We start from the raw sequence: 230,686 nt of genomic DNA, 5'->3' as shown, positions 1-230,686 counted from the left end.
TCATAGTATTACCCATATGGTATTCACCAGTACCAGATTTACATGCCTGCTCGCTAACATCGACGTTCGTACGCTGACCGTTTGCATCGAGTTCATAACAGTTGTAGTCACCCGCTAGCTCCCAGAACATGATACCGCCGATCTCTTTATCAATAACATAATCCGCTTTTACGCTGACAGAGGCTTCATCTTCTGTTGATAAGAATACGCTTTTTTCTGCATTCCATAGCCATGGAGCTACTGCTACACTGTCGAAGTTACGCTGGTACGTGCCGACGAGTCGATCTGCAGGATCATTGACAGGATCAAGGTTATATGCGGCGCTGTAGCTGCCCAAAATACCATTTTCAAGGTTTTTCGCATGCCACATTGGCCCTGAACCCGCACCCATTTCGTTGCCGTCAGGGTCTAGGTCGTGCCACATATTGTCAATACCAAGCGCACCGTTACCACAGTTGTTCTTTTCGCCCTCACCTGTGCCTTCTGCACATTGAGTTTGATCTGGTAGCGCTGCACGTCCCCAAAGGCCATTTGTACCACCAGTGACACCTTGCCAACCGCGGGTATAGTAAGGCACACCAATGTTGATACGACCAGCTGGCATAGAACCACGGAAATAATGGTAAGCCCAGTCAGTGTTAAGGTAACCAATACCACCATAAGCTGCAGTGCCATATACATTCCACTGGACTAGCTCTGAATCTTCACCAGTGTCAAACAGCGCAGCGTTGTGACCAACGTGATCATTCCAAGCGCCGTGTAAGTCGTAAGACATGATGTTTACGTAATCAAGATACTTAGTGACATCAAATGTTTCCATACCTCGTAGTAAGTAACCTGATGAAGGTGCTGCAATGGTTAGCATGTAGTGAACGCCATCTTGAGCTGAAGCTGCATCAAGTTTTTCACGTAGTACTTTCATCAACTCTTGGTACGATGCCCATAGATAAGGGCGGCGTGGTTCCATAAATGCCTTGTCATAAGGATTACCAGCACCAGCCATTGAAGTTGGATATTCGTAGTCAATATCAAGACCATCGAATTTATACGTACGCATCATTTCAACCGCAGATGCCGCAAATTTCTCGATACCGGCGTGATTAATAGAGCCATCGTCATTCGTGGTCATTGTGTAGAAACCACCATCTGCGACTCGGTTTCCATCAGTACCAAAGTGGCCTCCTGTTTCTGCCCAGCCGCCGATAGAGATTAGAGTCTTAACACCGTAGCGTTCTTTATAGGTTGCTAGTGCACCGAAATGCCCTTTAAAGCCTAGGTTAGGATCAATATCTACCCCAGCCCACTCTTTACCTGTAGCTGCGTTGTTAGGGTCGTTAACGTCACCAAAGTTCACCTTACCGTCGGGACCGATACCCACAAACGCATAGTTAATATGAGTCAATTGTTCCCAAGGGATGTCTTTAACTAGGTAAGCAGCTTGAGGATCATCACCTGCACGCCAACTTGTAAAGTAACCAATCACGCGTCGAGGGTGATCCGCTCCCATTAACTCGCGGCCCTCTTCGTCATAGGTTGTACAATAAGGCACATCTACGCCCTGAGTTTGATAGAGACCATCTGGACGACATGTCGCTACTATAGGCGCGCTGTTTACTTGTAGAGAAGAAGATGCAGAGTTGGTTGTCGCGCCTAAGTTATCCGTCGCTTTTGCGTAGACAGCTAAGTTACCTGATTGAGTTGTTGTGTAATCGAGCGTGTAAGGCGCAGTGGCAACCGTGCCAACTAGCGTGCCCGCTACATAGAAGTCCACTTTTTCGACTGTTCCATCGCTATCGTCAGCAATCGCGCTTAGCGTTACTACACTACCTAGATCGACTGTTGATGCAGACAGATTAATATCAACCGTCGGTGCAATGTTGTCTGGATTCGCTGAGCTGACAACAACATGGACGTCACTATTTACACTTTGCCCACCTTTATCATCGTATGCGACGGCCGTAATCTTGTGGTTTCCTGGTGTTGCAGTCCAAATGGCAGAATATGGTGCTGATGCACTCTGAGCTATTACCGCACCATTAAGTAAGAATTCAACTTTGGTGACAGTTCCGTCAGTATCTGCAGCGTCTGCAGAAAGTGTTACTACATCACCTTCTGCAATTGTATCTGTCGCTGCAGGAGAAGTAATCGTCGCGCTAGGAAGCTCATTGCCGCCATTGATATCACAACTGCCAATTTCTTTCCATGGTCCCCATTCACTTGCGGTTTGAGCAGGGTCATTGTCTTGAGTCCAATGGTTAGCTTGGTAAGCCTTATCAAGGTATTGAACTTGATCACCGGAATTGTAAACCGTTGTCGATTCCCAGTTATCTAACGTCGAACAATCAACAGCCGCATAGCTATTGAATGCCATCAAGCACGATGCGCTAAGAGTACTTAGCGTAAAGGCTCTTTTTTTCGCATTCCTTTTTGATAGATGCATATTGCGTTATCCTTAAGTTATTGTTTACAAGTAATAAAAGTGGAATTAAGATCACCACGAACTTAAATTACTCAGTGAAATAACATTAGATAACAGCCGCAAAAAGACACGTTTAAAATCGTTAGAGTTCAAATTCACTCGCAAACCAAAGTGTCACATTTGCAACAATGAGACGCTTATTTTGCATCAATAACTAATAAATGATGTATTTTACTTATAAAAAATAAGCCCCTCCACCGAATCGATGAAGAGGCTTAGCTAGAAGATTGACTAGATCTCCTATAGGGGTATTTTGAGCTTTGCTCTTATTTCCTCTAGTATTACTTAAAGAATTTTCAAAAAAAACTGCAAACTTGTAAAATCCAGTTTCCTCTTTTAACAAGTTTTGTCGTTACCCCTCAGCTGTTGTATTAATTTCAGTCGGCGTTTGATTAAAATGGCGCTTAAATTCGCGAGAAAACTGTGACGTACTATTGTAACCAACACTCCTTGCCGCTACGCCTACCCTGACTCCCTCTAGTTGAATTAGCTCCCGCGCTTTGTTTAATCTCACCTTCTTCATGTACTGGATTGGGGATTCAAGAGTTACATCTCGAAAAGCTTGATGAAATGCAGATACGCTCATGTTCGCTTGTTGAGCTAGGTGCTGAACGGTAACTGTTTCCTGGTAGTTGTTATGTAAAAACTCTAACGCTTTTGCGACACGCGCATAATGACCATCATGTCGCGCGAGATCGAACAATACTTGCCCTTCTGAACTCATCAATGCTCGATAGGCCAACTCTTCCATTAAGCTATCAGCTAAAACTTCCACTTCTATCGGACAACACAATGCTTTCATTATGCGCTTGCAAACATCGAGCATTCCATCATCCATTTTAACGGCGCCTAAGCCTGTTCCTACACAGCGTTCGTCATGTGGTTTATAACAATGCAGTGATTCCAGTTTGTTGACGAGTCGATGAAGAACTTGCGGGTCAATACTGATACTCAAACCAAGCAAAGGCTCTCCATTATCAGGAAAAGACTCACATTCCAGTGGCATTGGCACACCAACAACTAAGTAGTCTTCTGAACCATATTTAACAGGCTTATCCCCTAAGTAGATATTTTTATGCCCTTGTCCCAAAACAATCACACCAGACTGATAAACAAACGGCTGGCGGCTATTTCCCTTACTGCTTCGATAGAAAAAGACGCCTTCAATTTTAGTCTTGGAAATCCCTTCAAGGTTATGGAGTTGGTTTAACTCAACGTATTGCTGCATTAAATGAGCTAACGACATTAGCACTCCTCGAAATGTAGTAATAGGCAATAATATTGGAGAAATTGACCTTTTATGATCATAAAGTCAAGACTAATATGCACAATACGAACTCAGCATGTATAACACAGAACTGAAAGGTACCCTATGAAATTTACCTATGTAAACCCTACCCAAATCCAATTCGGTCAGGGACAGATTCAAAGCATTAATTCGATTATTCCTCAAGGTAGCAAGGTTATCGTGATTTACGGCGGTGGCTCAATCAAACGCAACGGTGTTTACGACCAAGTGAGCGCAGCACTTAAAGGCTACGATTGGGTTGAGTTTTCTGGTGTAGAACCAAACCCTACCAAAGAAACTTTAGATAAAGCAGTTTCAATCGTAAAAGAAAAAGCAATCGACTTCATTTTAGCTGTTGGTGGCGGTTCAGTGATTGACGGTTCTAAGTACGTTGCTGCTGCTTCTCATTACGAAGGCGATGGCTGGGATATTATGATCGGTAAGCACCCTGTTTCATCAGCAGTTCCGTTGGGTGCCATTCTGACCCTACCAGCAACCGGTTCTGAGTCAAATATGGGCGCTGTTATTACTAAGGCAGAAACTCACGACAAACTTCCATTCATGACGCCGCACGTACAACCAAAGTTTGCCGTTATGGATCCTGATGTAATGAAAACGCTACCTGAGCGTCAACTTGTTAATGGTATCGTCGATGCTTGGGTTCACGTATGTGAGCAATATTTGACGAATGTTCACGGCGCAATGGTGCAAGATGGCTACGCTGAAGCATTACTAAAAAATCTTAAGCAACTGGGCGAAGAGTTTGAAAATCGTGACAATGACGCATGGCGCGCAAACCTTATGTGGAATGCCAACCAAGCTCTGAACGGCCTAATTGGCTCTGGGGTTCCTCACGACTGGGCAACGCATATGATTGGTCATGAATTTACTGCCCTTTGGGGTGTTGATCACGCGCGTTCACTTGCTATTGTTCAGCCGTCACTACTTCGTAATCAATTCGCAGTGAAAAGAGCCAAGCTTGAGCAAATGGGTAAAAACGTGTTTGGACTTGCAGATTCAGATACCCTTGCAGAGCAAACAATCGAAGCGATTGAAACATTCTACCAATCACTTGGCGTTACAACTCAGTTCAACGAATACCAAGGCAGTAAAGACGAGGCTGTTGAAGCGGTAGTTACACAATTAGAGCAGCATGGAATGGTAGCATTAGGTGAAAATCAAGCGATTACTCTAGACCAAAGTCGCAATATTCTAGCAAGCGCTATTGCTTAACAGATCGCCAATCATTACTCTAAAAAAGCAGCACTTGCTGCTTTTTTTCAGAGAAGGTTTTATGTGGATTGCGATATGCCTGATATGTTTTGTTCATATCTGTAGTATTGATAGAAAAAATAGAACCATTTTCTATCTTACTAAAGCAACTCCTATCCTTATAATGGCCTATCTCGTTTTCTCTTTCGAAGGTCATTCGAATCAAACTTACGCACTTCTAATCGGATCGGGGTTACTGCTTTCTAGCATTGGTGATCTCTTCTTGATGCACCCTAAAGACAAGTTCATTCAAGGCTTGGGCGCTTTTTTTCTCGCCCATATCGTCTATTCCATGGCATTTTTTAACGAGATAAGTAGCTTTAGCTTTACAACATTGAGCTTGCTACTTGCGATTGGTGTGATTGTCTATTTGTTTCTCTTACCGACTCTCGGAGAGATGAAATACCCCGTTGCCGTTTACTCACTCGCTATTCTATCAATGGCTTGGGGGGCAATCGAGTTGTGGTCTGCCTCTCCTTATATTAGCGCCGCATACGGAGCGCTCGGTGCGATTGTATTTATCGTGTCAGATTTAGTGTTAGCCATCGACAGATTTCGTAGTAGCTCTGCTTTCTCACGACACGTGATTATGGTGACCTACTACACCGCACAAGCGCTTCTTACTCTATCGGTACTGAGTTAGCACTGAGGCTCTTCTACATGGTAGCGATAAATAAGGTCGTCATAATAATGCTCGCCTATCTTGTACGCATCTTTCTCACGTTCCGCTAAAGAAAAGCCTGCTTTTTCAAGCACTTTACATGAGGCTATGTTGCCATCAGTTACGATCGCGTTAACTGTATCAATCGGGAAACTCATGGTCATGTAGTCGATGAGCCCAATCAGTGATTCAGTGCCGTACCCTTTGCCATGAAACTCAGGAAGGAGTAGATACCCCACTTCTATATGGCGGTCATTTTGCTCTGAAATACATAAGCCTGTGACGCCAATAGATTTTCCAGTCGATTTTTCACTAATCACTAAACATAGCCAGTGATTACTTGGCCAAGACCATTTTGGTAAACGTAATTCAAAACGTTCACGAATCACTGCGGCAGACGGTTTATCAAAAGCATATCGAATGACTTCATCATCCTGGTGTAAACGTTCGAATAACGCCCAATCTGATTCGGAGATTTGGCACATATTCAATTGACTAGTTTCAATTACGTACATTAAATCTCTCTAATCTAATAGTTCGTTTAAGGCTTGTTTTGACTGCTGGACCACTTGGGTTAACGCCTGCTTGTTAGCAATATAACACGTTAATGGTGCACTATCTTTTTCAATAAGTAGGCAGACATCGAACAGAGCATTGAGTCCCATACTTCCAGCAGAACCTTTGAGTTTATGTGCAAGCTGCTTCACTCCGTTGTTATCTTGGGTATTTTCCAGCAGCTCAAGAATCTCATCGGCACCTTGATTAAACAAGTGGCCGATGTCTCGCATTTTCTGTTTGCCTAATACTTCCATGTCTGTATTGATGATTTTACTATCGATGATTGCTCTCTGTTCCATCTCACGATCAACTCCACGTTCATAACATTCGGCTTGCTCAAGAATAAGCTCTTGTCCATCTAAGCTATTTTGCACGATGACACGCAATGCATCTTTATCTAGGGGCTTAGGTAAATAGCCATCAAAACCTGCAGCAAGATAGCTTTGTACTTCTTCATTATATACATGAGCAGATACCGCGATCATCGGCGTTGGTGTCATACCTAGCTCAACTTGTTGTTTGAGCTCTGCAAGTAACTCAATGCCATCGCAATCTGGCAAGTTTATATCCATTAAGACAATGTCGAAGCGTTGCTCTTTAAACACCTTCTTCGCTTGCTTGCCATCGATAGCAGTGTGGACTGTATGCCCCATGCTTTCTAAGAACCCTTCTGCAACCATGCAGTTTACCGGATTATCTTCGATCAGCAGAACCTTAGCTTTGAGTTTACATTCCGAGACAGTTTCTGACTCTTCTACGGCTTGACCTGTAGCTAACGGAATCGAGAACCAAAAGCGACTTCCTTCACCCACATGCGATTCTACCGATAGTTTACCGTTCATTGCTTCAACAATGCGTTTACTGATCGCTAAACCGAGTCCAGTTCCTCCTTTAGAACTCACGCCGCCGGAAGCCTGAGTAAAGGCATCAAACAGTGTCACTTGCTCTTGCTCGCTGATCCCCACACCACTGTCTGATACTTCAAATAAAACGTGGCCGTCACAATCTGGGTCGAGCGACACATAGATATCGACATAGCCCTGTTCGGTAAACTTAATCGCATTACCAACCAAATTATTAAGGACTTGGCTGATACGAGTGACATCACCATGCCAAAACTTCTCAACATCACTTTCAATCGTACAAGAGAGTTCTAATGATTTCTCTTTTGCTCGCCCATCGAGCAGATGCTTAGTGTCGTCGACCATAGAATATAGGTTAAAGTCGACAGGTCGTATTTCTAAATGGCCAGCTTCTATTTTGGAGTAATCAAGCACGTCGTTTAGGATTGCCAGTAGTGTCGTGCCACTGCGGTTTATCACATCAACGTAATAACCTTGCTTACTGTCTAAGCCTGCATCTTTAAGTAGTCTTGCCGTTCCGAGCACACCATTCATCGGCGTACGTATTTCATGACTCATTGTGGCTAAGAATGCCGATTTAGCACGGCTTGCTTGTTCTGCGAGAGAACGAGCTCTAGCGTGATTTTCAACTTCTTCATTAAGTCTTACGTTAGCGTCTTGAAGTTGGTGAGTTCGCTCAGCAACCAGCTCTTCTAGGTGCTCCTTATGCTCTTGTAACTCACGTTTTGCCTTGACTTCACTTTCCGCTACGACCTTTAACGCGTGGGCGGTGTTGCGCGCCGTAATAATAGCCTGCCCCATGTGCGCTAACTCGTCGTTACCTTTTACGGTTACGTCGACTTGAAGTTGGCCTTTAGCAATAGACAATAGCGCTGATGAATATTCCGCCAAACGCTTAAGTACTGATACATAAACGACTTTCCAAACGATCAACACAACGATCACCATACCTAGCACGGTAATAATCTTCAGGGTGAGCTGCGCATAGTCTAAGGTGGTTTTTAGCTCTGATACGGCAACGGTTGTGGCGGCATTAGATTCATCAACCAGTTTATTTACTGTGGTATTTAGAGCTGAAAATTGATCTAGGGTGTTTTTCATTAACTGCTGAGCTAACGTTTCATTTTCATAACGCTGCAGTAAAACATCAAACACCACTTCTCTTTGCTCAAGTTGCTTAAGTAGATCGACCATTTGAATCGAACGAGTCGGATCTTCTACAGCTTGTACGCGACGTTTCATAATAGAAAGATTATTCACAAATTCTTGGCGAATCGTTTTGATTCGGTCGATGTCTGAAACGGTGCGCGTTTCTTCAATGTGATTGAGAAGCTTAAACGCCAATAGATGCAGCTCATGGAGACGTTCCGAAAGGTCGAGATCGACTTCTACCAAGGTATCAAGTGCTTTGTACGCCTGCTGAATCTTTTGCTTGGACAATAAGTCGTAGATGTGGGTAACGTTAGCGACAGCAATTGTCGAAGTGTTAGAAACCTGAGTGCGGGTAAGCTGCTCAAGTTCCTGTGCCAACTTACGTAACTCTTCTGTACGAACAATCAATTCTTGATCTAGAAATAGACGCTTTTCGACCGTAATCCCCAACTTGGCAATCGTATCGATAACAACCTGAAGATCAGTTTCTAGCTTTTTTAGTAGAGCGGAGTCAAAAGAGTCAGAACCAAGCTGTTTAATATGCGTCAGTAAAGACTCTAACTGGGCGAATAACTCCTGCCCGGCTTGTTGGCGCTGCTTTTCAGTTTTAGCATTGGAAAGGACCTGCACTGAAGAAATGATCCGAGATGAAAGCGCAGAGACCTGACGAGCCTCAATCATGGAAGGAATCGCTGAATTAACGACGTTGCGCTCTGTTTTAGCCACAAAGCTAAAACCAAACACTCCAATAAGAGCAGAAATCAAAACCAGTAAGGCCATTGCCAAAAATGCAAACAACAACTTACGCCCAATACTAGCTTTAGCAAGTAACACGATGAATCTTCGCTTCTTTAGTCATCTATAATGCGGTATATTTTGCAGTGTTTATAGGGCCTTTACCAACGAAATACTGCATGTCTTTGATCTCCGCTATTAAAAAGCGAGCTACAACCTTAAGTGCTGTGCCACTGATTGCTTTTACAAATCTGGCTCAAGCGCAAGAACCGCTACGAATCTGTGGAATCTACCCTCATCTAAAAGACTCATACTGGTTGTCTGTCAACTACGGCATGGTTGACGAAGCTAAAAAGCAAAACGTCGATTTAAGAGTACTTGAAGCCGGCGGTTACCTTAATCTCGAAAAGCAGAGACAGCATTTGTCTCTATGTGTTCGTTGGAACGCTGATGCGATTATTTTGGGCACGGTTGCTCCCGATCTATTTTATGACTCACTACGCCAGTACGTTGGCAGCACACCAATTTTTGCTACGGTTAACAAACTCTTAGTCGATGATGCGAATAAAGCCAATCTTAAAGGTGAAGTTGGCGTCGATTGGTACTGGATGGGTTACTACACAGGCGAATATTTAAAATCTAAACACCCTAAAGGTTCAGGCATTGCAAACGTATCGCTTTTACCAGGACCAAAATCGAGTGGTGGTACTAAGCCGGTCATTGAAGGTTTTTACGCCGCAATTCAAGACAGTGATATTAATGTCACTGAAACATTGTGGGCAGACAACGACAAGGAGTTACAGCGTAACCTGGTTCAATCCGCTATCGACAACCCTGATATAGATTACATTGTGGGTAGTGCCGTCGCTATTGAAGCGGCGATAAGCGAACTGCGTAGCGCAGGAAAAACTAACGAAATAGGCTTAGTCTCTACCTACTTAAGTCACGGCGTCTATCGTGGTTTGTTACGTGATCGGGTTGAATTCGCTCCTACCGATAAAATGGTTTTACAAGGTCGCTTATCAATTCAACAAGCAGTTAGCTATTTACGCGGTGAGCCGTATGAAAAAATAATGGCTCCAATCATTGAGCCTCTTACACCACACAAATTGAATCCAAAGGTGATTGACCAATCGCTCTCCCCTTCGGAATATCGGCCAACTTTTTACGTCTATAACGAAAACAAATAATTAGGAAGTCTAAATGGAAAAAACGACTCGTACTCTACCGGAAAATAAACACATCGCTTTAGTTGCACACGACAACTGTAAGCCAGAGTTACTTCGCTGGGTTAAAGAGAACAAAGAAAAACTACAGGGGCACTTTCTTTACGCAACAGGCACTACAGGCTCAATGCTGAGTAAAGAAACTGGATTAGCGATTAAAAGTATGATCAGCGGTCCGATGGGAGGCGACCAACAGCTTGGGGCTTTGATTTCTGAAGGTAAAATTGATGTACTTATTTTCTTCTGGGATCCTTTAAACGCGGTACCACACGACCCTGATGTTAAGGCACTGCTGCGTATCGCGAGTGTGTGGAACATTCCAGTGGCCACCAACCGCGCTACGGCTAGGTTCATTATCGAGTCAGATCTGATTGAGCAAAAAGTGGATATTGAAATTCCAGATTACGAAGCTTACTTAGCGAATCGTACTTAAATTATTCAGATATAGAAAAGCCTGCAAATATTCAGGCTTTTTATTACGAGTTGATGGTCTAAAGAACTCTGAATTTTAAAGTTTGAATACTGGTATTATATGAATTGCTTCTCAAAACTTTGCAATTAATCTAGCAGACGGGCTGTCTTATGGGGAATTAGACTAAAATAGAATTGTAACGACAAAGGTATGTAGTTAACCTGTGAAAATAATAAAAAACAACGTTAAAGTCACTTTCGCTGCTCGGAGAACCTTTATGACATCAGAACATACCGACCATGATGTACTTTGTTGCCCACTTTGCGGTAGCGAAGAGTATTTATTATCTAGCAACGACAAAATGTTATGCGCAGAGTGCGGGTCATTCTTTGAAGACATCAAGTCAATCATCATCACCCAACCTGTTATACCGCATATTACAGCCTGTAGAGAAATCTCCCCACTACTATCACTATCGATGCATTAAGCCTCTAAAACTGTCTGTAATTCTCTAAGATTTTGAATTTTAAGTAAGTCCAATTTGTGACTTTTGTTGTTCAAACCGACCAAATGGACAGTTTTCACACCGGCTCGAACACCAGCTTCAAGACCTTTGGGCGTATCATCAATGTAGACGCACTCTTGTAGCTTGAATCCCATATTCATTGCGCTATAAAGAATTAAATCCGGCTCAGGCTTCCAACTGTTGGTATCAAAAGCAGAAAAAATTTTGCCTTTAAAGAACGGTAATAGTCCGGTGAGCTCAAGGCATCTTTCAATTTTATGGCTCGGAGCATTCGACGCAACGCAGTATTCAACCCCAGCTTCTTTAAGGAACTCAAGTATTTCGAATACACCATCCATAGGTTCTAGTTGCTCTTCAAAAAGAGCGTCAAGTATTTCTCGGTAAACGGGTTCAAGTTTATCAATAGAAACGTCGATGCCTAAACGATGTTTGGTGCTAGAAAGGATATCAGCAAGCTTACCACCTTCAAAGTGGCTAACCGCCTCTTCCATTGAAAGTGTGCTTCCAAAACGGTCGAAGGTCTCGCACAATGCTTGGCAGCAAAGTCTCTCACTATCGACAAGCGTGCCATCACAATCAAAGATCACACATTGAGCATTTGTCTTAGTCATTCAAATTACCTTCTTAATTTGCATTAAGAAATAATAAAAAAAAACGCTGCAATTAAAATGATGGAGTTAACAGTTTATTGGTTATTAAAACTCTGATGCTCAGAACTTTAGAGCACATCACCCTTTTACATAAGCTTTACTTTTCGAGAATAAGCTCAATATCAGCGGGAAATTCGTTACTGAGTTTGCCAAGTAACGCTGACACAAAGTGAATATCAGATTTATCAATCTTAACGACAACGTCTGAGATAAGTACGCTTTGCTCAGTCTGAGTAATGATCGCTGCCGCGACCGGCTCACCCGACTGAAAACCTAGATACAATGAACAAGGCTCTGAATAGATGATTTGAGTCAGAAACTCAACGATCATCTCTTGCTCATACTCATTTTGCCATTGGCTAGATTGAATAAGAGCAAACATCACTGTAAGGCGGTGGAAATCGACAAGGAAGATGTCGTCAGAATTGAATGACGTTTCGATGGTTGGTAACTCAGGGAGAACTTCATACTCGCGCGTGGAAACGGCTTGTTTATAAAGCGCTAAGCCTTTAAGGCTTTCTTTGGTAGGAAATTGCACATCGACTTGTTGGTACAGCCATGAATTCTTAACTTGAGCTATTTGGGGAATCAACGTCGTCATGACTAAACCTGTCTTTGTACTATTACTAGCTGAAGCTTACTCGATAACACATTGGGCTCACAAGTCTTTTGCATACATATTGCCCATCTAAACAAAAAAGCTGATATGCTACTTGTGTTTCACCTAAATATACTTAGCAAAGGACTCGTTAATAATGTTCAAAAAAACTGCAGTAGTCGGTTTACTCGCTCTAGGACTAACCGCATGTGACAGCAGCGATGAAGTGGGTGATGTAAGCCTAGGTTTGTTTACGATGAAGGATATCAAACTAAACCATATGCAAGATCCTGTTGTAACAGGCGTAACCTGTCATATCGCTTCGATTGAAGCAGATTTCAGTCTAGCTGACCCAAGCGACAGCTCAATCTCTTGTCGTCAAACGGGTGAAATCACCCCAGAAATGATTGCCAAAATCGACAAATCTAGCAATGGCGAAGTGATATTTAAAAAATCAAAAAGCATCTTTTTTAAGAGCATGAAGGTCCGCCGCATTATCGACGTCGAAAACCAAACGTTGATGTACTTATCCTACTCTACCAAAGAGACATCAGGCAGCTTCAAACATAGCCTATCAACAGTTCCACTTTGGGGAACGAAAGCGTACGGCGCTTATCAAGGCGAAAAATAGGTTACTAAAGAGTCAAACAGTTAAGTTTGACTCTTTTTTATGTAGTAATTATGAAAGCAATCTTTCACCTTTGTGATATTATGCGGGAAAATTTCCAACTCCACTTTAAACATGAAGTTTCCCGGACAGCGCAAATCTAAGCACTACTTTCCAACTCACGCTCGTGATCCACTCGTCAATCAGATGAAGCAAACACCAAAGCTATTTCGCCCGATTGTGGTTGGTGTTGGCCAAACTATCGTTGATATCGAAGCACGTGTAGACGACGAATTCCTCGCAAAATACGAACTGAGTAAGGGACACTCACTAGTTTTAGAAGAAAGCCAAGCGGATGCGCTTTATGCAGAGTTGGTTGAACGTGAGTTGATCACGCACCAATACCCAGGCGATACCATCGGTAATACACTTCACAACTACTCTGTTCTTGCTGACAGCAAATCAGTTTTGCTTGGCGTTATGTCACGCAACATTGAAGTAGGTTCTTTCGCTTATCGTTACTTATGCCGCACGTCTTCGCGCATGAACCTGAACCATTTACAAATGGTCGAAGGCTCTATTGGTCGCTGCTATACATTGATTTCGGAAAATGGTGAACGTACGTTCGCGATTAACGAAGGTCATATGAACAAGCTTCGTCCTGATAGCATTCCTGAAGATGTATTCGATAAAGCGTCAGCGCTTGTTGTCTCTTCATACCTAATGCGCGGTAAGCCTGAAGACCCAATGCCACAAGCCGTTGCTCGCGCGATTGAAATCGCAAAGGCGAAGAATGTTCCTGTTGTACTTACCCTAGGCACGAAATGGGTCATCGAAGGCAACGCGAAGTGGTGGCAAGAGTACATTAAAGAAAACATCTCTATTGTTGCAATGAACGAAGAAGAAGGTGAAGCCTTAACGGGTGAGAAAGACCCTCTTCTAGCGGCGGATAAAGCACTAGAGTGGGTTGATGTTGTTCTTTGTACCGCTGGCCCTGTTGGCTTATATATGGCGGGTTACACGGATGAATCAGCTAAGCGCGAAACAGAACTTCCATTGTTACCGGGCAACATTCCAGAGTTCAACAAATACGAGTTCAGTCGTGCGATGCGTCGTTCTGATTGTGTTAATCCAGTTAAAGCATACTCTCATATTGGCCCATACCTTGGTGGCCCTCTTGAGATTAAGAACACCAATGGTGCGGGTGATGCAGCATTGTCAGCATTACTTCATGATATGGCAGCAAACAGCCATCATCAGATGAACGTTCCAAACTCATCTAAGCATGACCAGCCATATTTGACATACTCGTCATTGTCGCAGATTTGTAAGTACGCGAACCGTGTAAGTTACGAAGTATTGACTCAGCACTCTCCTCGCCTTACTCGCGCACTACCTGAGCGCGAAGATAGCCTAGAAGAAGCATATTGGGATCGATAATAAAAATAGCCGCTAGAGATAGCGGCTTTTTTGTATGATCTTATTCCCTTGGGCAGGGGAATAACTTCAGCTCTCCCTCTTCCACAAGGACACAGTCCATTTCGGCACAATGAGCCGCTTGTAAACCCAACATCGTATCCTCGAACACCACGCAATCTTGTGGCTCAAGTTCGAGTAGTTTTGCTGCTTTGAGGAAAGTATCTGGATTTGGCTTGTGGTGTTCTACATCAGTAGCCGTAACCACAGCATCAAACTGTTGTATTAGGTTTGCCTTTGTAAGTAAGCGAATTGCACTCTCACGCTGACTCCCCGTCCCAACCGCAAGTTTTTTCTGGCCATGAAAGTGGTTTAGGACTTCTATTGTGCAATCAATATTTGAACCGTGATCATCAAGCTCCGCAAACGCTGCCATTTTATAACGTGAGACTTCAATCGGATCGAGCGCCAATCCGTGCTTAGCATTGACTTCAGCCACGATTTTAAAACTTGGCATGCCACCCAAGCTGTGCAACCACTCTTTGGTGAAGGGGAAACCGAAACGCTGCGCAGTCTTGGCCCAAGCAGTTAGATGCGCCGGCATTGTATCAATCAAGGTTCCATCCATATCAAAGATAATTCCTTGATACTTTTCTAAAGTTTTATGCATCTGAAACTCACTTTGGGGTATACAAACATAACTGTCCACGATAATTCTTACGCAACGATTGCATTGATATATTTATTATTAACAACTAACATCACTGTAAATACTTAAAAATCGATAACTTAACGGACTAAGGTAATCTCATGAATATCAAGAATAAACTGTATTCATTAGGTGTTGTAGCCATTTTTGGGGTTGTAACGGTACTTTTTGCAACAACCCACTTTACCCAGACAACTTCTCAATTGAATCAAGCGAGCTTATTGGTCGCCAAACTTGAAATACGTTTACTGAATTTGCGTAGAAACGAGAAAGATTTCTTACTGCGCAAAAGCATGAAGTATCTAGATACGTTCAACAAAAATATGGATACGTTCCTCGACTTAGAAAAACAACTATCCGTAATTTTGTCTGAACACTCTCTTCCATCTAGTGCTCAGCTTAGACAAGACATTCTTTCGTACCAAGACGGTTTTAATAAACTAGTAAGGGCTTACGAACAGCTTGGTCTTGGCCCTGAAGATAAACTCGCAGGCCAATATTTAGCAGATTTAACCGCCATTAGAACGTCTTTATCAAGTGACCAACTGGTCAACCTATTTGAATTCAACAAGCAGGTACTAGAAGGTAAGTTCGCGGCAGAATACCTGCCACCAGGTGCGACTCAACTGACCTCTTCAGCAAATGCCTATATCCAGCAGCGCAAATTGATTGGGCTTAAATACAACGAAGGCCTATTGGGTGACACTCGTAACCTATCGCATACTGTTGAAAAGCAATTCAAAGCATTTGTCCAAGCACTTGATGAGCAATCTCAAGCAACTAAAGATCAGTTAGCGACACTCAAAATGGTCATGACGGCATTAGTCGTCTTGATAATCTTTGGTTTCATATTCCAGATCTCTCGTTCAATCAACCAACAAGTTGCGTCGCTACTTGCTGCTATTCAAGAAATCGCCAACACCAACAATGTCTCGCTACGCGCGAATTTAACTCGCAACGACGAGCTATCTGAAATTGGCAATTACTTTAATATGTTGCTTGATAAGTTTGAGGGACTTATTTCAGGCACCCAAAGTAAATCTGCGGCCCTTTCTGGAAGCACTTCGAACATGCATGGCGAACTGCAAAACGTGATGGAGCAGTTCCACGTCCAAGCTAATCACACCAGCATGATGGCCACATCCGTACAAGAGATGGTCTCTACTATCAACGAAATATCAGAAAGTACTGCAGTCGCGGTAGAAGGTGTGCAGCAAGCGTCTGTTAATGCGCAGAATGGCCGGAAGGTTGTAGAGACGACCGTAAACAACATTGACCAACTATCAAGCATTTTGGGTAATAGCCAAGAGTCTATCAACTCACTAAATAATCACGTCGACAAGATTGGCGATGCGGTCAATATTATTCAAGAAATTGCGGAGCAAACTAACTTACTCGCGCTGAATGCGGCGATAGAAGCCGCACGTGCCGGTGAACAAGGCAGAGGCTTTGCTGTAGTCGCTGATGAAGTTCGTGCATTAGCAAGCCGTACGCATCAATCAACTGAAGAAATTACCAAAGTCGTTACCGCCATCCAGAGTCAGATGTCAGAGGTGGTGACTAATATCGATCAATGTAACGATCAAGGAGCACAAACGCTTGAAGCATCACAAACGCTTGATAGTAGTCTGTCGCAGATTCTTGATGATATGACCAACATTCAGGCTAATTCTGAACGTATTGCCTCTGCAATTGAAGAGCAAGGGATTGTGATGAACCAAGTCAGCGACTCAATCACTGAGTTGAATGCGATTTCTGAAGGTAATATGAGCTCTGCACAACAATGTCTTAATGAGGTTGATGAAATTTCAGTGCAAGCGACGGATATGGACAGTGCTGTCGCCGAGTTCAAAACATCTTAATGGACATTAATATCATGTAGTTCTAACAAAAACCCTAGCAGTTCCGCTAGGGTTTTGTTTATACACTTAATTATTGGACAAAGCTTTACTCGTCATCTAAAGGGATCAACTTAGTATTGCCACCACGTGCTTTTTCGCGTTTACGCTGAACCATGGCATAGAAGCCTGGGATTAAGAACGTACCCGCAAGCAGCACACACAGAAGCCCACCAATTAGAGAGATACCCAATGAGTTCTGGCTTACATGGCCAGCGCCTGACGCGAAGATCAGTGGGAAAATACCCAAGATAAACGACCAAGACGTCATGTTTACCGCTCTAAATCTCAGTTTACCCCCCTCTACCGCCGCCTTATCAATTGGCACATCTTTCTCTTCACGCTCTACTTTGGCGAATTCGACAATCAAGATTGCGTTCTTCGCTGCGAGTGCTATGAGCAGTACTAAACCTATCTGTGCATACAGGTTCAACGGTGTCCCTGTTAAGTTCAGAGCCAAGAAAGAACCTAAGGTCGCGATTGGTACTACCAATATAATCGCGAGCGGAATCGTCCAGCTCTCATACTGTGCGACCATAAACAAGTAGATAAAGATCAACGCGAGTGCAAAAGCGAAGATAGCTTGGTTACCCGCTAATACCTCTTGGTAAGCCATACCAGTCCACTCGTATTGATATCCTTGTGGAAGTATCTCTGCTGCGACGCGTTCCATCGCGGCAATTGCATCACCACTTGAGTAGCCCGGCGCTGGCTGACCTTGGATAATGGCACTGCGGTACATGTTGTATCGCCAAGCAACATCAGGCTCAAAGATTTGATCGTGCCTAACCAATGTGCTGAGAGGAATCATCTCACCGCTTGACGAACGAACGTGGAAACGCTCTAGGTCTTCCATACCTTTACGGTGTTCCCCATCCGCTTGCATAGTTACGCGGAAGTTCTTACCGAACATGGTGAAGTCATTCACGTAGAGGGAACCTAAGTTACCCTGTAGCGTTTGGAAGACACTTGATAGTGGAATACCAAGTTGTTGCGCTTTCTCACGGTCGATATCAACATAGTAGTGAGGCACGTTGGCGCGGAACGTACTGAAGGTGAAGCCGATTTCAGGTTGCTTATTCGCTTCCTCAATCATCTGGCCCATCACCATCGCCAGATCGGTTCTGCTTCGACCTAACGTATCTTCTAATACAAACTCAAAGCCTGACGCAGCGCCCATTCCTGGAACGGCTGGTGGCCCCATGGCAAACACAATTGCTTGTGGCAGTTCCATTGCCGCACGTCCGTTAATGCGCTGTGCAATGGCGTTAGCTGAATGGTCACCATCAAAGCTATTTCTTGTGTCCCAATCATGTAGCTTGATAAATAGTGATGCACCGTTAGATGCCGCAGCACCAGTCATAAATGCATAACCGTTGGCAACAGTAATACCATCGACACCCGGTTCTTGCTCGACTATATCGATAAGCTGTTCGGTTACCTCTTCAGTACGAGATAGCGACGCCGCATCTGGCAACTGAACGTTAACTAATAAGATGCCTTTATCTTCTTGTGGTACAAACGCCGTTGAAGTGGTCTTGGCGAAGTACGTCACAGCACCTACCGCCACTACGAAGAACGTCACTAGAAGCAGTGCCTTCTTAACCAAGAAGCCCGCGATTTGTCCATAACGTACTGTGATGCGCTCTAGGCCTGAGTTAAATGCCGTAAACCAACGAGAAGTATTGCCACCACCCTGCTTCAACACTAATGAACACAGTGCTGGTGACAGCGTCAGTGCATTAATAGAAGAGATAACAACTGAAATACAGATCGTCAGCGCGAACTGACGGTACATGATCCCTGTGATTCCCGGAAGCATCGCTACTGGTAAGAATACCGCCAATAGCACCAAGGTTGAGGTGATGATTGGTCCAGTTACCTCTTTCATCGCGATTAAGGTTGCTTTACGCGGTGACAACGAAGGATCTTTTGCCATTGTCGTATCGACGTTTTCGATAACTAGAATCGCGTCATCAACCACGATACCAATCGCGAGAATCAAACCAAACAAGGTAACCGTATTAATCGTGAAACCTGTCGTCTGCATGATCGCAAACGTACCAATCAAGGAAACCGGAATCGCTACAACAGGAATCAGTGTTGCGCGCGCACTACCTAAGAACAGGTAAGTCACCGCAATAACCAGTAGAATCGCTTCCAGCAGCGTTTTTACTACCCCTTTAATCGATTCAGCGACAAACACTGTCGTATCATAACTGGTCTCATATGCCATCCCCTCTGGGAAATTCACACTCAAGTTATCAAGCAGTTCCATTACCGCTTTACCACTTTCAAGTGCGTTAGCATCAGATTGAAGAGACAAAGCAACGATTGATGCATCTTGGCCACGGAATTTACCGCTACCGTCGTAGAACTTCTTACCTAGCTCAACGCGTGCAACGTCTTTTAGGTAAACGGAAGAACCATCAGGATTAGCGCGTAGTACCACATTCTCGAACTCATCAACACTTTCCAATCGACCTTTAGTCACTAGGTTAAATTGCACTTCTTGAGCTTCGCTGTATGGTGCCGCACCGACACGCCCCGCAGCAACCTGCACGTTTTGCTCCGCTAATGCGCCATATACATCACTCGTGGTTAGCTTTAAGTTGGCCATTTTCTCAGGATCAAGCCAAACACGCATTGCGTATTCACCGCCACCAATAACGCTAACTTCACTAATACCCTTAACACGAGCCAATTGGTCTTTCACGTTGAGGTTGATGTAGTTGATCAAGAATTGATCGTCATACTTACCATCTGGTGAATAGAAGTTAAGTACCATCAACAGGTCAGGTGAACGCTTTTTAACGGTCACACCAACCATGCGCACTTCTTGAGGCAGCTTAGACTCAATTTGAGAGACACGGTTTTGTACGTTGACCTGAGCCATGTCAGGGTCAGTACCAACGTCAAACGTTACGTTGAGGTTATATGAGCCGTCATTAGCACTTTTCGAAGACATATAAATCATGTTTTCGACGCCATTGACCGACGTTTCTATTGGGTCTGCTATCGCCTGCTCGACGACTTCAGCACTTGCGCCAGTATAGTACGCAGTCACGCTCACCGATGGAGGACTGATTTTTGGGTATTCAGCTACAGGCAAGATCGCTAATGAGATCGCCCCCGCCAAAGTCAATATGATCGAGATGACCAGCGCAAACTTAGGACGCTGGATAAAGAAACGACTTAACATTTACACCTCTCTATTCAGCCGATTGTGGCTGTTCAAAACGAACTGGAACACCATTACGGATACGTTGTAATCCTTGAGTAATGACTTGCTCATCCGCATTGATACCACTTCTGACAATGACTCCTTTCTCCAACTGTCTTCCAAGTTCAACGTTTCTTCGTTCTGCAACGTTTCCTTCTGCTACAACCATGACAAAGTTACCTTCCAGGTCGGTTTGTACTGCGCGGCGAGGAATAACAATAACATCCATCGGTTGTTTTTCGCGTAGTTCGATACGAATGTGCTGACCAGGCAGTAAGCGATAGTCAGGGTTATCGACAATCGCACGCATTGCCAATGTACCGGTATTTAGGTCGATTCGATTACCTAAGAAGTCTAACTTGCCTAAATGCTCAAACGGCTGGCCATTTTCCAATACCACTTGCACTTCTACAGCGTCAGCCGATCCTTCCCCCTTTACTTTATCCATACCTAGCTCTAAACGCTCACGTTCACTGATACTAAAGCTTGTGTGGACAGGGTCTAAGCTCACTAACGTGGTGAGAATACCTGATTGAGGAGAAACCAAATCACCGGTACTTACCTTGCTTTGAGCAATGCGACCCGCAAATGGCGCTTTAATTTGGGTATAAGAGAGATTGACCTCTGCGAGGTGAGTCTGAGCCTTTCCATCTTCAACTTGCGCCTGGGCACCTAGTAAGGCTGCGTTGAGGTTATCGAATTCAGATTGAGAAATACTGCCCTTTGGCAACAGGTTTTTGCCACGTTCGAAATCAAGTTCCGCTTTCTTTAGCGTCGCTCTTGCTTGAGCTAACGTCGCTTTCGCACTTGCTAATTGTGCTTCAAATGACGAGGGTTCGATTGAATAGAGTAACTGACCCTTTTCGACCATCTCACCTTCCTCAAAATGTCTCGCTTTTAGATAGCCAGTCACTTGAGCGGTAATATTGGTATCTTCAACAGCTTCTACACGTCCGATGTACGACTTGCTCTGCTGGTGAGGGGTAAATTGAGCTTGCTCAGCTACAACGAGTTGAGCCGGTAATTGTTTCTGTCCTTGGGTATTGTCGCCGCATCCTACGAGAAAAAGAGCACTACTTAGTGCTGTGAAGAGTAACGTTTTTTTCATTGAATAGACCGTTAGATAAATAAAAAAATGGGCTTATCTAAAGCTACCTAACGGTCTAAAAATGAATGTCCGAGAATTATCAGGGGGATTAGTTTAAGTGTATCAAGCTGTTACAGACTCAGACTTTATGTGACCAGCGACACAATCTAGTAGTTCTTGCCCAGAACTCCACGTATAGACAAGCTCTGGTACTTGGTTACCACAAGGTGCGTTCCATAACCTTTCTAGGTCACATTTTCCGCCTAGATGATCATAAAAATCCACCGCTTGTTTATTATCCTTCATCACTTCTAGATAGACGCCGTTATCTGGGAAATACTGAGCGATCCACTTCGACATTTCTGACAACAGTCGCACACCTAAACCACGACCTCGATAAGCAGGGTCGATATGCAAAGCATCAATAATGGTTCCCTTTTCAAAATCATGATTACCAAACGCGCAAATAAAGCCACATAGTAGCCCGCCCTCTTCAAGGATCACGACATGTTGGTTAAATGGTGGGTTAATCAGGCGAGTTTGCCAAATTGCGGATCGTTCGTCTTGAACATCATTTTCGAGGAAGTCTTTACCAAGTATTCCATAGTAAAACTTCTTCCAGCTCTCTGCATGCAATGTAGCAATGCGCTCATAGTCGCTATATTCAGCTACTTTTAATTCCATTTGTAGTACCTTATTACTTCCTGTAAGGATTGTTTGCCCCTTCATACTATAAAACATTTATCTAAAAGCCAAACATTCTGAAACTTTGCCCATTCGTAATGCATAGTCACTCTTATAAAAGCTACAAATCGTTACCAAATATCCTCGTTTATCCCTCATAAATTTGAACTGTGCCGTTTGACTTACACATGTACGCTGATATTCTAGCGTACAACTGTTAGCTCAAAGGAAATTCACCATGTCTGGCTCTAGTAAACCACCGCTGATTTGGTTAAACATCTTTATTTTTTTATCATCATTTATCGGCGCTACTGTCATTGTGCCTTGGTATGGAATCACATTAGGCTATGGCGCTGAACACCTTATCTGGTTTGTCGTTGCGTTTTCATTTTGTAACCTATCGATTACTGCTGGATACCATAGACTGTGGTCACACAAAACATTTGAGGCACATTGGTCATTGCGTTTTCTTTTTGCCATCGGTGGTGCTTTTGCCCTTCAAAATAGTGCACTGCATTGGAGTTCTGATCACCGTATTCACCATAAGCATGTCGACAACAACGACAAAGATCCTTATTCAGCGAAACGCGGTTTTTGGTTCTCTCACATAGGTTGGATGCTGCGTGAGTACAATGCCAATACCTATACTGACTATTCAAATTGCCGTGATTTACAGAAAGATAAGATCGTGATGTGGCAACACAAGTACTATGTACCATTGGCACTTGCGACCAACTTTGGTTTCCCAATCCTGCTGGGCGTGATCTATGGCGATATGATTGGCATGCTACTCGTGGTTGGAGTACTGCGTTTGGTACTGAGTCATCACTCGACATTCTTTATTAACTCGTTAGCGCACATCTGGGGCTCACAGCCTTATACGAAAAAAAATACCGCGCGTGACAATGCTGTATTGGCGGTATTTACCTTTGGTGAGGGTTACCACAATTACCACCACATCTTTGAAAACGATTACCGCAACGGTATTTACTGGTGGCAATATGATCCAACTAAGTGGTTGATCAAGTCGTGCTCTTGGTTCGGTTTAACCAAAAAACTTCGCGTAACACCTAAGCTTAAGATTGAGAAAGCTCGCGCTAAACAATCGCTAACTGAAGCGACTCAGAAAGTAAGCAAGCTGCCCAATGCCCAACAGCTTAATGAAGCGTTAAACAAAGAGTTTGATGCGCTCGTTGCAAAAATGTCCGATTACTACGACATAAGAAAGCAAATTCTTGAGGCTAAAAAGGTTAACTTAGCAGAGAAGTATGAACGCTCGATTCTTAAAGTACGTTACCAGCAGATGAAACAAGATCTTGCTGCTCAACGTAAGAGCTGGAATGCGATGGTTGCACAGTACGCTTAAACCAAACCAAAGAATAACGAAAGGCCCTCATTGCGAGGGCCTTTTCTGTTTAGAATTAGATAAATAGAGGGTTAGCGTTTTTCAACACACAAGTATATTCAATACAATCAATACTCTGTCCATGCAATTTCGCGTAATCTTCTACTACGCGAACCTTAGTGAAGCCGTTAGATGTTAAGACTTTCTGTGACGCCATATTGTTCACTTCGGCATAAGCAAATATTCGTTTAATACCGCGTCCTTTAAGTACGAACATTCCCCTAGCCAGTGCCCTTTTTGCGATCCCTTTACACGTAAATGCTTTACCCACTCGATAACCGACATGTGCAGTGCCTTTTCTAAGATCGACATTAGTGAAGTTAAGCCTACCTGCGATAGTTCCAATCGATGTTTTAATGATGAGTGGTAGCAACTGGTGACATTTGTATTCAAGCAAGAAATGCTCAATATGAGTTTGCACACCTTCGTTAGAATAGAACTCTTGTTCCCTTGGTGGAATAAAGGTATCAAACCAGCCTTTATTCTCTAGCTCAAACGTTAACAACTGCTCGGCGTCATCAAGGCTGAGCAGCTCTAGTTTAATATCAGCAAAATCCTTTTGCTCAGCCATTGTTATTCCTTAACGGTTAGCGCTTTTTACCACGGTTGGCATGAATCTTAAGTTTAGCTTTCATTTTGCGCTTGTCAGAGTTTCGGCCTCTGCGTTTTGGAGAGCGATCCGTTTCAACTTCTTCAATCAAGCTCGGTTCGAACCCTTCAAGCCATTCCTGAGGTAACTTACTGTCTAATAGACGTTCAATCGCCTCTAGTAAATACTCTTCATCACGACTCATTAAAGATACCGCGAAGCCTTCTTTACCCGCTCGGCCAGTACGACCAATGCGGTGGACATAATCTTCAGCCTTGTAAGGCATATCAAAGTTAACAACCTGTTCAAGTTGCTGAATGTCTAGCCCGCGCGCTGCAACATCTGTTGCGATGAGTGCACGCACCTGGCCCGATTTAAAGTCATCTAACGCTTTTTGGCGCGCGCCTTGGCTTTTATCACCATTGATTGATGCCGCTTTAATTCCATCAAGTTTCAGCTCCTTTGCCAGAGCATCACTGCCCTGCTTGGTCTTTGTAAAAACGAGCACTTGTTGCCAGTTGCGTGAACCAATTAGGTACGCTAACAGCTCGGCTTTGCGCTTTTTATCCACCGGGTAGACCATCTGCTTGACGGTTTCAGCGGTACTGTTCGATGGCGTTACTTGAACTTCAACTGGCTCACTAAGCATCTTATAAGCGATGGTCTTGATGCGCTTATCAAACGTAGCTGAGAAGAACATCGTTTGGCGCTCTTCATTACATCGTTTAAGGATGCGTTTGATGTCTGGCATAAAGCCCATATCAAGCATGCGATCAGCTTCGTCTAGGACTAGGTATTGTGTCTTAATCAGGTTGATGTTTTTGCAGAACAGATGATCAAGTAATCGACCGGGCGTCGCAATGAGGATATCGCAGCCCTGATCTAGGTTGCGCGTTTGCACGTTCATGCTTGTGCCACCATAAGCGGTAACGACTTTTATGTCGGTATCCTGAGCATACAACGTAATGTTGTCGAATACTTGTTGTGCAAGCTCTCGAGTCGGTACGAGAACCAGTGCGAGTACATCATTACTTTGAATGTCGCGAGTCTTCTGTGACTCAAGTAAACGTTGAATAATAGGTAATCCAAACGCCGCCGTTTTCCCGGTTCCGGTTTGAGCGCCAGCAAGCACATCTTGGCCTTCTAGCACATGTGGAATGGCGTGCTTTTGAACTTCAGTCGGCTGTTTAAAGTTAAGCTTATCAAGCGTAGTTAAAAGAGTTGAGCACAGCCCAAGAGATTGGAAATCGGTCGACATGTAAATTACCTATAATTGCAAGGTCGACGATTCTATCAGAATCTTTTGCTAGCGGTTAGTATCTCAGGGTAGAAGGCACTAAATACTTCATCAAGTTGGTGATAGTTTGATTCAATGTAAGGGAAACACTCTGCTAGTACTTTCATGGTTGGTCTTCGGCTAGACATGCGGCGCAGTGCAAGCTCGATATTTTCAATATGCTGATAAGACTCTAACCAACGCCCCTCCCACATCGCAGTCGAGGTACGAACAAAGGATTCAGGTAACGTCGTAACCGCATCCGATTCAACATTCTGTTGTGCAAACTGACAAAATCCATCCAACTTCATAGAGTGGAATTCAGACCAACGTTTAGCTAGACAGTGATCCCAGAACATATCCAATGCAATGCCTGAAAAGCGTCTTACTCCTTGAGGAAAGTGTCCCTTAGACTCAATCACCAATGGATGACTATCTGTAAACGAATCGACAAAACGGTGCAGTCGTACCCCCTCAGATATACCTGAAGAGAACTGGTTATCAGGATTACCTCTGACAAAGTCACCTAACAAGTTACCAAGCAAACTAGACTGGCAATGATCGGCAATATGAAGGTGAGCAAGATAATTCAAGGTTATTCCTAGTCGGCAGTTATTGAGAACTACCTAGTAGTATAAAGCACAAAGCCAGCGCATCTGCACTGGCTCTTTCTGTTAACCACCAAAATGGTGGCTTCTATTTCCGAAGAATTTATTTAAAGATCTCTTCTGCGAGTTCTTCAATTGACTGCTCATAGTCTGAGAGCTCAAAGCCAATTTCCATCGCATCAAGTAGCTCAAGACATTCTTCGTTAATTGTTTGGTCACTCATTCTGACCTCCTTTTAAAACATTGTTTCAAGACCGGCAAAGGCCTTAGTACCAATATGCGGTACTTGTGTTCCTTTTTAAACCACTTATATGACAGTTTTTTGAAAGGAGAAAGTAAAAACTGGCTATGGTTTGAATCATATCTCAAGTAAACGTTTACGTGAAAACAGAAGTAGCGAGTGTATAATTAAATTTACAACACTGGTAAATAATCCGTACATTTAGCTTGATATCATCCATTTTATCTTGAATAATGCGCTCAAAAGCAGTTATTTCGTTCGCTCATGCAGCCACACGCGGGCTAAATGACTAAACCTTCGCCATAATAACGTAAAGAAATATATACAATGAATAAATCAAAGGTATTGGGTAGTACTTTGATCATCGCCGGTACTACTATTGGTGCTGGTATGTTGGCACTACCACTCGCTTCAGCCGGAATTGGGTTTACAACATCACTAATCATCATGGTCGCACTCTGGTCGCTAATGGCTTATACCGCACTACTAATGATCGAAATTCACCAACACGCAGAACAAGATGCCACCCTACACACCTTAGCAAACAAATTTTTGGGTAAAAAAGGCAAATGGGTAGCAAGCTTCGCGATGATGTTCTTATTCTACGCATTATGTTCTGCATACATTGCTGGTGGTGGTTCACAGTTCGCTGACCGTATTTCAGGCTTTACTGGAATCGAGGTTTCCAACACCACATCAACCTTACTGTTTACTTTCATCGTTGCAGCTGTGGTAACGATCGGTACATCAACGGTTGATAAAGTAAACCGTGTGCTTTTCTTAGTTAAGATTGTCGCGATGGCGATGGTACTGACCTTTTTAGCCCCAAACGTCACCGAGTCATACTTACTAAGTATGCCTGTTGAGCAAGGCCTGGTGATTGCTGCTATCCCGGTAATTTTCACGTCATTCGGCTTTCACGGCAGTATCCCAGCGATTGTTAACTACTTAGATGGACACACGCCGTCGCTACGTAAAGCTATCCTTATTGGTTCAGCAATCCCGTTAATCGTCTACGTATTTTGGCAGTTGGTGACTTTGGGTGTTGTTAATCAATCTACCCTGCTTTATAACCAAGGTTTAAGTGCGCTTATTTCAACGCTTGCTACAACCGTTCATAAATCGAACCTTGGCCAAACCATCGGTGTATTCGCCGACCTTGCGCTACTTACCTCATTCCTTGGTGTTAGTTTAGGTCTGTTTGAATTCTTAGGTGATAGCCTAAAAAAACAAGGGAAAGGTAACTCACGAGTCGTCATCGGCGCAGTCACTTTCTTACCACCAATGGGGTTTGCTTTATTTTACCCCCAAGGCTTTATCATGGCATTAGGCTACGCGGCAATCGCACTGGTTGTGTTAGCTATCTTCCTACCAATCCTGATGGTGAAGAAAGCGCGCGCTCAATCTGAACAAGACCATTACCAAGTTATTGGCGGCAATCTTGGCCTCGCAGTGACGAGCACTGTTGGCGTGTGTATTGTTGGTGCGCAGCTACTTATCACTATGGGTGTGTTACCTGCTCTAGGCTGATAACTTTCCCCACATAAAATAATCAGTAAAAACGGCGTCTTTAAGACGCCGTTTTTGATCGTTTTGAAAATTAATCGCCTAAAACTTCACATACGCTGCAATTTTTCTTTTTGTGGCCCGTTCTTATTACTCAATACCGATACATAATCGATGAGGTTGATATGAAAACGAAGTTTAAGTTTGCCTTCTCAGCTATTGCTGCTATTGCCGTCCTTGCCTCTTTTGTAGGTAATGCGGACAGTGATATGCCTAAAACAAAAACTTCAAAAGGATATGAAGTTGCAACACTTGCGGGTGGTTGCTTTTGGTGCACGGAATCGGACCTTGAAAAACTGCCTGGCGTCTTGGACGTAGTATCAGGCTACGCTGGCGGAAATGTTGATAACCCAACCTATAAACAGGTGTCATCGGGTAAAACCGGACACATCGAAGTTATTAAAGTAAAGTATGACCCTAAAGCGGTCAACTATGAGCAAGTCCTCGATCAATTTTTCCGTCACATTGACCCGACTGACGATCAGGGTTCATTCGTCGATAGAGGTCGCCACTATCGCCCTGCTATCTTCTACCATACTGATCAACAAAAGCAGATTGCTGAAAGCTTCATGGCTGAAATCGATGCACTCGGTATCTTCAAAAAACCACTCAAAACAGAGTTGATTAAATTCACCAAGTTTTGGCCTGCCGAAGACTACCATCAGGATTACTACAAGCGAAACAAATTTCGCTACAATTACTACCGTTATGCGTCTGGTCGTGACCAATACTTAGATGGCATATTCGGTGATGAGCATGAAGAGAATCCTGTCACTCTGCGCCAATTGATTGATGAAAAAAACGCCGTTGCAAACATTAAGGCTTACAGCAAACCGTCTGACAAAGAGATCAAAGCAAAGCTGACGGACCTTCAATACTACGTGACACAAGAAGAAGGGACTGAACGCGCATTCAATAACGAATATTGGGACAACAAAGAGCAAGGTATTTATGTTGATATCGTGACTGGTGAGCCTCTGTTTTCTTCTACCGACAAATATAAGTCTGGTACAGGATGGCCAAGCTTTACCAAGCCAATTAATGAAGGTTACATTGTCACGAAAACCGATTATCACCTACTTTACCCACGTACCGAAGTAAGAAGTCGATTTGCTGATTCTCACCTCGGGCACGTATTTAAAGATGGTCCTGCACCAACGGGCCTGCGCTACTGTATGAACTCAGCCGCCATGCGATTCATCCCTGTTGATGAGTTAGAAAAGCAAGGCTACGGCGAGTATTTATACCTATTCGACTCAAATAATGATTAGATTAATTGATTTTTCAAATCAAAGCTTCAACGTTTCGGGCTGGCTAAGATTGGTTCACTTTGCCAAACACATAAAAAAACTCCGCGAAAGTAACTTCCGCGGAGCTTTATAAAGATTAGGCAGTAGAAAGCTCAATAGCTTCTAAAATGCTCAGAATTCCTTTTGCTTTCAGCTAGGCTAACACCCTACTCCCAATCAAGGATAACTTTGCCAGAAAGCCCGCTACGCATCGCGTCGAAGCCTGCTTGGAAGTCATCAACCTTGAAGTGGTGAGTGATGATTGGTGTTAGGTCTAGGCCTGATTGAATCAATGAAGCCATCTTATACCAAGTTTCGAACATCTCACGCCCGTAGATACCCTTGATGACAAGTCCTTTGAAGATCACTTGGTTCCAGTCGATACCCATGTCTGATGGTGGAATACCTAGTAGAGAGATCTTACCGCCGTGGTTCATATTGGTTAGCATGCTGTTGAACGCAGATGGTACACCTGACATTTCTAGACCTACATCGAAGCCCTCTGTCATACCTAGCTCAGACATTACGTCTTCAAGCTTCTCTTCCATGACATTTACTGCGCGTGTAACGCCCATGTTCTTAGCAAGTTCTAGACGGTATTCGTTTACGTCTGTAATTACTACGTGGCGTGCGCCAACGTGTTTAGCTACTGCTGCAGCCATAATGCCGATTGGGCCTGCACCAGTGATTAGCACGTCTTCGCCCACTAGGTCGAAAGATAGCGCTGTGTGCACTGCGTTACCAAACGGGTCAAAGATAGACGCTAGATCATCAGAGATCTCAGCAGGGATCTTAAATGCGTTGAACGCAGGGATCACAAGGTATTCAGAGAACGCACCAGTACGGTTTACACCCACACCTGTTGTGTTACGACATAGGTGAGTACGGCCGCCACGACAGTTACGACAGTGACCACAAGTGATGTGACCTTCGCCTGATACGCGATCGCCAATGTTAAAGCCGCGAACTTCTTGGCCCATGCCTACAACTTCACCCACGTACTCATGGCCAACAACCATAGGAACAGGAATCGTTTTTTGTGACCATTCGTCCCAGTTGTAGATGTGCACGTCTGTACCACAGATCGCCGTTTTCTTAATCTTGATTAGAAGGTCGTTGTGGCCAACTTCAGGTTTCTCAACCTCAGTCATCCAGATGCCTTCTTCAGGCTTTAGCTTAGAAAGAGCTTTGATTTTCATATCGTTACCTAATTCATCTCGCCCACCATTCGGGCGAGAATCAATAATTCTTGTTTTCTATTTTCATCTGTGGGGAAAATTAGATAATGCCCATGTCTTTACCAACTGCGATGAACGCGTCGATCGCACGGTCTAGCTGCTCACGCGAGTGCGCTGCAGACATCTGAGTACGGATACGTGCTTGACCTTTTGGTACCACTGGGAATGAGAAGCCCACTACGTAGATGCCCTTCTCAAGTGCACGCTCAGCGAACTCAGCGGCTACTTTTGCATCACCCAGCATGATTGGGATGATTGCGTGGTCTGCGCCACCCATAGTGAAACCAGCGTCTTCCATACGAGCGCGGAAGTGTGCTGCGTTTTCCCATAGACGGTCACGAAGCTCACCACTCTCTTTAAGTAAATCAAGAACGCGGATTGAAGCGTTTACGATCGCAGGCGCAACAGAGTTCGAGAAGAGGTATGGACGAGAACGTTGACGTAGCCAGTCAATCACTTCTGCTTTACCAGACGTGTAACCGCCTGACGCGCCTCCCATTGCTTTACCAAGCGTACCCGTGATGATGTCGATACGGTCTACAACGTTATGGAATTCGTGCGTACCAGCGCCAGTTTTACCCATAAAACCAACAGCGTGCGAGTCATCAACCATTGTCAATGCGCCATACTTATCTGCTAGGTCACAGATAGCTGGAAGGTTCGCAACTACGCCGTCCATTGAGAACACACCATCTGTCACGATAAGAATGTGGCGTGCACCTGCTTCCTTCGCTGCGATAAGTTGCTGCTCTAGCTCTTCCATGTTGTTGTTCGAGTAACGGAAGCGCATTGCTTTACATAGACGTACACCGTCGATGATTGAAGCGTGGTTTAATGCGTCAGAGATGATTGCATCTTCTTTGCCTAAGATTGTTTCAAATAGGCCTGCGTTCGCGTCAAAGCACGATGTATAAAGTATAGTATCTTCTTTACCTAGGAATGTTGATAGCTTGTCTTCTAGCTCTTTGTGGATGTCTTGAGTACCACAGATGAAACGTACAGACGCCATACCAAAGCCGTGCTGTTCCATACCCGCTTTACCTGCTTCGATAAGCTCAGGGTGGTTCGCTAAACCGAGGTAGTTGTTTGCACAGAAGTTCAATACTTCTTCACCTGTTGAAATCTTAACAGCGGCTTGCTGCTGAGAAGTAATTACGCGCTCAGACTTGTAAAGGCCTTCCGCCTTTACTTCTTCGATTTGTTGTTGGATCTGGTTGTAGAATGCAGAAGACATTGCAAATTCCTTCCTAGTTATTGTTAGCAAGTCGTTTCACTTGCTTCCCGTCTTCAGCCTTGCTGTAACAAACAAGTTCTGAAGAGCAAAATCTAATGTCTTAAGTGTAATTCAAGCATGTAGTTTACATTATCCCACCGAGTGGAAAAACATTAGTGAACTGAAGGCACAAATAAGAGCGTTTAATGACAAAAGTCACAGGTTACTGCTTATAAGCTTGTTATTATTGATGTTTGAATGGGGTAAGCTTAGAGGCTGATGCGCGGGAAAAAACCTAAGGGCGACCAAACTTGGTATGGTACGCCCGTCAAAGGCTAGTCATATTGAGGGAACAAGATTTCACTCTCGACTTTCAAGCATTAATGTCATGACAGAAAATGCAAAAACACCCAATGTTGCAAATAAGATGTTTTCAAGCATGGACCATAGATCGAGTAACGTTGTGGCTTGCTGCATAAGTCATCTCCTTTGACTATTACGAGGCTTTCAACATATCGTACAGCGCAGCCATAAACTGCGATCGCAATCTCAAGATAACATTATTCACAAACAATTAACCAAAATGGATTATGAAAAATACCAAACTCATCGCCCTACTTCCTGATCTTGCGAGCTTCATTCTTATTGTCGATGAAGGCAGCTTTACCGCGGCGGCGAAGCAATTGAATGTGACACCTTCTGCGTTGAGTAAACTGGTTACTCGCCTTGAGTCATCACTCTCGGTCAAGCTATTTGAACGTACCACTCGTAAACTGATTATCACTCGCGCAGGCCAACAAGTTTACGATCAAGCAATGGTGATGCTAAACGCGGCCAAACAAGCAGTTGAGCTTTCAACATCAGCCCATGAAGAGATGTCAGGGGCACTAACAATTGCGGCACCTGAAGCATTTCTAAACTCCGTATTGCAGCCACACGTTGTGCCGTTCTTACGACAATACCCTGATATTCAGTTGAAACTGCGTGTTGCGGATGGGGAGATAGATCTTATTCGTGATGGCATTGATGTCGCCTTCAAGCTGACCGATAAACCGGATGAAAACTTGGTTCTTAAGGAAGTCAGTAAAACTAACCTAGTACTCTGCGCGAGTCCGGATTACATCGCTCAAAGAGGCATGCCCGAACATCCAACAGAGTTAGAGCACCACGATTGTTTGTATCTGGCAGAAAACGATCGTGACCATATATGGGACTTCTTCAAGGATGATGAATATCACTCAGTTTCGGTATCTGGTCGCTACGCAGTGAACCATTCTCAGATGCGCTTAACTGGTGTAAAAAATGCGCTAGGAATTGGGATTTTCCATGACTTTGTGATTGCCGATGCCATCGCACAAAAGCAAGTGATACCTGTTTTGTCAGACTGGACAATCAAAAGTAACTATCACGGCGCAATTGCCATGCAATACCCACAGACCAAATACATGCCAGCCAGACTGCGCGGCTTTATTGATTACATCACCGAGCAGCTTCGAAACCAATAGTTCGAAATACCGTAACCTAAAATAAAAAAGCCCAGAGCATTCACTCTGGGCTTTAGATTTAGAAGCTAAGTATCGATTAAAGCAGGATAAAGATACCCGCTAGACACGCACTCATTAAGTTAGCTAATGTGCCCGCTAGGACCGCTTTGATACCTAGGTTTGCAACTTCGGAGCGACGCTCTGGAGCAATCACACCGATAGAACCAAGCTGAATTGCGATAGAACCGATGTTAGCAAAACCACACAGTGCGAAAGTGACGATAACTTGTGTGTGCTCAGATAGCAGCGCTTTATGGTCAACGAAGTCGATAAAGGCAACGAACTCGTTCATTACGATCTTCTGACCAATGTATGAACCAGCCATTAATACTTCATTTGAAGGGACACCAATCAACCACGCTAAAGGCGAGAACAGGTAACCGAATAGTGCTTGCAGAGTAATACCGCTAAAGCCCGCTACTTCACCTAGGCTTTCCAGGCCAGTGTTAACCATTGCGATAACACTCACGAAAGCAATAAGCATAGTACCTACCGCAACCGCGACTTTCATACCGTTCATCGCACCACTTGCCAGTGCATCAATCACATTGCTTTCTTGCGCTTGATCCATCTCGATATCTGATTGATCAACTGGTGTGTCGCGCTCAGGTACGATAATTTTAGCCATCATCAAACTACCTGGTGCTGCCATGAAGCTTGCTGCAATTAGATACTTTAGCTCTACGCCTAAACCCGCATAGCCACCAAGTACGCTACCCGCTACCGATGCCATACCACCAGCCATTACAGCAAACAGTTCAGAACGAGTCATTCGAGAAAGGAAAGGACGAACAAGAAGTGGAGATTCACCTTGTGAAAGGAAGATGTTACCTGTCGCAACTAACGACTCTGCTTTACTAGTGCCTAAGAATTTTTGAATGCCGCCACCGATAAACTCGATAACTTTTTGCATGATGCCGAGGTAGTAAAGAGCAGAAATAAGGGCACTGAAGAAAATGATAATAGGAAGGACGCGAACCGCAAAAATGAAGCCAGTGCTAGCTAAGTCACCAAACAGGAATTTAATCCCTTCATCGGCGAAGCCCAATAGACTAGAAACACCACCACTTAGTGATGTTAAAGCCGCTTGGCCTAAAGGAAAATACAAGACTAACGCGGCAAAGCCTACTTGAAGCATTAAAGCGCGTGATACTGTTTTCCAGTTAATTGATTTTCGACTTTCTGATAGCAACACTGCGCAAAGCAGCAAAGATGCCACACCGATTAAGCCAAATAACAGATTCATTTAAATTTACCTCTACAAGCATTGAATAAATAGCTGGTCCTGTCCGTGGGGTCATTCACCATTCCGTGTGACGGCTTGTATTGGTAGAGCGATTACTCTCAACCGGGCGCAAAGTATAGCGCCGCAAGTGAGATATTCATCACATATTTTCACGCAAACGTTCAAGCGTTCATCTTTCAATCAAAATGACTAAATCTAGTCCTCTGTTTAACGTCATCTTGACAAATTTGTTGGCAAAATTTGATGGGAGCTTTATTGAATCGATATCACATTTTTTAAGTGGAAGTGAATAAATATTTATTATTTAGTGGCTAAGTTATCAATAGCTTCTAATTTTAATGGATGAGATTTACGACAAGAATAAGTTCTCTAACAACGTCATAGGCTAATCTAGCAAGCACAACAATAAAGTTTCCCCGCCGAATTGCGGGGCTTTTTTTGCCTTTTTGACACGCATCTTTACTAGCAATCTGCCTGTGAGCCGTTAGAATACCTGCCCTACTCATCATCACTGAGAAAAACAATGCAACGCGATTACACTTATCAATCTCTCTCGGTAATGCCTCGAGATGAACTCGAAGAGCTTAGCCTTCGTATGGTTCATCGACTTGTTCCTGAAGAGTCTATGGCGGAGCTTTTTACTTTTGAGCAAAGTGAAACTGAAAACGAAGATAAACTGCAAGAAGCGCAGTTTGATGCAATGCTTCGAATGAATGCAATTGCCCTCAGCGAACTTCCGGCCTTGTTCAGTGAATCAGAGAACAAAGAACAAAACATTTTGCGTATGCAGCGTCTATTACTGTGGCACTTTTACACGGTCTCTTTTCACCTAGAACGTGCGATCCCATTAGAAACCCACTGTAACCACGTTGAGGTTATCCTTAAGCAGAGTCCGCAAAATGCGCTTGAATGGGTAACGACACTTACTGATCTTTTACGTCAGTACGCCAAAATTGCTTAGTAGAATGATCGCATTACGATTAAGGCGATCATTCTGCTATAGCAAACGGGTTATTGGTTAATTTTAGGTAGGTTATGCAACCACTCAGCTTTGGTCAGATAGGTACGGCCTCCGCGACGTGCTAAAGGGCTAGACTTGTCGACAATCTTCAACTGATCATCTGCAACATTGGCCATATAAATCCATTTAGGCTCTCGACTAAGATAAACAAAACGGCTACCTCCTGCACCAGGAAGGTAATTTGCGTTTTTAAGATCCCCGCCTTGAACAGAAACAGAACTATTCGGATAGTAATCAACACCCATCGACATTAATAGCTTAGCGTTAGGTGAAGTACTTTCAATCCATGCTTTAGTTCTGACAAAAATGCCAAGAACACTTTGTCCTTCGAAAGCAATGATATCTGTCCCGCCGTGTAAGACTTGGTCTTGCTTAAGTTGAAAATAGTCCCCATTTGGATAGGCATCATCGATCTTAGTAATAATATCTGATTGGTAATGTGAAGCCCATGTAACAGGTGCGACACTGAGCTTTTGCCATGAGGCCGACTCAATGTTGCTACCTTTTAATAACCAAATTTCGAAGTCGCCATAATGTATTTGAGCATTGTCAGCTGTGTTATCCGCTGATTCAAAAACCGTAAACCACCCCGTCAATGCTGACCATGGCGTTGAATCTGTAAGTGTCTTATCAAGGATGTCGTCAGCCCACCACTTTGGCGCGGCATCACCTCGAGGTATGCCTTGATTTATTGCACCATGAAATGCCCAAGCCTTATCTGGTGCATTCTTTAGCAATGCATCATTTGCAAGGGTCATGCTGTTTATCGTATCGTAAGCAAATGCAGGGGCTTGAACTTGTGCATCGTCCTTCCCTTGACAGGCTGTGAGTAACAAAATGAACATAGCAACAAAAAATTGTTTCATAAAATCCTCTAAATAGACACAACGAGAGATGTTGTCAGATTTACTTTCAAAAACACAATCGAGTGGTTATTTCATTATACGGGCTTTAAAGTTACGTCCTTTCATTTTACCCATTTGTAGCTGCTTTAGCGCAGGTTTAACAATGTCGTGCTCAACCGCGACATAAGAAACCATGGCTAGGATAGTAATCTTACCAATTTTCTTACCGTCTAAGCCCGCTTGTTTAGTTAGCGCACCTAAAATATCACCAGCGCGAACCTTTTGCTTTTTTCCGCCAAGGATCTGAATCGTCTGCATCTTTGGATAGAAAGCTCGCTCAACTGGCTTCTCTGGTAACTCTGATGCATTGATTGCAATATCCATGTATTCATCAATACGCGCTACACGGTATTCTTCTTTCTCACTGTAGAAGCTAAATGCTACGCCTTTCGAACCTGCTCGGCCAGTACGGCCAATACGGTGTACGTGCACTTCTGGGTCACGTGACAACTCAAAGTTAAACACAGCATCTAGGTTATCAACGTCAAGACCGCGAGCTGCTACGTCAGTCGCCACAAGAACAGAGATACTCTTATTGGCAAACATTGTCAGCGCTTGTTCACGTTCGCGTTGCTCCATATCACCATGAAGCTCAACCACGCTAAAACCGCGGTGACTTAATTCATCGGTTACGTTTTGTACTTCTTTCTTAGTGTTGCAGAACACAACTGAAGATTCTGGCTTATGGGTAAGTAGCAGAGCTTCTAGTGCATCATCACGCTCTTCTGTGGTATTCAGTTTGAAGAAACGCTGTTCGATTGTGCTTTTTTGGTGCGTTGATTCAACCTTGATCATTTCTGGGTTAACCATCACTTTGGTAGCCAAAGAGTCGATGTTATCGGGGAAAGTTGCACTAAACAGCAGGGTTTGGCGTTTAGCCGGTGCTGCATCAATGATGGTATCAATCGCGTCTTCAAAGCCCATATCCAACATACGGTCCGCTTCGTCCAGCACTAGGGTATTTAACTCATCAAGATTGATACGGCCTTTAGACATGTGATCAAGAATACGACCCGGTGTACCGACTAAAATATGCGCACCGTGCTCAAGTGAACCAATTTGTGGCCCTATTGGCATACCACCACACAGTGTTAGCACTTTAATGTTATGAATACCGCGCGCTAATGTGCGGATCTCTTTCGCTACTTGGTTTGCTAGCTCTCGCGTTGGGCAAAGAACCAAAGTCTGTACACGGAAACGCTTCACGTTAAGGTTGCTTAATAGGCCTAATGTGAACGTTGCTGTTTTACCTGAACCCGTTTTACCTTGGCCGATAACATCTTTGCCAGCTAATACCATCGGCAGTGCTTGCTGCTGAATAGGCGTCATCTCTGTGTAGCCAAGGCTATCAAGGGTTTCAGTCAACTCAGGTCTTAGGTTCAGTGTTTTAAATGAAGTTGTCACTATTTTATCCTTTAAGGATGTGTTAACCAAAGTTCGGCTAACAACAAAAACAAAAACCGCTTCCATAACGAAGCGGTTTGAAAATCGGTTGAATCGTTACTCAGCCCTATCGAATTCCGTGTAGGAACTCGTGTCTTGTAGCTGGGTTCGATTTGAAGATACCACCAAGCGCTGTTGTGGTTGTTTCGCTAGTCGCATCCATGACACCGCGCGATTTCACACAGTAGTGCGTTGCATCAATCGTTACGGCTACGTCGTCTGACTCGAGCAAGGTTTGCAATGCCACAAGGATCTGCTGAGTCATTCGCTCTTGCACTTGTGGGCGCTGAGCAAAGAATCGAACAATACGATTGATCTTTGATAAGCCGATGATTTTACCGCGAGGGATGTAAGCTACTGCTGCGCGGCCATCAATCGTCACCAAATGGTGCTCACAAGTACTGGTCACGGTGATCTCTTTGACGCGTACCATCTCGCTCACGTTCATCTTATTTTCGATAACCGTGATTTTAGGGAAATTTGAATAGTCTAACCCTGAGAATATCTCATCAACGTACATCTTTGCGATACGTTGTGGTGTTTCTTCAAGGCTATCGTCGGTAAGGTCAAGTTCTAACAGAGAAAGAATCTCACGCATATGGTGTTGAATTTTCTCTTTTTTCTCATCTCGACTGAGCTGATTAGGCGCCATTGGCGTTTCCAATCCTCGTTGCTCTAGCGCATCTTTAACTAACTTCGCTGATTCGCTAAGACCTAACATACCACTTCCTCTTACTTTACCCCTTTCGGATGGCAGACAAGGATACTCGGATTTATCAATAATTACACCCATATTTTATCGGATGTCATTATTGCACAAGGCTTTCTGTGGTAAAGTGACCGGATTATCTGACCATAATAAAAGAGTAGGATTTTGATATGGGCTGCTGTGACGCTCCTGGCTTGATGCCGATCGAAGATGCGATGGAAAAAATGCTGTCGCCAATTAAACCTATCCAAGCGACCTTACAACTCCCACTAGCCGAAGCAATTGGCTTTGTATTAGCTGAAGACATTTTATCCCCTATTTTCGTTCCTCCATTCGATAATTCCGCAATGGATGGATACGCTTTGCGTCTCGCGGATTTGGCGCAAAACAATGTTATGCCTTTAGCGGGTAAGTCATTTGCTGGTCAACCATTCCACGGTGAATGGCCGCTCGGAACTTGTATTCGCATTATGACTGGCGCAAAGATCCCTGAAGGCTGTGACGCGGTGATCATGCAAGAGAACACTGAAGTGACCGATGCAGGCATTCAGTTCAACCAAACGGATGTTAAGCCGCAAAATAACATTCGCCCAATGGGCGATGATATTGCTCAAGGTGCGACAGTACTGGCGAAAGGCGCTCGTCTAACATCGCGTGATATTCCGATGATCGCTACCCTTGGTATTAGTCATGTAACCGTAGTCCGTAAGCCACGTGTTGCATTTTTCTCAACTGGTGATGAGCTAAAACCATTAGGCGAAACACTTGCGGAAGGCCAAATCTACGATAGCAACCGTTACGGCATTAAGCCGCTTATCGAAAACTTCGGCTGTGAAGCGATCGACCTAGGCATTATTCCTGATTGCCCAGAAACGCTAAAAGCGACATTCGAACAAGCTCAAACACTGGCTGACGTGGTTGTAACGTCTGGCGGTGTCAGTGTGGGTGAAGCCGACTACACCAAGGACATTCTTGAACAACTTGGTCAAATTGGCTTCTGGAAACTTGCGATTAAACCAGGTAAACCTTTTGCCTTTGGTAAACTTTCTACCGCTTGGTTCTGCGGCCTACCGGGTAACCCTGTTTCAGCAGTTCTCACCATGTATGTGCTTGTTCAACCATTATTGGCGAAGCTAGCCGGCCATACTGAGTGGAAAGCACCTGAATCGATTCCTGCCATTACCAAAAGTGCATTTAAGAAAGTACCTGGTCGTACTGACTATCAACGTGGCATCTACTCAATTGAGAATGGTCAGTTTGTGGTTGAAACGACGGGTAACCAAAGCTCTGGTGCATTCCGTTCAATGAGCTTGGCAAACTGCTTTGTAGTTCTAGAGCGTGAACGTGGCCGTGTTGAGGTCGGTGAAACCGTCAACATTCAGTTGTTTAACTCAACGTTATACTAGGAGCATCCATTGGAGATTCTATCTGACCAAGAGATGCTGCGTTATAACCGCCAGATCATCCTTAAGCAGTTCGACTTTGATGGCCAAGAAGCACTTAAACAAAGTTCGATTTTGATTCTTGGTGCTGGTGGTTTAGGCTGCGCATCCAGTCAGTATCTAGCAACGGCTGGTGTCGGTAAACTTACCTTAATTGATGATGACGTCGTTGAGCTATCAAATTTACAGCGCCAAGTACTCCACCACGACGGCGACATTGGTGTTAAGAAGGTTGATTCTGCAGCTCAATCATTGAAGCAGTTAAACCCACACATCAATATCGAAACTGTCGACAAACGCTTGTCGGACGATCAACTAGCAGAACTCATCAAGCAGCACACATTAGTACTTGATGCGTCAGATAACGTCGAGACGCGTAATCAGCTGAACAAGTTGTGTTTTAAATCGAAGACACCATTGGTTTCCGGTGCTGCGATTCGTATGGAAGGCCAAGTCAGTGTCTTTACCTACCAAAATGAGAGTGAGCCATGCTACCAATGTCTTAGCGCCCTGTTTGGTAACGCGGCCTTAAGCTGCGTTGAAGCGGGAGTTATGGCACCCGTTGTCGGCATCATCGGCGCTGTGCAAGCGATGGAAGCAATCAAAGTCATCGCCAACTACGGTACACCTAAAAAAGGCAAAATCTTAATGCTAGATGCCATGAACATGTCTTGGCGGGAAATGAACTTAATGAAGATGTCAGGTTGCCCTGTTTGTAGCAACAACTAATCTATTGTGCGAGTTAGACGTTTGGCTAACTCGCCCCTGAGACAGCGATAACAGCAAATAGAGGCTAACTTCTTAGAGGCCCGTTTACTCGCCTTGCAAATATCTACACCGAGAAATAATATTTAAGTTAACTTTTCACTGTACAGCAACAAGTTAGTTCGTATTTCTGTGCCAGAACATCGCATAAACAACCAAGGAAACAGTGCTCTGACAATGAATAATCCCAAAGTATTTACTCTTATCCTAATTTTTACTTTTGTATTACTTATTGTTGTATTAAAACTTCGCCCAGAGAAACAATCCGTCACCATTCAAGCAACGGTAATCAGTCAAACTCTGACGCAGTCACTTGATGGGCATCGACGATTTGTCAATGTTGTGACTGACGACCAACAACAATTGTTAGTACCCACAGACCCTAAACTTGACTGTCCGAGAGGTTCTATCGTGTTACTAGAATCAAAGCAAAGTCTGTCATCTAAGCTAACATCGTATCAATTAATTCAGTGTCTCGCGGCGCAACAACAGAATAACCAATGAAAGGACTCAATATGAACCCATTAGTTACTCCTCAATGGCTATCTCAACAGCTAGTATCAAACCCGAATTTGGTTATTTTGGATGCGAGCATAGACTTTCAAATTCCTGGCGAAGTAGAGAAAGATAAAACCAACCTTATCCCCCAAAGCCTAAGGTTTGATTATGACAAAGAGTTCTGTGACCCTGACAGCTCCCTTCCCCATATGATGCCTTCAGAATTGCGATTTAACACACTCGCACAGCAGTTAGGCATTAATGATGAATCGACCGTCGTTGTTTACGATAATAGCGGTACATTTGCGTCCCCGCGCGCATGGTGGATGTTCAAAGCGATGGGTCATAAAGAAGTATTTATACTCGATGGCGGCTTAACCGAATGGAAAGCACAACAACTCGATCTTGTACAGCAATATGCAGATGTGCAATCTCCGGGTAATTTCCAAGGCACCCTAGATGAGCGTTTTTTTGTCTCTGCTTCTTTCGTGGTTGATCAGATTAATAACCCAGACAGCCTTACGGTTGATGCCCGTTCTAGAGCGCGATTTAACAAAGAGGTTCCAGAGCCGAGAGCCGGTTTACGCAGCGGCCACATTCCAAACTCTACCTGCCAGCCTTTCGCTGAGTTGATGAATCAGCATAAACTCAAAACTGCACAAGAATTGACTCCTATTCTATCCAGTTCACTTTCACGTAACGTCGACCACACCATTTTTAGCTGTGGCTCCGGGGTTACCGCCTGTATTGTGCTGCTCGCTGCAGAGGTGTGTGGTTATAGCAACTTTTCGGTTTATGACGGCTCTTGGACCGAATGGGGACAACGCCAAGATTTACCTATCGAATAAATGAAAAGCCTCGGCGAAATGCCGAGGCTTGATTGTGACTTACTGTATTTCTTTGTTCATCACTTCCACGAGGCTGCCTGTAGGATCACCCGATAATTCCCAAGTAAAAATACCACCTAGTTTCGATTTTTTTGCCCACTTTGCTTTCGCTTTGATTGAACGTTGGTCTTCAAATGAAATAAACACTTTCTTCTCTGGATTCCAGAGGTATGGTGCTTGCGCTCGCTCGTCATACTTGTACTCGTAGCCTTGTTTGTCGCCATAGTTGTTTACAAGATCCCAGAACATGAAGTAGCCATTTTCGCCCGTACCAAACTCAGCACCTTTCTCAGATACTAAATCACCTTTCACATTCTCTCCGTCAAAGTCTTTAGTACCCTGCCAGCCCCGACCATAGAAAGCGGCGCCGATCACCAGCTTCTCACTTGGAATGCCCTGCTCTATCATTTGGTTAATGAACACATCGCTTCCCATACCCCACCAGCTATTGTCTGTCGCATGCAAATTAGTCATATGTCCCGTTTGTTGACCCCATCCACCAAGATAGTCGTATGTCATAGCAAACATGTTTGTTAAGTATTGGCTGGCTGCTTTCCAGTCAATTTGCTGTGCTTTAGCACCGACTCCAACAGCGGTTGAAAGCTCGTAATTACGCTTTGTTTTATTTGCAAGCAGATCAAGGTCGGCTCTAAGGGTTTGGACCAAATGAGTAAAGGCTCTTCTTTCAGTGGCTTTCTGTTCATCTGATAATTTGGTCGCAGGATTCCAAGGCGACGTTGTTAAACCACCACCGCCAGGGTACTCCCAATCTAAATCAATGCCGTCGAAGAAGTCATATTTAGCAATAAGCTCAACAGCCGTTTTAGAGAAGTGCTCTATCGCTTTTGGATCCTGCGCCATTGCATGGAATGGCTCAGACATCGTCCACCCCCCAAAAGAAGGTAAAATAACGATTTCAGGGTAGTCTTTTTTAAGCTGTGCAAGTTGAGCAAAGTGGCCTTTATAATCAACCTTGACCGAAACTGGGCCAAAGTCTTCGTTTAGAGCCGCTTGTTGATCGACGACGATGGCAGTAAATGGCTCTTTACCTTCACAGTGCTCTGCCACTTGTTTTTGAATCCCTTCACTAGCACCTTCATGCGGGCCACACATACTTAAAAACGCGTAAATAATATGGGTGAGGTTTTCTGCAGGAATATCTTTAACTTGGTATGGATTATCAGGATTGTTGTATTGCCAATCAGCAAAGTATCCAGCAACTACTTTATCTTGTGCATGAGCAGATACACCCATAATACTAGCCAAAGCGGCAGCAGCGATTGTCTTTTTCATTATATTCTCCTTGTTAACTTGACTACTAATTAATCAAGGGAGAATAATTTTTGCGTCCAAACAAAATAGAGATGCGAGCAACCTAATGCCTTTTTTATTGCTATTGCACAGGTTGCAAAGCAACATATTGAAACGCTAGTTATTTCATTTGTTCGTCTAGGTTCAGCACCGTCAGAGCATTACTTACGCTGGTCGCAATCACATCAATCACGCCAGTTCTTAATGCACCTAGCAAGGCTAAAGGTTTACTGTTCTCCGCTGCGATTGCGATTACCTCTGCAATCGGTCGAAACTCCTCGATGCCTAGACCAATCACTCGGTCACTCATCACCGTTTTTGCCGTACCGCCATGAATATCGAAAAAGTCGTAACCAGCAAAGTCGCCAACTACGCCTTGCAACATTCTAGATTGAACAACTTCACCAGCTGTGAACCAACCTAAATCGACCATATAGCTGTTTTCACTCATATCGCCAATACCGACCAAAGCAACATCCGCTTTACGCGCCAGATCCAATGTCTGCTTAACGGTGGCATTTTGCATGAATGCCATTTTTTGCTCGCGATTTTCAGCGTAAGCCGGTGCATACAGCGTTTCTGATGACCCACCATAGCTTTTGGCAAACTGGCGACAAATGTGGTCTGCGTTGAACATACCGCCTCTTGGGTGAATCCCGCCAATCCCGCAGACAAACTTAACATCGCGCTGAGGAATAACCCCTACGTGATGAGCAACCGCTGATACATTTCGCCCTTGTCCAACGGTCACAACTGAGCCGCTTTGAATCGAGCTCGCCATATATTTAGAAACTAAGCCCGCGACTTGAAGACGTTGCTGCTCTTCACTTGGTTGGTCAAGAGCGACCAATGCACGTTTAACGCCAAAGCGCTCAATCAATCTTTGTTCAATTTTGGCACTAAATACCGGGTGATACTTTACCGTGATCTCAACTATACCTTCATCGCGCGCCTGCTTAAGCATTCGCCCTACTTTGGCACGTGATACTGAAAACTTTTTAGAGATCTCTTCTTGAGTCGCACCGTCTTGGTAATACGCGACTGAAATTTCAGTCAATAGATCGGTGTTATCGTCAGACATCTCATTGTGAATCTTACTCATAACTACAGCATTCCTAGCTAAAAACAGCACGTAACATATGTTCAAGGGTGTAGCATATGTCATAGTGATAATTAATACCATCATTTGCTCACAGGCAATACAAATTCTCAGCCGTAAATTTAATCGCTTTAAATCGTCCTCACGCCCTTATACAGCTTGGCAAACGTTTAATTCGTTTAATCACACATCTGACCTTAAAAAATCCTTGATGAATGTCACCATATCCCTGTTTAACCAATTGACATTCTGGGTGGATAATATAATTATGGACCCATCATTTACTCAACATGAGAGCAAATGTTCACAACATCTGCTCTGGTGCTGAAATTTCGGGTTAGTTGATTTCACAAGCATCGTTATTACTTGAAGAGATCGACACCACGCTTGCAATTGCACAAGTCATATCAGCTAAAGTGGTATGACGGCTTATTAAATAGGATGATCGGAATGAGCAACAAATTAGAGCAACTTCGTAAACTAACGACTGTAGTAGCTGACACTGGTGAAATTGATGCAATCAAAAAATACCAACCAGAAGATGCAACAACTAACCCTTCTCTAATACTGAAAGCAGCTCAAATCGAAGAGTATGCACCTCTAATCGATGCTTCAATTGAATACGCTAAAGCGCAAAGTGACGACAAAGCACAACAAGTACAAGACACTTGTGACATGCTTGCGGTAAACATCGGTAAAGAAATCCTAAAAACTATCCCTGGCCGTATCTCTACTGAGGTAGATGCTCGTCTATCTTACGATATGGAAGGCAGCGTAGCGAAAGCACGTCAACTAGTTAAAATGTACAACGATGCGGGTATCACTAACGATCGCATCCTTATCAAACTGGCTTCTACTTGGGAAGGTATTCGAGCAGCTGAAATCCTAGAGAAAGAAGGCATCAACTGTAACCTTACTCTACTATTCTCTTTCGCTCAGGCTCGTGCTTGTGCTGAAGCTGGCGTATTCCTAATCTCTCCATTCGTTGGTCGTATCATGGACTGGTACAAAGCGAAAGAAGGTCGTGACTTCGAAGCATCTGAAGATCCAGGCGTAATCTCAGTAACTGACATCTACAACTACTACAAAGAGCACGGCTACAACACTGTTGTTATGGGCGCAAGCTTCCGTAACATCGGCGAGATCCTAGAACTTGCAGGTTGTGACCGTCTAACTATCGCTCCTGCTCTTCTAGCTGAACTAGAAGCTGCTGAAGGTGAAGTTGTAGAGAAGCTAGTTGACTCTAAAGGCGCTAAAGAACGTCCTGCTCCAATGACTCACGCTGAGTTCCTATGGGAGCACAACCTTGACGCTATGGCAGTTGAGAAAGTTGCAGAAGGTATCCGTAACTTCGCCGTTGACCAAGGCAAACTAGAAGACATGATCGCAGCTAAGCTGTAATCACACAGAATTAAAAAAGGGGAACGTTTGCGTTCCCCTTTCAATTTCCAATCCAATATTTAAACACTGGTAGTTATTATGGACCGTAAATATTTAGCTAATGCTATTCGTGCTCTAAGCATGGACGGCGTACAACAAGCAAACTCTGGCCACCCAGGCGCACCTATGGGTATGGCTGATATCGCTGAAGTTCTTTGGCGTGATCACCTAAACCACAACCCGTCAAACCCAGAGTGGGCTGACCGCGACCGTTTCGTTCTTTCAAACGGCCACGGCTCTATGCTGATTTACTCTCTCCTTCACCTAGCAGGCTACGAGCTATCAATCGAAGATCTGAAAAACTTCCGTCAACTGCACTCTAAGACTCCAGGTCACCCAGAGTACGGTTACGCACCAGGTATCGAAACAACAACTGGTCCACTAGGCCAAGGTATCACTAACGCTGTGGGTATGGCGCTTGCTGAGAAAACTCTAGCAGCACAATTCAACAAAGAAGGCCACGACATCGTTGACCACTTCACTTATGCATTCATGGGTGACGGCTGTCTGATGGAAGGTATCTCTCACGAAGCATGTTCTCTAGCGGGTACGCTAGGCCTTGGTAAGCTTATCGCTTTCTGGGATGACAACGGCATCTCAATCGATGGTCACGTTGAAGGTTGGTTCTCTGACGATACACCTAAGCGTTTTGAAGCGTACGGCTGGCACGTAATCCCAGCAGTAGACGGCCACGACGCAGAAGCAATCAACGCGGCTATCATCGCAGCTAAAGCTGACCCTCGCCCAACTCTAATCTGTACTAAAACTATCATCGGTTTTGGTTCACCTAACAAGTCTGGTTCTCACGACTGTCACGGTGCACCACTAGGCGCTGAAGAAATTGCAGCTACACGTAAAGAACTTGGTTGGGAGCACGGTCCTTTTGAAATTCCGTCGGAAGTCTACGCAGAGTGGGATGCGAAAAAAACAGGCGCAGCTAAGGAAGCAGCGTGGAACGAGAAACTTGCAGCTTATGAAGCAGCATACCCTGAGCTGGCAGCTGAATTCAAACGCCGCGTAAACGGTGAACTTCCTGCACAGTGGGAAGAGAAAGCAAACCAAATCATTGCTGATCTTCAAGCTAACCCAGCAAACATCGCATCACGTAAAGCGTCTCAAAACGCACTAGAAGCGTTCGGTGCTATGCTACCTGAATTCCTAGGCGGCTCTGCTGACCTTGCACCTTCTAACCTAACTATGTGGTCTGGTTCTAAGTCTGTTTCTGCTGAAGATCCAGCAGGTAACTACATCCACTACGGTGTACGTGAATTCGGTATGACAGCGATCATGAACGGTATCGCTCTGCATGGTGGTTTCGTACCATACGGCGCAACGTTCCTAATGTTCATGGAATACGCTCGTAACGCAATGCGTATGGCTGCTCTGATGAAAGTTCAGAACATCCAAGTGTACACGCACGACTCTATCGGTCTTGGCGAAGATGGCCCAACTCACCAACCAGTTGAGCAAATTGCATCGCTACGCCTGACTCCAAACATGAGCACATGGCGTCCATGTGACCAAGTTGAGTCTGCAGTAGCTTGGAAACTGGCTATCGAACGTAAAGACGGCCCAACGTCGCTAATCTTCTCTCGTCAAAACCTTGCACAGCAAGAGCGTAACGAAGAACAAGTCGCTAACATCGCTAAGGGTGGTTACATCCTGAAAGATTGTGAAGGCAAGCCAGAGCTTATCCTTATCGCAACAGGTTCTGAAGTTGAGTTAGCAGTTAACGCTGCGGCTGAACTAACCGCTGAAGGTAAGAAGGTACGCGTAGTATCTATGCCTGCAACTGACGCATTCGACAAGCAAGACGCGCAGTACCGTGAATCTGTACTTCCATCAGACGTAACGGCACGTATCGCTGTTGAAGCTGGCATCGCTGACTTCTGGTACAAGTACGTTGGCTTCGGTGGCAAGATCATCGGTATGACAACGTTCGGTGAATCTGCTCCAGCAGGTGAACTGTTCAAGATGTTCGGTTTCACCACTGAAAACGTAGTGAACACAGCGAAAGAGCTTCTAGCTTAATCGACGTTGTTTCTGACATTAAAAGCCCTGCTGACTAAAGCGGGGCTTTTTTATTGTTAATGAAACAGTTAAATCCAAACATTAAGAAAGTTTAATGTTTCATAAATACTCACTGAAGGGTGCATAGTGAATAATTAAACCTCCTAATATTTAAAGAGTTTTTCGGTTTACCCCCTAAATCGTTATGGCTCGCATTAGTCACGCGAGCCCTCTTTTTCCTCACCATCAAGATGTACAAATCGGATATGATAATCACGAAAAGATAAGGAGCGACTGTGAAACTGCTGATCATTGAAGACGACCAAACCACACGAGAATTTGTTGCTAAAGGGCTACAAGAACATGGCTATATTGTCGACCACGCAACTGATGGCAACGAAGGATTGATGATGGCGCTCAGTGGCGAGTATGACCTAGTGATTCTCGACCGAATGCTTCCTTATCTTGACGGTATGAAAGTACTCTCCGCTATCAAAGCAACCCAAGAGAGTCTGCCGGTACTGATTTTAAGTGCCATGGATAGTGTCGAAGATCGCGTTGATGGCCTTCAAGCAGGCAGTGACGACTACTTAATCAAACCCTTCGCATTGGCAGAGCTGATTGCCCGAGTCGATATCATCATTAATCGATCTCAACGCCAGTCTCGTCCGCAAACCTCACTGAGTTATGACTGTTTAGAAGTATAGGAACAAAGCGTCGACCACCAAAGAAACCAAGCGCCGCAGGGAGTTTAATAGTATGGAAGCGGTTATATAAAGTTGCCGCGACAATACCCATCATAATCCCGGTAAACGCACTCACCGCCGCCTTAGATGCAACGACTTCTGATGAGCTCATCTGCTCTACAGGCACCCCAGTGATTTGGGATATAACGTTCACATTGCCAACGATCATTTCGACGATCAGTAAACCAAGTAAGCCCGAAAGTGCCGCCGCACCGTTGTTGTCTTTAGCTAATCCATAAGCGACACCCACCGCGAACAACCACGCTTGGTTGTCCATGATTCCTTTACCGCCATTCACTAAAATACTGGCAATGGCGTTGTTTGCGCCCCACCCGGCTGGATCAATCGCGTAACCCAAACCAAGCATTAGACCACCCGCAGGTAGTACGGCTATCGGCACCATCAGTGCCTTACCGATTTTTTGTAAGTATCCTAAAATGTTCACCTTTTATCCTCTTAGGTTAATTGTTATGTCCCATGAGTAATGAAAAGTGGATTAAGCCTCGGTTGAGGCAAGATTAAGGTTTGTTAATGTACAAGTGCTAAAGATAATCAAAAAAAGAGCCGCAAAATGCGGCCCTCAATAATTCGTATTTTCCGAATAATCCTGAGATTACTCTTTACCGAATACGTTGTTCTCTTGCTCTTGTACGCGGATGAAAGTCGTACGCTTAGTTAGCTCTTTAAGCTTTGCTGCACCTACGTATGTACACGTTGAACGTACACCACCAAGGATGTCAGAGATAGTGCCGTGAACAGAACCACGGAATGGTAGAAGTACGGTTTTACCTTCAGCTGCGCGGTACTTAGCAACACCACCTGAGTGCTTGTCCATTGCAGACTGAGAAGACATGCCGTAGAACTTCATGAACTGCTTGCCGTCTTTCTCTACGACTTCACCGCCTGACTCTTCGTGACCTGCTAGCATACCGCCTAGCATTACGAAGTCAGCGCCGCCGCCGAATGCTTTAGCAACGTCACCAGCACATGAACAGCCACCGTCACCGATGATCATGCCGCCAAGGCCGTGCGCTGCGTCACCACATTCGATGATTGCAGAAAGTTGTGGGTAACCAACACCAGTTTTAACGCGTGTTGTACATACAGAACCTGGGCCTATACCGACTTTAACGATATCTGCACCCGCTAGGATTAGTTCTTCACACATGTCGCCAGTTACAACGTTACCTGCAGAGATAACTTTGTTCGGGAACTCTGCACGAACTTTCTCTACGTACTCAACTAGGTGCTCTGAATAACCGTTCGCGATGTCGATACAGATGAAGATTAGCTCTTCAGATAGTGCCATGATTTGCTTAGTTTTTTCGAACTCAGCTTCAGACGTACCTGTAGAAACGAATACGTTGTTTAGTGTCTTCTTGTCTGCGTTCTTAACGAAGTCAGCCCATTGCTCTACTGAGTAGTGCTTGTGTACTGCTGTCATAACGCCGTGCTCAGCCAATGCTGCTGCCATTTCAAAGCTTGCTACCGAATCCATGTTCGCAGCGATTACAGGCACACCAGACCATTGACGACCGCTGTGCTTGAATGTAAAATCGCGGGTTAATTCAACTTGAGAACGACTTTTAAGAGTAGAACGCTTCGGGCGGAATAGTACATCTTTAAAGCCTAACTTAAGTTCTTGTTCGATACGCATGATAAATTTTCCTGTAATCAAATTTACGTGTCGTGCGTTTTCGGTAAACGTTGGCAGACGCTTTACTGAGTTTCGGACACAAAAAAACCGGAGCGTTGGCAGACGCTCCGGTTTTCAGCATTATAGGTCGCGATTTAATTCTCGCAAGACTGATATTTTCAATTTTTTTGTGATACAGTTCGGTTAAGTTGCATACCTAGCCCACCGCAACTCGTTCCATTTTCAACACTTTCCCCTTTAAAACAACCACTTAGCTCAATTCATGTAAAACGTTTGCGCAATCCTTTTCGTCTCACTATTGAAAGTATATTGACCAAACAAACCGTTCTTTACCTGAAAACACGAAAATATCACCCAAAACTGCCCCTTTAGACTCATCATTAAATAACAAAAACATGTACTGTTCGGCTAAATTTTAGGCACTCGACACGTTTTTCTTCGCTTTAACCTTCAAGGCACAAAATCGAGATACAAAAAAAGCAGAAGCCGTTTCCGACTTCTGCCCTTTATTTTGCGTAACAGAATTACAGTTTAAAGAACGATAGCTGTGCTTTCTGCTTCTCGGCTAATGCTGATAGCTCGTTACTTGCACTTGCGCTTTGGCAAATACCAGATACGTTTTGGTTCACTAGCTCAGACATGTTGACCACATTGCGGTTAATGTCTTGAGTCACTTGTGATTGCTGCTCTGCGGCTGTCGCTACTTGGGTGTTAGCGTCGTTGATGTTGGTCACCGACTCTGTAATACCTTGTAGTGCGCTGTTGGCTTGCAGTGCTAGCTCGTTGTTCTTCTCTAGCATTTCTAAGCTTAGCTGCATGCTGTCATTAGCTAGGCCAGATTGCTTTTGTAGCTCTTCGATGATCGCTTGGATTTCACCAGTCGACTCTTGAGTACGTGCTGCAAGCATACGAACTTCATCGGCTACTACAGCAAAACCACGACCAGACTCACCGGCACGCGCTGCTTCGATTGCCGCATTCAGTGCTAGTAGGTTAGTTTGCTCAGATACGCCGCGAATTACTTCAATCACGTCGTTGATTTGCTCTGACTGCTCTTTTAGCGTTAGAACCACACTCGCTGCTTCGTTAAGTGCTTGACCCATTTGAGCGCTCGCTTGGTTGCTCTCTTCAAAGATCTCTAGGCCAGATTTTGCTAGTTGGTCTGCTTCACGCGCTGTTGAATCCGCTAGTTGAGCGTTATCGCTCACGTTGTCAGCTGTGCTTGATAACTCATTAACTGCTGAAGCCACTTGTTCGATTTCAGCTAACTCTTGCTGCGCGTTTGCCTGAGCTTGAGTCATTACCGCTGCAAGTTCTGTTGATGCAGAAGCCACCTCTTCACTGATGCGCGCTAGCTCATTCACTGTCGAATGCAGTTTTTCTGCAGTCTGATTAACGTCTTCACTTAGGTGTGCAATTTCATTATCGCCGTCGACATCAGCGCGAACAGATAGATCGCCTTCAGCAATCTTACGCATCACTTCTTGTAGGCGTTGAATTGGCGTCACAATCATGCCAGACAAGATCCAAGCAACCAGTAGCGAAATCGCCAGAACCGATAACACAAGAATCATCGCAAGGTTTTGTACCTTTGCGTTTTGTACTGCACTGTTATCCATTGCAGCTGACGCGAACGTATTTACTTTCGCAGATAGCTTGTTGATGCTTTCAACCATCTGGTTGCCAGAATCACGGTATTGAGCGATAAAGTTTGAGTATTCCTGTTCGCTCACTGAACCCTGATCACGGCGTGAAAATAGCTCAACAGCGCGGTTAGAGAATTGAATGTAGTTTTCAATTGCGCGGCGCACACCATTAACATCGTCACGAAAAGTATCGCGACGCGCCATCATATCTAGGTCTTTCTGAATTTGAGCTAAACCTGTTTTCAGTTCACTCAGAAACACCTCACGGCGTGATGAATCGTAAATCGCATAAACTGCACTGATTCGTAATGGGTATACTTGGTCATCAATCTGAGCAAGTTTGTCTTTATAGAACACCAATGAATCTGTGTTTGAAGAGATAATTTCTTGTTCTGCTTCAAGATTATTCTTAGTAATCCATAGAGCAATGAACAGTGCGAAAGTGGTAAATAGTACAGGTACCAGTACCTGAGTTCGAATAGACAAGTTTTTAAGCGATAATTGCATTATTTTTCTCAATCAAGTTTCTTTTGATTTCATCCTTGATCTGGGAATATTCCCACAACATAAAGGGCGCGGAGTCTAGCACAATTAGCAGCTGAAATGACAAACAACCTTTTAAAAAATCGGGATTTTTTTTATAAACCGTTTGCGTAAGCTCCTATGCCTTAGATTCCATATGCAACCGATTTATAAAGCATCTCCCAACATCCCACTTTGACCCAAAACAAAAAAAGGCCAAGCAATGCTTGGCCAATTAGCTGAACTTCAGGCAGTTCGAGTTAGAAATCGTAACGAATACCCGCTTGTAGCTCGTCTTCTGTATTGTCTAGCTGCTGGAACATGTAGCCTACATACGTGCGCAGGTTACCGTTAAACTTGTGTTCCACTTCTAATGCAATGTGATCCGTTGTATCTGTGTTATCTACTTCTTGATAGTTGTACACAGCAATTAGAGATGTTTTACCTAGCTTGTATTTCGCGCCAAGCTCGAACATGTTCGCATCGAACTCTTGGTTTGCTGTTACTACCGTACCATCACCGTAGATTGCAGCTAGCGTTAATGCATCTAGCTTGAAGCTCACACCAAGGTTGACCTGATCTTCAGACTTATCACCTTGATCCTGAGTTGTATAGCCGAGACCTAGGTCAAGACCAAAGTCAAAACCATAAACCGCTGATAGGCCGAAGCTGTCGTTATCTTTCTGGTCAGACGCGATGTAGTTAGCTTTAACCTTAAGTGCTTCAAAGTTACCTGAGTAAACGAAGTTATTCTCACGCTTATCTTTGTTCGCGCCAATAAGGTCAGCTGCCGCTTCATCAAACGTGTTCATTAGATCGGTGAAATCTGTAACCTGAACCTGTGCAGAGTCTTGCTTACCGTAAGAAAACTCACCAAAGTTAGTACCGAAACCTGCGTATACGTAACGGTTATTGATGCTAGAGCTAGAGTCTGTATCAACTTCCGCTTCATATTTACCAAAGCCATACAAACCGTCAGATAACTCTGTCTTACCTACAAAGTTAAAACGTGCACGAGACTTGTCATCAAATGAGCTGTCTGTTGCTGACTCGTTCTCATCTGAAATATTGAAACGCGCTTCTGCACGACCGCCAACTTTTAACTCTGTGCCATCTGATTTGTAAACTGTCGCTGCTAGTGAAGAACCTGATACTAGGGCTGCAAATACTGCTGACGCTACCGCTGCTTTTTTCATCTTATTTACCTTGCATTTATAATGAGCTTCTATGCTCGAACTGTGTGATGCGAGATAAATTAGAGGGATAGCATTAAGCTTTAATTGCTAACCCATTACGATTAGATGGCGATTAAGTGTATGAATTATTACAGATAGTACTATTTAGCCTGCATATTCACTCACTTGCTATCGTTCGTCTTTTGATGAGTCCATCACTACCATGGTGGTGATCGATTGGACGTGTTCACACTCGCCAAGAACATCAGCGTGAAACTTCTTATAGCTAGGTAAGTCACGGGTCTCTACCCGGAGAAGGTATTCGTTAGCGCCAGTAATGTTATGGCATTCGACCACTTCATCAACGAACTGGACGTGTTGTTCGAACTCTAGTTGTGATTGCTTGCGGTGACTCGATAACCCGATAGAGACGTAGGCAATGAAACCGACACCAAGCTGACTACTATCAATCAGTACACGGTAACCTTTTATCACGCCCTGTCTCTCTAGTTCTTGGACACGCCTTAAGGTGGCAGAGGCAGATAATCCTATCCTTTCTGACAGCTCTACATTGGAGATTCTTCCGTCTACTTTTAGCTCTTGCAATATTCTTTCGTCAAACCTATCCATAAATAGCCTTTATTGCGTAAAGTTCCCTTAGAGTTCGAATAAAAACATAAAACTGTTCAAAAATCCACCTAGTATAAACGTGACCGGTCAGAACACCCTTTTTCACGCAATTATCTTGCGTTTGTTGAACTAGTAAGGAAATCACTATGGAATTCGAACAGCTTAGCGCACTGGTGCTATTTGCTTTTGTCTCTACGTTTACGCCCGGTCCAAACAATTTAATGCTGATGACTTCCGGTGCTAACATCGGTTATATGCGCACCCTGCCCCATATGAGTGGGGTCGCGTTCGGGTTTGCCTTTATGGTTCTTATCGTTGGGCTTGGCTTGTCGTCAGTTTTCACCGCTTATCCGCTTACTCATACCCTTCTTAAATACATTAGCTTGGCGTATTTGGTCTACTTAGCCGCAAAAATCGCGCTCAGTGGCCGCGCCAAAGATGTTGACGATTTTAAACCAATGAGCTTTTTTGGCGCGGCGAGTTTCCAATGGGTCAACCCAAAAGGTTGGTCAATGGCATTGAGCTCAGTCACCCTATACAGCAACGGCGGCGGTTGGTTTGAGCTGGGTATTATTTCGCTGACGTTTCTGCTTGTGAACTACCCATCAGGCACCTTTTGGATTTTGGCTGGGCGCGAGCTACAACGCTGGCTAACCAATTCATTTCGTGTTCGTGCATTCAATATTTCGATGGCGGCGTTGCTAGTGGGATCTACCCTGCCGATGATCTAAACGGTCAATAATGTAAATTTGTTTAAAGATGCTATTCAATTTACGACTCTGTTGTTAAGCTAAATGCAAACAAGAACAATTATCGAGTCGTAATATGAAAAAGCCATCACCTAAACAAGTTGCTGTCGTCGCTACTGAGTCCATCACACCTAATATGCAGAGAATCACATTCCAGTCAGATTGCTTACGTGAGTTCCCTGCCAACTGTGAAGGTAGCTACATCAAGCTGTTGTTTACCCCGTCAGGCTCTACTGACCTATCGGCAATGGGCCCACACGACAGACCGGTTATGCGTACTTACACAATTCGTCAGTTTGATGCCCAAACGAGCACTATCGAAGTCGATTTTGTAAAGCATATTACTGAAGATCTCCAATGTGGCTTCGCTGCTCGTTGGGCGATGGATGCAAGTGTGGGTGACACCATGTCTATTGCTGGTCCTGGTGCGATTCAAGATATGAACACACAAGCCGATTGGTTCTTTATGACGGCAGATATGACCGCATTGCCAGCCCTATCAGCCAAGATCAAACAATTGCCTCGTGATGCTAAAGGCTACGCCGTCGTTAAAGTGATTTCTGAGCAAGACATTCAACCTTTAGACGTACCCGAGCAATTTGCTGTGCATTGGGTATTTGAACAAGACGACCTTGCTGAATCAGCGCGTCAATTAAAGTGGCTTGATGGTAGTGCTTCTGTTTGGTGTGCGTGTGAGTTCGATTCGATGCGTGCACTACGCCAATACTTCCGAAATGAAAAACAGGTAGAACGCGAAAATATCTACATCAGTAGCTATTGGAAACAAGGCGTTGCAGAAGATGGCCACAAGGTGATCAAACGCAAAGATGCTGAAGAACAAGAAGCTTAATGGCAAAACATTTAGGGAGAATACTATTCCCCCTAAATGGTTAACCTAGTTTTTCCGCTAAGAAGTCAATCAGTAAGCGCACTTTGGGCGACAAGTTACGATTTTGCGGATAGAGCGCCCATATCCCTTCTCTCTCATCGCGATATTCAGTCAGAACTTCCACCAGCTCCCCTGAATCTAACGCTTCCTGAACATAGTGATCAGGCAACTGCGCAAGGCCTAAGCCCCGTTTGGCGGCATCCAATAGTGCGTAGCCAGAGTTACAGTGAATACGCCCAGACACTCGCATCGATTTCTCGCCTTTATCATCTCTAAAACGCCAATACTCTACAGAGCCGACTAAGCATTGATGATTGCTCAGCTCTGATAACGTGTGAGGCTCACCAAATCGGTCTAAATAATCCGGGCTAGCACAGACATAAAGCTGTCGGCTCGATAAACGTTTGGCGATAAGGCTTGAGTCTTGCAATCGGCCAAGGCGAATTGCCACATCAACACCAAGCTCAATAAGATCAAGCTTTTGGTTTGTGAGCATCAAGTCGAGATTCACCTGCGGGTAGAGCTCTAAAAACTGATGCAATAGAGGCGCAAGGTGCTGCTCGCCATACGTCACAGGCGCAGTCACTTTAAGCAAACCTTTGGGCGTTGACTGCATTTGGGTCACGGCTAATTCAGCCAATTCAAGACCTTCAACTAGGTGCTTACACTGTTGATAATAAAGCTGCCCCGCTTCTGTGAGCGACACTTTGCGCGTGGTACGGTTGAATAACTTAACAGCTAAACGTTCTTCTAACGCCGACACTCGTCGACTAATCTGAGCAACCGAAGTATCTAGTTTTTTTGCTGCGGCAGTAAATGATTGAGTCTCTGCGACCCCAACAAATTCACTCACCCCTTCCCAATTGGCCATAAGCTGCTCTGCAATATTAGGTGTTATTTTTGCGAGTATTATTACAGCTATGCAATAGAGGCTGCAATCAACTCGCAAATTAATTGAATCATTCTATGATCATTTTTGAGTCTTCTAACGTCTAACTGAGATAATAAAATGAGGAGATATTGGTTAAAACTTCATCCAATAACACAACAATGACCGTTTAACGTCTCGAGATTACATTTATGGTGACACTTTGTGCTAGAGTAGCGCTCTGTTTCGCTTTTCCAATTTCTAGCTATGTCCAAACTTACTCTTTCCATCGGTGCGATTATTTCTGCTATTTCTTTCCTGCTTGCTTGGGTGTTTATTCCCACACATGTCAGACTCAGCAGTGAAATATTGAGTAAGCCGATTGGTAATGGCTTCCAGATTGTTGGCTACAAAGCCATTTCAACCAAGCCACAAGATGGCAAGCTTAATCATTTCTTTTTGATTGATAGCAATGGTGACGTAAAGGACGCCGAACCATTTTTGATCACCTCTGACCCATTCATTCAATTTGAAACCACTGACGAAAACAAACTCTCCTTAACAGTAAAAGGTCGCATCAAGCACTTTGATAATGATCTTTGGGTAGAGCGTGAAGATGGCACCGTGCAACACTGGTTTATCAGCGTGGATGCTGAGTACACTCGTTAGTAATTCTTTGTAGCATTCGCACTTCAAACAGGTAAAATCAGCGCCAATTGAATTTACCTGTAGTGAATAGTTATATGCACCACCCTAACGACCTGTTTACCCGCTTCAACACTGATATTTCCACCTATTCACTACCCGAAAAGTTCACCTTTCCGTTCTACTATCAAGCCCACCCTCTGTGTGTGTTGGCGGCGAATCAACTGCAAGAACACCTAAAGCACCAGCAAGATTGGCAGCACGATTTTGGGCTGGATGATTCAACCCAAGGCACGGGTAAAATGTTTGGCGTGTTGTTGGTTCAATCTGCGCAAGGTGAGATTGGTTACTTGTCGGCCTTCTCAGGAAAAATCGCAGACTCAAACTTGCTACCGGGGTTTGTTCCGCCTGTGTTTGATATGTTGGCTGAGCAAAGCTTTTTCCGTTCAGAAGTCGCAGAGATCACTCAAGTTAGTAATGAGGTAAAGTCGCGCGAAGATGAACCAAAACTACTGCAGCTTAGAGAAGCGTTAAAAACGGCGCAAGACCAATACCAAGCAGAAGAACAAGCGCATCGAGCGCAGATGATTCACAGCCGTGCTGAGCGTAAAGCGCGCCGAAAAACTGCAGAACAAACGCTCGACAAAGCGAGTGTGGATTCACTGCTCGTTGAGCTTGGTAAAGAAAGCGTGGCTGAAAAGAATGTTCTTAAATACCTAAAGCTTGATTGGGACAATAAGATTGGCGAGATCGAATCCAAGCTAGATGTGCTTGAAGACGAACTCGTGAGCCTTAAAGAGCAGCGCAAGCAGATGTCCAATACGCTGCAAAACAAGCTATTCGAACAATATCGATTCTTAAATGCTAACGGCCAGCAAGAATCGTTACGAGCGATTTTCAAACCAACCGCAACACCGACGCCACCAGCTGGTGCGGGTGAGTGCGCTGCGCCTAAGCTGCTACATTACGCCTTTAAACATGGCTTTAAGCCGTTAGCAATGGCTGAGTTTTGGTGGGGTGTATCGCCAAAATCTGAAATCAGGCAGCACGCTAAGTTCTACCCTTCTTGTAACAGTAAATGTCAACCTATTCTGGGCCATATGATGCAAGGTATGCAGGTTGATGATAACCCTCTGGAAGAGAACTGGGCGGAAGACAAAGAGCTTGAAATTCTGTTTGAAGACGAGTCAATGGTGGTCGTTAATAAACCTTCAGGCCTACTGTCTGTTCCCGGAAAAACCATTACTGACTCAGCATATACTCGCCTGCAACAACGTTACCCTGATGTCGAAGGGCCTTTTGTCATTCACCGATTAGATATGGCGACATCTGGTCTGTTGGTTTTTGCACTGACCAAGCGTGCCAATAAAAGCCTTCAAAAACAGTTCATCTCACGCAGTGTTAAAAAGCGTTACGTGGCACTACTTGAAGGAAGCGTAGAAGAGTCACAAGGTGAGATCAGTTTGCCAATGCGCGGCGATCCAGTCGATCGCCCTCGACAGCTAGTCTGTTATGAGCATGGCAAACCTGCCGAAACCTATTGGGAAGCAATTTCTACTATTGATTACCGCACCAAGCTATATCTATACCCTAAGACAGGCAGAACGCATCAATTGCGAGTTCACTGTGCCCACCACCTTGGGCTCAATACCCCTATGGTGGGTGATACCTTGTACGGTGAAAAAGCCGATCGACTTCATTTACATGCTGAGCGCTTAGAGTTTGATCACCCATACAGTGGTGAGCGACTCACCTTTCAAGTTAATTCTGAATTTTAAAGTGAACAACCGAGCTTGATGAGTCTAATTCGTATCACGACAAATATCCTTAATTGAAGCAACCTTACAATTAGGCTATTCATGCTTTTAGCCAAGGACTTATCACTCCTGAGACTTATCTCGCTTTTTACTCCACGATTGCAGGTAATATCTCGTCAACCGCTCTTGAAAGCCCTAGCATAGCCAAACATATTCAAGGAGAGTTTATATGTCGAGCTATTCTGCTTTGGTTAAATGGAAAAAAGGGAGTCATGAACCTTTTAGTGACAGTCAATACAGCCGCGGTCATACGTGGGAGTTTGATGGGGGTGTGATTGTCCCAGCGTCTTCATCTCCCCATGTTGTTCCACTGCCACTCTCCGTTGAAGAAAATGTTGATCCCGAAGAGGCTTTCATTGCTTCTATTTCAAGTTGCCATATGCTGACCTTCCTTGGCATCGCCGCCAAGCAGCGCTACGTCATCGAGAGCTACTTTGATCATGCGGTAGGCGTTATGGAAGAAGATGAACACGGTTATACCTCAGTGACTACGGTAACACTGCGTCCCAAGATTGTTTTCTTAGGAGAAAAACAGCCAAGCCGTCAGCAGTTGGAAAAGCTACACCACCTATCCCATCAACATTGCTTTATCGCCAACTCGGTGAGAACTCAAATTGTTACCGAAATTTTGGACTAGTGAACACTATGAAAAAGAAAGGTCTTTGGCTACTTGGTATAGGTTTCAGCTGCTTTATCATTTATGGTCAGCAAACGGATCTATTTGGTTCAAGTAACCCAGAGTCGTTCCCTAAACTGCCGCAAAAACCCGACTTTACCGTTTCGACGCTTCATGACGGTGAGTGGCTAGGTCGACGAGTTGACGTCACAGGTAATAACCTCTGTGAGAGAACAACCATCACTGGCGTAGTTAAAGATGGCCTTGCCAAATTAACGCTCACCTACAACGGTACTTCATTGAAAGGTTGGATCAACCAAGAGAACGATGAGCTCGTTCTGTATGCCACCAATCGACAATGGGATTATCGCTTCAAAGGTACCGTTGGCAAAAATAGAATTCAAGGGAACTGGTATCTAACAAACGGCCCGTGTAAGGGTAATTGGTATCTAGAAAAACAAAGCTAATCACACTCGCGACTTCATGCTACACTCTGCGTCATCTAAGGGGTGAAACTCCCCTGATTCATCTAGATCCAGAGTGTAAACATGCCATTCTCAAAACTCGGCTTAAGCCAACCTATCACTAACGCTATTTCTGAACTTGGTTACGACAAACCGACCAACATTCAAAACAAAGCTATCCCTGTCATTCTTGATGGCGAAGATTTGATTGCTGCAGCACAAACCGGTACCGGTAAGACTGCAAGTTTTGTCCTGCCAATCTTAGAAAAGCTATCACAAGGTGAAACTCAGCGTAAAAAGCGTATTCGCGCGTTGATCTTAGCTCCAACTCGCGAGCTAGCCGTTCAGGTTGAGCAGAAAGTCCAAGAGTATGGCAAGCACTTAAACCTTACTTCTTTAGCAATGTACGGTGGCGTTGACGAACAACCACAGAAACAAGCGCTGATCGACGGTGTCGATATTCTTGTTGCTACCCCTGGGCGTTTGCTTGATATGTATGGCAAACGTGCCGTTTATTTTGAAGAAGTTGAAATCTTAGTGCTCGATGAAGCAGACCGCATGCTGGACATGGGTTTTATCGAAGACATTAATAAGATCTTAGATCGCTTGCCAACAGATATTCAAAACCTGCTGTTTTCCGCGACGCTTTCAAACAAGGTTCGCGATCTTGCAAAAACCGCGGTTCATGACCCGTACGAGATTTCAATTGCCGCTAATCAAGCGTCAAAGAAAAACATCGAACAATGGCTCATTACCGTTGATAAAGATAAGAAATCTGCCCTTCTAAGCCACTTAATTAAAGAAAATGAGTGGGACCAAGCGCTGATCTTTATCGAAACTAAACACGGTGCCGCTAAATTGGCAAGCCAGCTTGAAAAGCGCGGTATTGAAGCGGAAGCTTTCCACAGTGGTCGCAGCCAAGCGATCCGCTCTAAGCTATTGGAAGACTTCAAGGCAGGTAAAATCAAATACATGATTGCGACTGGCGTCGGTGCTCGTGGTATTGATATTGAAGGGCTAAGCCGCGTTATTAATTACGATCTTCCTTTCCCTGCGGATGAATATGTTCACCGTATTGGCCGTACAGGCCGTGCTAATGCACAAGGCGAAGCAATTTCATTTGTATCGAAAGATAACTTTAAAAATCTATGTATGATTGAGAGCCGCTTGGGTCACTTACTCGAACGCCGCGAAGTTGAAGGGTTTGAACCTCGCAAACCAGTGCCTATCTCTATTTTAAACTACGTACCAAAGCACAAGCGTCAACAAAAGGAACAATAATGAAAGCGCCAACGAAAATTACCTTCTTTGAGTTTTTAACGCCTTTGGTCGCGTCTGGAAAGAAAACCATCACTATTAGAGACGAGTCTGAGTCTCACTATGTGCCAGGAACAACGGTTGAGGTTTACACGCTTGAAACCGATCAAAAGGTGTGTGAAGTAAAGATCCTATCGGTAAAGCCATTGCACTATGACGACATTAATCAGTTCCACGCAGAGCAAGAGTACATTGAACTGCCAAAGCTTAAGAAGCTGATCAGAGACATTTATCCAAACACAGACACGCTATTTGAAATCAGCTACGAGCTGGTCTAGTCATCAGAGCAATACTTATATACAACAGCAGGTAACGCGTGTTACCTGCATCGTTTGAACTTTTACGCTAGTTACAATGGGTTACTTTGCCGCCTTCTCAATCGGTCTTTATATCTAAAACAATTTCTCGCCACAGACACTAGACGACTGGTCTAATGATCGTTATAGTGACTCTCATGAACGCTAACACACAAGATACTAAACAGCATATTCTCATTGTCGGCTACGATTTGATCGTTAGCAAAGGCTTTACAGCTGTTGGTTTATCAGAACTTCTCAAAACAGCAGCAGTCCCTAAAGGCTCGTTTTACCATTACTTCAAGTCGAAAGAGCAATTCGGTGAAGCTTTAATTGAAGAGTATGTTCGCAGCTACATGGCTCGTATCCAATTAGTGCTCGACCAACCAGATACGAATGGTCGTGACTGTTTGCTGGACTACTTTTCACGATGGTTGGCGATAGACAATGGCGTGTGCAACGCTAACAAGTGTCTGATTGTAAAATTAAGTGCAGAAGTTTCTGATCTCTCCGACACCATGCGCGTATCACTTGCCAACGGTGCGGAGCTAATTATTAAAGCGCTCGCACATACACTGCAACGAGGCATTGATGATGGCTCTATTGCCCCACTCCATTGCCACGAGGTTGCGAGACAGCTTTATCAACAATGGCTCGGAGCAAGCCTGCTCAACAAATTAATGCAAGACCAATCTCATCTTGAATTGTGTCTAGCGACGACAAAGCAGCGTTTAGGCACTAATTAGCTAACAAATTGTTCGTGGTGAATAACCATTGAATCGTTAAATCTCCCGTCCATTTTAGGATGGGATTTTTTGAAACCACAACTAGACGACCGGTCTAATAAGGAATAACAACCATGTCTAACCCTACTACTCATCGACAAATTGTACTAGCATCACGTCCTGTTGGTGCACCAACTCCCGAAAACTTCCGCCTTGAACATTCTGAAGTTCCAACACCAGCACAAGGCGAAATTCTGTTACGTAGTGTCTACCTTTCACTAGACCCATACATGCGTGGTCGAATGAGCGATGCAAAATCTTACGCTGATCCTGTAGCCCTTGGCGAAACCATGGTTGGTGGTACCGTTTGTCAGGTTGTGGAGTCGAATCACCCTAACTTTGATAAAGGCGAATGGGTATTAGCGTTCACAGGTTGGCAAGACTACGGTATTTCTGACGGTGAAGGGCTGATTAAAATGGGCATGAACCCAAGCCATCCCTCTTATGCTCTAGGTGTTATGGGTATGCCAGGCTTTACCGCTTATATGGGCCTACTCGACATCGGCCAACCAAAAGAAGGAGACACTTTGGTCGTTGCTGCAGCCACTGGCGCTGTGGGTTCGATGGTCGGCCAAATTGGTAAATTAAAAGGATGCCGAGTCATTGGCGTTGCGGGTGGCGAAGAGAAATGCCGTTACGCAAAAGAGCAGTTAGGCTTCGATGAGTGTATCGACCACAAAGCGGAAGATTTCGCCGAGCAGCTTGCCGTTGCATGTGATAACGGTATTGATGTCTACTTTGAAAACGTTGGTGGTAAAGTTTTTGATGCTGTCATGCCCCTACTCAATACTGGTGCTCGTATCCCACTGTGTGGTTTGATTTCACAATATAACGCAACCTCACTGCCTGAAGGGCCGGACCGCATGTCTATGCTGATGGCGCAACTGTTAATTAAACGTATCAAGATGCAAGGTTTCATCATCTTTGATGACTACGGCCACCGTTACGGTGAGTTTGCGCAACAAATGACACAATGGCTATCAGAAGGGAAAATTCACTACCGAGAGCACTTAGTGGAAGGACTAGAAAACGCACCTGAAGCGTTCATTGGCCTATTGGAGGGCGAGAATTTTGGCAAACTCGTCGTCAAAACTAACGAGCCAGTGTAGGAGCTAACATGATTACTTTACACCACCTAAACCAATCTCGTTCTAAGCGTATTATCTGGCTCCTTGAAGAGCTCGAAGTGGAATACAAAATCGTCCCTTATCAGCGAGATAGTGTGACGTTTCTTGCTCCACCAGAACTCAAGTCAGTTCACCCACTTGGCAAGTCCCCAGTGATCGAAGATCAAGGTCGAGTGATTACTGAATCAGGTGCCATTACAGAGTACTTAATCAGTAGATATGCTGCTGAGCGCCTTGCTCCAAGCCGTGATAGTGAAGAGTACATCGACTATATCCAATGGTTACATTTCGCTGAGAGTTCGGCGGCACTACCACTGCTTCTAAAAATATTCGTCGCTAAAGATGGCGCACCGACCAACTTTCTGTCTGATTACGCAGAACTAGAGCTTGATAAAGTGATGAGCTACATCGACCAATCGCTTGAAGGCAAGCGTTACTTGGTCGCTGATAAGCTGACTGGCGCTGATATTATGATGTCATTCATTGTCGAGGCACTGAACAAATTCGGACTCATGGAACGCTATCCGAACATTACTCAATACGCCAAACAATTAGCGACGCACACAGCTTGGCAAAAAGCACAGCAGTTAGAAGTTCAATACGGCTAAACCTTTAGCGCTGCTGTTTATCGGCAGCGTTATTTTCGCCTCTCGTACGACTCTCTATGTCCGTCTAAGTCTCTGTTTAGATTACGATAGAGAGTACCTATCAAAAGCATAGCTATAACCAGATATATAAAAACGCCACAAGCTCCTATTCTATGTACAACAAAGGTCACGCTCTAAGCGTGGTTCTTTACTCACACTACTTACTTGCTGTGACACTCTAGGAGCAATTCATGGAACATAAAAATAACAACGGCGGTCAATGCCCAGTCATGCACGGCGGAGCAACCTCTGCTAATTCTTCAAATGTCGCTTGGTGGCCAAATGCGCTTAACCTAGACATCCTTCATCAACATGATAAGAAATCGAACCCAATGGGCGAAGATTTTAACTATCGAAATGAATTGAAAAAACTCGATGTTGAAGCCTTAAAACAAGACTTAAAGCATCTAATGACAGACAGCCAAGAGTGGTGGCCAGCTGACTGGGGGCACTACGGCGGCTTAATGATTCGTATGGCTTGGCACTCTGCTGGTACATATCGAATCGGTGATGGCCGTGGTGGCGCTGATACAGGCAATCAACGCTTTGCCCCGCTAAACTCATGGCCAGATAACGGTAACTTAGATAAAGCTCGCCGACTGCTTTGGCCAATCAAGCAAAAATACGGCAACAAAATTAGCTGGGCAGACTTGATGATCTTAGCGGGTAACATGGCTTACGAATCAATGGGATTGAAAACGTTCGGTTTCGCCTTTGGTCGTGAAGATATTTGGCACCCAGAAAAAGATATCTACTGGGGTGCAGAGCAAGAGTGGCTACAAGAAAGTGGCGGAGATAACAGTCGCTACTCAGATGACCGTGACTTAGAAAACCCTCTAGCAGCGGTAATGATGGGCCTAATCTACGTAAACCCTGAAGGTGTTGACGGCGAGCCTGATCCAATCAAAACAGCAAGAGATATGCGTGAAACCTTCGCTCGTATGGGTATGAATGATGAAGAAACCGTGGCACTAACTGCCGGTGGTCACACTGTAGGCAAAGCGCACGGTAACGGTGACGCATCGAAATTAGGCCCAGAACCTGAAAGAGCGGATATCGAAGAACAAGGTCTAGGTTGGCTCAACAATAGCACACGGGGAATTGGTCGAGACACTGTTACTAGCGGTATTGAAGGTGCGTGGACAACTCACCCTACACAATGGGATAACGGCTATTTCCATCTACTTCTAAACTACGATTGGTGGCTACGTAAGAGCCCTGCAGGTGCATGGCAGTGGGAACCAATGGACATCAAAGAAGAAGATAAGCCCGTTGATGTTGAAGACCCAAGCATTCGTCTGAATCCAATCATGACAGATGCAGATATGGCGCTGCGCGTTGACCCTGAATACCGCAAGATCTCTGACCGTTTCTACAATGATCCTGAGTATTTCTCTGAAACGTTCGCTCGCGCTTGGTTTAAATTGACCCACCGCGATATAGGTCCAAAGAGTCGCTACTTCGGTCCAGACATTCCTGCAGAAGAGCTAGTTTGGCAAGATCCCGTACCTGCAGGCAATGCAAGCTACGATGTAGTAGCAGTAAAAGCGAAGATTGCTCAAAGTGGCCTATCGATTAGCGACATGGTGGCAACAGCATGGGATAGCGCCCGTACATTCCGTAACTCAGATAAACGTGGTGGCGCAAACGGTGCACGTATTCGCTTAGCACCACTTAGCCAGTGGGAAGGTAACGAGCCAGAGCGCTTAGCTAAGGTTCTCTCTGTTCTGGAAGCGATCGCCGTTGAATCAGGTGTTAGCGTTGCAGACACTATTGTTCTTGCTGGTAACTTGGGTATTGAGCTAGCAGCGAAAGCAGCAGGTTTCGAGGTTAACGTACCTTTCGCTCCAGGGCGTGGTGATGCATCGCTAGAGCAAACTGATATTGACTCATTTGCAGTGTTAGAGCCAATCGCTGATGGCTTCCGTAACTGGCAAAAACAGCACTACTCTGCGACACCAGAAGAATTGATGCTTAACCATGCACAGTTATTGGGGCTAACAGCACCTGAGATGACAGTTCTTGTTGGTGGCATGCGAGTGCTAGGTACTAACCACGCGAATACTGCGCATGGTGTGTTTACCGACCAAGTAGGCGCATTAACCAATGATTTCTTTATCAACCTGACAGACATGCGTTACTTGTGGAAACCAACCGGCCGTAACTCTTACTCAATAATTGAGCGTCGTTCAGGTGAAGAGAAATGGACAGCGACTCGCGCGGACCTTGTCTTCGGCTCGAATTCGATTCTTCGCGCATACGCTGAGGTTTATGCTCAAGATGACAACAAAGAGAAATTCGTTAAGGACTTTGTGTCAGCATGGACCAAAGTAATGAACGCTGACCGTTTCGATTTGAACTAGTCGCAAGTCAATCTTTAGTTGAAGTTGGTAAAGAGGCCAATCATCAACTAGGGTTAACTATGTAGCACTTAAATGAGAAAAGAGGTGCATATGGGCACCTCTTTATTTAAACCTCAGTTCAAGGAGAGTTAGATATGGATAACTTTAACTTCTTTAAGCTATTTGATACCAAAGAACTGTTTATTTTTTACTAGTTTGCTTACTGCTGATTTTTCGTAACCGCTTTCATGAGTACGGACGTGTCCATGCGGCCAAAGCCATCTTCTTGCAGCTCCGCGTACTGCTCGTCCACTTTTTTTGTTAATGGAAGCTCTAGGCCTACACGCTCGGCTTCTTTTAAACAGAATCCTAAGTCTTTGCGCATCCAATCAATAGCAAAACCAAAGTCGAACTTATCTTGAGACATAGTGACGGCTCGGTTTTCCATCTGCCATGAACCAGCAGCGCCATGCTTTAATGTTTCGACCACCTGTTCAACGTCTAACCCTGACTTTTGCGCCAGTAATAAGGCTTCGCTGAGGCCTTGTAAAATACCGCCAATACAAATTTGGTTAACCATCTTACATCGTTGACCCTGACCATTTTCACCCAGCAGTGTCATTTGCTTCGCGTACACATCCATGATCGGTGAAACCGCATCGAAGATCGCTTGTTCACCACCGCACATAATGGTTAATACACCATTCTCTGCGCCCGCTTGACCACCAGACACCGGTGCGTCAATGAAGGTATTGCCATTCTCTTTTGCAGCTTTCGCTAACTCAACAGCTAACTCGGCTGACGTCGTTGTATGATCAACGAGTACTGCGCCCGGCTTCAAAGTAGCAAGAATGCCCTCTTCTCCGTACACCACGCTACGGACATCGTCATCATTACCAACGCACACGAAAACCACATCCACGTCCAGTGCAGCTTGGCTTGGCGTATCACACGCTTGTCCAGCGTGTTCCGTTGACCACTTGTCTGCCTTCGCCTTGGTACGATTGAACACCTTTGTTTCATACCCGGCTTTGCTTAAAAAGCCCGCCATCGGGTAACCCATAACACCTAAACCAACAAACGCTACCTTTTTATCCTGCACTTTTTTCCCCTTAAAGTTTATTACTTATCGTTTTCACATGAGTGTACTAAACATTGGATGACAAATTAATATCCGCCAAGTGCATTTAACAACAAGGCTCCTTTAAAGGCTTTGTATCACAGTAAGAACATGGGTCTATAATTTATTTTTACCTTTTATTGAGCATGGGCATGAAATAAACACACATACATTCACACTGGCAATTGGTAATGTTTTTAGGTTGTTGATTTGTATAAATTTGTCTCTATTACCTTTAGAAAAAGTATGACAAAATCGATGCACTTTCATTCTATTCAAGTTGTAACTATGAACTATCAAGCCGCGATATTCGATATGGATGGCCTTTTACTCGATACAGAAAGAGTCTGTATGAGAGTATTTAAGCAAGCCTGCCTCACTCAAGAACTACCTTTCTACGAAGACGTTTATCTGTCTATTATTGGTAGAAACTCAGCAGGTATTGAGAAGATTTTCCGCGACGCCTACGGTGACGACCTTGAACGACTGCACAAGGAATGGAAAGAGAACTACCAAGCCATCGTCAAACATCAAGCGATCCCAGTTAAAGATGGGGTTATCGACATGCTCTCTTGGTTCAAAGCGAATAACATTCCTACAGCTGTCGCAACGTCGACACATAAAGACATTGCTGAGACAAAGCTCCAGTTGGCAGGCTTGTCTGGCTATTTCGACTCAGTAACTTGCGGTTGTGAAGTTTCAAACGGAAAACCTGATCCAGAGATTTACCTTTTAGCTGCTAAAAGACTCGAGGTTGACCGAAGTCAATGTCTCGCTTTTGAAGATTCAAACAACGGCGTGATTAGTGCTGTTGGCGCAAATATGATGACCTTCCAAATTCCCGACTTAGTTGAGCCAAGTCCTGAAGTCATCCAACTCGGCCACTCTATTCTTCCTTCTCTTAACGCGGTTTTAGAACACTTAAAACAAATCCGTCGCTAATATATTCAGAAGCTTGGTATCGCCAAGCTTCTTTCCCTTATATTAGAACTTACTTATATCCAATCTCCATTTTCAATAACCAAGCGTTCTATACATAAATTCCTAGCCCCCTTTTAATCGGCGATTTCATCCCAACTGTAATAAGTGTCTGTTGAGCTAAGTTTTACGCTTGCTTGTTAATGCTCAACCTAGCCTGATATCAATCGGAATAAGGAATAACAATGACTAACCAATACGTACCACCTAAAGTATGGAAGATGGAAGACGAAAATGGCGGCCAATGGGCAAGTATTAATCGACCAGATTCTGGTGCTCGTCATGAACAGGCGCTTCCCGTTGGTAAACACCCTATTCAGTTGCACTCTATGGGTACACCAAACGGCCAGAAAGTCACAATTATGCTCGAAGAGCTTCTAGCACTTGGGGTGAAAGAAGCGGAATATGACGCGTACCTTATTCGCATTGGCGAAGGCGAACAGTTTGGGTCAGGTTTTGTAGAAATTAACCCGAACTCTAAGATCCCTGCACTGGTTGACCAATCAGGTGATGAGCCAATCAATGTGTTTGAGTCTGGTAACATCTTACTTTACCTTGCAGAGAAATTTGGTCACTTCTTACCACAAGACCTTAAAGCGAAAACCCAAGTCATGAACTGGTTGTTCTGGCTGCAAGGCTCAGCACCTTACCTTGGTGGTGGTTTCGGCCATTTCTATGCCTACGCACCAGAGAAGTTTGAGTACCCAATTAACCGCTTTGCTATGGAAGCAAAACGCCAGTTAGATGTACTTGATAAGCAACTTGCTAAAACAACGTATCTTGGTGGTGACGAGTACTCTATCGCAGACATCGCGACATGGCCTTGGTATGGCAACTTAGTGCTTGGTAAAGCGTATGACGCGGCTGAGTTCTTGGATACCGATAGCTACAAGAACGTTAAACGTTGGGCGGAGCAAATCGAAGCGCGTGAAGCGGTACAACGCGGCCGTATTGTGAATAAATCGTGGGGAGAAGAGTGGGAACAGGCGCCAGAACGCCATAGCGCGGAAGATATCGACAAGGTGCTAAAGCTCAAGCCTTAGTGTATAAAAGCACACATCCTTGTGCTGTGTGCTCTGGATTAGATCCAAACCAGAGACAATAGCAAAAATGGCAGTGCGATTGCTGAAGCCATTTTTGCTAGCGCCATTGTTTCTCTTAGTAGCACTTCACGTTTCGGTGAAGTTGCTACTGTCGAATACGACGCCGCAACTTGCGCGCTATTCATATGTCCTCACACATTTACAGCAATGAAAGGAGCGGCAATTCTAGCGAGTGGTCAATGTTACTGCAACCTAAAACACGGCAGCACTATCGACTAACCAACGACCGTCAGTTGTCATCATTTGCGCCACTAACTTCCTCTTTTCGACACTCACATCGGTATCAATAGCCAATCTGGGTGATCACCATCTTATGATCAGAGCCGTTCGGACGGGCAACACTACGGCGTTCACATATTCGACGACCACTTGCTGCCGATTTTAACCACAGATGATCAATTGCAATCATTGAAAAGTCAGGCGTCGTAAAGTCACTGGCCCAGTTTGGCCAACTCGCCACAGGAAGGGTCTGATAGCTTGGAAAGAGCGTACCAAACCTTAAGCTAACTGAAGATAGGTTGAAATCCCCGACGACTAGCACCTCTTCAGCAGGGTATATTTCGTTAATCGATTCAATGGTACGTATTAACGCATTACGCCGGTACCATAAGGGTTTCGTCCTTGGTGATGGGGGATGAGCCGCAACCAGCGTTATCGCGATATGCTTATTAGGATGCCAGGTCCCTCGAATGATCGCTTGTTGATCAGGCGTCATATAGACCGACATATTGGTCAGTGGCGAACGGCTTAAGATCATTTGACTGGACGGGTAGCCCACGCCTTCCTGCCCGCCATAATAATAAGGGTATATATCCGTTAAACTTTTCAGTTTCTCCCCTACTTCAGGGGCAACCTCTTGAAGGACAACCAGATCCTTAGGTGTCGACATTAGGTAATTAATAAAGGCATTCACATCATCATTGGCGTAAAAGAGATTGTATTGGGCGATGGTGATCGGATTAACACAATTACTCACTTGTCGTTGGTGGGATTTTGGAGCCAACATGAAAAACACAGAAGACAACAGTAAGCAGGTGACGGCAGCAAACCAGTGGCGAACTAGAAGCAATCCGACACTCAAGAGCCAATATGCGATTAAAAACAGCGCAGGGAACGCAACGATATTTTCTACCCACCACGTCGTCTCATAAAACGACAACGTCACCCAAGCGACTGCTGGAGCAAAGACCACAAGCCATAACAACACTCTTTTCACAACTGCCCACCTTGTAAAAAACGCTGTTAAAAGTATGGTTCAAGTTGTTCAAATATACCGATTAATTATTTCTTGCAACGACCCATTGGCTTTCATTTCCGCTAAGCGTTGATTGATAAACAGCCTAATTTCCGGCTTCATTGCACCAGAAAATGCCAAATGAATCGGGTAATCCTCAATCACATCATTAAACGCCTCAATACGAAAGTTCTGCTCCATTAGACCCAATCGCTTTAAGTGGTATTTTACGCGTGATTCCATTTCAACAAATGCAGTATCACTTGGCAATCTCTCGATAATCCTAAACGCTGCCTGATAGTTTTTGACCCGAATTTCACTCACGTCACCCTGCTCGATATACGGTGTCAGTTCTGCGTAATCGAATCCGAGTAAAAGCACCAAACCTATACCTTTAATTGATCCAAGACTGTCGTAATTAAAAGACGCTTTTGTGCTCGTCACCAAAGCATGCTTTACGTTATAGATAGGTAAGTCCGATAGATGTTCAGATTGCACCCTTCCCCAATTTGGGCTCCCATACGTGATCCAATTTTGTTCACCGCCTGCCTCTAATGTGGAAATCATTCGATTGAATGGATAAGTGTGATAATTGAGCTGATAGCCACTTTCAGCAAATATTTCAGCAATGATGTCAGAGACAATGCCGGAGTGATTCTTCCCCTGCTCCTCAATTTGGAAAGGCTGCGCTTGTCCTGCGATTACATAGTAATTCACAACATCATTGGCCAATGACTGGTACGTGCTAATGCCAAACAGCATTGCAATTGCCACTCTGACTAATCTAACTCGTTCCACTACCTACTCCTTGTAATTTTTCTTACCACTCTATCGATATTAATACTAGGCTATTTATAAGCAACAAGACTCACTTGAAATGGATTGTTAACGCATGAAGCAATTGAACTGGGGTATTGCCAAACAGCTTGTAATCGCCATAGTGACTGTAAGTGTAGTACTGGCATTGATCATTGCCGGAATAAATTTTTATCACGGCTATCGTTCCGAGTTAGCTTCTATTGATCAAAAATTACATCAATTGGAAGGCAGTTATCTTGCCAGCATTAGTGCCAGTCTATGGGTCGTTGACACCGAACAAATTGATACGCAAATCGAAGGAATCTATCAACTCCCCCACATAGACTCAGTAAAGCTCGAAGACGGCACTAAGGTCATCGCCTCCGTAGGGCGTATCGAAAGTGAACATATCATCGTGCATCAATGGCCAATCACCCATTCACTTGGTGAGAAAGAATTTACCATCGGCACACTTACCATAAAGACCGACATGGCTCCTATCCATAGTCAACTATGGGGTGATTTTCTGTGGTTACTATCAGTCACTCTACTCCAGACAAGCATCATAGTTGCGAGTTTGCTTTATATCGTATTAACCATGATTGTGCGGCCCATCCAGAATGTTTCCCGCGCAATGTCAGACTTTGAAGGTAACTTTACTCCTAATAAGATTACTGGCCATCCCCGAAAGTTCAATGATGAAATCGCGCAGCTAATCAAAAAATACAACACCTGTATTACTCAACTAGAGACTAACTATCAACAACTTAAGTCAGCGAAAGAAAGAGCTGAAGTTGCCAATATCAAAAAAAGCGAATTTCTTGCAAATATGAGCCACGAAATTCGTACGCCGATGAATGGCATAGTGGGAATTGCGGTGCTTTTAGAAGAAACGAATCCAACTGAAGTACAAAAAAGCTACCTAGATATCCTTAACAGCTCCTCAAATACCTTGCTCGATATCATTAACGACATTCTTGATTTCTCGAAGATTGAAGCTGGACACTTTTCTCTTAGTAATGAACCATTCGATATTCGCCAATTGCTTCAGCAACAATCCAACGAATACAGTCTTCGAGCTGCACAGAAGCAACTGATGTTCCAATGTAATATTGAACCTAACCTACCTAATGAGATCAAAGGTGACCAAGTGCGCCTTAAACAGGTGTTAAATAACTTAATCGGTAACGCACTCAAGTTTACCCAACAAGGCCATATTGAACTAAAAGTGAATTCTTTACAGATAGAGCAACACCCCCACCTGCACATAGAAGTGAAAGATACTGGCATCGGTATAGACAAAGAAAACCTATCCGCTATCTTCGAGAAGTTCCAGCAAGCGGATGGCAGCACGACCAGAAATTATGGTGGGACAGGCCTTGGGTTAGCGATCAGCAAAAAAATTATCGAGATGATGGGCGGTGAGCTCAAAGTCACGAGTGAAGTCGGTCTTGGCAGTAGTTTTTATTTTACCATTCCTATACATATTACTAATACCGACACCCAAGAAACTCCGCCGATTAAACGCAATTTAGTTAACTTCACTGAGAAATACTCTCAGGATGAGATTAAGTTAATTAATGACCAAGTGGATAGCGACATTACCGTTTTGGTTGTCGAAGACACAAAAGTGAATCAGCAAATCATTAGCGTCATGCTCAACCTATTGAATGTGAATACAACCATCGTCAACAACGGCCAAGAAGCAGTAGACGTCTGCCAAACACGTCAATTCGATGCGATTCTGATGGACTGCCATATGCCCATCATGGATGGTTACGAAGCGACACGAGTGCTGCGCAACTGTGATGATTGGCGTCGTCAGGTGCCCATCATCGCTGTCACAGCCAACGTCATGAAAGAACATAAATCACTGTGCTACAAATCCGGAATGGACGACTTCTTAACCAAGCCAGTTGATCCCAAGAAGATACGTTCCGCATTGATTAAACACATCCCGCGTTTGCAGCAACTGCTGAATGACCTAGACGTAAAAGAAAGGCAATCAACTTAGAATACGCCCAACAAAGCAAACAGTTACACATGTTGAGATCTCATATTTAAAAGGAATGCTATAAAATATTGTTATTAACTAAATGTTCTAACATCATGGCCGCTATAATTATTGTACTTTCTTAAACCCCTCAAGGAGTGGCATGACTAAGCTAACAGACAAGAAACTGCTTAACCTAATCACTTATGCTCCTGCTACCATTGTCGCCGTCTTTACCTTGTTATGGGTTGTCCTGACAGTTAGGGATACCGTTCTTAGCTCGCGTGAAGAACTCAACTACCTAAAACAAGAAGATGAACAACGACGACTCGCCACATTGACTAATCGTGTGGAATACGTTCTAGAACAAATTCAATTTGCTCGCAATCAAGTTGAAGACAAATTGGAAGACACCATTCAAGAACATATTTATGAAGCGCATGCGATTGCAACGCGCCTCTATGAGAGCAATAAACATCTTCCAGAAGAACAAGTAACCAAGTTGATTACGGATGCATTAAGAGATATCCGCTTTAACCAAGGACGCGGCTACTTTTTCATCTACAAAACGGATGGTCTCAATGTCATGCATCCTCTACTTCCACGCGTTGAAGGCACCTCATTGTGGGATTTCAAAGATGTGCGTGGTAGTTATATCGTCCGTGAAATGGGAGAACTCATAAAAAAACAAGATGAAGCTTTCTATCGCTGGTGGTTTGTTAAGCCAGAAAACCGTAATAAGGAATTCGAAAAAGTCGGCTTTGGTAAATACTTCGCTCCATACGATTGGTTCATAGGAACGGGCGATTACGTTGTCGATGTTGAAAATGATATTAAACAGACGTCGTTAAAGTGGATAAGAAACCTTAGATTTGGTGACTATGGTTATATCTTTGTTCTTGCTAGCGACGGCACCATTCTTTCTCATATCGATGAATCGTTAATTGGACAAAATACATTTGCTATTGGTGATGAACAATACCAACAAGCGTCAAAACGGATCATGGAAGCCGATAAACAGTTCGTAAATTATATCGCTACCACAGGCCCTGAAAATATCTCGAGTCTTTCTAAAACAAGTTACGTTGTTAAGGTTCCAAATTGGGACTGGACTATTGGCGCTGGTGTATATGATTCACTTAGTGAGCAGTACTTTAAAGAGCGTGAATCTTCCGCTGAAAAGGAACAACAAAAAACACTACAACAGCTTCTGCTTATTGGCATTGTCACAACCATCATTGTCGCCCTGTTCTCTTACTCCTTAAGCCGTTTAATCGCTAATCGCTTTAGAAAGTTTGAAAAGCGCATCAATTACGATTTTGAAAATCTGCAACACACTAAAGATCAGTTGGAACATATGGCGAGTCACGACGAGCTAACAGGCTTACCGAATCGTTCGTTACTCCATCAGCATATTAAAGAGGGAATCGAGACATCAGCAAAGCAATGTTGTCAGCTAGCAGTTATGTTTGTTGATCTTGATGACTTTAAGAAGGTTAACGACCTGTATGGCCATAGTGCTGGAGACCGTTTACTGAGCGAAATTGGCAAAAAGTTCGACGCCTTTTTAGGGCCAAATGATTACGTTGCCCGTTTTGGTGGAGATGAATTTATCTTTTGCTTCTCTAACCTAAAGAATCTCAGTGAAACCGAATCAAAAGTTGAGCAAATCAAAAATGTGTTCAAGCAGCAGTTTGTTATTGACGGCAAAGTGCTCTTCACCAGCTGTTCTATTGGTGTCTCTATGTATCCGTCCGACGGAGATGACCCTGAAGAGCTGATTTCGAAAGCGGATATAGTGCTGTACAAATCGAAAGCACGACAAAAAGGTGATGTACTCTTTTTCGATAGCTCCATCAATCAACAAGTTCAATATGACTTTCTTCTTGAACGCGAACTCAGAGAAGCCGTTGACCGAGGTGAGTTGACCGTGAACTATCAACCGCAAGTCAACGCTGAAACAGGCGTATTACATGGCGTTGAAAGCTTGTTGCGTTGGTATAACCCTCAACTTGGTCAGGTATCCCCACTAGAATTCATCTCTTTGGCGGAAGAAATTGGTTTGATCAGTGAGATTGGTGAGTTCGTTATCAATAAAGCCTGCGAAGAGTTTGTACAAGCATTCCCATCGCCAGATTCAGACTTGGTTCTCTCTATCAATATTTCACCGATGCAGTTGATGAATACCAATTTTATTCCTCAGCTCAAAAGCATTACTGAAAAGCATGAATTGCCTAGCCATCGCATCACCCTAGAAATCACAGAAAATGTACTGATTAACGATTTACCTAAGGTTGAACCCATCATTAACCAATTGAAACAGCTAGGATTTACTGTCTCTCTGGATGATTTTGGCACTGGATATTCATCACTCAGTTACCTTAGCAATTTGCCATTAGACGAGTTGAAGATTGACCGCGTTTTCATCGACAAAATGCTCAGTTCAGAACAGAGTGATTCTCTGGTAAAAGCGATCCTTGCTATAGCACGGTCAGGAAACATGCGTGTAGTCGCCGAAGGCGTTGAAACGGAAGCGCAAAGAGCAGTGCTAATTAAATATGGCTGTGAGCTGCTTCAAGGATACTTGATAGAGCGCCCACTCCCTATCGATCAATTAGTTTATAAGTATACAAATACCGAAAATGGGCTATATCTCTAGGGAGCTAGGTAAGTTAATTGATCTAGCTCTAATTATATTTAGTTTGCAAGTGAAATTTATCTTTTCACTTTTTGTTATTTTGTAACTATTTGTAAAAGTGCTATCGTATGTTCATTGGTTACATCGTTGGAAAGGGCTACACAGAGAGTCAGATAACGCGTAACAGTCTGGTTAAGCATACTAGACCAACAATCTCCAAATTATGACAATAAGAGTTGTCTTTTGCCCGTGTAATTAGCTACTACGCGGGCTTTTCTTTATCCAGCAAGAAGCAATCCATCGACATTCAGCAGAATCAATCTGTCATAAATCACATTTCTCATTTTTAATCGTCATTAATTAATCAGTTGATTAAATAGTGATTAATAATTGTTATATCGAAGATATTTTCGTCCCCATATAATTAATCATACGTTTAATAAACGAGAGTAACGACAACATGAATATAGCGAGGAAAGCTGGTCGCCCCAGTAATGACATCGATGCGCGACAAGCACTGATCGATGCCTCACGCGATCTATTCACCGCTCTGCCCTACAACAAAGTCTCTACCCGCTTGGTGGCCAGTAACGCAGGTGTCAACGTCGCTATGATTCGTTACTACTTTGGCAATAAAGAAGGCTTATTTGAGACCATGCTGCGTGAAACCATCGAGCCGATGAAGATGCAAATGCAGTGCATGGTTAAAGACAGCTCGCAGAAAAACTTTCTCGACATTATGCGTACCTATTATCGAGAAATGGTCAAAGTGCCACTATTCCCGCGACTGATCGCACAAGTCATGAATATGGACAGCTCAGAAACTCAGCGAAAACTGCTTGAGAAAGTGTTTATGGATGTCAGCCAGCCAATGCAATCCATCATGTTCGACAAGCTGGTTGAGAGTGAGATATTACGCCCTGATGCAGATCCTAGGCTGTGCAAAGTCTCTTACATTAGCCTAATGGTCTTCCCGTTTATCGCCCCACCGGCAATGCTTGCCATCCATGGCATTGAACTTAATGAAGAGTTCCTAAACCAATTGTTCGAGCACAACATTAAACTTATGACCCACGGTTTTTTACAACCAACTGAATCGCAGGATTAACGATAATGAAAATAAATAAGAAGCTACTGTTTTTTCCAGCGCTTGCTGTTGGAGTCATTACGCTGGTTGTCGCCGTGAAACTAAAGCCCGACTTGCCCGTTAAGCCGGCAGGTGATCGCGCTAGGCTGGTCGATACCATACCACTCGAACTTAAGGCCATGGCGCCTCTTGCCATTGGCTTTGGTAAAATTACACCCAAGATCGAATGGAACGCCATTGCAGAAGTCACCGGCAAGGTTGTCTATCGCCATCCTCTGCTTGAAAAAGGTCAAATACTCAAGGCAGGAACCGAGATTTTACGCATTGACCCACTCGATTACGAACTCAAACTGGTACAAGCTCAAGCCGACCTAAAATCTGCGCAAACCTCTTTGGCTAAGCTAAACCAAGAAGAATTTAACCTCAAACAAACGCTAAAAATTGAGAAAAACCGTCTGGTTATCGCCAATAAAGAGCTGGAACGAAAACAGAACCTGCGTAAGAAAGGGTTAACGTCTCAGTCAGATGTCGATCAGCAAACGCAAAGTGCTCTTTCACAACGTAAACTGGTTCTCGATATCGAAAACCAAATTGGACTGATGCCAGATGAGAAACGCGTCGCTGAAGCTCTGGTTAAAGTGAACACCTCAAAAGTAGATGAAGCTCAACGCTCACTGGAAAAAACCATCATTACACTACCGTACGACTTGCGTATCGCCGATGTTGAGATTGAACAAAACCAAGTGGTCAACTTGCAACAAACCATGGTCACCGGCCACGGTATAGACGTAATGGAAGTGGAAGCGCAGCTTTCGATCCATGACATGCAAACGCTCGCATCCAGCTTAGGTGAGTTCGCTCGTGACGAAACCGGAATTCCTCAACCCGATCGATCGTCAATCCAAGCGACTATCGAACTAAGCAGCGGCAATTTAAAAGCCCACTGGCCTGCCAAAGTAAGCCGCATCAGCGAAACGGTCGATCCGAACCAGGCCACTGCGGGGGTGATCTTAGAAATAGAGCAAGATTATCGCAATTTAAATCCAACCTCTGTACCTCCACTGGTCAACGGCATGTTCGTGCGCGCATCGATTGAAGGTCAAGCTAATCCAAGTTGGGTAATTCCAGAACGTGCCCTGCATGGCGACAAAATCTATTTGATGGATGATCAGAGCAAGCTCCAAATCCAATCCGTCAATGTTGAGTATCGCAGAGACAACCAAGTCGTGATTGACGGCGACCTAAACCAGGGCGACAAACTGATCCTAAACGACTTACTGCCAGCGATTAACGGCATGTTACTCAAAGAAGCGAGCTCAGAGGAGTCTGCGCCATGATTCGATTCTTTGCAAAACACCCAACTGCGGCCAACCTTTTGATGCTGAGTTTGCTAGTGTTGGGGTTAACCTCACTGCCAAACATTAAGCGTGAGACATTTCCTGAATTCGATCCCCCCTACATTATGGCAGGGGTCGCCTACCCTGGCGCTTCTCCACAGGAAGTAGAGGAAAGTATCTGTGTTCGCATGGAAGACGCGGTTGATGGACTGGCCAACATTGAAGAAACCCAGTGTGAAGCGATAGAAGGCTCCGCCCGTTTAATCTTAAAGCTAAACGAGCGCGCTGATATCGGGCGCATGTTGGTTGACGTTCAGACTCAGATCAACTCCATCAATGACTTTCCTCAAGAGATTGAATCCCCTGTTGTTCAAGAATTAGATTGGAATGAGCCAGTAGTCGATGTTGCGATCACCGCTGATACCACCTGGCCAGAATTGAAGGCCTATGCAGAGCAGCTTAAGAGAACGTTAAAGCTTGATTACGATGTTTCTCTGGTCGATGTCGCGGGCTTTTCTGACCACCAATTTCGCGTCGAACTTGATTCACAAGCGATGCGCCAATTGGGGTTAAGCGTCGGTGATATTGCCGACCAAATCGGTCGCCAAAACATTAAGCTGCCAAGTGGTAACGTCGAGACGCCTGACAAAAACTTTTTGATCCGTTTTGATGAGCGCCGCACTACGCCGCAAGCGCTCGAAAGTATTGTCGTTGGCTCGGGGCCAAATGGTTCAATTATTCGCCTGCGTGATATCGCCACCATTACCGACCGTTTTGAACTTGACGAACAGAAAGTTCTTTTCGATGGTCACCCATCAGCACTGCTCAAGGTAAGCAAAAATAAAGAAGATGACGCTCTACGGATTAAAGATCGCGTATCTCAGTTTGTCGAAGACCAACAAGCAATCGCACCTACTGGCGTGAAGCTTGAGCTCACCAATGATCTATCGTCAGTATTGTGGGACCGTCTCACCATGATGGTTAGAAATGGCTGGCAAGGTATTGTGTTGGTCTTTGCAACCATGTGGCTGTTCTTTAGCTTACGTTACTCATTCTGGGTTGCCGCAGGTCTACCTGTCGCCTTCCTCGGCGGGCTGTTCTTAATGGCTCAACTCGGGCTTTCCATTAACATTATGTCGCTGGTTGGTCTGCTGATGGCCATCGGTATCATGATGGATGATGCGATAGTGATTGCCGAGTCCATTGCAGCCCACCTTGATCGGGGAGAAGACGTCGATAATGCGGTCATTAAGGGCGTAAAAAAGGTCTTGCCCGGCGTTATTTCCTCTTTCTTAACCACGGTATGTATCTTCGGTAGCTTACTATTTCTTGAAGGTGAAATGGGCGCGGTACTAAAAGCAGTCCCCCAAGTCCTAATCCTTGTATTAACGCTCAGCTTGGTTGAAGCATTTTTGATATTGCCTAATCACCTCTCTCACTCGTTACACAAAGAAAAACGCGAAAAATCTCCCGTTAAATTTAAACAAAAGCTTCTCGATCGGTTTGAACACTTCCGCAATACCACACTGGTTAACGCTGTAGAGAAAGTGGTTGAGTTCCGCTATGCCTTCTTAGGGGGAGTGGTCGCCCTACTGCTCATCTCTGTAGCAACCATCGCGGGTGGGCTACTCAAGTTTCAGCCTTTTCCTGAGCTTGACGGTGATATTGCTGAGGCGCGTATTATCCTTCCGCCCGGTTCTTCTTTAACGCAAACCGAAGCCGTGGTAGACAAGATTGTCACATCAGCCCAAAAACTCAACGCGCAGTGGAGCAAAGAGGTCGAAAATGGCACTCAACTGGTTCAGCACATTACCAGTCAGTTTAATGCCAACGCCGATGCTAATGAATCTGGGCCCCACATTGCTACTGTTCGGCTTGACCTGTTGGGCGCAGAAAGCAGAAACACCGTCATTGATGACTTTATCGCTGCATGGCGCGCGGATATAGGCGAACTGGCTGACCCTATTTCACTAGTGTTTAAGCAGCCAACCATGGGACCGGGAGGACGTGCGATCGAAATTCGCGCCAAACATGATGACTTAAACGCCCTTAAAGCCGCCTCAATCGATATTCAACACTACTTGAACGAATTCGATGGTATCCACGGCGTGTTGGATGACATGCGTATGGGTAAAGAAGAAGTACTGGTTAAACTGCGTCCAGGAGCAGAAACCTACGGTATTAATGGACAGCTAATTGCTAACCAGCTTCGCGCCGCGTTCTTTGGTCAAACCGCCGACGAAATTCAGGTTGGGGTCGAGAATATCTCAATTGAGGTGCGATTAAATAAAGTTGAAGCAGGAGACCTTCAGCAACTGGCAAACTTCCCAATTATCATGCCTGACGGTAGCCAGATACCTTTAGCTACCATTGCCACGCTCGATTTCCAGCGTAACTACGTCCGAATCCAGCGTATCGACGGCCTGAGAACCATCAGCGTATTTGGTGATACCGACAATACCAAGGTCAATTCAACGGCGGTAATCACTCAATTCCAAAAAGAAGAAGCGCCTAAGCTAATGGCTAGGTATCCGGGGCTAAGATTCGACTTCGAAGGCGAAGCGAAAGACGCAGCGGAAACGGGGGCGTCAATGGGCAAAGGCTTCTTGCTCGGACTGTTTGGCGTATTTGCCATACTCAGTTACCAGTTCCGCAGCTACTTGGAACCTTTTGTTGTCATGCTGGCCATTCCCCTAGCCTTTATTGGTGTTGTTTGGGGCCATATCTTACTTGGTCACTCATTAAGTATGCCGAGTATGATGGGCTTTGTGTCGCTCGCAGGTATCGTGGTCAACGATTCGATCTTATTGGTGCAATATATTCGCCACCATGTCGATGATGGCGATAGCGTGCATGACTCAGTGGTCAAAGCGAGCCGAGAGCGTTTTAGAGCGGTTTTTCTAACCTCGATGACCACAGCGGCAGGCCTGTTACCGCTACTCACTGAAACCAGCTTGCAGGCGCAAGTGATTCAGCCATTGGTTATCTCAATTGTATTTGGTATTTTCGCCTCAACACTGCTGGTGCTGTTTATGATCCCTGCCGCCTACGCGGTACTGGCTGATTTTGGATTGGTACATAAGCACGAAGAAATCTAGTCCGTTAATGATCGATGAGACCTAAAAAAGCCAGACACAATGTCTGGCTTCTTTATATTGAATGTTTGACAGCTTTCTATGCTTTAGCACTTAAAGCTTCACCTTCAAACTTAATGCCCTGCCAACCGTATTTGATGAAATTACGAATGTTAGCGTGGTCATCACCCTCAGGATTGCCCAGTACATCTTCACGATAGAAACGGCCAAAACAAGCAAGAGTCGACGTTTGATCAAGCTCTTTCAGCTGAGCGAAGGCAAAGATTTTGCACGACCCATTATTCTGATTCGCTTCGTTGCTGGTATCACCATTAACAAAGGCAGTCGGTACAAACTCGTAGTTTGCTTCAATCACAGCCATCGTATCTTCAAACTGAATCTCAGTCGGTGTTTCTGACAAGGTTGCTAAGAAATTGTTTAATTCCATTTTTCATATACTCCGATAAATCTTTGTCGAGTCTATGATACTGGCCAACAGAAAAAAAGTGGCTTGTCAGATTTTCTGCCTGTTACCCCATTTCTTAGCTAACCCCCACTCAATCAATACTTAAACTGTGACACTTCACCATTAAGGTTTTCAGCCTCATTTGAAAGCCCTTGCAAGACATCATCGACATCTTGCACTTGCACCGATACTGCAGCGGAAGCATCCGCAATAGAGGTAATACTGCCACTAATATCGTCTGTTACTGCTTTCTGCTCTTCTGTCGCCGCAGCGATTTGCACATTCATCTCATTTAGCTGATCGAGCATCGAAACGATTTGCTCTAGCATTTGGGTGTTTTCATCACAAGTCACTACCCCTTGAGAAACCGTGGTATTGGCACTTTGAATACTGCTGGACACACTCTGCGTCTCACGTTGAAGAGATTCAATTTTGCCACGAATTTCTTCCGTCGAGGCTTGTGTACGACCAGCGAGTGAGCGAACTTCATCAGCGACCACCGCGAAGCCGCGGCCCTGCTCTCCAGCCCTTGCCGCCTCAATGGCTGCATTCAGTGCTAGTAGATTGGTCTGCTCAGCAATACCCTGAATCACATCAAGCACTTCAGCAATTGAATTTGTTTCAGTGTTCAAACGTTCTATCGCCGACACGGCCGTTTGCATTTCATTGTCTAAACGGGAGATTTCATTCCCTAAGTTTTGACCGACTTTAACCCCTGCGCTACCGGTATCATTGGCATTTTTCACAAACTCGGCGGCGCGAACAGCAAACTGCGCAACTTCTGAAATCGATGCACTCATTTGGTTAACGGCGGTCGCGACCGATTCAGTTCGATTATTTTGATCCGTCACTGCATCTCGGGTACTGTTCATGTTGCCCGCCATGCTTTGTGTATTGGCGTTTAGATTATTCGTCGCTTGAGCAAACTTACCGATAATGTCTTGTAAGTGAGTAAACAAACCATTGAGCGAGATGGCTAGATCTGTCATCTCGTCTTTGCCTGCCACTTCAAGGCGCTGAGTAAGATCGTTGTTTTTGCTGATCATTTGGACTTTGTCGCTCGCCACTTTGATAGGTCGCGCAATGCTATTACCTAAGAAGTAAGAGAGAAGAACCGCAGCGACAACCACAACTGCAATGCTGGTAACTACCGTTATCGCCAGTGAGCTGATTAATGAACTTAAGTCGGCCAGCGCTTCACTCTTATCAATCTCAACGATAATCCCCCAAGAAAGCCCAGCGGCGTTAACTGGAGAATAGGCAGACAACACATCTATACCGCGATAATCACTGATCACATCGGAACCTCGTTGGCCTTTTAGCGCCGCTTTGGAGGTTGGCGTGTTAACTGGTTGTCGACCAATAGCCGAAGATTTGTCTCTAATTTGATTGACGATGTTTGAGCTCACGCCCCCAGACTGCAAGGCTGAGAAATAGGTATCAGGATCCTCAATCAAAAAACGCGATTCACTACGTAATAGTCCGTCCTGCCCGATTAGATAAGCTTCACCACTTAGGCCCAACCCTTCATTTTTCCAGTTTTCATGGAAGGTCATGATTTTATTGATTTCATCAACTGGCATTTGGAAGATCAACGCCCCCAATGTTTTCCCATTTTGTACTATTGGCGTGGAAATGAACGAAGCTGCGGCTTCATAGGACGGAAAATATGGAGCAAAATCTTCTAAGTGATATTGATTATGCGATAGCGCTAAAGCACTTTTATACGCTTTAGCAATACCACTATTAGCATAGGGGCCTGTGTTCAGGTTGGTCGCGTAATCGAGCTCTTTGAATACCGAATAAACCACATTGCCTTGCATATCGACCAAGAAGATATCGTAGTAGCCAAACTCTTCCAAAAAGCCCTTCACACTAGGGTGATACATCGCATGCGCTTTATCGTACTCGGTATTTAGCGAGTCACTCATCAGCTCGTGTTTTTCACCCAATGGATTAGGGTTAGTACCGATATATCTAGCCTGCAGCGCAACGGCTCTTTCAGATAAGCTGTCGAGTTTCTGCATCTCGCCAGCAGATATGCCACCATTAGAGTCCCGATACGTTGCACCGAAGGCTGACTGATAGTAGCTACGCAATTGAGCAACATCACTATCCGACACTTTTTCTACTGGATAGTTATTGAACGCATCACTAAAGGCGGTGATTGCTCCTTGGACGCCAACTGAGTTCGCAGTCGTCACAACTTGACCGCTAATCTGTTCGAAGTAGCTTTCAATCTCACTTCTTTTGATCTCTCGAATCGAGATGAGTTGACTATTTGCGCGTTGGTATAGTGCCTGCTCTGACAAATCCGAAGAACGCCAGCCGACAATTGTTCCGGTTACTATGACCGCTAACGTGCACAAAAGCGTCGAAGCAAGAACAATCTTTGTTGCAATTTTCATAACGACAACCTCATACGGAAATCCCTTCCGTCATAATTAATTGAGGAAAATCACCAACCAACGCGACAAATATTTATTTTATACGTCTATAAGTAGGTTCTTGGCTTTAAACCTACGAATATGCACTCAGTGACATAAGTGTAAGCACAAAACTTAAACTTTTCGACGAGAATCGAATTTTTTCATTCTAAGAATCCTGACTAAGTAGATTCGCCACCTTAGCTACATTCTTATTCCGCCATCCACTTCAATCACGCGCCCGTTTACGTAATCATTTTCAAACAAGAACTTCACTGTACTCGCTATTTCATTGGTGTGACCCATTCGGCCAACAGGGATCATACTTTCTAATCGTTCTATGGCCTCGGGTTTCATTTGCGCGGCCATTGGTGTTTCGATTACCCCAGGTGCAATTGCTGCAGCCCTAATTCCATACCGAGCAAGCTCTCTTGCCCAAGTGGTCGCCAATGTTGCCACGGCTGCTTTCGATGCCGCATAGTTGGTTTGTCCTATGTTCCCCGCGCGCGCAACGCTAGAAATATTGATGATCATGCCTTGTCGCTTGGTTTCAATCATTTGCACAGCCGCCTCTCGGCCACACAGAAAAGTTCCGGTTAAGTTAACGTCAATTACTGAAGTAAATTGCTCCAAAGACATCTTAGAAACGTGCCCTTCTTTCACTTTAACCAGTAATCCATCACGTAGAATTCCGGCATTATTAACCAAACCGTCCAACTGACCAAAATCAGTGACAATGTCACGAAAGATCTGCTCCACCTCTGTTTCATTGGTGACGTCCGCTTTATAGGTCAACGCCTTTACCCCGAGCATGTGGCACTGATCTTGAGTCACTTTCAGCGCGTCTTCATTTACGTCAATCAATGCGAGCTCTGTACCTGCATGAGCAAGAGTTACAGCCATCATCTGCCCTAGTCCTTGCCCAGCCCCTGTGATCGCGACAACGCTTTCTTTGAGGTTCATAGCATGCCTCCTATGACTTTGATTGCGATTGATAGAACTCGAACAGACTTGAGAAATCGAGCTCTTCATTACCGTTCATGTTGTGGAATGAGTACAGGTTTCTGGCCAATGAACCCATTGGTACTGACGACTGGCTTTTCGTTGCCGCTTCAAGCCCGAGGCCTAAGTCTTTGAGCATAAGTTTACTCATAAAACCTGGTTGGTATTGATTAGAGGCAGGCGCGTTTTCCATCACGCCTGGGCAAGGGTTATAGAGTTCAAGTGCCCAGTTTCTTCCAGAACTCTGAAGCATGATGTTAGACAATACTTTAGGATCTAAGCCGTTATCGATACCTAAATTCAACGCCTCACAGGTTCCCGACATTAAAATGCCCAGCATTAAGTTATTGCAGATTTTCCCCATTTGCCCGGACCCTACTTCTCCCGCATGGAAGATGTTTTTGCCCATATGACTCAGCACTTGCTTTGCCTTAGAGAAATCTTGCTCACTACCACCAACAATAAAGGTAAGAGTCGCCGCTTTCGCGCCAGACACACCACCAGATACCGGAGCGTCCGTAAAACTGATCCCTTTATCTCTGGCTTGTTGGCCTACCAATCTTGCCGTTTCAGGATCAATGGTCGAAGAATCAATGAGTATGGTGTCACCGCTCACATGGTTTAAAATACCGTCGTCGGAGAGGTAAACCGCTCTAACATGTTCGCCTGCAGGCAGCATAGTGATCACGCTATCTGCGCCGCGCGTCACCTCTTCGATTGAAGCACAAGGAATCGCGCCAAACGCCCCGAGCTCTTGGGCCATTTCAGTGACAACATCATAAACTTGTACTTCAAACCCAGCAGAAAGCAGGTTTCGCGCCATCGGCGCGCCCATATTTCCTAATCCGACGAATGCTACCGTCCCCATAACGTTATCCTCTCACTGATTTGTGCTCTGTTCGACCTCTACGACTTGGCCGCTAGTACTGACCTAATTTGGCCAATGGATGAGACCCTTGATCCCATATCGATACGAACAGCTTATCGATGGCGTGTGAATCTACTTTGGAGATATTGCCAAACAACCAATTAGGCTGACCATCTTTATCGATTAGACGCGCACGCACCCCTTCTTGAAACTCTCCTAACAGAGCGCAATTAACCGCCAAAATCAGCTCTAACCTAAAACACTCTGCCAAAGATAAGTCGCTGTAATCTTTCATCTGCCTAAAGCAGATATGCGCGGTAATTGGACTCCCGGAAACGAGATTGGCTTTTGCATTGCTAAGCCATTTGGCATCCCCTGCTAAAGCAAGAATATTGTCTGTTACATGCAATACATCATCGGCAGCACAGGCTTTTTGGATATGATTGAAGTACGGCATGATTTGAAGTTCCGGCTTTTGGTCGCTTATCTGAGCTTCAAATCCTTCTAGCAACTCCGTTACAACCTCATAAGTATCATCAACACAGTCCCAATCAGCAACTTGCAACTGATCAACAAAACTCTCTTTATGACTTTCTAGTACCAAATGATCAGCCAGATGGAGCTCAACCGCATCTGCCGCATTGACCATCATCCCTGTTAAGCCCAAAAACAACCCAATTCCGCTATCTAAACGGTTTAAAAACCACGTTGCGCCCACATCAGGAAAAAGTCCAATCGACACTTCTGGCATGGCCAACCTAGAGTCTGGTGCGACAACCTTGTGGCTAGACGCCATATAAAGCCCCATTCCACCGCCCATCACAATGCCATGGCCCCATGCAATAACAGGCTTACAATAGGTATGAATCAGATAGTCACATTGATACTCAACACTGAAATACATCGTGCAGAAGTTTTCGATTTCATCTGGGTTAGAGCCTTGCATTACGTTAAACATGGTGCGCACATCACCACCGGCACAAAACGCCTTGTCTCCCGCACCTTCAAGCACAACGCACACAATGTCGTCATCTTCATGCCAGATTTCTAGTTGAGCTTTTAAGCAGACGAGCATGTCGAGTGTTAAGGCATTTAACGACGCTTCATTATGTAAAGTTACGACGCCAATTTTATATGGGCTACCGCTACAAGGCAGTTCAACAAAATGAACGCTATCACTCATATCGTTACTCCTTAGAGCTAGCTATTGCTCCAATTTGGCTGACGCTTTTCGAGAAAGGCATTCACGCCCTCTTTTTGGTCTCGGGTATCAAATAGCTGCATAAACAACTCGCGCTCTTTAACTAGGCCATGAGCTATTGGGTCGGTGCGGCTATTTTGGATCAAAGATTTACACGCTGCGACAGAGGATGGAGATTGATTAGCAACGCTATTGGCTAAGGCGATAGCGGTGTCGAGCGCCTTACCTTGCTCGACCACCTCTTCAACTAAGCAAATCGAGTGCGCTTTTGTCGCATCAACCTGTTCTCCGCACAAAATGATTCGTTTCGCCCAACCCTCCCCAACGAGTGCAGTGAGGTTTTGCGTCCCACCCGCGCAGGGTAATAGCCCTACTTTGGCCTCAGGCAATGCCATGACAGCTTGAGTTTCAGCGATTCGAATATCACACGCTAATGCGACTTCCAAACCACCGCCCATTGCATAGCCATTAATCGCCGCAATGGAGACCCCACGAAAGGCAGACAAGGCTTCGAACGCTTCCCCAAACGCTTGAGCCATCTCCCAAGCAATGTCCTTCTCACCCGTGGCAAATAACTTAAGATCGGCTCCAGCTGAGAAGAACTTTTCCCCATTTCCTGTTATCACTAGCGCATATACGTCAGCATTATTATTAAGTGCGTGAACCAGATGCTTAAGCTCATGTAGACTTTGTTTGGTCCATGTGTTGGCTGGTGGATTATTCATCGTTACCAGTGCTACATGACTATTGATCTCATGTGGCAATGCCAAACTGTTCTGCTGTGTCATCGCTCTTTCCCCTAAAGAATTTGTACACCTTCAGCAAGTAATCGTCTAGCAATGATGACTCGCATGATCTCGTTGGTGCCTTCCAAAATTTGGTGAACACGCACATCTCGGAAATACCTTTCCATTGGATATTCCTTGATATAACCATAGCCGCCATAGAGCTGTAATGCCTGATCGCACACTGTAAAACCGACGTCAGTGGCAAATCGCTTAGCCATGGCACAATACGCCGTCGCCTCTGGATCACCGTTATCTAATTTACTTGCCGCAAGACGTATCATCTGCCGAGCTGCAACGAGATCGGTCGCCATATCTGCTAACTTAAATTGCAGCGCTTGAAACTGAGCAATGGGCTTACCGAACTGTTTGCGCTCCTTCAGGTATTGTGTGGCTTGATTCAACGCTTGCTGGGCAGTCCCAATCGAACAAGTGGCGATATTGATTCGTCCACCATCTAACCCTTTCATCGCAAACACAAAGCCTTGCCCTTCTTGCCCCAACAAATGATCTTTCGGAATCTTCACATTGTCGAAGTTAATGCTTCGCGTCGGTTGAGAGTTCCAACCCATCTTCGGCTCTTTTCGTCCATAACTAATGCCTTGTGCATCAGCTCGTACGACAAACGCTGAGATACCTTTTGCGCCGTCATCACTGGTTCTGGCCATTACGACTAATACGTCAGTGTCACCCGCTCCAGATATAAACACCTTAGAGCCATTAATAAGATATCCATCATCGACTTGCTGGGCACTGGTCACTAACGCTGCTGCGTCAGAACCGGCATTGGGTTCAGTTAAACAATAAGATCCTAACCATTCACCTGTGATCAGCTTTTCGCAATAGGTTTGTTGCGCGCTTTCAGTGGCAAAAGTCGCAACCATCCAAGAGACCATATTGTGAATGGTCATAAATGCGGTGGTGGAAGTGCAGCCCATCGCCAATTGCTCAAAGATGATCGATGCATCCAGTCGTGACAGGCCTAAACCACCTTGTTCTTCTGGGGTATAAAGGCTTAGAAAGCCTAGATCACCCGCGTCACGAATCACCTCTTTAGGAAAGAGTTGCTTTTGGTCCCACTCTTCGGCCATCGGTGCGAGTTTATCTCTCGCAAACTGAGCCGCGGTATCTGCAAAAGCCCGTTGGTCTTCATTGAGTTCGAAATCCATATCCGCTCCTTATCGCAGCTGAATGGTCATATTAGGCCCACTAGGAATGTCATCATCAAACCAACGCACCGTCACGGTTTTCGTTTCGGTATAGAACCTAACCGCCTGTTTGCCATAAGCATGTAAGTCTCCATAGAAACTGCCTCGCCAGCCGGTAAAAGAGAAAAATGGTAAAGGCACAGGGATCGGCACATTGATCCCAACTTGTCCAACCTGAATTTCATGCTGATATTTTCGCGCAGCCGCGCCATTGGCGGTAAAAATCGACGTGCCGTTGCCATAAGGGTTTTTATTGATAAGGGCGATGGCTTCCTCTAACGTTTCGACCTCAAGACAAACCAGTACCGGGCCAAATATCTCCTGCTGGTAAATCGACATATCGGTCGTCACGCCACTAAACAGAGTTGGACCAAGCCAGTTGCCATCGGGCATGCCCTCAACGGCGCATTGACTACCGTCTAACTCACATTTCGCGCCTTGCGCTTTACCTTCATCAATTAAGGCAACCACTCTTGCTTTCGCTTGCTTACTGATCAATGGTCCGTAGCCTGCGTTATCATCGTTCCAAGCACCTGGCGTCACTTTGGCCATTTCCCCAGCGAGTTCACCAATCCACTCTTTCGAACTGCCAACAAAAACAGCAACGGAAATCGCCATACAGCGCTGACCTGCAGCGCCGACAGAAGCGCCCACCAAGTTACTCAACACTTGAGCTTTATTGGCGTCGGGCATCACCACCATATGGTTCTTCGCGCCAGCAAAGGCTTGCACACGTTTATTATGAGAAGTCCCGGTTTGGTAAATGTATTGGGCAACGGGGACGGAGCCAACAAACGATACCGCCTTAATGACTGGGTGAGCCAACAAGTAATCAACCTGTTCTTTGCCACCATGAACAACCTGTAACACCCCTTTTGGCGCTCCCGCTTGCTCAAATAACTCGGCCAAACGCATCGCGGTTAAAGGCACTTGCTCAGATGGTTTCAAGACAAAGGTGTTGCCAGCTGCTAATGCGAGCGGAAACATCCACAATGGGATCATCGCAGGAAAGTTGAAAGGCGTAATGCCGCAGCACACACCAAGCGGCTGAATGAGCGAATAGCTGTCAATGTCCGTGGCAACGTTCTCGACGGTTTCTCCCATCATATTGCTGGCGATGTTTGCTGCCTGCTCGACCACCTCAATCCCGCGCCACACATCCCCTTTCGCATCAACGGTGGTTTTGCCCGTTTCTTTGGAAAGCAGCTCTGCTAGCTCATCGTGATGTTCTTTGAGTAAATGTTGATACCTAAGCATCACACGAGCGCGTTCTGAAACCGCAACTTCTTTCCAAGAGAAAAAGGTCTCGTGCGCATTTTGGATCGCACGCTCCATTTCATCTTTCGTCGCGCATGGAAGCTCCGCGATGACAGCATTGTTAGCAGGGTTGGTCACTTCTAGCCATTCATCACTGTTTGATTGGCAGAACTCTCCACCAATAAATAAAGGGACAAGTTGTGTCATTGCGATTTCCTTACCGTTGTCCAGTTACCTTATAAGGGGATTTCAATGCCAATAGCCGTGGCTTCTCCGCCACCAATACAAATAGCTGCTATCCCTTTCATTGTTTTCCTATTTGCTGCGTCGCCGTTTACACCGATTGCTTGCAGTTGGCGCAAAGCATAAATAAGCGTAGTCAAGATCCGAGCTCCACTGGCACCAATCGGGTGGCCTAATGCGCAGGCGCCACCTTTGATATTGACTTTTTCTGAGTCGATACGCAGTTCTTGTATAGCAATTTGCGTCACCACCGCGAATGCTTCATTGATCTCCCAAAGATCGACATCTTCGATTTCCCAATCAAGCTTAGCCAGCAGGTTCTGTATCGCGTAAACCGGGGCAACAGTAAACTCACTCGGTTTTCTTGCATGGCTGGCATGAGCTTTTATCACCCCTAATGGCTTTAGCCCTTGTTTCTTCGCCGCAGTGGAATCAATGACCATCAAAGCTGCTGCGCCATCTGAGATTGCACTTGAATTCGCTGCTGTGATCGTTCCATCAGCAGCAAACGCGGCTTTGAGTTTGGGGATTTTGTCTTTATCAATTGAAGGAGGCAGCTCGTCATAATCAAAGCTGAAATCGTCGCCGACATCCACCGCAGCAATTTCTGATTGAAACAACTGTTGTCGATGGGCTGCGAGTGCTCTCTCTACGGATAGAGTGGCCCATTCATCCATTTGCTCACGTGTAAATCCGAGTTGGTCCGCTACCTTTTGCCCATAAACGCCCATTAGATCACCTTCATAAGCATCTTGTAATCCGTCTAAGAACATATGGTCGAATGTGGTCTTGTGGCCCATTCGCATGCCTTTACGCGATTCTTTCATCAGATAAGGGGCATTAGTCATACTCTCCATGCCACCAGCGAGCGCACATTGAATCGACCCTGACTGAATCAAATCATAGGCGAGCATGACGGTTTTCATACCTGAACCACACACTTTGTTGACTGTCGTACATGGAATATTGTCAGCGAGACCAGCACCGATTGCCGCTTGACGTGCGGGCGCTTGACCACAACCAGCCGGTAGTACGCAACCCATCAATACTTCATCAATAATGTCAGCTGTCATACCCGATTGTTCGACAGCTGAACCGATAGCAATAGCACCTAACTTAGGGGCGCTCAGTTTAGAAAGAGCACCTTGAAACTTGCCCATTGGGGTGCGCTTTGCTGCCACTATCCATATTTCTTGCTGTTCCATGCTCCGCCCTCTTTGACGTTGCGTACAGCTTGGCTAAGTACTGTTACTGCCTTGATGGTCCTTACCAAGCGCCGTTTGTGGTCAGATTTAATTTCTTGACGTTTACGTAAGCATAGCACTAACATTTACGTAAACGTCAACTTTGAAGCAAAAGATAAATTCATCGTGACATTCGACCTTATTGCCCAAGAGAAAGGAACGGTAGTTCAGTGGAAAAATACAAGATTAGTAACCTCGCCAAGGAATTTGATATCACGACTCGAAGCATCCGATTTTACGAGGATGAGGGACTGATCCATCCTGAACGCAAAGGCAGTATGCGCATCTATAACCGCCGCGATAGAACTCGCCTTAAGCTTATCCTTAGAGGCAAGCGATTAGGTTTTTCACTGGCAGAAATCCGTGAGTTGTTTGAACTGTACGACACCCATCAAGGCGAAACTCAGCTAACTGAAATGCTGAAGATCATTGATGAAAAGGAAGCGCTACTGAAGCGCCAAATGGAAGACATTGAAAGTATGCTAGACGACTTAAAGGTCGCAAGAGAGCGCTGCGAACAGGCTCTAGATTCTCGTAAAGCGAGCTAATCTAACACTACCTAATGTCTTCGATTATGTTGTCACGGCCGATATATCGGAGGCATTATGTTATCGCAAACTACCTCGCTCAATTTTGGGCTAGATGAAGAGCTCAACCTATTACGCGAACACGTTCAAGGCTTTGCTCAACAACACATCGCCCCACTCGCTAGTCAAATTGATCAAGATAATGCCTTTCCCAATCAACTCTGGCCACGGCTCGGTGAAATGGGTCTACTTGGCGTTACGGTTGATGAACAATATGGTGGCGCTAGCATGGGTTATCTTGCCCATGTGATTGCCATGGAAGAGATAAGCCGCGCGTCCGCGTCCGTCGCCTTAAGCTACGGCGCGCATTCTAACTTGTGTGTAAATCAAATATTCCGTAACGGTAACGAGTCACAAAGAGCAAAGTACCTACCTAAACTGATCGATGGCAGCCATATTGGCGCGCTGGCGATGAGTGAACCTAACGCGGGTTCTGACGTGGTCAGCATGCAGCTTAGAGCAACGTTAAACGGTGACCATTACCTGCTAAGTGGCTCTAAGATGTGGATCACTAATGGGCCTGATGCGGATATCACCGTTGTCTACGCTAAGACAGAGCCTGAAAAAGGGGCACACGGGATCACCGCTTTCATCGTCGAAAAGAGTTTCGCTGGCTTTTCCCACGCACAAAAGCTCGATAAGCTAGGCATGCGAGGGTCAAATACCTGTGAGCTTGTGTTTGACAACTGCCCGGTACCAAAAGAAAACATCCTAGGCGAACTCAATCACGGCGTGAAAGTGCTGATGAGCGGTTTAGATTATGAGCGCGTGGTTCTCGCCGCTGGCCCTCTTGGTATCATGCAAGCCTGTCTCGATTTGGTCATCCCCTATATTCATGATCGCAAACAGTTTGGCCGCTCAATTGGTGAATTTCAATTAGTTCAAGCCAAAGTCGCCGATATGTATACCCAAACTAACGCCGCGCGCGCTTATTTATATGCCGTAGCTAAAGCTTGCGACAACCAACAAACTACCCGTAAAGATGCCGCTGGTGTCATTCTTTATTGCGCCGAACTTGCAACCCAACTGGCACTGGATGCGATTCAATTGCTTGGCGGCAATGGTTATATCAATGAATTCCCAGCCGGAAGGTTACTCAGAGATGCAAAACTGTATGAGATTGGTGCTGGCACATCAGAAATTCGCCGCATGCTGATTGGCCGAGAACTGTTTGAAGAGTCGCGATAAGGATAAGTCGATGCCGATAATAAAAACCAAAATCAAACCTGACTCTGAACTCTATCAAAAGAACGTTGAAGCCATGTCTGAACTGGTTGCAGCGCTTGAGTCCGATATCGAAAAGATTAAGCTTGGCGGCGGAAAAAAAGCCATCGAGCGCCAGCGTGCAAAAGGCAAGCTACCAGTACGTGAAAGGATCACCGAGTTACTGGATGAAAACAGTCCATTTTTGGAAATCGGCCAATTTGCGGCGTGGCGTGTCTATGACGATGAGATCCCCTGCGCGGGCGTGGTCGCTGGCATTGGTAAGATTCAAAATGTCGACTGTATGGTTATCGCCAACGATCCTTCAGTCAAGGGGGGGACCTACTACCCTCTAACTGTTAAAAAACATTTAAGAGCTCAAGAGATCGCACAACAATGCCATTTACCTTGTGTCTATTTGGTCGACTCTGGCGGCGCAAACCTACCCCATCAAGCGGACGTTTTTCCCGATAAAGAGCACTTCGGCCGCATATTTTACAACCAAGCCCGAATGTCCGCTCAGGGTATCCCCCAAATTGCGGTGGTACTTGGTCTATGTACCGCAGGCGGCGCATATATTCCTGCTATGGCCGATGTTTCCATTATCGTCAAGCAGCAAGGCACCATTTTCCTGGCAGGCCCTCCTCTGGTTAAGGCGGCAACCGGTGAAGTGGTGACAGATGAAGAGCTTGGCGGCGCTGATGTTCACTGCCGAAAGTCCGGGGTTGCTGACTACTACGCAGAAAATGAGCGCCATGCTTTGGAACTCGCTAGACAGGCGATATCCAACACTAACGCCTCAATTGAACAAGCAGAAAACAGCGGCTTAATTCCACGTTATGATCCTTCTGATCTGTACGGCATCGTCAATTCAGACTTACGCTTATCGTTCGATGTAAGAGAGGTGATCGCCCGCATCGTCGATGGATCTGAGTTTGATGAATTTAAAGCGCTGTTTGGCACAACCTTAGTCTGCGGCTTCTCCCGTATAGATGGGGACCTGATTGGTATTGTCGCCAACAATGGCATTTTGTTTTCGGAGTCGGCTCAAAAAGGCGCACATTTTATAGAGCTATGCGCCAAGCGCAAAATTCCTCTGCTATTTTTACAAAACATCACCGGCTTTATGGTGGGCAAAAAATATGAAGAAGGTGGCATCGCCAAAAACGGCGCAAAACTTGTCATGGCCGTCGCCTGTGCGGATGTGCCTAAATTTACCATCATCATCGGTGGGTCATATGGCGCAGGTAACTATGGTATGTGTGGCCGAGCTTACAACCCAACCATGATGTGGATGTGGCCCAATGCGCGTATTTCTGTCATGGGTGGCGAGCAAGCCGCGGGGGTTTTGACCCAAGTGAAAAACCAAGTGATGCAAACAGAAGGAAGCGAGTGGCAGGCAGAACAGCAACAGGCGTTCAGACAAGAAATTCTAGATTTGTATAACACTCAAAGCCACCCTTACTACGCCAGCGCTCGATTATGGGACGATGGCATTATCGACCCAAAACAAACGCGGAACGTGCTATCCCATGCGTTAAAAATCTCGCTTAATGCCCCCATTGCTGACAGCAAATTTGGCATCTTTAGAATGTAGGTGAATACAATGTCTTGCTCTCCAAACACTAAAACCATTACCTGCCGTGTCGACGGAAGCGGCATAGCGCACATCAGTCTGCATCGCCCTGATGTCGCTAATGCGTTTGACGACAAAATGATCTCTGAGTTGATTGTCACTTTGGATACGCTTGCCTCCTACGCCAACGTTCGCGGTTTGGTTCTCACAGGCGAAGGTAGGCACTTTTCAGCGGGTGCTGATATTCATTGGATGCGTTCTATGATCACCAAAAGCAAAGAAGACAATCAACACGACGCCTATCAACTGGCAACGCTGCTGGAAAAGCTCGATACCTTCCCTCACCCTACACTCGCTATCGTTAATGGCTGCGCTTTTGGCGGAGCGCTTGGCCTTATTTGTTGCTGCGATATGGTTATCGCTCAGCAAAATGCCAAGTTTCGCCTCAGTGAAGTTAAGCTTGGGCTTGTTCCTGCCACTATCGCGCCGTATGTGATTAGAGCAATTGGGATTCGGCAAACAAGACGTTATATGCTGAGCGCGGAACTTATCGATTCTCAGCGTGCGCTAGAGTTAGAGCTCATTCATCAAGTGATCAATCTAGCTCAAACAGAGCAAGTCGTTGAAAAATGGGTATCTAATATCCTCACGCTTGCACCCCATGCCTTAGCTCTTAGTAAAAGGCTCTGCGCAAGGTGCGAACAAGCCGTGGTTGATGGCCCATTAAAACGCTACACCAGTGAGTTAATTGCTGAGGTAAGAGTGTCTGACGAAGGCCAAGAAGGATTGAATGCCTTTCTCGATAAACGTTTGCCAAACTGGGCTAAGTAGATGTGACATGACACGCAGCTATACTCAGTCCTTGTCATCAACTCTCCCTAAATCGGTCAAAATCGTCGAGGTTGGACCCCGTGATGGTCTACAAAATGAAAAAGCGGTCCCTCTTGAAGTCAAAGTCGAACTGATCAATCTACTTTCTAAAGCGGGCCTCACTCATATCGAGTCTGGCGCGTTTGTCTCTGCCAAGAAAATCCCGCAAATGGCCAACTCTGTTGAGGTGTTCAAACAAATTCAACGCGCAGCGAACGTTAGTTACTCAGCACTAACCCCAAATATCAAAGGACTCGAGCAGGCAATCGCAAGTAATGTTGATGAAGTAGCCGTATTCACCTCTGCTTCTGAAAGCTTCTGCCAACGCAATATCAACTGCTCCATTGCCGAAAGCCTAGCACGCTTTAAACCGGTAATAGCGTTAGCAAAGGAGCACAGTATTCCGGTAAGAGGCTATCTTTCTTGCGTAATAGATTGCCCCTATGATGGCGCGACAGATCCTAATACCGTTGCCAACCTAGCGAAACAAATGCACGATATCGGCTGCTATGAAATATCTCTCGGCGACACCATTGGTACGGGCACACCATTACGAGTCGCTGCTATGCTTGAAGCCGTTTTAGCCCAATGTCCAAAACATCAGATCGCTGCTCACTTTCACGATACCTACGGACAAGCGATCGCCAATATCTATCAAGCCTTGTTGATGGGCGTTACGACCATAGATTCGAGCGTTGCTGGGCTTGGCGGCTGCCCGTATGCCAAAGGTGCATCAGGAAATGTAGCGACTGAGAACGTAGTTTATTTGTGTCAAGGGCTTGGAGTTGAGTCAGGGGTTGATATGTCGATGCTAAACAGTGTTAGAAGCTATGTTCTGAGTACGATTAAACAAGAAAACAATGTGAACTATAGGACATCGTGTCACTAAGTCGTGCTGCCTACATTATAGGGATGAATTGTATATTGGAATCAAGAGAAGTTTTGAAATTAACCTCTACATCCTTAGCTCGGCGGCTTATACAAATATTGTGAGGGCAAACTAATGAGACGCTCGCCAATCTAAAAACAGAGTCGATAAAGCCTTGCAGCGCCCTAAAGGTAAAGAAAAGATGCGCTTTACCATTAGAGCCGTCGTGATAGCGAAATAACTAAACAGGCTTGGTCTGCCACACCTTTCCAATTTTGGTTGCTTCCACTCAGTTATGGCCTCCTCGTCAATCCAGAACGTCAGTGAACCTCTGTTGTTTAAGGTGTTATGTACTGCTTCCAGTTAGTTGTATTGTAACGAGGTTTAGGCATGAGGCTACGATGATTGATGGGTGTCGCCGATCAGATCGTCGCTTCTTAATTTAGTTCCATCGATTTAAGCTACAAAGCCATATCTAATATCAAGTGCATAAAAACTGTAAAAAACCGAAACTTGCTAGTTTCTTTCTATAGCCATATACCCGACATTTCTAATAGTAATTATACTATAGTTGCTATCAACAAGTATTTTTCTAGCCTCATGTAATAAAACAGGGAGACTGTTTACTCCGACATTCGTATTTTGCCATACAAATTCTTCAATATCTTTCCTATCTTTTATCTCTCCTTCAGATGCAAGCAAATGACAAAGCAACTTTATCGCATTTAAACTAACGGGATAACCTGTACTGGCAGTACTGTCTAAATTTCGATTTTGTACTCTTACTTTACCAAAAGTATCTATAAAGACATCGATGTTCAATTTTTCTTGCAAATATTTAAACTTTATACAAGATAGACAATGAAAACTAAAATCGCACATTTATCCTTTCCTAAAAATTATGAAGGTCAAACTTAAATATTAATTGAATAATGACTTCTATGTTATATTGCATGACAGTATGCAAACAACTAGAGGCTATAAATTAGATCCAAAACGCCTTCACAACATTTCCGATCTTATGAAATAAAAACTAAACATTCAAATTAATAGATATTATTAATGCTTAATAAGTATTAATAATATCTAACAATTATTAACACTTATTAATATAATAACATCACAATCACCGATTCACCTGTAGGAAAAATATGAAATTACATCAACTTTTTGCAACTTCGATGTACTAATAATAATTAATAACATTTAATTAACAATGTTTCTTGAACAATGATAGTATATTAAATGAACAAAGCGGGAGTAGATTATAATTCATGAATAATAAAAAAATAATAACAAAGGTAACACTTTTAAAAGCAATACGTGATAACTTCGAATATTTAGACTCAATGGGAATTTTTAGTTCATATCACCAAATTAAAAAAAATAAAAAAAGAGACTTATTTGAATTACATTGCCAAAAAATTGTACATAAGAATGTTACGTACAAAAGAAATGAACTTCCAAATCTTTCAATTGAAATATTTTTCAAGCCAAAAAAAATTGAAAACGTGGAAATATATTACGAAAGATTAACAGATATAGATTGTTACAAACTTTCAATATCTCAGATAAAATACATAAAAGGAAATATCAATAGATTTAAAAACTGGGCTATTAAACGTGGATTCAATATCAAGAATATATTTTTAAATGTTGAGTGCATATGCTTATCTCATATTACAGAAGACATAATTGAACTATCAAAATCATTAAACAATCATGGTATAAGTTTGGTTATTGAGCTGACAGAAAGAGAATGTAATTATGATGAGCATACAATAAAATCATGTATATATCTACTGAAAGATAATAATGTATATATTGCAATTGACGATTTCATAAACGTGTTAGATCATAGGTATGGGATAGTTCCTCTAGTTGATTACATTAAACTTACATGCCCAATAGATAATCAAGACAATAGTTGGAATGAATTTAGAGACCTCGCATTTTATTTAAAAGAAAGATATGAAAAAAAATTGATTATAGAAAAAGTAGAGAGTTATGAGCATACAGAACTTTTGTCTACAATACCGTTCGATTTGGTGCAAGGATATCATTTTGACAAGCCATCCTGTATAGATGACAATGTATTTTTGTAAGCATAAGCCTTTCTACGTGTCCAAAGATATTCTCAACGCTTTATACAAAGTACTAATACTCTTAAATATTGAGCAATAATTCACTACGTCTCACTCACTCGAAACTCTTGGTATCTTTGTATAGCGTTCATCTCCTGTGCCAAATCGAGTAAATTTTTAAGCGTGAAATGATACGAATATTTTTCCTATACTTGGCATCAATCACAAAAACACTACCACTTCCATACGAACTACTAGAAAATTTTAGATATGACGAAATGGAATTTGGAATTTGGAATTTGGAATTTTATAAAATCTAATAAGCTTAAAATTTTTTGAAAGAGTTAAAAATCTACCATGAGTCATTCGCAAGACTTGATATAACGACAATAAGTAGATGAGAACGCGAGCTATCTAAACCTAACAACATACGTCAAATAAAATACATCAGGATTTGCTAATCTGTATCATTCTTGATGCTAAAAAATAAAAGTGATTGACTAAAAAAGTCTCGTATTCACCACGTATAAATTCAATGAAATTTAGTCAACACATTTAACAAAAATATATATCAAGAAACAAATGTAAAATAACTTCATATTCCACTTATATCGTAGCATGTTCACAAATATCAATATAAAACGATCATATTGGCATATCCATAGTAAACATCCATCGGAACTTTTCATCAACCAGATCGACGCAATAGTTAATACTGTGCACTTTTAAAAAACTATCCATATAACTGTATTTAAGTTTAGAGGAACGCTTGTAAATCATGTGAAAGTAAAAATAGACGCATTCTAGGTGTATTATATAGAACCAAAAAATTCTCTACTGAAAGCACTAACATAGATAGCTTTTAAAATTTACCAGCTAAGCATAATAAGTCATTACGGAGTTACAAAAAGAACTAATCCAGGATAGATCAAATCTAAATTAGTTACTTTCAAAAGGTGAGTGTTTACATCTAACAACTTTTCAAAAGTCATACTATGCTCTCGAGCAATCTTATATAGGTAATCACCTTCTTTAACTGTATAAGTAACAAAATCTTCCTTAAAATACATGGTAGTGTTAGTTTCAGGATCGCTAATATTATCAATTGACAGACTTTCATCTTCATAATGAGGGGGGACATTAAAGCTATCTATATCATTATTTGTTGATACAATTTTTCCTTCGCTTCGCCAACGGTAAGACAAACCTATATTAAAGGTATAATATTCTTCGTGTTTTCCTTCGAAGACACGATTGTACCATCTAGAAGAAAGGTTCAAAGAAAAAGGCGAATTAGTTCCAATATGACTTCCTAAACCAATAAAAAATGAATCAAAATTGTTTCTAAAACCAAATTCAGAGTAAACTTTGTTATTATTTTTAGTTTCTATATAAGGTATAAAAGATGGCTCAACACCAAAATTTTTATTATTTGAATTTCCTTTAGCATCAAAGTAAGTAAAAGATGTTCCAAAAGCAAGATGCACATCAGAGTAATACGTAAAGCCAGTTCTTACGTTGGCCATCTGTTCTTGCTGGCTACTACTAAAAGATGTACCGAATGACATATCAGTAGATATATATCCAAAGCAATTTGGCGATAGAAGAGAAAAAAATATTGCAATTCTTTTATTCATAAATCAACCTCTACAAATAAATAAAAGTTATCAGAATAATCACCCGAAGTGATACTCGACGCCAAAATACCTACATAGCTAAAGTCCAAATTAAAATCAATATTACGATTAAAATCGGTTGAGATTGATGTCGAGTTATTTTTGACTTGTCCATTTTCAACCAGTATTCTATCATCGCACTTATTACATGTAACAGTATATGGAATGCTACTTTCACCTCCTATTTTCTGCATTTCATATCTGTTTCGCGCAGATGCCAGAGAAATTTTAATTCCAGTTGAAAACTTCCCCTTTACATTTATATTGTAAATTGTATTTCCATTAATCGTAGTTGAGTCTGATGAAAAACGATTAAAAAATCTTCCGTCTCCTGATTTTATATTCACAGAAGTAACCTTATCGCTTCGATTAACCACAACGAACTCGAGATTAATAGGCAGAATCCTCCTCGATTTTACGTCACCCCAATAAAAGTCAAATACGGATTCAACAGTAGTACTTCCAGAATAAATCCCATCTGGCTTTCCGTTCATACTCTGAATAATAGCTTCGTTATTAAAACGAATAACCGGTCTGATCAACACAAAAGGAGCTTGTTCAGATTGTAATAAATAAAAAACTGATTGCTCCTCACACTCTCCCCTTACCAGTGATAGTATAGGACCGTTCAAGCAGGATGTAACAACATTTTCTGGCACGGTTTGCTGTGAACTACCTATGTGATATTCAAAGCCAATAATCTCAATATCAATATCTACTTGATCAGATCCAGATAGCAATCTAACTTTAGACGTTCTGACTGCTGGAAGTTTAGGGGACCAACGGTAGGTAGTCGGAATAGAAAAAGGCGTATCCCATATCGACGGAATAGCAACATCCCCGGTAGAAGTAAAACTATCTTGCTCCAAACGCCCATCGTTTATGAGCATATTGAACTGTGAAGCTTCTAGAGCAAACGAAGTTAAGAAACACATCAACAACATAAATTGTAAAAACATAGATTCTTTCATAATCTACCCTTTGCGCCAGGTGACAGACGAGTCTCATTTTTGTAAACACCTCTATAAGTTCTTGTTTTAATCAAAACCTCTTTTCCAGCAAACTCCTCAAACGTCGAGTCATACTTACGTCCCGCCAAGATCTTGAAGTGTCTTACACAGTCCTTTCTGTCTTCTTCACAGCCTTCAGGATATACGTCAACATAAAGAAATGTCTTGCCTTTATTAATCAACGTTATTTTTCCTTGTTCAGAATATATATATTGAAGCTCAATTTCAGACGGATTGGCTGGTACGACAACAACGGGTGCAAATCCGATAGAGAACTGAACCAAACTTTCATCAAGCTCGCCGTCATGATATGGGACAGGGACAAGAGCGACTTTGAATATATGATCTTTATTTCTATCACAATTTATTCCTCCGCAAGAGAATTTCATAATCACGTCTTTTTTAAATCCTGGTTCTAAAATTGACCGAGCGGGAAATACATTAAGTTTCCAATCTTCAATGTTGTTTTTCGTGTATCTTTTCTCCTTAATCGACCCACTTTCAGAGACAATTATTTCACTTACAGACGAATTAAGGAAAACCCGATCTTTTTCTGTATTTGTAACAGTCACAACTGCTTGATCTTTACTATTAGTAACAACGAACAAGTCACTAACTTGGATAGCAAAAATCTTTGTCGGGAAAAATAACAACCATAATAATGAAAAATATTTAAACATCATTGACACCTTGTACATAAGATTGGATTGAGTATAACGAGTCTTGTCCTTTCATATTCAAAACAAAAGATTGAATATTTTTTATCATTTCCCTTTGAGAATAAGATAGTTCAATATTATTTCTAAGAAATAAAAATAGGCTACTACCGATATTTTTAACCTCATAATTAATACCAACTTTGGAGAGGTTATCTATAACATGTTTATACTGCTTATCTTCTTCAAATATCCCAACAAAGAAAATATCATCTTTATCTAGTCGCTCTTCTTTGAAGTCATGCTCAATTAATGTAGCTAACATCGATTTTTTATCAGGCAAACAAAGTCCTCGTGAGTATTTCTCATCATCACTTATATCGAGTAAGCAAAGGCGTTTTTTCGAAACAACCCTGTAGTTACTTTTTTCAAGTCTATTCAAACGGAATACGCCATCGGACGTGACAGGTTCAATCGAAATACAAGCTTCTCCCAAACATTTCGCACTTTGGACAGGGTTTCCATAAAAATCTTCTAGTATCAACACTGTACTCTTAACCTGAGAGTAAACCGGCTTTACACTTAGTATGCTACCTGGGTACATAAACTTGCTATAGCGTTTAACTGAACGTTGGTAATTGACACCTTCATCAACGTATACATCTAAATCAGAATACCTTTTGATTGGTAGTACCTTCGTCTCATCTGATACAATTTCACGCCCAGCGTATCGCTCGTCATTCTTCAATGAAAATACAACTTCATCTTTATTATCTGCACCTTCAACACCTAGTCTTACAAACGCATCACCTCTCTTAGAAGTAAAAGAAATTCCATCCTTATCTAATAATTGTGTATTAAACACTGACATTGATAGGCTATGTCGTCCTTCACTATCATAAGAAGTGTAAACGTCTGATCTTACATATTCATTTTCTCCTGAAGCAAACGCTGTCGCTGTATTTTGAACGTAATAGTTATCATCGACTCCGCTAGCCAAACGTAAGTTAACATTCCAATCGTCAGCACCATGACTATAATTTAAAGCAGATTCACTTAGAGATTGAGCTTTGCTATCATATCTATGCGAAAAAGAACTAGAAAAACCCGCTCCTAACTCATAAGTCCATGTCAATGAAACTCTCCAATCATTAATACGCTCATCCTTTTGGTATTGGCCGTATAGGTCAAACGTACCAAAAGGCGTTGATTTACTCACTCCACTTGAAACAATCCCTGTTCTTCCAAAATTATTGAGATTTGACTCATTTAGATCGTACTGAATATAGTAGCGAGACTTAAACAACTCGCCACTAAGCCCTAGAGTAGCGTTGGCATAGGACTCATCTCCATATAGATAAGAACTCAAGTCTAATTTGTCTCCAATATCTTTATATTTCTCTGCTTGGGCATAAAAATTGTGAAAATTAAAGGAAACTCGATTGTAGGTTGCACCAGAATCGAACACCCCAAGCAAAAAATCGACAGAAGAGTTGTCTGTGAGAGCGAGTTTTAGTCCAGGCTGAAAGTAGAAATTTGTGTCGTTAACACTTAGCGATGACCCGATAATCGACTTTTCACTGATTCGGTATGTAAGCTTCCCGTAACCATATAAAGTATACAGGTCTACGTATCTTTTGCTCTTGAATGCCTGAGCTATCCCAACAGTATAATCGTAATGTCCTTTAGCCAGTGCGAATTTAGCAGTATTAGTAATCAGTTTTCGCTCTAATAAAAGCTCTTTCTCATTATTTTTTTCAACAATTTCTACAGTGTAAATCCCTCGGGGAAGTTCATCATACGATATGTAATTTGCACCTTTCTTAACAACTTTTGTCAAGATAATAGTTTGATCTTTATAAACTTCTATCCGTGAATCATTTTCTGAATAAAAGTAAACACGCTTACTTTTTTCTTTTCCGCCTCGAGCTAAGTCAGCGCTGTTACCAATCGCAACAAATCGAACACTTGAGTTAATGCCATAATTAAAAAAATCAGTTTCATTAAAAGAAACATTGTTAACAGTTTGACCAAACATTAGTTTTGTATTTTCAATATCTAATGTGTATAAAGCACTATCTAGGTCGAATGTGCTCGTAGTTTCTCCGTTCAATTTTTTCTTTACATTAGTATCAAAATAAAAGTATCCGTAAGGCAAGCCAAAGGTTAGTTCGTCTCGAAGAAAAAGAGATGATTCATTATTCGTATTATCTATATAAAGGTTTGTTGCATTAATTAATGCATAACTTTCCGAGTTACCTCCATGATAAGCGCGAATAAACTTTTCATTAAACTTTTCAGCATCAATGTAAATAACAAGGCTTTGCTTGTCAAAATCGTAATCATAATAATTCTCGAAATTTTTTTTTGCAACTTCTATACAAGAAAATATATTACTTTCATCTGTGCATAACTTTTTTGAAACCCCGGAAATTAGGTCATTCAAGATAATGTTCACATCCTTAAGCCTTACATTATTTTCTAAAAGATATCCGCGCAATTGTTCAACACCATCACCTATATCATTTAGTTTTATATAGTCAAAATTAACAGTAGCAATTAAGAATATTGATCTTTCGGAGCCAGCAATTTTCACTTCAATGTTTTTTTCTACATTTTCAAAAAAGTCAGAAAATTCCGCAGGATAACTGTTAGCAACCACCTGGCAGGATGTAATGAGTGATAGATATATAATTAAATTATTTAAATAGCTCATAAAATAGTCACCATTAACGTTACATATCCTTCACAAGAATAATCCTCGTTACCTCTATCCAATTCAGAAAATTGTAATGTTAGCAAATGAGAGGAATCCATTTTATCTGTTTGAAATTGAGATTCGATTTTACTTTTCTCAACTAAAGCAGTGTCATCAATTATTGTAGTAACCGAAATTTTTTCATTGGTTTCACAATTTGCTAAACTTTGAGCAATTTCAATCGAATAGTTTTGATAAGAAGTGGTAGACCTAGATACTAGAATACCAACGGTTTCATTAGTAAATTTTCCTAGATTTCTATCATACCGAAGGACTAGGTTTTTTTTTGACAACTCTATTCCGATTTGGTTACTAGTGGTCGGCAGTGTAATGCTAGAAGACAAAGGTAGCGTAATTCCCTGACTACTTAAGCCCTGGATAGAAAAAAAAGAACCAAATACAAACAAAAAAATCCTTGTTGCTTTCATTATTACACCATTGCAAAGGCTGCCTAATTTTAATTAGGCAGCTTGATACGATTAGGATGAATTCGATTTATTACTGAATTGTCACATCACCATCAACAACCAAAATGGTTGCTTGAAGAATAACGTCATCACCTTCTTGAAGACCCAAAGAGGAAATATCTTGTCCTGGCTTCACTGTGATACTTACACCACTAGCAACGCCATCAACTTTACTACCGACTGAGAGGTCAGCGCCGTTTCCTGTTAACACGATACTGTCCACGTCTTCCATGAATCCCCCTGTCCTTTGTAATTGAACTTTGTCTATAGAGTACTTATATGTAGTTACTGGAACATCCTCATTAGCAGAAGTAACCACGTTAAACTGCATGCGTGATGCATTTGAGATCGTGATAGCAATACCATCATTTTGAAGACCTAACATACCAGCGTCAAAAGCAGTAGAGCCAATATTTTTAATTAGAAAGTTACTTGCTGTTTGTTCAACACTTGGAACTGTACCAGACCATGTCATGTTGCTTGTTGCATCTGCCAATGCTACTGATGGAGCTGCCGCCATTACCATTAATAAAAGTGATTTTTTCATAATATACCCTTGAGGTTAACTGAATTTAAATATCAACTACGTTTACTATTTGTATTTGATTATTGGTACTAATTATTTGAAGTTTATTCTTCCTACTGTAGTTCCTGTTTCTCCTATCTCATTAACTATGACAACGATAAAGTAATATATTCCTCTGTCATCTGCTGTTACTGTAAACTTTTTATTCCTTACATTTTCTTTATCTACATTTTTTATATATACATTTGAATTTAATGAATGTACTTCAACGACCTGATAATCGCCAATACTTTCAATTGGATTATCTTCTGACAAATCGATTTCAATACCAATATTTTCTTGAAAAGTGGTTTCCATATCAATTACGTCAAGTTGAAGTTCCACTACTTTATTCTTAATATGGAAATCTATTACACCAACAACGTTCTCATTTCCTTCTCCCTGCAATGTATAAATAATTCTTTTATAACCAGTTGTTCTTGCCGTAATGGATATTTCATTTGAGTTTTCATAATGCTCAACCAAACTATCATTCAAACTTTTAACACTTATTATCTTATAACCTTCAGGGAATTTTTCATTTAATTCGTGTTCTATATTAATAGTAAAAATTTCATTAACGCTTGCTAATTTTGATATAGGGGGGATCGAGAAATTATTATCTCTAAGAGAAATGACAGAGATTTTATTTCTAAAGATGTGATCATTCTTATCACTTCTATACTTAACAATGTAGTTACAGTTAGACTCTTGCTCAAAGTGAGCTACAATTTCATTATTATTGATAACAGCGTTGATACAATCCTCGCTTTCTTCTTTAATAAGCTCCGTTATACTATATTCTTTTGGTAAATCTAGAATGGTAGATGTAACACCACGAGGAACAGTTATCAATTTAAAATGGTCATTAAAATATTGAAGTTCATCACCTTCGGCTACCTCTTCAATTTCACAACCAGATAAAAGCAATAAAATAAAATAAAATACATTTTTCATAATCAATCAACAACACCTATCAAGCTAAATATTTAAAAATTATATAAGGGTATATTTATCTTATTAAAAACCACAAGCGGACAGCCAGTCGTTGACTATGCCTAATTACAGAAATTTAGTAGGCAGAAAATAACTCTAATGCAAAAAATCGAAAAACATTTCTATAACTATCACTAGGGTTTTGATGGTATACATTAAAAAATTGTTCTTCATCTTCAAAGTAAATATAAAATTGCCCTGTCATTGATGGACAGCCTAAGGTTTGATTTACGTATATTGCTGTGTATGTATTCCCATTTACCGGGTGTACCCAGTCTTTTATAACCTGACTGTGATCATCGGATAGCGATGAAGAAATTTTCGTCATTTCATCTAACCGTACATCATCGTCGCCAGAATTCCATACCTGCCTTACAATAGCCCCTTCATAAACAGACATGTTTTTTGTATAGCTATGGTGGTTAGCGCATCCACTTCCATTCATATCAAAACTAATACGGAATGGCGTAGGGTAATCAACACTAAAGGTCTCATCATTTGTGGTAAAAGTCCAGCCGCCAACAGGGACCCCATCGACTCCTCTCTGCTTTTTAATAATCTCCCGAGTAGCAGCACTTTGCGTAACTGAATTCGTACCCGTGTTCTCAACTAACCTACCAATTGAGTCAAATTTCAATGCGGAGAGATTCACATTACTAAAACGAGTAGCGCGTAATGAACCATCGATTACCAGATTACCTTCAAGAACAATATCATTACTACCAAGCGTAATTGCTCCGTTGCTACTAGCGTTTCTAGTAATTCTATTATCGCCAAGATATATATCCATCTCGGCAATGTGATTCCCAAGATTGTCCACAGGTCCTGAAGGTCCCGTCGCGCCCGCTGGCCCTTGGGCTCCTGTGTCACCTTTCGGCCCCGCTGGCCCTTGAGCACCCGTGTCACCTTTCGCGCCCGTTGGCCCTTGAGCACCCGTGTCACCTTTTGGCCCCGCTGGCCCTTGAGCACCCGTGTCACCTTTCGGACCCGCTGGCCCTTGAGCACCCGTGTCACCTTTCGGCCCCGCTGGCCCTTGAGCACCCGTGTCACCTTTCGGACCCGCTGGCCCTTGAGCACCCGTGTCACCTTTCGGCCCCGCTGGCCCTTGAGCCCCCGTGTCACCTTTCGCGCCCGTTGGCCCTTGAGCACCCGTGTCACCTTTCGGCCCCGCTGGCCCTTGAGCACCCGTGTCACCTTTCGGCCCCGCTGGCCCTTGAGCACCCGTGTCACCTTTCGCGCCCGCTGGCCCTTGAGCACCCGTGTCACCTTTAGCGCCCGCTAGCCCTTGAGCACCCGTGTCACCTTTCGGTCCCACTGGCCCTTGGGCACCCGTGTCACCTTTCGCGCCCGCTGGCCCTTGAGCACCCGTGTCACCTTTCAACCCCACTTGTACAGGCCCAACATAATTGCCTTGACTGTCAAACAACCGAATACTGTTAACAGAAATTGAATTAGGTGTTATGTCACCTATAACATTATTTGCTATATCTGAATAATACGATGCAACATTTATGTTATTTCGTTTCGTTATCACACCTAAGTCTTGCCTTGTCGGAAATGTAATCTCATACAGAACATTCTCATTTTCACTCAAGCTAATTTCACCATTACGAATTAGTTCTAATAAAGATGTCGGTATAGAACAACTACCTGCTTGAAAGTTACATGTGTGATTATCAATAGTTGAAACTACTATGCCGTTAGGATTTAGAGTGCTAATTTTCTTGATTGCGACATTCACCCCTAAATCACCTTCAAACGGGGTGTTATTTGTTGAATTATATATATTCAAGTTAATCACATCAGAATCCAAAAGTTCTGTAGCATTAGGTAACGTTGAGAATAATAATCCGAGTGTAAATACATTTAATTTAAACATTCATACCACCAATCTAAAAGAAAGTTATTAAACTATCCGAAACTCTAACAGTTTGATTAAAGCTACTCATTACTCCAAGATTATTAACGTCAACTACATGTAATTTATCTATAACTTCAATCGTTATAATATTAGAGGACAATACTCCATCTTCGTCTTTCACAAACACCCCTAAATAGTATGTTCCATAATCAGCGTACATTAGTGAAACATCCTTATTTCGAAACTCAATCTGAGATAAATCAAAACCTTTAACGTCATATATTTCCACAGTCTCTGGTTTATCATCAGTGATAAATTGTTCAAGGTTTAAGACTGTTAACTCGTCTTTGTAAACTACTTGGTAAGAAGAGCGTAAGATCGGTGGCACGTTATTGTTCTTATACCTAATCGAAATATCTATAGCCCCCTTAATTAATACCCCAGCCTCGTTGCTATATTCATAAACTATCCTATTAGCTCCAATGTAATCGGTAGAAAAAACAATCGTTTCAGATTCATGATCAGTATTCACTTCACCAATACCAAATAGCGTAGTACTGGATAAATTGTAATCTAATGGCAACAAAGAAGTAGAGACTAAATCACGTATATTTACTATAACGTCTTGTCCAACTAGACCTACTATCGAAATAGGCGGAACACTCAAACCATCGACAGCATTCTCATATGCGTTATGTGTAGTTATTCTTGTATTAATCTTCCTACTTAACGTTGCGTCTGATTTAGCCCTAAAACTCTCGACTTCGTATTGACAAGTTGAGTATCTACTTAGGTTAGAATCTTGTTCATTTAATTCAATTATTGCCCCTCTTGATACAAGATGAGGACAATTTTCTCCACTAACATTATATATAGATTGGATGTCCAATTCTTCGTTAACATTTATTTCTTTGTTTAACCGAACACCTTGAATTAAACGATGATAGCTTAAAACCAAGCTAGACATAGCATTATCACCTTTAGATTCATCATCCTTCAATTCAACGGTCTCGTCATCTGAATCGTTTCCACATCCCGCAAGAAAAATCATAAGAATTATTGTAATAAAAGGAGATTTAAATAATTTCATATCCACTATATCTCACTCAAAAAATATGCAATCTTGAGTACTAATGCTTTAGTTTAAAAGCTTCAACATAAGACCCATGTAAACAATTATCTTCAAGCAGATAACGAATATCAATTTATATAAAATTATATAGGATTAACAAAAATTAATTGGTTGTCATTTTTAAAAATAACCAAGAGAGGTAGGTCAAGGAAAAATAGAGCAAATAGTCAATAAATTCAAAAATTAATCAAAATGAATCGTTACACTTCACATTAATTATAGAGCAAATACTAAAAATTAGAATTTTATCTTAGTTAGGGCTTTTCCCAATTCGTATCATCTCCTCTTTCCCAAAGAAATTTTTTGTTGTATCGTCATTGAATCTGAACAGGTGATAGTCTTTAGATTGATTTGGCATTGACTGCTTTGTCTGCACGTTACAACACCGATAGCAGTATTACGTAATCTCTTTCCTTCTTTATGTATGGCTGTAACAGTAGAGGGAATTAGAATTTTTAACGAACTATAAGAACAACCAAAAACTTAGTTAAAGTTAACAATCAAAAGCTTTTCTATTATTAATCAAAATTAAATGTTGTTAAATTTATTCCAACATGTTTAACAATAAAGTAGAATCAATGCGTAGTTATTATCACCTAACTACTTATCGACTTTGATCCTTTGGAGGCTGGTAATTGTGTTTATTATTCAAACGACATACCTGTTCCCCCAGTCAGATTTATATCTGTACTAGCAGGCCGGCCATTTTTTTAATATAGCATTACAGTATTAGTTGTAAGATTGAAACATGCTTTGACTTTTCCTCTTTCCACTTAGTAATAATATTGACTTGAGGATGAGCAATAAACTGTAAAGGCGTATGTGGTAACTCGTTTGTCTTATTCATATTCGTTGGAGAGTTGAGAGAAGAAGGCACAGGTGGTACTGTACCTTTCCACTTCAGTTTGAAGTTAAGTTCTTCAGCTTGCGGTCCCTGTATAAAGCTAAAAGAAATTGCAAGTAGGATAAATCTTTTCCTCATGATAACGGTCCTTTTATTTGTGAGTAACACACAAAATATCGACCATAAATTCACCAACTTTAGGAAAAAACGAGTTTAATTTTCAAAGTTGAAATTAATTGGATTAACCTCACTGTTTAACAATATAGATGTTCGTGAACACTTTCTCACATATCAAGGCTTTGATGCTTAATTCGATTAGAAAACCAAACCGCTTGAACTGTAATGGCATCGTAACAATCCCTTGTGTCATAAACGCCATTATCAGATATCTCGATAATTTTTCGGCGTGTTTACGTGAGCAAGTTAGGAAGGACTTCTGCATCGGTAACATCAGACAAACTCAGTTCTGACGCGATGATTTCGTGAGTGCTAGTGTCTACTGCTAAATACAATTTTCTCCAGACCCTACGCTTCCCGACAGTGCCCTGCTTCTTGACCTTCCATTTACATTTACCATAATCGCATTAATGACTAGATGCTGTGTTACACCTCTAATCTTTGATTTAAATGAAACCTGGACTTGCTTAGCTCTTCGACTGATACAGCTGTAATGTAGACAGACTAGAGGGACGTTGACCAATGAAAAAACAGAATCGATAACCCCTTGCAATGCTCTCAATCGCATTGATAAAACTGACTTCCCCATAAGAGCAGTAGATACTTATCGGAAAAACAGAAATTTAGGTTATATTTGAGACAGAAAGTAAAAACGCGAATGGTAGGTAGAATTACGATTTCGAAAAATGTACATCGTGACACCTTGTCGTATCAGTGCCTATTAGTATTTTCTAATGTTGGATGTAAATAATTGAATTTATTGGAGAATATCGAATGAGATTGGAGCGTACTGCGGGAATCGAACCCGCATCATCAGCTTGGAAGGCTGAGGTAATAGCCATTATACGAAGTACGCTTAATGTCGAAGACGTAGTTAATATGCCACATCTGACTGAAAAGAAAAGCCTTTTCTTCGGCATTTGAACTAAGTGGCGAACTAAGCATCAATTTACCTATAGTATGCTGTTCTTATCATCGATTTCACCCTAAATAGGTTAGGAATAGCATTGAGCGGTAACTTGATCCTTACCAGCTTGTTTGGATTGATACATTAAATGATCAGCGGTCGACAGGTTTATATCGTATTCATTGGTACTATAAAATGCGCAGCCTAAACTGACTGTCACTTTTTCTACATTGTCTTCGAGCAATTTAACGCTACGTATCGATGCACATATATTCTCGGCAAGAGCGACTGCCCCTTCATAGCTCAGGTTATTTGCGACAACAACAAACTCCTCTCCGCCAATTCGCGCAAACAGATGTCGGTGTGACACAACATCCGAGGTCGCACAAACCACACTGCGTATGACTCGATCGCCTGTTCTGTGGCCATGGCTATCATTAATGTTCTTAAAATCATCGATATCAAAAATCATCACCACAATTGAGCCTGGTTGTTTCAAGCGCTCTTTCAGTTCAATGAAAAAATGTCGCCTGTTACTGATACCTGTCATCTGATCGGTTTCAGACAGCTTCTTAAGTTTTTTATTTGCTTGCTCTAAGGCTTGAGTTTTGCGCTTAACAGAGATACGTAATACAAAGATATAGGTCCCACACACAAGCAGAATTCCCCCAACAATAAGGTGAGTGAGATATTCGGGGTAAACAGTATTTACATACATCCAACGGTTAAAGATCTGTTCAGTGCCTTTAGAATCTAATTGACTCATTGCCTGTGTGATTTGTTTTTGTAGGTCACTGTTGCCCTCTTTGACTGCCGCCATGAGATCACCCGAATACAAATGACGGACGCCGACAAAGCGTTTTGGTTCTTTACGGCTATATAAATAGAAGTTAGCCACTTGCAAATCAGCGACGAAACCATCAATTCCACCAGAAAAAGCAGCATCAATCATTTGCTGGTTATTAGCAAAGTTCTTTAGTTTGAGTTGGGGAAAATGCAGGCGGGTAAACTCTTCTTCATAACCTCCGCTCACCACTCCCACGACATAATCAAGCTTACCAAAAGTTAATTCATCGATGTCGATACCGATTAAATCTTGGCTAATATAAAGTTGGGTGTCGATCGACATAATAATCGGAGCATAGTCGAGAAAACTCTCACGGTTTTCAGACCAAAGCAGGCCTGCATGAACATCTGCCCTACCGTTTGCAACAGCATCTAGCGAAGACTGCCAATCTAACAACAAGAACTCGATTTCAACCCCGTTTTTTTCGCCATAAAAGTTCCAATAATCAATTAAGATGCCGTCGGGCTCTCCATCACTATTGATAAAAGAAAAGGGTTTCCACGCCTTAGAATTGGCAACAATGAGTTGCTTCACTTCTGGCGGCTGCGCGTAAACCGTCGCGCACATAAAAATGAAAAAGCTGACAAGAATTCGTTTCACTACGGACCTTCAAAAATAACCAAGCTCAAGGTATAAATCCTTGAGCTTCTATAGTGTTATCTAATACGTATAGTATAAATATCAATAGTTAAGCTTTCTTGAATTTTGATATGAGATCCTTATCAACAATTACTTAACCAGCCATGTTTAATTGGTTTTAAATTGAGCCATTTCGCCATTCAATTCTTCAACTTGCCCACGAACCTGGCTTGAGATCTGTGCTGATGAGTTAGAGATTTCTGCCACTCCTTCGACGGATGCTATCACCTGCCCCATAAGGGATTGAATCTCTGCTGTCGCATGTGATTGCTGCTGTGCAGAGCTGAGCAGATCTTGCATCTGCTGGTTAAGCTCTTCAATTTGGTGAGTCGTTGAGCTCAGTGTTCCATATGCCTCTTCAGTATGGTTAGCCCCTTCCTCTGCCAGAGTTTTGCTCTTCTCAATTTCGCTCACAACTGCTCTAGTCGAGGTTTGAATTGCATTCACAATGTTGTTTATTTCTGTCGTTGATTCAGTGGTTCTGGTTGCGAGCATACGCACTTCATCCGCAACCACGGCGAAGCCACGACCATATTCACCGGCACGCGCCGCTTCAATCGCCGCATTTAATGCCAGAAGGTTGGTTTGCTCCGCTAGCCCTTCAATCACTTCGGTTACTCGGCCGATTGCTTCACTTTCTTTACTTAATGCATCAACTTGAATGCTCGCTTTACCAATAGTGTCATGCAATGTACCAATCGTGGTTTTGTTTAAATCTAATGCCTTTGAACCTGCTTCAATTTGCACTTTTGATTCGGCCAGCGTACTTGCCGATTGCTCTGCCTGATGCGCTGTATCCGTCGCTGACCGGCTCACTTCACCCACTTGTTGGCCAACGAGATCCATGGTCGCTTTTTGGCTATCAACTTGAGTCACAGTCTGAGCATTTGCATTCAATAGTTCACTCATACTGCCGCTGACGGTATTCGCTTTGCTCGTTACACCTTTAACGATGTTAGCGAGTTCGTCGTTCATCTTATTAATCGATTGAGTCAGGCTTGCCAGTTCATCACTGCCTTCTACGCTCAGTGGCGATAGGGATACATCACCATCTGCGATAGATTCTGCTCTTTTTGAAATGGTAGAAACTCTACGGCCAATACTCTTGCCCATAAAGTGCGCTGTAGTGAAAGACACAACAACCACAACAGCAATGGAAGCGATAAGCAGTTGCAGTACCGTGCTCACTGACTTGAAGATACCTTCCCCTGAACGATCTGCTAATGCTTGCTGTTTATTGATCACCATTTCTAAGCTTGAATCCAACGATTCAACGGCCGGCACGAGTTCATTCGCCATCTTTTGATTCGCTAGATTCCAGTCTGGCGCTTTTCTTAGGGCAACAACTTGGTCTGCTAATGGAAAATAAAGCTGCTGCATGTCTTTAAATAATGACCACAACCCCTGCTCACTACTCGATAGAAGATCAACCTTTGAATCAATTTCAGCCACTGATTTGGCATGAAATTTCAAGAAATCTTGGTATTTATCAAGATGCTCTTGTTTGCCGTAAAGTAAGAAGTCGCGCATAGAGGAAAGTGCGTTAGCAAGTGACGTATAGCTGTCTGCATACAGTCTGAATAAGCGTTTACGCTCGCCACCTTCAGTATTGCCCGCTTCGTCATTGATCAAACCTTGAAGTTGGTCCAGTGCAACTTCAACGATAGGTGCCGCTTCATTTATAAACAGAGCATGCGCTGGAAGGTTCTCTTCACTGTGGCTCATCTCAAATATTTCACTGAGTGATTGAGACACTGCGCGCCATTTGGCCACAATCTCTTGGTAGCTCTGCTCATCAACTAACTCTTCAAGAGAAATCAATAGTATCTCTACTCGGTCAATCGCCTGAGTGAGGTTATCTTGCTGAGTTTGTTGCAGGGACTCTTCACCACCCAAAAGCATATACGCTCTTAATGAGGATACCGTTGCATGAACAGATTGCTGAAGAGTCCGGCCCGCGTCGACGGTCGGCAGATCACGATCAAGCAATGATGCCGTTTGTGTTTCAACCGTACTTACGCTGCGAAAAGTAAAAAAAGCGGAAACGATAAAAAGTACTGCAAGTGACAGAAAGCTTAGCTGTAACTTCCCTGATATCGTGAGTTTCATCCATCTAACTCCTAATATTTGGCTCGGCACCAATATAACGGCTATTACAATTATGTAAAATAGTTGTTATTCACGTTTTCTAAACTTTAGTTATAAGTGTAGTTCTAAGTGCAGCAAAGCTAGATGTGAGAGAGAAAGTAAAAAGACGACGAAAGAGAGAGAAGATTGGAGAAATAAATAAAAGGCCCTTATACATTACGTATAAAGGCCTACAGCAATTAGATGTTGGTTGTTGCTACGTAGTTAGTCAGTTCGTCATTTGACACTGTTGTTACGTATTCATCATTTAGGTAAAACGCAACGCTATCTTCCGCTTTCTCACCACGCAGTACTTTCTGTGTACCGTCGATGTAAGTGATGTCCATCTGCATTGTATTCTCGTCAATCTGCTGCATAGTAGCGTGATCAACATTTGAGTTTTTTGACAGTGGAACGTCTGTTAGTGAGCTGTCCAAGCTGCCATTAACTTTGATGTAGTTTTTAGTTGGAGTATCAACTACTGCTGGAGACTTGCCTGAAAGTGGGTTAGTACCTGTCCAGAATTCAATTGCGTTGATCACGAATAGATCGACTGTACCTGCAATACCGTATGCAGGAGATAGAAGTAGGAACATACCTTCACGAGCGTAACGGTTATCAACGACTTCTAGGTTGAACTTAGATACTAGGCCAGTTGTCGCCATTTGGCCCATACAACCGGTTAACGAAGTTAGACCTAAGCCAGCAACAATTGCCACTTTCAAAACGTTAGATTTCATAATTTAACACCATCATTATTTGGGGTGGCTGATAATACTCCTGAATGTTTCAAATTCCATACTCTTACTAAACAATTTACACAACGTTTACTGTGTTAAGCTTCTGTTTTTTCGTAGGTTTATTCCTACAGACAAAGAAAACATCGCTTGTAAACTCATTGGTTGAAATACAATCCATTGAGTAGGGCAAGATGCTTGATTTATACGCAACCAGAGTACTATCTCTCTCCTAAGTAATTGCTTTCCTTCATCATGTTTATCTGGTTAAGTAGTAATCAATTAGTGTTATCTTTCACGGCAAAATTCGACACATAAAACCAACATTTAAAACCATAAATAGATAGATGCACTGCCATATAAGCAAATTGCTAGTAATTAACTTCAATAAATCACATATCAATTAGCGAAATTTAGAATTGCTTGCTTGATCATATTTTCCATCAATGATGTTGCTTTGATATTTATAAAATGAATAATAAGCAAGGTTACATAAATGTAACAAAACACAACTTCATATAAATATTAATAATATAAATCTCTATTCACAGGCAGGAAAAGCATGACAAAGCGTATATCGCTGGCCGTATTGGCGAGTCTTTTTGCAGGTAGCGCTGCGGCATCCAGTTTGGATGACAAAATCAACGAAGTCGTTGCACCTATCGTTAACCCTTTTGTAGGAATGATCTTTTCGACTATTCCTTTCCCTTTTACAGACGTACAGGTGCCGTGGATTGTTCTTTGGTTAGTTGTTGCAGCAACTTTCTTTACTTTCTACTTAGGCTTCATTAACGTTCGCGGTTTCAAACACGCGGTTCAATTAGTCTCTGGTAAGTTCTCTAATCCTAAAGCTAAAGCTGACGGTGAGGTTTCACACTTCCAGGCCCTAACAACGGCACTATCCGGTACGGTTGGTCTTGGTAACATCGCAGGTGTTGCTGTCGCCGTTTCAATTGGTGGTGCGGGTGCGACGTTCTGGATGATCCTTGCAGGTCTACTCGGTATGTCGAGCAAATTTGTAGAATGTGCTCTGGGTGTAAAATACCGTAATACCAACCCTGACGGTTCGGTATCTGGCGGTCCAATGTACTACCTAAGCAAAGGTCTGGCGAAGCGCGGTAATGCTGCTCTTGGTCGTACTCTTGCGGTTCTATTCTCTGTATTCGCCATTGGTGGTGCACTTGGTGGCGGTAACATGTTCCAAGCAAACCAAGCGTTCAAACAGGTTGTAGGCGTAACAGGTGGTGATGCATCATTCTTCGCAGACAAAGGTTGGTTGTTTGGTCTGATCCTTGCGGTTATCGTAGGTATCGTGATCATCGGTGGTATCAAGTCAATCGCGAAAGTAACAGAGAAAGTTGTTCCTTTCATGGCAACTATCTATGTTGGCGCTGCTCTTATTATCATTGCAATGAATTACGATCGAATCGATGACGCATTTGCGGCAATCTTTAACGGTGCATTCACCGGTGAAGGCATTGCAGGTGGTGTAATCGGCGTTCTTATCCAAGGCTTCAAACGTGCAGCCTTCTCGAACGAAGCGGGTGTGGGTTCAGCGGCAATAGCTCACGCAGCCGTTAAAACCAAAGAGCCAATGTCAGAAGGTTTCGTATCACTACTAGAACCATTCATCGATACTGTTGTTATCTGTACGATGACGGCATTAGTTATCATCATCACTGGTTACCTAGACACTGACACAGGTCTTGCAGGTGTAGAACTGACTTCAGCAGCATTCGGTAGTGCAATTAGCTGGTTCCCGTACGTACTTGCAATCGCCGTTGTCCTGTTCGCATTCTCCACTATGATTTCTTGGTCTTACTACGGCCTGAAAGCTTGGACTTACCTGTTTGGTGAAAGCAAAACAGCAGAGCTTATCTTCAAAGTTAAATTCTGTGTGTTTGTTGTAATTGGTGCTGCAATGAACCTAGGTCCAGTAATCGACTTCTCTGATGCGATGATCTTTGCAATGGCATTGGTGAACATTGTTGGTCTTTACATCCTAGTACCAGAAGTTAAGCGCGACCTAGCTGACTACCTAGAGCGTTTCAACGCAGGTAAAGTGTACAAAGTTCAGCAAGAAGGCAAGCTAACGGAGCAGCCAGAATAGTCCTAAGCACTAAGCTTAATCATTACTGAAAACAAGCAGCAGGCCACGGTCTGCTGCTTTTTTATTGTCATTTTTTCACCAACAACAAACAAACCTTTGTTTCGCTGATTTATCACTCATAAGTATAAAGCTCTAGCTTTTGTCAAAGCCGAATTCGAAAACTAGAATGATCCTCCAGTTGTTTTCTACCACGCTCCAACCCCTCCCCTCTATTTCATTCTGCTGATTAGCGATTCTTAACATTTTGGTTACACTTATAAATAACCAGCGCATTTGAAATTGTTCGCTACTTTATCGGAAGTTTTTAGACAAAAACTTTCGTTACTATTAAGCAGTCAGTAGGTTATTTCAAATCGAATGAAGAGATGTATGAAGTTTAGGTATCTATCTTGGCCCGATATCGAAACATGATTTGTGTGCCAAAGTACATTGCAATCAGTGCGATCCACCGTTCGCAATATCAAGGAGATAGGAATGAATGTTCAGACACTTCCGATGCTAAGGTTTATTGATTTTCAAGGAGAGTCCGTCAACCAGTTACCGGCATGGGCAGACTTATCAACGTTAGTACGATTCTATAAAGATATGGTACTAACCCGAATCTATGACAATAAGGCAGTCGCCTTACAACGAACTGGTAAGCTTGGCACCTACCCTTCTCATTTAGGGTCAGAAGCCTATGGTGTGGCGATCGGCCATGCCATGCACCCTAGAGATGTATTCATCCCCTACTATCGGGACATGCCCGCAATGTGGGTCAGAGGCATTCCGATGGAAAAAAATCTTCAATACTGGGGCGGCGATGAACGCGGTAGTGATTTTCACGTCACACCGAACAAAGGGGAATCGCCAGAGCATTGTCGTGACTTACCATTTTGTGTCCCTATTGCTACTCAATGCACTCATGCCGTCGGTGTCGCAGCGGCGCTCAAAATCGAGCACCAACATCACGCTGCTCTTGTCACCTGTGGTGATGGCGCAACGTCAAAAGGGGATTTTCTCGAAAGCATCAACTGTGCGGGGGCGTGGAATCTACCACTCGTCTTTGTTGTAAATAACAATCAATGGGCGATTTCTGTCCCGCGGGCACTTCAATCCGCCGCGGAATTCTTATCAGACAAAGCTAAAGGCGCAGGGGTTCATGGCGTTACTGTCGATGGCAATGATGTCGTGGCCATGCATGACTGCATACTCGCTGCGCTTGATAGTGCACGCAAAGGTAAAGGCCCAACACTGATCGAAGCAATCAGCTACCGACTCAGCGACCATACCACTGCCGATGACGCAAGCCGCTATCGTAGTAACGTCGAACTTTCCGAGGCTTGGAGATTCGAACCTATCGTTCGACTTAAAGCCTACCTTATCGCAAAAAACGCTTGGAGTGATGAGCAAGAACAAGCGTGGCTGACAGCATGTAAAGAACAAGTAGAAACCGCTGTCGACCATTACATGAAACTGCCCCCACAAGCACCAGAAACTGCCTTTGATTATCTCTATGAACAAGCGCCACTTGAGCTCAATCAACAGCGCGACCAATTGATCAACAAAGCAATGCGAATGCAAGGAGGCAAACATGGCTGAATTGACATTAGTAGAAGCGGTCAACCTTGCACTTCACCATGAAATGGAGAAAGATTCGAATGTGGTGCTTCTTGGTGAAGATGTTGGCGATAACGGCGGAGTCTTTAGAGCTACGGTAGGTCTTAAGGAACGATTTGGTCTTAAACGAGTGATTGATTCACCACTAGCCGAAGCCTTGATTGGTGGTGTCACCGTCGGCATGGCTTCACAAGGTTTACGTCCGATCGCTGAGTTCCAATTCCAAGGGTTTGTCTTCCCCGCAATGGAGCACTTAATGTGTCATGCAGCGCGAATGCGAAATCGAACTCGTGGACGATTAACCTGCCCTGCCGTTTTTCGCGCTCCGTTTGGTGGCGGCATACACGCACCAGAGCACCACTCTGAAAGTATTGAAGCGTTATTTGCCCATATTCCTGGCTTCAAAGTCGTGATTCCTTCCTCACCTCAACGCGCCTACGGTTTGTTACTTGCCTCAATCCGAAGCAACGACCCCGTTATGTTCTTTGAGCCAAAGCGCATCTATCGCACCGTCAAATCTGACGTTATCGACAGTGGCGAAGCCCTGCCACTCGATACCTGCTTTACCCTGCGTAAGGGCCGTGACATTACCTTAGTCACTTGGGGAGCTTGCGTGGTGGAATCCCTTCAAGCAGCACAAACGCTTTCGTCACAAGGCATAGAAGTTGAAGTGATTGACCTCGCCAGTATCAAACCTATTGATATGGATACCATTCTTCGTTCACTAGAGAAAACCGGACGTCTTCTTGTTGTCCATGAAGCGAGTCGAACTTGTGGCGTAGGAGCTGAGATTCTGGCCCGCACCGCCGAACATGCGATGTGTTTGCTCAAAGCACCACCGAAGCGTGTAACAGGTATGGATACCATCATGCCTTATTACAGAAACGAAGATTATTTCATGATTCATGAACAAGACATTGTGCTCGCTGCTAGAGAGCTCGTGGAGGGTTGGAAATGAAAACGTTCTTATTACCCGATCTTGGCGAAGGACTCGCCGAGTCTGAGATTGTCGAATGGCATATCAATGTTGGTGACAGCGTCGAGTTAGACCAAGTGGTATTAACCGTTGAAACAGCTAAAGCGGTTGTCGAGGTGCCTGCGCCCTACTCTGGTGTCGTGGTTAGCCGCCATGGTGAGGCGGGTGATGTCATCAATATTGGTTCACTACTGCTTGAAATAGAAGAGCAACCTGAATTAGTCGGCTCAACAGCATCAGCAAAAAATCAGAAGAGTGATGCTGCTACTGTAGTGGGTAACGTCTCGCACACGACACATCAAATCGATGTCGATGACTTTTGGATTGGCAGCACTCATAACCCCACCAATGAAGAGCTCGTGACCGCCCTACCTTCTGCAAGGCTTTTAGCGAAAAAGCTTGGCGTTGACTTAAATACCGTTGATGGTAGCGGCGCTAATGGGATGATAACCGACGCTGATATCTACACTGAAGCGCGTAAGCAAACCCCAGGGACTGAAGTCTTAAAAGGAGCGAGACGTACCATGGTCTCAACCATGTCAGAGTCTCACCATAACGTTGCTGCGGTGACTATTACAGAAGAGGCAAGCCTCGCTAACTGGTCAAGTTCTGAAGACATTTCTGGAAGGCTAATAAAAGCAGTGGTTTATGCCTGTCAGCAAGAACCAGCGATGAACGCATGGTTTGACGCAGAAACCATGACACGGTGTGTGCATAGCAGAGTCAACATCGGTATCGCGGTCGACAGTAGCCACGGCTTGTATGTCCCGGTACTTAAACATGCCGAGACCTTTAACAATGACGATATACGAAACTGGCTAAATGAAACTGTCAAAGGGATCCGAGAGCGTAAGATTGGTCGAGAAAGCCTACAAAACGCAACCATTACTCTGTCTAACTTTGGCGCGATTGCTGGAATATTTGCCACGCCCGTCGTCTCTCCTCCTCAAGTAGCAATCGTCGGCGCGGGACGCATCATTGAACGGGTCGTCATGGACAATGAGAAAACAATAGCGATTAAAGTAATGCCGCTATCGATTACCTTTGACCACCGCGCTTGTACCGGCGGTGAAGCCGCAAGGTTCACCAAAAAACTGGTCGAGCATTTACAGCGATAAACAGAGAAACGCCGGATCTTTTGATTCGGCGTTTACTCATTGAAAGAGTTCCCTTCCAAATAAAGTGGCTCGCTAGCCATCCAACTTATCAATCAGTTCAGGCAACAAGACAAATAGATCCCCGACTAAGCCATAATCGGCAATTTCAAAAATCGGCGCATCTGGGTCACTGTTGATGGCAACGATCACTTTTGAGTCTTTCATGCCTGCCAAATGCTGAATTGCACCAGAAATACCAATCGCAATATAGAGCTTAGGCGCGACAATCTTACCAGTCTGGCCAACTTGCAGATCATTGGTAACAAATCCAGCATCAACGGCTGCTCTAGAAGCGCCAATCGCGCCGCCTAACTTATCCGCTAATGCTTCCACCATCGCGAAGTTTTCTTTGCTGCCCACACCACGACCTCCGGAAATAACGACATCAGCGGAGGAAAGTTCAGGGCGAGCGCTTTCAGTCACCACTTGACCTAACATCTCGGTGTTAATCGATGGCACATCAACATCGATCGCTTCAACAGGCACACTCGTTTCTACAAAAGCACTGACTTTCTCAAACGCCGATTCACGAATCGTCATAACGATTACGGTATCTTTAGATACGACCCGTGCTAGAGCATTACCGGCGTAAATAGGTCGAATCACGGTGTCAGCGGCTTCTATCGCGATCACATCAGAGAGCAGTCCGACATCGAGCAGCGCAGCAATTCTTGGTGAAAGATCTTTACCAAAGGAGCTCGCGGATGTGAGGATATGAGAATAGGCTCCAGCCATGGCAGCAATCATAGGCGCAAGACGTTCACTCAACGGTATATCTAAGCGTGGGTCTGAAACCACCACGACTTTTGTTAGTAACGGTAAGTTGATACACGCCTGTACTAGGTCGTCACAAATCTCACCAATCAAAAGCAAGTCTAACGGTGCATCGTTAGCATGCTTTGACACTTGGTTCGCTGCATCTATGGTTGCCAATGTGCCTGAAGATAATGTTTTACCGTCATGCTCGGCAATAATAAGGATTCGATCACTCATAGAACCTCCCTACGCTATCACTTTAGCTTCGTTACGTAGTTTATCGATTAACTCATCGACATTTGCCACCTTAACGCCAGCAATTCTCACCGGAGGAGCCATCACTTCGATAATGGTTTGAGAGTTTTTAATCACAACGCCTAGCTCATCAGGCGCTACAAGTTCCATTGGCTTACGCTTGGCTTTCATGATGTTGGGTAATGAGGCATAACGCGGTTCATTCAAACGAAGATCGGTGCTGACAATCGCCGGTAGCGCCAACCTAAGCCGCTCAAGACCGCCATCTACCTCTCTTTCTACTTCAACATAATCGCCATCAACGGTTAACTTAGAGGCGAAGGTCGCTTGAGGTCGGCTGCTTAACGCCGCTAGCATCTGCGCCACTTGATTGTTATCGGTATCAATGGATTGCTTACCCAGTAGCACGATGTCTGCTTGCTCTTTTTCCAATAAAGCGTTCAGCACTTTTGCTACGCTGAGTGGCTGGCAGGTTTGATCAACATTAACGTGAATCGCTCTGTCTGCGCCCAAAGCTAACGCTGAGCGCAACTGCTCCTGACACTCATCGCCACCTAATGAAGCCACAATCACTTCATCAGCCACACCTGATTCTTTTAGGCGTATCGCTTCTTCGACCGCGATTTCACAAAAAGGGTTAATCGCCATTTTGACATTGTCGGTCTCGACACCAGAGCCATCTGACTTGATGCGGACTTTGACATAGGGGTCAACGACACGCTTAATCGCTACTAGAACTTTCATTGTACTCTCCGAAATACAATCCAATAAATTGAGCTTAGTAAAGTTTACGTTTACGTCAACTGTAACTATATTTAGTGATACTGATCACTTGTATTTGGTATAGAGCGATGGAACGAGAAAGTATGGACTTTGATGTGGTGATTGTTGGCGCTGGCCCGGCAGGGTTATCTGCAGCTTGTAAACTTGCTCAACTTTCTAAGCAACGTGATCAGCCTGTCTCTATTTGTGTGGTTGAAAAAGGGCCTGAAGTTGGTGCTCATATATTGTCTGGTGCAGTCTTCGAAACCCGTGCACTTGATGAGCTATTCCCTGACTGGTTGGAACAAGGCGCTCCGGTTCAAACCCAAGTATCAAGTGACCAATTACTCTACCTAACCAGTAAACACAATCATGTCGGCGTGCCTAAATTTCTTAGCCCTAGCTCTTTACACAATGACTCAAGTAACTACGTTATTAGTCTCGGAAAACTATGCCAATGGCTTGGCGACAAAGCCGAGAAAATGGGCGTAGAGATCTTTCCTGGCTTTCCAGCGAGTGATGTTTGCTATGACGAGTCTGGCCAAGTTTGTGGTGTAATCACTGCAGATATGGGATTAGACAAAGACAGGCAGCGTAAAAGTGGCTTTCAAGCAGGAGTTCAGCTGAATGCCAAGTTCACTGTATTTGCCGAAGGCGCTCGGGGCCATCTTGGTAAAATCTTGATTTCACAGTTTAATTTGGCGGCGGATTCACAGCCGCAGCATTACGCGCTAGGTATTAAAGAGGTTTGGAAGGTCAGTGATGATCACCCTCTCTACGCTCAAGGTAAAGTGGTGCATACAACAGGCTGGCCGCTAACCGAATCACAAGCCAATGGTGGAGGTTTTCTTTATCACTTAGAAGGTAACCTGATTGCCGTCGGCTTGATTACCGACCTTAACTACCACAACCCCTATCTAAGCCCTTTTGAAGAATTTCAACGCTTCAAGCACCATCCATCGATTGCTCCCTATTTAAAGGGGGCTGAACGCATCGCTTATGGTGCACGCGCACTGGCAAAAGGTGGCTTGCTTTCACTGCCTAAACAACAATTTCCTGGGGGGGTACTTATCGGCTGTGACGCAGGCACACTGAACTCAGCCAAGGTCAAAGGCTGCCATACCGCGATGAAATCAGGGCTGCTGGCTGGCGAAGCAATATTTATCGCGCTTTACCAAGAAGAGTCTGAGCCTGATTACCAATCTCTGTTTGCCGATTCTTGGCTTTATCAAGAGCTCAATCAACATCGAAACTTTCCCGGTGCTATTCATCAATTCGGGCCAATTTGGGGCGGTGCTTTCGCAACATTTGAGCAAAACCTGTGGCAACGTTTAAGTGGTGGCTCTAGCCCTTGGAACTTATCAGATCTTCAAGCTGATTACGTGAACCTTCATGAACGTTCACGCTGCCAACCGATTCACTATGATAAGCCCGATGGTGTACTCAGCTTTGATAAAACTTCGTCGGTCTATTTGTCTTCGACACATCATGAGGAAAATCAGCCCTGTCATCTAATTTTGACGGACTCGGCTTTACCGCTGTCCAGCCATATGACACTGTTTAATGAACCGAGTCAGCGATACTGTCCGGCAGGTGTTTATGAAGTGATCGAGGTTGACGGCAAACCTAAGTTTCAGATCAATGCCGCCAACTGTTTACACTGTAAAACCTGCGACATAAAGGACCCATCGCAAAACATCACATGGCGTCCACCAGAAGGTGGTGGGCCTAATTACAACGCCATGTAATCTAGGTTTTGAGCTCTAACTCGCGGCCTATTGCGCCTCTTCAATCTCAAAATCAGCACGGATTTTGTCTCGAAACAGTGACAACCGGATCAGCACATTCTTAAAGTGCTTCTGCTCAATAATCGTTAAGTCATTGAGTGACAATAGATCATTCACTTGGCGTAAGTCACCGTATTCAATGATTTGATTCATAAAACGTAGCTGCCAAATATGATCAAAAAGGTAGACCATTTCTCTATGCACTTTAGGATCCGTTTCTCCTGCAGCAAGTACACCTTTTAAGCGTGATAGCGAATTGCTCTCTCTAATGTTGAGCTTTAACGCATATAAGCGAGCAAACAGTTCAATTGGCCTTAAGCACTCTTTTAGGTTAATCGTCTCTGACTGTGCGCCATCGAAAGAATGCACTTGATGTGCTAAACAGTGCTGCGCATAGGTCGGTAAAAAACTCGGCGTGTCTTTAAGTGTCTGTTGTATATGAGTTTGAATGTTATCGGCCAACCTGCTCTCACCATAGGTCGAACGAATATCAAAGAACACATTGAGCTCTAAGATCGAGTCGGGTGTCGCTTGCTTAATCCATTGGGTGAAGTTGTGTTTCCATTCCTTTTCACTTAAGCACCATTGATGGTTAGACGCCATGATCAAACCATCACAATAGCTGTAACCTGCTTGGTTAAGCATGGCACACACTCGTTCGGCCAAGTGTAAAAAGTATCGACGTATCGCTTTCAGATCTTGATCATCAGGCGTTTCAAACACAATCGCATTGTCCTGATCTGAGAACAGCGTCATATCGTGGCGTGCATTGCTACCAAAGGATAAGAAAGAGAACGGTACAGGAGGCTCGCCAATCTGTTCAATGGTTAAATCGATAAATCGACAAATAGCGGCATCATAGGTGCTGCCGATCAAACGACGTAGATAATCTGGGCGAGTTCCCGCAGAGATCATCTCACGGATTAAATCCGTCAATCGATTCAAAGACTCAATGACGTGGCTATGGCTCTCTCCTTGTTCAATATCAACGACGATACTCGCACTGGTCTTTTGATAATCTGATGTAGGGTTTACTGAGCCAAAACTGCCACCGTAAATCTTACGCACAATTGGGCGAAATGAAATGACATGACCAAGCTTTTCCGACAAAAAAATACGTGACGTACTCAAAATAATGTCGATAGTACGGCCACTTTTGGTCACGATCTGAGCCTCAAATTCAGCAGGCTCAGTTTCATGATTAAATAACTTCATTAAATGACGCAGTACGCGATTATTTTGCGGGAGATCGGAAAACAGGTCTTGCCAAATGGACCCCGATTTCAGTTCAGTATCAGTATAGCCAAGCAGTTGGTGTAAACGACTGTTCGAAAAGATAATTTTTCCATCGGCCTCTAGGATATAGCCTTCATTTGACGACTCAACCAAAGCTTTATAGCGGTTTTTCGCTTCATGTAACGCCAGTTCTGCCCGTTTTTTACGACGTTCAATCACCTTTGACTGGCCGATCACATAGAACATGATCGCTACCAGCCCGAGCGTAATGGCGACAAAAATGCGAAATAATGTCCCTTCAAGCTTATCTATTTCATGCTGAACATCGTCAAAATAGACACCCGTTCCGACGATCCATTGCCACTCTTCTACCCCTTCAACATAAGTCATCTTTGGTGCGGTGATGGTTGGGTCATCTTTCCATTGCCATTGATATTCTAAAAACCCGTGTTGCGACGCTCTGACGAGTTTGGTGATTTCGACAAAGACAGGAATTGAACGACCGCTGTCATTGCCGACATAATGAGTTAAATCTTGATTAGTGAGATCACTACGATAAGGATGCATAACCATTTTCGGCTGCATGTCGGTGATAAAGAAGTAGTCCTTATTTTCAGGACCATAGCGCATCGATTTGATTTCCATGGCCGCTTTTTGCTGTGCTTCTGGCAAGGTTAAGATGCCGCGCTGCTCCAGAGCGACATAGCTATCAATCACACTTACCGCTGTTGACGTCAGCTCTTGCAGCATCTGACGCTTTTGACTCATCATCGAGTTTTCAACCAAAGGCAAAATCACGTAAACAATCGCGGTAATGAATAGTACGATTGCCGTAATGGTCGGCAAGATAATGCGCAAGTTGAAATGACTCAGAGGAGTGTTTCGTTCGTCATCCTCTCGACTTAGTCCTCTGAAGTAATCAGCCAATTCACTCTCATCAAGCACATCACCTAAGGTTTCGTCTTGGTCTGCATCGTGATATTTCGCCGCAAACGAGCCATTCTCAAAGTCGGCTCGGTTAGGTAAATACCCATGGTAATCATCACGTATATGAGCTTCAAAGACATCGCGGATTTGTTGATTGGTGTATTTTCCACCAAACTCCTTAATAGCTTCAGCAAGTGCCTCTTTACAGTGACGGAAACGGCGGTGGGAGTACGGATCAAATTCAAGCTCCTTTGCCATGGTTTCACCATGCTCTTGGCCATTCTGGTCAAAAAAGCCATCGATCCAGCGATGGATATCTTCACCACGTACGCCAAATTGCTTTTCAGTACGATCTGCATGTTGAGAAATTTTCATTCAGTTTCACTTAACCTAGCATCATATTGATAAAACACTCACAACGTGATGTGCGTTGCATTTTTATTAACAACCAATCACAACACCTATAGCGCCAACTCGTTAGTTAATTCAAATCAATATTTATAAACTGCCACTTTCCTAGTATGTGTCCATTGTTTTGATTCGAATTTTGACAAGGTGACGAGTCGTTCATCTTGTTTTCATCACCGAAGAAAAAACCATGTTTTCCCTCTTTATCAATAAGATAGAGATACTTGGTAGCGTCTGGGATGTCGTCTCGTACTGGTCGAAGGCTAGTATACCAAGCGAAAGCGGAACCCTAATTGACATGGTTCAACTTCGGCACATTACATAGGAAGACACGATGTCTAACAAAAGTAAGACCTTCTATAGAGATATGCGCCGTAAAGCGCAGGAATTTGATAGCCGAGAGGAATTTCTAAACCATGATCTTAAGATCATGAGCTTTCGTCGTTGGGGGATCCACTTACCTTCACGGGATTACAGTGTTGAACTAGAAGACTTAGTACCCGCTCTTGCTGCAACGATCGGTAAAGTCGTTATGGTGACCGCAATGGTTGCCGTATTTGCCGCACAGTTCGGGCTATCTCCAGAATTTGTTGCAGAAAACGTCCGTTACGAACTCCTGATCGCTGGCGCTCTGTTTGTTATCCTTTTCTCTGCCATTTTGAACCCAAATTCTAACTTAGCCGGTACTCACGGCCCAATGATTCCGTTAATACCCTTGATTGCCGCTGCGGGAGGACACCCGCTGGCTCTGGGTATTATGGTATGTATGTTCGGCTTTATCTTAGCGTATACCAAAGGTGGATCGAAACTAATGACGCTGACTGGGGTTGGCGTTCGGGGCGGCCTACTTATTTATTTAGGAGCAGTAGGTCTGATTGGTCAGATTAATAAAACCGAAGCTTGGGCATCAAGTACCGATCAAGGCTATATTTCGTTTGCGGTCATTGGTGTGACCCTAGCCGTCTATGCCTACCTGGCTAAAATCAATAAACGCTGGTTAGCAATCCCGCTATGTTCTCTTATCGCAGGTATTGTTGCTTATGTATTAGGGGCCGAGTTCGCCTTTACTACTGAACCCGGCCTTCCACACTTTAGCCCGTTCTACTGGTGGGGTGAAGATACAGGCTGGCAATTAGGTTGGCCGAATCTGGAGCACTTCATCGCCGTAACGCCATTTGCTTTGCTGGCAGTTGCGATGTGGTCACCGGACTACCTTGGTCACCGTGTATTCCAAGAGCTCAACTACCCTAAAGAGGCAAAAGGCGTACTTATGGACGTCGATGACACCATGATGGTCGCATCAATTCGTCAAGGTATTGGTTCTTTCCTTGGTGGTGGTAACCTCGCGTCTTCATGGGGCACTTACATGATCCCTGCGGCTATCGCTAAGCGTCCTATCCCAGGTGGTGCGCTACTAACAGGTATTATGTGTATCGCTGCCGCAGTGATTGGCTACCCAATGGATCTTGCCATGTGGGAACCTGTTCTGCGCGTCGCGCTTATCGTCGGTGTATTCTTGCCACTGCTTGAAGCGGGTATGCAGATGATCCACAAACACAAAGATTCTCTAAGCGCCGGTATCTGTATCTTCGCTTGTGCGTTCGTTAACCCGGTATTTGGTTGGGCAACGACAATGCTACTCGATAACATGGGTCTAATTGGCGATCATGAACGTGCTAAAGAGCTATCTGCCAAAGATAAATACCTGATCCCTGGTCTCGCATTCGTTATCTGTGTGGGTTCGCTAGCACTCGTGGGTCAATTACCGGGTATCCCTGCGCTGATCGGCAACTAACCTCACCTCTTTTTCTACTCAAAAGGGCGCATTTCGATGCGTCCTTTCATATCTATAAACCCACTCTTCATCTCAACTTTAGACTCGCTTCCCTGCGTAAAAAAGCCATAGTAACCATTCAGTCATTTGTTAATAAATGGTTTATTTTTCTTAAACGGGAAACACAAAAACAACAAATCAAAAAAATGTCAGAATTCGTTTAAAAAGAGATTCCAATCACATTTTAATTGGTTATAATTCGCGCCCATTGCGCTTTATGCTGATAAACGCAAACTTAATTTGAGAAAATAACCAGTTAACCCATCCTCTTTTTGAGGAAAAACGAGAAGAAAAATGAGCAAGATTGATAAAGCAATGCGCATTCTGCTAGCAGGTTTCTGTATCAACCTGTGTCTTGGCATCCTGTATGCTTGGAGTGTATTTAACAAAGCGCTAGTCACTGAGTCTGGCTGGAGTGCTGCGGAAGCTTCTGCTCCTTACGCGACTGCTACTATCACATTCTCTATCTGTCTTCTTGTAGCAGGTATCCTTCAAGACCGTATGGGTCCACGTCTGATCCTAATCCTAGGCACTGTTCTTACAGGTCTAGGCATGATCGCTTCTGGCTTTGTTAACACTCCGATGATGCTAAACATCACTTTCGGTGTTATCACAGGTGCTGGTATCGGTTTTGGTTACGCGTGTCTATCTCCTTCAGCAATGAAGTGGTTCCACTCGTCTAAGAAAGGTATGGTTAACGGCATTATCGCCGCAGGTTTTGGTCTTGCAGCTATTTACCTAGCGCCAGTAACGTCTTCACTAATCAACAGTATGGGCATTCAAACAAGCTTCATGGTTCTTGGTGTTGGTATCCTTGCAATCGCAGTTCCATTAGCGGCGACGATCAATAACCCACCAGCAGACTACACACCTGCCGAACCTAGAGTAAAAGAAGGTCAAGCACCTAAAGCGGTTAAAAAGTCTGATGACCTAACTTGGAAAGCAATGCTTAAAACTCCACAGTTCTACTCACTATGGATCATGTACGCATTCGCAGCTTCTGTTGGTCTTATGATCATCGGTAACATCACGACTATCGCAAGTGTTCAGGCAAACCTACCAAACGCGGTTTACCTAGCGTCTATCCTAGCGGTATTTAACTCAGGCGGTCGTGTTGCTGCAGGTATGCTGGCTGACAAGATTGGTGGCGTACGTACTCTACTTCTAGCGTTCGTTCTTCAGGGCATTAACATGGTTCTGTTTGCAACATTCAAAACTGAATTCACGCTAATCATCGGTACAGCAATTGCTGCGATTGGTTACGGTACGCTTCTAGCAGTATTCCCTACTCTAACCGCTGAGTTCTATGGCCTTAAGAACTACGGTACTAACTATGGTGTACTTTACACTGCATGGGGTATCGGTGGTGCCATCGGCGCAGCAGTGGTTGGTTTATCTATGACTGCGGGCGAAGGTTACAGCCTAGCGTACACAGTATCGGCAGTAATGATGGCAGTATGTATCGTACTTGCATTCATCACTAAGCCGCTATCTGAAGCGAAAATTGCGGAGTTAAAGCACGTAAAGCACGCTTAATTGATTGAATTACGATGAGAAAGGCTTAACCTTAGGGTTAGGCCTTTTTTGTATCTGAAACCCTATGTCTGACCCTATCGACCTTGCCGCAGATTACTATCTCAATAACTTCAAAAAGCTCACCGAACACGCACTCAATTGGTACGCAGATTTTCTCTCGCCAACAGAGTCAAAGTGGTTAACTCAATTTGACCAACTCGAACACTGCGCGCAATGTTTGCTGGTTAGGCTGCTTTCTCGCCGAGGGCATTGGTTTCGCTCAGACAAACTGCAATACGATGAAATCCCCAACCTAACTGACGCACTTAAACAGCTAGAATTGAATAGCTTTATCGCGATTAACTCGACAATATTTGAGCAAGACCTTGGGCGGGTATTGTTAACCAAAACTGAGCTAGTCAGTCTGTTCGCCCCTCTCAATAAATCATTACGTAAGGAACAGCTGGTCGCTGAGTTGTCAGCGCAGCCCTACTCGGATTTCGACTCACTAGGGTTTGACATCATCGAGCTACTCAGCCCAAACATCATCTCGCTGTTACTGACGCTGTTTTTTGCTAATACCCATCAAGACTTGAGCCAGTTCGTCTTGGATGATTTAGGGCTGCATCAATTTGAAAACTACCCGTTAAGTAAGACAAGGCGCTTCTTTACCTCTCGCAGCGATGTAGACCAACTGTTGCTGCTTGCGGAGATACAAAGTCAATACGTCGAAGGAAACCGTAAAGATGCTCACTGCTTGCTGGCGCTGCTTGAATCACTTCCCCATGAGATAGAGCATCATTACATTGAGCGCAAAAGGCAGCATCTTATTAACGACATTGCTCGTGACCTGGAGCGTTTAGAAGAGTACGAGCACTCTATCTACTGGTTTAATCAAACCACGCTTCCCCCGGCGAAAGAGCGACTGGCTCGCATCTACGATAAACGCAACGATATTGCTAGCATGGGTGACATTGTCACTCAAATGCTTACCCACCCGTACGACCTTGCTGAACTCGAAGTAGCACACAAGCTGGAGCAGCGCCTGAAACGCAAGCAAGGTGAAAAAATACCAAGAGAGAAGAAACCAGTATTGTCGGAATACCATTTAGAGTTAGATCTTTCTTCCCAGCGAGTTGAACTCGCAGTAAAAGCGTATTTTGAGCAGCAAGGCTACCAAGTTTTCTACGCCGAAAACATGCTACTCAATGGCCTATTTGGACTCGCCTTTTGGGATGCGATCTTTGCTCCAGTTGAAGGCGCATTCATCAACCAATATCAACATCGCCCTTTGGATCTCTACCATTCGGACTTCATTGCTAAACGAAAAGAGAAGATCGAAGAAGTTTTACACACCATTGAGCATGATGGCTTTGATCATCTCTGCTCGGTGTATGAGCAAAAATATGGTTTGAGTAATCCTTTTGTCCATTGGTCTTTGTTTAGCCAAACGCTGCTCGATGCTTGTATCGAATCGATGCCAAAACAATTAATCGCCGAGCTTTTCAAAGTAATGCTGCAAGATCTTAAGCTATTTAGAAACGGCCAGCCTGATCTGATGCTGTTTAAAGATGGGAATTATCAATGGGTCGAAGTAAAAGGCCCTGGCGATAAACTACAAGATAATCAATGGCGTTGGATAGCGCAATTTAACCGTCTAGGCATCAATTTCAGTCTTTGTTATGTCAAACACCGTGAAGCATAGCCTAAGCCAAGCCACTTTGCTCAACGAACTAAGCTAACGAAACTTCTCTCTAAATAGATCAATCAACACTCTTACCTTATTGGGCAAAAAAGCCGCTGAAGGATAGATAAGTGTGAGATGTTGAAGTGGATGTGCTAGCTCTGGCAGTACCTCAACAAGTTCACCTGATTCCAAAGCAGGTTTAGAGTGTACTTGTGGAAGTAGCGCAACCCCTGCTCCCGATATGGCCATTGAACGCAGCAGATTAAGATCATCAGACTTTAATGATATTTGAATCTCGTCTGGGATAAGCTCTGAGTTGTAGCGATTGGTCATCACTCTATGGCCAGCTAAGTCAGCAAGCTGAGTTATTGTCGGGTTAGATTCTAAATAGCTTCTCGATGCTACCAAATGACTACGATAATGCAGCAAGCTAAATTGAACATAGCTGTCGTCTGCCACTTTGACCACACTTGGCAATAGCTGCAAATCAAATGCTTGACGCTTTAGGTCAACACTTTCTTGGTGGTTCTCTATCTCCACGCAGATGTCCGGAAAACGCTCCGCATAATCAGAAATGATGCTATTAAACGCAATGGATGTCATTAGCGCAGATGGAATCGCAAGCCGCACCGTACCAGCCAACTCTTTCTGATACTCTTCCACAATGGTAAGCCCCTGTTGAATGTGCTCCAGCGGTTGATTCACTAGTTCAAACAGACGTTTGCCATTCTCAGTCAGCTCTATGGTTCTGGTGGTTCGAATCAATAACTGACAACCAATGGCTTGCTCTAATTCCTGTAGTCGTCGGCTCACTTTAGAGCGCTGGAGCTTGTTGGCATTCGCCGCAGCGCTAATCCCGCCATGCAGAACCGTTTGAGTAAACAGATAAAGATCATCGTAGCTTGCTTTCATTGTCCTACTTTTAGCGCACAAGTGTTCATTCTTGCATTCTACTCGAAGCACAGCACTTTCTCTATAATCTCAAGCTTGTTTACCTATAAGTACCTTATCATGACTACAGCCGATCAAAAGTTCCGTTTATGGATGCGTACACTAATTGTCCTATTCGTAGTTCTATTTGCCTACATTATTGTCGCCGACCGACAAGTTCCCCTAACAACTGAAAGCCGCGTGCAAGGCTATGTGGTTCAAATAGCGCCAGAAGTATCAGGCAAAGTGACCCATGTGGAGGTACAAAACAATCAACACGTAAACGCAGGTGATGTGCTATTTAAAATTGATGATCGTAAATATCGTCTGGCGCTTAAGCAGGCTGAACTCTCTCTCGACTCTGCATACGAGAAGGAGCAAACTCTTTACGCTCAACGCGAAGCAGCGCTGGCTAATATTGCTCGCGCTTCGGCTACATACAATAATGCACACCGCGAGTACCAACGCCTACAAAAGTTATCTAAGCAGAATCTTGCCTCTAAATCGGCACTCGATAATGCCTTAGCGCAATACCAAGTGACAGGCTCCGTACTTAAAGCTGAGCAACAAAACCTGGTGGTGATTGAAGCGCAGCTTGGTAACGGTAAAGGCCAAAGTACACCAGTACAAGTGGCGAAAAATTCACTTGAAAAGGCCGAACTTGATTTAAGTAACACGCAGGTTTTGGCACCTAAAGATGGCGTGGTAACTAACTTACAGGTCGATGTCGGTACGATGGCCAACAGTAATATGCCCCTAGTGACCTTTGTTCCTACTGGTTCTTTATGGGTCGCGGCTGATTTTCGTGAGAAATCGGTCGCTAACATTGATCAAGACTATCACGCCTTAGTCGCTTTTGATGCCATGCCTGGCGATGTCTACCCTTTCACCCTGGCAAGTCGCGATTACGGCGTCGCGGCGGCTCAGCAAACGCCTAACGGTGCGTTGACCAAAGTTGAGGTCAATAATCGCTGGGTCCGTGACGCGCAACGTACACGAGTCAACTTAGCGACAGAGCAAACCTTACCTTCAGCCCTATTCGTTGGGTCACGTGCCACTGTGGTTCTCTATCCGCAAAAAGGCTTACTGTGGCAATGGTTGGCGAAAGTACAAATCCGTGTTGCAAGCTGGTTCCACTACCTTTACTAACGGGTGTTAGCATGAAAACAATGCGAATCTGGTTCGGATGCTCATTAGGGTTAGCACTGAGCATGATCTTCGGTTGGTCTTACGGTTTTTTCGCAGTGATGATGCCGCTGTTTGTATTAAGTCGCGCCGATCACTTCCACGTCCCGACTTTATTGATGGTGGTGATATCTGCCATCTGGACCACCTTACAAGCGACGTTTATCGTTGAGTACTTGCAGTTTCACCCAACGCTGATGTTCATCGCGGTCGGCATTATGATGCTGATGAAATGTATCGCAATGATGCGTCCGCAAAGCTACTTATTTGGTTATATGGGCCTGTTAGTAGGCTCGATTGTTCTCAACTTTGCCAGCTATGACTTTATCGATATTGAAGAATTCAACATCAACCTGTGGGTGATTGTCATCGCCAATATTGCGGTATGTGCGCTCGCCTATTGGCTGTTCCCTGAACCTGAGACAAAGTCAGACATAAGCGCACTGCCTACCACTCCGGTCAAAAGCGACATTGATTACATCAGCCAAGTCGCAATGGGCTGGGTCGTCGCGATGGCGGCTTTTGTCTTGTTTCAAGTCGCCGACTTATACGATTCGCTGTCAGCACAAGCGTCGATTCTTATCGTACTGACACCTATGACCCTAGCAGGCTCAATGGCGATTGCCAAAATCCGCGTGCTGGGCACATTCCTTGGCTGCGTGGCGGGTATGGCCATTCAGCTCGTCCTCGGTCGCTGGTTCAGTGAAGGGCTACTATTTTGGCTGGCTTTCACCATCGCCGCCGGCCCGTTTTGCCTATGGATGACCAAGGGGCAAGCCAAAGCCGCGATCGCTTTCTCCGCAATGTCAGCCCTTTCGGTTCCGCTAACGACTTCTCTTGTTCCTGAGCAAAAGGATGCGTTTTTCTCTATTTTGTACCGATTTAGCTCAATTTTTGTCGCTGTTACCTTAACGGCAATGGTGATGTGGGTCGTTCATCACAGCATACGTGTGAGCTTACTAAAACACGCCTATCATCAATAGGCCCCTTTACATGTAACGCCTCCAACACACTAAGGCATGGTGTTTTATTTGCGAAACGTCTATCATTTTGGTGCATGATAAAATCAATAAATGAGCCATTATAGTTATGAATTTACGCACCTTTTTGATGCTAGCAGTGGTCACCCTATTTGCAGGGTGTGCAACCTACGCAGGCTTAAATTACGACCAACTCTTCGGCCAAGAGCAAGTCCGTGAGCGCAGAGTGGATATATTAAGCCCTGAAAGTGAGTTTTTCTTAACTGATGTAAAACCAATTATTGATAATCGCTGCGTGGTTTGCCATGCCTGTTATGACGCACCTTGTCAGCTTAAGATGTCTTCTGTTGAGGGCATCGATCGCGGAGCAAGTAAAGAGTTGGTGTATCAAGGAACTCGTCTAACCGCTGCGACACCAAGTCGTCTATTTGAAGACGCAGAAACAACAGAACAATGGCGAGAGATGGACTTTCACCCAATTCTGAACGAGCGCACTCAGAACCCAACCGCCAATATGCAGGCTGGCTTAATCGCTCGTATGCTTGAGCAAAAAGAAGCGCACCCGTTACCAGACCAGGCACAGTTAGAAGGTTTTGATTTCGCCGTTGACCGCAATCAGGTCTGCCCAACCATCGAAGAATACGATCAGTATGCGCAAGACTACCCGACTTGGGGAATGCCTTATGGTATGCCTAACCTATCAAGTAATGAGTACGCAACGCTGATGGATTGGGTGCAAAAAGGCGCTATCATGAACAAGCAAATCCCACTGACGCTTGAGCAACAGGCATTGGTCAATGAGTACGAAACCGTCCTCAATAAAGGCTCGCGCAAGGTTCAGTTAACCGCTCGCTACATCTACGAACACCTGTTCTTATCGCATCTCTATTTCTCAGATTTAAACGAAGCGACCCCTAGATTCTTTACATTGGTGCGTTCAAGCACGCCACCGGGCGAGCCAGTAAAACGCATCACAACAAGACGTCCTTACGACGACCCTGGAGTTAACCGCGTTTACTATCGACTGATCCCGGAGCAAGGCACGATCGTTGATAAAACGCATATGCCTTTCGCATTGAATGAACAACGAATGAGAAACTGGAAAGAGTGGTTTATTGATGCAGACTACCATGTCGCTCAGCTACCGGGATATGAACCACAGATAGCAGCCAACCCAATGACAGCCTTTATTGAGCTGCCTGTAAACGCACGCTTCAAGTTCATGCTTGATAATGCACAAAACACCATCAATGCCTTTATTAAAGGTCCCGTGTGCCGTGGTCAACTTGCGCTTAATGTAATCAACGATCGTTTCTGGGTATTCTTTATTGACCCAGAAATGGCTGATCTTCCGGAAATCAACGAGTTCTATCATTCACAAGCAGATAACTTGAAACTGCCTGGCGAGCTTGAAAGCAACACGTTACCTATTTCAAACTGGGTTTCGTACTCCCGTCAGCAAGCACGTTACTTAGAGGCTAAATCTGAGTTTATCAACAAATGGTTTGAAGGTGGTCAATACCTAACCACAGATGTACTTTGGACGGGCAACGGGACTAATCAAAATGCTGCACTCACCGTGTTTAGACACTTCGATAGTGCTTCTGTCGTTCAAGGGATGGTCGGTAAGCCACCTAAGACTGCATGGATTCTCGATTATGCTTTGATTGAGCGTATTCACTACCTACTGGTGGCAGGCTTTGACGTTTATGGCAACTTTGGTCATCAGTTGATTACTCGTATGTTTATGGACCTCTTGCGCTTAGAAGGTGAGAGTAATTTTGTTGCCCTACTCCCACGCGATGTTCGTCACGTAGAACAGTCTAGTTGGTATCAAAACCAAAGCTCACAAATGAGTGACTTTTTACAACGCAATGTTAAGCCGTTCGATCAGCCAACTCAGGTTCCTTATCAGACTGATGATCCTAAGGCAGAACTTTATGGCATCATCAAAACGCAAATGAGCCCAATACTGACTAACCGTTACCAAATCGAACAAACCGGTTTTAGTCACAGCAACGAAGCATTGTTGCGCTCTGTCGACTCAATTAAAGGCGAGGGGCTACTTTATGTCCCTCAGATTGTGATGATGATGATTAGATCAGAGCAAGGTGAAGACCAGTTGTTCACCCTTCTGCACAACAATGCGCATACCAATATCTCCAGCTTGTTTGATGAGGAGAGCAATCGCGATCCTAAAAATGACGATTTAACCTTGGTTCGAGGAGTGATCGGAAGTTATCCAGCAGCGTATTTATCTCTTAATGAGAAAGAGATTCCAAAACTAGTCACGATGCTGAAAAATCTTAAAACAGAACAAGATTACATTAAGTTGTTGGATACCTTTGCAATTAGACGCAGCTCTGAAGAATTCTGGCCATTCAGCGACAGGGTTCATGCATGGTATAAGGAAAATCAACCTATCGAATTCGGCTTGCTTGACTACAATAGATTTGAGAACAGGTAGAACCGCTTAAGGCACCGGTAACGCATAGGAGGACACTATGGGTATAGACGATAGCATCAGAGCATTGGAACAGCAGATATATGTCGCTTGCTCTGAAGGTGATTATGACACCGTACAAATGCTAGAACATCAGCTAGATAGCTTACGAAGTAAAGCATCCCATCCTTTTGATGATGATCCATACGCTCCAGAAGGGAAGCTCTTCCCTGATGACGATTGGTTTTAACACCACAAATTAGCCAAGAAAGTGTCCGTTCAAGGGCACTTTTTCTATCAATACACCGCGCGTTTTATTAGAGATGCGCACGATTGTTTTGATTTAGATCAGATGTACAACGTATAATCCCCCTAAAGAGACAACCAACTACTTCACCCCACTTTACAAAGATAAATTTGTCGATATTATCTTTGCGCAAACGTTTGCTTAACTTTATTCCGTGTCCACTTCGAGGGTTTTATGCTGTCTGATATTGATATCTGTCGAAACACACCACTGTCACCAATCACTGATATTGCTCACCATGTGGGATTACTCGAAGGAGAATTCGCAAGCCAAGGTGCGCATAAAGCAAAAGTATCGCTAAAAAGCCTAGAACGTTTGCAGCAATGTGATACAGGTAAGTTAATACTTATCACGGCCATAACCCCTACGCCGCTCGGGGAAGGAAAAACAGTCACCACCATCGGTCTGGCTCAGGGCATTGCCAAACTAAATCGAACCGTCACCGCATGTATTCGTCAGCCGTCAATGGGTCCTGTCTTTGGGGTAAAAGGTGGTGCAGCAGGTGGTGGCTATTCACAAGTGGCACCAATGGAAGAGTTAAATTTACACCTTACCGGCGACATTCACGCAGTAACAGCGGCGCATAACCTCGCAGCGGCGGCAATTGACGCGCGTATCTACCATGAGCAGCGCAACGGCTACGACGATTTTGAAGCACGCAGTGGATTAACCGCGCTACGTATCGATGCAAAACGCGTCGTATGGAAACGCGTCATGGACCATAATGACCGTGCTCTACGTATGGTAACCGTCGGCCACAATGAACAGGGCAAACATATTAACGGCTATGAGCGTGAAGATGGCTTTGATATCTCAGCGGCATCTGAACTAATGGCAATTCTTGCACTGGCTAGCGACTTAAAAGATCTACGAGCGCGTATCGGTAGAATTGTGGTTGCCTACAATCTTGATGGTAAACCTGTCACAACCGAAGACCTCCAAGTTGCTGGTGCTATGGCCGTTAGCATGAAAGAAGCCATTGAACCAACATTGATGCAAACCCTTGAAGGTGTCCCTACCCTTATTCACGCAGGTCCATTCGCTAATATTGCCCATGGCAACTCCTCAATCATTGCCGATAATATCGCGACTAAGTTAAGTGAGTTTACTGTTACTGAAGGTGGCTTTGGTTCAGACATGGGCTTTGAAAAAGCATGCAACATCAAGGCGCAAGTCTCAGGAAAAGCTCCAGACTGCGCGGTGATTGTCGCGACATTGCGCGGACTGAAAGCAAACTCTGGCCTTTACGATCTTAAACCGGGACAAGCAATACCTGATTCATTGTTCGAAGACGATTCAGACGCGCTTTTAGCTGGTTTTGAAAACCTGAAATGGCATATCAACAACGTCAACAAATACGGAGTGCCTGCCGTTGTTGCGATTAACCGCTTCCCACAAGATAGCGACGCGGAACTGCAAGAGCTAAAAGCACTGGTGGAATCTCTGCCGAATAACGTTGAGGTCGCCATCAGCGAGGGCTTTGCCAAAGGTGGTGAAGGAACAATAAAGCTCGCTGAAAAAGTGATCGCTCAATGCGCGACAAATGCAAGCTTTACTCCTCTGTATCAGTTTGAACAAGCAACCGAAGAGAAATTGATGGCGGTTGCAGAAGCTGGCTATGGCGCAGCCAGCATCACCCTCAGCGACACTGCCAAGCAGCAACTTCACAGTCTAAAAGATCATGGCTATGACCAACTTGCGGTTTGCTTGGCGAAGACACCGCTCTCTATCTCAACCGATGGCAGTATTAAAGGAGCACCGAGCGGCTTTGACGTCTCAATTCGTGAGCTAAAGCTCTGTGCGGGCGCGGGCTTTATTTACGCTCTTTGTGGCAACGTGATGACCATGCCAGGTTTACCGGAAAAACCGGCATTTATGAATTTAGATCTCGATGATAACGGAAATATTATCGGACTAAGCTAATCACTCATCCGTACACAACATTTGAGGCTTAACTTGTCAGGTTAAGCCTCTTTTATTTTAACCCAACGGACAAGTCATGAACTTAGCCCTAAGATCATGTACCATTGAGGTAACACCCTCGAAGAATTGGATTTTTCATGGAAGCAGAGCTACTGGAAATTAAAAACTTCCTTTCCCAACACCCTCCATTTGACGAACTCGAAGATGACGTGCTCAATTACGTAACTAAGCACGTAGAAATCTCCTACTATCGCGAAGATACCCCGGTGATTCACTTTGGCGATGAGATTCGTGATCTTTACATGGTGAGAAGCGGTGTTATTGAAGTCTATCGCCGTAAAGGCGAACTCTATAATCGCATAGATGAAGGAGCCCTATTTGGCCAAATGGGTCTATTGACCAACAATAAGGTGCGCTTTCCTGCTAAGGCAACTAAAGATAGCCTGCTCTATTGCATTCCTGCAGACGTCTTCCAAGAACTGTATGACAACCACGAATCATTCGCCGATTTTGTTGAGGTAGAAGACAACGCTCGTCTGCGCCAAACGGTGTCAAACAGCAATGAACAAAACGACTTAACCACGTCGAAAGTTCGCACTCTGCTGACAACCGAAGCTCCATCGATTCCCAAAACCGAATCGATTCAAAACGCCGCAATCAAGATGGCCGAAGAGAACGTTTCATCACTGCTCATCATTGATCCAGAAGTGGCCGACGATGATGAAGATGATAACAATCCTCTCGTAGGTATCATCACCGATCGAGATTTATGTACTCGCGTACTCGCTCAGGGACTGAACCCAAATGATGAGCTCTCAAGCGTCATGACGACTGAAGTCATTTCACTTGACCATAACGCATACGTGTACGAAGCCATGCTGACTATGCTGCGCTACAACGTTCATCACCTGCCAGTACTCAAAGACAAGCAACCTATTGGTATTATTGAAGCGACCGATATTGTTCGCTATGAATCGCAGAACTCGCTCCTACTGGTGAGCAGTATCTTCCAGCAGCAGTCCATTGAAGAGCTTTCCGCACTCTCTATGCAGGTGAAAGACAGTTTTGTTCGCTTGGTTAACGAAGATGCCAACTCGCACATGGTTGGCAGTGCGATGTCGGTTATCGGCCGTAGTTTCAAACAGCGCATTATCGAGTTGGCGGAAGAAGAGCTGGGTGAGCCACCCGTACCGTATTGCTTTGTGGCATTAGGTTCCATGGGCCGAGACGAACAACTATTGGTCACCGATCAAGATAACGCCATTATCTTAGACAATACCTTCGTCAAAGCAGAGCATGACGACTACTTTGTTAAGCTGTCGGCGCTGGTTTGCGATGGACTTGATAAGTGTGGTTACACCTACTGCACTGGCGATATTATGGCGACAAACCCAGAGTGGCGTATGACGCGCTCTGAGTGGGAGGAGTGTTTCGCCGATTGGATCGATGACCCGAACCCTAAAGCTCTGCTGAATGCATCGATATTTTTCGACCTCGACGGCGTCTATGGCCGTCTAAAATGGGCCGAGCAACTCAATGGTTTCATTGTCCGGCGCGCGCGTAAGAACAACCGTTTCTTGGCTTGTTTGGCTCGAAACGCTATGAATCGCACACCGCCACTTGGTTTCTTTAAAGACTTCGTTATGGAGAAAGATGGTCAACATAAAAACTCCATCAACCTTAAGCGACGTGGCACCGCGCCACTAGCCGATTTGATTCGTGTTCACGCCCTTGCTGTCGGCTCCCGTTCAAAGAACTCATTTGAACGTTTAGATGATATTCACGAAGCCGGTATTTTACCAAAAGGCAAAGCACGTGATCTCAGCGATGCACTAGAGTTTATATCTATGGTACGCATTCGCCATCAAGCATTCGATGTTGAAAATCAAATTGACCCCGATAACAATATCGAGCCTGAAAACTTGTCTGATTTTGAGCGTCGTAACCTTAAGGATGCATTCCAAATCTTAAGCAATGCGCAAAACTTCCTAAAGTTCCGCTACCAAGCGAGCAATAACTTTAAGTGAGGCGTCAATGATCAATAAACTTATGTCGGTGCCTTCAATCGATTGGACTGCTAAGTTCAGTCGTAAGATCGAAGTCGTGCAAGATAGCAGCTTAAGAAACTATTATGAGGCGGGGTTACCCGATCCAAACACGCCACTAGAAGACGTTATGTTTCTTGCGATGGACTTTGAAACAACAGGGCTAGATTCCGATAACGACGATATCATTACCATAGGTACAGTACCTTTCAATTTGAATCGTATCTTTATCAATCAAGCGCAACACTGGACGGTAAGACCACGTAAACAACTGGCTGAAGAGTCAGTCGTGATTCATGGGATTACTCACTCAGACGTATTGGATGCGCCTGATCTATCCGGCATCTATGAGCAAGTGCTCGAGCAAATGGTGGCTAAGATTATGGTGGTTCATTATCAGCGTATTGAGCGGGAGTTTTTCGATAAAGCACTTATCGCACGGATTAAGGAAGGCATTGAATTTCCAGTTGTCGATACCATGCATATTGAAACTCAGCTCCAACAGAAACAATACGGAGGACTTTTTAATAAGATCCTTGGTAAAAAACCCGAGTCTGTTCGCTTAGGCGCGAGCAGAACTCGTTATGGACTTCCTCAGTATACGCCTCACCACGCCTTAACTGACGCTGTTGCAACCGCTGAGTTACTGCAAGCGCAAATCGCTCATCACTACGATCGAAAGATGCCAATTAAACAACTGTGGCTGTAATCATTAGGCGACTCTAGTCAGAATATGGCTCTAGTCTTTGAAAACAAGCCAATAAAAAAGGGACGATTAACGTCCCTTTTTTCATTTGTCTGATAGCTAATATCAGCGACGCTCAGTACGCATACCAAGAATCAAGCTAACACACATCAGCAGTAGAACAATGGTAAATGGTAATGCGGTAGAAATTGCACCCGCTTGAAGCGCCTGTACCGCTTCAGAGCCACCAATCCAAAGTAATGCGACGGCAATTGCACCTTCCATGAAGGCCCAGAACACACGCTGGATCACTGGCGCATCGACTTTACCACCAGCAGTAATACTATCGATAACCAATGAACCTGAGTCCGATGAAGTAATAAAGAATACCAGAACTAGAACTATCGCGATGATTGATAGAATTGAGCCAAATGGCAGTACGTCAAACATCTGGAACATCGCCAGTGATACATCCGTTAAACCCTCAGAGCCCAATTGACCAACACCGTTAGTCACCTGTTCAATAGCCATACCACCAAATGTAGACATCCAAAGTAGCGTTACAGCTGTCGGGACAAGTAGAACCGCTGTAATGAACTCACGTACTGTACGACCTTTAGAAACGCGCGCAATAAACATACCTACGAATGGTGACCAAGAGATCCACCAAGCCCAATAGAATACTGTCCAACCCTGGAACCACGCTTCATCTTCACGACCATGCGGATTACTCAATGGGATTAGGTTTTCAACGTACGACATCAATGTCGTACCAATGTTACCTAACACAATAGCGTAACCAATTAACGCAACTAATATCAGTAGCAAGAACGCCACGAGCATGTTGATGTTACTAATGACCTTAACACCGCCATCAATACCACGTAGTACTGAGACAACCGCCAGTAGTGTCACAACTGTGATAACAATAACTTGCAAGCCAAGACCAGATTCAACACCAAAGACATGGTGAATACCACTTGCTGCCTGCTGAGCACCTAGACCTAATGAGGTCGCAAGACCAAACAATGTCGCAAGTACCGCTAAGATATCAACGATATGACCGGCCCAGCCCCAAGCGCGATCACCGAGTATTGGATAGAAAATAGAGCGAATTGAAAGAGGTAAGCCTTTGTTATAAGCAAAAAATGCCAATGACAGCGCCACTACACCATAGATTGCCCAAGGGTGAAGACCCCAGTGGTACATAGTCGCACCCAGAGCCAATTTAGCCGCTTCAGGAGTATTCGCTTCAACACCCAAAGGCGTTTCGTACCAACCAGTGAAGTAAGCGACAGGCTCTGCAACACTCCAGAACATCAGACCGATACCCATACCCGCTGCAAACAACATCGATAGCCATGATACGTATGAGTAATCTGCTGTCGCGTCAGTACCACCAAGGCGAATTTTACCTAATGGGGATACGATCAAGCCTAAACAGAAAATCACAAAGATGTTGCCAGACCAAATGAACAACCAGTCAAAGCTGCCTATAATTTGCCATTTGATGCCATCTAACGTCGCTTTGGCTGACTCGGCATCCATAACCAAAACAGCGATTAAGAAAACTGCTATAAGACCTGCACTCCACCCGAACACAGGGTTATGCACGTCAAATCCCCACTTCTGTACGTTATCTTGACCGATTGTATAATCGGTACTATCAATACTGTACTTGTCTATGCCTTTAGTCATCGTTCCTCTCTAGCATTTTTCCTATTTGGTATCAGCCCGCGACAAATAAATCATTAGAGCTAAAAATGATTACCTAAACACTATAATCTGATACACCTCTCATTATTGTACGCACATTGTCGTATTGTTCCAGCAATAAGCTGTTTTTTAGCCATATTTTCATAAAACCGCCACACAGGTGATGAAATAATCAACAATGCATTCTACACTGCCTCGATAATACCATTCGTACTCTAAGTAAGTTACTGGGACTTTCCATCGTAATAGAATAACCACTATCAAATTTTGTTAGGTATGAGGCTTTTTTTCATCACTCATTTGATGTATTTTCGCCTACTTCTCATCACTAGTTCATAAAGGCAGCGCATTGGAAAAGCACGAAGAAGTCCTTATATCGATTCGCCAAATCATCCGAGCAATCGACCTACACTCTAAAAAGCTAAGTAAAGAGTCAGGATTGACAGGGCCGCAGCTTATATTAATGCGCTCTATCCGTGAGTTAGGGGAAGTGACAATTCGACAATTGTCCGACCATACCAATATGAGTCAAGCGACCGCTACAACCATACTAGATCGCCTAGAGCGTAACGGGTTAGTTCAGCGCGTTCGCAGCAGTAAAGATAAGCGAAAAGTACACGCCTACCTTACCGAGCAAGGCCAAGAGTTGCTAAACAGTGCTCCGACACCGTTGCAGCAAAGCTTTATTACGAAGTTTCAGCACTTAGAAGAATGGGAGCAGTCTCTATTGCTTTCGTCAGTACAGCGCATCTCCTCAATGATGAACGCAGAAGACATCGATGTGGCTCCGGTGTTGGAATTAGGCAGTATTACTAAGCCAGAGTAGTCCTATAGTTTATTTGCCTAACTGTGTTTTTACGCTTACGTTTATTTAGGTAACAACCCTATTTATTCCACGCGCTAAAAAAGGCGTCATGAATGACAAAAAGCAGATTAGAAAGCCTAAATGATGAAGCGATTCTCGATGTACAGCAGCAAAAGCAAGTACTTAAGATTATCGCTTCAATAACCCTTGTTGTCTTTATCCCCCTTGGAATTAAAAACATTCTGATGGGGGAGCTCATGCTTGGCTTGGTTCTGCTTATTTTTGAGGTTTCATTGCTGCTAGAAATTACAGCACTCATCTACAACAAGAAATTCTTGTTTGGACATTACATACCACTTGCCCTTCTGGTCTTCTCTGCAGTTTTATCAGTGAAAGTGTTCGGCACACTGGCAACCTATTGGCTCTACCCCATCATAATCAGCATTATCTTTCTGTTGCCCAGAAGTGAAGCTATTACCGCTAACTTTATTATGATTTCCGCGTCAGGTTTTGCCGCGCTGACGCACCAAGACGTCTCAATTACAATCCGCTACGTGCTTTCTCTGATTGTGACCGCTATTATCGTTCATGTGGTTGTGAGTGCAATTCGTAATCTTCAGCAAGAGCTACGAAGTCTGCTCGTGACCGATGCAATGACAGGCGCTTACAATCGCCATGAACTACCAACAATCCTCACTCGCACTCTCAAGAAGCACCCTTGTTCGTGTATTGTCATCATCGATATTGATAACTTTAAGTCCGTCAATGATCACTACGGCCACGATGTCGGTGACAAAGTGATTATCCGTATCGTAGACATTATCAGAGAGCATACGAGTGACGAAGAGTTACTATTCAGGCTCGGTGGGGATGAGTTTTTGCTGGTTGTACAAGGGCAAGAGCAAGATTCGGTGCTGACCTTGATGAATCGACTGAATAAAAAGATTCGCCAAGCAGAATACCCACAAAATCTATCCATGACCATTAGCTCCGGCATTGCTCAATCACAACCATTCGAAGAGATAAAAGAGTGGATGAAACGTGCCGATCTCGCGCTGTATCAATCAAAGCATCAAGGTAGAGATCGCACTTGTGTCAACGTGAATCCAATTGAGCCACCGTTCGAGCTTTGCGACCCAAATACCATTAGTCACGCAAGCTCGACTTAAATATTGGCAGTTCACTTTCCCCTTTTACTTGGCGAATCGCCAAATGGGTATGAATGTCCTTAACGTTCTCAAGCCGTTGCAGTTTGCGAGTAAAAGACTCATAACCAGTAAGATCGTGACTTACCACCTCCAACAAATAGTCATACGCGCCCGATACAACGTGGCAGCTGATCACTTCATCCATTTCTCTCACAGCAAATTCAAACTCATCGATACTGCGGGCTTGGTGATTGTTGAGACTGACTTCAACGAAAACCGTCATTCCAACGCCGATCAGCTCTTTATTTAAACTGGCGCGATAATGGGCGATGATCCCTGACTCTTCCAAACGCTTTATTCTTCGTGCGCATGGTGACGCTGATAGACCCACTTTATCAGCAATGTCTGCTGTTGATTGTCGAGCATCTTGCTGGAGCAGGCTCAAAATGTGTTTATCTATATTATCCATATCCCACCCCGCACGTTTCTAGCTTATTTTATGTTCACATTGGTGATTACGACTAATATTATTCTATTTCATGCTCAATATTGCCAGATTAAACCCAAGCTTACGCATCATAATAGTAAGAACTAAAACCTAGCTCACGGATGAACATGATTTCTGGATATTTGGCGATGGCGGCCACGCTATTATTATGGTCTGGCTTTTTTCTCTCTTTACGTAGCGGCGCTCATTCAGAGTTGCTGACATCGGATATTGCCTTTACACGCTTTGCCATTCCGTGCCTTATCCTGCTACCGATTGTGATTAAGTCACGCAAAGCCATCGCTGCAGTGCCTAAGCGTTATCTCTTAGGCATGTTCATTGGTAGCGGGTTGCCCTATCTTCTCGTTGCTGGGACGGGCATGAGCGTTGCCCCAGTCGCTGATGGCAGCGCACTCATCCCAGGTACCCTACCCCTATTTGTTTCTGGCATTGCCTTTCTATTATTCAAGCAGCCGCTTAGCTCCCATCGCATCGTTGGCCTAGGTTTAGTCATTGTAGGTATCGGTACGTTTATCTCTCATAGCATTACCAATCCATCCCCTCAACTGTTACAGGGACACCTTCTCTTTCTAACAGGAAGCGCTATGTGGGCCGTGTTTACCATTTGCGCGCGCGTCTCCGATTTAAGCCCACTTGTCGCGTCTGGTTTGATATCTCTGATGTCACTGTGCAGTTTACTTGTCCTAACACTCACAGGCGTATTAGACAGCCACCTCTTAACCACTGAACTCTCTTCTTGGCCTGTACAAGAATTACTAGGCCATACCCTCCTTCAAGGTGTGGGAGCAGGCTTAATTGCAGCCTTCACTTATCTGCATGCAATATCCGTCCTAGGCGCTGAGCGAACCGCCGCTTTTGGCGCAGCCACACCAGCGATAGCGACATTGCTCGCGATGCCAATTTTCGCAGAGCAACCAAGTAATACTGTCTGGGTAGCATTAGCACTCATCAGCTTTGGGAGCGTTATTGCAAGTAACATATTTATGAAACAAGATCGCTCGCTGCAATACCAACCGCCGAGCTTTGAGAAATAGCCACTCAACGGCCCTTTGCCGTGAATGGGTAATAGAGGTATAGTCCCACCCATCCAAATCAAGATGGACGATGTAACGTGAAAACACCATGCATTGCGGCATGCAAAAATAACGATGGAATCTGTAGTGGTTGCCACAGAACGATGGATGAAATTGTTAACTGGCACCACATCTCTGATAATGAACGAGAAGAGGCAATCAATAAGCTAAATGGCACAATCTCAAGTCATACCTGCCCTTCTTGCCAAGAGCCAGCTCAATGCGATATTAGCCAAGGCAAAGAGACTTGCTGGTGCTTCTCGATTGAAAAAAGGGATACTTCATCTTTGCCAAGTGACAGCACTTGCCTATGTCGAAAGTGCTTATCAAAGCTTCCAACCGCATAATTATTGCCGTTTTCAGTGATTAAATTTTGGATTAGTTTTTCTAATCCAGAATGAAAATATTTATCCTGCTTCAGATCACACTTTTTCGTTGCAAGCAGCTCCAGCTCCCTCTAATATCTCGCGCCTGAAAGTTCCCTTTTATATTTTATTTATTAGCTTTGTTACCGCAAAGCTGGTCGTTTTTGCGCTTTAAATTTAGGTGTAGTTGGAAATGTCCGCTTCTTCCCAAGTCATTAAATTAACATTCTTGATCGCTATTTTGACTGCCGTTGGTCAAATGACTCAGACCATGTATGTTCCTTCTATTGGTTACATGGCAACTGAGTTTTTGGAATCACCTGCCGCTTTGCAAGCAGTAATGGCGTGCTACCTGATCCCTTACGGCTTATCTCAGTTTGTTTATGGACCGCTGTCAGATCGCTTGGGCCGTAAACCTATTATCATCGTAGGTCTGCTTATCTATATCATTGGTACACTCATTGCCCTATTCGCGCACCAGTACGAATGGTTCCTTGCAGGCAGCTTTATTCAAGGTCTTGGTATCGGCTGTGGCGGTGCAATGTCACGCACGTTAACACGTGATGTTTTCTCTGGTGTGGAACTGCATAAGGTCAATAGCTTGATCAGCATGTGTGTGATTTTCTCACCATTGATTGCACCTGTATTGGGTGGCTACTTATCTGAAGCATTTGGTTGGCGTTCTAGCTACATGTTTTTAGCCTTGTTTGGTATTGCTGTTGTGATCACCATGATAACTAGCTTTAAAGAAACATTGCCAAAAGAAAACCGCCGCTACGAGCGCGTTACTGACAGCTACCGTTACGTATTATCTGATCGTCGCTTTCAAGGTTACTTGATCTGCTTAGTTGCCATCTTCTCAGGCGTGGCAATCTTTGAAGCAGCGGCCGGTGTACTTTTAGGCGGCGTACTGAAGCTACCTGCAACAACAGTCAGTTTATTGTTCGTATTACCGATTCCGGGCTATTTGGTTGGAGCAGCGCTCTCTAGCATCATTGCGGCGAAAAAGAACGAGAAAAGTGCACTCACGTTTGGACTATTTGCCACCATGGCGGGCTCATTGATTGTGCTTATACCTGGTTTAATGGGCCAAACAACCGCATTAACCTTAATTGGCGGTGCAACCATTTACTTTTTGGGCGCTGGTATATTGTTCCCAGCTGCGACAACAGGTGCGCTTTCTCCTTTACCGTATCACGCAGGTACCGGTGGCGCAGTCCTTGGCGGTATACAAAACCTTGGTGCAGGCCTCGCAACACTCGCTGCTTCAGTGATCCCTACTACGGACCAAATGCCACTAGGAGCACTCATGTTACTAATGTCACTATTGGCATTGATCGGGTTGATTCGTGTCTACCGTAAGCAAGATCCCTCGAATGATGAGATGCCTTTGGCTATCTAAAACGAAAAAGCCCCGTTTCTACACGGGGCTTGCTCGTTTTCAATATCTATAGACACAAAAAAACCAGCGCTAGGCTGGTTTAATCGAAATAATGGAGGCGCCTCCCGGAATCGAACCGAGGTCCACGGATTTGCAATCCGCTGCATAGCCACTCTGCCAAGGCGCCATTATTAGCTTGCTCTTAGAGCTAAATTGAGATGGTGCCCCGGGCCGGACTTGAACCGGCACAACGCGAACGTCGAGGGATTTTAAATCCCTTGTGTCTACCAATTCCACCACCAGGGCACACAAATTTCTTTGTGATGCCGTCTAGAACAATAAACACCATCTAAGATTTAATAAAGAATGGAGGCGCCTCCCGGAATCGAACCGAGGTCCACGGATTTGCAATCCGCTGCATAGCCACTCTGCCAAGGCGCCGTTTTCTTTCAACGCATTAGGTTACCCACCGCTGCGTTCGCTGCATACTTTACGGATTGAGCCTTGAGAGTCAAACAAAAAAGCACGTTTTTCTTTTGTTTGATGAGTTTTGAAGCAATATGATGGTTGTTTGATCGCGTTTGTTTGTTTTTACTTCAAGGAAGTCTCTATGAGTAAGGTCTATTTGTTCGATTGGGGAGATACACTAATGATCGATTTCCCCGGACAAAATGGAAAAATGTATTTATGGCCTCATGTCGAAGCTGTCGAAGGAGCAGAAGAAACACTAAAGCACCTTAGCCAGTCTTCGGCTATCTACATCGCTACCAGCGCACAAGATTCGACAGAACTCGAAGTTCAACAAGCTTTTCAGCGTGTAGGACTCGATCCCTATATCAGCGGTTATTTCTGTAAAGCCAATTTAGGCCTAGAGAAACAAGATCCAGCATTCTATCGCGCTATCATCAATTCCATTGGTCAATCAGCAGGTAATGTCACCATGATTGGCGATAGCTTGGAGAAAGATGTCTACCCAGCTAAAGAAGCGGGCTTAAACACAGTATTTTTCCATTCTCAGGCATCAGCGTTACCTCAAGGTACAGTGCATATTGATTGTTTACGTCAACTCATAAAATAACCGTAAATCCTCTCTTTACCTCAACCTAGGTTGAGGTTTTATAGTCCTTTTAACGCTTTACTCTCTTAAAAGGATCATAAATGAAAACCCTAGTCTTATTCTCAAGCGCCAACAAACAGGGCAATACCGCGCAACTGGTCTCTGAGGTGTCTGAACACCACAAAACTGAAGTCATTGATATCGATTTTCTCAATATTACGCCCTACAACTACCACAACGACTACCCTGCTGATGACTTCTATCCACTGGTAGAGAAAATGTTGGCCGCCGAGCACTTAGTGTTTGCCTCTCCCGTTTATTGGCACGCTGTCACCGCGCCAATGAAAGCGTTAATTGACCGTATGACTGAACTTCTCGATGTGGCTGAACTTAAACCCAAAGCGCGTCAACTAGAGGGAAAACGTGGCTTCGTAATGGCAAGTTCGGCAAGCCAAGAAATTTGCCCGATTTACCACGGATTTTTCCAGAATGTGTTTAAGTACTTCAACATGGAATTGGCAGGCACATTACATGCGCCATGTCGTGAAGGTTTTTATGTTGAACCCGATGAGTTGGAAGGGTTCAACCAAGCTCTAGCTCAGTGATAAACACTAGGTGTTGCATAAAACAAAAAGGCTTAGCACCGCGCTAAGCCTTTTTATCTTTAATCACTCTAAGCCGTTGTTGCTTGAGGTTGGTATCGGCCCGGTTTGTGGTTCATGGCCAAAATTAAGTTTGTCGCCACAGCGCCACCAATTGAAAGTAGGATCAGCGTAACATCGACGATAAATAGCGACATCACGACAATCGTACAGTCTAACGCCATCTGTACTTTACCTGCTCTGATCCCGTAGCGCTCCTGCAAGAACAGCGCAAGAATATTGAAACCACCTAGGCTCATCTTATGACGGAAGATAACCAGCATACCAATACCGATCATACCTCCCCCAAGCAAAGCCGCATAAAACGGGTCAATTCGAGCAATCTCAATCACGTGATGTAAATGGTCGACCGCAAACGAAACAATGGACACCGCAATAAAGGTATTGAGCGTGAAGCGCCATCCCATACGAGCTACAGATAAAATGTAGAAAGGTAGATTTAACGCGAAAAAGATCTGGCCAAAACTAAAGCTACTGATTTTAGTTAAGAAGATGGCAAGACCTGCTGTACCACCAGTTAAAAGACCGACTTTATTGAAGAAGATAACGCCGAGTGACACAAGCGCGCTACCTAAGATTAACGCGAGCATGTTCTCGCGTAGACTATGTTCTTTATCCATTTTAGGCTTCCTATCCCTTACAATTCACCAAAAGCTGATGTGAATCAAACACGCATAAGATGCGAATAATTGATAAAAATGTCGAGAAATGAGCCTAAATACCTCAAGTTTGGAGTGTTAAGCGAATTTTACACTTGCTGATTTAATCACCAACACAAGTCATGCGCTGGCGCGCTAACTACTTTTCTTCTTTACCAAATTGATCACGTTCTGATTTTGATCGAAACTTGAACCTGAGCATTCACGTTGTATCTCATCGTTACGCGCATCTTTGACTTTTTTCGCGTTGTACATCGCCTCATCAGCTAGGGAAACAAGCGCGTCCTTGTTCTTGGTGTGATCAGGAAAGTGGCTCACGCCAATACTAACTCCCACTTGCAAGGTACGTTCATGGAAAGTGATCGGTTCACGTATTGCTTGCTCAATTTGAGCCACTTTTGAAGATACAATACTAAAGTCATTGAGTAGATCGAGACAGATGACAAACTCATCCCCACCTAACCTTCCGACAAAGTCTGACTCTCTAATACATTCTGAGAGTCGGTCTGCCACTTGAATAAGGACAAAATCACCAGCATCGTGACCATAGGTGTCGTTAATTCGCTTAAAGTCGTCCAAATCGATAAACAATAATGCCAACTTGCATTCCGTTCGGTTGGCTTTAACAATTGCGTTCTCTAACTGCCTATCGAACGCACGTCGATTGACCAAATTAGTTAATGGATCATGTTCAGACAAAAAGATGAGCTGCTCTTGCTTATGTTTGAGCTGCTGAGTCTGGCGCAGCACCTCTTCTTCCAGCTCTTTCTTTGTCACTGTTGAATGACGTAAGGAAACCGTCATTTGATTGAAGAAGCTAGCAATCACTCTAAACTCACTGTCCATCTTAACCTCTCCCACTTTGGTATCCAATTGGCCCTTTGCCAATCCCAAAATGGCGGTTTTCATTGCTTCCGCACCCGATTTAAACCTAAATAAAATTAACCATGCAGTAACGCTGACTAAAATCGAACAGATGATCAACCAAGCCGCTGCCGTCGACATGACACTTTTGAGATTCTCTGCATTACGGTTGAGCACTGTCTGATGCACATAGGCAAGCTCTTCTGTCATGTTTTGCACGATCATGTTGTAGCGCGAGTGCAGTAGCCCTCTAGCATTGATATTCGATGGTGTCGCAAGCGTTGAATTACTGCCCGTTAATGATTTCAAGCCTTTTTCTTGAATGATCAGGGTATGCAAACTGCTGTTCATACGTTGGATATTATCGAGCTGAATATTACTGTTTTTGTACGCGGTTAATTTGGTATCTAACTCAGCCTGAGCAAGCTCAACTTGATTCAAACTTGGCTCATCGCCAAATTGCTTGAACACCCAAAGCTGGCTTCTTAATAAGTCGACACAAAGTTGTAAATCGATGATTTGGTCCAACTCTAATTTAGTGACGTTTTGTTGGCTGTTGATCTTAGAAAATGAAATCACGATAAATAACGTCAACATCATAGTTGTCGTTGATAAGATAAACATCTTCTTAAACAGTGAATCCAGCATCATCTAATCTCTTTGAGCAATAAGTTGTCGGTACGGGTAACTGTAAAATACTTGTCTAAAATCTGGGGGATCTGCTGAAACCAGTTTGCTTTCAATCGCCCAGCGCGCTTGCAGTTGAAGGTTAGTAAGTAGCGAATTACCTAAAGACAGACGGAACAAGTAGTCCTCCCAAGACCACTCGACTTGATTGTATGGAATGTCCAAACGCGACGCGATCATCTTCAGAGCTTTATCTGGATTGGTGTTAATCCACTCTATGGCTATATCTAGCGCTTGTAATAGCCGCACTGGTTCATCACCCACAAACTCCAAATAGGGTGAACGAGAAATAAGGTTAAAAGAGAGTTGATAGATACCTTTCACGCCGAGGTTAGTCACTTCCGCAACCGAAAGAAGGTCGGCCTGAAAGCCCATCGGTTCCCACGCTGAAATTGCCTCGACACGATAAGAGAGTAACGCAGGTACTAATTCATGGGGCTGCATATAGACTTTGTCGATCAGTTGCTTTTCAACATTGTTGCTAATCAGTACGGAGTCTAGGTAAAACTCGCTGGCGGTACCTTTGACTACCCCAACCTTACGCCCCGCTAAGTCTTTGACACCGGCGATTTTAAAAGGGACAAGCGTTAGCAGTTTCAGATCGTTATCAGATTCAACAAAACTTGCAAGCAAGGAAAGGTCATCCCTTTCATAACTTTGAAACATCACCACGGATTCAGAGGCGGTTGCATAGTCGACATTGCGCTCAATCATCAGCTCGGTGCATGCTGCTCCACTAGAACATGGGTAGAGAGTGACATCAAGATTGAACTCTTTAAATATCCCAAGCTGATCGGCAATTAGAAATGGAGATGACAAAGGCGTAAGCGACACGCCGATTTTGATCTGAGACGATAGCTGATACTGCGTTTTGTTATGATTTGTTAATAAGCTCCAAGCCACCGCACACAACACAATGACAGAGACTAGAAGCACTAATTTTGGTTTTGTCACAACCAGCACGTTCTGCTCACTCCAACAATAAGAAACATGGCACATATAAAGCTAGTCGATATTTCATAAACATGGCACCCAGTCCTCACATTTCGGCGTTATACGTGCATATTCAGTCAATAAGCGTGAACTTTGTCACCTTCTTTCAGCTAATGAATTTAGTTGCTAAGGGCTCATCTTGCGTCTCTTGTTTGGCCGTTATCACCATTTGAAGCGTATAAACCGCAATAACAGTTAAGTGAGGAGAGGGTGACGTGAGAATAGTTATCTTAGGTGCGAGTGGTGGAATAGGCTCAGCAATTGCTCTGGAATGTGCAACACGCTTTCCCCAAGCAGAGGTTATTGGAACGTACTACAGGCATCCACCAGAGTTGTGCCACCCTCAGCTAGAGTGGACTTCATTAGATGCGACAAATAAAAATGACTTCCATAAGCTCTCCGCTAATTTGAACAGCATTGACTGGGTCATTAACTGCGTCGGCTTTTTACACGACGACAAACGAGGCCCTGAAAAATCTATACGCTCGTTTGAGCCTGATTTCTTTAATAAAAACATTTCACTTAATACCCTGCCGACTCTTTTTTCCGCCAAGCAGTTTGGCCCACTTCTAAAAAGCAGTGCTAATGCTAAGTTCGTTACCATTTCAGCGAAAGTTGGCAGTATTGAAGACAATCAGTTAGGGGGGTGGTATAGCTACCGAGCCTCAAAGGCAGCACTTAATATGGTGTTAAAGTGTCTTGCTATTGAATGGAAAAGAACCAATCCGCAAGTTACCGTGCTAGCCCTTCATCCCGGAACAACAGATACAAACTTGTCTAAACCATTTCAAACCAATGTCCCAGCAGGTCGACTGTTTACTCCAAGCGATGTTGCCAATGATCTCGTGAACATCATCGAAAACAGCTCAACCGATCAAAGCGGTGACTTTCTCTCATATTCTGGAGAACGGCTTCCATGGTAACGCTTTGTTCGACAACGCTTTGAGCATTACTTAACATCATCCCAGCATTTAGCTCACTTTTTGCACCATATAAAAGGTAATAAGCAGGGTTGAGAACTCGGCACCAGATTCTATGTTCGCTGGCACAGTGGTGCTGCTCCCCTTAATCATCACCTACAGCGCATAGTCTGGTTGGAGGAGCGTAACGTTTCCTCCGTTGATGCGATCTGTTTTAATATGCCTTGATGCAAACAATCTAAGAGTACAAAAGCGTTGGAAGAAATCTATATTGCAGGCGGGTGTCTGTGGGGAGTGCAAGAGTTCATCAGACATATTCCCGGCGTGATTGAGACCCAGGCGGGTCGAGCGAACGGACAAAGTGATACCACGTCATCGCTTTATGATGGTTATGCCGAATGTGTTCGTACACAGTTTGATCCGAGCAAAGTGTCCGTCAGTCAATTAATGGACTGCCTATTTGAGATCATTGACCCATACAGTGTTAATCAGCAAGGTGAAGATATTGGTGAGAAGTACCGTACAGGTATCTACAGCCGAGTTACAACGCATCTAGTGCAAGCTCAGCACTATATCGATCGCAGACCAGATAGAGACAAGATCGCCGTCGAAGTTAAACCGCTCATTAACTACGTAAAGAGCGATGAAGAACATCAAGATCGACTGACACGCTGCCCTGATGACTACTGTCATATCCCGATCGATTTATTACATAAGTATCGCCAACAAGACGAGCGTTAACGCTTTCCATTCCAAGTCGATAGGAGATTGACCTATCGACTCTTGTCTTAACGTCACTAAATCGCCACAACAGACATGTTTTCGCTGTTTTAATGAGCAAGAATCCGTTAACTTGGAATCACCAATCTCAATAAACGCTTCCTTACGGTCAGCATGTTAGAACAAGTCGTCGGTATCCTCTTCCCTGTCTTTGCCTTAATTGCTGTCGGCTTTTCCGTCGGTCGTTGGTTGAAACCTGACTTTAGGCCGATCAACCGAATCAATATGGATGCATTTACTCCCGCACTTCACCGGAGCGATCGCGTTTAGCGTTATCTATTTCTTTATTCTGCTACCAGCCATGCAAATGATGGTGCTGTTTAGTAACTTCTTTAGCATCATCACTCTACCGTTATTGCTCGGGTTCGCTCTCTCCTTGTGACCACTCTTCGGGGTTGGTGAGCATAGTTTTGCCTTTAAAGGTTTCCGCGCGAATATCTTGCGGATTATAGATTGCGCAGGACTCCATCGATAAGCAACCACAACCAATACAGCCACCAAGATCGTCTTGCAATGCTTTCATCTGTTGGATGCGATGCTCAAGCAATGCCTTCCAGCCTGACGCCATCTGCTCCCACTCTTTTCGGTTCGGTGCATGATGCTTGGGTAGGTACGACAAAGAGTCGACAATTTCTTCAAGAGTCAAGCCAACCTCTTGCGCCGCTTTAATAACCGCAATGCGCCTTAATACACTGCGATCGTAGCGACGTTGATTACCTTGGTTACGCCAGCTATGGATCAATCCTTTTTGCTCATAGAAGTGCAGCGCTGAGACCTTTACTCCCGCGCGCTTTGCAACTTCACCGACGCTCATTTCCATTATTTACTCCAAAAAGTTATAAAAAAACTCTTTACCTAAAGTTAACTTGAGGTTTTAGAGTAACACCAAGTTGGCAGGTTAGATAAGGAATCATCATGATGCGACTCTCAAAACATAGAACTCTTCCATACCTTTCTGGACGTTTTTTCGATGGCATTTCCTCAGGCTTATTCATGATGGCCCTGCCTTGGATCATCTTAGCAGAGCCAAACATGGGCACTTTTGTCGCTATGACTGCGCTCGCCTGTACTGCAACGTCGTTTGTCTTAACCCCTTTTTTCTCAACGTTAATAGACAGACATTCACGTAAAACTTTATTGGTCATCGTGCAAGGCATACAAGCAACCACCGCGGGTGTTGTCTTTATCGTCTATAGCTTTTCAGCAGGTTCAGTGTGGTTACTGGCCGCCGCACAAATGGTCTTTTGGGTCACCAGTAATTTAGCTTGGTCGACCAATAACGCCTTTATGCAAGAGAATTATGATCAACATGAGTATGCCTCCATTTCAGGGAAGCAAGAGATTGTCATGCAAGGTACGACACTTGGGGCTGGTGCTCTGGGAGTGGTACTTCTTCAAACATGGGGAATGTTTGAATTCGCGGCCTTCGCTACAATGGCTTCATTTATCGCCACACTAAGTTACATTGTCACACCATATAGACAACAACTTAGAGACAGTCTCTCCATACCATTTCTTCAGCAGTTGAAAGAGAGTAAAGATATTTTCGCCGAGCAGCCAAGATTCTACTCCTTTCTGATGCTCTCTTGCCTCTCTTACCCCATTCTTACCTTTTTGGGTAAGCTGGTTCCAATCTGGTTCTCAGACAGTGGCGTATCAGGAGATTGGTACGCAGGCTACAACATTACCTTTGGCTTAGGCTCGCTACTTACTGGGGTTTTCTTGGCTAAGTTACTGGTGTTGACCACTCACAAAGTAACGATTCAATATTCTATGGCAGTCGTCGGTTTAACCTTGATAGGCATGAGTCTATCGACACACCCTGGGTACATTCTGTTGTTCACTCTGTTTTTTGGCTTCTTTAATGCCCTTAACCGTATTGCACGCACAAACTGGATGCACCACACCATTGATGTCGGTCAGCGCGGCAGAGTCGAAGGTGGCCTAGCGATGTTTTCAACGTCAGTCCAAAGTCTGAGCTACGTCGTTATCGCGATACTGGCGCACTTTGATGCGACTCAGTATGGCTTTGCCATCGCGGCGCTCATCGTCATGATTGCCGTGGTCATAATGGCGCGACTCGGTCGCACGAGTGGGCAAAAACAGCTGCTTTACACGTAACAACCTTGAGAGAAAGAAGCCTGAACAGACTATGTTCAGGCTTCATGGATATTTCACTGGTTAAGAGAGCTTAAAGCGCCCAACAATCGATGTGAGGGTGTGATTCATATCCGATATGGCTTGAGCCTCTTCTAGCGCTGTTTGACCATTGGCATCAAGCTCGCCAACGATGTCATTAATCGCAGTCATGTTTCTGCTCAGCTCCTGAGTCACACTACTTTGTTCTTCCGCCGCAGTCGCTATCTGTGTGCTCAGATCATTAATGTCGGTAACAAAGGCGGTCATAAAATCAAGACTGCTTGCAACCTCTCCGGCTCCCTCAGCGGTTTGCGCACATTTCTCTTTGGTCGAGTCCATCGAGTCAACAACCGACTGGCTGCCTTTTAATAAACTGGCTAATGCGGCTTCGATTTCTTCGGTACTGGCTTTAGTCCTGCTGGCAAGATTACGAACTTCGTCAGCAACCACCGCGAAACCTCGCCCTTGTTCACCCGCCCTTGCCGCTTCAATCGCCGCGTTCAATGCCAGTAAGTTAGTTTGCTCCGCAATGGCCCCTATCACCCCAAGAATGGTGTTAATACCATCTGTCTCTGAAGCCATGTTATTCACATTCTCACTAGCAATGCTCACATCTTCCACCAGTTCATTGACATTGTTTTGTGCTTGAGTCACGGTCTCTTTTGACGCGTTACCGGCTTCACTTGCTTTGTGGGTCAGTTGAGCGGTATTAGCGGCATCGGTTGCCATCGATTCGGCGGTAGAGTTCATCTCTTCAATCGCAGTCACGACTTGTTCCGTCTCTTGAACGTGGTTTTGAAGGATCACGCTGTTTCTCTGGCTCTGATCTTTCATCCGATCGACATTCTCATTGAGGTGGGTTGTCACCTCCCGAATCTCAAGCATCATGGATTGAAGGTTAGCGATAAACGCATTAACCCCTTCAGAAATCTGGCCAAGGTCATCGTGAGTTTTCACTTCTATACGTTGCGTTAGGTCACCATTACCCTCGCTAAGTCCCATGACTGTCTCTTTCAAAACAAGGATTGGACGGTAAAGTATGTTCATGATGATTAGAGCAAGAATGATACTGATAGCGGTCGCAATGATTGCCGTTGTTATTGCGGCTTGTTTGGCAGAAGCGAGCGCCGACAAGGCGACGTCTTCTTCAATCCCCACAACAAAATACCAATTCTTATCGGCAACTTTGACTTGGTGAGAGAAAAACAGCTCATCTTTGTCACCTATCGAGCCATCAAACACGGTAGCAACATTACCTATTACTTGTTTTGCCGCGTTATTTAACCAATCGACACTGTCGGCTTTGGTACCCGCTTTTACCTCACTACTCGATGAAGCAAGCACGGTTTTATCGTGATTGAGGATTACCGCTACGGCCCCTGGTATTTCATTGGCATTTTTCGCAATGTCATTTAAGAAACCTAACTGCATGTCCGCTGAAATCATGCCACTCATGGTTTTACGCACAATCGACACCCAATATACATCGCCCTCACTGCCAAGGTAAGGCTCAGAAATCGCCGCGGAAGGACTTTGTCGACCGAGTTGATACCAACCTCTGGTGGTAACATCCCCTTCAAATTTGTGGTTAGGCCAAGTTTTCGCCGTCTGATTCCAATAGGCATCACCATTGGTAAACGCAACCACTGAGCTATTTAAGTTCATCGCCTTAGAAAAGAGATGAGTCAGTTCAATGAAGTCTTGTTCAGTCCCGATGATAGGTTTATTGTCAAAATGCTGACCTAACTTATCGAGGCCATGCACTTTTTCGTTAAGTAGCGCTGCAATTTGTTGTGCTTCGCTTTTTACATACTCTTGATTGGTCTGAGTGATCAACTCGACCAGATTTGATTTCTGCTTTACATATGCGATGTAGCTAGATGCCGATACCGAGACGACAACTAACGCGACGATTGAGATCAACAGTAGTTTTCTGAATCCTAGGTTTCGCATGACCCAATTCCTTATGGTGAACCCTATTTTCAGCAATTGTGCTTCGAACGTTTGCTGTTAGCTTTGTATCTGTAAGTGTGGCGTTTATATGGTAAAAATCCAGTCAGGTGGGAAAACATTAGACAAAAAATCGCCCCTTACGTTAAAGGAGCGCTAGGTGTCATTCGCAATAATCGTGGCCGTGGCCATTTAGCTTAAGCGGGTTTCTCGCGTGAGTGGCGAGCCCGTCATCGTCACTATTTGCGGCTTAACTGTAAATTAAGTCTGACCATCTTGCTAAGCCAGCGGTCACAGAGCCAAAGTAGTTACCGCTGACAATCTCAATGTTCGGCAATATGTTTCTCACCGCGCCGGTTAAAATTGGCGAGCGCGCAGAGCCGCCTGTCATATAAACCACATCCGGTTGAATACCACTTTGGGTAATTGCTTCTTCAACTAGGGCTTGAATCTTAGCGGTTGGTATCGCTATCGCTTCTTCCATCTGAGACTTCAGAATCGGGATGGATACCGCTTCACTGAGAAGTTGAATATTGGCTAGATAGCTTTCTTGCTCACCCAAAGCTATCTTGGTTTTCTCTGCTTCACGGATCACCGCATAACCCATGGTCCCTTGATGCAGCTCCATCAAGCGGCGCAACTTCTCTGGCTGTTTGGCCTCATTGAGCATCAATTTAAGCTGTTTCAGGTTGTCATGAGCATAGAACTTACGCTGAGCTTGAACGTCGTTAATCGCAATCGGATTCCAAAACTGTGTAGTTGGGATCTCTAGCCCTGCTAAAGTCTGCGTGCCCATGCCAAACTCCGACATAAAGCGTTTGAATGCCGTAAAGATATCAAGATCGTTACCACCGACCATTTGCCCAGAGTGCGCTAAAAGCGAGTCACGGCGATCTTGTTTTCCCGCCCAGCTTGGCCCCATGCGAAGAAACGAACAGTCAGTCGTACCACCACCAATATCAACTACGAGTACATTTTTATCTTCGGTTAGTGATGCTTCATACTCTAGCCCTGCCGCGACAGGTTCAAACTGAAATTCGACATCTTTAAATCCAGCGCGATTTGCAGCGCGGCGCAAAATGCCTTCCGCTTGGATGTTCGATTCTTCTCCCCCGCGGCCCAAGAAATTAATCGGGCGACCTATCACCGTTTGTGTCACCTCTTGCTCTAAAGCGTCTTCGGTGTTGCGTTTGATGTTTGCCATCATCGCGCAGACCAAATCCTCAAAGAACGAGAGCTGAACATCGCGTAGGCCCATTGCCCCTAAAAAGGACTTAGGCGACTTTACGTAGTAAACATCCTTTGGGTCTTCAAGATAGAGGTTGAGTGCTTCATGGCCGAACCTGACGTCATCACTGCGGATATCGAGTCCTTCCTCGTCATTGACTCGAATCGCACGTCTTAAAACGTTTTCGCCGACTGAATCTAAAGGCTTAATATCTAAAACACGGAATAGATACTCAGAGACCGCTTCTGACGTTGGGGCACAAAGTGTTGAAGGAATGTAATAATCTTCCCCGACCAACGGAATTGGCTTGACTTGCCCATTGACTAATTTAGCTACCGAACAGTTAGCTGTACCATAATCAAAACCGATAGACATGTTTTTGACCTCTCTTTCATCGTTGACCTTATTTTGGGGTCGCATAGTAAAGCCTAGACAGGTAGATCGGTCAACAGCTTGCTCGCATTGTTTTTTAAATCGCTGATTTCCTTTAGAGTAAAGAGATTCAAATGGAACAAAGGCAGCGTCATGCTGCCTTTTTAATTTATTCGTTAAACCTTATCCATCAAAAGACATTCCTATCTGACTGAGCTTGGTTTTAAATTCATCGACGCTAGACGCTTCGTATGTTGGTGAGCCATTAAAGTAGCGTGGTTTCTCAGGCAACATGGCATTTTTTAATGCTTTCTCTTGGTCGATATCATCGTGATAAACAGTGACTCGATTGGGAATATCCTGTTGGAATTTCGCCATTATGTTCTCCTTTTCAGCTGACGTTGTGCCTCTTTAAGCGTAGAAACTGGCCTGCTGCTGTCAAAGTTAACTTTAGTAGCAAAAAAACTCACACCTTCACTAATCTCAAATTAAAATCAGTTAGTTACAAACAAAACCTACAAATAGAAAAGCTCATAGATATTGCAATTCTGTGAGCTTTTCCCCAGTAGGATTGGTAACGTGGCACTAGTTTGCAGACAATCTGCTCGCCATGCCACTGGCCTTTTTGCGCGACTAACTGACCAAGCTTGAGCATATCTCTCGGACGTAAATACGCGCCACCAGCAGCATTACTGACCTCACCGTTTTGCTTCATTAAGTACGCACTTTGTTTGGGTCTTCATAAGGAATGTTCCATTCATCCCAATCAAGACCTGCCGACATAGTTAAGAAATGGTGCATCGATAACTGCGCCTTATCCCCTTTCAGCAGCGCGCTATAGTTTGGCATCAAGGCTGCCATTTTTGCCTCAGAGCCTGAGATCAACTCATCCTGAATGGCGGCGCCCAGTGCCAACGATGTCAGGCTTTTAGTGATTGATTGGATCATGTGTGGGAACTCTGGCTGCCAACCGTTGAAGTACTCTTCAACCACCAACTTGCCATCTTTTGCGATTAACAGGCTGTTTGTGTCCGAATACTTTGAGCCTTGCTGCTGCAAAGCCTCAATAAGGCCTTTGATTAACGAGCGGTCAAAAGCCACTTTGGTTGCCTGCTTCCATTCATTGTGCGGACAGTTTTGCGATGAGCTAATAGAGTCCCCAAAAGCACCATCAAACAGCGTGGCGATGCGCTCTTGATCCGGTAAGCCCTTAATTCGGCCAAAAGTCATGCTAAAGCTGTTGTAGTTGAGCTTACCTGACTGATACTCCCCCGAATCAAGGTGATAGAAATGTCCACTTAAGCCGAGGTCTGGGTTAACTGCCTTAAACTCCGCTTTGTCATTGACGACAATAGGCACCACACCCCACATACTATAGAGATATTGCTGATCACCATGCTCGTAGAAATAGACATTCTGTGCATCTGAGACGCCTGCTTCATAGGTTCCATGATGAGCATCATCAGGCGCAGCGAATAAAGGATGGGCAAACAACACACTAAAACCAGTGACCGTGATGACTTTGATGTGATGAGTAATGCGACATTTAGCTGTAAGCATAAGCCTAACTCCATTTATAAATCACTTTGCCTACACTCTATAAAACCCAATATAAATACAATAGCTTAGAGGTTCCCAATACGACAAAGACCTCACAATGTATGAGGTACAAACCTAGCCTTCTTAAATCTAAAACAGAGTCATCGAACTGGAAAAAAATATGCCATTAAGCTCACACTTTCAAACACTACGCCCCAAATTAAGCAACTAGGGATGAGTTAACCTTGAGGCGATTCAACTAGCCTGAATAAAACAACCTTATTAACGCTAAGTTTGATGAAAAAGCACAATATCTATCAAGTCTTTACCCGACTCTTTGGCAATAAAAAGCAAGTCAATTTACCTTGGGGCAGCCTAGAGGAAAATGGCGTTGGCAAATTCAGTGACTTCACCGACACTGCATTGGATGAAATACGCAAACTCGGTATCACCCACATTTGGTATACCGGTGTTCCTCACCACGCTTTAATTAATGACTATTCAAAGTATGGCATTAGCCAAGATCACCCGAGTATTGTCAAAGGGCGTGCAGGCTCTCCATACGCGGTCAAAGACTATTACTCCGTCAATCCAGACTTAGCCGATGACCCATCGAATAGAAATCAAGAATTTGCTGAACTCATTAAGCGTACTCACAACGCCGGGTTGAAAGTCATCATCGATATTGTGCCCAACCATGTCGCACGCGTTTATCAAGGTTTAAATAATCCAATCGGTGTCGATGATTTTGGCGCTAGTGACAATACCTGTATTGAATATCACCGAGACAATAACTTTTACTACATTCCACAGCAGGCTTTTGAGCTTCCCGATGCTCTAATGGAATGTCCACCACTTGGTGGGGAGCAGCATCCTCTGCTGAAGGAGCCTTACCTTGAGTCTCCAGCGAAGTGGACAGGCAATGGTTCTCGGCTTGCTAAGCCGAATCATGATGATTGGTATGAGACCGTTAAAATCAACTACGGCATTAAGCCAGATGGCACCAAAGACTTTGATACGCTGCCTGATGAGTTTCGATCTTTATCCGCGCAAGAGCATTATCAATTCTGGTTGGATAAATCCGTGCCTGATTCGTGGCAAAAGTTTCGCGATATCGCACTCTACTGGCTAGCACAAGGGGTCGATGGGTTTCGCTACGATATGGCTGAGATGGTGCCCGTTGAGCTCTGGAGTTATCTCAACGCCTCCATCAAGCATCAAAAGCCTGACGCGTTATTGATGGCCGAGGTATATCAACCCGATCTCTATCGTGACTATATCCAGCTTGGCAAAATGGATTACCTCTACGATAAGGTCGACCTATACGACACCTTAAAAGCCATAATTCGCGGCCAAGCGTCGACCGCAGAGATTGGCCGAATTGAATATCAGCTACGCGATATTGAACACCACATGCTGCATTTTTTAGATAATCATGACGAGCAGAGACTCGCTTGCTCTGAGTTTGCAGGCAGCGGCGAAAACGGTAAGCCGGCGATGTTAATTTCAGCATGTTTATCTTCTGCCCCAACGATGATCTACTTCGGTCAAGAAGTTGGAGAGAAGGCGGAAGAAAATGCAGGCTTTGGACTGCCAACCAGAACATCGATTTTCGATTACATTGGCGTACCCGCGCATCAAAGATGGATGAACAATGGGGCGTTCGATGGAGGTCTATTAAGCCAAGGTGAAAAACAGCTAAGAGCGTACTATCAAACACTGCTTAACCTAACGTTAAAGCATTCTGCATTAACTGGGGAATATCATGATTTATATGCGGCTAACTATGACAACTTCGGTCATATGCGAGACAAACTGTACGCATTTGCACGCTCAGATAGCCGGCAAGCAATCGTTATTGCCACCAACTTTAGCGGCAATCAAGCATGCGAAATCGAATTGATTCTACCAAAAGAACTTGTCGCTCATTGGCAGTTGAAAGATGGCGACTACATCTTGCGTGATAAACTCAACGGATGCGATCACCAACTTATCGTTAAAGCGGGACAAGGTCGAGTAGCCTTGCCCTTTACGCCATTAGCCACCCTATTTTTGTGCTTAGCGCTGCCTGCTTAATCGCGGCGGTTAAAGTAACTTTTCAATCTGCTCAATTGTCGTTTGAGCAGATTGATAGTCTATCGGCAGCTCTACGATGCCAGACTCAGTTTGTAGGAACAACGAAGGAAAGCTATTTCCGCCAATACTGCGCGCAAACTGCAGTTCTTGTAGAAATGTTTGATTGAGCTCAGGGGAACGATAGTCTTGTTCAAATTGCTTAACGTCCAAACCAATTTGTTCGGCTACCGAGATAAGTACATCACTATCACTTGGGTTTCGCGCCTCTAGGTAGTAAGCCGATTGAATCGCCTCAACCATTTGTCGCTCTGAGTCTTGCTTACGAGCAGCTAATACCGCACGACAAGAAGGATAAGTGGAGCGTCTAGGTGTGCATTGTGTCCAGAACTCGTAGTTAAATTCTGTACCAAGATAGTTTTCGATCTTTTTCCAATAAGACGCGATCTGCTCTCGCATTGCTTCAGGCATTGGCTCATCTGAATCAGGTGCTAAACCGCCCACCACATATTGCACTGTTAACTTATCTTTTAGCGCGGTCATGATCTGCGTCCAAACAGGTTTATATCCCCAGCACCAAGAGCACATTGGGTCATAGACATAGTAGAGTTTGTTGGCCTGATTCATGAGCGTTTTCCTTTTGGTTAGCCTTTATCGAGCATACTTCGAGTTCCCAATTGAACTCTACTCATCAGCACCAAAAGTGCGCCCTCATCACCATAAATTGGTAAATTGGCTCTGCATTGCCCTGCTGACAGGGAGCTTTTCGTTATCCACCACCACAACCATTTTGCCAGTAATCACTTTCTTGACCTTTTCTATCGCCGAGACATTCACAACCGTTGAGCGATGGATCTGCCAAAACTGATTCGGATCGAGTTGTTGAATGAGTTCCTTGAGAGACGTTCTGAGCAAATATTCTGTTGTTTTGTTGCCACTTTTAGCAAAAACAGAGACGTATTTATCTTCCGCTTTAAAATAGAGTACATCTGAGACGGCAATAAGATGGAGATCATCGCCTTTGCTTGCACGTAACCAACTCAAGTAGCTCGGTGTATTTTGGCTACCAAGCTGCTGTATTTGGTTGATAAGCACTGACACATCAGGTTGGTAAGATGGCACCTGCTGACTATTCAAACGACGTTTAAGCTTATCGACACATTGATCTAGGCGTTGTTCTGACAAGGGTTTAAGCAGGTAATCGGCGGCATTCGCTTCGAACGCTTGTAAAGCAAACTCATCGTAAGCGGTGACAAAAACAACTTGAGCCTCGCTGCTACTCTTTGCAATGGCTTTCGCCGCTGACATACCATCGAGTTGAGGCATTTTGATATCGAGAAATATCACCTCAGGCTGATGTTGTTCAATGAGTTCAAGGGCCTCTTGGCCATTTTTTGCTAAGCCGACAATGTCTAATTCAGGCCACGCATCGGCAAGCAGCTTATTAAGATGATGACGCAACAATGGTTCATCATCTGCGATAACTGCGCGGTACCCTTTATCCACCATAACTCAACTTCCTATACACGTAAGCTTTCAGTCGGAATACAAATCGACGATATCACACCACCAAGATGAGATTGCTTTATCGATAACTCTGCACTCTCTCCATATAGCGCCGCGATCCTTTCTCGGGTGTTTTGCAAACCAATACCATGACCGCTGCTATTTTCGGTTTGAATTAATCCTACACCAGAGTCGTTAACCTCTATGCATACAAGCTGTTCTTTTTCTGAGACTTTTATATCAATTTTGCCGCCATCCACTTTAGGTTCAATCCCATGCTGAATGGCATTTTCAACCAAGGGTTGGATCAGCAACGGCGCTAACATCATGGGTTCAGTAAGCTGATTATCAATTCGGTATTCCAAACGATCACCTAAGCGAATCTTTTGAATCGCCAGATACGCATCAACCAAACTCAACTCAGCGCCAACCGATGAGTTTTGTTGACGGCTATTGATTAACGCTCCTCTAAGCAGCTCAGTGAGTTTGTCGAGCATATGTTGCGCCGCTTTCGGGTCATGGCTAATCAAGGCATTGACATTGGCTAGCGTATTAAACAAAAAGTGAGGCTCAATCTGGCTTTGTAATTGACGTAACTGACTTAGTACCAAGGCTTTTTCTTGCTCGGATTGAAGTCGCTTAGCTTTCTCTAACTCTTGCTGTGCCAGCAGCTTTTGCTCGTAAGTGTAAAAGTATGAAAAGCAGGTGATAGTGAAAATCAGGCCTAAGATTGCAACGGGTTTTAGTTGGCTAAACTCACTAAAATTATCGTAACTGTTGAGCCAAAAATAAGCATTTGATGTCCCTAGCACCATAGCAATTACTAGCGAGAAAAAGTCAGCGAGCCGCGCAGGTAAATGTGGTTTCCATCGATTGAGAGCGATCGAAGCAACGACTGCACTGAAGCCATAACCTAGGCTTATCACGAGATGCTCTATGTAAACACTAGGCCAAATAGTCTGAGTGGCATAGGCAATGACGACACAAAAAGCGGCTGTGTAAACAAAGCTTTTAACTACTTCTGCCTTAGTATTTCTCTGTGTCGCCATTAGAACTTCCCTTTTAGGTTTATAAAAATCATACGCTTATCAGGCAGATTTGCATACAACGAGCCGCTATCCCCTGTCATAAAACGTGCTGCAAACTCAGTAACAAACGATGCTGAACCAGAATCATAAACAGAATACTCAAGCCACTGGGTCACAATGATGCCTTGGTCTTGTGGTGAGTAAAGCACGTCAAACGTTGGAGTCAGATCGCCTAACCATAACCAGTCGCGAGACCAATCCCATTGGCTCCAACTGCTTGAATCAAGCGACCAATGAAACATGATGTTGTGCTCAACTAAATTGGCATTGTTTAGGCCTTGCGCATAAGAGTTAGCAAGTGAAGCCCATGCTGGAGTAGCCGATAACTTCCCTACCCGATCAAACCCGTTCTGCCAGTCACTTTGTCCCCAACTTCTGCTGTCATACCAATACTCTAAAATGACGTTATTTCCGATAGCATTAGCCCAGTTCAAACCAATCAATACTTGATAGCCATTATTCTCTGCCCCTAGAGATACTGGCTGATACAAGGAAGATTGTTGATAGCCTAGATATTTTCTTTGATAAAGGGCTGAGCCATGAACCGACCAAGCTGGATCAAGCACAGTGACTACAGAGCCGCCGACTAAACCTTCACGGACGTCATCATAGTATACCAGTGCCTGCCACTCAGAATCGTCCAATAACGCGTAGCGACGAAGGCCTACCCCTTGTTGCTCCGAAGCTTGTTCTAACTCACTGCCTTTTTGCTGAGTCCAACTTGAGTCGGTGTAGACCACTGACCACTCACCCGCCATATCAAAGTAAGAGGCCATTGCGGTGCCAGTGCCCTCTTCGACTTGAATACCCACAGGGTTACGTCGATACGGTTTAAACACATCGAGCGGCCGATAACCATAACCGACGCCCCAATCAAGTCGAACCTTACCTAAGGTCAAATCAACATTGCTATCAAACACACTACCTTGCCAAAACAGTTCTTGCACAATCAACTCATCATCGTATGAGCGCTGTGAGTCTGAGTGATAAATATCATTGGCTTTCAGTGCCACCAAACCTGTGACTCCGTAACCCTCAAACTGAACATCAAGCAACGCATCCACCGCTTGGCTGTTGGATGCAGGTTCTGCACCCAGTAACTTCGAATCGCGATGGGTTGTCGTGCTGGCACTTAGCATGTAATCCCAATCGAATGTCACTGGTTGCCCATAGCTTGAAGCTGACCAGATGAGCCCAGCAACGCACGCTGCTTTGATTTTCATTTACAGCTCCGATAAGGCGTTACGAGTTAAGTAAGCTGGGTTGTAGTACTTGTCATCTAGCGCCGCCTCGGTCACCTCTTGATACTCAATCACGGTCTTTTTCGCAGGTTGGATCTGATCAAGTAAGGTCATAGCGATGACACGTGTTTGGCCATCGCGCTCCCCTTGCGTAAACCAAGCTTGTTTCGCCAACTTCCCTGAGCGCAGATAAAGATCCGCTTTAACCGGGAAATCGTTGGCTTGATTGAGCCACAAATCGATTCGGTGATAACTCGCCCCTTGAGTGGTTGCCTGCAGTTGCAGATGATTGGTTGCGATTTGTTGCCCTTCAGATTCAACCATCTCAGTTTTGACTAGGCTCGGTTGATAGTCTTCACTCCAAGTTAAGGTTGAGATATCCCCCACCGATGCCTCGCCTAGCAGTTTCTGCATTGGCGTAATGCGAATTGGGCGGCGACTTTTTGGCATCACTAGCCAGTAGTTATCACCAAGCATCAGCATTTTCTGCCCTGCCTCGACTTGCGACTTGAACAAAACTAGAGATTCTCGGTTTGGTCGTGTGTAGACGCTGTATTGACGGGTTTTGTCTAATTGCTCGTTCTCGTACAAACTCACCAATGAAACGACTTTTGCCGACTTAGATTCTAAGCGGTATTTATCAGCATTCTTGACCATCTGCTCAACATCATTGGCATACGTAGTTGAGGTGACTAATGCACTCAACACTAATAGAGATTTAATTCGATTAAACATAGATAAGTGCCTCAGTGATTGGTTTCTTAACCCCTTTTGATGCCGACAACCATGCAGCAGCTACGCAGATCAACAGTACGCCTAGCGCCGTTGCGGCAAATAACTCAGGAGAGAAATAAATGTTCAATGGGTAACCGTCGCTACGCCCTGGTGGTGGTGGCATTTGCACATCAACCACCATCAACAGTCCGCTGGTTAACAGGCTCAAAAGTCCGCCGATGGCTGCTCCAATTAAAGCGAGCAAAGCTGACTCTCTGACAAAACCTAAAACAATCTCTCGCGGGTAGGTTCCAAGCGCTGATAGCGTGCCAATCTCACGAGTGCGTTCTGTCACCGACATGGTCATGGTGTTGAAAAGCGCAACAAAAACCACCATTGCCATCACCGCGCCCATAATGCCAAAGATACGGTCATACAAGTCTTTGACTTTGGTGTAAAAGAAGGCACGCTCTTGCCAAGGCGTCACTTCAACCGCTTGTGGTAAGTCAACTTGAGCCAATACCTGTTCTACCCATGATTGCATTGTGTCAGTTAAAGCCGTGTCGAATAAGAACACCGATAAGGTGCTGACTTTATCGCTAGATAAAAGCTCTTGCGCCGAAGTCACGTGAATATACAGCTGACGCTTATCAAGTTCAGGCACGCCTGTTGAGTAGATGCCGCGCACTTTATAGTCATACGCATTTAACGCGCCATCACTGGTGGTTGCCAATAACGTCACCCAATCACCCGGCTTAACACTTAAGTTTCTGGCTAAATCGACACCTAACATCACTTCTGGCTCACTTGGGTCATAACGTGATGATTGAGGGCTAGATAGCGTTTTGCCATCACGCACATCAAGGAACGGCCCTTTCATATCAAACTCTCGTTCATTCACGCCAATACCGACAAAGATGGTTGATTTACTGCCATTAGACACTAAACCAGTAAAGTCGATTCTCGGCTGCACGCCGCGCACGTTTTGATTGGCGATAAGCTGTTGGATAATAGTTTCTGAGCCTGCTAACCCATTCGCGAGAGGCATCTCTTCATCTTTCTCAAAGTAGTCTGGCTGACTGATAGTTAAATGGCCAGTGTCGCGCGCCGTCGACTCTTTCAGTGAGTCATAGGTATAAAGACCAAAGCCACCCGCTGAAGTAAGAGCAAAAATCGCAATCGCTATGATCAAGATGGATAAGGTACTACGACGTCCGTTTCTCTTAAGGTTGAGAAAAGCAATGCGTAGAGAATCTGGAATTAACTTGCCCATTTGATAGCCTCCCCATTTATGCGGCCATCAACAAGATCTATCGAGCGGTCACAGTGCAAAGCCATACGCGAATCATGAGTTGCAACCACAAAGGTCGTGCCCATTTGGTGTCCCAAGTTTTTCATTAAATCAATGACGATTCCTGCTGTGCGACTGTCGAGGCTAGCAGTGGGTTCATCGGCAATCACAAGTTGCGGTTTATGAACCAAGGCTCTCGCTATCGCTACTCTTTGCTGCTGACCGCCAGAAAGGTTATCTGGCCTATGGTCTTTAAACTCCGCTAATCCCACTTGTTCTAGCAGTTGGCTTGCTATCATTTTTTGCTCTTTGGCTGAGTAGCCATTAAGCATCAATGGATAGGCAACGTTTTCCCAAGCTGTCATAACCGGAACAAGGTTGAACTTTTGAAATACAAAGCCTAACTGAGTTCGACGTAACAATGCCGCTTGCTTAGGATCTTTTGGGTAAGCCTTGCCTGATAGTGAAATTTCTCCCTGATAATCCATATCAAGTAACCCTAAGATATTGAGTAATGTACTTTTACCTGAACCTGATGGACCGCAAAGAGCAATCATCTCACCTTGCTTGATCTCACCGCTGACTTGATTGAGCGCAGCGACTTGCTGCTGGCCCATTTTGTACTGCTTACTAATCTGATTAAATTGAATCATAACGCCCCCCTTAAACAGCTTTATCGACAATCGCTTGGGCTTGAATTGTCATTGGATGATTGGCATTGTGTGCTTGCATTTCAGCGAGCCATTTTTGTGCTTGAGGCTTATCTTCTGCACGTAAGGCAGCCTGAATAGCGTAGATATACACCCAAGCGATGGCATCGTAATGTTGAGCAGAGAAAGACTCATCCGAAAGAAGATCAAGGAAAATGTCATAACCGCGTTCAAAATGGTTAAACATGTCTGGTAAAGACGTAAAAGTTGCCCCTGCGATTGATTTCGCCAGTAACGATTCAGGTAGCCCCTGACGAATCTGCTGGCTTTCAAGTGGCACCGGTTGGCTATTGAGTAAATCGAGACCCTTACTGATTGTTGCAAGGCCCTGCTCGGTATATTTCATCTTATTCCAAGGCATAAACGCATCACGCCCCATCAGCGTTTGAGTACTACCCAAATACACCAAACTAAGCGGGTCTGCACCGTCACTTTTGATTTGCTGCTCCAATTGCTGATAAACAATTTCAACCTTGTCCTCATCGCCTTCTGCAGCCAGATTGTACTGAGCAATAATGGCTTCTGAAGGGGCGGCAATCGCGTGAGTGACTGTCAGTAAGCCGACTGTAAATAGACTAGCTAATGTATTGGTTTTCATCTGAATCTGTCCTTGTCCGTTTTGATGCTTTAACAATACTGCGGACAAAAACAACACGCTGATGATTGCGATAAACGGGCAATTTAGAGCGTGAATGGAAGAAATATGGAGTGAATGGTGTTAATTGTTTAACTCATCGCCGTGCAGATATGGCAATTCGTCACTATGATCGTTAAAGTAGCCGGTAATTTGCGGTGGCTCCTTGCAGATCAGGAGCAGAAACAAGAGAACATCAAGATGATTAATGACGACCGAATTATTTCGGATTTGGCAGAGCTAGAATCGTTTCTAGTGGCTGTTGAAAGTGGCATGCTGGGTCTAAACAATGCGGCAGGTATCGTATTGGCAACAAGTAATGCCGACGGTCGCCGCTTTGTTGCGGTATTAGACGACAACAACCAACTATTATTAGGCCGTTGGGTAACCGAAGAAGTGTTCCAAACGGGCCAAGACTTAGTGAAAAACGGTCCAAAACGACCACACTAAACACATATGCAAAAAGGAGCTCAAGTGGCTCCTTTTTCATTACGGTCTATGTAACTATGCCTTCATAGAGGTGGTTATTTTTGCACAGGCGTACCTTCAGCATTTGAAACAACAGCATCAATTTGAATCAATGCGCCCGACTGAATCTTTTCAACACCAAACACTGTTCTTGCCGGTAGATTGCCGTTAAAGAACGTCGTGTATACCTCATCAACCATATTCAGATCTGCCATGTCCGTTAGCTGAATATTCACCTTCACCAAATCATCCATTTCATGACCAATGCTTTCAACGATGGACTTAATGTGAGTTAGACATTGCTTCGCCTGCTCGCCAGTATTGCCTTCAACAAGTTGCCCTGTTTGTGCATTTACTGGAAGCTGAGCTGAAATATGGTTGTAGTGAGAGAAAGCAACAGTTTGCGTTGAAAGCGTGCTAGTCGGTGCTGAATCTGTATTGCTCGCGCGAATCACAATCCCGTGTCGATCTTCTACTTCTTGTGGTGGTGTACCATCGCCATGAGAGATCACTGCATCAATTTGAACCAAAGCGTTCATTGGCAAGCCCGCCGCTTGGGTAACTGTACGCGCTGGAACATAAGCTACACTGCGAGCGATAGCCGAATCAGGGAAGAAAGTCATGTACACTTCATTCACTAGCTCGATATCAGCGAGATCACGAACCTGAATGCCCACTTTTACAATGTCATCAAACGGCACATCAATACTTTCTAACACTGTCTTTAGGTTACGTAGACATTGAGCGGTTTGAGCTTTAATTCCACCTTCAACTAAAGCACCTGTACTAGGGTCAATTGGCAGCTGCGCAGATAAGTTGTTGTAGTGCGAGAATGCAACCGAGTGAGTCGATGTAGTACTCTTAGTTACGCTATCGCAGTTTCTTGCCTGTTTAAGCAAAGGACATGGTTCTTGAGGTTGAGTACCTTCTCCATTAGAGATTAAAGCGTCAATCTGGATCAGTGCATCACTGTTTGGCAGTTCAGCCACTGCAGACACTGTTTTAGTTGGGAAGTATTCAGTAAAGAACGTCGCCATCACTTCATTTACGGCTTCTGCATCATCAATGTTCTTGAGGAATACATTAACTTTAACTACATCATCCATCACATGCTCAATGCTCTCTACGATAGATTTGATGTTGTCAAAGCATTGCTTAGCTTGTGCCTTAATGTCCCCTATCACCAACTCACCGCTTGTAGGGTCAATCGGCAGCTGTGCCGAAATGTTGTTGTAGTGTGAGAAAGCAACGCTTTGCGTAGAAAGTGCATTGATTGGCGCTTGGTCTGTATTTCGAGATAGCTTAATGATCTTACCGCTCATGATGATAGGTATCCTTATAATAGATTTGTAGGGTATTTTGATAATTATTATTTAGGGCTTATCTTTCTAAGAGAGCTGATGGTAATTCAAGGCTATTTTCATGAGTGTGATGAAATTCAAAATTCAATTTCACTCGCATCCCTGCACTCCTTGGATAATTAGTCATGGCAAGATTAATTATCCAAAGAAGCTAGGCTAAATCTCACTATATTTCTTTAACAAGCGTATTCATTCTCTAAAAATGAATATATAGCATTTAGAAAACAGCGTTTATTTAGGGTGAAATATTCAAATGTGATGGGGGCTTCACAACATACTGAATAAACTGGCTACTACTAGCCTTAACAAGTGCTTTGATACCCGCTTTTAGTGAATAGATTTGTAGATGAAATATTATAGAAACAAAATAGCCGACTTTGGGTCGGCTATTTAAACAATCTATCTACATTCATTTTAAGAATCTAACAAGCAGTTCAGGGATAACCAAAACATCTCGCTTATTTTGAGAAAAAAAAGAGTCAGCCGAACGTTCTAGAGCTAAGTAAAACAATTTTAGATAGTGACGTTTACTCGTCATCCCCAAGCTCACAACACATGAGCTTCACTTCAAATGCCTGCCGCCATCGAGGTGCAAAGTTCTTCCGGTCATGTAGTGGCTGCCCAATAGAAACTTAACGCCATCAATCACTTCTTCAAAACCCGCCTCTGTGGGAATCAGGGCTTTTTTCAGAGCTTTAGTCTTGTATGCCTCGTCATCATGATCATTAAATTTAAGCAATGCTGGAGAGATAGTATTAACCTTCACCTTGGGAGCCAGCATCGCTGAAAACGAAAGCGTCAAGTTGTTGAGTGCCGCTTTACTTGCAGCGTAAGCTATGTGTTTTTTACTGCCCTTTTCGGCAACGTAATCACTGATGTGTATGATGTCCGAGGTTTTATCGTCAGATGTCAGTTGTTCTTTAAGTATTAGATTGAACAGGTAAGGTACAGTTGCGTGAACCGTCATCATCTGATTCATGATTTGTGGTGCGTTTTCACTAGGGTTGTTCTTGTTCTCCGGTTTCCAGTCGGAAGCATTGTGTATAATGGCTCGAAGTGTCTTATATTCTTGGCCAACGTAATCAAGAAAACCCTCTAGACTGCTCTGTTGATAAAAGTCTACCTGTTGCAAGTCTGCCCCCCTCTCACGGAGCTGTTGTAGTTGAGGGTAGTCGCTGCGGTAGGTGCCAACCACTTTGTATCCGTCCGATAAAAGTCGCTGCGCTAGGGCGAAGCCTAATCGCTTTCCCACACCGGTTATTAAAATCGTTTCACTCATCTTAAAAACTCTGCTCTAGTTTGCGGGTTAGTTTTAAAAATACCACCGAGAGCGGTTGTTGAGGTTTCAGAGTTTGCATCCATGACACCTCTGGATTTAACGCAGTAATGAGTTGCTTTAATTGTCACAGCGACATTTTCGGTTTCGACTAGAGTCTGTATCGCAACTAGGATTTGCTGAGTAAGACGTTCTTGGACTTGGGGACGCTGAGCAAAGAATCGAACAATACGATTTATTTTAGATAGCCCGAGAATTTTGGACTCGGGGATATAAGCCACTTGTGCTAAGCCATCAATGGTAATGAAGTGATGTTCACACGTCGATGTTAAGTCGATGTCCGATACTTTAACCATTTCATCAACCGACATTTTATTATCTATAACACTGATTTTTGGGAAGTTGTTGTAATCAAGCCCCGAAAATATCTCATGAACGTACATCTTTGCTATGCGATGAGGTGTTTCAGCGAGACTGTCATCGGTTAAATCCAGTCCAAGCGTACTGACAACTTCTGTTAACAATCCTTTGATGCGATTGTACTTCTGGTCACTATTCATTTCGCTCGATTTCATCGGGGTTTCAAGCCCTCTTGCGAGCAAGGCTTCTCTTACTTTTTCGGCTTCTGTGGTTAGCATTGACTCGCTCCTTGTGAGTTATTGTCCAGGTCTGCTTCATAGCTCAGGGTGAGCGAGACGGAATCGGCAAAACGCAAAGCATGAGGCTTATCAATTCTCACTTGAGCGTATCTTACCCAAGAGTGATCGATACAAATACCGAGTACGTCGCTGGTTAACTTTTCTAAAAGCAGAAATCGTCCAGATTCGACGTGTTGAATAATTTTTTTGCAGATATTTTTGTAGTTAAGTGCGTTATCCACATCATCAGAAAGACAAAGGTTGTTAGCGGGGTAATGAATTTCCGCATTTATTACGATGTCTTGTTGCTTGGTTTTTTCTTCTTCGTTGAAGCCTATGTAGGTTCTTAGTCTGAGATTTGTAATAGTAATAATGGCATTGTGATTCATAACAATTTCCAATCCTTGAAGGTAAGATAAGTTACGTGCCTGTGAGAAGAAAAGATCAATCAAGCTCCGGCGATTGCGAGGTCGGATGTTCTTTTCAAAGCCACTGCTAGTGCTGAACTTAAGACATTAGTTCGGTTTTCTGACTCGTCTTATCGAAGTTATTCCAGATTTGTTGAAACGAGATATTTAGCGTTGGGTGAAGCTCATGCGCGGCGAGATCGACTAATGGTCGAAGCACAAAGGCGTACTCGGTGATTTCCCCCCGGGGCAGTTCTACTCCATCGATAATGCCTACTTGATTACCATAAAGAAGGATATCGATATCCATGGTGCGTGAGGCATATTCTTTAGCCTTACGTTGGCGATCATTCTCCAATTCGATTTGATGTAGAACCTTGGCCAGTTCGGCGACTGGGAGCTCACATTCAAATCCAACGACTAAGTTTAAGAAGTTGTCTCCTTCGAAACCCACAGGCTCGCAATCGTAGATATTAGAAACTTGCAGAGGTGAAAAGCGATTACTCAATGCTTTGAGAGATTCTGAGATATGATGTTCGCGATTGATGTTACTGCCGATGCTTACATAGACTGTGGCCATATTATTTGCTTCCTTTTTTAGTAGCCTATACGTCCAATTCGTCAAGAAGATCAGTTATATATCCTTTTAATGCTAGGAAGATAAATGAGTCAGCCTGACGGTCTGACTCTTTTGAATGAAGGCCAAATAATATTGTGGGAGAGAGCGGCAAACTCTGGCAGATTACTTGGGCTGATGTCCCGTCTTCTTCGCGAGTTCTTGCATCGCCTCGGCGAACGTTGTTGTTCCGCCTTTCGGTTTAACTTGTACTACTTTATAGCCCATTTTTTCTAGCGTTTGGCGCTCTGCCAACACTTCATTGTCGTCGTGCTGGCTCCCCAGAGCAGGTTGATGAATGTAACACCCCTCTAGTTGACCATCTTCGACCAGTTGGTGATGTTTCAGTGCATTGATATCGAAATTCATACTACGTCTTTTATATATGGAGATTTTCTATGGCAAGTTACATACGCTTTAGCGGCTTAACAACCGTGTCTAAACCTTCAATTTTTAGCGCGAGGCAAAGTTTTAGTAAGTCACCTAGTTCCCCTTCCGGGAAGCCTTTTTTATCAAACCACAGTAAATACTCTTCAGGGAGGTCAATGAGTACTCGTCCTGCGTACTTACCAAAAGGCATCTGCATTCTTGCCAGTTTTATTAGGTTCTCTTTTTCTAGCATGGGTTCACTCTACAATCTTTCTGAGCCATTTAGAATAGCAGCTAATCTTTCACGACAATTATAATTTAAGAAGGCTGGACGCAATGAGCGTATTCTACGATCACTTGATTACCTTCTATATAAGCATTTTGGATTTCACCATCAACCGTCATACGGCTTTGTAGGTAGACGACTTTTGGTGCGCCACTGTTATGGCTTTCTTTTAGAGAAGGAACAACATTATGCGGCTCCAACTGAAGTAAACGACAAAAATTGGTCACAAACTGCATTGTTAGTTCAGCCTCGCCTCTCAAAACTTGAGAAAACGCCAACTGATTCATGCCCAACTTTTTGGCGAATTCCATTTGAGTCAGGCGCATTTTCGACTTTTGCGACATCCAAGTTTGATAGAGAGCCTCTCTATCCTTTTCAGTAAATTCCATGATAGATCCTTGTGTAAATCGATGAGCTGAATTGTCGAGCTTTTAAGGCTCGTCGTTGTCAAATCTGAGTCAGCCAAAGTCAGCAAGCTGTAGATAAGCAATGCACTCAGTTGCAAACAAGGCCAGATTAATAAACACACAAAAGCATTCATCAGAAAAATCACCAATGCAATTAAGCATCGATATTCAATACGTTACACAGGTATTCACTTCCATTTTTGCAAGATAATTTTGCAAAAAAATACAATTTCGAGAATGTCATTCCACATTCGAATTATTCACATCGATTTTATGTAAGCCTTTGACTACATTTCGCCAGCCTATACATCTTGGCACTTTGGGCAAACTATTCGAAAGGATAGGACGCAAAGCTTCCGGTCTGTCGGTACATCTCGTACCTATGATAGCGGGGTTGCCACTTAGTCTCAGACTAGGTGTACAGATATGCCTTAGTGTCATCTTTTTTGTCAGATAACCAATAAAGGACAAATGATGAACAAACTTCCAAACAGATCTCTTATCGCTTTAGCACTATTGAGTGTGAGTGGTGCAAGCTTCGGTCACGGCTACGTTTCAGCTTACGAAAACGGCGTAGCAGAAGGTCGTGTCGCTTTATGTAAGTTCCCAGCCAACGATACCAATGAGAAAAACACCAACTGTGGTGCAATTCAATATGAACCACAAAGTGTCGAAGGCCCAGATGGCTTCCCTGCGGCAGGCCCACGCGATGGTAAAATTGCCAGCGCAGAATCAGCTTTAGCTGCGGCTTTAGATGAGCAAACAGCCGATCGCTGGGTTAAACGCCCTATTCAGTCAGGTAGTCAGTACTTTGAATGGACGTTTACTGCTAACCACGTGACTAAAGACTGGAAATACTACATCACTAAAGCTGACTGGAATCCTAACCAACCACTGGCTCGTGACTCGTTTGACCTAAACCCTTTCTGTACAGTTACCGGCGGTATGGTTCAACCACCAAAGCGAGTTAACCACCTATGTAATGTTCCTGAACGCGAGGGTTACCAAGTTATTCTAGCGGTATGGGATGTGGGTGACACTGCAGCTTCTTTCTACAACGTGATTGATGTGAAATTCGACGGTGATGGCCCTGTGCTGCCAGAGTGGAACCAAGGCGGTCAAATCTACCCTAGCCAAAACCTCAATATTGGTGACACGGTATACACACGTGTCTTCGACCACAATGGTGAGAATGTATCGTACAGCACTGAGCTGATCATCGACTCAGCAGATTTAGGAATCGCTAATAACTGGTCACACGCCCTCGCAGCTAAGATCAATCAAGAGCAAACTATGCTGCAAGCTGGTCAGTTAAACGCTGAAGGTTCGTTTACACCAATCTACGGCACAAACCCAATTTACCTAAAGCAAGGTTCTGGCCTGAAGAGCGTTGAGATTGGCTACAAGATCGACTCAACCGCACCAGAATATGACTTAGAGGTTTACGGCTTAGAGTCTGAATACATCATTGGTGATACCGCGACACAGCTTGATTTAACACTTGAAGCGACGGGTGATATTAAAACTGAAATGACGGTCTACAACCACCACCGCGAGCCGCTTTCTTCGCACTCTGCAGAGCTAAGCGATGGTCAAGTAGAAGCGGCAACCATGACGCTATCTAAGTCAGAGCCAGGCCACCATATGTTGGTTGTCGTAGTTAAAGATGGGCAAGGCAATGTAATTGAGCAAAATACACTCGACTTCCACCTTGTTGAAGAACAAACTCCACCACCATCGGGTGAGCATGATTTTGTCTTCCCTGAAGGTCTAGATACGTACACTGCAGGCACTAAAGTGCTTGCATCAGACGGAGCTATCTACCAGTGTAAAGAGTTCCCTTACTCAGGTTACTGTATTCAGTGGTCTCCGAGTACGACTCAATTTGAGCCAGGGGTTGGCTCTCACTGGACCAACGCTTGGAACAAAGTAAAATAATCCTTGTTTATGAAGCGATATCAGCGGATGCCAATGCATCCGCTGTTTTGTTTTCCTGATTAAAACCAACTCGAAACTAAACGCTTCAACCAGTCTATTAGCTTTTTAAAGATGCCGCCTTCTTCGACATCTTGCTGCGCAACTAAGGTAGCAGTTGTTACTTCGTTACCTTCAACGCTGTAAATCACTTTACCGATCGGGTCACCTTTACGAATCGGCGCTGTCAGTTCGCCCGCAAACTCCACTTCTGCAATCAGCTTATTCGCATCACCTTTAGGAAGAGTGATCAGTACTGTTTCATTCACACCTACTGCAACGTTATCTACTTCACCCATCCACACTCTGGCTTCTGTTAGTGTGTCTGTCGGTTTAGTTGGTGCGACAGTATCAAAGAATCGGAAACCATAGCTTAGCAGCTGCTTACTTTCTGATTCACGACTCTTTGCGCTACTTGAGCCCATTACCACCGAAATCAGTCGCATGCCTCCGCTGGTTGCAGAGGTTGCTAAGCTGTAACCTGCGCCACTGGTGTAGCCGGTTTTCATACCATCTACATTTAAGCTGCGGTCACGCAACAATCCATTACGGTTGTACTGAGTAATACCATTGTAGGTATACGCTGTCTCGCTATATAACGGATAAATATCAGGTAAATCTCGAATAATCGCCTGACTTAACAGGGCGATATCATGTGGTGTTGAATACAAGCCATCACTGTCTAAGCCGTGCGGGTTCGTATAAGAGGTGTTCACAAGCCCTAGTTTTTGCGACCAGCTATTCATCAAACTAACGAAAGCATCTTCACTGCCTGCGACATGCTCAGCAATCGCGACACTGGCATCATTACCTGATTGCACAATCAAACCACGATAAAGATCCATCAGTTGAACATCCGTGCCCACTTCAATAAACATTTTTGAAGAGTCAGGGAAGTTTTTCGCCCACGCATTACGGCTAATACGAACTTGATCATCGAGGGCAATGTTGCCTCTGTTTACCTCTTGCCCTGCAACATAAGCGGTCATCAATTTGGTTAAGCTAGCAGGATTAAGCTTTTTATCTGAATTCTTTTGTACCAGTACTTCGCCAGTATGGTAATCCATCAAAATATACCCTTTCGCCCCCAGCGCAGGTGGATCAGGAATAATCGTTGGCGCTGCAATCGCACCAAAAGAGAGAGAAATTGTCGAAAGAAGCGCTGTTGCTGTTAGAAAACGCGTAGTCATGATATGCGACGTCTCACTGTGAGTAGTTATAGTCCACTTCAGTATAAACAAGACGGCGTGAGTTTCAGCGGCTCTGAAACCAATCGTTACCATTCCATAAGAATTATCGACATTCTTATGCTCAGATCCCAAATTCAGGCACAAAAAAACCAGCGAATTAACCGCTGGTTTTCATAAATTTACTATCGTTACGCTGCTTTAAGAAGCGCATCTTTCTTTGCCATCAGTTTTTCTCGGTAAGCAAACCATACGTAAGTTGCCACAATTGAGAAGAACAAGTAAGAGAGTGAAAATATAAATGGAGAGCTGATTAAATCTTGTGACAATCCCCATGTTACACCAGCAACGGTCACCGCGATTTTAGCGAAGAAACCGCACAGCAGTAAAACCAGTGCCAATTGCGGGAAACGAGTGCTTCTGAAAGCTAACCAGTAACAACTACCGACTGCAAGAGTCGAAATATACAGCCCAAGCAAGAATGAATGAAGGTGATCAGCTGATGCAACACCTGCGGAAATCGACACCATAAAAATTAGAAATAGCTTCATACAACGCCTCGTACTTCAAAGTAAGGAAAAGCTTCCTTTCATTTTTGCAAACTCATTTTGCACTTATTTTCTCCTTTTTGGTGCCAATTACAAGTGTTAATTTGGTCTAATTATTAACCAAAATATCCCCGCAACTTAAATGTAAATATATCGTTAAGAACTTAATTTGTTTAACATCTTTCCATCAGGGGTTTACAACAAAAACACCAATATTCACGGCTTCTTCCGTTACAATTAGGTAACAATAGTTACATCTGAAAATAAGTTTAAATTTGTGATAATTGTCGCCTAATGTGTGCAGTTTTATATGTTCTGTCGCCCCGCAAATAGAGTTTCCATAACTGCGATGACAAGTAAAAATTACATCAATCAATTAGTGTGAGCTCTACCACTATTCACCCTATTATTGCTCGAATCACACCCTGCGGTTTGATACCTTTGCGCCACAATTTTTTACGTACTACATACCATGCCTTCAGAGTACCGAATTCGTAAGATCGTTGAGATTGGCGACACCCTACACCGATGTGGCTGTGCACCTTACAAGCTTGAAAAATATACGCAATTTTATGCTCGAAAGCATGGTGTTGATCTGATGATTCAGGCAACACCAACTACCGTCAATTATCAATTTCCTGACGATAACAACGCCGTTGTGATGAAGCGCCATCAGCCAGCGTCGATTAATCTCAGTCTGCTGGCCAATACTATTATTCGCATCAACCAACCCAGCTCTGAGCCAGTGCCTGAGCCAGCTGGTTACCCAAAGTGGGTCATCGCGCTTGCGAACATGGGCATCCCCCCGGCTTATCTCATGCTGGTTGGCTCAACCATGGATGCGATCTTCATATCGATATTCCTTGGCTTTATCGTGTGGTGTACGCAGCAAGTATGCCGCGCTCGTCGCTCTATCGCCGCTGAGTTCATCGCAGCTCTACTCACAGGTATTCTGGTTGCTTTCTTCGCTAGCACCAGCGCCGAGATCCCTGTCTGGGCATTGTGTATTGCCGCCATTGTTTTGTTTGTGCCAGGGCTGTCTATAGCCAACTCATTGGAGTGTTTAGCTTTTAATGATCTGGTTTCAGGTACCAGCTTGCTTGGGCAAAGTGCCTTATCACTGATTAAGCTATTTGTCGGGATCGTGATGGGTTTAAATATCGGTGAGTCGATATGGGGGCAAGCAGAACCGTTCAGTTACACCAACGAAGTACCTATTTGGCTGCATATCTCTGGACTATTTTTGATCTCGATTTCATTGGGGATTATCTTCAATGCTAGACCGAAAGATATACTACTGGGTCTACCCGTTGCGATTCTGGGTATGTGGGGACCTTTCTATTTAGGATTTGAAAGTGGTTGGGTTGTCGGCACTTGGGTAACCACTGTGCTTATCACTCTGTATGGTACGTGGGTCGCGAAGAAGATGGATCTAACCGGTTCTATCTATATTGTTCAGGGAATCATTATTCTGGTACCTGGGAGTCGCGTGCTCGTCAGTGCGAGCCAATCGGTATTCGAGCAATCGATTCTTCCTATCCCGAGTATTGGCCTCTCTGCCCTCTTTATGTTTTCGGCCATCGTTGCAGGACAAATTACCGCGTACTCTATTTATTCGCCGAAGATCGAACGCTAGTTAAGGACCCGATAATGAAAGAGCCCTATTCAAACATCGCTATTTAAGCGGCTTTTGAATAGGGCTCTTTGCCTCTATGTTTTAGGTTGCGTTGATAGCTTCCTTTGCCTTTTTTCGATTTCTCTACTCTTACCTTAAACAGCTTACTTGTTACTACCGCTTTGAGCGCGTTATCGTTTATTTGACCTCGACCAAATTCGGTTTGGGTCACCGGTTTATCGTCACTGAACTCAGCAGGACGTTTCTTCTTTGCCATATGGCCTCCATTGTCTATTTGATGCCAGTTTCATCTTTCATACGCTTTAACGTTTCCCTTAAATCGTCTTATCACAAACCAGCTTGGCAAATGTTACACTACTTATAGATAAATCATCAAAATTTTCGAAACTATACCTAGCGCAAATTTCTAATGAAAACCCATGATTCAAGGGCCAAAAGCCCCCTATTGTTATTGACTTAGTTGCACGTGTCTTTAGACTAATCGTCAGCTTGAAAACGGTACTTGTTTACTTTCGCCGTTCCGTTAGATGTATTGATGTCTGTCGTAACGTCGTGCGCAATAGCAATCTCCTTTTCCACGCTATCGATGCCGTATGGCTTTTACATGATCTATCAAGGATATACACTATGTCTAACACTGTAACTGGTACAGTAAAATGGTTTAACGAAACTAAAGGTTTCGGCTTCATTCAACAAGAAAACGGCCCAGACGTTTTTGCTCACTTCTCTGCTATCACTGGTGACGGTTTCCGTACTCTAGTTGAAGGTCAAAAAGTTGAGTTCGTTGTAACTACTGGCCAAAAAGGCCCTCAAGCTGAGAACATCAAAGTACTTTAATTTTTAAGTACTAAAGTTTTACAATAGCCAGCATTACGCTGGCTATTTTTTTATATATAAGAAGTTTTATGGCTCTCAAACCTACAATTTATAAGTTCCGTATTTCGCTTTCTGATACCAATCGCGACCTGTACGACTCTACCCAACTGACTGTTGCACAACACCCGTCTGAGTCAGTTCCTCGTATGATGGCTCGTGTTTTAGCTTTCTGCGTTAAATGGCAACCAGAGTTGGCGTTGACGAAAGGACTATCCACCACTGAAGAGCCTGATCTATGGGTAAAATCTTTGGATGACCAGATTCAACTTTGGGTTGATATTGGCGAACCGTCACTGGACCGTATTAAGAAAGCGTCTCGCCTCGCTCCAAATGTTGATGTGTTCTCTTTCAACAGCAAATCAGACGTTTGGTGGCAACAGATCAAAAACAAGGTTCACCAATACAAAGCCAATATCTACCGCTTTGATCCAGAAAGCATTGAAGCCTTCTCTGAAACTGTAGAGCGCAGTATGGATCTGTCAGTGATGATTACTGGCGAGAGTCTGTTTGTCGACTCTGATAAAGGTTCATTCGAAATCACCTTAGAGCAGTTACAAGCCAATGACTGAGCTAGAACAGCAACTGAGCGAGATTCAAACTGACGCTATTACAGTTGTAGAATCAGATCGAAAGTCGTTCGAGATGTTTATTGCAAAGCATAACGCTCTCTTTAAGCGCGCTTGTGGCAGAAAACCAGATATCGATCCTATTCAGCATCTTTTAGGTGTTCTTACCAAAGCTCATATTGAAGAAGCAAGTCACATCGAGTCTCAAGCTGAATCAGCAGCAGCGATGCGTAAGGTCTTGGATGAGAACCTTGGTAATGAGCATGCACAAAAGTTTGAAGAACTTGGTAGTCGTCAATTCGCTTTGGTTACCCATTTGTGGCTCTACTGCCAAGGCTATTTAAGAATGGACTTTAGCCTCGCCAATGACCATGCTTTCAATTCTGCCACGCTACTTTCAGCGACGACATTCGCATCAACGCAAGAGCTGCGTACCCAGTTCTTAGAAAGCTTTTATCTGGGCAGCGAACGGTCACCTCTTGCAACTAAAAAGCCGTCTAAGCTTATGCTGTGGCTCAAGTCGTTATTTAGCTAGTTCTATAACAGCGCACTAAAAAGGCCCTTCACAAAGGGCCTTTTTCGGTTAATTACAAGTAAGCATGAGGCCCAAACACCTCATAATGAATACGATCGCGCTCAACACCCACGCTTTCTAACTGCTTCACTGCTGCTTCCATAAAACCAACTGGACCACATAGGTAAAAGTCACCATTAGCAATTGGTAGTTCTTTCGCCACTAAAGTCACATCTAATTGGCCTGAGAAATCTGCCGTGCTTTCCGTTAGGTACCAAGTAAACGTTGGCCAGTTGTGATCTAGGGCAAGGTCAGACACCTCTTGTTTGAAGGTGTGCTGCGCAGCATTGTTACAAGCGTAAAGCACTGTGACGTCTTTTTTGCCTTGAGCTGCAAAGGTCTGCATCATTGATTGCATCGGAGTTGCACCAACACCTGCAGAGATCAATACCACTGGCTGACTTTTTTCTTGATAGAAGAAATCACCTGCAGGTGGATATAGGCTTACCGTGTCACCTTCATGAACGTCATCGTGCAGGTGGTTTGAAACCAACCCTTTATATTCACCAATTTCGCGTTTTACTGAGATTCGGTAATCGACCCCGTTTGATTTTTGCGATAGCGAGTACTGGCGGATCTCGTTGTTCTCACCCGCTGATGGTTTTAACTCAATGCCGATGTATTGACCCGGTTGGTAATCTAATACCGCTTGGCCATCTTCAGGAGTCAATACAAAGCTAGTCACAAATTCAGATTCCGCCTTCTTGCTAGAAACGACAAATGAGCGCGTATTTGCCCAACCACCTACGGCTTGTCTGCGCTGCAGGTAAAGTTCACCTTCACGGTCAATAAAGATCTGCGCCAAGAATAGATACGCCGCGGTCCATGCTTCTTCAACTTCTTGAGTAAATGCGTCGCTTGCGAGTTCACGTAGTGTCTCAATCAAGTGATGTCCGACGATTTGGTAATGCTCCGCTTGAATATTAAAGCTAGTGTGTTTTTGGGCAATTCGCTCTACTGCAGAGGTCAGCGCCGCTAAGTTTTCAATGTTTTTCGCATACGCAGCAATCGCTTCAAACAGCGCAACACCTTGGCGGCCTGTTTTTTGATGCGTCATATTAAAGATGTCTTTAAGCTCAGGGTTATGAGAGAACATTCTTTGGTAGAAATGTTGAGTTAATGCCGGCCCTGCAGATTCTAATAGTGGAATGGTACTTTTAACGACTTCAATATGTTGGTTGTTAAGCATTGAGACTTTCTCCTCATTAATTTTTTATTTGTGCACTTCTACTTTTGCACGAACGATGCCAACTTGAATATCCTTGTAAAACACTGGTTTTTCGTCACGTTCCAGTCAATTAAATGTCATTTCGACACATAAGCACCAAGTCATATTGACCTATAAGGTTTGAAATATCTCTCAAACTGTGTTTAATTCTAAATCAACGTTTAATAGCTCTAGTACACCATCATAAGTCATGCAAGATATCTCTATTTCTACGCTAATCGATATGACCATTGGTCTCGCCCGCGGTGACAACGATCAAGATCGATTCAACAGCTTACTCGACGCGATTCGCAAAGCTATTCAGTGCGACAGCGTGGCATTACTCTCATTGCAAGGTGACACGCTCGTCCCGCTTGCTCTTCAAGGCTTAACTAGAGACACCCTCGGTCGCCGTTTTAAAATCGCAGAGCATCCTCGCTTCGCGAAAATTTGCGAGTCCAAGAGTGCAGTCCGGTTCGATGCTGATTCTGACTTACCCGACCCATTCGACAACCTACTGCTCGATTACGAAGGTGACTTACCGATGCACTCATGCATGGGGCTACCTCTGTTTTACGCTGACAAGCTGCTCGGTGTACTAACTCTCGATAGCTTAACCCCTGGTGTATTTGAGCAAATTCCAACCCGCAGTCTTGAAGCACTTTCTGCAATTGCTGCTTCAACACTGAAAGTCGCTCTTGCGGTAAGCCAACTTGAACAACAAGCTAAGCAAATCCAGCAAAAATTTGAAGAGCTCAACGAAGAAGCGTGGGATAGAGACGGCAGTGAGATCATTGGTGACAGCCACTCAATGCAAGCGCTGAAAGCGGATATCGAAGTGGTTGCCCCTTCTAATTTCAATATCCTTATCCACGGCGAAACAGGTGTGGGTAAAGAGCTGGTTGCGCGCAGTCTGCATCATTTATCTCCACGCAAAAAACAGCCTCTGGTTTACGTTAACTGCGCAGCAATACCTGAAAATCTAGTCGAGAGTGAGTTATTTGGCCATGTGAAAGGGGCCTTTACTGGTGCGGACAAATCTCGCTTAGGTAAATTCGCCCTTGCGGATGGTGGTACCCTGTTCTTAGATGAAATCGGTGAACTTCCACTAACAGCGCAAAGTAAGATTCTCCGCGCGCTTCAAAACAATGAAATCCAGCCTGTGGGTCAAGATAAGGTGCAAACCATTGATGTTCGAGTACTGGCAGCAACCAACCGAGATCTGAAAGAAGAAGTGTCAGAAGGCCGATTTCGTTCAGACTTATATCACCGCTTGAGTGTCTACCCAATCACCGTCCCTGCTCTGCGTGAGCGAAATGGAGACATTGTGCTACTTGCGGGTTACTTCCTAGAACAAGCAAGAAGAAAGCTTGGCATCGTGCAAATCAAGCTGGGCAAGGAAGCGCGTATTGAGTTAGCCCGCTACAACTGGCCGGGCAACGTACGCGAGCTCGAGCACGTCATTAATCGCGCAGCATTAAAAGCCAGAGCGAGAGGACGAGGCGGCAAACTGATCACCATCTCGGTCGAAGATATTGGTGAACTAGACTCGATGCCAGATATGCCCATCCCTAGCGAAGGCTTAGCAACTCATTCTTTAGCAGAAATAAACCCATCGTTAGGCTTAAGAGAGTCAACTGAAGAGTATCAACGCCAAATGATCATCACGGCATTAAACAATGCACAATTTAATTGGGCGCAAGCGGCTCGCCAATTAAAGACTGATCGCGCGAACTTGACTCGACTAGCGAAACGATTAGGTATTGAAGTAAGCAAGAAGCATCAAATAAAGCTTAGCTAAGTTTAAGATTGGTCACATCTCAGTTACAATGCGTAACGTAAATGTCACCTTAAAATATAATAATAGGATTGTTATGAAGTTTATCCGCTGGTTCTTAGGGCGCGTAATTCTACTGCTCAACTTTGTCTTTTCACCAAAAGGCGTAAAACGCTCTGCAGAAGATCAACAAGCTGTTGATTCAAAAGCACAATCTCTGGCGTTATACCAGTTTGAAGCATGCCCTTTCTGCGTTAAGGTTCGTCGTGCGATGAAGCGCCAATCAGTCAAGTTTGACTTACGCGATGCAAAAAATGATCATGCCCACCGCTCAGAACTTGAAGCTGGCGGTGGAAAAGTGAAAGTGCCTTGCTTAAGAATCGAAAAAGACGGCGACGTTCAATGGATGTATGAATCTTCAGATATCGTTGCTTACTTGGAGAAAGAGTTCGCATAATTAAAGGAATGTCTATGTCACATGTGCCACTCAACATCCCTCAAATCAAAGCCATCGTTTTTGATCTTGATAATACCCTAGTGAGCTCAGATATGGACTTTCAATGGTTAAGAGAGCAGCTTGGTTGTCCAAGTAATCAAGATCTGCTCTCTTTTATCGACCAAATTGACTGTCAGAAAACTCAAGCCAATGCGCATTCATTGGTTCTTCAACACGAACTTGAAGATGCCGAGAAATCCAGCCCAATGCCGGGTTGTGAGTCCCTTCTCAACTTCATCAGCAGCAACAATCTTCTGACTGCCGTTATTACCAGAAACTGCTCTGAAGCGGCTAACACTAAGCTCTCTCACAACAAAATAGCCATTCCTAACGTTATTACGCGTGAGCACTTCCCACCTAAGCCAGCTCCCGACTCGTTACTCTTCTTAGCCAATGAATGGCAGCTCGAGTCGAATGAGATCCTTTATGTTGGGGATTACCTATATGATCTGCAAGCGGCGTTCAATGCAGCAATGCCTTCGTGCCTCGTTACGCATGGAAAACACACGCCATTCACCGCTCATGCCTCACTCATCGTTGAACATCTAAATGACTTAGAAGCCACCATTTCCAAGCATTACTGATTCTATGAAATACACTAGTTCTCTTTGATGAATAGCTCGACGTTGTGTAAAAAAAGCTTGATACCGCCAACACTTATCAACCAGCGAGACAAGATATGTCAAACAATAAAGTCCTCGTATTATACGCTCACCCTTCTCCTGGGCGTTCTGAAGTCAATCAGCATCTTTTCAATACGGCCAAAAAGGTTGAAGGCGTTACGGTTGTAGACCTTTATTATGAATACCCAACCTATCAAATTAATATCGACAAAGAACAGCAGCGCTTGTTAGAGCACGATGTGATCATCTTTCAATTTCCACTCTACTGGTATTCAACGCCTGCGATTTTAAAAGAGTGGCAAGATTTAGTACTCGAATACGGATTTGCTTACGGAAATGACGGTACCTCATTGCATGGCAAAAAATTCTTATGCTCGCTGTCAGCCGGTGGCAAAGCTGAGGCTTACCAAACCGATGGCTACAACCACTACACCATTCGCGAATTACTTCACCCGCTTGAGCAGATGGCAAGCCTTACAGGTATGAAGTATCTCGCGCCATTTGCGCTGTTTGGTGCACGCACCGCGCAGGCCGATGGACGTGTCGAAACACATGTCGACAATTGGACACGACTACTAAAAGCACTTGTCAATGACCAAGTCGATTATGAGCAAGCCAATAAGGTAGAGAAACTCAATCACTACGTCGACACATTAGCGAAAAAAGAGGCGCAGCTATGACCGGTTACTTCCTACAAGCATTCATTTACTTAGCGGCGGCAGTCATTGCTGTTCCTATCGCTAAGCGCTTGGGGCTCGGCTCTGTATTAGGCTATCTGATCGCTGGCGTCGTGATCGGCCCTATCATAGGTCTCGTCGGCGAAGAGACCAACACCATCCAACACTTTGCTGAATTTGGTGTGGTTATGATGCTGTTCTTAGTGGGCTTAGAGCTTGAGCCGAAGATGTTATGGTCGATGCGTAATCGCTTAATTGGTTTAGGCGGACTTCAGGTTGGTGGCACTGCCGCCATTGTCATGGCTATCGCCCTCTACTTCCAACAACCTTGGACTATTGCTCTGGCTATAGGTCTGATCTTCGCCCTTTCGTCGACCGCTATCGTACTGCAAACATTCAACGAAAAAGGCCTCAACAAAACCGACGGCGGCCAAAATGCCTTCTCAGTACTGTTGTTCCAAGATATTGCTGTGATCCCAATGTTGGCGTTTATTCCGCTCTTGGCACTTCCAGAGTTGGTAGAGCAAGCGCAATCTGCAGTTACCACCGCGTCCGATCACCACGAAGAGCTTAGCCTTGTGGCAGGCTTACCCGGTTGGGCTTACGGCTTAGTTATCATTGCTTCAATCATCGGCTTAGTCGTCGGTGGTCATTACTTAAGTCGGCCTCTGTTCAGGTTTGTTGCCAGCTCTGGGCTACGTGAGATCTTCACCGCAACGGCGCTAATGTTGGTCGTCGGTATCGCTGCTTTGATGAGCTTAGTTGGCTTATCTCCTGCACTGGGGACCTTTCTTGCGGGCGTTGTACTGGCTAACAGTGAATTCCGACACGAACTCGAATCCAATATTGATCCTTTCAAAGGTCTGCTACTCGGTCTGTTTTTCATCACCGTAGGGGCTGGGATTAACTTTGGCATTCTGTTTGATGACTTTGCATTGATCATCGGTCTCACTCTAGGCGTTATGTTGCTTAAAGCCGTTGTCCTTTACGCCCTTGCGTTTATTTTTCGGATTAAAGGCAGTAACCGTTGGCTATTTACTCTCAGCCTTGCTCAAGCCGGTGAATTTGGTTTCGTTCTACTGAGTTTTACCATGCAAAATCATGTTATTCCTCAAGAGATTGCGCAGACTTTGTCACTGGTGGTTGCATTGTCGATGTTCCTTACTCCAGGGCTATTCATTCTATTTGATAAAGTCATTTTGCCGAGATTTGAGCAGCAATCCAACGAGCGAGAAGCGGATACCATCGAAGAAAAAGGCACCGTTATCATTGCTGGCATTGGTCGATTTGGCCAAATTGTAAACCGCTTACTCGTGTCGAATGGTGTTCATACCGTGGTCCTTGACCAACAAGCCGCGCAGGTGGATGTTGTTCGCCAAATCGATACCAAGGCCTACTTTGGTGATGCAAGTCGTCCAGATTTGTTGCATACCGCAGGGATTGAAGAGGCGTCGATGCTGGTGATTGCCATTGATAACAGAGAGACTTGCGTGGAACTTACTAAGTACGTAAAACACAGTTATCCTCATGTTAAGGTTCTGGCTCGTGCATTCGACCGAGGTCATGGTTATCTACTTCGCCAAGCGGGCGCCGATATTATTGAGCTTGAAACTTACCACTCTGCTCTTGAGCTGGGTGCACACGCAATGCGCGAATTGAACTTCCATCCATTCCACGTCGAACAACAAAAATCCGCCTATAAACGTGTTGAGGACAAAAAGTCCGATATGCTTTATCACGCGTGGGAAGACGATTCGGAAAACGAACGCTTCGACAATAACTACCGAAAACTCTTTATGCATATGGAAGAGCATATCAAGTTAGCGATGCAAACCGATCGTTCAGACCGTCATGAAAGTGGTGAACGAGGATGGACACCGCCTCCAAGAGGCTATGCAGACGACTTTAAGCAAGAGTAGCGCTTGCGCATGATTATTTAGCCCCCCCCCTTGAAATCGGGCGTAATGGCTACGATGTATGTGAAACAATAGTAAACCGAGGCACCATTGCCTCGGTTTAACTTTAAGTTCAGTCGAAAGACCTTAATTCAAAAAGTGGCTATGACTTCAACAACACAAGACCCAACGCATTCTTTAGGGAAGCAACTATTCAAAATGACTTGGCCAATGCTGTTTGGTGTACTCTCATTGATGAGTTTCCAACTGGTAGACAGTGCCTTTATCGGACAACTCGGCGTTTTGCCTCTCGCCGCTCAGGGCTTTACCTTGCCGATTCAAATGATCATTATCGGAATTCAGGTTGGTCTAGGCATCGCGACCACTTCTGTGATTGCTAAAGCGATTGGTGCTAAGCAAGAGCGCTATGCCAAACAGCTTGGTGGCCTTGTCATTACAATGGGTAGCGTCGGGGTCGCGCTGTTTTCGGTGATTATCTATGTGGTCCGAGAACCGATTCTAGGGCTGCTTAGCGCGCCAGAATCCATACTCCCGATCATTGATAGTTACTGGATCTACTGGCTCGCCAGTTCATGGACTGGTGCTGTGCTCTATTTCTTATATAGTGTCTGTCGGGCCAACGGTAATACCATGCTGCCAGGAACCATGATGATGGTGACCAGCGCGCTCAACTTAGTGCTCGACCCTATTTTTATTTTCACTTTAGATATGGGCATCAACGGAGCGGCTATAGCAACCATTATCGCATTCGGCTTGGGTATTCTTTTTGTCGCTCCTAAGGTGACAAGCAAGCATTGGATGAGCTTCGATTGGAGTGATTTAAACGTCGTAAAAAGCCTTCGCTCGATTGGTAACATTATGGGGCCAGCGATGATCAGCCAATTGCTGCCACCGCTTTCATCGATGCTCGCAACAAAACTGCTAGCAAGCTATGGCACGGCGGCGGTTGCTGCGTGGGCTCTGGGTTCAAGGTACGAGTTTTTCGCAATTGTTTCCGTACTCGCACTGACGATGTCAATGCCACCAATGGTCGGAAAGCTGATCGGCGCTAACAACCTTACAGACATCCGTAAACTGGTCAGCATCGCGGTCAAATTTGTACTGGGTTTCCAATTGCTCATCGCCGCCGCCACTTGGCTTGGCTCTCACGGCTTAGCGACTCTCATGACTAGTGAAGGAGGAGTTGAATCGATTCTTAACTATCATCTGATGGTTGTGCCGTTTAGTTTAGGTCCCCTTGGCATCTGTATGTTGATGGTTTCAATCAACAATGCACTTGGAAAATCGTATACCGCACTGACCATTTCAGCGCTACGCCTGTTTGCCTTCTTCTTACCTTGTTTATGGCTAGGCTCACACTTGTATGGCATTCAAGGTCTGTTCTGGGGCGCGTTTATCGGCAATATTTTAGCGGGTGTCTGCGCTTGGTCTATGTACCAAAATGTGCTGAAGCAAGTCGAATTAAAGTTGCAACAAAACTAACAACAGGCGGTTGCATTTTACGTGCGACGAAGATAGTCTAAAAATTCACCATCAGTTGGAATGATTATGACTTTTGTGTTTACCTACCTTTGGCTCCTTCTTCTTAATGCCTGTAGCCGGTAGGTAACACTGCGCCTGGCTACGAGAACGTAGCCAGCCTTCCTTTCTCGTAGCCTCCTCTCTCAAAAAGGATACGAGACGAATGACCGAAAAAACTCACTCCGCCTCTTCAAGCACATCATCTGCCACCCAATTTGGTATTTTGATGGCACTCGCAGGGTGCGTCCTGTTCTCTGTAAAGCCGATATTTATCAAGATTGCTTATCAATATGGTGGCGATGCCACCTCTATCATGACGCTACGAGCCTTCAGCTCACTTCCGGTCTATTTGCTCATATTCCTATTTCTGTGCCGACACAGAGAAAACCGCCTTAACGTTAAGCATTATGGATTAAAAGCTGCGGCGATCGGTGTCATGGGTTACTATCTAGCCAGCTTTTTAGATATCGCATCACTGGCTCATATCTCAGCCCAGCTTGAACGCCTATTGATCTTCCTGTTCCCAACCTTTGTTGTGTTGATCAGTTGGGGGCTGTACGGCAATAAACCCACTCGCACCGTATTATCTTCCGCGCTGATTGGCTATGTCGGGATTGGTTTCATTGTCTTTCATGACTTTAGTGCCTTTGGCTCGTCTGTTGTCTCAGGGAGTTTACTTGCGATCACCTCGGCGTTGGTCTTCGCTTTTTATTTAGTCTGGAGTAAGCCGCTTATTAGCCACTTAGGTAGCTCAATGTTTACCAGTATCGGCATGGGCAGCGCCGGGCTCGCGATTCTTGTTCACCTATCGCTGAGTGATGCCTCTCCGGCTGATTGGAGCACTGAACTGATTACCATCGGTATTTTACTCGGTATTTTTTGTACCGTGCTGCCGTCTTATCTGATGGCTGCAGCAATGGCGCGACTCACCCCAACAACACTTAGCCTAACCAACAATATCGGTCCTGCTATCACCGCCATTTTTGCCGTGATGGTGCTCGATGAGCTGTTTACGATTTGGCATGCTCTTGGTCTTATTCTTGTCGTCGCTTCCGTGTACACACTGAATAAAAAACGCTAAGGCTGATCAATCAATAACGAAATTGCCCTCATTCGGCTTTATTGAAGAACAAGTTCAAATTACTGAGGTGATCTCACTTCAATAAAGTCGTATGATTCGCACTATCAATTTTTCATACACCTACATCATGACCACCAGAAATCATAACCCAATTCAAGGGGCTAGCTGGATGCTTACAGCAGGGCTAGCGTTTGCCATTGTTAATAGTCTTGCCCAAATCGCCAGTATTAATTTTGGCCTATCGTCGACGACTGTCGCCCTTATCCAATATGCCATTGCACTGGTCGTGATCCTTCCTTATTTGAAGACGTTAGGTATTGGAAAATCGCTGCGAACTCAGCACCTTGGTCTGCATGTCTTTCGAGTGTTTCTAGCGGTTATCGGTATCCAACTTTGGCTTTGGGCGCTCGCCTACCCTGTTCCGATCTGGCAAGGTATTGCTTTGCTGATGACATCACCACTGTTTGCAACCGTAGGTTCAGGCTTATTCCTCAAAGAGAAAGTAGGCCCTGCGCGCTGGGCAGCAACGCTAGCGGGCTTTGTTGGCGCAATGATCATTTTAGAGCCATGGTCAGAAGAATTTAACTGGGCGACTTTGCTACCTGTGGGTGCCGCCTTTTTCTGGGCCTGTTACTCGCTGATGGTAAAAAAACTCTCGTCTGACGATTCTCCTTCAACAATGGTGGTCTACCTTCTTATCTTAATCACTCCATTTAATATCTTGCTTGCGCTACCTGACTGGCAGATGCCAAGCGGCGGAGAGATTTGGCTAGTTCTGTTGGCGGCTGGCGTAATGACAGCCTTGGCTCAGTGGGCTATTGTAAAAGCCTACTCAGTCGCAGATGCCTCGTTTGTTCAGCCATTTGATCATGCCAAACTGCCATTGAATGTACTCGCAGGTTGGGCGGTATTTGGCTGGGTTCCACCGGGACGATTGTGGTTAGGCGCAGCGATCATTATTGCTTCAGTCGCGTTCATTACTCGCTGGGAAGCAAAAAAATCACAATAGCTGAAAGATAAGCCATCTGACGCCGTTCTAATTAGTCATAGGCATTTAAGGAGAGCAATCTATGACAAGTCCAATAAAACTAACACTCTATAAATGGGCTGGTAGCTGGGGACCATTTAAAGTAAACATTCCATGTGGAGAATGTACGTTAACCAAAGATATCCTTGCTGATACCTTTGATAATGAATTGGCCGGTATCCCAATCGAATTAGAAGTGAAGGATTGGCTCTCTCATTGGTGGGAGCCACTTAAAGTTGGCGCTTGGCATGCACCGATCCTGATGATCGAAGGTAAAGTTGTTAGCCAAGGCGAAGCACTCAACCGCGGAGTGTTAGTTCAATCGGTAATCCAAGAGTGGACAAAGCGCGACACACTCAAAGGCAATATTGTCTATGGCAAAGCCACCTGCCCTTATTGTGTTAAAGCGAAAAAAATATTGGATGAGGCAGGCATTGACTATCACTACTATGATGTGGTTAAAGATAGCGCTGCACTATACCGAATGATCCCTGAGGTTAAGGCAATCATCGGCGAGAAAACCCCGGTAACCGTGCCGCAAATCTGGTTGAACGGTCATTATATCGGTGGTGCAGATAATCTCAGTGCATGGATTGAAGAAAAGGGGCTGAGCACAGTTCCCGATAACGTCGTGTCACTTTAGTCCATTCAACAAAAATTAACGCACACAACAAAAAGCCCCGCTGAAATCAGCGGGGCTTTTGACTAAGCTCGTTACAAATCGAGATTAGAAAAATCCATTTCACATTACGCTTACTTCGCCAACTTCTTCATCATTCGCTTAATAAAAGAGGCTTTCTTCGCTTTAGGCTTACCATATAGTGCTTCGTGCATAGCTTGCTTAGCGATCATTTGACCAATATAAGCATTGCCTAGTTCGTGATTCATGATTGTCTCCTAAAAATAGGAGTGTGATTTTAATCACAATTACCATAAAAACAAGAACTATATCACATTACTAAGCGCGTTTTGGCTGAGTGTAAGTTTTGCCTGCCGCTAGATAAGTATCTTTACGCTTCACCTCAAACATAACATCAAAGAACCACGCAACGAATCGGATCACATCTTCACCCTCATCCATTACATGCTCAACAAACTCTTGCTCTTCACCTTGCTCGTTTTCTTGCACGGTCACATGGTAAATACGCTTTGCGCCATCAACTTCTGCAAGTGCGAATTGACCAGACAAAGATTGCGCTGCTTCTGAAACCTCACCATCTTCAGATGCTTTTAATAGCTCGAGCGCCTGTGGCAAGTTTTCTTTCTCACATAGTAACTTAACTAAAGTTTCAAACTCTTTATGTTCCATCGTTTTCATCTCGATATCTCAATTTTGCGGGCATTGTACCCTCAACTGTCGATCAAGCAAACTCTTGCTGCGCAGTGGATACCTTCTTAGAAGCAATCAAGACATAAGCCATGGTTAACGCAGCGATCAAATAAAACACCCCCATCGCGAATTGGCTCTGTACCCAGTATTCAACCAAATATCCGCCAAATAAACCCGCTAAGCACATTTGAATTGAGCCTGATAGCGCCGACACTGAGCCCGCCTGTCGTTTGTGCGGCTCAAGCAACATACTGATCGACAAAGGAAAAGAAATACCCTGAGCAACCGTTAGCCAAGTAAATGCCCAAACCAGGTTGAACAGTGAAACTGGCGTTACCACCAACCAAACTCCGGCAAAGGTCATAATTCCAATAGCTAACGTCATCAACTGACGTGTAGACAGGTAGCGATTCAAAACATTTAATGTCAGGCTTCCGGCCATAAGTCCTGCTGAAGGAATGATCATCACCGAGCCATACTCTGCTGCGGTCAGGCCTAAGTTATGTTGCAAGATGAAGGGCATCACTGAGAGAGAAACTAAGCTCGTGAGATAACTAATCCAGTTATAACTTGCGCTCGATATCACCTGTTTGTTGGTAATGAGTCGTCCATAGTTCTTAATCACATTGCCCACATCGAAACGTGATTTTCCGTAACTCATGGTTTCAGGCAATATGAAATAGCCGAGCGTGAAAATAGCCACTAGATACAACAAAACAAAACTGAATACCGCTTCCCAACCTAGGTAGAACGAGATCCACCCGCCTAAAACAGGTGCCACTATGGGCATTATTGAAGCGGTGACCGAGATGTAAGAGAGCGCTTTAGTCAGTTGAGCCCCCTCATAGCTGTCTCGCAGTACACTACGACCGAGGACAGAGGCACTACCCGACCCCATACCTTGCAGCAAGCGTCCTACCGTCAAAATCGACAAGCTATCCGTGTTAGTAATGCACATCACGGTACCAATTAGGTAAATGCCTTGGCCGATAATAAAGACGGGTCTACGCCCTATCGCATCGGAAAGTGGGCCATAGAATAATTGAGAAGCACCGAAGCCAACCAAAAATAGAGTCACTAAAAGTTGAATGTCAGCTTGGTTGGCCTGTAAAGATTCGCTGATCATAGGCAGAGACGGTAGGTAGATACTCACACCAACCTGTCCTGTCGCAATGATCATCATGGCTAATAAAATCGGGGTTTTCTTCATAGCGACTCCTTAATCAATTATCTATGATTTGAGTGTATATGCGTCCCGATTGAATGATAATATGGCAAAATGGAAAGTAATTAATTCCCACAAAGAAACAATAAGGATGAGTGATGGATTGGATTCAAAGCGTTCATAGTTATATTCGTGTAGTAGATGAGGGCAGCTTCAACGGCGCTGCAAGAACATTGAATACCACCAGCTCAGCCATCAGTAAACGCATTCATTGGCTCGAAGAACGTATTGGCGCGCAATTGCTAAAACGTACGACTCGTTCAGTGACCCAAACTGAAGCAGGTGCCCTATTCTACGAACGCGCCAAAGTGCAGTTGGACGGGTGGCAGTCTATCGTTGATGAAACGCGCTCTGTTTCTGAAACTCCGGTAGGGCTACTGAAAATTGGTGCGACGCTAGCAGTTGGGTCAAAGTTTCTGGTGCAGTATCTCAATGATTTCTTGAAGATGTATCCAGATATCCGCATCCAGCTCATAACGACGACTCCGGGTCAACTCCCAACACTCAGTTTAGATCTCTTTATCAGCCGAGAGATAGAACAGCTCAACTCACTAAGCTTTAAAGCCACCCCCCTTTTCGAGCACAAAGCCGGTTTTTACGCATCACCCGCATATATTGAACAGCATGGTGAGCCAGAGGATGCAAAAGCACTTACTCAACACAATATGTTAGTTTGGGGCGAGCGAACTCAACGAGAGATCACTTTAACAAAAGGACAAAAACTCTCTCTTAGTGGCAATTTTGCAACGACAAACCCTGAAGCTCTATTCTATGCCGCCAAAAGTGGCATGGGGATCTTATTGTCAAACGACGTGATGATCAAAGAAGAGCTCAGAATCGGGACACTTAAACGAATTTTACCTAGTATCACTGCTGATGAGGCTTTGGTGTATGCCTATTACCCGAAACTTGATTACCAACACACTAGAACTAAACTGTTTTTAGATTACCTAAAAGCCCGTCTATCTAAGGAACAATCTCAGTAACAGGCCACGCTAAAACCACTCATGTAATTACTTTTCATTTAAGTTTGCAAGTTTATGCATCTGATACCATATTTAAAGAGTAACCCAACCGATAAATAAGCAACATAAGTTGCGATAATAGTGAGTTACTCGTTATGGCTAGGACACCATCAGTACCAGATACACTAAGTGTGGAAACACTTGGCGAGACATTAAGCTTGGACGGCCTTGAGCTGCTCAACAAAGCTACTTATGAGCTGCACCAATATACGGGCTCGCTTTGCACTTGTGTCATCGAGTTCGACCAGTTTACCCCAAAATCCGCCTTGCTCGCGTCATCGAGTGAGTTAAGGCTGCAACGAAACCACTGTACAACGCCTTTAACACGAACCACTTGGGCATTTGTGACTCAATCCAATCAAGAGTACACGCTGTGTCGCAGTCAGGCCTCTTCGCACCACCCGAGTGAACAATTTATCTTTGATAACAACATAGAAGCCTTTATCGCCATTCCCTTAAAAGCGGCGAATAGTGAAACGTTAGGTGTTTTGCTGTCTACATTCAACCACGAGATAATTGCCGAACAAGAAGAGCTTCTGGTTGAGGGGCACAAACTGTTTGCCAATATCGTCACTCACAATTTACGTGCTAAATGGCTATCCGCTCGTTCAGAGACCTTAGTCGACCAGCTCAGCTATGAAGTCTCTCATGACAACCTAACTGGCCTACTTAATCGCAGCTTCCTATCGGATAAGATCGAACGCCTCAATGAAATGAATATTGACTCGTTCACCCTTGCTTATATTGATATAGACAACTTCAAATCAATCAATGACTTATATGGGAACTATATTGGCGACCAGATCATTAAATTTGTCGCTAACACCATTAAGCTAGCGATTAAAGATAAGCATCTTGCCTTTCGTATCGCCGGCGATGAATTCGCGTTTATTACCCTGTCGGGCGATCCATTCGAAATCTGTCATACCATCATTAAAAACCTTGAGAAAGGCTATCAAGACCCAGCGCACAACATTAAATTCAGCATCAGTATTGGTTTAGCGAAAAGTGCAGGGCCACATATCACTCCAGATCAGATCATACTCAACGCCAGTTTGGCGCTTAAAGATTGCAAGCAATCTAGGCACATTAATGTGCAATGCTACGATACCCATTTAAGCGCACAATACTATCGACGCGCGTTGATCATCGATGCTTTGCGAAATGAGCTCTCAAGAGAAACCATCAGTGATGGTGAGATTTACGTTGTGGCTCAGCCGATAGTTGAGCGAAACAACAAACAATGGGATTACTATGAAATCCTAGCGCGTTGGCAAAGTAAGGCATTAGGGGCCATCCCTCCTTTAGAGTTTATTGAAGCTGCGGAGCAATCAGGCCTAATTGTTGATTTTGGTGAACGTATTGTCGAACTGGCGTGTAAGGCAAAAATCGCGTTAGAAAAAGGATTGGGACACAAAGTCAAATTAGGGCTTAACTGTTCAGCTCACGAATTGAATAATTCTGAACGCTACTTACAGCACTTGCTCGACACTATACAGAGTTACAACTTCACCCCTGAAGAATTCACTATCGAGCTTACAGAGACAGTGCTGTTGTCGCAAACCGATGAAGTCAAAAGTATCCTGACTAAGTTACGCTTGCTTGGATTTACTGTCGCTCTTGATGACTTTGGCACTGGTTATTCAAGTCTCAACTATATTCACAGCTACCCAATTGACTGCATTAAGATTGACTCAACGTTTATCAATAACATGTTGAGCAATGAAACAGCCGAGCGCGTAGTTTGGTTGATCGTTCAGTTAGCCAAGCAATTGGAGGTCAAATTGATAGCGGAAGGCGTAGAGAACCAAGAGGCATTAGAAAAGCTCTATGCAATGGGATGCAACTTAATTCAAGGTTACTACTTTTCGAAGCCTGAGACTCCAGAGCAATTAATTAGCCATTGTTATGAGCGATTAGAAGGGCAGCAAGTTTCTAACGGGTAGTGAAGAACGATTAAACTTGCTGCTAAAAATCAACTTTATAGGTTAGAACGGGACTTCGACTTGCATCATCACGTCACCGTGTTTCTCTTCATGCCAACGATAATCGATTCGCATGCGAGGCTCGCCGGTGTTTATGTCACCAAAGCCAAGGCTTAGCTGTAAACCATGGCTTTTAATCCACTCTTCCGTACCCATACTAGAAAGTTGATCTTCAAGCTCGCTCGGTACCCATACACCCAAACCAATATAATTTGAGGATAAACTTTTGGTTAAAATTGGATTACTGTCATTTTGTAACAGCCATTCTGACCAATAGGTTGAGTAATCCGTTGAATCCTCAACCATATAACTGCTCATTGAGTCTATCGACTTAACGGTATAACCAATACCATCAAGTATCGAAAAGCAGACACCTGGCTGCCCTAACATTACTGATTGAGAACTGGAACTGCTGCCATACATCTCACACGCATTTGAAACAGAAGACAAAAATAAAGCCCCCCATATCAATCCGCCCTTTGACATTCATGCCTCTTATATATCGTACACTAGACCATTTAATAATACTCTTTTTCGGCAAGTTTACGACATACTTTAGACGTTGTGAGGTGAGAAATATCCTTTTTATCAATTAGCGCATTTCGAATATCTGTACTTCGAATTTTTACCTGCTCTGGGCAACTCAATACGCGCCATCTCTCTAGAATTTCGTCTGCTTTGTGAAACTTTGAAAAATTGAAGAAATTGTCTGGACCCATGACGAAAGTAAACTCACTCTCAGGATAACGAGCTTGTAATTCTTCTAACACAGCAAACGTTGTTACGCTGCTTCCCGGCTGATGAAGATCTTCTTCAATCGTAGAGCGTTCAACATTTGTCACGGCGAGATCTTCAATGAAAGCATCCACTAACTCACAACGTACAGAGTACTCAAGCATCTGTTTTCCCCATGCATGAGCAACACTCGGTAGCAGCAGAACTCGATCAAAATGACCAAGAGACTCGATAACGCTCTTATGGCCAAGACTAGGTGGATTAAATGCACTACCAAATACGGCAATTTTGCTCATTGTTGTTCTTCACTATCCGGGAAAACCGCGATCACAGTTTTCTAATTTATTGATTGAGGTATGATATAGCGATGTGACTTTAACACGTTCACTTCAAGTTTCAGAGTTTGGCCTGAGGTAGACCTGTTAAAGTCACTCGTTAGACATACAATTTTAAACCATATTGCTTGCAGGAAGGAAACATAATGGAACAGCTGATTCGCGACGAAATGCGCGTTTTGCCATCAATTGACCCTCATTTTGAAATTACTCGTCGCGTCGATTTTATTAAGCGCAAATTACAAGAATCTGGATGTAAGTCTCTTGTACTCGGGATCAGTGGTGGTGTGGATTCAACGACTTGTGGCCGCTTGGCGCAACTTGCTGTAAACCAACTGAATGAAGAAAGCAACGCTGGCTACCAGTTTATTGCCGTTCGTCTACCTTACGGAGAGCAAAAAGATGAAGATGAAGCGCAACTAGCACTGCAATTTATCCAACCTTCTCATTCAGTCTCCGTTAACATCAAAGCAGGTGTCGACGGCTTACACGCTGCTAGCCACATTGCTCTTGAAGGTACGGGCCTACTTCCAGAAGACAAGGCGAAAGTTGACTTCGTCAAAGGCAATGTTAAAGCACGCGCACGTATGGTTGCTCAATACGAAATCGCGGGTTATGTTGGTGGCTTGGTGATTGGTACTGACCACTCTGCAGAAAATATCACCGGTTTCTACACTAAGTTTGGTGACGGCGCATGCGATATGGCACCACTATTTGGTCTAAGTAAGCGTCAGGTACGTGAGCTTGCTGCAACACTTGGAGCACCAGAACAGCTCGTTAAAAAGGTGCCAACAGCAGACCTTGAAGAACTGGACCCACAAAAAGCGGACGAAGACGCGTTGAACCTTAGCTATGAACAAATCGATGATTTCTTAGAAGGAAAACCAGTCTCTCAGGAGGTGGCGGATCGTTTAGTGCACATTTATAAAGTCACTCAACACAAGCGCCAACCTATCCCTACCATCTACGACTAACATGATGCAGGCTCTATCGTTCAGTCGATAGAGCCAACTCTCTACTCTATTCCAATTGATAATACCGCTAAAAATTGTGACCAACGCAAGCCTAAGCCGCCTACTATCTAACCAAATGTTGACCTAACTAACTAGCGAGCCTGACAGTTTTTCACTACACTGTGTCGGAAAGTTCTCTAACCTTTGAAATAGGCACCCATTTTTGAGCCTATTCTTCTTTGCCTTTTATATATCGACGTAAAATTAGTGTATAAAAATATGGAACAAGATAAATTTACGAATATTTATCGATTACCTACTGCTGTGCAGATTCGTATCGGTAAATGGCAACAAACCTTCAACGGTACTTCCGATCTTGTCATGCACCAAGCTATCGATGTTAGAAACAAGCAGTACCGCAAACCGAATTTTTTTCCTAGTGGTTGGAGTGTCCAACTTTTTGATAAAGAAGAGATTTCAATCACCAATCATGGTAAATATATCCAAACAGCCATGAGGACGATGCTTGACCGTAAAGTCTCTTATAAACGCATTTATCTTTCTCGATTGCCATTAGATGTTGCGGAACCTGGATTGATCGCATTTAAACAGGAATGGATTTCAAAGCACAATCGTGTCGCGCGTAAGTACAATCAAATTAAGAAAAAACAATTTGTTCGCTTTGCAATGGAAGAGGTTGAAACCCTTTACCCTTCGATCCCGAAAGGCGAATTTGACGTTCAGCTATGGAACAAACTGGTGGTGTCTGAACTTGGTAGCCCGAAAAAGTTTGATAACCCATACTTTGTTAAGAAAGCAAAAGTTTAGTGGACGCTTAAGCCCACGTTAAAATGACAGCTGCCAACTCAAAGATAACAACTCAGCCCGAACATCGATGTTTGGGCTTGTATCGTCACTCTTCAGTATTTTTCTAAGATCTCGTCATAGCGACTGTTACCAGACTCATCTTTTTTCTTAAGCATATCGAGACCTCGTTGCAATTTTTCAACGACACTTTTGTCTGTTTCTCGATTAAAGGCAAAGTACACCTGCCCCTCTTGGACAACGTAAACAGGCTCAAATAAGCTTGGATCTATTCCTGCTTGCCGTGCCCACCAGTAGGCTGCTCTTTCTGAGTAGACAAAAAGATCAATGCGTTTTTTCATGAGCTGCTCAGCTAGCACCGTAACGTAAGAGGCTTCTTGCATTGAAGCTCTCGGCACCCCCAGAGCAAGAAGGCTCTGCTCTCCAATGTCATCCCTAATAACACCAATCCGATAATTAGCCATATCTATAGGCTCTTTGATGACAATATTGGCGTCTTTTCGAGCGAGAACGACGACTTTGATATCAAGAATTGGCCCTGCCCATTCAAACAGTTCTTCGCGGTGTTTAGAGCGCGTGGTCGAGAATAGAACCGAGTTACTGTGAGTTAATACCGTTCGATATGAGCGAGCCCACGGCTGAAGGGTAAGCTGGGAAGGAGCCACTGGCTCACCAACTAAGGCACTGGCAGCTAATAAAATATCTACAGAGTAGCCCGAAATTTTATTATCAACTAAATAGTTTGCAGGTGGATAACTTTCCGTATAGAAAGACATTTCTCTTAAATCATTGCCCGAACTAAAAGCAGGAGAAACAGCAAAGTAAGTCGCCACCAAAACGACTGCTCTGCGTAAAGAATCATATAGAGCCACAAGCTCCCCCCTCCTTCGCTGTTGTTTAATACTAAAGTTAGTTCACAGCAGTCAAGTTCTAAAGGGATTCGAGAAATTAAATTAGTTCATTACGGCTCAATGCACGTTTAACACTGGTACACATTTTCCCAAAACGACGTATTTCGTCAAATTGAGGCTCTATGCCCCTATCAAGTGCAGACTCCCAATAGCAAAGATCCGAATCAACCATTTCAAGTAATTTCTTCGGGCACCCAATGCAGCTTCCTTTGCTTCCACAGAAAAACGTCTCAGATTCATATAAAGGCAACGTCGCTTTCACTTGCTCAATGATGTCGCGCATCGCTGTCACTCGATCTGGTTTTCTAGCTGTATTCACTGTTTCTACCCAGGAAATTGAGAGAGCGAGATTATAATCCTCGTTCTCCTTTTGCCAATACCCACAAAGAGTGAGCATCTATTTATTGAGCTCTTACCCACTTAGGTCTCGATAGAGACGGCGCTTTGGCAACGAGGTACACCGCGATTGCAGCACATATAAACCCGAGTACCCCATAAAGGTCAAATGATTCGCCAAACATTAACCACGCTTGAATGGCCGTTGTGGGAGGCACTAAATAGAAAACAGACGCGACACTGGACGCAGCACCGTTTTTCACCATATAGAGCAGTAACAGAACCGCAATGCACGACAACACAACAACCAACCAAACTAACGTCAATATGAATGGCATGCTCCAATCAACTTCCATCGTTTCAAAGCTTGCGGCATAAGGGAAAAACAATAAACCCGCAGCAAAATATTGAACCATCGCACTGCCCACCATATCGACATCTTGGCAGTATTTTTTCTGATACAGCGTACCCAGAGTGATACCAAACAAAGCGACCAAACAGATCGCAATAGCGGCCAGTTTATGTTGGTCAGATTGCCACTCTATCTTGCCCATCAATACCAAGCTAATACCGATAAAGCCAAGCACCAAACCCAACCACTGTGACGGCTTAAAGGAGTGCTGAGCGAAGCTAACCAGTAGCAGTGCCGTCAATATAGGCTGCAAACCTACCAACAATGAACTCAACCCTGCTGGCATACCAAGCTCAATGGCAAGATACGTCCCTCCGAGGTAAAAGCCATGAATTAACAATCCAACGACCGCACTATGGAACAAGCTAAACCGGAGGGGATTAGTATTTTGCCGGGAACTATCTTCGGGACGAACGACCAATTTCGACATTGCATACGATTTAGTTGCTCCAACTTATTAACCAATATGGATTGGAAACAAGGGGTTGCCAAACTTGCTAGTTTTATCCATAGTCAACTGACCTCAACCCAAGGATTGGTTCGTGAGCAATGATGAGCTCCCAATATTGAGGATGCGTTTTTGTCTTAATCAAATTCAATAACTACGGCTGACAAACTCTACTTCTTCGACTTGATGAATATTATTGGTGTAAGAGGCAAGCGCATACATGACATTTGCTAACAGGTTTGCGTAGCGAAAGAGAATTGGCGCTGGTGATTTCTTTTCTGAGTGTTCGACAGCGACAAGAGCACGAACAATTTTCTTCGCTTGAGTCCGACATAAATGCAACTCTGCAGAAATAGGGTGACCTCCAGGCAAGACAAAACCTCGGAAGCCGCCATCAAGTTTGTCTCTTAACGCATTGTAATCATCATAGAGTTCCTTCAATTGCACTTCATCAATCGCAAGCTTGCCACGAACAGAGCCATTGAGATGATACACATTAGGCTGCACGCGACCTAAAATATCACGGCTTAATACATCTAACTCCATTGTCAGCACGAGACCAATGCGGCTACACAGCTCATCGGCAGCAATTTCAAAATCGCACACTGGACTATCTTCATAGATAAACGGGTAACAGATTTCTCCGTGATCTTTGCTAACTGGTCGCATTCCAATCCCAACCTTAACGTCATTATTTAAAAGAAAGGAGCCTAGTGGCTCCTTTAGTATGGGTTAGATTACCTAGAAACAGTGATCAACTAAATAAGTTTCTGATTAAGCGTTAGAAACTTTTTTGTGCCCTTCTTCAAGGTGAACAAAATCAACTAGGTCATCACCTGATACTTGGTACGCTTGACCAAAGCCTTTAACGAATAAACCTTGTTCTGGTTTAAGGTTGAACAAAACGAAATCCTGCAGTTGGCTGAGACCATCAATGATTTCACCAAAACGCTCTTTAAGTTGGTCAACAACTTGCTGCCACTGCTCTGACTCACGCTCAACCACACTTGCAACCGCATCAAAGGTTAGACGCTTACGAGCAAACAACTGCTTCGAAGTGTCCTCATCTTCAATCATCATGATAGAAACGTTAGGGTTCGCTTGTAGGTTACGAGCATGGCGCGCAATCTCAGAAATAAGTACAAAATAACCCTCTTGGTTTTGTACATAAGGGGCATAGCTGACATTTGGTCGGCCATTCTCATCGACTGTCGCTAATTGAAGCGTACGACGATCTTGGCGAAACTCTTTGATTTCAGGGCCTAGACGTCCTTGCAGTCGCTCTTGTTTTACTTGTTGATCCATTTGAATACTCCTGACTTCTTTTATAATTCTATATCGATTAGTTGCTAAATTCTTTCTGCCATTGCTTAAAAGTTGTGACTTGCTCTTCGATAAGCTCGCGCTTATCATTTCGGCCTAAATAAACTTTAAACACGTTATTGCCCGCTTCACAAAAAAAGCCAAAGTAATGGCTCTCTCGGCCCATAAATGGCTTACTGACCAGAGCTATATTCTTAATGTTATCCAATTTTAGGTGGCCATGAAGTTCGCCTTCACGTCCCATTAAGTTGTAGTAACCTCGGGCGACTTTACCTTTAGGGAATGGCGCTTTAACTTCAAAGATCGAGCCGAAAGAATGAACAATCGTCGTCACTGGGCCAAACCCAACCAGACTTTCTAATATCGACTGCGCTTGATCTCCCCCAACAAGCGAAACCATCTCTTCTGGTAACGCTGCCACGGCTTCAAACTCTGATATATTCAATTTTTCCGCAATTTCAGCGGGTAATAGTTTTGGCTCTTGCTCAATCAACTGAGCGATTTGTTGTTTTAGTGCTTCCATCGTTCATTCCATTTAAACCGCCACAGACATTGAGGCGTTTTGTTCTTGATGCTTTAACTGTAATACTTGAATGCAGGCTTGCGCTAAACTGACGGCCCAAAAACGGCCAGCCAACGTTAACGATACATAGTTTTGTTCAATCTCTACGAGCCCTTTGCGTTGCCACTCTTTAAATAACGGAGTTAAGAAGTCAAAGGTAGGCACTCCATGAAAGCTTGGTAAGAAATAGCGCGCCAGTACACCGCTATCAAAGCCAGACTTTAATGCCGCAAAGATGGGCTCTAGAACATGTTGTTTTGTCATCATCGCCACAACCGGGTCGCCTGACTTAACCGCACTCATGTAGTTTTCTAAAGTTCGGTGATTCATCATTCCATAGCCGCCAATATTACCGCCCGCGCCGCAGCCGATGGGGAGCACTTCGGCGTATGTCTTCGCCAACGAGTTATATTGACTGCGCTCGCGGTTATCTCTTGCCCAATGATTCACACTCAGTTGCCGCATATGGTGCTGAGCCATAAACTCTGAACCTAGCTCATACATTGACGCTTTTTCTGCAGACGTTGCCGGAGGGGGAATTCTGCCCTTTTCAACGAGATTAAGCATAGGTGCGTTGCCACCGACCACAAGTTGATAAAGGTCGAGACCATGTGCCCCAGTGGCTAAATAATCTTTCAGATCTTGTTCAAACACCTCAAGGCTTTGATACGGCAAGCCATAAAGGAGATCGAGAATAATTGGCACCTGATCAGTTTGGCTTAGGCGACTGACTCGCTCTAATACCACCTCACGATCATCCAAACGCTTAGCGCTACGTCGAACCTGAGTGTTGAAGCTCTGAATCCCGAAAGAGAATCGATTAAAACCACCCGCTAACGCTCGCTCGAACATCTCATCGCTAAATCGGTTAATACGACCCTCTAGGGTGATCTCACAATCTGTCGCAAGTGGGAAATGTTGTCGGATGGCTTTGCCAAGCCGTTCAACTTGAAGAGGAGATAAGTCTGTTGGCGTTCCGCCGCCAATGTATACCGCGTGAAAGGTGCCAGATTGAGTCCATGGCATGGACGCTTTGAGCTTAATCTCTGCCATTAACGCCGCAAAGTAGTCGTCAACCAGCTTTCGGCTTGCCGCATTTTGGAAGAAATTGCAAAAGGTACAACGGACTCGGCAAAAAGGAATATGAATATATAAGCAGCGTTTATTGTTTTTGGACACTTCACTGCCATAAAGATCATCAAGTAAAGAAACCGTCTGCTCAGGATGGATAGGCGTCGCTATTCCCCCAGCATGAGGGGAGGCTTTTTTAACAAAAGCAAATCGCAATGGATCAGGCGTATTGGCCCCCAATATTGATTCATCAAATTTATAAATATCTAGCATTTCATAAACCTTTCAACGCTTATCAGCACTGGCTTCACGCGCCTATCTCAAAAACTGGACTCGATCATAAGGTGACGATAATGATAATGCAATTGATAATTGATCTTATTTGCATTGTGAGTAATAATCTTCCCCCGTTTTGGAGTTGGAAATCGTTGAAAGAGGACAATATGAACATCAAGCGATACACCATAGCAGGTAGCCTGTCACTCGCCGTTCATGCTGCACTTGTTTTTGTCGCGCAAGAGCCTAAAGCCTTTGCAATGCCTGCAGGAGCGCAGTCCACATCGGTTTCCATCAACTTTAAGGCCGTCGCTACGCCGCCTCCACCAACTGCTCCAGTAGAACCGGTAGCGAAAGCAGAGCCTACCCCTCAGGTAACGCCCCCGAAACCTAAGCAGAGCGTGAAAAAGCCCACCCCAACTAAGAAAAAATCGGTGGTAAAGAAAAGAACTGTCGAAGATAAGCCTAAGACGGCTACACCAGCCGTGAAAAAAACGCCGGTTACCAAAGCGGAGCACAAGCCTGGAGAGAAAGTCGTCAAGAAACAACCAACGCCTATCGAGGCTGAGCCGCAGGCTAAACCACAACAAGTAAACCGCGGCGCGAGCGCTCAGCCCGTGATGGTTGAGAGACCTTCCTTTTTGACCCGGCCAAGTGCGCCCAAATACCCTCGCCTTGCAAGAAAGCGTGGCGTTGAAGGGGTCGCGCTTTACGAGGTGTGGTTAGATGAAAACGGCGATCAAGTGAAACAAGTTCTGGTCTCTTCATCGGGGGCAACCATGCTCGATAAGTCCGCGCTAGACGCGATCAAACAATGGAAATTTTCCCCTCATACGGTTGGCGGTCAAAAGATGGCCCACCGTGTGCAAATCCCTGTTCGTTTTAAGTTGGATCGATAATGGAACAATTACAGCAAATACAACAACAGCTTGGTCTAATGGCTTGGCCACTCATCATCTGTTCTGCCCTGACCCTTATGATTATTGCAGAACGCCTGTTCCAAGTTGCCATTAGCCTTGGGGTCGGTAAGCGAGCGATAGGCCAGGAGCTTAACAATATCAGCCCAACCAACAGCAATGATATCGAAGCGTTAGCCGAGCAACTGTCCCCACGTCGACCACTGCTCTACAAGGGCGTCGCTATGGTGCTTGCTCATCACTCTTTTCCGAAAACGCTTAGAGAAGATGCCGCAGGTATGTGGCTACAAGAAAAGCGCCACCAGCTTAACTCTGGGCTACGCCTATTAACTCTGATTGGCGTGATCAGCCCTTTGATTGGACTCCTTGGTACAGTGCTTGGACTTATTGAAATGTTTAAAGGTGTCGCCGCTTCGAGCGGAAACATTACGCCAAATGATCTTGCTGACGGCCTTGGCCTTGCGATGCGAACAACAGCAGCAGGCTTATTAATTGCCCTTCCCGCAATTGCAGGCGCGCAGTTGCTTGGTCTTTGGGCTGACAAGGTGATGGCTAAGCTAGAACACACACTAAACTACGTTAACTTATGGCTTGAAGGCATCAGCCTCCAACACGTATCGCCAGATAATCAAATCAACAAACGTCCACCTGTTGAGGCGACGTCATGATTAAGGTGAAAAGTGAAGAGAACCGTTTTGGCTTAACACCAGATCTCACTCCGCTACTCGACATCATTTTTATTGTGATGGTGTTTTTGATGTTAACCGCTGCTGTGAAGTTAGATTCTCTCGAAGTCGACTTGCCCGCGGCGGATTCAAGTGCCGTTTCGGCCGTCGATACTCAATCTCTAACCATCAATCTTCTCGACTCCGAGCCTTACTGGGCGATTGATGGCAAAGAGTACATCGACTGGGAAAACTTTAAGCTCGCCTTACTAGAAGAGCATCGCTCCAACAAAAGACCCATTGTGATTGGCGCAGATAAAACCGCTGACGTTCAACACCTAGTTAAGATCCTCGCCTTCTTACAAGAAAACGGCATTCAAGCGACACAGCTTCTCACGGAAGAATCAAAATAAAAGAGTTCAACATGATTAAAAAAACATTTCTCACCACATTTACCGCCCTCTCTTTATCACTTCTGGCGACAACATCTTACGCCAACGAGCGCATCATTAGTGCAGGCAGCGCAGTGACAGAGTTGATCTTTGCGCTAGAGCAGCAAGACAAGCTGGTTGCGGTTGACGTAACGAGTGAGCTGCCAGCAGATAAGCCACTGCCTAAAGTGGGCTACCACCGCCGTCTCTCTGCAGAAGGCTTATTGGCATTAGGCGCGAATCGTCTTATCGGCTCTGACGAGATGGGGCCACAAACAACGCTCGACCAACTACGTTCAGCAGGCGTTGAAGTCAATATCGTCAACACCAAGTCTACCCCTCAAGGGCTGCTGCAACGCATTGATGAAATTGCCGAACTGACAGGCTCTCAAGACAAAGCTAATGCGCTAAAAGCACAGGTAACGGACCAAATTGCCAACTTAGAAAATAACAAGGTACAACAGGACTCAGCCAAAAAGGTGCTGTTCTTGCTTATCCATGAAGGACGCCCAGCGAACGTCGCTGGTAGCGATACCACGCCAAACGCAATCATCGAGCTTGCAGGAGGCATCAACCCCGCTGCTGACAAACTGAGCTCTTATAAGCCACTGTCGAATGAAGCGATCATTGAAATGCAGCCTGACGTCATTTTAGTCAGTGGTCGCAGCTACAAGACGCTTGGCGGAGCTGATGAAATCCTTAAAAAGCTGCCGTTACTCGCAGCGACACCTGCTGGCAAGAATAAACAATTTATCCAGATCAACGGTCATGCCTTAGTCGGCGGATTGGGCTTAAAGAGCCTGTCGGAAGCTGAACGTTTAAGCGAACTACTTAAATAACGAGATACATTTATGTTATTACGTCGCCTTACGCTACCACTCATTGTCTCGTTGTTTATCACAGCGTTAGTCATTACCACCATAGGCTCCGTTACTGTTGGACCAATGAACATTGGCTTTTGGGACAGTGTCCAAAGCTTAGTACTGCAATCGGATCAGTTAGCGCCTCACATTAACTTAGTGATTCACGAAATCCGCTTTCCTCGCACTATTCTCTGCATGCTAGTAGGCGCTATTTTGGCAATGTGTGGAACCGTAATGCAGGGGTTGTTTCGCAATCCACTCGCAGAGCCTGGGATCATCGGCGTGTCAGCAGGGGCATCTTTGGGAGCGGCAATCGCTATCGTCTTATTTGTCGATCTTAGCGAGCAGTACCCACTATTTATGAACTTTGCCGCAGTGCCTGTGTTTGCCTTTCTCGGAGGAGCCTTAACAACAGTACTCGTCTACAAGTTAGGTACCAGTAAGATGGGTACATCGGTCACCATCATGTTATTAGCGGGTGTCGCCATCAGCGCTTTATCTGGTGCGGGGATCGGCTTTATGAACTTCATCGCAGATGATCAAATGCTACGCGACTTGTCGCTTTGGTCAATGGGATCATTAGCTGGGGCGAATCGGAGTAGCATTATGCTCTGTGCGGTCACTTTAGTTGGCCTGATGGTTATATTCATCAAGAAATCCACGGCGCTTAATGCCCTACTTCTCGGTGAAGCGGAAGCTAGTCACCTTGGTATTCCTGTTCAGCGATTGAAACGTCAGCTGATTTTATTGACCGCTGTTGGTGTTGGCGTCACAGTCAGCGTTTCAGGGATGATCGGCTTTATTGGTTTAGTCATTCCCCACTTGGGCCGAATGCTATTAGGCCCAGACCATCGCACTCTACTACCAATTTCAGCTCTGATGGGGGCACTGTTGCTCACCTTTGCTGATATGTTTTCACGCATTGCGGTCGCGCCTGCAGAGCTACCAGTAGGCATTGTGACCGCGTTGATTGGCGCACCATTTTTTATCTACTTACTGTTCAAGCAAAAAGGAAAAATCATCTGATGACTAAAGTTCTTCTTTCAGGTAAACATATTTCCATTCAATTTGGACAACATAAGATACTTGATGACATCACTATCGATATTCGTGCAGGTGAAGTTACGACATTGTTGGGCCCAAATGGCGCGGGTAAAAGTACTTTGCTAAAGTTGTTATGCGGCGAAATGCCATCGGATAGCGATATCCGTTACTTTGGCCATAAACGCAAAGATTGGAAGCCTGCCGAGCTCGCCAAGCACTTAGGAATGCTCCCTCAGCATAGCACGCTCAGCTTCCCTTTTTTAGCCCGAGAAGTGGTCGAATTAGGCGCGATTCCTTTAAACGTGCCTAACAAGCAAGCTCAAGCTTTGGCGGAAAAATACATGGCGATGACCGGCGTCACTCACCTAAGCGAACGGCTCTATCCCTCATTGTCCGGCGGAGAAAAACAGCGCCTTCACTTAGCGCGAGTATTGGTCCAGCTCGATCAAGCTGGGGACAAAAAGGTATTGATGCTTGATGAGCCGACGTCAGCGCTTGATCTCGCCCACCAGCACAACACGCTCAAAATCGCCCGCTACTTAGCCGACCAATTTAATACCGCTGTCGTCGTTGTCTTACATGACCTCAACCTAGCCTCCCAATACTCTGACCGATTAGTCATATTACACCAAGGAAAGCTGGTTTGTGATGACACGCCTTGGAATGCACTGACCCCTACAATGATCGAACAAGTTTATGGCTATGACTCACTGATCACCCAGCACCCGACACTCGGTTTCCCGATGGTGTACCCAGCGGCATAAAGCAGTTCGATAGGTTTACAAACCTTATCTATACTAAGGTTATTGCGCTTGAGGAACACTTTCTAATGCTTCGATTTACTGACATCATCGTGGTCTGTGTTATCACACTTACGAGCTTCACAGTCCACGCTAACAACACGAATATCAATCATGTCCGAGTGTGTGGCGATGCCATTGATTGGCCACCTTACACTTATGTTAAAGATGAGGAAGCATACGGGTTTGATATTGATGTCCTCAACGAAGCCTTGATGAAGCAAGGAGTCAGCTATGAAATCACGATGACCTCATGGTCACGCTGTTTGAAAGGAACTAAAAGTGGAGAATTTGATTTAGCAGTCAGCGCCTCATACAACCGTAACAGAGATAAGGACTATATCTATACCGAGTGGTACTACAGCATTACCCCTTATTACATTTATTCAACTCATCACTTTCCACAAGGGCTCAACATTACCAACATAAAGGAACTATCGGACTATAAAGTGTGTGGCATTCATGGCTACAACTACGCCGATTTTGGGCTTGACGAGATTATCCGCGGCGGTAACTCTGTCAAGGATGTGTTGACTAGACTTGAGCAAGGAGAGTGTGAAGTTTACCTTAATTGGATTGAAATCATTAATGGGATTAAAACTATCTGGGGCCTTAACTATATTTCTGATGATCTGGCAGCCAAACCGATCCCTGATATGTCGCCTCACAAATTCTATATGTTGATATCGAGAAAATTCTCCGAACACAACCAGCTAAAATCGATGTTAGATTCATACTTACGTACCGTGCGGAACAATCCTCAATCCGATTAAGTATCAGTCTCTGAGCTCTTTGCTATACAGCGATTCAATAGAGAATAAACCGCTGCTTTTTAGACTGTACTATAAAAGTCAACGACGAAGTCCTGTACGCTCAAGGACGCGTGTTGATATTTCCTCTACCGACAGTGAAGAGGTATTGATGTATGGGATCGCTTCTCGGCGAAACAGCGCTTCAACTGTTTGTAACTCATGCAGACATTGCTCATTACTGGCGTAATCACTTCCCGCCAAACGATTTTCTCGAATTTCGGTCAATCGCTCTGGGTTAATGGTTAAGCCGAACAGTTTATGGCGATGAATCTCAAACTCTGGCAATAGTTTCATGCGCGCAAGATCGTCATCAATGAAAGGATAGTTCACCACACGTAAGCCAAACTGCATCGCCATATACAGGCTGGTTGGCGTTTTTCCACTGCGTGATACGCCGAGCAAAATGATATCGGCCTCTTCCAATCCTTTTAGCGTAATCCCATCATCGTGTGCTAGCGTGTACTCGATGGCAGCAATACGGTCAAAATATTTGTCTGAATCACGGCCGACACTGCGTGAGCGTTGCAGCTTTGGTTTAGGCTGCATCTGAATATCATTTTGGACTTTCTGCACTATGCTCTCTAAGACGTCATAGCCGTACGAATTGGAGTCGAGTAAGCGTTGGCGAAACTCCGGGATCACAATAGAAAAGAAAACCAGTGGTTTAACCCCATTCTTTTGGTATGAAGTTTCAATTTCTTTAAGCAAATCAGTTAATTTGTCCTCACTTTCAACAAACGGAAAGGTTTTTTCATAAGCTTTGAAGGGAAATTGACCCAGAACAACATGCCCTAACGTCTCACATGTTATCGCCGTTCCATCAGAAACATAGAATACATCACGACTTTGAATATCAATTTGCATTTTATTTTAAACTTTAAAATTCTTTTGAGTAGGATAGTAGCCATAATATCGATAATAAAACCCGGCTTGCTGTTACGGCCCCCACAGCTTTAAAAATTCATTGCGAATTTTTTTGAGTTTTTACGTAATCGTTTGCCTTACCCCTACAAAGCTGCAATGTTCTGGAGAAAGACATGCAAAAGAACACCCTCTGGTTCGATGGTTTATCCATGGAAGATGTCGACAAAGTCGGCGGTAAAAACGCTTCTTTGGGCGAAATGGTTTCTAACCTGTCCAATGCTGGCGTATCGGTACCTAATGGTTTCGCGACAACCTCCCATGCGTTCAACCAATTTCTAGATTTTGAAGGCCTTGATGATCGTATTCATCAACTCCTTGATGAACTAGATGTAGACGATGTTGAAGCTCTGCGTAAGACAGGCGCAACAATTCGTCAATGGGTTTTAGAAGCCCCATTCCCTGCTGACCTTGAGCAGGATATTCGTAATAACTACCAAGAATTGATTGGTGGCAATGATGAGCTTTCGGTAGCCGTTCGCTCATCTGCAACAGCGGAAGACCTCCCTGATGCGTCGTTTGCAGGCCAGCAAGAAACCTTCCTTAATGTGAAAGGGATTGACGCGGTCTTAGAAGCAACCAAACACGTTTACGCATCACTATTTAACGATCGCGCTATTTCGTATCGCGTTCACCAAGGTTTCGACCACCGCGGAATTTCTCTATCTGCTGGTATTCAACGCATGGTTCGTTCAGACAAAGCCTCTTCAGGTGTGATGTTCACTCTCGATACAGAGTCTGGCTTTGATCAAGTGGTCTTCATTACCTCATCTTGGGGCTTAGGTGAGATGGTGGTACAAGGCGCTGTTAACCCTGATGAATTCTATGTCCACAAGCCAATGCTTGAAGCGGGTCACTACCCTATCGTAAAGAAAACCTTCGGCTCTAAGCTTATTAAGATGATCTACTCAACCAACCAAGAGATTGGTAAGCAAGTTGATATCGTCGATACATCTTCACAAGAGCAGAACGCATTCTCGCTCCACGATGAAGAAATCAAAGAGCTAGCGAAACAAGCGATGATCATCGAGAAACACTACCAGCGTCCTATGGACATTGAGTGGGCAAAAGATGGTATCGACGGCAAGCTTTACATTGTTCAAGCACGTCCAGAAACGGTTTGCTCTCAAAGCGAGCAAAACGTGATTGAGCGCTATGAGCTCAATAGTAAAGCTGATGTACTTGTCGAAGGTCGAGCGATTGGTCAGCGTATTGGCTCTGGCTCGGTTCGTTTAGTTGACTCTCTTGATCAAATGTCGCTGGTTAAAGAAGGTGACGTTCTAGTGACAGACATGACCGACCCAGATTGGGAACCGGTAATGAAGAAAGCCTCTGCGATTGTCACAAACCGCGGCGGACGTACCTGTCACGCAGCTATCATCGCTCGTGAACTAGGTATTCCTGCGATTGTTGGCTGTGGTAACGCAACAAGTGGGCTCACTGATGGTTCAACCGTTACTGTCTCATGTGCTGAAGGCGAAACGGGTTACGTTTATCAAGGTGAACTGGCATTCGAAATCAAACGTTCAGCAGTTGACGAACTACCAATGCTACCAACGAAAGTGATGATGAACGTAGGCAACCCTGACCGGGCGTTCGATTTTGCTCAAATCCCAAACGAGGGGGTTGGCTTAGCTCGTCTTGAATTCATCATCAATAAGATGATCGGCATTCACCCTAAAGCCTTGCTTAACTTTGACCAGCAAAGCGATGAACTGAAAGCTGAGATCAATCAACGTATCCGTGGCTACAAAGATCCAATTGATTTTTATGTGAGTAAATTGACTGAAGGTATTGCGACTATCGCGTCTGCTTTCTGGCCGAAGCGTGTAATTGTACGTATGTCGGACTTTAAGTCGAACGAATACAGCAACCTTGTCGGTGGTAAAGGGTTTGAACCACACGAAGAGAACCCAATGCTTGGTTTCCGTGGTGCATCTCGTTACATTTCTCCGCTGTTTGAAGACTGTTTCGAGCTAGAAACGCAGGCGATTAAACGTGTTCGTAATGAAATGGGTCTTAAGAACGTTGAGATTATGATTCCGTTTGTTCGTACTCCAAGTGAGGCAGCATCAGTTATCGACTTACTTGCTAAGTTTGACTTACGACGTGGCGATCAAGGCCTGAAAGTCATCATGATGTGCGAACTGCCTTCCAACGCCGTCCTAGCTGAAGAATTCTTGAAGTACTTTGACGGATTCTCTATCGGTTCGAACGATATGACTCAGTTAACGCTTGGTCTCGACCGTGACTCTGGCGACGTGGCTCACTTGTTTGATGAACGTAACCCTGCCGTGAAAGCGATGTTGAAGATGGCGATTGATGCAGCGACAAAGGCGGGTAAATATGTCGGCATTTGTGGCCAAGGCCCATCGGATCATGATGATCTTGCCGAGTGGCTAATGACTCAAGGTATCAGCTCTGTATCACTTAACCCTGATACCGTTATCGACACTTGGCTCAAGCTAGGTAAAGTAAGTCAATAACACGACCTAACCGTTAAAAGTAAAAAGGCTTCCAATTGGAAGCCTTTTTGTTAACTTGCTGTATTGCTATTTGAAGCCTTAGCGAGTTCTAACTCTTTTTGTCTAAGCATAGTATCGAGTTCATTACGACGAGCATCAAATGCAGCCATTTGACTCTTAGGTACTGAATTCGCCATTGGAATATTGGCCTTCAATGCATTCACTGCTCGACCGCGGTCGAGCAATTCATAATGAATATGGGGCCCAGTTACACGCCCTGTCGCACCAGATAAACCAATTCGCTGGCCGCGAGAGACTTTCTGTCCCTTATGCACCAAAATCTTACTTAGGTGTAAGTAACGAGTTTTATAGCGACTACCATGTTGAACAACCACGTAATTACCTGCATATGGATGTTTACGTGTCAGAATGACTACACCATCACCTGTAGAGACAATTGGCGTACCCGTTGGCACTGCCCAATCCGTGCCATTATGCGGAGAAACTCGCCCCGTCACTGGGTGCTTACGATATGGGTTAAAGTTTGAACTTATGCGATACACACCATTAACCGGTTTACGCTGGAAGGCGCGCTGCAAACTGTCACCGTGTTGATCATAGTATTGACCATCCGTATGAAGATAAGCAGCAACCTCACGACCTTGATTGAAAATCTTAACCGCCTGAATTTCACGGTTACCCGTCAATTGTTCACCAACAAACTGACGCGATTGAACGATTTCAAAGCGGTCACCAGCACGAAGATCACGTGCAAAATTCACTTTATCTTTCAACAAAGTGACCACTTGTTCGATCTCACTTTTTCCTAGACCCAATGCATTAACGGACGTAGAGAAACTGCCGTTAATCTCTCCCACGAGCGCGAACGACTTCCACACACCCGGGATTTTTATATCCTTAAACTCATAGCTACCATCGTCTAAACGGCTATATACCGCTCTTTCGACAAGGTTAAACTCAAGCTCCATCTTGTTTAGTGCACCCGTTTCCTCATCGCGCCAAAAACGTAACTTATTGCCGGGCTTAAGAGTATCGAGGGCTAGGAAATTAAGATCCGTTTCCATGATCTTCATTAACTCGCTGTAACCAAAACCAAGCTGCTCAAAAATGCTGCTTAGGTTGTCACCTGCTTGAATGACGTACTCATAATTTGGACGATCTTCTATCAAATCTTGTTCCATCAAGATGTTGTTCACAATCTTCGATTCTGGAAGTGATAACTCGATAGTTCGCTGGTTGCCGCTATAGTCCGAAGTTGTTGAAACTGCAATCGCCGCAATAATAGGAACAGTCAACGCCATCATCCTTTTCGGCATAGATAGCGCTTTAAAGCGGGACTTCAAACTTCTAGATTGCACAGTGTGACCTATAGATAGAATTAAACAGAGGGCTTAAGGGTACAAATTTGTCTATTGATTGTCACCTTTGGATTGTTAATCTTCACAAAAAAAGGGCATGTAAAATGCCCTTTCATTCGTAAAAGTTAACAATTTCATTCGATTATATATCAACTATTGATAAGTAGAGACCAAACCGTTATCTTCACCGAAACCATTAGGTTGGTAGTGATCAGCGTTAACATCGTTAATCCACTTTTTGTTATCAACCAAATAACGGAACTCAAACTGGCTATCTTTTGGTAAACGCACACGAAACTTATAAGACTTTGATTTAGCGATTTTTTTCATCGCTGTCGGCTTCCAGTCCAAAAAGTCCGCGACGATGGCGATCGATTGATCGACTTCGCTTTCCGCCACTTCGAATGTCACTTCGACTTCATCTATTGTTTTAAAAAAACGTTTATTGATCATGTTTATTCCCTTAACGACAAGTGATTCCATCTCATACTTAACAGTACAAATAATAAGCAATGTGTCGCGCATTCTCAATGTCGAATCAAACAACCGTCGTTATTGAATCAGTAACTCACCCTTATCTGACACGGCAAATTCACGCTTCAACTGTTTGGAAGGAGTCTCTGCCATTGATTGGCTGCTCTCATGCTCAAGGAAAGTGACCACAACACTTTGCTTCTCACTCTCAACTAAGCTCAGGACATCAATACGATCACCTAAAAATACCGAATCTTTAGTAATTAAGCGTTGGCGAAATTCGTCATATTGGGAAAGCATTACATAGTAGAACAGACCGCTGCCCTGATTGCTCAACGCTAAGATTGAAACATAGTTGTTTCCATCCAAACTCACGATTTTCTCGCTATCAATCATCACGACGCCACGTACGGCGCCATCTTCGTAACTCCCCTGCAGTTGGCTTCCATTCACCACATCATCAATAAATGTGAACGCACTGGTTTCTGGGATTTTTACTGTCCATGGGTTTGGAGTTCGGATACCAAATACAGACTGCATAATGGCATCTTGACTAGAGACTTGGCTTGGAAACTTGGCCAATATCTCTTCATCAGACAAGCTAAAACGATAAATTCCTGCCACAGCGACTATGATTAGTAATACGATAGGAATCAAAAGAATAAGAGGTATAGGTAAAAGACGTTTCTTCATGAGGCGAGGAATAATTCACTAAGTTTCACGATAATTGAAACGTCATGGTAACAGGCAATTGAAAGGAGATAAAATGGAGCAATCACATAAAGTCAGAATAGCCGATTGTAGCTGTGGTCAAGTGAGCCTCGTTTGTCGAGGAGAACCAACGCGTACTGCAATTTGCCACTGTTTCGAATGTCAAAAACGTACAGGTAGCGTATTCGGTGTTCAGGCTCGCTTTCATAAAGAACAAGTTTCCTTTAGTGGTGACATAGTGGAATACACTCGCATCAGTGACTCAGGAAGTGAAGTGACATACTCCTTCTGTCCGCGGTGCAGTACGACTATGTTGCTTAAACTCCATGCGGCCACTGATTATCTTGTTATCCCTGTCGGTGTATTTAATGAGCAAGACTTACCCACTCCAAGCTTTTCTATCTATGAGGAAAGAAAAACAGGCTGGGTAAAATTTGACTGCCAGATGGAACATTACCTTTAATTGTCAGGGATCAACATTTAACGCAAAGTTTGCCTACCGATCATCAATCAGTAGCACTATAATTTCGCTCTTAAATTAAGGAGCGTATTTTGATTTCCAAACTTCCACGTTGGGTAGAATCAGGAGCTTTTCTACTTGCCTTACTTGCCGGAACGGTCAACGCACTAGGCTTACTCGGATTTTCTCATCAAGCAGTATCGCACATATCAGGAACCGTCACGCTGCTTGGTACATCACTTGAAGCCTTCAATCAGCAAACTGGCCATCTGTTCTTTATTTTGATGAGTTTCCTAATGGGCGCCACATTAAGCGGCGTATTTATTGAAAGCACTGCATTAAAGTTAGGCCGCCGTTATGGGGTCGCGCTTTGCGTTGAAAGCCTGCTGCTACTGCTGGCTTACTGGCTACTGAAAAACGACTTCCAATCTGGCCAATACCTCGCTTCTGCCGCATGTGGCTTACAAAATGCAATGCTGACGACCTTTAGTGGAGCCGTTGTTCGTACCACACACATGACCGGTATCATTACTGATCTTGGGCTGATGATTGGTGCGAAGCTTCGGGGAGAAAAGTTTGACTACCGTAAAGCCAAGTTGTTTCTGTTTATATTCGTTGGTTTTTTATCCGGCGGCGTAATTGGGGCAAAACTATATTCTCACTATCAAATAGGCGCGTTGCTCGGCCCTGTGATGCTATCAGCTCTCCTTGCTATCACCTATTGGGGCTTTATCTCAACACGACAGATTCACAAATAATCCGCATCAACTCTTGATACAAACAAGCAAATAAATTAACACTAGCAAAACATTTATCTAAAAAACTGTTGATGGGCGACGTTTTTTTAATGAATAGTTAGCTCTATTTATTGAATAGTATTGCAAGAACAGTCAAAAGCCATTACTCTTGCCGCCATTCTGATAAATATGGACGTTTGGTGAATATATATGCCATTCGGATTAGCAGTTAATACTTAACTAGTTGTACCTCGAGAAACCTATGCAAAACAACGCTCAAGCACCAGAACAGACGCAAAGTAAAGGTAACTTTTGGATGTTCTTTATTCCTTCATTGATCGGCCTATTCCTATTTATGGCCCCTATCAGCTATGAAGGTGATATTACGATCCCTGTCGCTATCCTAGCGAAATCAATTCAAGCGATTTTTGGTGAAAACCTCGTCACTATTGTGACAACTATCATCGCATTTATGGCTACAGCTTCTGTTCTATGCCGCATTAAAACACCTGCATTTATCGCCAACAGTGAATTCTTAAATGGCTTATTTAATCCAAGTCCTTTGTGGTTACTGGTTCGTGTTATCGGTGGCCTAGCGGTTGTGATGACATTTTTCCAACTCGGCCCTGAAGCCGTGTGGGAAGAAAATACTGGAGGTATGGTATTAGAGGGGCTACTGCCGACTCTATTTTCTGTATTCATTTTTGCTGGCCTACTGCTCCCTCTTTTACTGAACTTTGGTCTACTAGAGCTGTTTGGTACACTTCTTAGTAAGGTTATGCGACCAGTATTTAACCTACCCGGACGCAGCGCTATTGACTGCATGGCTTCTTGGTTAGGTGATGGTTCTGTAGGTATTCTTCTAACGAGCAAGCAGTATGAAAATAAGTTCTACACCCAACGTGAAGCTGCGATAGTTGGTACGACTTTCTCGGCGGTTTCTATTACCTTTAGTCTTGTTGTTATTGCTCAAGTAAAACTAGAACACCTTTTCCTACCTTTTTACGGTGCTATTTGTTTAGCTGGTTTAGTTGCTGCGATTATCATCCCTCGCTTGCCACCTCTAAGTCGTAAGAAAAATGAATTTATCGATGGTAGCAAGCCACATGAAGATGCTGACGCGATTCCACAAGGACATACGACTCTCTCATGGGGCTTAGAACTCGCACTTAAAAAGTCTGCTCAAGTTAAATCTGTAAAGGGTGTATTTGGTGAGGGCGTTCGCAATGCTGTAGACATGGTATTTGGAGTCCTACCAGTCGTAATGGGATTGGGTACGATTGCACTTATCATCGCAGAATACACATCCGTATTTAGTATTCTTGGTCAACCATTTATTCCATTTTTAGAGTTACTAGGCATACCTCAAGCAGCAGCTGCATCGGAAACAATCGTAGTTGGATTTGCAGATATGTTTATACCGGCCATTTTAGCCGCTTCAATCGATAACGAAATGACTCGATTTGTCATCGCGGCAATGTCAGTGACTCAGCTAATTTATATGTCAGAAGTCGGTGCTCTACTGCTAGGTAGCCGCATTCCGGTCAACATCTTTGAGTTATTCGCAATCTTCATCTTGCGAACGCTCATTACACTGCCCGTAATTGCAGGCGTTGCCCATCTAATCTTCTAAGTCGTCATTTGAAAGCCCCTTAACGGGGCTTTTTTGTATCTAAGCCCGACGATATGTGCATACGATAAGCATGATTCGGCGGTAATATTGACAGAAAGAGATTTAAATAGGCGCAATCTAAACATATAATGATGTAATAAATAGATTTATAAATATAAGTTACAAGGATGTGCTTATGAAAATAGTTTGGGCATTATTACCAGTACTTATCAGTTTCCAAGCTTTTAGTGCTCAGTTAGTCATCCGAGTCGGAGAAGCTCCACCAGTTACCATCACTCAAGAAGAGATCATTGCTCAATTAGAGCCAAGTAGCTTTACTACGAGCTTACCTTGGTATTCAGAAAAAAAAGAGTTCACTGGTTTCAAAGTTTCCGATCTACTCAGTCAACTTCAAATTGATGACGCTTTTTCTGTCTCTTTTATCGCATTAAACGACTACGCCGCTAGTTCAACAATTGCCGATATCAATAAATACCAACCTATCATTGCTTACAAAGTCGATGGACAAAAAATGAGAGTGCGTGACAAGGGACCGTATTGGATGTTGTTTAATTTAGACAAGTACCCAGAAACCAATAATGCAGTATTCCATTCGCAGATGGTGTGGCAAATCGATGAGATAATGATACATAGACAACAAGATGTGGACACAAACTAACTATAAAGATCCCTCTTCATTATTAAAAAAAGCGAAGAACTTGCTTCTTTTGCTTAGTGTTATAATGGTGGCTGCTAATCTCTACTTTTTGAATTCTACTCGAATGCATGCAGAGTCATACAGTGAGCAGAAAAATCAGGCAACGTGGTTTCTATTTCAATTGACGAAGGAGTTCGCAGAACTCAATACAATGATATACTTTGCGGTTAGTTCTCCTCAGTACCGTGAACGTATGGAGTTGAAATATGAACTGACTTGGTCGCGCTTCGACCTATTACTAACTAGTAGAGAGGCAGATACATTCATAACCCTACCTGGTGCAAGAATGTACTTTCAAACTTTATTCAATCAGTTTAGGCTACTCGAACCTCAAGTTTTTAGCTTGAAATCTACTGATGACGCAGAAAAACTAGGCCGCGAATTTAACTCTCTTTATATGTCGATGATTCAGTACGTAAATACCAATTTTCGAATCAAGAGCCCTCTGTACGAAAAGCAAATGCAAGACGCTCGACAGCTCCACACAATTCAACTCATCTCCCTAATGTTACTCGTAGTCTGTATTGTTCTTGTGATGTTTATTCTTCAAAAAGAATCCGAATATCATAAAGAGCAATCACTAACAGACTCATTAACAGGAATATCAAATCGGCTTGCGCTCTTTCAAGATCTACGACGAAATACTGAACGCAAACAGCCGTTTAGTATTCTCTTACTCGATCTTAACGGCTTTAAGCAGGTTAATGACAAGTACGGCCATCAAGCCGGAGACAAAGTACTGCAAGCATTTAGCACTCGATTGAAGAAGGCTTCAACTGCTAGTTATCGTATTGGGGGGGATGAGTTCGCATTGATAACCAATACGACGTCAGAAAGTGAGCTAAAACACTTGGCGGCTATCATAGAACAAGAGATGCAACTGCCAATTCAAGTCAGTGGGTATAATGAAGTGACTATTACAACGAGTATTGGGTACGCTTCCTTTCCAAGCGACTCAAGCAAAATCAATGAACTGCTCCTCATTGCAGATAATAATATGTACAGTGAGAAGCAGAACAGTAAACAGGCTATTGGTTAGAGTATTTGATGCGTTTGTTTCGCGTATCTTTGTATCGTTTCATTTTGAAGATCTGCTTCGTTTTCAGGCTTCCAAAGACCTCTACCAATACCTTTGACAATTAAATGGATAACGGCGGCATCAATTGCAGACATAACAGCGACGTTTACAGGCTCGTTATTGGTATAACCCATCTCAACTTCTAGCAAATCTTTATAGTCAATAAATCTAAATGCACCGGCGGTCAACTCATGAGAGAAGATTGTTTTACTGGTCGTGACGCTTAATAATATCTGACCAGTACGGACATTCACAGCACGCAGGTTAACGGTCACTTGATCCGTGCGATATTTACCTGAAGAACCGATGCCTAAATATCTCGCACCTAATCCACCTGTTTTGATGTTGGAGTCATAGGCAACAATACCACCTTCAATAACCACATTGGCTGAACTTAATGCTGATAGATCGTCGCCATGGTTAGACGCTGCTTGGCCTTTTTTCTGCGCTGCACGAATGATCTTACGTTCCGTTAATAGGTTCTGTAGACCTTCCCTTTCTAACGGAATGAACCATCGAGAATCGAGCAAAGATGCAGTAAGCAGCGCTGTACCACCTTGAGGAACGGCGGTCGAGAAGTTACTGTTTGGCTGCGGCTTATATTGGCCTGTTTGATCACGGAAATCATACACAGAAACCAGTATTCGGCCCTTAGGTTCTGGTAGCTTGACCAAATCTTGATACGTAGCGCCACGAGGCATAAGCGTTGGAGCTTGGTCTGCATCGGGAATCGTCATAGAGTTTGAACAACCAGTGACAAGCAGAACAACAAAAAGAGTATATAAAAGTTTCATAATTAACCTGCTCTACTAATCTGGGTTTAGGCCAGCAACTTTAATTTCAGTTGACTCACCTGAGACCTTGTCGACGATTTGCACAATCAAAGAACCGTTGTCATCAACGATATTAAGATAAAAGTCATCCGTTTCTAATTGACCAGTGTTGCCATTACCAACATCCGCAAGCAGTTGGCTGATCAAGCGTGATTCAAGACTGTTAGCCAAACGATCAAGAGAAGACTCTTCGTCAAAGCCAAATTCATCTTTTGGCGCTTGATAATCATTGATAGCGTTAGCAACGCCAAACAAGTGAGAACTGTTTAAAGCGTTTCCGCCGAAACTTGGGTTTACAGGGGTATAAATAAGCTCAGTCGCATAAACGCAGGGAGCCCAGAGGCACATACAAAAAATGCCACGTATCGCATTAGTTGGTTTCATAGTTAGTCCTTTAAAACTCATCCTGAGCTAAATCAAATGTATCTTGATAACTCAGTTGTGTTTTCCATCTTAAAAGGGCTTTGTTGCGTAATTCGATGGAACTAAATCAGGAAGTTACGATCTGATCGGCTACATCAGTTAATCATCGTAGCCTTATGCCGAAACCTCGTTACAAAACAACTAACTGGAAACAGTACAACAAAGCCCTAATCAACCGTGGTTCACTCACTTTCTGGATTGATGAGGAAGCCATACGCGAGTGGAAGCAAAGCAAACAGAGTAAGCGCGGCAGGCCTCGTCGATTCAGCGACCTAGCCATTACTACCGCACTGATGGTAAAACGCGTTTTCTCTATGCCATTGAGAGCGCTGCAAGGTTTTCTAGACTCAGTATTTAAGCTGGCTAACATACCGCTTGTTTGTCCGCATTACACCTGTATAAGCCGTCGAGCCCAGCAGGTTGAGGTTTCATTTAAAACTAAAACCAGAGGTGCGATACAGCATCTGGCCATTGATGCCACTGGTCTCAAGGTTTATGGCGAAGGTGAATGGAAGGTCAAGAAGCACGGTACTGACGGGAAGCGTAGAGTCTGGAGAAAGCTGCATTTAGCAGTCGACACCAGTACTCACGAGATAGTAGCAGCAGAACTGAGTTTATCTAATGTCACTGATTCAGAAGTCCTTCCTAATTTGCTCAAGCAAACACGTCGACAAATCATCGAGATATCTGGAGATGGTGCTTACGACACAAGGAACTGCCATGATGCCATACGGATTAAGCGAGCTATTCCGCTTATCCCACCAAGAGAAGGGGCAGCCTTCTGGGAACAAGGACATCCTCGCAATTTAGCAGTGGGTTGCCAAAAGCTCTACGGCTCCAACAAGAAGTGGAAAAAGCGGTATGGTTATCACAAACGTTCACTATCAGAAACAGCCATGTATCGAGTGAAGCAGTTGCTAGGTGGGAGGTTAAGCCTGCGAAACTACAATGCTCAGGTTGGCGAAACCTACGCCATGATTAAAGCGCTGAACAAGCTTACAGGGCTTGGTATGCCTGAAACTCAGTTTGTTGTTTAAGAATTGCACAATTTCGGGCGGTTTGTTTTTCTGTCCGAATTACGCAACAAAGCC

208 protein-coding genes, 4 tRNA genes, 6 pseudogenes and 1 riboswitch (1 of these 219 cut by a window edge) are annotated in these 230,686 nt (G+C 44.2%); of the genes and pseudogenes, 105 read left to right on the top strand and 113 right to left on the bottom strand.

Annotation, left to right across the window (positions count from 1 at the left end):
- On the bottom strand, positions 1 to 2,440 hold the 5' portion of the coding sequence (locus ACU01J_RS08720; protein ID WP_481085334.1) for a chitinase C-terminal domain-containing protein. The gene continues 713 nt to the left of window position 1, outside the view; 2,440 of the gene's 3,153 nt are visible here — the first part of the coding sequence; the start codon lies at positions 2,438 to 2,440; its stop codon lies off the left edge, out of view.
- 391 nt (positions 2,441 to 2,831) lie between these two features.
- Positions 2,832 to 3,725, bottom strand: a complete 894-nt coding sequence (locus ACU01J_RS08715) for an AraC family transcriptional regulator (protein ID WP_481085333.1) — start codon at positions 3,723 to 3,725, stop codon at positions 2,832 to 2,834.
- A gap of 126 nt (positions 3,726 to 3,851) precedes the next feature.
- Here ACU01J_RS08715 and ACU01J_RS08710 point away from each other — a divergent pair, with 126 nt between their 5' ends.
- Both ACU01J_RS08710 and ACU01J_RS08705 read left to right on the top strand, forming a co-directional pair.
- A complete protein-coding gene (locus tag ACU01J_RS08710) occupies positions 3,852 to 5,000 on the top strand; it encodes an iron-containing alcohol dehydrogenase (protein WP_481085332.1) in 1,149 nt (382 codons plus the stop codon).
- Positions 5,001 to 5,061: 61 nt separating this feature from the next.
- Positions 5,062 to 5,682 (top strand): lysoplasmalogenase, encoded by a 621-nt coding sequence (locus ACU01J_RS08705; RefSeq protein WP_481085331.1) that lies wholly within the window; start codon positions 5,062 to 5,064, stop codon positions 5,680 to 5,682.
- Here the strand turns inward: ACU01J_RS08705 and ACU01J_RS08700 are convergent.
- Positions 5,679 to 6,215, bottom strand: coding sequence for a GNAT family N-acetyltransferase (locus ACU01J_RS08700; protein ID WP_481085330.1), 537 nt, complete (start codon positions 6,213 to 6,215; stop codon positions 5,679 to 5,681). The genes ACU01J_RS08705 and ACU01J_RS08700 overlap by 4 nt on opposite strands.
- A 9-nt stretch (positions 6,216 to 6,224) precedes the next feature.
- Positions 6,225 to 9,107 (bottom strand): TMAO reductase system sensor histidine kinase/response regulator TorS, encoded by a 2,883-nt coding sequence (gene torS / locus ACU01J_RS08695; protein WP_481085329.1) that lies wholly within the window; start codon positions 9,105 to 9,107, stop codon positions 6,225 to 6,227.
- An 80-nt stretch (positions 9,108 to 9,187) separates the two neighbouring features.
- Between torS and torT the strand changes: the two genes are divergently transcribed.
- The 3 genes from torT (at position 9,188) to ACU01J_RS08680 (ending at position 11,133) form a co-directional block, all read left to right on the top strand.
- A complete protein-coding gene (gene torT, locus ACU01J_RS08690; protein ID WP_481085328.1) occupies positions 9,188 to 10,198 on the top strand; it encodes a TMAO reductase system periplasmic protein TorT in 1,011 nt (336 codons plus the stop codon).
- 13 nt (positions 10,199 to 10,211) lie between these two features.
- Entirely contained in the window at positions 10,212 to 10,667 is a 456-nt protein-coding gene (locus tag ACU01J_RS08685; protein ID WP_481085327.1) for a methylglyoxal synthase, read from the top strand.
- Between the two features lie 256 nt (positions 10,668 to 10,923).
- Positions 10,924 to 11,133 (top strand): hypothetical protein, encoded by a 210-nt coding sequence (locus tag ACU01J_RS08680; protein WP_481085326.1) that lies wholly within the window; start codon positions 10,924 to 10,926, stop codon positions 11,131 to 11,133.
- Here ACU01J_RS08680 and ACU01J_RS08675 read toward each other — a convergent pair.
- Positions 11,130 to 11,783 carry an HAD-IA family hydrolase gene (locus ACU01J_RS08675; protein WP_481085325.1) on the bottom strand — a complete coding sequence of 218 codons (654 nt, stop codon included), beginning with the start codon at positions 11,781 to 11,783 and terminating at the stop codon, positions 11,130 to 11,132. The genes ACU01J_RS08680 and ACU01J_RS08675 overlap by 4 nt on opposite strands.
- A 136-nt stretch (positions 11,784 to 11,919) precedes the next feature.
- On the bottom strand, positions 11,920 to 12,423 hold the full coding sequence (locus tag ACU01J_RS08670) for a flavodoxin (protein WP_481085324.1): 504 nt from the start codon (positions 12,421 to 12,423) through the stop codon (positions 11,920 to 11,922).
- A gap of 154 nt (positions 12,424 to 12,577) precedes the next feature.
- On the opposite strand from ACU01J_RS08670, the gene ACU01J_RS08665 reads away from it, so the two are divergent.
- Both ACU01J_RS08665 and ACU01J_RS08660 read left to right on the top strand, forming a co-directional pair.
- Positions 12,578 to 13,051: a CreA family protein gene (locus ACU01J_RS08665; RefSeq protein WP_481085323.1), complete on the top strand. Its 474-nt coding sequence runs from the start codon at positions 12,578 to 12,580 to the stop codon at positions 13,049 to 13,051.
- A gap of 111 nt (positions 13,052 to 13,162) precedes the next feature.
- A complete protein-coding gene (locus ACU01J_RS08660; protein WP_481085322.1) occupies positions 13,163 to 14,467 on the top strand; it encodes an inosine/guanosine kinase in 1,305 nt (434 codons plus the stop codon).
- 40 nt (positions 14,468 to 14,507) lie between these two features.
- Here the strand turns inward: ACU01J_RS08660 and ACU01J_RS08655 are convergent, their stop codons facing one another.
- On the bottom strand, positions 14,508 to 15,113 hold the full coding sequence (locus ACU01J_RS08655) for a beta-phosphoglucomutase family hydrolase (protein WP_481085321.1): 606 nt from the start codon (positions 15,111 to 15,113) through the stop codon (positions 14,508 to 14,510).
- A 140-nt stretch (positions 15,114 to 15,253) separates the two neighbouring features.
- On the opposite strand from ACU01J_RS08655, the gene ACU01J_RS08650 reads away from it, so the two are divergent.
- Positions 15,254 to 17,014 carry a methyl-accepting chemotaxis protein gene (locus tag ACU01J_RS08650; protein ID WP_481085320.1) on the top strand — a complete coding sequence of 587 codons (1,761 nt, stop codon included), beginning with the start codon at positions 15,254 to 15,256 and terminating at the stop codon, positions 17,012 to 17,014.
- An 85-nt stretch (positions 17,015 to 17,099) separates the two neighbouring features.
- On the opposite strand, the gene ACU01J_RS08645 is transcribed toward ACU01J_RS08650, so the two are convergent.
- The 3 genes from ACU01J_RS08645 to ACU01J_RS08635 form a co-directional block, all read right to left on the bottom strand.
- The gene (locus ACU01J_RS08645) at positions 17,100 to 20,252 is read right to left on the bottom strand and encodes an efflux RND transporter permease subunit (protein WP_481085319.1); all 3,153 of its coding nucleotides are present in this window, start codon (positions 20,250 to 20,252) and stop codon (positions 17,100 to 17,102) included.
- A gap of 10 nt (positions 20,253 to 20,262) precedes the next feature.
- A complete protein-coding gene (locus tag ACU01J_RS08640) occupies positions 20,263 to 21,381 on the bottom strand; it encodes an efflux RND transporter periplasmic adaptor subunit (RefSeq protein WP_481085318.1) in 1,119 nt (372 codons plus the stop codon).
- 102 nt (positions 21,382 to 21,483) lie between these two features.
- Positions 21,484 to 22,044 carry a GNAT family N-acetyltransferase gene (locus tag ACU01J_RS08635; protein ID WP_481085317.1) on the bottom strand — a complete coding sequence of 187 codons (561 nt, stop codon included), beginning with the start codon at positions 22,042 to 22,044 and terminating at the stop codon, positions 21,484 to 21,486.
- Positions 22,045 to 22,282: 238 nt separating this feature from the next.
- Here ACU01J_RS08635 and ACU01J_RS08630 point away from each other — a divergent pair, with 238 nt between their 5' ends.
- Positions 22,283 to 23,410 (top strand): fatty acid desaturase, encoded by a 1,128-nt coding sequence (locus ACU01J_RS08630; RefSeq protein WP_481085316.1) that lies wholly within the window; start codon positions 22,283 to 22,285, stop codon positions 23,408 to 23,410.
- A 55-nt stretch (positions 23,411 to 23,465) separates the two neighbouring features.
- Here ACU01J_RS08630 and ACU01J_RS08625 read toward each other — a convergent pair whose 3' ends face one another.
- From ACU01J_RS08625 to ACU01J_RS08615, 3 genes are read right to left on the bottom strand one after another with little or no spacing between them, the layout of a single operon-like run.
- Positions 23,466 to 24,020 (bottom strand): GNAT family N-acetyltransferase, encoded by a 555-nt coding sequence (locus tag ACU01J_RS08625; RefSeq protein ID WP_481085315.1) that lies wholly within the window; start codon positions 24,018 to 24,020, stop codon positions 23,466 to 23,468.
- A gap of 16 nt (positions 24,021 to 24,036) precedes the next feature.
- The gene (locus tag ACU01J_RS08620) at positions 24,037 to 25,296 is read right to left on the bottom strand and encodes a DEAD/DEAH box helicase (RefSeq protein ID WP_481085314.1); all 1,260 of its coding nucleotides are present in this window, start codon (positions 25,294 to 25,296) and stop codon (positions 24,037 to 24,039) included.
- Positions 25,297 to 25,331: 35 nt separating this feature from the next.
- Positions 25,332 to 25,907 (bottom strand): acyl carrier protein phosphodiesterase, encoded by a 576-nt coding sequence (locus ACU01J_RS08615; protein WP_481085313.1) that lies wholly within the window; start codon positions 25,905 to 25,907, stop codon positions 25,332 to 25,334.
- A 583-nt stretch (positions 25,908 to 26,490) separates the two neighbouring features.
- Here ACU01J_RS08615 and ACU01J_RS08610 point away from each other — a divergent pair.
- Both ACU01J_RS08610 and msrB read left to right on the top strand, forming a co-directional pair.
- On the top strand, positions 26,491 to 27,693 hold the full coding sequence (locus ACU01J_RS08610) for an aromatic amino acid transport family protein (RefSeq protein WP_481085312.1): 1,203 nt from the start codon (positions 26,491 to 26,493) through the stop codon (positions 27,691 to 27,693).
- Between the two features lie 161 nt (positions 27,694 to 27,854).
- Complete coding sequence (gene msrB, locus ACU01J_RS08605; RefSeq protein ID WP_481085311.1) at positions 27,855 to 29,000, top strand: peptide-methionine (R)-S-oxide reductase MsrB; 1,146 nt, start codon at positions 27,855 to 27,857, stop codon at positions 28,998 to 29,000.
- Between the two features lie 185 nt (positions 29,001 to 29,185).
- On the opposite strand, the gene tdh is transcribed toward msrB, so the two are convergent.
- Positions 29,186 to 30,217 (bottom strand): L-threonine 3-dehydrogenase, encoded by a 1,032-nt coding sequence (gene tdh / locus ACU01J_RS08600; RefSeq protein WP_481085310.1) that lies wholly within the window; start codon positions 30,215 to 30,217, stop codon positions 29,186 to 29,188.
- Between the two features lie 79 nt (positions 30,218 to 30,296).
- Entirely contained in the window at positions 30,297 to 31,490 is a 1,194-nt protein-coding gene (locus ACU01J_RS08595) for a glycine C-acetyltransferase (RefSeq protein ID WP_481085309.1), read from the bottom strand.
- A 569-nt stretch (positions 31,491 to 32,059) separates the two neighbouring features.
- Here ACU01J_RS08595 and ACU01J_RS08590 point away from each other — a divergent pair.
- The gene (locus tag ACU01J_RS08590) at positions 32,060 to 32,974 is read left to right on the top strand and encodes a LysR family transcriptional regulator (RefSeq protein ID WP_481085308.1); all 915 of its coding nucleotides are present in this window, start codon (positions 32,060 to 32,062) and stop codon (positions 32,972 to 32,974) included.
- Positions 32,975 to 33,050: 76 nt separating this feature from the next.
- Here the strand turns inward: ACU01J_RS08590 and ACU01J_RS08585 are convergent, their stop codons facing one another.
- Entirely contained in the window at positions 33,051 to 34,259 is a 1,209-nt protein-coding gene (locus tag ACU01J_RS08585; RefSeq protein ID WP_481085307.1) for a NupC/NupG family nucleoside CNT transporter, read from the bottom strand.
- A 523-nt stretch (positions 34,260 to 34,782) separates the two neighbouring features.
- Between ACU01J_RS08585 and ACU01J_RS08580 the strand changes: the two genes are divergently transcribed.
- Positions 34,783 to 35,220, top strand: coding sequence for an exoribonuclease R (locus ACU01J_RS08580; RefSeq protein ID WP_481085306.1), 438 nt, complete (start codon positions 34,783 to 34,785; stop codon positions 35,218 to 35,220).
- A gap of 50 nt (positions 35,221 to 35,270) precedes the next feature.
- Here ACU01J_RS08580 and ACU01J_RS08575 read toward each other — a convergent pair whose 3' ends face one another.
- The 3 genes from ACU01J_RS08575 to folE (ACU01J_RS08565) all read right to left on the bottom strand — a co-directional run bounded on the left by ACU01J_RS08575 (position 35,271) and on the right by folE (ACU01J_RS08565) (position 38,349).
- Entirely contained in the window at positions 35,271 to 36,146 is an 876-nt protein-coding gene (locus ACU01J_RS08575) for a hypothetical protein (protein ID WP_481085305.1), read from the bottom strand.
- A 66-nt stretch (positions 36,147 to 36,212) separates the two neighbouring features.
- Positions 36,213 to 37,589, bottom strand: a complete 1,377-nt coding sequence (dbpA, locus tag ACU01J_RS08570; RefSeq protein ID WP_481085304.1) for an ATP-dependent RNA helicase DbpA — start codon at positions 37,587 to 37,589, stop codon at positions 36,213 to 36,215.
- 106 nt (positions 37,590 to 37,695) lie between these two features.
- Positions 37,696 to 38,349 carry a GTP cyclohydrolase I FolE gene (folE, locus tag ACU01J_RS08565; RefSeq protein ID WP_481085303.1) on the bottom strand — a complete coding sequence of 218 codons (654 nt, stop codon included), beginning with the start codon at positions 38,347 to 38,349 and terminating at the stop codon, positions 37,696 to 37,698.
- Between the two features lie 158 nt (positions 38,350 to 38,507).
- On the opposite strand from folE (ACU01J_RS08565), the gene moeA reads away from it, so the two are divergent.
- The 4 genes from moeA to ACU01J_RS08545 all read left to right on the top strand — a co-directional run bounded on the left by moeA (position 38,508) and on the right by ACU01J_RS08545 (position 41,890).
- Positions 38,508 to 39,743, top strand: a complete 1,236-nt coding sequence (gene moeA / locus ACU01J_RS08560; protein ID WP_481085302.1) for a molybdopterin molybdotransferase MoeA — start codon at positions 38,508 to 38,510, stop codon at positions 39,741 to 39,743.
- Positions 39,744 to 39,752: 9 nt separating this feature from the next.
- Positions 39,753 to 40,508 (top strand): molybdopterin-synthase adenylyltransferase MoeB, encoded by a 756-nt coding sequence (gene moeB, locus ACU01J_RS08555; RefSeq protein ID WP_481085301.1) that lies wholly within the window; start codon positions 39,753 to 39,755, stop codon positions 40,506 to 40,508.
- A 213-nt stretch (positions 40,509 to 40,721) separates the two neighbouring features.
- Entirely contained in the window at positions 40,722 to 41,048 is a 327-nt protein-coding gene (locus tag ACU01J_RS08550) for a hypothetical protein (RefSeq protein ID WP_481085300.1), read from the top strand.
- 11 nt (positions 41,049 to 41,059) lie between these two features.
- Positions 41,060 to 41,890: a sulfurtransferase gene (locus ACU01J_RS08545; protein ID WP_481085299.1), complete on the top strand. Its 831-nt coding sequence runs from the start codon at positions 41,060 to 41,062 to the stop codon at positions 41,888 to 41,890.
- A gap of 39 nt (positions 41,891 to 41,929) precedes the next feature.
- Here ACU01J_RS08545 and ACU01J_RS08540 read toward each other — a convergent pair whose 3' ends face one another.
- Complete coding sequence (locus ACU01J_RS08540) at positions 41,930 to 43,222, bottom strand: glycoside hydrolase family 18 protein (protein ID WP_481085298.1); 1,293 nt, start codon at positions 43,220 to 43,222, stop codon at positions 41,930 to 41,932.
- Between the two features lie 139 nt (positions 43,223 to 43,361).
- Positions 43,362 to 44,342 carry a sugar-binding transcriptional regulator gene (locus ACU01J_RS08535; protein WP_481085297.1) on the bottom strand — a complete coding sequence of 327 codons (981 nt, stop codon included), beginning with the start codon at positions 44,340 to 44,342 and terminating at the stop codon, positions 43,362 to 43,364.
- A 447-nt stretch (positions 44,343 to 44,789) separates the two neighbouring features.
- Here ACU01J_RS08535 and tal point away from each other — a divergent pair, with 447 nt between their 5' ends.
- From tal to ACU01J_RS08520, 3 genes and pseudogenes are all read left to right on the top strand, one after another.
- Positions 44,790 to 45,740: a transaldolase gene (tal, locus tag ACU01J_RS08530; protein ID WP_481085296.1), complete on the top strand. Its 951-nt coding sequence runs from the start codon at positions 44,790 to 44,792 to the stop codon at positions 45,738 to 45,740.
- A 78-nt stretch (positions 45,741 to 45,818) separates the two neighbouring features.
- Positions 45,819 to 47,810: a transketolase gene (tkt, locus tag ACU01J_RS08525; protein WP_481085295.1), complete on the top strand. Its 1,992-nt coding sequence runs from the start codon at positions 45,819 to 45,821 to the stop codon at positions 47,808 to 47,810.
- Between the two features lie 275 nt (positions 47,811 to 48,085).
- Positions 48,086 to 48,493: pseudogene (locus ACU01J_RS08520) on the top strand (response regulator); the annotation flags it as partial.
- Here the strand turns inward: ACU01J_RS08520 and ACU01J_RS08515 are convergent.
- From ACU01J_RS08515 to ACU01J_RS08495, 5 genes and pseudogenes are all read right to left on the bottom strand, one after another.
- Positions 48,489 to 48,980: pseudogene (locus ACU01J_RS08515) on the bottom strand (PTS transporter subunit EIIC); the annotation flags it as partial. The pseudogenes ACU01J_RS08520 and ACU01J_RS08515 overlap by 5 nt on opposite strands.
- Positions 48,981 to 49,148: 168 nt before the next feature.
- Positions 49,149 to 50,192 carry a GMP reductase gene (locus ACU01J_RS08510; RefSeq protein WP_481085294.1) on the bottom strand — a complete coding sequence of 348 codons (1,044 nt, stop codon included), beginning with the start codon at positions 50,190 to 50,192 and terminating at the stop codon, positions 49,149 to 49,151.
- 524 nt (positions 50,193 to 50,716) lie between these two features.
- The gene (locus tag ACU01J_RS08505; protein WP_481085293.1) at positions 50,717 to 52,345 is read right to left on the bottom strand and encodes a methyl-accepting chemotaxis protein; all 1,629 of its coding nucleotides are present in this window, start codon (positions 52,343 to 52,345) and stop codon (positions 50,717 to 50,719) included.
- Between the two features lie 275 nt (positions 52,346 to 52,620).
- Positions 52,621 to 53,556: a porin gene (locus ACU01J_RS08500; RefSeq protein WP_481085292.1), complete on the bottom strand. Its 936-nt coding sequence runs from the start codon at positions 53,554 to 53,556 to the stop codon at positions 52,621 to 52,623.
- Positions 53,557 to 53,724: 168 nt separating this feature from the next.
- Complete coding sequence (locus ACU01J_RS08495; protein ID WP_481085291.1) at positions 53,725 to 54,165, bottom strand: Lrp/AsnC family transcriptional regulator; 441 nt, start codon at positions 54,163 to 54,165, stop codon at positions 53,725 to 53,727.
- Between the two features lie 146 nt (positions 54,166 to 54,311).
- On the opposite strand from ACU01J_RS08495, the gene ACU01J_RS08490 reads away from it, so the two are divergent.
- On the top strand, positions 54,312 to 54,896 hold the full coding sequence (locus tag ACU01J_RS08490; RefSeq protein WP_481085290.1) for a LysE family translocator: 585 nt from the start codon (positions 54,312 to 54,314) through the stop codon (positions 54,894 to 54,896).
- 94 nt (positions 54,897 to 54,990) lie between these two features.
- Positions 54,991 to 55,764, top strand: a complete 774-nt coding sequence (locus tag ACU01J_RS08485) for a siderophore-interacting protein (protein WP_481085289.1) — start codon at positions 54,991 to 54,993, stop codon at positions 55,762 to 55,764.
- A 40-nt stretch (positions 55,765 to 55,804) separates the two neighbouring features.
- On the opposite strand, the gene ACU01J_RS08480 is transcribed toward ACU01J_RS08485, so the two are convergent.
- Complete coding sequence (locus tag ACU01J_RS08480) at positions 55,805 to 56,674, bottom strand: LysR family transcriptional regulator (RefSeq protein ID WP_481085288.1); 870 nt, start codon at positions 56,672 to 56,674, stop codon at positions 55,805 to 55,807.
- 264 nt (positions 56,675 to 56,938) lie between these two features.
- Between ACU01J_RS08480 and ACU01J_RS08475 the strand changes: the two genes are divergently transcribed.
- The 10 genes from ACU01J_RS08475 to katG all read left to right on the top strand — a co-directional run bounded on the left by ACU01J_RS08475 (position 56,939) and on the right by katG (position 66,748).
- A complete protein-coding gene (locus ACU01J_RS08475) occupies positions 56,939 to 57,340 on the top strand; it encodes a hypothetical protein (protein WP_481085287.1) in 402 nt (133 codons plus the stop codon).
- A 74-nt stretch (positions 57,341 to 57,414) separates the two neighbouring features.
- Positions 57,415 to 59,094 (top strand): RluA family pseudouridine synthase, encoded by a 1,680-nt coding sequence (locus ACU01J_RS08470; RefSeq protein ID WP_481085286.1) that lies wholly within the window; start codon positions 57,415 to 57,417, stop codon positions 59,092 to 59,094.
- Positions 59,095 to 59,302: 208 nt separating this feature from the next.
- A complete protein-coding gene (locus ACU01J_RS08465) occupies positions 59,303 to 59,770 on the top strand; it encodes an OsmC family protein (protein ID WP_481085285.1) in 468 nt (155 codons plus the stop codon).
- Positions 59,771 to 59,778: 8 nt separating this feature from the next.
- A complete protein-coding gene (locus ACU01J_RS08460) occupies positions 59,779 to 60,216 on the top strand; it encodes a hypothetical protein (protein ID WP_481085284.1) in 438 nt (145 codons plus the stop codon).
- Positions 60,217 to 60,297: 81 nt separating this feature from the next.
- The gene (locus tag ACU01J_RS08455; RefSeq protein ID WP_481085283.1) at positions 60,298 to 61,494 is read left to right on the top strand and encodes a DEAD/DEAH box helicase; all 1,197 of its coding nucleotides are present in this window, start codon (positions 60,298 to 60,300) and stop codon (positions 61,492 to 61,494) included.
- Positions 61,494 to 61,808: a N(4)-acetylcytidine aminohydrolase gene (gene yqfB / locus ACU01J_RS08450; protein WP_481085282.1), complete on the top strand. Its 315-nt coding sequence runs from the start codon at positions 61,494 to 61,496 to the stop codon at positions 61,806 to 61,808. Before ACU01J_RS08455 ends, yqfB begins: the two co-directional genes overlap by 1 nt.
- A 176-nt stretch (positions 61,809 to 61,984) precedes the next feature.
- Positions 61,985 to 62,572 (top strand): TetR/AcrR family transcriptional regulator, encoded by a 588-nt coding sequence (locus ACU01J_RS08445; protein WP_481085281.1) that lies wholly within the window; start codon positions 61,985 to 61,987, stop codon positions 62,570 to 62,572.
- A gap of 113 nt (positions 62,573 to 62,685) precedes the next feature.
- Positions 62,686 to 63,720 (top strand): NADP-dependent oxidoreductase, encoded by a 1,035-nt coding sequence (locus ACU01J_RS08440; protein WP_481085280.1) that lies wholly within the window; start codon positions 62,686 to 62,688, stop codon positions 63,718 to 63,720.
- An 8-nt stretch (positions 63,721 to 63,728) separates the two neighbouring features.
- Positions 63,729 to 64,346, top strand: a complete 618-nt coding sequence (locus tag ACU01J_RS08435) for a glutathione S-transferase family protein (RefSeq protein ID WP_481085279.1) — start codon at positions 63,729 to 63,731, stop codon at positions 64,344 to 64,346.
- A gap of 230 nt (positions 64,347 to 64,576) precedes the next feature.
- Entirely contained in the window at positions 64,577 to 66,748 is a 2,172-nt protein-coding gene (gene katG / locus ACU01J_RS08430; protein ID WP_481085278.1) for a catalase/peroxidase HPI, read from the top strand.
- Between the two features lie 199 nt (positions 66,749 to 66,947).
- Here katG and ACU01J_RS08425 read toward each other — a convergent pair whose 3' ends face one another.
- Positions 66,948 to 67,850, bottom strand: a complete 903-nt coding sequence (locus tag ACU01J_RS08425; protein WP_481085353.1) for an NAD(P)-dependent oxidoreductase — start codon at positions 67,848 to 67,850, stop codon at positions 66,948 to 66,950.
- A 285-nt stretch (positions 67,851 to 68,135) separates the two neighbouring features.
- Between ACU01J_RS08425 and ACU01J_RS08420 the strand changes: the two genes are divergently transcribed.
- Together ACU01J_RS08420 and yghU are read left to right on the top strand one after the other, a co-directional pair.
- A complete protein-coding gene (locus ACU01J_RS08420) occupies positions 68,136 to 68,789 on the top strand; it encodes an HAD family hydrolase (RefSeq protein ID WP_481085277.1) in 654 nt (217 codons plus the stop codon).
- 221 nt (positions 68,790 to 69,010) lie between these two features.
- Positions 69,011 to 69,868 (top strand): glutathione-dependent disulfide-bond oxidoreductase, encoded by an 858-nt coding sequence (gene yghU / locus ACU01J_RS08415; protein ID WP_481085276.1) that lies wholly within the window; start codon positions 69,011 to 69,013, stop codon positions 69,866 to 69,868.
- Positions 69,869 to 69,906: 38 nt separating this feature from the next.
- Here yghU and ACU01J_RS08410 read toward each other — a convergent pair whose 3' ends face one another.
- The 3 genes from ACU01J_RS08410 to ACU01J_RS08400 all read right to left on the bottom strand — a co-directional run bounded on the left by ACU01J_RS08410 (position 69,907) and on the right by ACU01J_RS08400 (position 71,924).
- Entirely contained in the window at positions 69,907 to 70,053 is a 147-nt protein-coding gene (locus ACU01J_RS08410; RefSeq protein WP_053439888.1) for a hypothetical protein, read from the bottom strand.
- A 158-nt stretch (positions 70,054 to 70,211) separates the two neighbouring features.
- Complete coding sequence (locus tag ACU01J_RS08405; protein ID WP_481085275.1) at positions 70,212 to 71,144, bottom strand: endonuclease/exonuclease/phosphatase family protein; 933 nt, start codon at positions 71,142 to 71,144, stop codon at positions 70,212 to 70,214.
- A gap of 48 nt (positions 71,145 to 71,192) precedes the next feature.
- Positions 71,193 to 71,924: a substrate-binding periplasmic protein gene (locus ACU01J_RS08400; protein ID WP_481085352.1), complete on the bottom strand. Its 732-nt coding sequence runs from the start codon at positions 71,922 to 71,924 to the stop codon at positions 71,193 to 71,195.
- Between the two features lie 130 nt (positions 71,925 to 72,054).
- On the opposite strand from ACU01J_RS08400, the gene ACU01J_RS08395 reads away from it, so the two are divergent.
- The 5 genes from ACU01J_RS08395 (at position 72,055) to ACU01J_RS08375 (ending at position 82,113) form a co-directional block, all read left to right on the top strand.
- Positions 72,055 to 73,974 (top strand): ATP-binding protein, encoded by a 1,920-nt coding sequence (locus tag ACU01J_RS08395; RefSeq protein ID WP_481085274.1) that lies wholly within the window; start codon positions 72,055 to 72,057, stop codon positions 73,972 to 73,974.
- A 142-nt stretch (positions 73,975 to 74,116) separates the two neighbouring features.
- A complete protein-coding gene (locus ACU01J_RS08390) occupies positions 74,117 to 76,612 on the top strand; it encodes a bifunctional diguanylate cyclase/phosphodiesterase (protein WP_481085273.1) in 2,496 nt (831 codons plus the stop codon).
- Positions 76,613 to 77,051: 439 nt separating this feature from the next.
- Complete coding sequence (locus ACU01J_RS08385; RefSeq protein WP_481085272.1) at positions 77,052 to 77,699, top strand: TetR/AcrR family transcriptional regulator; 648 nt, start codon at positions 77,052 to 77,054, stop codon at positions 77,697 to 77,699.
- A 5-nt stretch (positions 77,700 to 77,704) separates the two neighbouring features.
- Positions 77,705 to 79,015 (top strand): efflux RND transporter periplasmic adaptor subunit, encoded by a 1,311-nt coding sequence (locus tag ACU01J_RS08380; protein ID WP_481085271.1) that lies wholly within the window; start codon positions 77,705 to 77,707, stop codon positions 79,013 to 79,015.
- Entirely contained in the window at positions 79,012 to 82,113 is a 3,102-nt protein-coding gene (locus ACU01J_RS08375) for an efflux RND transporter permease subunit (protein WP_481085270.1), read from the top strand. Before ACU01J_RS08380 ends, ACU01J_RS08375 begins: the two co-directional genes overlap by 4 nt.
- Positions 82,114 to 82,189: 76 nt before the next feature.
- On the opposite strand, the gene ACU01J_RS08370 is transcribed toward ACU01J_RS08375, so the two are convergent.
- From ACU01J_RS08370 to ACU01J_RS08330, 9 genes are all read right to left on the bottom strand, one after another.
- A complete protein-coding gene (locus ACU01J_RS08370) occupies positions 82,190 to 82,537 on the bottom strand; it encodes a HopJ type III effector protein (RefSeq protein ID WP_481085269.1) in 348 nt (115 codons plus the stop codon).
- 113 nt (positions 82,538 to 82,650) lie between these two features.
- Positions 82,651 to 84,963, bottom strand: a complete 2,313-nt coding sequence (locus ACU01J_RS08365) for a methyl-accepting chemotaxis protein (RefSeq protein WP_481085268.1) — start codon at positions 84,961 to 84,963, stop codon at positions 82,651 to 82,653.
- A 222-nt stretch (positions 84,964 to 85,185) separates the two neighbouring features.
- On the bottom strand, positions 85,186 to 85,944 hold the full coding sequence (locus tag ACU01J_RS08360) for an SDR family oxidoreductase (protein WP_481085267.1): 759 nt from the start codon (positions 85,942 to 85,944) through the stop codon (positions 85,186 to 85,188).
- A 10-nt stretch (positions 85,945 to 85,954) separates the two neighbouring features.
- Positions 85,955 to 86,851 carry a 3-hydroxyisobutyrate dehydrogenase gene (gene mmsB / locus ACU01J_RS08355; RefSeq protein WP_481085266.1) on the bottom strand — a complete coding sequence of 299 codons (897 nt, stop codon included), beginning with the start codon at positions 86,849 to 86,851 and terminating at the stop codon, positions 85,955 to 85,957.
- Positions 86,852 to 86,903: 52 nt separating this feature from the next.
- On the bottom strand, positions 86,904 to 88,034 hold the full coding sequence (locus ACU01J_RS08350; protein WP_481085265.1) for an enoyl-CoA hydratase/isomerase family protein: 1,131 nt from the start codon (positions 88,032 to 88,034) through the stop codon (positions 86,904 to 86,906).
- A gap of 17 nt (positions 88,035 to 88,051) precedes the next feature.
- Positions 88,052 to 88,840, bottom strand: a complete 789-nt coding sequence (locus ACU01J_RS08345) for an enoyl-CoA hydratase (protein ID WP_481085264.1) — start codon at positions 88,838 to 88,840, stop codon at positions 88,052 to 88,054.
- A gap of 11 nt (positions 88,841 to 88,851) precedes the next feature.
- Complete coding sequence (locus ACU01J_RS08340) at positions 88,852 to 90,006, bottom strand: acyl-CoA dehydrogenase family protein (RefSeq protein WP_481085263.1); 1,155 nt, start codon at positions 90,004 to 90,006, stop codon at positions 88,852 to 88,854.
- A 9-nt stretch (positions 90,007 to 90,015) separates the two neighbouring features.
- The gene (locus ACU01J_RS08335) at positions 90,016 to 91,509 is read right to left on the bottom strand and encodes a CoA-acylating methylmalonate-semialdehyde dehydrogenase (protein WP_481085262.1); all 1,494 of its coding nucleotides are present in this window, start codon (positions 91,507 to 91,509) and stop codon (positions 90,016 to 90,018) included.
- Positions 91,510 to 91,538: 29 nt separating this feature from the next.
- Positions 91,539 to 92,750: a thiolase family protein gene (locus ACU01J_RS08330; protein ID WP_481085261.1), complete on the bottom strand. Its 1,212-nt coding sequence runs from the start codon at positions 92,748 to 92,750 to the stop codon at positions 91,539 to 91,541.
- A gap of 209 nt (positions 92,751 to 92,959) precedes the next feature.
- On the opposite strand from ACU01J_RS08330, the gene ACU01J_RS08325 reads away from it, so the two are divergent.
- The 5 genes from ACU01J_RS08325 to ACU01J_RS08305 are packed head-to-tail and all read left to right on the top strand — an operon-like array spanning position 92,960 to position 97,914.
- Complete coding sequence (locus ACU01J_RS08325) at positions 92,960 to 93,337, top strand: MerR family transcriptional regulator (RefSeq protein ID WP_481085260.1); 378 nt, start codon at positions 92,960 to 92,962, stop codon at positions 93,335 to 93,337.
- 57 nt (positions 93,338 to 93,394) lie between these two features.
- Positions 93,395 to 94,564, top strand: coding sequence for an isovaleryl-CoA dehydrogenase (locus ACU01J_RS08320; RefSeq protein WP_481085259.1), 1,170 nt, complete (start codon positions 93,395 to 93,397; stop codon positions 94,562 to 94,564).
- Positions 94,565 to 94,574: 10 nt separating this feature from the next.
- Positions 94,575 to 96,176 carry a carboxyl transferase domain-containing protein gene (locus ACU01J_RS08315; protein ID WP_481085258.1) on the top strand — a complete coding sequence of 534 codons (1,602 nt, stop codon included), beginning with the start codon at positions 94,575 to 94,577 and terminating at the stop codon, positions 96,174 to 96,176.
- 9 nt (positions 96,177 to 96,185) lie between these two features.
- Positions 96,186 to 96,986: an enoyl-CoA hydratase-related protein gene (locus ACU01J_RS08310; RefSeq protein WP_481085257.1), complete on the top strand. Its 801-nt coding sequence runs from the start codon at positions 96,186 to 96,188 to the stop codon at positions 96,984 to 96,986.
- Positions 96,987 to 96,993: 7 nt separating this feature from the next.
- Positions 96,994 to 97,914 (top strand): hydroxymethylglutaryl-CoA lyase, encoded by a 921-nt coding sequence (locus ACU01J_RS08305; RefSeq protein WP_481085256.1) that lies wholly within the window; start codon positions 96,994 to 96,996, stop codon positions 97,912 to 97,914.
- A gap of 16 nt (positions 97,915 to 97,930) precedes the next feature.
- Here the strand turns inward: ACU01J_RS08305 and ACU01J_RS08300 are convergent.
- Both ACU01J_RS08300 and ACU01J_RS08295 read right to left on the bottom strand, forming a co-directional pair.
- Positions 97,931 to 98,285 (bottom strand): annotated as a pseudogene (locus ACU01J_RS08300) (transposase); the annotation flags it as partial.
- A gap of 124 nt (positions 98,286 to 98,409) precedes the next feature.
- A complete protein-coding gene (locus ACU01J_RS08295) occupies positions 98,410 to 98,775 on the bottom strand; it encodes a winged helix-turn-helix domain-containing protein (protein ID WP_481085255.1) in 366 nt (121 codons plus the stop codon).
- 392 nt (positions 98,776 to 99,167) lie between these two features.
- Between ACU01J_RS08295 and ACU01J_RS08290 the strand changes: the two genes are divergently transcribed.
- Positions 99,168 to 99,998 (top strand): EAL domain-containing protein, encoded by an 831-nt coding sequence (locus ACU01J_RS08290; RefSeq protein WP_481085254.1) that lies wholly within the window; start codon positions 99,168 to 99,170, stop codon positions 99,996 to 99,998.
- A gap of 872 nt (positions 99,999 to 100,870) precedes the next feature.
- Here ACU01J_RS08290 and ACU01J_RS08285 read toward each other — a convergent pair.
- The 15 genes and pseudogenes from ACU01J_RS08285 to ACU01J_RS08215 form a co-directional block, all read right to left on the bottom strand.
- Positions 100,871 to 101,614 carry a LysM peptidoglycan-binding domain-containing protein gene (locus ACU01J_RS08285; RefSeq protein WP_481085253.1) on the bottom strand — a complete coding sequence of 248 codons (744 nt, stop codon included), beginning with the start codon at positions 101,612 to 101,614 and terminating at the stop codon, positions 100,871 to 100,873.
- Positions 101,611 to 102,624, bottom strand: a complete 1,014-nt coding sequence (locus ACU01J_RS08280) for a hypothetical protein (protein ID WP_481085252.1) — start codon at positions 102,622 to 102,624, stop codon at positions 101,611 to 101,613. The genes ACU01J_RS08285 and ACU01J_RS08280 overlap by 4 nt, the downstream gene beginning before the upstream one ends.
- Entirely contained in the window at positions 102,621 to 103,343 is a 723-nt protein-coding gene (locus ACU01J_RS08275) for a hypothetical protein (protein ID WP_481085251.1), read from the bottom strand. Before ACU01J_RS08275 ends, ACU01J_RS08280 begins: the two co-directional genes overlap by 4 nt.
- On the bottom strand, positions 103,336 to 106,035 hold the full coding sequence (locus ACU01J_RS08270; RefSeq protein ID WP_481085250.1) for a TcfC E-set like domain-containing protein: 2,700 nt from the start codon (positions 106,033 to 106,035) through the stop codon (positions 103,336 to 103,338). Before ACU01J_RS08270 ends, ACU01J_RS08275 begins: the two co-directional genes overlap by 8 nt.
- Positions 106,032 to 106,505 (bottom strand): hypothetical protein, encoded by a 474-nt coding sequence (locus ACU01J_RS08265; RefSeq protein ID WP_481085249.1) that lies wholly within the window; start codon positions 106,503 to 106,505, stop codon positions 106,032 to 106,034. Before ACU01J_RS08265 ends, ACU01J_RS08270 begins: the two co-directional genes overlap by 4 nt.
- A 70-nt stretch (positions 106,506 to 106,575) precedes the next feature.
- Positions 106,576 to 107,091, bottom strand: coding sequence for a hypothetical protein (locus tag ACU01J_RS08260; RefSeq protein WP_481085248.1), 516 nt, complete (start codon positions 107,089 to 107,091; stop codon positions 106,576 to 106,578).
- Between the two features lie 72 nt (positions 107,092 to 107,163).
- Complete coding sequence (locus tag ACU01J_RS08255; protein ID WP_481085247.1) at positions 107,164 to 108,066, bottom strand: hypothetical protein; 903 nt, start codon at positions 108,064 to 108,066, stop codon at positions 107,164 to 107,166.
- A gap of 115 nt (positions 108,067 to 108,181) precedes the next feature.
- On the bottom strand, positions 108,182 to 109,531 hold the full coding sequence (locus ACU01J_RS08250) for a collagen-like domain-containing protein (RefSeq protein WP_481085246.1): 1,350 nt from the start codon (positions 109,529 to 109,531) through the stop codon (positions 108,182 to 108,184).
- 466 nt (positions 109,532 to 109,997) lie between these two features.
- Positions 109,998 to 111,056: a hypothetical protein gene (locus ACU01J_RS08245; RefSeq protein WP_481085245.1), complete on the bottom strand. Its 1,059-nt coding sequence runs from the start codon at positions 111,054 to 111,056 to the stop codon at positions 109,998 to 110,000.
- A gap of 763 nt (positions 111,057 to 111,819) precedes the next feature.
- Entirely contained in the window at positions 111,820 to 112,080 is a 261-nt protein-coding gene (locus ACU01J_RS08240) for a hypothetical protein (protein ID WP_481085244.1), read from the bottom strand.
- A 203-nt stretch (positions 112,081 to 112,283) separates the two neighbouring features.
- Positions 112,284 to 112,723: pseudogene (locus tag ACU01J_RS08235) on the bottom strand (transposase); the annotation flags it as partial.
- 177 nt (positions 112,724 to 112,900) lie between these two features.
- A tRNA-Gly gene (locus tag ACU01J_RS08230) sits at positions 112,901 to 112,975 on the bottom strand.
- Positions 112,976 to 113,114: 139 nt separating this feature from the next.
- Complete coding sequence (locus ACU01J_RS08225) at positions 113,115 to 114,473, bottom strand: transporter substrate-binding domain-containing diguanylate cyclase (protein ID WP_481085243.1); 1,359 nt, start codon at positions 114,471 to 114,473, stop codon at positions 113,115 to 113,117.
- 147 nt (positions 114,474 to 114,620) lie between these two features.
- Positions 114,621 to 116,621: a HAMP domain-containing methyl-accepting chemotaxis protein gene (locus ACU01J_RS08220; RefSeq protein WP_481085242.1), complete on the bottom strand. Its 2,001-nt coding sequence runs from the start codon at positions 116,619 to 116,621 to the stop codon at positions 114,621 to 114,623.
- A 218-nt stretch (positions 116,622 to 116,839) separates the two neighbouring features.
- Positions 116,840 to 117,379: a DUF3332 domain-containing protein gene (locus ACU01J_RS08215; RefSeq protein ID WP_481085241.1), complete on the bottom strand. Its 540-nt coding sequence runs from the start codon at positions 117,377 to 117,379 to the stop codon at positions 116,840 to 116,842.
- Positions 117,380 to 117,938: 559 nt separating this feature from the next.
- On the opposite strand from ACU01J_RS08215, the gene ACU01J_RS08210 reads away from it, so the two are divergent.
- From ACU01J_RS08210 to ACU01J_RS08195, 4 genes are all read left to right on the top strand, one after another.
- Positions 117,939 to 119,486, top strand: a complete 1,548-nt coding sequence (locus tag ACU01J_RS08210) for an alanine/glycine:cation symporter family protein (RefSeq protein ID WP_481085240.1) — start codon at positions 117,939 to 117,941, stop codon at positions 119,484 to 119,486.
- Between the two features lie 474 nt (positions 119,487 to 119,960).
- Complete coding sequence (pdhA, locus tag ACU01J_RS08205; RefSeq protein WP_481085239.1) at positions 119,961 to 121,067, top strand: pyruvate dehydrogenase (acetyl-transferring) E1 component subunit alpha; 1,107 nt, start codon at positions 119,961 to 119,963, stop codon at positions 121,065 to 121,067.
- Entirely contained in the window at positions 121,060 to 122,043 is a 984-nt protein-coding gene (locus ACU01J_RS08200) for an alpha-ketoacid dehydrogenase subunit beta (protein ID WP_481085238.1), read from the top strand. Before pdhA ends, ACU01J_RS08200 begins: the two co-directional genes overlap by 8 nt.
- Positions 122,040 to 123,179, top strand: a complete 1,140-nt coding sequence (locus tag ACU01J_RS08195) for a dihydrolipoamide acetyltransferase family protein (RefSeq protein WP_481085237.1) — start codon at positions 122,040 to 122,042, stop codon at positions 123,177 to 123,179. The genes ACU01J_RS08200 and ACU01J_RS08195 overlap by 4 nt, the downstream gene beginning before the upstream one ends.
- Positions 123,180 to 123,251: 72 nt before the next feature.
- Here the strand turns inward: ACU01J_RS08195 and ACU01J_RS08190 are convergent, their stop codons facing one another.
- Together ACU01J_RS08190 and ACU01J_RS08185 are read right to left on the bottom strand one after the other, a co-directional pair.
- Positions 123,252 to 124,211 (bottom strand): electron transfer flavoprotein subunit alpha/FixB family protein, encoded by a 960-nt coding sequence (locus ACU01J_RS08190; protein WP_481085236.1) that lies wholly within the window; start codon positions 124,209 to 124,211, stop codon positions 123,252 to 123,254.
- 9 nt (positions 124,212 to 124,220) lie between these two features.
- A complete protein-coding gene (locus ACU01J_RS08185; RefSeq protein WP_481085235.1) occupies positions 124,221 to 124,973 on the bottom strand; it encodes an electron transfer flavoprotein subunit beta/FixA family protein in 753 nt (250 codons plus the stop codon).
- 107 nt (positions 124,974 to 125,080) lie between these two features.
- Between ACU01J_RS08185 and ACU01J_RS08180 the strand changes: the two genes are divergently transcribed.
- A complete protein-coding gene (locus ACU01J_RS08180) occupies positions 125,081 to 126,739 on the top strand; it encodes an electron transfer flavoprotein-ubiquinone oxidoreductase (protein ID WP_481085234.1) in 1,659 nt (552 codons plus the stop codon).
- A 27-nt stretch (positions 126,740 to 126,766) separates the two neighbouring features.
- Here ACU01J_RS08180 and ACU01J_RS08175 read toward each other — a convergent pair whose 3' ends face one another.
- Positions 126,767 to 129,316 (bottom strand): DUF294 nucleotidyltransferase-like domain-containing protein, encoded by a 2,550-nt coding sequence (locus ACU01J_RS08175; protein WP_481085233.1) that lies wholly within the window; start codon positions 129,314 to 129,316, stop codon positions 126,767 to 126,769.
- A 367-nt stretch (positions 129,317 to 129,683) separates the two neighbouring features.
- Here ACU01J_RS08175 and ACU01J_RS08170 point away from each other — a divergent pair, with 367 nt between their 5' ends.
- The 3 genes from ACU01J_RS08170 (at position 129,684) to ACU01J_RS08160 (ending at position 134,403) form a co-directional block, all read left to right on the top strand.
- A complete protein-coding gene (locus ACU01J_RS08170; RefSeq protein WP_481085232.1) occupies positions 129,684 to 131,144 on the top strand; it encodes a DUF3360 family protein in 1,461 nt (486 codons plus the stop codon).
- A 333-nt stretch (positions 131,145 to 131,477) separates the two neighbouring features.
- On the top strand, positions 131,478 to 132,719 hold the full coding sequence (locus ACU01J_RS08165) for an L-lactate MFS transporter (protein ID WP_481085231.1): 1,242 nt from the start codon (positions 131,478 to 131,480) through the stop codon (positions 132,717 to 132,719).
- Positions 132,720 to 132,783: 64 nt separating this feature from the next.
- On the top strand, positions 132,784 to 134,403 hold the full coding sequence (locus ACU01J_RS08160; RefSeq protein ID WP_481085230.1) for a VRR-NUC domain-containing protein: 1,620 nt from the start codon (positions 132,784 to 132,786) through the stop codon (positions 134,401 to 134,403).
- A gap of 33 nt (positions 134,404 to 134,436) precedes the next feature.
- On the opposite strand, the gene ACU01J_RS08155 is transcribed toward ACU01J_RS08160, so the two are convergent.
- Positions 134,437 to 135,297, bottom strand: a complete 861-nt coding sequence (locus tag ACU01J_RS08155; RefSeq protein ID WP_481085229.1) for a LysR family transcriptional regulator — start codon at positions 135,295 to 135,297, stop codon at positions 134,437 to 134,439.
- A 99-nt stretch (positions 135,298 to 135,396) separates the two neighbouring features.
- On the opposite strand from ACU01J_RS08155, the gene ACU01J_RS08150 reads away from it, so the two are divergent.
- The 7 genes from ACU01J_RS08150 (at position 135,397) to ACU01J_RS08120 (ending at position 144,907) form a co-directional block, all read left to right on the top strand.
- Entirely contained in the window at positions 135,397 to 136,464 is a 1,068-nt protein-coding gene (locus ACU01J_RS08150) for an HlyD family secretion protein (protein WP_481085228.1), read from the top strand.
- Positions 136,465 to 136,475: 11 nt separating this feature from the next.
- Complete coding sequence (locus ACU01J_RS08145) at positions 136,476 to 137,483, top strand: DUF2955 domain-containing protein (RefSeq protein WP_481085227.1); 1,008 nt, start codon at positions 136,476 to 136,478, stop codon at positions 137,481 to 137,483.
- A 106-nt stretch (positions 137,484 to 137,589) separates the two neighbouring features.
- The gene (locus ACU01J_RS08140) at positions 137,590 to 139,947 is read left to right on the top strand and encodes a fatty acid cis/trans isomerase (protein WP_481085226.1); all 2,358 of its coding nucleotides are present in this window, start codon (positions 137,590 to 137,592) and stop codon (positions 139,945 to 139,947) included.
- A 37-nt stretch (positions 139,948 to 139,984) separates the two neighbouring features.
- Positions 139,985 to 140,173 carry a hypothetical protein gene (locus ACU01J_RS08135; protein WP_134836413.1) on the top strand — a complete coding sequence of 63 codons (189 nt, stop codon included), beginning with the start codon at positions 139,985 to 139,987 and terminating at the stop codon, positions 140,171 to 140,173.
- 231 nt (positions 140,174 to 140,404) lie between these two features.
- The gene (locus ACU01J_RS08130) at positions 140,405 to 142,153 is read left to right on the top strand and encodes a formate--tetrahydrofolate ligase (protein WP_481085225.1); all 1,749 of its coding nucleotides are present in this window, start codon (positions 140,405 to 140,407) and stop codon (positions 142,151 to 142,153) included.
- A gap of 137 nt (positions 142,154 to 142,290) precedes the next feature.
- Complete coding sequence (locus tag ACU01J_RS08125) at positions 142,291 to 144,180, top strand: DUF294 nucleotidyltransferase-like domain-containing protein (protein ID WP_481085224.1); 1,890 nt, start codon at positions 142,291 to 142,293, stop codon at positions 144,178 to 144,180.
- A gap of 7 nt (positions 144,181 to 144,187) precedes the next feature.
- Complete coding sequence (locus ACU01J_RS08120; RefSeq protein WP_481085223.1) at positions 144,188 to 144,907, top strand: 3'-5' exonuclease; 720 nt, start codon at positions 144,188 to 144,190, stop codon at positions 144,905 to 144,907.
- Positions 144,908 to 145,009: 102 nt separating this feature from the next.
- Here ACU01J_RS08120 and ACU01J_RS08115 read toward each other — a convergent pair whose 3' ends face one another.
- Positions 145,010 to 146,581, bottom strand: a complete 1,572-nt coding sequence (locus ACU01J_RS08115; protein WP_481085222.1) for a BCCT family transporter — start codon at positions 146,579 to 146,581, stop codon at positions 145,010 to 145,012.
- A gap of 367 nt (positions 146,582 to 146,948) precedes the next feature.
- Here ACU01J_RS08115 and ACU01J_RS08110 point away from each other — a divergent pair, with 367 nt between their 5' ends.
- Positions 146,949 to 147,425, top strand: a complete 477-nt coding sequence (locus ACU01J_RS08110; protein ID WP_481085221.1) for a MarR family winged helix-turn-helix transcriptional regulator — start codon at positions 146,949 to 146,951, stop codon at positions 147,423 to 147,425.
- A gap of 92 nt (positions 147,426 to 147,517) precedes the next feature.
- A complete protein-coding gene (locus tag ACU01J_RS08105; protein WP_481085220.1) occupies positions 147,518 to 148,573 on the top strand; it encodes a GGDEF domain-containing protein in 1,056 nt (351 codons plus the stop codon).
- On the opposite strand, the gene ACU01J_RS08100 is transcribed toward ACU01J_RS08105, so the two are convergent.
- Entirely contained in the window at positions 148,551 to 149,021 is a 471-nt protein-coding gene (locus tag ACU01J_RS08100) for an Lrp/AsnC family transcriptional regulator (protein ID WP_481085219.1), read from the bottom strand. The genes ACU01J_RS08105 and ACU01J_RS08100 overlap by 23 nt on opposite strands.
- A 146-nt stretch (positions 149,022 to 149,167) precedes the next feature.
- On the opposite strand from ACU01J_RS08100, the gene ACU01J_RS08095 reads away from it, so the two are divergent.
- From ACU01J_RS08095 to emrD, 3 genes are all read left to right on the top strand, one after another.
- Entirely contained in the window at positions 149,168 to 150,094 is a 927-nt protein-coding gene (locus ACU01J_RS08095) for a DMT family transporter (protein ID WP_481085218.1), read from the top strand.
- A 77-nt stretch (positions 150,095 to 150,171) separates the two neighbouring features.
- Positions 150,172 to 150,480, top strand: a complete 309-nt coding sequence (locus ACU01J_RS08090; protein ID WP_481085217.1) for a cysteine-rich CWC family protein — start codon at positions 150,172 to 150,174, stop codon at positions 150,478 to 150,480.
- 211 nt (positions 150,481 to 150,691) lie between these two features.
- Positions 150,692 to 151,900, top strand: a complete 1,209-nt coding sequence (gene emrD, locus ACU01J_RS08085) for a multidrug efflux MFS transporter EmrD (RefSeq protein ID WP_481085216.1) — start codon at positions 150,692 to 150,694, stop codon at positions 151,898 to 151,900.
- 92 nt (positions 151,901 to 151,992) lie between these two features.
- On the opposite strand, the gene ACU01J_RS08080 is transcribed toward emrD, so the two are convergent.
- From ACU01J_RS08080 to ACU01J_RS08070, 3 genes are all read right to left on the bottom strand, one after another.
- Positions 151,993 to 152,066: transfer RNA gene (locus tag ACU01J_RS08080), tRNA-Cys, on the bottom strand.
- A 32-nt stretch (positions 152,067 to 152,098) separates the two neighbouring features.
- Positions 152,099 to 152,185 (bottom strand) — tRNA-Leu (locus ACU01J_RS08075).
- Between the two features lie 61 nt (positions 152,186 to 152,246).
- Positions 152,247 to 152,320, bottom strand: a tRNA-Cys gene (locus ACU01J_RS08070).
- Between the two features lie 169 nt (positions 152,321 to 152,489).
- Here ACU01J_RS08070 and ACU01J_RS08065 point away from each other — a divergent pair.
- Positions 152,490 to 152,957 carry an HAD family hydrolase gene (locus ACU01J_RS08065; protein ID WP_481085215.1) on the top strand — a complete coding sequence of 156 codons (468 nt, stop codon included), beginning with the start codon at positions 152,490 to 152,492 and terminating at the stop codon, positions 152,955 to 152,957.
- A gap of 80 nt (positions 152,958 to 153,037) precedes the next feature.
- A complete protein-coding gene (locus ACU01J_RS08060; RefSeq protein ID WP_481085214.1) occupies positions 153,038 to 153,541 on the top strand; it encodes a flavodoxin family protein in 504 nt (167 codons plus the stop codon).
- 68 nt (positions 153,542 to 153,609) lie between these two features.
- Here the strand turns inward: ACU01J_RS08060 and ACU01J_RS08055 are convergent, their stop codons facing one another.
- The 3 genes from ACU01J_RS08055 to ACU01J_RS08045 form a co-directional block, all read right to left on the bottom strand.
- On the bottom strand, positions 153,610 to 154,218 hold the full coding sequence (locus ACU01J_RS08055; protein WP_481085213.1) for a DUF6198 family protein: 609 nt from the start codon (positions 154,216 to 154,218) through the stop codon (positions 153,610 to 153,612).
- 174 nt (positions 154,219 to 154,392) lie between these two features.
- The gene (locus ACU01J_RS08050; protein ID WP_481085351.1) at positions 154,393 to 155,769 is read right to left on the bottom strand and encodes a diguanylate cyclase domain-containing protein; all 1,377 of its coding nucleotides are present in this window, start codon (positions 155,767 to 155,769) and stop codon (positions 154,393 to 154,395) included.
- A 3-nt stretch (positions 155,770 to 155,772) separates the two neighbouring features.
- On the bottom strand, positions 155,773 to 156,771 hold the full coding sequence (locus ACU01J_RS08045; RefSeq protein ID WP_481085212.1) for an ABC transporter substrate-binding protein: 999 nt from the start codon (positions 156,769 to 156,771) through the stop codon (positions 155,773 to 155,775).
- A gap of 245 nt (positions 156,772 to 157,016) precedes the next feature.
- Between ACU01J_RS08045 and ACU01J_RS08040 the strand changes: the two genes are divergently transcribed.
- The 3 genes and pseudogenes from ACU01J_RS08040 to ACU01J_RS08030 all read left to right on the top strand — a co-directional run.
- Entirely contained in the window at positions 157,017 to 157,724 is a 708-nt protein-coding gene (locus tag ACU01J_RS08040; RefSeq protein ID WP_481085211.1) for an SDR family oxidoreductase, read from the top strand.
- A gap of 252 nt (positions 157,725 to 157,976) precedes the next feature.
- Complete coding sequence (locus ACU01J_RS08035) at positions 157,977 to 158,462, top strand: peptide-methionine (S)-S-oxide reductase (RefSeq protein WP_481085210.1); 486 nt, start codon at positions 157,977 to 157,979, stop codon at positions 158,460 to 158,462.
- A gap of 153 nt (positions 158,463 to 158,615) precedes the next feature.
- Positions 158,616 to 158,750: pseudogene (locus ACU01J_RS08030) on the top strand (AEC family transporter); the annotation flags it as partial.
- A gap of 103 nt (positions 158,751 to 158,853) precedes the next feature.
- Here the strand turns inward: ACU01J_RS08030 and soxR are convergent.
- Positions 158,854 to 159,321, bottom strand: coding sequence for a redox-sensitive transcriptional activator SoxR (soxR, locus tag ACU01J_RS08025; protein WP_481085209.1), 468 nt, complete (start codon positions 159,319 to 159,321; stop codon positions 158,854 to 158,856).
- Positions 159,322 to 159,416: 95 nt separating this feature from the next.
- Between soxR and ACU01J_RS08020 the strand changes: the two genes are divergently transcribed.
- Positions 159,417 to 160,622, top strand: coding sequence for an MFS transporter (locus ACU01J_RS08020; RefSeq protein WP_481085208.1), 1,206 nt, complete (start codon positions 159,417 to 159,419; stop codon positions 160,620 to 160,622).
- Positions 160,623 to 160,682: 60 nt separating this feature from the next.
- Here ACU01J_RS08020 and ACU01J_RS08015 read toward each other — a convergent pair whose 3' ends face one another.
- The 5 genes from ACU01J_RS08015 to ACU01J_RS07995 form a co-directional block, all read right to left on the bottom strand.
- On the bottom strand, positions 160,683 to 162,593 hold the full coding sequence (locus tag ACU01J_RS08015) for a methyl-accepting chemotaxis protein (protein WP_481085207.1): 1,911 nt from the start codon (positions 162,591 to 162,593) through the stop codon (positions 160,683 to 160,685).
- A gap of 247 nt (positions 162,594 to 162,840) precedes the next feature.
- Positions 162,841 to 164,193 (bottom strand): molecular chaperone, encoded by a 1,353-nt coding sequence (gene yegD / locus ACU01J_RS08010; RefSeq protein ID WP_481085350.1) that lies wholly within the window; start codon positions 164,191 to 164,193, stop codon positions 162,841 to 162,843.
- Positions 164,194 to 164,373: 180 nt separating this feature from the next.
- On the bottom strand, positions 164,374 to 164,568 hold the full coding sequence (locus tag ACU01J_RS08005) for a hypothetical protein (RefSeq protein WP_004412124.1): 195 nt from the start codon (positions 164,566 to 164,568) through the stop codon (positions 164,374 to 164,376).
- A 124-nt stretch (positions 164,569 to 164,692) separates the two neighbouring features.
- Positions 164,693 to 164,905, bottom strand: coding sequence for a hypothetical protein (locus ACU01J_RS08000; RefSeq protein ID WP_481085206.1), 213 nt, complete (start codon positions 164,903 to 164,905; stop codon positions 164,693 to 164,695).
- A complete protein-coding gene (locus ACU01J_RS07995) occupies positions 164,905 to 165,750 on the bottom strand; it encodes a serine hydrolase (protein ID WP_481085205.1) in 846 nt (281 codons plus the stop codon). Before ACU01J_RS07995 ends, ACU01J_RS08000 begins: the two co-directional genes overlap by 1 nt.
- 276 nt (positions 165,751 to 166,026) lie before the next feature.
- On the opposite strand from ACU01J_RS07995, the gene ACU01J_RS07990 reads away from it, so the two are divergent.
- Positions 166,027 to 167,805: an alpha-amylase family glycosyl hydrolase gene (locus ACU01J_RS07990; RefSeq protein WP_481085204.1), complete on the top strand. Its 1,779-nt coding sequence runs from the start codon at positions 166,027 to 166,029 to the stop codon at positions 167,803 to 167,805.
- Between the two features lie 9 nt (positions 167,806 to 167,814).
- Here the strand turns inward: ACU01J_RS07990 and ACU01J_RS07985 are convergent, their stop codons facing one another.
- The 8 genes from ACU01J_RS07985 to ACU01J_RS07950 form a co-directional block, all read right to left on the bottom strand.
- The gene (locus ACU01J_RS07985) at positions 167,815 to 168,429 is read right to left on the bottom strand and encodes a DsbA family protein (RefSeq protein ID WP_481085203.1); all 615 of its coding nucleotides are present in this window, start codon (positions 168,427 to 168,429) and stop codon (positions 167,815 to 167,817) included.
- Between the two features lie 87 nt (positions 168,430 to 168,516).
- On the bottom strand, positions 168,517 to 169,311 hold the full coding sequence (locus ACU01J_RS07980; protein ID WP_481085202.1) for a LytR/AlgR family response regulator transcription factor: 795 nt from the start codon (positions 169,309 to 169,311) through the stop codon (positions 168,517 to 168,519).
- Between the two features lie 11 nt (positions 169,312 to 169,322).
- Entirely contained in the window at positions 169,323 to 170,357 is a 1,035-nt protein-coding gene (locus ACU01J_RS07975) for a sensor histidine kinase (protein ID WP_481085201.1), read from the bottom strand.
- Entirely contained in the window at positions 170,357 to 171,619 is a 1,263-nt protein-coding gene (locus tag ACU01J_RS07970; protein WP_481085200.1) for a hypothetical protein, read from the bottom strand. Before ACU01J_RS07970 ends, ACU01J_RS07975 begins: the two co-directional genes overlap by 1 nt.
- Entirely contained in the window at positions 171,620 to 172,372 is a 753-nt protein-coding gene (locus ACU01J_RS07965; RefSeq protein WP_481085199.1) for an outer membrane lipoprotein-sorting protein, read from the bottom strand.
- Positions 172,365 to 173,624 (bottom strand): ABC transporter permease, encoded by a 1,260-nt coding sequence (locus tag ACU01J_RS07960; RefSeq protein WP_481085198.1) that lies wholly within the window; start codon positions 173,622 to 173,624, stop codon positions 172,365 to 172,367. Before ACU01J_RS07960 ends, ACU01J_RS07965 begins: the two co-directional genes overlap by 8 nt.
- On the bottom strand, positions 173,612 to 174,295 hold the full coding sequence (locus ACU01J_RS07955) for an ABC transporter ATP-binding protein (RefSeq protein ID WP_481085197.1): 684 nt from the start codon (positions 174,293 to 174,295) through the stop codon (positions 173,612 to 173,614). Before ACU01J_RS07955 ends, ACU01J_RS07960 begins: the two co-directional genes overlap by 13 nt.
- A 10-nt stretch (positions 174,296 to 174,305) precedes the next feature.
- Positions 174,306 to 174,950, bottom strand: a complete 645-nt coding sequence (locus ACU01J_RS07950; RefSeq protein ID WP_481085196.1) for a hypothetical protein — start codon at positions 174,948 to 174,950, stop codon at positions 174,306 to 174,308.
- Positions 174,951 to 175,187: 237 nt separating this feature from the next.
- On the opposite strand from ACU01J_RS07950, the gene ACU01J_RS07945 reads away from it, so the two are divergent.
- The gene (locus ACU01J_RS07945) at positions 175,188 to 175,436 is read left to right on the top strand and encodes a hypothetical protein (protein WP_481085349.1); all 249 of its coding nucleotides are present in this window, start codon (positions 175,188 to 175,190) and stop codon (positions 175,434 to 175,436) included.
- 74 nt (positions 175,437 to 175,510) lie between these two features.
- Here ACU01J_RS07945 and ACU01J_RS07940 read toward each other — a convergent pair whose 3' ends face one another.
- The 8 genes from ACU01J_RS07940 to ACU01J_RS07905 form a co-directional block, all read right to left on the bottom strand.
- A complete protein-coding gene (locus ACU01J_RS07940) occupies positions 175,511 to 176,776 on the bottom strand; it encodes a RidA family protein (protein ID WP_481085195.1) in 1,266 nt (421 codons plus the stop codon).
- Positions 176,777 to 177,377: 601 nt separating this feature from the next.
- Positions 177,378 to 178,094 (bottom strand): dihydromonapterin reductase, encoded by a 717-nt coding sequence (gene folM / locus ACU01J_RS07935; RefSeq protein WP_481085194.1) that lies wholly within the window; start codon positions 178,092 to 178,094, stop codon positions 177,378 to 177,380.
- Positions 178,091 to 178,729, bottom strand: a complete 639-nt coding sequence (gene folE, locus ACU01J_RS07930; protein WP_481085193.1) for a GTP cyclohydrolase I FolE — start codon at positions 178,727 to 178,729, stop codon at positions 178,091 to 178,093. The genes folM and folE (ACU01J_RS07930) overlap by 4 nt, the downstream gene beginning before the upstream one ends.
- Positions 178,723 to 179,118 carry a dihydroneopterin triphosphate 2'-epimerase gene (gene folX / locus ACU01J_RS07925; RefSeq protein ID WP_481085192.1) on the bottom strand — a complete coding sequence of 132 codons (396 nt, stop codon included), beginning with the start codon at positions 179,116 to 179,118 and terminating at the stop codon, positions 178,723 to 178,725. Before folX ends, folE (ACU01J_RS07930) begins: the two co-directional genes overlap by 7 nt.
- Positions 179,119 to 179,236: 118 nt before the next feature.
- Positions 179,237 to 179,716, bottom strand: coding sequence for a 2-amino-4-hydroxy-6-hydroxymethyldihydropteridine diphosphokinase (gene folK / locus ACU01J_RS07920; protein WP_481085191.1), 480 nt, complete (start codon positions 179,714 to 179,716; stop codon positions 179,237 to 179,239).
- A gap of 162 nt (positions 179,717 to 179,878) precedes the next feature.
- Positions 179,879 to 180,121 (bottom strand): hypothetical protein, encoded by a 243-nt coding sequence (locus tag ACU01J_RS07915; protein WP_481085190.1) that lies wholly within the window; start codon positions 180,119 to 180,121, stop codon positions 179,879 to 179,881.
- Positions 180,122 to 180,158: 37 nt separating this feature from the next.
- The gene (locus ACU01J_RS07910) at positions 180,159 to 180,374 is read right to left on the bottom strand and encodes a DUF3820 family protein (RefSeq protein WP_004412148.1); all 216 of its coding nucleotides are present in this window, start codon (positions 180,372 to 180,374) and stop codon (positions 180,159 to 180,161) included.
- Between the two features lie 65 nt (positions 180,375 to 180,439).
- Entirely contained in the window at positions 180,440 to 180,796 is a 357-nt protein-coding gene (locus ACU01J_RS07905; protein WP_481085189.1) for a helix-turn-helix domain-containing protein, read from the bottom strand.
- Between the two features lie 330 nt (positions 180,797 to 181,126).
- Positions 181,127 to 181,216, top strand: a riboswitch (cyclic di-GMP riboswitch).
- Between the two features lie 72 nt (positions 181,217 to 181,288).
- On the opposite strand from ACU01J_RS07905, the gene gbpA reads away from it, so the two are divergent.
- The gene (gbpA, locus tag ACU01J_RS07900; protein WP_481085188.1) at positions 181,289 to 182,752 is read left to right on the top strand and encodes an N-acetylglucosamine-binding protein GbpA; all 1,464 of its coding nucleotides are present in this window, start codon (positions 181,289 to 181,291) and stop codon (positions 182,750 to 182,752) included.
- Positions 182,753 to 182,811: 59 nt separating this feature from the next.
- Here gbpA and ACU01J_RS07895 read toward each other — a convergent pair whose 3' ends face one another.
- Together ACU01J_RS07895 and ACU01J_RS07890 are read right to left on the bottom strand one after the other, a co-directional pair.
- Positions 182,812 to 183,978: a serine hydrolase gene (locus ACU01J_RS07895; RefSeq protein ID WP_481085187.1), complete on the bottom strand. Its 1,167-nt coding sequence runs from the start codon at positions 183,976 to 183,978 to the stop codon at positions 182,812 to 182,814.
- 188 nt (positions 183,979 to 184,166) lie between these two features.
- Positions 184,167 to 184,526, bottom strand: coding sequence for an NADH:ubiquinone oxidoreductase (locus ACU01J_RS07890; protein WP_481085186.1), 360 nt, complete (start codon positions 184,524 to 184,526; stop codon positions 184,167 to 184,169).
- A gap of 469 nt (positions 184,527 to 184,995) precedes the next feature.
- On the opposite strand from ACU01J_RS07890, the gene ACU01J_RS07885 reads away from it, so the two are divergent.
- Positions 184,996 to 186,159: a threonine/serine exporter family protein gene (locus ACU01J_RS07885; protein ID WP_481085185.1), complete on the top strand. Its 1,164-nt coding sequence runs from the start codon at positions 184,996 to 184,998 to the stop codon at positions 186,157 to 186,159.
- Positions 186,160 to 186,202: 43 nt separating this feature from the next.
- On the opposite strand, the gene ACU01J_RS07880 is transcribed toward ACU01J_RS07885, so the two are convergent.
- Positions 186,203 to 186,415, bottom strand: coding sequence for an alternative ribosome-rescue factor A (locus tag ACU01J_RS07880; protein ID WP_481085184.1), 213 nt, complete (start codon positions 186,413 to 186,415; stop codon positions 186,203 to 186,205).
- Between the two features lie 371 nt (positions 186,416 to 186,786).
- Between ACU01J_RS07880 and ACU01J_RS07875 the strand changes: the two genes are divergently transcribed.
- From ACU01J_RS07875 to ACU01J_RS07865, 3 genes are all read left to right on the top strand, one after another.
- On the top strand, positions 186,787 to 186,996 hold the full coding sequence (locus ACU01J_RS07875; RefSeq protein WP_004412161.1) for a cold-shock protein: 210 nt from the start codon (positions 186,787 to 186,789) through the stop codon (positions 186,994 to 186,996).
- Between the two features lie 68 nt (positions 186,997 to 187,064).
- Positions 187,065 to 187,604: a YaeQ family protein gene (locus ACU01J_RS07870; RefSeq protein WP_481085183.1), complete on the top strand. Its 540-nt coding sequence runs from the start codon at positions 187,065 to 187,067 to the stop codon at positions 187,602 to 187,604.
- Complete coding sequence (locus ACU01J_RS07865) at positions 187,597 to 188,136, top strand: hypothetical protein (protein WP_481085182.1); 540 nt, start codon at positions 187,597 to 187,599, stop codon at positions 188,134 to 188,136. The genes ACU01J_RS07870 and ACU01J_RS07865 overlap by 8 nt, the downstream gene beginning before the upstream one ends.
- Before the next feature lie 52 nt (positions 188,137 to 188,188).
- On the opposite strand, the gene hmpA is transcribed toward ACU01J_RS07865, so the two are convergent.
- Entirely contained in the window at positions 188,189 to 189,364 is a 1,176-nt protein-coding gene (gene hmpA, locus ACU01J_RS07860; RefSeq protein ID WP_481085181.1) for an NO-inducible flavohemoprotein, read from the bottom strand.
- A 229-nt stretch (positions 189,365 to 189,593) separates the two neighbouring features.
- Here hmpA and norR point away from each other — a divergent pair, with 229 nt between their 5' ends.
- The 9 genes from norR (at position 189,594) to ACU01J_RS07815 (ending at position 199,143) form a co-directional block, all read left to right on the top strand.
- Positions 189,594 to 191,183: a nitric oxide reductase transcriptional regulator NorR gene (gene norR / locus ACU01J_RS07855; protein ID WP_481085180.1), complete on the top strand. Its 1,590-nt coding sequence runs from the start codon at positions 189,594 to 189,596 to the stop codon at positions 191,181 to 191,183.
- Between the two features lie 73 nt (positions 191,184 to 191,256).
- On the top strand, positions 191,257 to 191,616 hold the full coding sequence (locus ACU01J_RS07850; RefSeq protein ID WP_481085179.1) for a glutaredoxin family protein: 360 nt from the start codon (positions 191,257 to 191,259) through the stop codon (positions 191,614 to 191,616).
- 14 nt (positions 191,617 to 191,630) lie between these two features.
- A complete protein-coding gene (locus ACU01J_RS07845; RefSeq protein WP_481085178.1) occupies positions 191,631 to 192,239 on the top strand; it encodes an HAD family hydrolase in 609 nt (202 codons plus the stop codon).
- 95 nt (positions 192,240 to 192,334) lie between these two features.
- Entirely contained in the window at positions 192,335 to 192,958 is a 624-nt protein-coding gene (locus ACU01J_RS07840) for an NAD(P)H-dependent oxidoreductase (RefSeq protein WP_481085177.1), read from the top strand.
- On the top strand, positions 192,955 to 194,874 hold the full coding sequence (locus ACU01J_RS07835) for a monovalent cation:proton antiporter-2 (CPA2) family protein (protein ID WP_481085176.1): 1,920 nt from the start codon (positions 192,955 to 192,957) through the stop codon (positions 194,872 to 194,874). The genes ACU01J_RS07840 and ACU01J_RS07835 overlap by 4 nt, the downstream gene beginning before the upstream one ends.
- Positions 194,875 to 195,015: 141 nt before the next feature.
- Positions 195,016 to 196,353, top strand: a complete 1,338-nt coding sequence (locus ACU01J_RS07830) for an MATE family efflux transporter (protein ID WP_481085175.1) — start codon at positions 195,016 to 195,018, stop codon at positions 196,351 to 196,353.
- A gap of 202 nt (positions 196,354 to 196,555) precedes the next feature.
- Positions 196,556 to 197,473, top strand: a complete 918-nt coding sequence (locus tag ACU01J_RS07825; RefSeq protein WP_481085174.1) for a DMT family transporter — start codon at positions 196,556 to 196,558, stop codon at positions 197,471 to 197,473.
- 127 nt (positions 197,474 to 197,600) lie between these two features.
- Entirely contained in the window at positions 197,601 to 198,482 is an 882-nt protein-coding gene (locus ACU01J_RS07820) for a DMT family transporter (protein ID WP_481085173.1), read from the top strand.
- Between the two features lie 61 nt (positions 198,483 to 198,543).
- Positions 198,544 to 199,143 carry a glutaredoxin gene (locus ACU01J_RS07815; RefSeq protein WP_481085172.1) on the top strand — a complete coding sequence of 200 codons (600 nt, stop codon included), beginning with the start codon at positions 198,544 to 198,546 and terminating at the stop codon, positions 199,141 to 199,143.
- Positions 199,144 to 199,253: 110 nt separating this feature from the next.
- Here the strand turns inward: ACU01J_RS07815 and ACU01J_RS07810 are convergent, their stop codons facing one another.
- The 3 genes from ACU01J_RS07810 to ACU01J_RS07800 form a co-directional block, all read right to left on the bottom strand.
- Complete coding sequence (locus ACU01J_RS07810) at positions 199,254 to 199,388, bottom strand: hypothetical protein (protein ID WP_004412174.1); 135 nt, start codon at positions 199,386 to 199,388, stop codon at positions 199,254 to 199,256.
- 70 nt (positions 199,389 to 199,458) lie between these two features.
- Positions 199,459 to 199,809, bottom strand: coding sequence for a hypothetical protein (locus ACU01J_RS07805; protein WP_481085348.1), 351 nt, complete (start codon positions 199,807 to 199,809; stop codon positions 199,459 to 199,461).
- Positions 199,810 to 199,861: 52 nt separating this feature from the next.
- Positions 199,862 to 201,040, bottom strand: coding sequence for a multidrug effflux MFS transporter (locus ACU01J_RS07800; RefSeq protein WP_481085171.1), 1,179 nt, complete (start codon positions 201,038 to 201,040; stop codon positions 199,862 to 199,864).
- Positions 201,041 to 201,153: 113 nt separating this feature from the next.
- Here ACU01J_RS07800 and ACU01J_RS07795 point away from each other — a divergent pair, with 113 nt between their 5' ends.
- Both ACU01J_RS07795 and ACU01J_RS07790 read left to right on the top strand, forming a co-directional pair.
- A complete protein-coding gene (locus ACU01J_RS07795) occupies positions 201,154 to 202,041 on the top strand; it encodes a LysR family transcriptional regulator (RefSeq protein ID WP_481085170.1) in 888 nt (295 codons plus the stop codon).
- Positions 202,042 to 202,175: 134 nt separating this feature from the next.
- Positions 202,176 to 204,026 carry a putative bifunctional diguanylate cyclase/phosphodiesterase gene (locus ACU01J_RS07790; RefSeq protein ID WP_481085169.1) on the top strand — a complete coding sequence of 617 codons (1,851 nt, stop codon included), beginning with the start codon at positions 202,176 to 202,178 and terminating at the stop codon, positions 204,024 to 204,026.
- 42 nt (positions 204,027 to 204,068) lie between these two features.
- Here ACU01J_RS07790 and ACU01J_RS07785 read toward each other — a convergent pair whose 3' ends face one another.
- Together ACU01J_RS07785 and ACU01J_RS07780 are read right to left on the bottom strand one after the other, a co-directional pair.
- The gene (locus ACU01J_RS07785; protein ID WP_481085168.1) at positions 204,069 to 204,551 is read right to left on the bottom strand and encodes a hypothetical protein; all 483 of its coding nucleotides are present in this window, start codon (positions 204,549 to 204,551) and stop codon (positions 204,069 to 204,071) included.
- Between the two features lie 32 nt (positions 204,552 to 204,583).
- Entirely contained in the window at positions 204,584 to 205,096 is a 513-nt protein-coding gene (locus ACU01J_RS07780; RefSeq protein WP_481085167.1) for a nicotinate-nicotinamide nucleotide adenylyltransferase, read from the bottom strand.
- Between the two features lie 185 nt (positions 205,097 to 205,281).
- Between ACU01J_RS07780 and nadE the strand changes: the two genes are divergently transcribed.
- A complete protein-coding gene (gene nadE, locus ACU01J_RS07775) occupies positions 205,282 to 206,109 on the top strand; it encodes an ammonia-dependent NAD(+) synthetase (protein ID WP_481085166.1) in 828 nt (275 codons plus the stop codon).
- Positions 206,110 to 206,367: 258 nt separating this feature from the next.
- Entirely contained in the window at positions 206,368 to 206,916 is a 549-nt protein-coding gene (locus ACU01J_RS07770; RefSeq protein WP_481085165.1) for an MSHA operon transcriptional regulator, read from the top strand.
- Positions 206,917 to 207,008: 92 nt separating this feature from the next.
- Here the strand turns inward: ACU01J_RS07770 and ACU01J_RS07765 are convergent, their stop codons facing one another.
- The 7 genes and pseudogenes from ACU01J_RS07765 to hutW form a co-directional block, all read right to left on the bottom strand.
- Positions 207,009 to 207,689 carry a substrate-binding periplasmic protein gene (locus tag ACU01J_RS07765; RefSeq protein ID WP_481085347.1) on the bottom strand — a complete coding sequence of 227 codons (681 nt, stop codon included), beginning with the start codon at positions 207,687 to 207,689 and terminating at the stop codon, positions 207,009 to 207,011.
- A 172-nt stretch (positions 207,690 to 207,861) separates the two neighbouring features.
- Positions 207,862 to 208,107, bottom strand: a complete 246-nt coding sequence (locus ACU01J_RS07760) for a hypothetical protein (RefSeq protein WP_481085346.1) — start codon at positions 208,105 to 208,107, stop codon at positions 207,862 to 207,864.
- A 118-nt stretch (positions 208,108 to 208,225) separates the two neighbouring features.
- A pseudogene (locus ACU01J_RS07755) lies at positions 208,226 to 208,936 on the bottom strand (DMT family transporter); the annotation flags it as partial.
- 231 nt (positions 208,937 to 209,167) lie between these two features.
- Positions 209,168 to 209,689, bottom strand: a complete 522-nt coding sequence (locus ACU01J_RS07750; RefSeq protein ID WP_481085164.1) for an ATP:cob(I)alamin adenosyltransferase — start codon at positions 209,687 to 209,689, stop codon at positions 209,168 to 209,170.
- 105 nt (positions 209,690 to 209,794) lie between these two features.
- Positions 209,795 to 210,325 (bottom strand): heme utilization protein HutZ, encoded by a 531-nt coding sequence (gene hutZ / locus ACU01J_RS07745; RefSeq protein ID WP_481085163.1) that lies wholly within the window; start codon positions 210,323 to 210,325, stop codon positions 209,795 to 209,797.
- A 37-nt stretch (positions 210,326 to 210,362) separates the two neighbouring features.
- The gene (gene hutX / locus ACU01J_RS07740; RefSeq protein WP_481085162.1) at positions 210,363 to 210,866 is read right to left on the bottom strand and encodes a heme utilization cystosolic carrier protein HutX; all 504 of its coding nucleotides are present in this window, start codon (positions 210,864 to 210,866) and stop codon (positions 210,363 to 210,365) included.
- Positions 210,867 to 210,878: 12 nt separating this feature from the next.
- Complete coding sequence (gene hutW / locus ACU01J_RS07735; RefSeq protein WP_481085161.1) at positions 210,879 to 212,249, bottom strand: heme anaerobic degradation radical SAM methyltransferase ChuW/HutW; 1,371 nt, start codon at positions 212,247 to 212,249, stop codon at positions 210,879 to 210,881.
- Between the two features lie 170 nt (positions 212,250 to 212,419).
- On the opposite strand from hutW, the gene ACU01J_RS07730 reads away from it, so the two are divergent.
- The 7 genes from ACU01J_RS07730 (at position 212,420) to ACU01J_RS07700 (ending at position 217,745) form a co-directional block, all read left to right on the top strand.
- Complete coding sequence (locus tag ACU01J_RS07730; RefSeq protein ID WP_481085160.1) at positions 212,420 to 213,151, top strand: energy transducer TonB; 732 nt, start codon at positions 212,420 to 212,422, stop codon at positions 213,149 to 213,151.
- Positions 213,151 to 213,837: a MotA/TolQ/ExbB proton channel family protein gene (locus ACU01J_RS07725; protein WP_481085159.1), complete on the top strand. Its 687-nt coding sequence runs from the start codon at positions 213,151 to 213,153 to the stop codon at positions 213,835 to 213,837. The genes ACU01J_RS07730 and ACU01J_RS07725 overlap by 1 nt, the downstream gene beginning before the upstream one ends.
- On the top strand, positions 213,834 to 214,247 hold the full coding sequence (locus tag ACU01J_RS07720) for an ExbD/TolR family protein (protein ID WP_481085158.1): 414 nt from the start codon (positions 213,834 to 213,836) through the stop codon (positions 214,245 to 214,247). The genes ACU01J_RS07725 and ACU01J_RS07720 overlap by 4 nt, the downstream gene beginning before the upstream one ends.
- An 11-nt stretch (positions 214,248 to 214,258) precedes the next feature.
- On the top strand, positions 214,259 to 215,104 hold the full coding sequence (locus ACU01J_RS07715) for a heme/hemin ABC transporter substrate-binding protein (RefSeq protein WP_481085157.1): 846 nt from the start codon (positions 214,259 to 214,261) through the stop codon (positions 215,102 to 215,104).
- A 12-nt stretch (positions 215,105 to 215,116) separates the two neighbouring features.
- Positions 215,117 to 216,154, top strand: coding sequence for a FecCD family ABC transporter permease (locus tag ACU01J_RS07710; protein ID WP_481085156.1), 1,038 nt, complete (start codon positions 215,117 to 215,119; stop codon positions 216,152 to 216,154).
- On the top strand, positions 216,154 to 216,936 hold the full coding sequence (locus ACU01J_RS07705) for a heme ABC transporter ATP-binding protein (RefSeq protein ID WP_481085155.1): 783 nt from the start codon (positions 216,154 to 216,156) through the stop codon (positions 216,934 to 216,936). The genes ACU01J_RS07710 and ACU01J_RS07705 overlap by 1 nt, the downstream gene beginning before the upstream one ends.
- A gap of 65 nt (positions 216,937 to 217,001) precedes the next feature.
- The gene (locus ACU01J_RS07700) at positions 217,002 to 217,745 is read left to right on the top strand and encodes a substrate-binding periplasmic protein (RefSeq protein ID WP_481085154.1); all 744 of its coding nucleotides are present in this window, start codon (positions 217,002 to 217,004) and stop codon (positions 217,743 to 217,745) included.
- A gap of 78 nt (positions 217,746 to 217,823) precedes the next feature.
- Here the strand turns inward: ACU01J_RS07700 and ppsR are convergent, their stop codons facing one another.
- On the bottom strand, positions 217,824 to 218,648 hold the full coding sequence (ppsR, locus tag ACU01J_RS07695; protein WP_481085153.1) for a posphoenolpyruvate synthetase regulatory kinase/phosphorylase PpsR: 825 nt from the start codon (positions 218,646 to 218,648) through the stop codon (positions 217,824 to 217,826).
- 173 nt (positions 218,649 to 218,821) lie between these two features.
- On the opposite strand from ppsR, the gene ppsA reads away from it, so the two are divergent.
- A complete protein-coding gene (ppsA, locus tag ACU01J_RS07690) occupies positions 218,822 to 221,191 on the top strand; it encodes a phosphoenolpyruvate synthase (RefSeq protein ID WP_481085152.1) in 2,370 nt (789 codons plus the stop codon).
- 50 nt (positions 221,192 to 221,241) lie between these two features.
- On the opposite strand, the gene ACU01J_RS07685 is transcribed toward ppsA, so the two are convergent.
- The 3 genes from ACU01J_RS07685 to ACU01J_RS07675 all read right to left on the bottom strand — a co-directional run bounded on the left by ACU01J_RS07685 (position 221,242) and on the right by ACU01J_RS07675 (position 223,716).
- Positions 221,242 to 222,495 carry a peptidoglycan DD-metalloendopeptidase family protein gene (locus ACU01J_RS07685; protein ID WP_481085345.1) on the bottom strand — a complete coding sequence of 418 codons (1,254 nt, stop codon included), beginning with the start codon at positions 222,493 to 222,495 and terminating at the stop codon, positions 221,242 to 221,244.
- A gap of 207 nt (positions 222,496 to 222,702) precedes the next feature.
- The gene (locus ACU01J_RS07680; protein ID WP_481085151.1) at positions 222,703 to 223,002 is read right to left on the bottom strand and encodes an isoamylase early set domain-containing protein; all 300 of its coding nucleotides are present in this window, start codon (positions 223,000 to 223,002) and stop codon (positions 222,703 to 222,705) included.
- Positions 223,003 to 223,101: 99 nt separating this feature from the next.
- Entirely contained in the window at positions 223,102 to 223,716 is a 615-nt protein-coding gene (locus ACU01J_RS07675) for a hypothetical protein (RefSeq protein WP_481085150.1), read from the bottom strand.
- A gap of 73 nt (positions 223,717 to 223,789) precedes the next feature.
- Here ACU01J_RS07675 and ACU01J_RS07670 point away from each other — a divergent pair, with 73 nt between their 5' ends.
- The 5 genes from ACU01J_RS07670 (at position 223,790) to ACU01J_RS07650 (ending at position 228,300) form a co-directional block, all read left to right on the top strand.
- Positions 223,790 to 224,197: a GFA family protein gene (locus ACU01J_RS07670; protein ID WP_481085149.1), complete on the top strand. Its 408-nt coding sequence runs from the start codon at positions 223,790 to 223,792 to the stop codon at positions 224,195 to 224,197.
- Positions 224,198 to 224,286: 89 nt separating this feature from the next.
- Entirely contained in the window at positions 224,287 to 224,952 is a 666-nt protein-coding gene (locus tag ACU01J_RS07665; protein WP_481085148.1) for a YoaK family protein, read from the top strand.
- A 241-nt stretch (positions 224,953 to 225,193) separates the two neighbouring features.
- Positions 225,194 to 226,564 (top strand): YjiH family protein, encoded by a 1,371-nt coding sequence (locus tag ACU01J_RS07660; RefSeq protein ID WP_481085147.1) that lies wholly within the window; start codon positions 225,194 to 225,196, stop codon positions 226,562 to 226,564.
- Positions 226,565 to 226,739: 175 nt separating this feature from the next.
- Positions 226,740 to 227,222, top strand: a complete 483-nt coding sequence (locus ACU01J_RS07655) for a putative pterin-binding protein (protein WP_481085146.1) — start codon at positions 226,740 to 226,742, stop codon at positions 227,220 to 227,222.
- Between the two features lie 325 nt (positions 227,223 to 227,547).
- Entirely contained in the window at positions 227,548 to 228,300 is a 753-nt protein-coding gene (locus ACU01J_RS07650) for a GGDEF domain-containing protein (protein ID WP_481085145.1), read from the top strand.
- Here the strand turns inward: ACU01J_RS07650 and ACU01J_RS07645 are convergent.
- On the bottom strand, positions 228,297 to 229,133 hold the full coding sequence (locus ACU01J_RS07645; RefSeq protein WP_481085144.1) for a CsgG/HfaB family protein: 837 nt from the start codon (positions 229,131 to 229,133) through the stop codon (positions 228,297 to 228,299). The genes ACU01J_RS07650 and ACU01J_RS07645 overlap by 4 nt on opposite strands.
- A gap of 15 nt (positions 229,134 to 229,148) precedes the next feature.
- Positions 229,149 to 229,556 carry a curli assembly protein CsgF gene (locus ACU01J_RS07640; protein ID WP_481085143.1) on the bottom strand — a complete coding sequence of 136 codons (408 nt, stop codon included), beginning with the start codon at positions 229,554 to 229,556 and terminating at the stop codon, positions 229,149 to 229,151.
- 155 nt (positions 229,557 to 229,711) lie between these two features.
- Between ACU01J_RS07640 and ACU01J_RS07635 the strand changes: the two genes are divergently transcribed.
- Complete coding sequence (locus ACU01J_RS07635; protein WP_481085133.1) at positions 229,712 to 230,632, top strand: IS5 family transposase; 921 nt, start codon at positions 229,712 to 229,714, stop codon at positions 230,630 to 230,632.
- Positions 230,633 to 230,686 lie beyond the last annotated feature (54 nt).

The organism is Vibrio sp. 2433-A1, from assembly GCF_056726085.1.
The sequence above is the reverse complement of the archived record's forward strand: the minus strand, read 5'-3'. Positions and strand labels throughout refer to the sequence as shown.

What these genes read in the sequence shown, in the direction of transcription:
- ACU01J_RS08715 (WP_481085333.1), bottom strand. Translation starts at nt 3,725, where the DNA reads ATGTCGTTAGCTCATTTAATGCAGCAATACGTTGAGTTAAACCAACTC.
- ACU01J_RS08710 (WP_481085332.1), top strand. Translation starts at nt 3,852, where the DNA reads ATGAAATTTACCTATGTAAACCCTACCCAAATCCAATTCGGTCAGGGA.
- ACU01J_RS08705 (WP_481085331.1), top strand. Translation starts at nt 5,062, where the DNA reads ATGTGGATTGCGATATGCCTGATATGTTTTGTTCATATCTGTAGTATT.
- ACU01J_RS08700 (WP_481085330.1), bottom strand. Translation starts at nt 6,215, where the DNA reads ATGTACGTAATTGAAACTAGTCAATTGAATATGTGCCAAATCTCCGAA.
- torT (WP_481085328.1), top strand. Translation starts at nt 9,188, where the DNA reads ATGTCTTTGATCTCCGCTATTAAAAAGCGAGCTACAACCTTAAGTGCT.
- ACU01J_RS08685 (WP_481085327.1), top strand. Translation starts at nt 10,212, where the DNA reads ATGGAAAAAACGACTCGTACTCTACCGGAAAATAAACACATCGCTTTA.
- ACU01J_RS08680 (WP_481085326.1), top strand. Translation starts at nt 10,924, where the DNA reads ATGACATCAGAACATACCGACCATGATGTACTTTGTTGCCCACTTTGC.
- ACU01J_RS08675 (WP_481085325.1), bottom strand. Translation starts at nt 11,783, where the DNA reads ATGACTAAGACAAATGCTCAATGTGTGATCTTTGATTGTGATGGCACG.
- ACU01J_RS08670 (WP_481085324.1), bottom strand. Translation starts at nt 12,423, where the DNA reads ATGACGACGTTGATTCCCCAAATAGCTCAAGTTAAGAATTCATGGCTG.
- ACU01J_RS08665 (WP_481085323.1), top strand. Translation starts at nt 12,578, where the DNA reads ATGTTCAAAAAAACTGCAGTAGTCGGTTTACTCGCTCTAGGACTAACC.
- ACU01J_RS08660 (WP_481085322.1), top strand. Translation starts at nt 13,163, where the DNA reads ATGAAGTTTCCCGGACAGCGCAAATCTAAGCACTACTTTCCAACTCAC.
- ACU01J_RS08655 (WP_481085321.1), bottom strand. Translation starts at nt 15,113, where the DNA reads ATGCATAAAACTTTAGAAAAGTATCAAGGAATTATCTTTGATATGGAT.
- ACU01J_RS08650 (WP_481085320.1), top strand. Translation starts at nt 15,254, where the DNA reads ATGAATATCAAGAATAAACTGTATTCATTAGGTGTTGTAGCCATTTTT.
- ACU01J_RS08645 (WP_481085319.1), bottom strand. Translation starts at nt 20,252, where the DNA reads ATGTTAAGTCGTTTCTTTATCCAGCGTCCTAAGTTTGCGCTGGTCATC.
- ACU01J_RS08640 (WP_481085318.1), bottom strand. Translation starts at nt 21,381, where the DNA reads ATGAAAAAAACGTTACTCTTCACAGCACTAAGTAGTGCTCTTTTTCTC.
- ACU01J_RS08635 (WP_481085317.1), bottom strand. Translation starts at nt 22,044, where the DNA reads ATGGAATTAAAAGTAGCTGAATATAGCGACTATGAGCGCATTGCTACA.
- ACU01J_RS08630 (WP_481085316.1), top strand. Translation starts at nt 22,283, where the DNA reads ATGTCTGGCTCTAGTAAACCACCGCTGATTTGGTTAAACATCTTTATT.
- ACU01J_RS08625 (WP_481085315.1), bottom strand. Translation starts at nt 24,020, where the DNA reads ATGGCTGAGCAAAAGGATTTTGCTGATATTAAACTAGAGCTGCTCAGC.
- ACU01J_RS08620 (WP_481085314.1), bottom strand. Translation starts at nt 25,296, where the DNA reads ATGTCGACCGATTTCCAATCTCTTGGGCTGTGCTCAACTCTTTTAACT.
- ACU01J_RS08610 (WP_481085312.1), top strand. Translation starts at nt 26,491, where the DNA reads ATGAATAAATCAAAGGTATTGGGTAGTACTTTGATCATCGCCGGTACT.
- msrB (WP_481085311.1), top strand. Translation starts at nt 27,855, where the DNA reads ATGAAAACGAAGTTTAAGTTTGCCTTCTCAGCTATTGCTGCTATTGCC.
- tdh (WP_481085310.1), bottom strand. Translation starts at nt 30,217, where the DNA reads ATGAAAATCAAAGCTCTTTCTAAGCTAAAGCCTGAAGAAGGCATCTGG.
- ACU01J_RS08595 (WP_481085309.1), bottom strand. Translation starts at nt 31,490, where the DNA reads ATGTCTTCTGCATTCTACAACCAGATCCAACAACAAATCGAAGAAGTA.
- ACU01J_RS08590 (WP_481085308.1), top strand. Translation starts at nt 32,060, where the DNA reads ATGAAAAATACCAAACTCATCGCCCTACTTCCTGATCTTGCGAGCTTC.
- ACU01J_RS08585 (WP_481085307.1), bottom strand. Translation starts at nt 34,259, where the DNA reads ATGAATCTGTTATTTGGCTTAATCGGTGTGGCATCTTTGCTGCTTTGC.
- ACU01J_RS08580 (WP_481085306.1), top strand. Translation starts at nt 34,783, where the DNA reads ATGCAACGCGATTACACTTATCAATCTCTCTCGGTAATGCCTCGAGAT.
- ACU01J_RS08575 (WP_481085305.1), bottom strand. Translation starts at nt 36,146, where the DNA reads ATGAAACAATTTTTTGTTGCTATGTTCATTTTGTTACTCACAGCCTGT.
- folE (WP_481085303.1), bottom strand. Translation starts at nt 38,349, where the DNA reads ATGTTAGGTCTTAGCGAATCAGCGAAGTTAGTTAAAGATGCGCTAGAG.
- moeA (WP_481085302.1), top strand. Translation starts at nt 38,508, where the DNA reads ATGGGCTGCTGTGACGCTCCTGGCTTGATGCCGATCGAAGATGCGATG.
- ACU01J_RS08550 (WP_481085300.1), top strand. Translation starts at nt 40,722, where the DNA reads ATGAATAATCCCAAAGTATTTACTCTTATCCTAATTTTTACTTTTGTA.
- ACU01J_RS08545 (WP_481085299.1), top strand. Translation starts at nt 41,060, where the DNA reads ATGAACCCATTAGTTACTCCTCAATGGCTATCTCAACAGCTAGTATCA.
- ACU01J_RS08540 (WP_481085298.1), bottom strand. Translation starts at nt 43,222, where the DNA reads ATGAAAAAGACAATCGCTGCTGCCGCTTTGGCTAGTATTATGGGTGTA.
- ACU01J_RS08535 (WP_481085297.1), bottom strand. Translation starts at nt 44,342, where the DNA reads ATGAGTAAGATTCACAATGAGATGTCTGACGATAACACCGATCTATTG.
- tal (WP_481085296.1), top strand. Translation starts at nt 44,790, where the DNA reads ATGAGCAACAAATTAGAGCAACTTCGTAAACTAACGACTGTAGTAGCT.
- tkt (WP_481085295.1), top strand. Translation starts at nt 45,819, where the DNA reads ATGGACCGTAAATATTTAGCTAATGCTATTCGTGCTCTAAGCATGGAC.
- ACU01J_RS08510 (WP_481085294.1), bottom strand. Translation starts at nt 50,192, where the DNA reads ATGCGTATCGAACAAGAACTTAAGTTAGGCTTTAAAGATGTACTATTC.
- ACU01J_RS08505 (WP_481085293.1), bottom strand. Translation starts at nt 52,345, where the DNA reads ATGCAATTATCGCTTAAAAACTTGTCTATTCGAACTCAGGTACTGGTA.
- ACU01J_RS08500 (WP_481085292.1), bottom strand. Translation starts at nt 53,556, where the DNA reads ATGAAAAAAGCAGCGGTAGCGTCAGCAGTATTTGCAGCCCTAGTATCA.
- ACU01J_RS08495 (WP_481085291.1), bottom strand. Translation starts at nt 54,165, where the DNA reads ATGGATAGGTTTGACGAAAGAATATTGCAAGAGCTAAAAGTAGACGGA.
- ACU01J_RS08490 (WP_481085290.1), top strand. Translation starts at nt 54,312, where the DNA reads ATGGAATTCGAACAGCTTAGCGCACTGGTGCTATTTGCTTTTGTCTCT.
- ACU01J_RS08485 (WP_481085289.1), top strand. Translation starts at nt 54,991, where the DNA reads ATGAAAAAGCCATCACCTAAACAAGTTGCTGTCGTCGCTACTGAGTCC.
- ACU01J_RS08480 (WP_481085288.1), bottom strand. Translation starts at nt 56,674, where the DNA reads ATGGCCAATTGGGAAGGGGTGAGTGAATTTGTTGGGGTCGCAGAGACT.
- ACU01J_RS08475 (WP_481085287.1), top strand. Translation starts at nt 56,939, where the DNA reads ATGTCCAAACTTACTCTTTCCATCGGTGCGATTATTTCTGCTATTTCT.
- ACU01J_RS08470 (WP_481085286.1), top strand. Translation starts at nt 57,415, where the DNA reads ATGCACCACCCTAACGACCTGTTTACCCGCTTCAACACTGATATTTCC.
- ACU01J_RS08465 (WP_481085285.1), top strand. Translation starts at nt 59,303, where the DNA reads ATGTCGAGCTATTCTGCTTTGGTTAAATGGAAAAAAGGGAGTCATGAA.
- ACU01J_RS08460 (WP_481085284.1), top strand. Translation starts at nt 59,779, where the DNA reads ATGAAAAAGAAAGGTCTTTGGCTACTTGGTATAGGTTTCAGCTGCTTT.
- ACU01J_RS08455 (WP_481085283.1), top strand. Translation starts at nt 60,298, where the DNA reads ATGCCATTCTCAAAACTCGGCTTAAGCCAACCTATCACTAACGCTATT.
- yqfB (WP_481085282.1), top strand. Translation starts at nt 61,494, where the DNA reads ATGAAAGCGCCAACGAAAATTACCTTCTTTGAGTTTTTAACGCCTTTG.
- ACU01J_RS08445 (WP_481085281.1), top strand. Translation starts at nt 61,985, where the DNA reads ATGAACGCTAACACACAAGATACTAAACAGCATATTCTCATTGTCGGC.
- ACU01J_RS08440 (WP_481085280.1), top strand. Translation starts at nt 62,686, where the DNA reads ATGTCTAACCCTACTACTCATCGACAAATTGTACTAGCATCACGTCCT.
- ACU01J_RS08435 (WP_481085279.1), top strand. Translation starts at nt 63,729, where the DNA reads ATGATTACTTTACACCACCTAAACCAATCTCGTTCTAAGCGTATTATC.
- katG (WP_481085278.1), top strand. Translation starts at nt 64,577, where the DNA reads ATGGAACATAAAAATAACAACGGCGGTCAATGCCCAGTCATGCACGGC.
- ACU01J_RS08420 (WP_481085277.1), top strand. Translation starts at nt 68,136, where the DNA reads ATGAACTATCAAGCCGCGATATTCGATATGGATGGCCTTTTACTCGAT.
- yghU (WP_481085276.1), top strand. Translation starts at nt 69,011, where the DNA reads ATGACTAACCAATACGTACCACCTAAAGTATGGAAGATGGAAGACGAA.
- ACU01J_RS08410 (WP_053439888.1), bottom strand. Translation starts at nt 70,053, where the DNA reads ATGAATAGCGCGCAAGTTGCGGCGTCGTATTCGACAGTAGCAACTTCA.
- ACU01J_RS08400 (WP_481085352.1), bottom strand. Translation starts at nt 71,924, where the DNA reads ATGCTGTTTGGCATTAGCACGTACCAGTCATTGGCCAATGATGTTGTG.
- ACU01J_RS08395 (WP_481085274.1), top strand. Translation starts at nt 72,055, where the DNA reads ATGAAGCAATTGAACTGGGGTATTGCCAAACAGCTTGTAATCGCCATA.
- ACU01J_RS08390 (WP_481085273.1), top strand. Translation starts at nt 74,117, where the DNA reads ATGACTAAGCTAACAGACAAGAAACTGCTTAACCTAATCACTTATGCT.
- ACU01J_RS08385 (WP_481085272.1), top strand. Translation starts at nt 77,052, where the DNA reads ATGAATATAGCGAGGAAAGCTGGTCGCCCCAGTAATGACATCGATGCG.
- ACU01J_RS08380 (WP_481085271.1), top strand. Translation starts at nt 77,705, where the DNA reads ATGAAAATAAATAAGAAGCTACTGTTTTTTCCAGCGCTTGCTGTTGGA.
- ACU01J_RS08375 (WP_481085270.1), top strand. Translation starts at nt 79,012, where the DNA reads ATGATTCGATTCTTTGCAAAACACCCAACTGCGGCCAACCTTTTGATG.
- ACU01J_RS08370 (WP_481085269.1), bottom strand. Translation starts at nt 82,537, where the DNA reads ATGGAATTAAACAATTTCTTAGCAACCTTGTCAGAAACACCGACTGAG.
- ACU01J_RS08365 (WP_481085268.1), bottom strand. Translation starts at nt 84,963, where the DNA reads ATGAAAATTGCAACAAAGATTGTTCTTGCTTCGACGCTTTTGTGCACG.
- ACU01J_RS08360 (WP_481085267.1), bottom strand. Translation starts at nt 85,944, where the DNA reads ATGAACCTCAAAGAAAGCGTTGTCGCGATCACAGGGGCTGGGCAAGGA.
- mmsB (WP_481085266.1), bottom strand. Translation starts at nt 86,851, where the DNA reads ATGGGGACGGTAGCATTCGTCGGATTAGGAAATATGGGCGCGCCGATG.
- ACU01J_RS08350 (WP_481085265.1), bottom strand. Translation starts at nt 88,034, where the DNA reads ATGAGTGATAGCGTTCATTTTGTTGAACTGCCTTGTAGCGGTAGCCCA.
- ACU01J_RS08345 (WP_481085264.1), bottom strand. Translation starts at nt 88,840, where the DNA reads ATGACACAGCAGAACAGTTTGGCATTGCCACATGAGATCAATAGTCAT.
- ACU01J_RS08340 (WP_481085263.1), bottom strand. Translation starts at nt 90,006, where the DNA reads ATGGATTTCGAACTCAATGAAGACCAACGGGCTTTTGCAGATACCGCG.
- ACU01J_RS08335 (WP_481085262.1), bottom strand. Translation starts at nt 91,509, where the DNA reads ATGACACAACTTGTCCCTTTATTTATTGGTGGAGAGTTCTGCCAATCA.
- ACU01J_RS08330 (WP_481085261.1), bottom strand. Translation starts at nt 92,750, where the DNA reads ATGGAACAGCAAGAAATATGGATAGTGGCAGCAAAGCGCACCCCAATG.
- ACU01J_RS08320 (WP_481085259.1), top strand. Translation starts at nt 93,395, where the DNA reads ATGTTATCGCAAACTACCTCGCTCAATTTTGGGCTAGATGAAGAGCTC.
- ACU01J_RS08315 (WP_481085258.1), top strand. Translation starts at nt 94,575, where the DNA reads ATGCCGATAATAAAAACCAAAATCAAACCTGACTCTGAACTCTATCAA.
- ACU01J_RS08310 (WP_481085257.1), top strand. Translation starts at nt 96,186, where the DNA reads ATGTCTTGCTCTCCAAACACTAAAACCATTACCTGCCGTGTCGACGGA.
- ACU01J_RS08305 (WP_481085256.1), top strand. Translation starts at nt 96,994, where the DNA reads ATGACACGCAGCTATACTCAGTCCTTGTCATCAACTCTCCCTAAATCG.
- ACU01J_RS08295 (WP_481085255.1), bottom strand. Translation starts at nt 98,775, where the DNA reads ATGTGCGATTTTAGTTTTCATTGTCTATCTTGTATAAAGTTTAAATAT.
- ACU01J_RS08290 (WP_481085254.1), top strand. Translation starts at nt 99,168, where the DNA reads ATGAATAATAAAAAAATAATAACAAAGGTAACACTTTTAAAAGCAATA.
- ACU01J_RS08285 (WP_481085253.1), bottom strand. Translation starts at nt 101,614, where the DNA reads ATGAATAAAAGAATTGCAATATTTTTTTCTCTTCTATCGCCAAATTGC.
- ACU01J_RS08280 (WP_481085252.1), bottom strand. Translation starts at nt 102,624, where the DNA reads ATGAAAGAATCTATGTTTTTACAATTTATGTTGTTGATGTGTTTCTTA.
- ACU01J_RS08275 (WP_481085251.1), bottom strand. Translation starts at nt 103,343, where the DNA reads ATGTTTAAATATTTTTCATTATTATGGTTGTTATTTTTCCCGACAAAG.
- ACU01J_RS08270 (WP_481085250.1), bottom strand. Translation starts at nt 106,035, where the DNA reads ATGAGCTATTTAAATAATTTAATTATATATCTATCACTCATTACATCC.
- ACU01J_RS08265 (WP_481085249.1), bottom strand. Translation starts at nt 106,505, where the DNA reads ATGAAAGCAACAAGGATTTTTTTGTTTGTATTTGGTTCTTTTTTTTCT.
- ACU01J_RS08260 (WP_481085248.1), bottom strand. Translation starts at nt 107,091, where the DNA reads ATGAAAAAATCACTTTTATTAATGGTAATGGCGGCAGCTCCATCAGTA.
- ACU01J_RS08255 (WP_481085247.1), bottom strand. Translation starts at nt 108,066, where the DNA reads ATGAAAAATGTATTTTATTTTATTTTATTGCTTTTATCTGGTTGTGAA.
- ACU01J_RS08245 (WP_481085245.1), bottom strand. Translation starts at nt 111,056, where the DNA reads ATGAAATTATTTAAATCTCCTTTTATTACAATAATTCTTATGATTTTT.
- ACU01J_RS08240 (WP_481085244.1), bottom strand. Translation starts at nt 112,080, where the DNA reads ATGAGGAAAAGATTTATCCTACTTGCAATTTCTTTTAGCTTTATACAG.
- ACU01J_RS08220 (WP_481085242.1), bottom strand. Translation starts at nt 116,621, where the DNA reads ATGAAACTCACGATATCAGGGAAGTTACAGCTAAGCTTTCTGTCACTT.
- ACU01J_RS08215 (WP_481085241.1), bottom strand. Translation starts at nt 117,379, where the DNA reads ATGAAATCTAACGTTTTGAAAGTGGCAATTGTTGCTGGCTTAGGTCTA.
- ACU01J_RS08210 (WP_481085240.1), top strand. Translation starts at nt 117,939, where the DNA reads ATGACAAAGCGTATATCGCTGGCCGTATTGGCGAGTCTTTTTGCAGGT.
- pdhA (WP_481085239.1), top strand. Translation starts at nt 119,961, where the DNA reads ATGAATGTTCAGACACTTCCGATGCTAAGGTTTATTGATTTTCAAGGA.
- ACU01J_RS08200 (WP_481085238.1), top strand. Translation starts at nt 121,060, where the DNA reads ATGGCTGAATTGACATTAGTAGAAGCGGTCAACCTTGCACTTCACCAT.
- ACU01J_RS08195 (WP_481085237.1), top strand. Translation starts at nt 122,040, where the DNA reads ATGAAAACGTTCTTATTACCCGATCTTGGCGAAGGACTCGCCGAGTCT.
- ACU01J_RS08190 (WP_481085236.1), bottom strand. Translation starts at nt 124,211, where the DNA reads ATGAGTGATCGAATCCTTATTATTGCCGAGCATGACGGTAAAACATTA.
- ACU01J_RS08185 (WP_481085235.1), bottom strand. Translation starts at nt 124,973, where the DNA reads ATGAAAGTTCTAGTAGCGATTAAGCGTGTCGTTGACCCCTATGTCAAA.
- ACU01J_RS08180 (WP_481085234.1), top strand. Translation starts at nt 125,081, where the DNA reads ATGGAACGAGAAAGTATGGACTTTGATGTGGTGATTGTTGGCGCTGGC.
- ACU01J_RS08175 (WP_481085233.1), bottom strand. Translation starts at nt 129,316, where the DNA reads ATGAAAATTTCTCAACATGCAGATCGTACTGAAAAGCAATTTGGCGTA.
- ACU01J_RS08170 (WP_481085232.1), top strand. Translation starts at nt 129,684, where the DNA reads ATGTCTAACAAAAGTAAGACCTTCTATAGAGATATGCGCCGTAAAGCG.
- ACU01J_RS08165 (WP_481085231.1), top strand. Translation starts at nt 131,478, where the DNA reads ATGAGCAAGATTGATAAAGCAATGCGCATTCTGCTAGCAGGTTTCTGT.
- ACU01J_RS08160 (WP_481085230.1), top strand. Translation starts at nt 132,784, where the DNA reads ATGTCTGACCCTATCGACCTTGCCGCAGATTACTATCTCAATAACTTC.
- ACU01J_RS08155 (WP_481085229.1), bottom strand. Translation starts at nt 135,297, where the DNA reads ATGAAAGCAAGCTACGATGATCTTTATCTGTTTACTCAAACGGTTCTG.
- ACU01J_RS08150 (WP_481085228.1), top strand. Translation starts at nt 135,397, where the DNA reads ATGACTACAGCCGATCAAAAGTTCCGTTTATGGATGCGTACACTAATT.
- ACU01J_RS08145 (WP_481085227.1), top strand. Translation starts at nt 136,476, where the DNA reads ATGAAAACAATGCGAATCTGGTTCGGATGCTCATTAGGGTTAGCACTG.
- ACU01J_RS08140 (WP_481085226.1), top strand. Translation starts at nt 137,590, where the DNA reads ATGAATTTACGCACCTTTTTGATGCTAGCAGTGGTCACCCTATTTGCA.
- ACU01J_RS08135 (WP_134836413.1), top strand. Translation starts at nt 139,985, where the DNA reads ATGGGTATAGACGATAGCATCAGAGCATTGGAACAGCAGATATATGTC.
- ACU01J_RS08130 (WP_481085225.1), top strand. Translation starts at nt 140,405, where the DNA reads ATGCTGTCTGATATTGATATCTGTCGAAACACACCACTGTCACCAATC.
- ACU01J_RS08125 (WP_481085224.1), top strand. Translation starts at nt 142,291, where the DNA reads ATGGAAGCAGAGCTACTGGAAATTAAAAACTTCCTTTCCCAACACCCT.
- ACU01J_RS08120 (WP_481085223.1), top strand. Translation starts at nt 144,188, where the DNA reads ATGATCAATAAACTTATGTCGGTGCCTTCAATCGATTGGACTGCTAAG.
- ACU01J_RS08115 (WP_481085222.1), bottom strand. Translation starts at nt 146,581, where the DNA reads ATGACTAAAGGCATAGACAAGTACAGTATTGATAGTACCGATTATACA.
- ACU01J_RS08105 (WP_481085220.1), top strand. Translation starts at nt 147,518, where the DNA reads ATGACAAAAAGCAGATTAGAAAGCCTAAATGATGAAGCGATTCTCGAT.
- ACU01J_RS08100 (WP_481085219.1), bottom strand. Translation starts at nt 149,021, where the DNA reads ATGGATAATATAGATAAACACATTTTGAGCCTGCTCCAGCAAGATGCT.
- ACU01J_RS08095 (WP_481085218.1), top strand. Translation starts at nt 149,168, where the DNA reads ATGATTTCTGGATATTTGGCGATGGCGGCCACGCTATTATTATGGTCT.
- emrD (WP_481085216.1), top strand. Translation starts at nt 150,692, where the DNA reads ATGTCCGCTTCTTCCCAAGTCATTAAATTAACATTCTTGATCGCTATT.
- ACU01J_RS08065 (WP_481085215.1), top strand. Translation starts at nt 152,490, where the DNA reads ATGAGTAAGGTCTATTTGTTCGATTGGGGAGATACACTAATGATCGAT.
- ACU01J_RS08060 (WP_481085214.1), top strand. Translation starts at nt 153,038, where the DNA reads ATGAAAACCCTAGTCTTATTCTCAAGCGCCAACAAACAGGGCAATACC.
- ACU01J_RS08055 (WP_481085213.1), bottom strand. Translation starts at nt 154,218, where the DNA reads ATGGATAAAGAACATAGTCTACGCGAGAACATGCTCGCGTTAATCTTA.
- ACU01J_RS08050 (WP_481085351.1), bottom strand. Translation starts at nt 155,769, where the DNA reads ATGCTGGATTCACTGTTTAAGAAGATGTTTATCTTATCAACGACAACT.
- soxR (WP_481085209.1), bottom strand. Translation starts at nt 159,321, where the DNA reads ATGGAAATGAGCGTCGGTGAAGTTGCAAAGCGCGCGGGAGTAAAGGTC.
- ACU01J_RS08020 (WP_481085208.1), top strand. Translation starts at nt 159,417, where the DNA reads ATGATGCGACTCTCAAAACATAGAACTCTTCCATACCTTTCTGGACGT.
- ACU01J_RS08015 (WP_481085207.1), bottom strand. Translation starts at nt 162,593, where the DNA reads ATGCGAAACCTAGGATTCAGAAAACTACTGTTGATCTCAATCGTCGCG.
- yegD (WP_481085350.1), bottom strand. Translation starts at nt 164,193, where the DNA reads ATGTCTATCGGTTTTGATTATGGTACAGCTAACTGTTCGGTAGCTAAA.
- ACU01J_RS08005 (WP_004412124.1), bottom strand. Translation starts at nt 164,568, where the DNA reads ATGGCGAAATTCCAACAGGATATTCCCAATCGAGTCACTGTTTATCAC.
- ACU01J_RS08000 (WP_481085206.1), bottom strand. Translation starts at nt 164,905, where the DNA reads ATGAAGCAAAACGGTGAGGTCAGTAATGCTGCTGGTGGCGCGTATTTA.
- ACU01J_RS07995 (WP_481085205.1), bottom strand. Translation starts at nt 165,750, where the DNA reads ATGCTTACAGCTAAATGTCGCATTACTCATCACATCAAAGTCATCACG.
- ACU01J_RS07990 (WP_481085204.1), top strand. Translation starts at nt 166,027, where the DNA reads ATGAAAAAGCACAATATCTATCAAGTCTTTACCCGACTCTTTGGCAAT.
- ACU01J_RS07985 (WP_481085203.1), bottom strand. Translation starts at nt 168,429, where the DNA reads ATGAATCAGGCCAACAAACTCTACTATGTCTATGACCCAATGTGCTCT.
- ACU01J_RS07980 (WP_481085202.1), bottom strand. Translation starts at nt 169,311, where the DNA reads ATGGTGGATAAAGGGTACCGCGCAGTTATCGCAGATGATGAACCATTG.
- ACU01J_RS07975 (WP_481085201.1), bottom strand. Translation starts at nt 170,357, where the DNA reads ATGGCGACACAGAGAAATACTAAGGCAGAAGTAGTTAAAAGCTTTGTT.
- ACU01J_RS07970 (WP_481085200.1), bottom strand. Translation starts at nt 171,619, where the DNA reads ATGAAAATCAAAGCAGCGTGCGTTGCTGGGCTCATCTGGTCAGCTTCA.
- ACU01J_RS07965 (WP_481085199.1), bottom strand. Translation starts at nt 172,372, where the DNA reads ATGTTTAATCGAATTAAATCTCTATTAGTGTTGAGTGCATTAGTCACC.
- ACU01J_RS07960 (WP_481085198.1), bottom strand. Translation starts at nt 173,624, where the DNA reads ATGGGCAAGTTAATTCCAGATTCTCTACGCATTGCTTTTCTCAACCTT.
- ACU01J_RS07955 (WP_481085197.1), bottom strand. Translation starts at nt 174,295, where the DNA reads ATGATTCAATTTAATCAGATTAGTAAGCAGTACAAAATGGGCCAGCAG.
- ACU01J_RS07950 (WP_481085196.1), bottom strand. Translation starts at nt 174,950, where the DNA reads ATGAAAACCAATACATTAGCTAGTCTATTTACAGTCGGCTTACTGACA.
- ACU01J_RS07945 (WP_481085349.1), top strand. Translation starts at nt 175,188, where the DNA reads ATGATTAATGACGACCGAATTATTTCGGATTTGGCAGAGCTAGAATCG.
- ACU01J_RS07940 (WP_481085195.1), bottom strand. Translation starts at nt 176,776, where the DNA reads ATGAGCGGTAAGATCATTAAGCTATCTCGAAATACAGACCAAGCGCCA.
- folM (WP_481085194.1), bottom strand. Translation starts at nt 178,094, where the DNA reads ATGAGTGAAACGATTTTAATAACCGGTGTGGGAAAGCGATTAGGCTTC.
- folE (WP_481085193.1), bottom strand. Translation starts at nt 178,729, where the DNA reads ATGCTAACCACAGAAGCCGAAAAAGTAAGAGAAGCCTTGCTCGCAAGA.
- folX (WP_481085192.1), bottom strand. Translation starts at nt 179,118, where the DNA reads ATGAATCACAATGCCATTATTACTATTACAAATCTCAGACTAAGAACC.
- folK (WP_481085191.1), bottom strand. Translation starts at nt 179,716, where the DNA reads ATGGCCACAGTCTATGTAAGCATCGGCAGTAACATCAATCGCGAACAT.
- ACU01J_RS07915 (WP_481085190.1), bottom strand. Translation starts at nt 180,121, where the DNA reads ATGAATTTCGATATCAATGCACTGAAACATCACCAACTGGTCGAAGAT.
- ACU01J_RS07910 (WP_004412148.1), bottom strand. Translation starts at nt 180,374, where the DNA reads ATGCTAGAAAAAGAGAACCTAATAAAACTGGCAAGAATGCAGATGCCT.
- ACU01J_RS07905 (WP_481085189.1), bottom strand. Translation starts at nt 180,796, where the DNA reads ATGGAATTTACTGAAAAGGATAGAGAGGCTCTCTATCAAACTTGGATG.
- gbpA (WP_481085188.1), top strand. Translation starts at nt 181,289, where the DNA reads ATGAACAAACTTCCAAACAGATCTCTTATCGCTTTAGCACTATTGAGT.
- ACU01J_RS07895 (WP_481085187.1), bottom strand. Translation starts at nt 183,978, where the DNA reads ATGACTACGCGTTTTCTAACAGCAACAGCGCTTCTTTCGACAATTTCT.
- ACU01J_RS07890 (WP_481085186.1), bottom strand. Translation starts at nt 184,526, where the DNA reads ATGAAGCTATTTCTAATTTTTATGGTGTCGATTTCCGCAGGTGTTGCA.
- ACU01J_RS07885 (WP_481085185.1), top strand. Translation starts at nt 184,996, where the DNA reads ATGCCTTCAGAGTACCGAATTCGTAAGATCGTTGAGATTGGCGACACC.
- ACU01J_RS07880 (WP_481085184.1), bottom strand. Translation starts at nt 186,415, where the DNA reads ATGGCAAAGAAGAAACGTCCTGCTGAGTTCAGTGACGATAAACCGGTG.
- ACU01J_RS07875 (WP_004412161.1), top strand. Translation starts at nt 186,787, where the DNA reads ATGTCTAACACTGTAACTGGTACAGTAAAATGGTTTAACGAAACTAAA.
- ACU01J_RS07870 (WP_481085183.1), top strand. Translation starts at nt 187,065, where the DNA reads ATGGCTCTCAAACCTACAATTTATAAGTTCCGTATTTCGCTTTCTGAT.
- ACU01J_RS07865 (WP_481085182.1), top strand. Translation starts at nt 187,597, where the DNA reads ATGACTGAGCTAGAACAGCAACTGAGCGAGATTCAAACTGACGCTATT.
- hmpA (WP_481085181.1), bottom strand. Translation starts at nt 189,364, where the DNA reads ATGCTTAACAACCAACATATTGAAGTCGTTAAAAGTACCATTCCACTA.
- norR (WP_481085180.1), top strand. Translation starts at nt 189,594, where the DNA reads ATGCAAGATATCTCTATTTCTACGCTAATCGATATGACCATTGGTCTC.
- ACU01J_RS07850 (WP_481085179.1), top strand. Translation starts at nt 191,257, where the DNA reads ATGAAGTTTATCCGCTGGTTCTTAGGGCGCGTAATTCTACTGCTCAAC.
- ACU01J_RS07845 (WP_481085178.1), top strand. Translation starts at nt 191,631, where the DNA reads ATGTCACATGTGCCACTCAACATCCCTCAAATCAAAGCCATCGTTTTT.
- ACU01J_RS07840 (WP_481085177.1), top strand. Translation starts at nt 192,335, where the DNA reads ATGTCAAACAATAAAGTCCTCGTATTATACGCTCACCCTTCTCCTGGG.
- ACU01J_RS07835 (WP_481085176.1), top strand. Translation starts at nt 192,955, where the DNA reads ATGACCGGTTACTTCCTACAAGCATTCATTTACTTAGCGGCGGCAGTC.
- ACU01J_RS07830 (WP_481085175.1), top strand. Translation starts at nt 195,016, where the DNA reads ATGACTTCAACAACACAAGACCCAACGCATTCTTTAGGGAAGCAACTA.
- ACU01J_RS07825 (WP_481085174.1), top strand. Translation starts at nt 196,556, where the DNA reads ATGACCGAAAAAACTCACTCCGCCTCTTCAAGCACATCATCTGCCACC.
- ACU01J_RS07820 (WP_481085173.1), top strand. Translation starts at nt 197,601, where the DNA reads ATGACCACCAGAAATCATAACCCAATTCAAGGGGCTAGCTGGATGCTT.
- ACU01J_RS07815 (WP_481085172.1), top strand. Translation starts at nt 198,544, where the DNA reads ATGACAAGTCCAATAAAACTAACACTCTATAAATGGGCTGGTAGCTGG.
- ACU01J_RS07810 (WP_004412174.1), bottom strand. Translation starts at nt 199,388, where the DNA reads ATGAATCACGAACTAGGCAATGCTTATATTGGTCAAATGATCGCTAAG.
- ACU01J_RS07805 (WP_481085348.1), bottom strand. Translation starts at nt 199,809, where the DNA reads ATGGAACATAAAGAGTTTGAAACTTTAGTTAAGTTACTATGTGAGAAA.
- ACU01J_RS07800 (WP_481085171.1), bottom strand. Translation starts at nt 201,040, where the DNA reads ATGAAGAAAACCCCGATTTTATTAGCCATGATGATCATTGCGACAGGA.
- ACU01J_RS07795 (WP_481085170.1), top strand. Translation starts at nt 201,154, where the DNA reads ATGGATTGGATTCAAAGCGTTCATAGTTATATTCGTGTAGTAGATGAG.
- ACU01J_RS07790 (WP_481085169.1), top strand. Translation starts at nt 202,176, where the DNA reads ATGGCTAGGACACCATCAGTACCAGATACACTAAGTGTGGAAACACTT.
- ACU01J_RS07785 (WP_481085168.1), bottom strand. Translation starts at nt 204,551, where the DNA reads ATGTCAAAGGGCGGATTGATATGGGGGGCTTTATTTTTGTCTTCTGTT.
- ACU01J_RS07780 (WP_481085167.1), bottom strand. Translation starts at nt 205,096, where the DNA reads ATGAGCAAAATTGCCGTATTTGGTAGTGCATTTAATCCACCTAGTCTT.
- nadE (WP_481085166.1), top strand. Translation starts at nt 205,282, where the DNA reads ATGGAACAGCTGATTCGCGACGAAATGCGCGTTTTGCCATCAATTGAC.
- ACU01J_RS07770 (WP_481085165.1), top strand. Translation starts at nt 206,368, where the DNA reads ATGGAACAAGATAAATTTACGAATATTTATCGATTACCTACTGCTGTG.
- ACU01J_RS07765 (WP_481085347.1), bottom strand. Translation starts at nt 207,689, where the DNA reads ATGTCTTTCTATACGGAAAGTTATCCACCTGCAAACTATTTAGTTGAT.
- ACU01J_RS07760 (WP_481085346.1), bottom strand. Translation starts at nt 208,107, where the DNA reads ATGCGCGACATCATTGAGCAAGTGAAAGCGACGTTGCCTTTATATGAA.
- ACU01J_RS07750 (WP_481085164.1), bottom strand. Translation starts at nt 209,689, where the DNA reads ATGCGACCAGTTAGCAAAGATCACGGAGAAATCTGTTACCCGTTTATC.
- hutZ (WP_481085163.1), bottom strand. Translation starts at nt 210,325, where the DNA reads ATGGATCAACAAGTAAAACAAGAGCGACTGCAAGGACGTCTAGGCCCT.
- hutX (WP_481085162.1), bottom strand. Translation starts at nt 210,866, where the DNA reads ATGGAAGCACTAAAACAACAAATCGCTCAGTTGATTGAGCAAGAGCCA.
- hutW (WP_481085161.1), bottom strand. Translation starts at nt 212,249, where the DNA reads ATGCTAGATATTTATAAATTTGATGAATCAATATTGGGGGCCAATACG.
- ACU01J_RS07730 (WP_481085160.1), top strand. Translation starts at nt 212,420, where the DNA reads ATGAACATCAAGCGATACACCATAGCAGGTAGCCTGTCACTCGCCGTT.
- ACU01J_RS07725 (WP_481085159.1), top strand. Translation starts at nt 213,151, where the DNA reads ATGGAACAATTACAGCAAATACAACAACAGCTTGGTCTAATGGCTTGG.
- ACU01J_RS07720 (WP_481085158.1), top strand. Translation starts at nt 213,834, where the DNA reads ATGATTAAGGTGAAAAGTGAAGAGAACCGTTTTGGCTTAACACCAGAT.
- ACU01J_RS07715 (WP_481085157.1), top strand. Translation starts at nt 214,259, where the DNA reads ATGATTAAAAAAACATTTCTCACCACATTTACCGCCCTCTCTTTATCA.
- ACU01J_RS07710 (WP_481085156.1), top strand. Translation starts at nt 215,117, where the DNA reads ATGTTATTACGTCGCCTTACGCTACCACTCATTGTCTCGTTGTTTATC.
- ACU01J_RS07705 (WP_481085155.1), top strand. Translation starts at nt 216,154, where the DNA reads ATGACTAAAGTTCTTCTTTCAGGTAAACATATTTCCATTCAATTTGGA.
- ACU01J_RS07700 (WP_481085154.1), top strand. Translation starts at nt 217,002, where the DNA reads ATGCTTCGATTTACTGACATCATCGTGGTCTGTGTTATCACACTTACG.
- ppsR (WP_481085153.1), bottom strand. Translation starts at nt 218,648, where the DNA reads ATGCAAATTGATATTCAAAGTCGTGATGTATTCTATGTTTCTGATGGA.
- ppsA (WP_481085152.1), top strand. Translation starts at nt 218,822, where the DNA reads ATGCAAAAGAACACCCTCTGGTTCGATGGTTTATCCATGGAAGATGTC.
- ACU01J_RS07685 (WP_481085345.1), bottom strand. Translation starts at nt 222,495, where the DNA reads ATGATGGCGTTGACTGTTCCTATTATTGCGGCGATTGCAGTTTCAACA.
- ACU01J_RS07680 (WP_481085151.1), bottom strand. Translation starts at nt 223,002, where the DNA reads ATGATCAATAAACGTTTTTTTAAAACAATAGATGAAGTCGAAGTGACA.
- ACU01J_RS07675 (WP_481085150.1), bottom strand. Translation starts at nt 223,716, where the DNA reads ATGAAGAAACGTCTTTTACCTATACCTCTTATTCTTTTGATTCCTATC.
- ACU01J_RS07670 (WP_481085149.1), top strand. Translation starts at nt 223,790, where the DNA reads ATGGAGCAATCACATAAAGTCAGAATAGCCGATTGTAGCTGTGGTCAA.
- ACU01J_RS07660 (WP_481085147.1), top strand. Translation starts at nt 225,194, where the DNA reads ATGCAAAACAACGCTCAAGCACCAGAACAGACGCAAAGTAAAGGTAAC.
- ACU01J_RS07655 (WP_481085146.1), top strand. Translation starts at nt 226,740, where the DNA reads ATGAAAATAGTTTGGGCATTATTACCAGTACTTATCAGTTTCCAAGCT.
- ACU01J_RS07650 (WP_481085145.1), top strand. Translation starts at nt 227,548, where the DNA reads ATGTACTTTCAAACTTTATTCAATCAGTTTAGGCTACTCGAACCTCAA.
- ACU01J_RS07645 (WP_481085144.1), bottom strand. Translation starts at nt 229,133, where the DNA reads ATGAAACTTTTATATACTCTTTTTGTTGTTCTGCTTGTCACTGGTTGT.
- ACU01J_RS07640 (WP_481085143.1), bottom strand. Translation starts at nt 229,556, where the DNA reads ATGAAACCAACTAATGCGATACGTGGCATTTTTTGTATGTGCCTCTGG.
- ACU01J_RS07635 (WP_481085133.1), top strand. Translation starts at nt 229,712, where the DNA reads ATGCCGAAACCTCGTTACAAAACAACTAACTGGAAACAGTACAACAAA.